This window comes from Cupriavidus necator A5-1 (assembly GCF_000744095.1).
GTDB classification, from domain to species: domain Bacteria; phylum Pseudomonadota; class Gammaproteobacteria; order Burkholderiales; family Burkholderiaceae; genus Cupriavidus; species Cupriavidus necator_A.
In genome coordinates this window covers 3981494-4209155 of record NZ_JQLI01000008.1, presented here as the reverse complement: position 1 = coordinate 4209155, position 227662 = coordinate 3981494, and the positions used below count along the sequence as shown (strand labels likewise).

At 66.6% G+C, this 227662-nt stretch carries 213 protein-coding genes, 1 tRNA gene and 4 pseudogenes (2 of these 218 cut by a window edge); 109 read left to right on the top strand and 109 right to left on the bottom strand.

The genetic code is table 11. The features are described 5' to 3' along the window. The 5 genes from K307_RS43585 to K307_RS43565 form a co-directional block, all read left to right on the top strand. Nucleotides 1-491, top strand: the 3' end of a protein-coding gene (locus K307_RS43585) for a ribonucleotide-diphosphate reductase subunit beta (protein WP_042887259.1). 697 nt of this gene lie to the left of the window's left edge; the window shows 491 of its 1188 coding nt (coding positions 698-1188); its start codon lies off the left edge, out of view; it ends in the stop codon at nt 489-491. A 338-nt stretch (nt 492-829) separates the two neighbouring features. Further along, nucleotides 830-1768 (top strand): LysR family transcriptional regulator, encoded by a 939-nt coding sequence (locus tag K307_RS43580; protein ID WP_042887258.1) that lies wholly within the window; start codon nt 830-832, stop codon nt 1766-1768. 63 nt (nt 1769-1831) lie between these two features. After that, entirely contained in the window at nt 1832-2797 is a 966-nt protein-coding gene (locus tag K307_RS43575) for a Bug family tripartite tricarboxylate transporter substrate binding protein (RefSeq protein ID WP_042887257.1), read from the top strand. A gap of 59 nt (nt 2798-2856) precedes the next feature. Then, complete coding sequence (locus K307_RS43570) at nt 2857-4092, top strand: CaiB/BaiF CoA transferase family protein (RefSeq protein WP_042887256.1); 1236 nt, start codon at nt 2857-2859, stop codon at nt 4090-4092. Beyond that, nucleotides 4089-4934 carry an enoyl-CoA hydratase/isomerase family protein gene (locus tag K307_RS43565; protein WP_051975433.1) on the top strand — a complete coding sequence of 282 codons (846 nt, stop codon included), beginning with the start codon at nt 4089-4091 and terminating at the stop codon, nt 4932-4934. Before K307_RS43570 ends, K307_RS43565 begins: the two co-directional genes overlap by 4 nt. Nucleotides 4935-4974: 40 nt before the next feature. On the opposite strand, the gene K307_RS43560 is transcribed toward K307_RS43565, so the two are convergent. Beyond that, the gene (locus K307_RS43560) at nt 4975-5403 is read right to left on the bottom strand and encodes a DUF2726 domain-containing protein (RefSeq protein ID WP_042887254.1); all 429 of its coding nucleotides are present in this window, start codon (nt 5401-5403) and stop codon (nt 4975-4977) included. A gap of 108 nt (nt 5404-5511) precedes the next feature. On the opposite strand from K307_RS43560, the pseudogene K307_RS43555 reads away from it, so the two are divergent. Continuing rightward, nucleotides 5512-6025, top strand: a pseudogene (locus tag K307_RS43555) (helix-turn-helix transcriptional regulator). A gap of 31 nt (nt 6026-6056) precedes the next feature. On the opposite strand, the gene K307_RS43550 reads toward K307_RS43555, so the two are convergent. From K307_RS43550 to K307_RS43505, 10 genes and pseudogenes are all read right to left on the bottom strand, one after another. Beyond that, on the bottom strand, nt 6057-6863 hold the full coding sequence (locus K307_RS43550) for a hypothetical protein (protein WP_042887253.1): 807 nt from the start codon (nt 6861-6863) through the stop codon (nt 6057-6059). Between the two features lie 2 nt (nt 6864-6865). Continuing rightward, nucleotides 6866-7705, bottom strand: coding sequence for a YaiO family outer membrane beta-barrel protein (locus K307_RS43545; RefSeq protein WP_042887252.1), 840 nt, complete (start codon nt 7703-7705; stop codon nt 6866-6868). 163 nt (nt 7706-7868) lie between these two features. Then, on the bottom strand, nt 7869-8873 hold the full coding sequence (locus K307_RS43540) for a hypothetical protein (protein WP_230626357.1): 1005 nt from the start codon (nt 8871-8873) through the stop codon (nt 7869-7871). Between the two features lie 16 nt (nt 8874-8889). After that, nucleotides 8890-9969: a hypothetical protein gene (locus K307_RS43535; RefSeq protein ID WP_042887249.1), complete on the bottom strand. Its 1080-nt coding sequence runs from the start codon at nt 9967-9969 to the stop codon at nt 8890-8892. Nucleotides 9970-9971: 2 nt separating this feature from the next. Continuing rightward, nucleotides 9972-11573 carry a glycosyltransferase gene (locus K307_RS43530; RefSeq protein ID WP_155301382.1) on the bottom strand — a complete coding sequence of 534 codons (1602 nt, stop codon included), beginning with the start codon at nt 11571-11573 and terminating at the stop codon, nt 9972-9974. A 68-nt stretch (nt 11574-11641) separates the two neighbouring features. Next, nucleotides 11642-13474: a membrane protein gene (locus tag K307_RS43525; protein ID WP_042887247.1), complete on the bottom strand. Its 1833-nt coding sequence runs from the start codon at nt 13472-13474 to the stop codon at nt 11642-11644. Nucleotides 13475-13558: 84 nt separating this feature from the next. After that, on the bottom strand, nt 13559-13912 hold the full coding sequence (locus tag K307_RS43520; RefSeq protein ID WP_051975432.1) for a hypothetical protein: 354 nt from the start codon (nt 13910-13912) through the stop codon (nt 13559-13561). A gap of 84 nt (nt 13913-13996) precedes the next feature. Then, entirely contained in the window at nt 13997-15181 is a 1185-nt protein-coding gene (gene wecB / locus K307_RS43515; protein ID WP_042887245.1) for a non-hydrolyzing UDP-N-acetylglucosamine 2-epimerase, read from the bottom strand. A gap of 836 nt (nt 15182-16017) precedes the next feature. Beyond that, entirely contained in the window at nt 16018-16533 is a 516-nt protein-coding gene (locus K307_RS43510) for a methyl-accepting chemotaxis protein (protein ID WP_080745416.1), read from the bottom strand. Nucleotides 16534-16983: 450 nt separating this feature from the next. Further along, a pseudogene (locus tag K307_RS43505) lies at nt 16984-17815 on the bottom strand (tripartite tricarboxylate transporter substrate-binding protein); the annotation flags it as partial. A gap of 562 nt (nt 17816-18377) precedes the next feature. Here K307_RS43505 and K307_RS43500 point away from each other — a divergent pair. After that, entirely contained in the window at nt 18378-18821 is a 444-nt protein-coding gene (locus K307_RS43500) for a thioesterase family protein (RefSeq protein ID WP_022536610.1), read from the top strand. 37 nt (nt 18822-18858) lie between these two features. On the opposite strand, the gene K307_RS43495 is transcribed toward K307_RS43500, so the two are convergent. Both K307_RS43495 and K307_RS43490 read right to left on the bottom strand, forming a co-directional pair. After that, on the bottom strand, nt 18859-19758 hold the full coding sequence (locus K307_RS43495; RefSeq protein ID WP_042887244.1) for a recombination-associated protein RdgC: 900 nt from the start codon (nt 19756-19758) through the stop codon (nt 18859-18861). Between the two features lie 116 nt (nt 19759-19874). Continuing rightward, nucleotides 19875-20453 carry a YSC84-related protein gene (locus tag K307_RS43490; protein WP_042887242.1) on the bottom strand — a complete coding sequence of 193 codons (579 nt, stop codon included), beginning with the start codon at nt 20451-20453 and terminating at the stop codon, nt 19875-19877. 227 nt (nt 20454-20680) lie between these two features. On the opposite strand from K307_RS43490, the gene K307_RS43485 reads away from it, so the two are divergent. Next, the gene (locus K307_RS43485; RefSeq protein ID WP_042888130.1) at nt 20681-21094 is read left to right on the top strand and encodes a hypothetical protein; all 414 of its coding nucleotides are present in this window, start codon (nt 20681-20683) and stop codon (nt 21092-21094) included. 37 nt (nt 21095-21131) lie between these two features. Here the strand turns inward: K307_RS43485 and K307_RS43480 are convergent, their stop codons facing one another. Further along, nucleotides 21132-21965 (bottom strand): aldo/keto reductase, encoded by an 834-nt coding sequence (locus K307_RS43480; RefSeq protein ID WP_042887241.1) that lies wholly within the window; start codon nt 21963-21965, stop codon nt 21132-21134. Nucleotides 21966-22187: 222 nt separating this feature from the next. Continuing rightward, the gene (locus tag K307_RS43475) at nt 22188-22580 is read right to left on the bottom strand and encodes a tautomerase family protein (RefSeq protein WP_042887240.1); all 393 of its coding nucleotides are present in this window, start codon (nt 22578-22580) and stop codon (nt 22188-22190) included. Nucleotides 22581-22727: 147 nt separating this feature from the next. Here K307_RS43475 and K307_RS43470 point away from each other — a divergent pair, with 147 nt between their 5' ends. From K307_RS43470 to K307_RS47165, 4 genes are all read left to right on the top strand, one after another. Continuing rightward, complete coding sequence (locus K307_RS43470) at nt 22728-23606, top strand: LysR family transcriptional regulator (protein WP_042887238.1); 879 nt, start codon at nt 22728-22730, stop codon at nt 23604-23606. 173 nt (nt 23607-23779) lie between these two features. Beyond that, a complete protein-coding gene (locus K307_RS43465; protein ID WP_042887237.1) occupies nt 23780-25900 on the top strand; it encodes a TonB-dependent receptor in 2121 nt (706 codons plus the stop codon). Nucleotides 25901-26263: 363 nt separating this feature from the next. Beyond that, nucleotides 26264-27307, top strand: coding sequence for an IS110 family transposase (locus K307_RS43460; RefSeq protein ID WP_051975429.1), 1044 nt, complete (start codon nt 26264-26266; stop codon nt 27305-27307). After that, nucleotides 27297-27566, top strand: coding sequence for a hypothetical protein (locus tag K307_RS47165; protein ID WP_051975428.1), 270 nt, complete (start codon nt 27297-27299; stop codon nt 27564-27566). The genes K307_RS43460 and K307_RS47165 overlap by 11 nt, the downstream gene beginning before the upstream one ends. Before the next feature lie 260 nt (nt 27567-27826). Here K307_RS47165 and K307_RS43455 read toward each other — a convergent pair whose 3' ends face one another. Together K307_RS43455 and K307_RS48370 are read right to left on the bottom strand one after the other, a co-directional pair. Further along, nucleotides 27827-28300 carry a DUF2147 domain-containing protein gene (locus K307_RS43455; protein WP_042888129.1) on the bottom strand — a complete coding sequence of 158 codons (474 nt, stop codon included), beginning with the start codon at nt 28298-28300 and terminating at the stop codon, nt 27827-27829. A 354-nt stretch (nt 28301-28654) separates the two neighbouring features. Further along, nucleotides 28655-29044, bottom strand: coding sequence for a hypothetical protein (locus tag K307_RS48370; protein WP_155301381.1), 390 nt, complete (start codon nt 29042-29044; stop codon nt 28655-28657). Nucleotides 29045-29949: 905 nt separating this feature from the next. Between K307_RS48370 and K307_RS43445 the strand changes: the two genes are divergently transcribed. Next, nucleotides 29950-30531, top strand: coding sequence for a histone H1-like DNA-binding protein (locus K307_RS43445; RefSeq protein ID WP_042887235.1), 582 nt, complete (start codon nt 29950-29952; stop codon nt 30529-30531). A gap of 233 nt (nt 30532-30764) precedes the next feature. Here the strand turns inward: K307_RS43445 and K307_RS43440 are convergent, their stop codons facing one another. The 10 genes from K307_RS43440 to K307_RS43395 form a co-directional block, all read right to left on the bottom strand. Beyond that, nucleotides 30765-31232 (bottom strand): membrane protein, encoded by a 468-nt coding sequence (locus tag K307_RS43440; RefSeq protein WP_042887234.1) that lies wholly within the window; start codon nt 31230-31232, stop codon nt 30765-30767. A gap of 39 nt (nt 31233-31271) precedes the next feature. After that, nucleotides 31272-32219, bottom strand: a complete 948-nt coding sequence (locus tag K307_RS43435) for a carbohydrate kinase family protein (protein ID WP_042887233.1) — start codon at nt 32217-32219, stop codon at nt 31272-31274. Between the two features lie 131 nt (nt 32220-32350). Beyond that, entirely contained in the window at nt 32351-32851 is a 501-nt protein-coding gene (gene tpx, locus K307_RS43430; protein ID WP_042887232.1) for a thiol peroxidase, read from the bottom strand. A gap of 121 nt (nt 32852-32972) precedes the next feature. Beyond that, on the bottom strand, nt 32973-34613 hold the full coding sequence (locus tag K307_RS43425; protein WP_042887229.1) for a zinc-ribbon and DUF3426 domain-containing protein: 1641 nt from the start codon (nt 34611-34613) through the stop codon (nt 32973-32975). 9 nt (nt 34614-34622) lie between these two features. Beyond that, a complete protein-coding gene (prmA, locus tag K307_RS43420) occupies nt 34623-35516 on the bottom strand; it encodes a 50S ribosomal protein L11 methyltransferase (protein ID WP_042887228.1) in 894 nt (297 codons plus the stop codon). 44 nt (nt 35517-35560) lie between these two features. After that, complete coding sequence (gene accC, locus K307_RS43415; protein ID WP_022536595.1) at nt 35561-36913, bottom strand: acetyl-CoA carboxylase biotin carboxylase subunit; 1353 nt, start codon at nt 36911-36913, stop codon at nt 35561-35563. Nucleotides 36914-37160: 247 nt separating this feature from the next. Continuing rightward, nucleotides 37161-37622 carry an acetyl-CoA carboxylase biotin carboxyl carrier protein gene (gene accB, locus K307_RS43410; RefSeq protein ID WP_042887227.1) on the bottom strand — a complete coding sequence of 154 codons (462 nt, stop codon included), beginning with the start codon at nt 37620-37622 and terminating at the stop codon, nt 37161-37163. A 165-nt stretch (nt 37623-37787) separates the two neighbouring features. Next, nucleotides 37788-38285 (bottom strand): type II 3-dehydroquinate dehydratase, encoded by a 498-nt coding sequence (gene aroQ / locus K307_RS43405; RefSeq protein ID WP_042887226.1) that lies wholly within the window; start codon nt 38283-38285, stop codon nt 37788-37790. A 197-nt stretch (nt 38286-38482) separates the two neighbouring features. After that, a complete protein-coding gene (locus K307_RS43400; RefSeq protein WP_042887224.1) occupies nt 38483-39031 on the bottom strand; it encodes a TlpA family protein disulfide reductase in 549 nt (182 codons plus the stop codon). Nucleotides 39032-39108: 77 nt separating this feature from the next. Beyond that, nucleotides 39109-39798 carry a hypothetical protein gene (locus K307_RS43395; protein ID WP_042887222.1) on the bottom strand — a complete coding sequence of 230 codons (690 nt, stop codon included), beginning with the start codon at nt 39796-39798 and terminating at the stop codon, nt 39109-39111. 195 nt (nt 39799-39993) lie between these two features. Here K307_RS43395 and mpl point away from each other — a divergent pair, with 195 nt between their 5' ends. The 8 genes from mpl (at nt 39994) to mtgA (ending at nt 48566) form a co-directional block, all read left to right on the top strand. Next, a complete protein-coding gene (mpl, locus tag K307_RS43390; protein ID WP_042887221.1) occupies nt 39994-41373 on the top strand; it encodes a UDP-N-acetylmuramate:L-alanyl-gamma-D-glutamyl-meso-diaminopimelate ligase in 1380 nt (459 codons plus the stop codon). A gap of 18 nt (nt 41374-41391) precedes the next feature. Beyond that, on the top strand, nt 41392-42024 hold the full coding sequence (locus tag K307_RS43385; RefSeq protein ID WP_042887220.1) for a YqiA/YcfP family alpha/beta fold hydrolase: 633 nt from the start codon (nt 41392-41394) through the stop codon (nt 42022-42024). Continuing rightward, nucleotides 42021-42665 (top strand): chorismate--pyruvate lyase family protein, encoded by a 645-nt coding sequence (locus K307_RS43380; RefSeq protein ID WP_042887219.1) that lies wholly within the window; start codon nt 42021-42023, stop codon nt 42663-42665. Before K307_RS43385 ends, K307_RS43380 begins: the two co-directional genes overlap by 4 nt. A 6-nt stretch (nt 42666-42671) precedes the next feature. Beyond that, nucleotides 42672-43412 carry a 3-oxoacyl-ACP reductase FabG gene (gene fabG / locus K307_RS43375; RefSeq protein WP_042887216.1) on the top strand — a complete coding sequence of 247 codons (741 nt, stop codon included), beginning with the start codon at nt 42672-42674 and terminating at the stop codon, nt 43410-43412. Between the two features lie 279 nt (nt 43413-43691). Next, on the top strand, nt 43692-45818 hold the full coding sequence (locus tag K307_RS43370) for a ribonuclease catalytic domain-containing protein (RefSeq protein WP_042887215.1): 2127 nt from the start codon (nt 43692-43694) through the stop codon (nt 45816-45818). A 131-nt stretch (nt 45819-45949) separates the two neighbouring features. Next, nucleotides 45950-46882, top strand: coding sequence for an energy transducer TonB (locus tag K307_RS43365; protein ID WP_042887213.1), 933 nt, complete (start codon nt 45950-45952; stop codon nt 46880-46882). Further along, on the top strand, nt 46882-47778 hold the full coding sequence (gene aroE / locus K307_RS43360; protein ID WP_042887212.1) for a shikimate dehydrogenase: 897 nt from the start codon (nt 46882-46884) through the stop codon (nt 47776-47778). Before K307_RS43365 ends, aroE begins: the two co-directional genes overlap by 1 nt. A 17-nt stretch (nt 47779-47795) precedes the next feature. After that, the gene (gene mtgA / locus K307_RS43355; protein WP_042887210.1) at nt 47796-48566 is read left to right on the top strand and encodes a monofunctional biosynthetic peptidoglycan transglycosylase; all 771 of its coding nucleotides are present in this window, start codon (nt 47796-47798) and stop codon (nt 48564-48566) included. A gap of 11 nt (nt 48567-48577) precedes the next feature. Here the strand turns inward: mtgA and corA are convergent, their stop codons facing one another. Both corA and K307_RS43345 read right to left on the bottom strand, forming a co-directional pair. Next, nucleotides 48578-49540: a magnesium/cobalt transporter CorA gene (corA, locus tag K307_RS43350; RefSeq protein WP_042887208.1), complete on the bottom strand. Its 963-nt coding sequence runs from the start codon at nt 49538-49540 to the stop codon at nt 48578-48580. Nucleotides 49541-50114: 574 nt separating this feature from the next. Further along, a complete protein-coding gene (locus K307_RS43345; RefSeq protein ID WP_042887207.1) occupies nt 50115-51014 on the bottom strand; it encodes a DMT family transporter in 900 nt (299 codons plus the stop codon). Between the two features lie 190 nt (nt 51015-51204). Here K307_RS43345 and pyrF point away from each other — a divergent pair, with 190 nt between their 5' ends. Next, nucleotides 51205-52023, top strand: coding sequence for an orotidine-5'-phosphate decarboxylase (pyrF, locus tag K307_RS43340; RefSeq protein ID WP_042888128.1), 819 nt, complete (start codon nt 51205-51207; stop codon nt 52021-52023). An 84-nt stretch (nt 52024-52107) separates the two neighbouring features. Here pyrF and K307_RS43335 read toward each other — a convergent pair whose 3' ends face one another. The 3 genes from K307_RS43335 to thiL form a co-directional block, all read right to left on the bottom strand. Next, on the bottom strand, nt 52108-52605 hold the full coding sequence (locus K307_RS43335) for a CinA family protein (protein ID WP_042887206.1): 498 nt from the start codon (nt 52603-52605) through the stop codon (nt 52108-52110). 64 nt (nt 52606-52669) lie between these two features. Further along, nucleotides 52670-53236: a phosphatidylglycerophosphatase A gene (locus tag K307_RS43330; RefSeq protein WP_042887205.1), complete on the bottom strand. Its 567-nt coding sequence runs from the start codon at nt 53234-53236 to the stop codon at nt 52670-52672. A 122-nt stretch (nt 53237-53358) separates the two neighbouring features. After that, nucleotides 53359-54339 (bottom strand): thiamine-phosphate kinase, encoded by a 981-nt coding sequence (gene thiL, locus K307_RS43325; protein ID WP_042887204.1) that lies wholly within the window; start codon nt 54337-54339, stop codon nt 53359-53361. 399 nt (nt 54340-54738) lie between these two features. Between thiL and K307_RS43320 the strand changes: the two genes are divergently transcribed. The 3 genes from K307_RS43320 (at nt 54739) to K307_RS43310 (ending at nt 58420) form a co-directional block, all read left to right on the top strand. Beyond that, nucleotides 54739-57066, top strand: a complete 2328-nt coding sequence (locus K307_RS43320) for an NADP-dependent malic enzyme (RefSeq protein WP_042887203.1) — start codon at nt 54739-54741, stop codon at nt 57064-57066. 368 nt (nt 57067-57434) lie between these two features. Beyond that, on the top strand, nt 57435-57806 hold the full coding sequence (locus tag K307_RS43315) for a ribonuclease domain-containing protein (RefSeq protein WP_042887202.1): 372 nt from the start codon (nt 57435-57437) through the stop codon (nt 57804-57806). Continuing rightward, nucleotides 57803-58420: a barstar family protein gene (locus K307_RS43310; protein ID WP_042887201.1), complete on the top strand. Its 618-nt coding sequence runs from the start codon at nt 57803-57805 to the stop codon at nt 58418-58420. The genes K307_RS43315 and K307_RS43310 overlap by 4 nt, the downstream gene beginning before the upstream one ends. 72 nt (nt 58421-58492) lie before the next feature. On the opposite strand, the gene K307_RS43305 is transcribed toward K307_RS43310, so the two are convergent. The 3 genes from K307_RS43305 to K307_RS43295 are packed head-to-tail and all read right to left on the bottom strand — an operon-like array spanning nt 58493 to nt 60347. Next, entirely contained in the window at nt 58493-59116 is a 624-nt protein-coding gene (locus K307_RS43305) for a YidB family protein (RefSeq protein ID WP_042887199.1), read from the bottom strand. Between the two features lie 50 nt (nt 59117-59166). Further along, on the bottom strand, nt 59167-59919 hold the full coding sequence (locus K307_RS43300) for a 16S rRNA (uracil(1498)-N(3))-methyltransferase (protein ID WP_042887198.1): 753 nt from the start codon (nt 59917-59919) through the stop codon (nt 59167-59169). Further along, the gene (locus K307_RS43295; RefSeq protein WP_042887197.1) at nt 59919-60347 is read right to left on the bottom strand and encodes a VOC family protein; all 429 of its coding nucleotides are present in this window, start codon (nt 60345-60347) and stop codon (nt 59919-59921) included. The genes K307_RS43300 and K307_RS43295 overlap by 1 nt, the downstream gene beginning before the upstream one ends. 328 nt (nt 60348-60675) lie before the next feature. Here K307_RS43295 and tkt point away from each other — a divergent pair, with 328 nt between their 5' ends. Continuing rightward, nucleotides 60676-62709 carry a transketolase gene (gene tkt, locus K307_RS43290; RefSeq protein ID WP_196251665.1) on the top strand — a complete coding sequence of 678 codons (2034 nt, stop codon included), beginning with the start codon at nt 60676-60678 and terminating at the stop codon, nt 62707-62709. An 84-nt stretch (nt 62710-62793) separates the two neighbouring features. Beyond that, nucleotides 62794-63792 (top strand): type I glyceraldehyde-3-phosphate dehydrogenase, encoded by a 999-nt coding sequence (gap, locus tag K307_RS43285; RefSeq protein ID WP_042887193.1) that lies wholly within the window; start codon nt 62794-62796, stop codon nt 63790-63792. 66 nt (nt 63793-63858) lie between these two features. On the opposite strand, the gene K307_RS43280 is transcribed toward gap, so the two are convergent. Further along, nucleotides 63859-64488, bottom strand: a complete 630-nt coding sequence (locus K307_RS43280) for a flavin reductase family protein (protein WP_042887192.1) — start codon at nt 64486-64488, stop codon at nt 63859-63861. 285 nt (nt 64489-64773) lie between these two features. Between K307_RS43280 and K307_RS43275 the strand changes: the two genes are divergently transcribed. Continuing rightward, complete coding sequence (locus tag K307_RS43275; RefSeq protein ID WP_042887191.1) at nt 64774-65760, top strand: LysR family transcriptional regulator; 987 nt, start codon at nt 64774-64776, stop codon at nt 65758-65760. Nucleotides 65761-65841: 81 nt separating this feature from the next. On the opposite strand, the gene fur is transcribed toward K307_RS43275, so the two are convergent. Then, nucleotides 65842-66273: a ferric iron uptake transcriptional regulator gene (gene fur / locus K307_RS43270; RefSeq protein ID WP_022536566.1), complete on the bottom strand. Its 432-nt coding sequence runs from the start codon at nt 66271-66273 to the stop codon at nt 65842-65844. A 234-nt stretch (nt 66274-66507) separates the two neighbouring features. Between fur and K307_RS43265 the strand changes: the two genes are divergently transcribed. From K307_RS43265 to K307_RS43225, 9 genes are all read left to right on the top strand, one after another. Beyond that, nucleotides 66508-67176, top strand: a complete 669-nt coding sequence (locus K307_RS43265; protein WP_042887190.1) for an outer membrane protein assembly factor BamE — start codon at nt 66508-66510, stop codon at nt 67174-67176. 108 nt (nt 67177-67284) lie between these two features. After that, nucleotides 67285-68082, top strand: coding sequence for a 4-hydroxy-tetrahydrodipicolinate reductase (dapB, locus tag K307_RS43260; protein WP_042887189.1), 798 nt, complete (start codon nt 67285-67287; stop codon nt 68080-68082). A gap of 183 nt (nt 68083-68265) precedes the next feature. Beyond that, entirely contained in the window at nt 68266-70887 is a 2622-nt protein-coding gene (leuS, locus tag K307_RS43255) for a leucine--tRNA ligase (protein ID WP_042887188.1), read from the top strand. Nucleotides 70888-70927: 40 nt separating this feature from the next. Beyond that, nucleotides 70928-71443 carry an LPS assembly lipoprotein LptE gene (gene lptE, locus K307_RS43250; RefSeq protein ID WP_042887187.1) on the top strand — a complete coding sequence of 172 codons (516 nt, stop codon included), beginning with the start codon at nt 70928-70930 and terminating at the stop codon, nt 71441-71443. 7 nt (nt 71444-71450) lie between these two features. After that, a complete protein-coding gene (gene holA, locus K307_RS43245; protein WP_042887185.1) occupies nt 71451-72509 on the top strand; it encodes a DNA polymerase III subunit delta in 1059 nt (352 codons plus the stop codon). A 59-nt stretch (nt 72510-72568) separates the two neighbouring features. Continuing rightward, nucleotides 72569-73849: a glutamate-5-semialdehyde dehydrogenase gene (locus K307_RS43240; RefSeq protein WP_042887184.1), complete on the top strand. Its 1281-nt coding sequence runs from the start codon at nt 72569-72571 to the stop codon at nt 73847-73849. 59 nt (nt 73850-73908) lie between these two features. Then, a complete protein-coding gene (locus tag K307_RS43235) occupies nt 73909-74331 on the top strand; it encodes a CopD family protein (RefSeq protein ID WP_042887183.1) in 423 nt (140 codons plus the stop codon). Nucleotides 74332-74366: 35 nt separating this feature from the next. Further along, on the top strand, nt 74367-74972 hold the full coding sequence (locus K307_RS43230) for a 2-hydroxychromene-2-carboxylate isomerase (protein WP_042887181.1): 606 nt from the start codon (nt 74367-74369) through the stop codon (nt 74970-74972). Between the two features lie 63 nt (nt 74973-75035). After that, entirely contained in the window at nt 75036-76289 is a 1254-nt protein-coding gene (locus tag K307_RS43225) for a THUMP domain-containing class I SAM-dependent RNA methyltransferase (protein WP_042887180.1), read from the top strand. 15 nt (nt 76290-76304) lie between these two features. On the opposite strand, the gene K307_RS43220 is transcribed toward K307_RS43225, so the two are convergent. From K307_RS43220 to K307_RS43200, 5 genes are all read right to left on the bottom strand, one after another. Further along, nucleotides 76305-77351, bottom strand: coding sequence for a response regulator (locus tag K307_RS43220; RefSeq protein WP_042887179.1), 1047 nt, complete (start codon nt 77349-77351; stop codon nt 76305-76307). Between the two features lie 154 nt (nt 77352-77505). After that, entirely contained in the window at nt 77506-78981 is a 1476-nt protein-coding gene (locus K307_RS43215) for an NAD(P)(+) transhydrogenase (Re/Si-specific) subunit beta (RefSeq protein ID WP_042887178.1), read from the bottom strand. Then, on the bottom strand, nt 78981-79322 hold the full coding sequence (locus K307_RS43210; protein ID WP_022536554.1) for an NAD(P) transhydrogenase subunit alpha: 342 nt from the start codon (nt 79320-79322) through the stop codon (nt 78981-78983). The genes K307_RS43215 and K307_RS43210 overlap by 1 nt, the downstream gene beginning before the upstream one ends. 243 nt (nt 79323-79565) lie before the next feature. Continuing rightward, nucleotides 79566-79928, bottom strand: coding sequence for an aspartate 1-decarboxylase (gene panD / locus K307_RS43205; protein ID WP_012353832.1), 363 nt, complete (start codon nt 79926-79928; stop codon nt 79566-79568). 74 nt (nt 79929-80002) lie between these two features. After that, nucleotides 80003-81124, bottom strand: a complete 1122-nt coding sequence (locus K307_RS43200; protein ID WP_042887177.1) for a Re/Si-specific NAD(P)(+) transhydrogenase subunit alpha — start codon at nt 81122-81124, stop codon at nt 80003-80005. 277 nt (nt 81125-81401) lie between these two features. Here K307_RS43200 and K307_RS43195 point away from each other — a divergent pair, with 277 nt between their 5' ends. Continuing rightward, nucleotides 81402-81893: an NUDIX hydrolase gene (locus tag K307_RS43195; RefSeq protein WP_042888127.1), complete on the top strand. Its 492-nt coding sequence runs from the start codon at nt 81402-81404 to the stop codon at nt 81891-81893. Beyond that, on the top strand, nt 81890-82975 hold the full coding sequence (gene mnmA, locus K307_RS43190; protein WP_080745414.1) for a tRNA 2-thiouridine(34) synthase MnmA: 1086 nt from the start codon (nt 81890-81892) through the stop codon (nt 82973-82975). Before K307_RS43195 ends, mnmA begins: the two co-directional genes overlap by 4 nt. Nucleotides 82976-83053: 78 nt before the next feature. On the opposite strand, the gene K307_RS43185 is transcribed toward mnmA, so the two are convergent. Continuing rightward, nucleotides 83054-83668, bottom strand: coding sequence for a glutathione S-transferase N-terminal domain-containing protein (locus K307_RS43185; protein WP_042887173.1), 615 nt, complete (start codon nt 83666-83668; stop codon nt 83054-83056). Between the two features lie 350 nt (nt 83669-84018). On the opposite strand from K307_RS43185, the gene purB reads away from it, so the two are divergent. The 8 genes from purB (at nt 84019) to K307_RS43145 (ending at nt 92894) form a co-directional block, all read left to right on the top strand. After that, nucleotides 84019-85395 carry an adenylosuccinate lyase gene (gene purB / locus K307_RS43180; RefSeq protein ID WP_042887172.1) on the top strand — a complete coding sequence of 459 codons (1377 nt, stop codon included), beginning with the start codon at nt 84019-84021 and terminating at the stop codon, nt 85393-85395. 295 nt (nt 85396-85690) lie between these two features. Next, complete coding sequence (locus tag K307_RS43175; protein ID WP_042887171.1) at nt 85691-86245, top strand: cytochrome b; 555 nt, start codon at nt 85691-85693, stop codon at nt 86243-86245. A gap of 67 nt (nt 86246-86312) precedes the next feature. After that, the gene (locus K307_RS43170; RefSeq protein WP_042887170.1) at nt 86313-86897 is read left to right on the top strand and encodes a YceI family protein; all 585 of its coding nucleotides are present in this window, start codon (nt 86313-86315) and stop codon (nt 86895-86897) included. 111 nt (nt 86898-87008) lie between these two features. Beyond that, entirely contained in the window at nt 87009-87599 is a 591-nt protein-coding gene (locus tag K307_RS43165; RefSeq protein WP_042887168.1) for a YceI family protein, read from the top strand. A gap of 405 nt (nt 87600-88004) precedes the next feature. Beyond that, complete coding sequence (locus tag K307_RS43160; protein WP_042887167.1) at nt 88005-89396, top strand: class I SAM-dependent methyltransferase; 1392 nt, start codon at nt 88005-88007, stop codon at nt 89394-89396. A gap of 22 nt (nt 89397-89418) precedes the next feature. Beyond that, nucleotides 89419-90750, top strand: coding sequence for a sensor histidine kinase (locus K307_RS43155; protein WP_042887166.1), 1332 nt, complete (start codon nt 89419-89421; stop codon nt 90748-90750). 6 nt (nt 90751-90756) lie between these two features. Then, a complete protein-coding gene (locus K307_RS43150) occupies nt 90757-91890 on the top strand; it encodes a hybrid sensor histidine kinase/response regulator (protein ID WP_042887165.1) in 1134 nt (377 codons plus the stop codon). Then, nucleotides 91887-92894, top strand: coding sequence for a response regulator (locus K307_RS43145; protein WP_042887164.1), 1008 nt, complete (start codon nt 91887-91889; stop codon nt 92892-92894). Before K307_RS43150 ends, K307_RS43145 begins: the two co-directional genes overlap by 4 nt. An 83-nt stretch (nt 92895-92977) precedes the next feature. On the opposite strand, the gene secF is transcribed toward K307_RS43145, so the two are convergent. From secF to queA, 5 genes are all read right to left on the bottom strand, one after another. Then, the gene (gene secF, locus K307_RS43140) at nt 92978-93949 is read right to left on the bottom strand and encodes a protein translocase subunit SecF (protein ID WP_042887162.1); all 972 of its coding nucleotides are present in this window, start codon (nt 93947-93949) and stop codon (nt 92978-92980) included. Between the two features lie 52 nt (nt 93950-94001). Further along, the gene (gene secD / locus K307_RS43135) at nt 94002-95873 is read right to left on the bottom strand and encodes a protein translocase subunit SecD (RefSeq protein ID WP_042887160.1); all 1872 of its coding nucleotides are present in this window, start codon (nt 95871-95873) and stop codon (nt 94002-94004) included. A gap of 219 nt (nt 95874-96092) precedes the next feature. Beyond that, nucleotides 96093-96419, bottom strand: a complete 327-nt coding sequence (gene yajC / locus K307_RS43130; RefSeq protein WP_042887159.1) for a preprotein translocase subunit YajC — start codon at nt 96417-96419, stop codon at nt 96093-96095. A 232-nt stretch (nt 96420-96651) separates the two neighbouring features. Continuing rightward, nucleotides 96652-97782: a tRNA guanosine(34) transglycosylase Tgt gene (tgt, locus tag K307_RS43125; protein ID WP_042887157.1), complete on the bottom strand. Its 1131-nt coding sequence runs from the start codon at nt 97780-97782 to the stop codon at nt 96652-96654. A gap of 17 nt (nt 97783-97799) precedes the next feature. Then, nucleotides 97800-98858: a tRNA preQ1(34) S-adenosylmethionine ribosyltransferase-isomerase QueA gene (queA, locus tag K307_RS43120; protein ID WP_042887156.1), complete on the bottom strand. Its 1059-nt coding sequence runs from the start codon at nt 98856-98858 to the stop codon at nt 97800-97802. Between the two features lie 232 nt (nt 98859-99090). Between queA and recG the strand changes: the two genes are divergently transcribed. From recG to ubiA, 6 genes are all read left to right on the top strand, one after another. Then, nucleotides 99091-101265: an ATP-dependent DNA helicase RecG gene (gene recG / locus K307_RS43115; RefSeq protein WP_042887155.1), complete on the top strand. Its 2175-nt coding sequence runs from the start codon at nt 99091-99093 to the stop codon at nt 101263-101265. A gap of 113 nt (nt 101266-101378) precedes the next feature. Continuing rightward, nucleotides 101379-102329: a LysR substrate-binding domain-containing protein gene (locus K307_RS43110; protein WP_022536535.1), complete on the top strand. Its 951-nt coding sequence runs from the start codon at nt 101379-101381 to the stop codon at nt 102327-102329. 330 nt (nt 102330-102659) lie between these two features. Continuing rightward, nucleotides 102660-104102, top strand: a complete 1443-nt coding sequence (locus K307_RS43105; protein ID WP_042887153.1) for a catalase — start codon at nt 102660-102662, stop codon at nt 104100-104102. 50 nt (nt 104103-104152) lie between these two features. Further along, a complete protein-coding gene (locus K307_RS43100) occupies nt 104153-104347 on the top strand; it encodes a hypothetical protein (protein WP_042887152.1) in 195 nt (64 codons plus the stop codon). Between the two features lie 93 nt (nt 104348-104440). Further along, nucleotides 104441-104926 (top strand): Dps family protein, encoded by a 486-nt coding sequence (locus K307_RS43095; RefSeq protein ID WP_022536532.1) that lies wholly within the window; start codon nt 104441-104443, stop codon nt 104924-104926. A gap of 143 nt (nt 104927-105069) precedes the next feature. Next, nucleotides 105070-105927: a 4-hydroxybenzoate octaprenyltransferase gene (gene ubiA, locus K307_RS43090; protein ID WP_042887151.1), complete on the top strand. Its 858-nt coding sequence runs from the start codon at nt 105070-105072 to the stop codon at nt 105925-105927. A 168-nt stretch (nt 105928-106095) separates the two neighbouring features. Here ubiA and proC read toward each other — a convergent pair whose 3' ends face one another. Both proC and K307_RS43080 read right to left on the bottom strand, forming a co-directional pair. Beyond that, nucleotides 106096-106932 carry a pyrroline-5-carboxylate reductase gene (gene proC, locus K307_RS43085; protein ID WP_042887150.1) on the bottom strand — a complete coding sequence of 279 codons (837 nt, stop codon included), beginning with the start codon at nt 106930-106932 and terminating at the stop codon, nt 106096-106098. 37 nt (nt 106933-106969) lie between these two features. After that, complete coding sequence (locus K307_RS43080) at nt 106970-107659, bottom strand: YggS family pyridoxal phosphate-dependent enzyme (protein ID WP_042887149.1); 690 nt, start codon at nt 107657-107659, stop codon at nt 106970-106972. Between the two features lie 67 nt (nt 107660-107726). Between K307_RS43080 and K307_RS43075 the strand changes: the two genes are divergently transcribed. The 3 genes from K307_RS43075 (at nt 107727) to K307_RS43065 (ending at nt 110525) form a co-directional block, all read left to right on the top strand. After that, on the top strand, nt 107727-108770 hold the full coding sequence (locus K307_RS43075) for a type IV pilus twitching motility protein PilT (protein WP_042887148.1): 1044 nt from the start codon (nt 107727-107729) through the stop codon (nt 108768-108770). A gap of 64 nt (nt 108771-108834) precedes the next feature. After that, nucleotides 108835-109974, top strand: a complete 1140-nt coding sequence (locus K307_RS43070; RefSeq protein ID WP_042887147.1) for a PilT/PilU family type 4a pilus ATPase — start codon at nt 108835-108837, stop codon at nt 109972-109974. Between the two features lie 56 nt (nt 109975-110030). After that, nucleotides 110031-110525 carry a glutathione peroxidase gene (locus K307_RS43065; protein ID WP_042887146.1) on the top strand — a complete coding sequence of 165 codons (495 nt, stop codon included), beginning with the start codon at nt 110031-110033 and terminating at the stop codon, nt 110523-110525. A gap of 5 nt (nt 110526-110530) precedes the next feature. On the opposite strand, the gene K307_RS43060 is transcribed toward K307_RS43065, so the two are convergent. The 11 genes from K307_RS43060 to K307_RS43010 all read right to left on the bottom strand — a co-directional run bounded on the left by K307_RS43060 (nt 110531) and on the right by K307_RS43010 (nt 120895). Beyond that, the gene (locus K307_RS43060; RefSeq protein WP_042887143.1) at nt 110531-111220 is read right to left on the bottom strand and encodes a helix-turn-helix transcriptional regulator; all 690 of its coding nucleotides are present in this window, start codon (nt 111218-111220) and stop codon (nt 110531-110533) included. A 21-nt stretch (nt 111221-111241) separates the two neighbouring features. Further along, entirely contained in the window at nt 111242-111613 is a 372-nt protein-coding gene (locus tag K307_RS43055; protein WP_196251664.1) for a VOC family protein, read from the bottom strand. A gap of 79 nt (nt 111614-111692) precedes the next feature. Then, the gene (locus tag K307_RS43050; protein WP_080745413.1) at nt 111693-112418 is read right to left on the bottom strand and encodes an LrgB family protein; all 726 of its coding nucleotides are present in this window, start codon (nt 112416-112418) and stop codon (nt 111693-111695) included. Continuing rightward, nucleotides 112415-112792: a CidA/LrgA family protein gene (locus K307_RS43045; protein ID WP_042887140.1), complete on the bottom strand. Its 378-nt coding sequence runs from the start codon at nt 112790-112792 to the stop codon at nt 112415-112417. The genes K307_RS43050 and K307_RS43045 overlap by 4 nt, the downstream gene beginning before the upstream one ends. Before the next feature lie 81 nt (nt 112793-112873). Then, entirely contained in the window at nt 112874-114127 is a 1254-nt protein-coding gene (gene glcF, locus K307_RS43040) for a glycolate oxidase subunit GlcF (protein ID WP_042887139.1), read from the bottom strand. A gap of 42 nt (nt 114128-114169) precedes the next feature. After that, entirely contained in the window at nt 114170-115273 is a 1104-nt protein-coding gene (gene glcE, locus K307_RS43035; RefSeq protein ID WP_042887138.1) for a glycolate oxidase subunit GlcE, read from the bottom strand. A gap of 29 nt (nt 115274-115302) precedes the next feature. Next, on the bottom strand, nt 115303-116229 hold the full coding sequence (locus K307_RS43030; RefSeq protein WP_042887137.1) for an ion transporter: 927 nt from the start codon (nt 116227-116229) through the stop codon (nt 115303-115305). Nucleotides 116230-116240: 11 nt separating this feature from the next. Next, nucleotides 116241-117761, bottom strand: coding sequence for an FAD-linked oxidase C-terminal domain-containing protein (locus K307_RS43025; protein WP_042887136.1), 1521 nt, complete (start codon nt 117759-117761; stop codon nt 116241-116243). Nucleotides 117762-118006: 245 nt separating this feature from the next. Next, on the bottom strand, nt 118007-118525 hold the full coding sequence (locus tag K307_RS43020; RefSeq protein ID WP_042887134.1) for a GNAT family N-acetyltransferase: 519 nt from the start codon (nt 118523-118525) through the stop codon (nt 118007-118009). A 12-nt stretch (nt 118526-118537) separates the two neighbouring features. Next, complete coding sequence (locus K307_RS43015; protein WP_042887133.1) at nt 118538-119428, bottom strand: LysR substrate-binding domain-containing protein; 891 nt, start codon at nt 119426-119428, stop codon at nt 118538-118540. Nucleotides 119429-119464: 36 nt separating this feature from the next. Further along, nucleotides 119465-120895, bottom strand: coding sequence for an FAD-binding oxidoreductase (locus tag K307_RS43010; RefSeq protein ID WP_042887131.1), 1431 nt, complete (start codon nt 120893-120895; stop codon nt 119465-119467). 312 nt (nt 120896-121207) lie between these two features. Between K307_RS43010 and K307_RS43005 the strand changes: the two genes are divergently transcribed. The 4 genes from K307_RS43005 (at nt 121208) to pabB (ending at nt 127493) form a co-directional block, all read left to right on the top strand. Then, a complete protein-coding gene (locus K307_RS43005) occupies nt 121208-121762 on the top strand; it encodes a cob(I)yrinic acid a,c-diamide adenosyltransferase (protein ID WP_042887130.1) in 555 nt (184 codons plus the stop codon). Nucleotides 121763-121976: 214 nt separating this feature from the next. Further along, nucleotides 121977-123929: a molecular chaperone DnaK gene (gene dnaK / locus K307_RS43000; RefSeq protein WP_042887128.1), complete on the top strand. Its 1953-nt coding sequence runs from the start codon at nt 121977-121979 to the stop codon at nt 123927-123929. Nucleotides 123930-124100: 171 nt separating this feature from the next. Beyond that, complete coding sequence (gene dnaJ / locus K307_RS42995; RefSeq protein WP_042887126.1) at nt 124101-125246, top strand: molecular chaperone DnaJ; 1146 nt, start codon at nt 124101-124103, stop codon at nt 125244-125246. 312 nt (nt 125247-125558) lie between these two features. Then, nucleotides 125559-127493, top strand: a complete 1935-nt coding sequence (gene pabB / locus K307_RS42990) for an aminodeoxychorismate synthase component I (protein WP_042887125.1) — start codon at nt 125559-125561, stop codon at nt 127491-127493. Nucleotides 127494-127502: 9 nt separating this feature from the next. Here the strand turns inward: pabB and K307_RS42985 are convergent, their stop codons facing one another. The 9 genes from K307_RS42985 to K307_RS42945 all read right to left on the bottom strand — a co-directional run bounded on the left by K307_RS42985 (nt 127503) and on the right by K307_RS42945 (nt 135188). Then, nucleotides 127503-128198: an energy-coupling factor ABC transporter ATP-binding protein gene (locus K307_RS42985; protein ID WP_042887123.1), complete on the bottom strand. Its 696-nt coding sequence runs from the start codon at nt 128196-128198 to the stop codon at nt 127503-127505. Further along, complete coding sequence (locus K307_RS42980; protein WP_042887122.1) at nt 128195-128893, bottom strand: ABC transporter permease; 699 nt, start codon at nt 128891-128893, stop codon at nt 128195-128197. The genes K307_RS42985 and K307_RS42980 overlap by 4 nt, the downstream gene beginning before the upstream one ends. A 4-nt stretch (nt 128894-128897) precedes the next feature. After that, entirely contained in the window at nt 128898-129719 is an 822-nt protein-coding gene (gene panB / locus K307_RS42975; protein ID WP_042887120.1) for a 3-methyl-2-oxobutanoate hydroxymethyltransferase, read from the bottom strand. Nucleotides 129720-129836: 117 nt separating this feature from the next. Continuing rightward, on the bottom strand, nt 129837-130478 hold the full coding sequence (locus tag K307_RS42970) for a deoxynucleoside kinase (RefSeq protein WP_042887119.1): 642 nt from the start codon (nt 130476-130478) through the stop codon (nt 129837-129839). A 45-nt stretch (nt 130479-130523) separates the two neighbouring features. Then, nucleotides 130524-131054, bottom strand: coding sequence for a 2-amino-4-hydroxy-6-hydroxymethyldihydropteridine diphosphokinase (gene folK, locus K307_RS42965; protein ID WP_042887118.1), 531 nt, complete (start codon nt 131052-131054; stop codon nt 130524-130526). Then, on the bottom strand, nt 131055-132596 hold the full coding sequence (pcnB, locus tag K307_RS42960; protein WP_042887117.1) for a polynucleotide adenylyltransferase PcnB: 1542 nt from the start codon (nt 132594-132596) through the stop codon (nt 131055-131057). It abuts the gene before it with no gap. A 1-nt stretch (nt 132597) separates the two neighbouring features. Further along, the gene (locus tag K307_RS42955) at nt 132598-133272 is read right to left on the bottom strand and encodes an HAD family hydrolase (protein ID WP_042887116.1); all 675 of its coding nucleotides are present in this window, start codon (nt 133270-133272) and stop codon (nt 132598-132600) included. Between the two features lie 90 nt (nt 133273-133362). Continuing rightward, nucleotides 133363-134070 (bottom strand): DnaA regulatory inactivator Hda, encoded by a 708-nt coding sequence (hda, locus tag K307_RS42950; protein ID WP_022536503.1) that lies wholly within the window; start codon nt 134068-134070, stop codon nt 133363-133365. A 47-nt stretch (nt 134071-134117) separates the two neighbouring features. Next, nucleotides 134118-135188 carry an AI-2E family transporter gene (locus K307_RS42945; RefSeq protein ID WP_042887115.1) on the bottom strand — a complete coding sequence of 357 codons (1071 nt, stop codon included), beginning with the start codon at nt 135186-135188 and terminating at the stop codon, nt 134118-134120. A 204-nt stretch (nt 135189-135392) separates the two neighbouring features. Here K307_RS42945 and purM point away from each other — a divergent pair, with 204 nt between their 5' ends. The 5 genes from purM (at nt 135393) to K307_RS42920 (ending at nt 141782) form a co-directional block, all read left to right on the top strand. After that, nucleotides 135393-136445 carry a phosphoribosylformylglycinamidine cyclo-ligase gene (purM, locus tag K307_RS42940; protein ID WP_042887114.1) on the top strand — a complete coding sequence of 351 codons (1053 nt, stop codon included), beginning with the start codon at nt 135393-135395 and terminating at the stop codon, nt 136443-136445. Between the two features lie 336 nt (nt 136446-136781). Then, nucleotides 136782-138110, top strand: coding sequence for an MFS transporter (locus tag K307_RS42935; protein ID WP_042887113.1), 1329 nt, complete (start codon nt 136782-136784; stop codon nt 138108-138110). A 48-nt stretch (nt 138111-138158) separates the two neighbouring features. Continuing rightward, nucleotides 138159-139595, top strand: coding sequence for a dihydropyrimidinase (gene hydA / locus K307_RS42930; protein ID WP_042888124.1), 1437 nt, complete (start codon nt 138159-138161; stop codon nt 139593-139595). Nucleotides 139596-139638: 43 nt separating this feature from the next. Continuing rightward, nucleotides 139639-141033: an amidase gene (locus tag K307_RS42925; RefSeq protein ID WP_042887112.1), complete on the top strand. Its 1395-nt coding sequence runs from the start codon at nt 139639-139641 to the stop codon at nt 141031-141033. A 5-nt stretch (nt 141034-141038) separates the two neighbouring features. Further along, nucleotides 141039-141782 carry an aspartate/glutamate racemase family protein gene (locus K307_RS42920; protein WP_042887111.1) on the top strand — a complete coding sequence of 248 codons (744 nt, stop codon included), beginning with the start codon at nt 141039-141041 and terminating at the stop codon, nt 141780-141782. A gap of 22 nt (nt 141783-141804) precedes the next feature. On the opposite strand, the gene K307_RS42915 is transcribed toward K307_RS42920, so the two are convergent. From K307_RS42915 to mutL, 4 genes are all read right to left on the bottom strand, one after another. Beyond that, nucleotides 141805-142551, bottom strand: a complete 747-nt coding sequence (locus tag K307_RS42915; RefSeq protein WP_042887110.1) for a GntR family transcriptional regulator — start codon at nt 142549-142551, stop codon at nt 141805-141807. Between the two features lie 109 nt (nt 142552-142660). Beyond that, entirely contained in the window at nt 142661-143164 is a 504-nt protein-coding gene (locus K307_RS42910) for a GNAT family N-acetyltransferase (RefSeq protein ID WP_042887108.1), read from the bottom strand. A 68-nt stretch (nt 143165-143232) separates the two neighbouring features. Continuing rightward, a complete protein-coding gene (gene miaA, locus K307_RS42905; RefSeq protein ID WP_042887107.1) occupies nt 143233-144198 on the bottom strand; it encodes a tRNA (adenosine(37)-N6)-dimethylallyltransferase MiaA in 966 nt (321 codons plus the stop codon). Between the two features lie 36 nt (nt 144199-144234). Further along, on the bottom strand, nt 144235-146232 hold the full coding sequence (mutL, locus tag K307_RS42900; protein WP_042887106.1) for a DNA mismatch repair endonuclease MutL: 1998 nt from the start codon (nt 146230-146232) through the stop codon (nt 144235-144237). Between the two features lie 144 nt (nt 146233-146376). Here mutL and K307_RS42895 point away from each other — a divergent pair, with 144 nt between their 5' ends. Beyond that, entirely contained in the window at nt 146377-147030 is a 654-nt protein-coding gene (locus K307_RS42895) for a VTT domain-containing protein (protein ID WP_080745412.1), read from the top strand. A gap of 27 nt (nt 147031-147057) precedes the next feature. On the opposite strand, the gene K307_RS42890 is transcribed toward K307_RS42895, so the two are convergent. After that, complete coding sequence (locus K307_RS42890) at nt 147058-147906, bottom strand: SirB1 family protein (RefSeq protein WP_042887103.1); 849 nt, start codon at nt 147904-147906, stop codon at nt 147058-147060. A 52-nt stretch (nt 147907-147958) separates the two neighbouring features. After that, nucleotides 147959-149509: a murein biosynthesis integral membrane protein MurJ gene (gene murJ, locus K307_RS42885; protein ID WP_042887102.1), complete on the bottom strand. Its 1551-nt coding sequence runs from the start codon at nt 149507-149509 to the stop codon at nt 147959-147961. A 373-nt stretch (nt 149510-149882) separates the two neighbouring features. Between murJ and rpsT the strand changes: the two genes are divergently transcribed. Further along, the gene (gene rpsT / locus K307_RS42880) at nt 149883-150149 is read left to right on the top strand and encodes a 30S ribosomal protein S20 (protein WP_006579059.1); all 267 of its coding nucleotides are present in this window, start codon (nt 149883-149885) and stop codon (nt 150147-150149) included. Between the two features lie 112 nt (nt 150150-150261). Here the strand turns inward: rpsT and K307_RS42875 are convergent, their stop codons facing one another. Then, nucleotides 150262-150561 carry a DUF3579 domain-containing protein gene (locus tag K307_RS42875; RefSeq protein ID WP_041681147.1) on the bottom strand — a complete coding sequence of 100 codons (300 nt, stop codon included), beginning with the start codon at nt 150559-150561 and terminating at the stop codon, nt 150262-150264. Nucleotides 150562-150989: 428 nt separating this feature from the next. Between K307_RS42875 and argF the strand changes: the two genes are divergently transcribed. Together argF and K307_RS42865 are read left to right on the top strand one after the other, a co-directional pair. Then, a complete protein-coding gene (gene argF / locus K307_RS42870) occupies nt 150990-151913 on the top strand; it encodes an ornithine carbamoyltransferase (RefSeq protein WP_042887101.1) in 924 nt (307 codons plus the stop codon). 76 nt (nt 151914-151989) lie between these two features. Then, nucleotides 151990-152301: a pyrimidine/purine nucleoside phosphorylase gene (locus K307_RS42865; RefSeq protein WP_042887100.1), complete on the top strand. Its 312-nt coding sequence runs from the start codon at nt 151990-151992 to the stop codon at nt 152299-152301. A 43-nt stretch (nt 152302-152344) separates the two neighbouring features. Here K307_RS42865 and murB read toward each other — a convergent pair whose 3' ends face one another. Then, the gene (gene murB / locus K307_RS42860; protein WP_042887099.1) at nt 152345-153355 is read right to left on the bottom strand and encodes a UDP-N-acetylmuramate dehydrogenase; all 1011 of its coding nucleotides are present in this window, start codon (nt 153353-153355) and stop codon (nt 152345-152347) included. A gap of 130 nt (nt 153356-153485) precedes the next feature. On the opposite strand from murB, the gene K307_RS42855 reads away from it, so the two are divergent. Further along, the gene (locus tag K307_RS42855) at nt 153486-153971 is read left to right on the top strand and encodes a YajQ family cyclic di-GMP-binding protein (protein WP_042887097.1); all 486 of its coding nucleotides are present in this window, start codon (nt 153486-153488) and stop codon (nt 153969-153971) included. A 39-nt stretch (nt 153972-154010) separates the two neighbouring features. On the opposite strand, the gene K307_RS42850 is transcribed toward K307_RS42855, so the two are convergent. The 3 genes from K307_RS42850 to K307_RS42840 form a co-directional block, all read right to left on the bottom strand. Beyond that, a complete protein-coding gene (locus K307_RS42850) occupies nt 154011-154475 on the bottom strand; it encodes a DUF192 domain-containing protein (protein WP_042887096.1) in 465 nt (154 codons plus the stop codon). A 218-nt stretch (nt 154476-154693) separates the two neighbouring features. After that, nucleotides 154694-154894, bottom strand: a complete 201-nt coding sequence (locus tag K307_RS42845; RefSeq protein WP_042887095.1) for a hypothetical protein — start codon at nt 154892-154894, stop codon at nt 154694-154696. Between the two features lie 104 nt (nt 154895-154998). Continuing rightward, the gene (locus K307_RS42840) at nt 154999-155661 is read right to left on the bottom strand and encodes a pseudouridine synthase (protein ID WP_042887094.1); all 663 of its coding nucleotides are present in this window, start codon (nt 155659-155661) and stop codon (nt 154999-155001) included. 262 nt (nt 155662-155923) lie between these two features. Here K307_RS42840 and icd point away from each other — a divergent pair, with 262 nt between their 5' ends. Next, entirely contained in the window at nt 155924-157174 is a 1251-nt protein-coding gene (gene icd, locus K307_RS42835) for an NADP-dependent isocitrate dehydrogenase (protein WP_042887093.1), read from the top strand. A gap of 147 nt (nt 157175-157321) precedes the next feature. After that, a complete protein-coding gene (locus tag K307_RS42830; RefSeq protein WP_042887092.1) occupies nt 157322-157783 on the top strand; it encodes a VOC family protein in 462 nt (153 codons plus the stop codon). Between the two features lie 230 nt (nt 157784-158013). Here K307_RS42830 and K307_RS42825 read toward each other — a convergent pair whose 3' ends face one another. Beyond that, complete coding sequence (locus K307_RS42825) at nt 158014-158220, bottom strand: cold-shock protein (protein WP_010814999.1); 207 nt, start codon at nt 158218-158220, stop codon at nt 158014-158016. Between the two features lie 525 nt (nt 158221-158745). Here K307_RS42825 and clpS point away from each other — a divergent pair. The 4 genes from clpS to K307_RS42805 all read left to right on the top strand — a co-directional run bounded on the left by clpS (nt 158746) and on the right by K307_RS42805 (nt 163433). Continuing rightward, on the top strand, nt 158746-159072 hold the full coding sequence (gene clpS, locus K307_RS42820; protein WP_010814998.1) for an ATP-dependent Clp protease adapter ClpS: 327 nt from the start codon (nt 158746-158748) through the stop codon (nt 159070-159072). Next, the gene (gene clpA / locus K307_RS42815; RefSeq protein ID WP_042887091.1) at nt 159069-161363 is read left to right on the top strand and encodes an ATP-dependent Clp protease ATP-binding subunit ClpA; all 2295 of its coding nucleotides are present in this window, start codon (nt 159069-159071) and stop codon (nt 161361-161363) included. Before clpS ends, clpA begins: the two co-directional genes overlap by 4 nt. A 164-nt stretch (nt 161364-161527) precedes the next feature. After that, nucleotides 161528-162535 (top strand): tripartite tricarboxylate transporter substrate binding protein, encoded by a 1008-nt coding sequence (locus tag K307_RS42810; protein WP_042887089.1) that lies wholly within the window; start codon nt 161528-161530, stop codon nt 162533-162535. A 49-nt stretch (nt 162536-162584) separates the two neighbouring features. Further along, nucleotides 162585-163433 (top strand): VOC family protein, encoded by an 849-nt coding sequence (locus K307_RS42805; protein WP_042887088.1) that lies wholly within the window; start codon nt 162585-162587, stop codon nt 163431-163433. 74 nt (nt 163434-163507) lie between these two features. On the opposite strand, the gene dut is transcribed toward K307_RS42805, so the two are convergent. The 6 genes from dut to K307_RS42775 all read right to left on the bottom strand — a co-directional run bounded on the left by dut (nt 163508) and on the right by K307_RS42775 (nt 170957). Beyond that, complete coding sequence (gene dut / locus K307_RS42800; RefSeq protein WP_042887087.1) at nt 163508-164008, bottom strand: dUTP diphosphatase; 501 nt, start codon at nt 164006-164008, stop codon at nt 163508-163510. A 55-nt stretch (nt 164009-164063) separates the two neighbouring features. After that, nucleotides 164064-165089, bottom strand: a complete 1026-nt coding sequence (locus tag K307_RS42795) for an LLM class flavin-dependent oxidoreductase (protein ID WP_042887086.1) — start codon at nt 165087-165089, stop codon at nt 164064-164066. Nucleotides 165090-165103: 14 nt separating this feature from the next. Next, nucleotides 165104-166306, bottom strand: a complete 1203-nt coding sequence (coaBC, locus tag K307_RS42790) for a bifunctional phosphopantothenoylcysteine decarboxylase/phosphopantothenate--cysteine ligase CoaBC (RefSeq protein ID WP_042887085.1) — start codon at nt 166304-166306, stop codon at nt 165104-165106. A gap of 106 nt (nt 166307-166412) precedes the next feature. Further along, complete coding sequence (lspA, locus tag K307_RS42785; RefSeq protein WP_042887084.1) at nt 166413-166952, bottom strand: signal peptidase II; 540 nt, start codon at nt 166950-166952, stop codon at nt 166413-166415. After that, on the bottom strand, nt 166952-169834 hold the full coding sequence (gene ileS / locus K307_RS42780; protein ID WP_042887083.1) for an isoleucine--tRNA ligase: 2883 nt from the start codon (nt 169832-169834) through the stop codon (nt 166952-166954). Before ileS ends, lspA begins: the two co-directional genes overlap by 1 nt. Nucleotides 169835-169961: 127 nt before the next feature. Further along, complete coding sequence (locus K307_RS42775) at nt 169962-170957, bottom strand: bifunctional riboflavin kinase/FAD synthetase (protein WP_042887082.1); 996 nt, start codon at nt 170955-170957, stop codon at nt 169962-169964. Between the two features lie 273 nt (nt 170958-171230). Between K307_RS42775 and K307_RS42770 the strand changes: the two genes are divergently transcribed. Continuing rightward, entirely contained in the window at nt 171231-173045 is a 1815-nt protein-coding gene (locus tag K307_RS42770; RefSeq protein ID WP_042887080.1) for a hybrid sensor histidine kinase/response regulator, read from the top strand. A 43-nt stretch (nt 173046-173088) separates the two neighbouring features. On the opposite strand, the gene K307_RS42765 is transcribed toward K307_RS42770, so the two are convergent. Then, a complete protein-coding gene (locus K307_RS42765) occupies nt 173089-173748 on the bottom strand; it encodes a response regulator (protein ID WP_042887079.1) in 660 nt (219 codons plus the stop codon). 257 nt (nt 173749-174005) lie between these two features. Between K307_RS42765 and purN the strand changes: the two genes are divergently transcribed. The 6 genes from purN to nadC all read left to right on the top strand — a co-directional run bounded on the left by purN (nt 174006) and on the right by nadC (nt 181247). Beyond that, nucleotides 174006-174674 carry a phosphoribosylglycinamide formyltransferase gene (purN, locus tag K307_RS42760; RefSeq protein WP_042887077.1) on the top strand — a complete coding sequence of 223 codons (669 nt, stop codon included), beginning with the start codon at nt 174006-174008 and terminating at the stop codon, nt 174672-174674. Beyond that, nucleotides 174671-176071 (top strand): RsmB/NOP family class I SAM-dependent RNA methyltransferase, encoded by a 1401-nt coding sequence (locus K307_RS42755; RefSeq protein ID WP_042887075.1) that lies wholly within the window; start codon nt 174671-174673, stop codon nt 176069-176071. The genes purN and K307_RS42755 overlap by 4 nt, the downstream gene beginning before the upstream one ends. A gap of 61 nt (nt 176072-176132) precedes the next feature. After that, nucleotides 176133-177527 carry a mechanosensitive ion channel family protein gene (locus K307_RS42750; RefSeq protein ID WP_042887073.1) on the top strand — a complete coding sequence of 465 codons (1395 nt, stop codon included), beginning with the start codon at nt 176133-176135 and terminating at the stop codon, nt 177525-177527. 387 nt (nt 177528-177914) lie between these two features. Further along, nucleotides 177915-179105 (top strand): acyl-CoA desaturase, encoded by a 1191-nt coding sequence (locus tag K307_RS42745; RefSeq protein ID WP_042887072.1) that lies wholly within the window; start codon nt 177915-177917, stop codon nt 179103-179105. A gap of 127 nt (nt 179106-179232) precedes the next feature. Further along, nucleotides 179233-180387 carry a quinolinate synthase NadA gene (gene nadA / locus K307_RS42740; protein ID WP_042887071.1) on the top strand — a complete coding sequence of 385 codons (1155 nt, stop codon included), beginning with the start codon at nt 179233-179235 and terminating at the stop codon, nt 180385-180387. Continuing rightward, entirely contained in the window at nt 180384-181247 is an 864-nt protein-coding gene (nadC, locus tag K307_RS42735; protein WP_042887070.1) for a carboxylating nicotinate-nucleotide diphosphorylase, read from the top strand. The genes nadA and nadC overlap by 4 nt, the downstream gene beginning before the upstream one ends. A gap of 78 nt (nt 181248-181325) precedes the next feature. Here nadC and nadB read toward each other — a convergent pair whose 3' ends face one another. The 4 genes and pseudogenes from nadB to radC all read right to left on the bottom strand — a co-directional run bounded on the left by nadB (nt 181326) and on the right by radC (nt 184415). Then, nucleotides 181326-182918 carry an L-aspartate oxidase gene (gene nadB / locus K307_RS42730; protein ID WP_042887069.1) on the bottom strand — a complete coding sequence of 531 codons (1593 nt, stop codon included), beginning with the start codon at nt 182916-182918 and terminating at the stop codon, nt 181326-181328. Nucleotides 182919-183128: 210 nt separating this feature from the next. Continuing rightward, a complete protein-coding gene (rpmG, locus tag K307_RS42725) occupies nt 183129-183299 on the bottom strand; it encodes a 50S ribosomal protein L33 (RefSeq protein WP_010814980.1) in 171 nt (56 codons plus the stop codon). Nucleotides 183300-183312: 13 nt separating this feature from the next. Beyond that, a complete protein-coding gene (gene rpmB / locus K307_RS42720) occupies nt 183313-183546 on the bottom strand; it encodes a 50S ribosomal protein L28 (RefSeq protein WP_006575661.1) in 234 nt (77 codons plus the stop codon). Between the two features lie 179 nt (nt 183547-183725). Next, nucleotides 183726-184415 (bottom strand): annotated as a pseudogene (gene radC / locus K307_RS42715) (RadC family protein). Nucleotides 184416-184615: 200 nt separating this feature from the next. On the opposite strand from radC, the gene K307_RS42710 reads away from it, so the two are divergent. From K307_RS42710 to K307_RS42680, 7 genes are all read left to right on the top strand, one after another. Beyond that, nucleotides 184616-185104: an FKBP-type peptidyl-prolyl cis-trans isomerase gene (locus tag K307_RS42710; protein WP_042887068.1), complete on the top strand. Its 489-nt coding sequence runs from the start codon at nt 184616-184618 to the stop codon at nt 185102-185104. A 40-nt stretch (nt 185105-185144) separates the two neighbouring features. Further along, a complete protein-coding gene (gene ispH, locus K307_RS42705) occupies nt 185145-186110 on the top strand; it encodes a 4-hydroxy-3-methylbut-2-enyl diphosphate reductase (RefSeq protein ID WP_042887066.1) in 966 nt (321 codons plus the stop codon). Nucleotides 186111-186672: 562 nt separating this feature from the next. Continuing rightward, on the top strand, nt 186673-187875 hold the full coding sequence (locus tag K307_RS42700; protein ID WP_042887065.1) for a branched-chain amino acid ABC transporter substrate-binding protein: 1203 nt from the start codon (nt 186673-186675) through the stop codon (nt 187873-187875). 215 nt (nt 187876-188090) lie between these two features. Beyond that, nucleotides 188091-189026, top strand: a complete 936-nt coding sequence (locus tag K307_RS42695) for a branched-chain amino acid ABC transporter permease (RefSeq protein WP_042887064.1) — start codon at nt 188091-188093, stop codon at nt 189024-189026. Nucleotides 189027-189039: 13 nt separating this feature from the next. Further along, nucleotides 189040-190197, top strand: a complete 1158-nt coding sequence (locus K307_RS42690; protein ID WP_042887063.1) for an ABC transporter permease subunit — start codon at nt 189040-189042, stop codon at nt 190195-190197. Nucleotides 190198-190212: 15 nt separating this feature from the next. Further along, nucleotides 190213-190989 (top strand): ABC transporter ATP-binding protein, encoded by a 777-nt coding sequence (locus K307_RS42685; RefSeq protein WP_042887062.1) that lies wholly within the window; start codon nt 190213-190215, stop codon nt 190987-190989. A 14-nt stretch (nt 190990-191003) separates the two neighbouring features. Next, nucleotides 191004-191720: an ABC transporter ATP-binding protein gene (locus tag K307_RS42680; RefSeq protein WP_042887060.1), complete on the top strand. Its 717-nt coding sequence runs from the start codon at nt 191004-191006 to the stop codon at nt 191718-191720. A 240-nt stretch (nt 191721-191960) separates the two neighbouring features. On the opposite strand, the gene K307_RS42675 is transcribed toward K307_RS42680, so the two are convergent. Beyond that, nucleotides 191961-193148 carry an acetylornithine transaminase gene (locus tag K307_RS42675; RefSeq protein ID WP_042887059.1) on the bottom strand — a complete coding sequence of 396 codons (1188 nt, stop codon included), beginning with the start codon at nt 193146-193148 and terminating at the stop codon, nt 191961-191963. A 315-nt stretch (nt 193149-193463) separates the two neighbouring features. Continuing rightward, nucleotides 193464-194528 carry a CDP-6-deoxy-delta-3,4-glucoseen reductase gene (locus K307_RS42670; RefSeq protein ID WP_042887058.1) on the bottom strand — a complete coding sequence of 355 codons (1065 nt, stop codon included), beginning with the start codon at nt 194526-194528 and terminating at the stop codon, nt 193464-193466. 9 nt (nt 194529-194537) lie between these two features. Between K307_RS42670 and K307_RS42665 the strand changes: the two genes are divergently transcribed. The 11 genes from K307_RS42665 (at nt 194538) to hutG (ending at nt 206864) form a co-directional block, all read left to right on the top strand. Further along, a complete protein-coding gene (locus tag K307_RS42665) occupies nt 194538-195536 on the top strand; it encodes an NAD-dependent epimerase/dehydratase family protein (protein ID WP_042887057.1) in 999 nt (332 codons plus the stop codon). 363 nt (nt 195537-195899) lie between these two features. Then, complete coding sequence (locus tag K307_RS42655; RefSeq protein ID WP_042887055.1) at nt 195900-196841, top strand: ABC transporter substrate-binding protein; 942 nt, start codon at nt 195900-195902, stop codon at nt 196839-196841. Nucleotides 196842-196868: 27 nt separating this feature from the next. Further along, nucleotides 196869-197738, top strand: a complete 870-nt coding sequence (locus K307_RS42650) for an ABC transporter permease (protein WP_042887054.1) — start codon at nt 196869-196871, stop codon at nt 197736-197738. After that, nucleotides 197735-198514, top strand: coding sequence for an ABC transporter ATP-binding protein (locus K307_RS42645; RefSeq protein ID WP_042887053.1), 780 nt, complete (start codon nt 197735-197737; stop codon nt 198512-198514). Before K307_RS42650 ends, K307_RS42645 begins: the two co-directional genes overlap by 4 nt. Before the next feature lie 6 nt (nt 198515-198520). Next, nucleotides 198521-199279, top strand: a complete 759-nt coding sequence (hutC, locus tag K307_RS42640) for a histidine utilization repressor (RefSeq protein ID WP_022536445.1) — start codon at nt 198521-198523, stop codon at nt 199277-199279. Nucleotides 199280-199341: 62 nt separating this feature from the next. Further along, complete coding sequence (gene hutH, locus K307_RS42635) at nt 199342-200916, top strand: histidine ammonia-lyase (RefSeq protein ID WP_042887051.1); 1575 nt, start codon at nt 199342-199344, stop codon at nt 200914-200916. 143 nt (nt 200917-201059) lie between these two features. Continuing rightward, a complete protein-coding gene (gene hutU, locus K307_RS42630; protein WP_042887050.1) occupies nt 201060-202760 on the top strand; it encodes a urocanate hydratase in 1701 nt (566 codons plus the stop codon). Beyond that, complete coding sequence (locus K307_RS42625) at nt 202757-203359, top strand: HutD family protein (protein ID WP_042887049.1); 603 nt, start codon at nt 202757-202759, stop codon at nt 203357-203359. The genes hutU and K307_RS42625 overlap by 4 nt, the downstream gene beginning before the upstream one ends. Further along, nucleotides 203356-204612, top strand: a complete 1257-nt coding sequence (gene hutI, locus K307_RS42620; RefSeq protein ID WP_042887048.1) for an imidazolonepropionase — start codon at nt 203356-203358, stop codon at nt 204610-204612. The genes K307_RS42625 and hutI overlap by 4 nt, the downstream gene beginning before the upstream one ends. Further along, entirely contained in the window at nt 204609-206015 is a 1407-nt protein-coding gene (locus K307_RS42615) for a formimidoylglutamate deiminase (RefSeq protein ID WP_042887047.1), read from the top strand. The genes hutI and K307_RS42615 overlap by 4 nt, the downstream gene beginning before the upstream one ends. 33 nt (nt 206016-206048) lie before the next feature. Next, nucleotides 206049-206864, top strand: a complete 816-nt coding sequence (gene hutG / locus K307_RS42610; protein ID WP_042887046.1) for an N-formylglutamate deformylase — start codon at nt 206049-206051, stop codon at nt 206862-206864. 22 nt (nt 206865-206886) lie between these two features. Here hutG and K307_RS42605 read toward each other — a convergent pair whose 3' ends face one another. Together K307_RS42605 and K307_RS47150 are read right to left on the bottom strand one after the other, a co-directional pair. Next, nucleotides 206887-207750: an SMP-30/gluconolactonase/LRE family protein gene (locus K307_RS42605; RefSeq protein WP_051975425.1), complete on the bottom strand. Its 864-nt coding sequence runs from the start codon at nt 207748-207750 to the stop codon at nt 206887-206889. Nucleotides 207751-207778: 28 nt separating this feature from the next. Then, the gene (locus K307_RS47150) at nt 207779-207997 is read right to left on the bottom strand and encodes a hypothetical protein (protein ID WP_230626355.1); all 219 of its coding nucleotides are present in this window, start codon (nt 207995-207997) and stop codon (nt 207779-207781) included. A 167-nt stretch (nt 207998-208164) separates the two neighbouring features. Between K307_RS47150 and K307_RS42600 the strand changes: the two genes are divergently transcribed. Next, the gene (locus tag K307_RS42600; RefSeq protein ID WP_042887045.1) at nt 208165-209493 is read left to right on the top strand and encodes an IS4 family transposase; all 1329 of its coding nucleotides are present in this window, start codon (nt 208165-208167) and stop codon (nt 209491-209493) included. A 13-nt stretch (nt 209494-209506) separates the two neighbouring features. Here the strand turns inward: K307_RS42600 and K307_RS47145 are convergent. The 8 genes and pseudogenes from K307_RS47145 to K307_RS42565 all read right to left on the bottom strand — a co-directional run. Further along, nucleotides 209507-209686: pseudogene (locus K307_RS47145) on the bottom strand (YncE family protein); the annotation flags it as partial. Nucleotides 209687-210335: 649 nt separating this feature from the next. After that, a complete protein-coding gene (locus K307_RS42595) occupies nt 210336-211079 on the bottom strand; it encodes a M48 family metallopeptidase (protein ID WP_042887044.1) in 744 nt (247 codons plus the stop codon). A gap of 194 nt (nt 211080-211273) precedes the next feature. Then, a complete protein-coding gene (locus tag K307_RS42590) occupies nt 211274-211633 on the bottom strand; it encodes a hypothetical protein (protein ID WP_196251663.1) in 360 nt (119 codons plus the stop codon). Between the two features lie 181 nt (nt 211634-211814). Next, complete coding sequence (locus tag K307_RS42585) at nt 211815-213047, bottom strand: MFS transporter (protein ID WP_042887042.1); 1233 nt, start codon at nt 213045-213047, stop codon at nt 211815-211817. A 111-nt stretch (nt 213048-213158) separates the two neighbouring features. Next, the gene (locus tag K307_RS42580) at nt 213159-214361 is read right to left on the bottom strand and encodes a chromate transporter (RefSeq protein WP_042887041.1); all 1203 of its coding nucleotides are present in this window, start codon (nt 214359-214361) and stop codon (nt 213159-213161) included. A 22-nt stretch (nt 214362-214383) separates the two neighbouring features. After that, nucleotides 214384-215343 carry a chromate resistance protein ChrB domain-containing protein gene (locus tag K307_RS42575; protein WP_042887040.1) on the bottom strand — a complete coding sequence of 320 codons (960 nt, stop codon included), beginning with the start codon at nt 215341-215343 and terminating at the stop codon, nt 214384-214386. 191 nt (nt 215344-215534) lie between these two features. Beyond that, nucleotides 215535-215619: transfer RNA gene (locus K307_RS42570), tRNA-Leu, on the bottom strand. A gap of 85 nt (nt 215620-215704) precedes the next feature. Beyond that, nucleotides 215705-216136: an HNH endonuclease gene (locus tag K307_RS42565; RefSeq protein ID WP_230626354.1), complete on the bottom strand. Its 432-nt coding sequence runs from the start codon at nt 216134-216136 to the stop codon at nt 215705-215707. Nucleotides 216137-216178: 42 nt separating this feature from the next. Here K307_RS42565 and K307_RS42560 point away from each other — a divergent pair, with 42 nt between their 5' ends. Next, on the top strand, nt 216179-217099 hold the full coding sequence (locus tag K307_RS42560) for an alpha/beta hydrolase (protein WP_042887039.1): 921 nt from the start codon (nt 216179-216181) through the stop codon (nt 217097-217099). 11 nt (nt 217100-217110) lie between these two features. On the opposite strand, the gene K307_RS42555 is transcribed toward K307_RS42560, so the two are convergent. The 4 genes from K307_RS42555 to K307_RS42540 form a co-directional block, all read right to left on the bottom strand. Continuing rightward, complete coding sequence (locus tag K307_RS42555; RefSeq protein ID WP_042887037.1) at nt 217111-217995, bottom strand: NAD(P)-dependent oxidoreductase; 885 nt, start codon at nt 217993-217995, stop codon at nt 217111-217113. A 33-nt stretch (nt 217996-218028) separates the two neighbouring features. Continuing rightward, on the bottom strand, nt 218029-219195 hold the full coding sequence (locus K307_RS42550; protein ID WP_042887036.1) for an ABC transporter substrate-binding protein: 1167 nt from the start codon (nt 219193-219195) through the stop codon (nt 218029-218031). A 72-nt stretch (nt 219196-219267) separates the two neighbouring features. Beyond that, nucleotides 219268-220422: a methyltransferase gene (locus K307_RS42545; protein ID WP_042887034.1), complete on the bottom strand. Its 1155-nt coding sequence runs from the start codon at nt 220420-220422 to the stop codon at nt 219268-219270. A gap of 76 nt (nt 220423-220498) precedes the next feature. Next, nucleotides 220499-221440, bottom strand: coding sequence for a CysB family HTH-type transcriptional regulator (locus tag K307_RS42540; RefSeq protein ID WP_042887033.1), 942 nt, complete (start codon nt 221438-221440; stop codon nt 220499-220501). 164 nt (nt 221441-221604) lie between these two features. Here K307_RS42540 and K307_RS42535 point away from each other — a divergent pair, with 164 nt between their 5' ends. The 6 genes in view from K307_RS42535 to K307_RS42510 are tightly spaced (at most 28 nt apart) and all read left to right on the top strand, a layout consistent with a single transcriptional unit that may run on beyond the window. Beyond that, the gene (locus tag K307_RS42535; protein ID WP_042887032.1) at nt 221605-222378 is read left to right on the top strand and encodes a sulfite exporter TauE/SafE family protein; all 774 of its coding nucleotides are present in this window, start codon (nt 221605-221607) and stop codon (nt 222376-222378) included. A 28-nt stretch (nt 222379-222406) separates the two neighbouring features. After that, nucleotides 222407-224089 carry a nitrite/sulfite reductase gene (locus tag K307_RS42530; protein WP_042887031.1) on the top strand — a complete coding sequence of 561 codons (1683 nt, stop codon included), beginning with the start codon at nt 222407-222409 and terminating at the stop codon, nt 224087-224089. Between the two features lie 16 nt (nt 224090-224105). After that, nucleotides 224106-224690, top strand: coding sequence for a DUF934 domain-containing protein (locus K307_RS42525; protein WP_042887030.1), 585 nt, complete (start codon nt 224106-224108; stop codon nt 224688-224690). Continuing rightward, nucleotides 224687-225490 carry a phosphoadenylyl-sulfate reductase gene (locus K307_RS42520; RefSeq protein WP_042887029.1) on the top strand — a complete coding sequence of 268 codons (804 nt, stop codon included), beginning with the start codon at nt 224687-224689 and terminating at the stop codon, nt 225488-225490. Before K307_RS42525 ends, K307_RS42520 begins: the two co-directional genes overlap by 4 nt. Nucleotides 225491-225504: 14 nt before the next feature. Then, nucleotides 225505-226482, top strand: coding sequence for a sulfate adenylyltransferase subunit CysD (gene cysD / locus K307_RS42515; RefSeq protein ID WP_042887028.1), 978 nt, complete (start codon nt 225505-225507; stop codon nt 226480-226482). 25 nt (nt 226483-226507) lie between these two features. After that, on the top strand, nt 226508-227662 hold the 5' portion of the coding sequence (locus K307_RS42510) for a sulfate adenylyltransferase subunit 1 (protein ID WP_042887025.1). Its footprint extends 150 nt past the window's final position; the window shows 1155 of its 1305 coding nt (coding positions 1-1155); its start codon is at nt 226508-226510; the stop codon falls past the right edge of the window.

The window sequence follows — 227662 nt, the reverse complement described above, 5'->3', positions numbered from 1 at the left end:
TCGTGTTTGCCTGCATCATGGAAGGGCTGTTCTTCTATGTGGGCTTTACGCAGATCCTGGCGATGGGGCGGCAGAACAAGATGACTGGGGCTGCTGAGCAGTATCAGTACATCCTGCGCGATGAGTCGCTGCACTGCAATTTTGGTATTGATCTGATCAATCAGATCAAGCTGGAGAATCCGCATCTGTGGACGGCGGAGTTCAAGGCTGAGATCACGGAACTGTTCAAGAAGGCTGTAGACCTGGAGTACCGCTACGCTGAGGACACGATGCCGCGTGGGGTGCTGGGGCTGAATGCGCCGATGTTTAAGTCGTATCTGCGGTTTATCTGCAATCGTCGGTGCCAGCAGATTGGGTTGGATCAGTTGTTCCCGAATGAAGAGAACCCGTTCCCGTGGATGAGCGAGATGATCGATCTGAAGAAGGAACGGAACTTCTTTGAGACGCGCGTTATTGAGTATCAGACGGGTGGGGCGTTATCTTGGGATTGATGGACTACTATTATTATTCCGACAGATTTTGAGGAAAATGGGAGCCGATCTGGTTCCCATTTTTTTTAAGTGATGGGCTTGCTGACGGCCCAACAATTACCTTTGCTCGCCTGGGGATTGCTTTCATAGCGCCGGTCGTAGTATCGATCAGGTGTCCATTCCCCGTACAGATTCCGCGCTTCGTTGAAGTTGGGGAAATTCCCGCTTGCTGACGCGACTTGCTGAGCGGAAAATGGACAAGCGTGCATTGCCGCATTCCAAGGCGCTCAGAACCGTTTCTCTGGCTCCTAAGCGGTAGCCCGCCCCACACAAGACGCGTCCCCTAAGCGCCGACCACCGTGACGTCCTCCGCCCCTTTGCGCAGCACCCGCCTGCACTTCGACCTAACCACCGTCCAGCTCTTCATCGCCGTAGCCGACCTTGGCAGCATCACCCGCGGCGCCGAGCGCCTCCACCTTGCCCCCGCCGCCGCCTCCCGCCGCATCCTCGAACTGGAAGCCCAACTAGGCGTCTCCCTCTTCGAACGCCTCCCCCACGGCATGGCCCTGACCGAAGCAGGCCGCGCACTCCTGGCCCACGCCCGCGGCATCACCCACACCGTCCAACGAATGCAGGACGACGCCGCCTCCTTCGTCGGTGGCGATCTGGGCGTAGTGCGGGTGGCAGCCCCAAAGTCCGCAGTCATCCAATTCCTCCCCTTCGACATCCAACGCTGCACCACTGCCTGCCCCGGCGTGCGCATCGACCTGCAGGAAATGAACAGCCTGGAAGTCCAGCAATCCCTGCGCCGCGGCACCGTCGACATCGGCATCTACGAAGGCAGCCTCGGCGTAGTCGACCTGCCGACCGAGCCCTACCGGACCGACCGGCTGGTACTGGTGGTGGCGCGCGGCCATGCCCTGGCCCGGCGCCGAAAGGTCTCGTCGGAGGACGTGCTGGACTGCGACCTGATGGTGCTCGGCGAGAGCTCGGCGATCTCGATCGGGCTGGAGCGGCTGGCCGAGGAGGCTGGCCGCGTGCTGCGCATGCGCATGCGCGTGGGCGGTTTCGACAGCATCGCCGCGCTGGTGGCGCAGAACCTGGGCGGCGGGGTGATGCCGGAGGCGATTGCGCGCGAGGTGGCGGGCGGCAGCCGCTTCGTCCGGCTGCCCATCGCTGAATCCTGGGCGCAACGCCAGTTTGTGCTGTGCCATCGGCCTCATGGCGCACTTTCCTCGGCAGCGCTCAGCGTGCTGGAGGTGCTTGCGCAAAACGCGAAACCTGAATCCCCAAAATAGCGATAGCCCGCGGCGGGTGCATTGCGGATGATGGCTCCATAACTACCAGGACGGAGACACGCAATGCAGCGCAGACAATTCATTTTGGCGGCACCAGCCGGACTGGCGATGCCCAGCCTCGTGCGCGCTGCGGACTTAGCCGGCCCGGTACGCATCGTGGTGGGCTTTGCCCCCGGCGGCGGCACGGACGTGCTGGCGCGCGTGATCGGGCAAAAGCTGGGCGTGATGTGGAACACCAGCGTGGTGGTGGAGAACAAGCCCGGCGCCACCGGTGCGATCGCCGCTGCCTATGTCGCCAAGCAGCCGCCTGACGGCACCACGCTGCTGATGGCGCATGTCAACAGCCATGCGATCGCCCCGGCGCTGCTGGACGTCAAGTACGACCCGCGCACCGACTTCACGCCGATTTCGATGGTGGGCGTCACGCCAAACATGCTGACCTGCCGTCCGGAACAGAAGGTGCGCAGCGTTTCGGACATCGTGGCGCTGTGCCGCCAGAAGCCTGGAAAGATTTCCTTCGGTTCGTCGGGCATCGGCTCGGCGCAGCACCTGGCGCTGGAGATGTTCCGGCTGCAGGCCAAGCTCGACGTGGTGCACGTGCCTTACAAAGGCTCGGGCCCGTTGGTGGCGGACCTGATCGGCGGCCAGATCGACTATGCGTTCGACACCATGACCGCCGCCACGCCCTTTATCCAGCAGGGCAAGGTGATCGCGATCGCGCAGACACGTCTGAAGCGCGCGGCCAGCCACCCCAACGTGCCGACGCTGGCGGAGTCCGGCTTTCCCGGCCTGGACGCGGCGTCGTGGTACGGACTGGTGGGTCCGAAGAACATGCCGCCGGCGCTGGTGCAGCGCATGAACGCGGACGTCAACCGCGTGCTGGCCATGCCCGACGTCGCCGAGCGGCTCAAGAGCTTCGGCGCCGAGGACTCCGGCGGCTCGAGCCAGCAGTTCGGCGCCTTTATTGCATCCGAGTCCACCAAATGGGCCAAGGTCGTGAAGGACGCCGGCGTGAAAGCTGAAAGCTGATGGCCAGGCGCCGTCGCGCCCACGCACGCCGCTTTATCGAATTTTCCAGGAAGCAACCGATGACAGATTTCAGCGATTCCCGCGCACAAGCGCCTGCATCCAACCTGCCGCTGGCCGGCGTGCGCGTGCTCGACGTCAGTCAGGTCATGGCGGGGCCTTATGCCTGCATGCTGCTGGCCGACCTCGGCGCCGACGTGATCAAGATCGAACCGCCCGATGGCGGCGACCAGACGCGCGGCTCGATGGGGTTCAAGATGAAGGGCTCGGACAGCATGGGCTTCCTCAACATGAACCGCAACAAGCGCAGCGTCACGCTGGACCTGAAGACCGATTCCGGCCGGCAGGTGCTGTATCGCTTGGCGGAATCGGCCGACATCCTGGTGGAGAACTATCGTCCCGGCGTGATGAAGCGTCTGGGGATCGACTACGAGACGCTCGCCAAGATCAATCCGAAGCTGGTCTACGTCAGCATCTCGGGCTTTGGCCAGACTGGACCGTGGGCCGGGCGGCCCGGCTTCGACCTGATGGCGCAGGCCATGTCGGGCGTGATGAGCGTCACCGGCTACCCGGGCGGCGCGCCGGTGAAGGCGGGCGTGCCGGTGGCCGATATCGGCTGCGCGCTGTTCGCGACCTACGGCATGCTTGCCGCGTACATCGGTGCCAAGGAGACGGGGAGGGGGCAGTACGTGGATGCGTCGCTGTTCGACTCCGCGCTGGCGTTCTCGGTGTGGGACACTTGCGAGTACTGGGGCACGGGCCGCGAGCCCGAGCCGCTGGGCACGGCCAACCGCATGAGCGCGCCCTACCAGGCGATGAAGGCCGCCGATGGTTACTTTGTGATGGGGGCCACCAACCAGAAGCTGTGGCAACTGCTGTGCAACACGCTCGACCGGCAGGACTTGCTCGCGGATGAGCGCTTTGCCACCGTGGCGCTGCGGCTGGCCAACCGGCCGGCACTGATCGCCGCGCTGGAGGAGACCTTCGCCAAGCAGAGCGCCGACTCATGGATCGAGCAGTTGCTCGAAGTCGGCATCCCGGCCGGCCCGATCCTGACCTACCCGCAGGCCTTCGACAGCGAGCATGGCCGGCACCGCCAGATGCGCATCGAGATCGATCATCCGATCGAGGGCAAGGTGCCAAACATCGGTTTCGCGGTGAAGATGGGCGGCACGCCGCAGCAGGTACGTCGTCCGCCGCCGCTGCTTGGCCAGCATACAGAAGAAGTCCTGGCCGAGTTGGGGCTGTCGAAGGATGAACAGCAGTCGCTGGCCGCGGCCGGCGCATTCGGCGCATGAACCCCGCGCTGCCGCCGGGAGGCGGTCAACCAGCGGCGAGCCAGCGCGAAGCCGGTCCGGGCAGCGACGGACAGGTCACGCTCACGATGCAAGGGCAGGTCGCGACGCTGACGTTCGACCGTCCGGCCGCGCGCAATGCGATGACGTGGGCCATGTACGAACAACTCGCCACGCACTGCCGCACGCTCGCCGCTGACGGCAGCGCGGGCGTGCGCGTGGTGGTACTGCGCGGCGCGGGCGGGGAGGCCTTTGTCGCGGGCACCGACATCGCGCAGTTCCAGCAATTCTCGAACGGGGATGATGGGGTTGCCTACGAAGCGCGCATCGACGAGGGCATCCGCCTTGTCGAACAGCTGCCGATGCCTACTGTGGCGGTCATCGAGGGCTGGGCGGTGGGCGGCGGCCTGGCCATCGCCACTGCCTGCGACTTCCGGGTGGCGACTCCCAAGGCCCGCTTCGGCGTGCCGATCGCGCGCACGCTGGGCAACACGCTGTCTGCGCTGAACCTCGCCAAGTTGCGCGCGGCCTGGGGACTGCAGCCGGTGCGGCGCATGCTGCTGCTGGCGCTGATCCTGGATGCCGACGCCGCACTGGCCTGCGGCTTTCTCGAGGGCGTGTACGCCGCAGAGGCGCTGGACGCCGAGGTCGCTTCGCTATGCGACCGGCTCGCCGCGCTGGCGCCTGTCACCCAGACGGTCGTCAAGGAGGCGTTGCGGCGCCAGACTGTGGAGGCCGTGGCCGATACGGATGACCTGGTGCGGTTGTGCTACGGGAGCGAAGACTTCCGGGAAGGAGTGGAAGCGTTTGTGAGCCGGCGGTCGCCGGTGTGGAAGGGCAGTTGAATGTAGGGGGATTGGAGCGGTCGAAGGCCGCTCCAGCTGTTCAGGCCTCCGCCTTGCCGGCCCGCATGACGTTTCCCGAAGGCGTAGCCGGCATCGACCCGGCCGGGCAGGGGGACGGCGCAACGACTGTTGCATAGTCCTGCAAGATCACCGTGAAATCAACGTCCTCGGAGTTGTATCGCTTGATCGGAATACCGGCGGAGGCAAGGACTTCGTTCTTTGGCCTGTCCCGCTTCTGGGCCCCCGCGCCCCGGTGCGAAGCGCCGTCCAGCTCGATGACGTAGAGCGGCCGCATGGTATTGCGCTCGCACACCAGGTAATCGACGTACTTCTGCGCAAAGAGATTCCGTGCCGCCTGTGCCTTTCCGCGATGCTGCACGAAGGCCGACATCGCAACTTGCGGGAAGACATGGGCGCCTCTCAACGCCGTCGACAATCGCACATAGAGATGGATCTCGTCTTGCCGCATGAACGGCGTCCGGCGCGCGAATTCGAAGCCTTTTGGCGCTGCGCCTACCTCTCGCCCTCAGTATCTGAAGCGCCAGCAGGACCATTACAGCAAAGAGAGGGATAAGCCATGAAATACGCCTTCACCCTCAAATACCAACTGTCGCCAGACGACAACGATCCTGACACGCTGGTAGAACGCTTGTACGAAGCAGGATGCGACGACGCAATTGCAGGCACAGGTCTGGCAGGTCGGATTGCGCTGGCCTTCGACCGCGAAGCCGAGTCCGCCAGCGCCGCCATCCTGGGCGCCCTGGCCGACGCCAGGCGTGCAATGCCGCCACCCTGATCGAAGCCGCCCCCGATCTCGTCGGCCTGACAGATATCGCCGACATCGTCGGCATGTCCCGCCAGAACATGCGCAAGCTGATGCTCGGCCATCCCGAATCCTTCCCGCCGCCAGTGCACGAAGGCAGCAGCGTCCTGTGGCACCTGCGGGATTTGTTGGTGTGGCTGCAACAGCGGGACTACGAGATCGATCCCGGGCTCATTGAGGTGGCGGAAACGGCCAGGTGAATCTCGCGAAGAACGCTAGCCTGGCGATTCCTGCGATGAAGCGTGAGTTGCGCGCGCTCCTGGCATAAGGGCAACGTACCAAGCGACTGCCGCGGCTTTTTATGCTGCTCGCTCAACCCTCTCCCAACTCATCGCCCAGCCATACAACGCAATACACCCAAACACAAGCATCGTAGGCCCGAACACAAACGACAGCAGCGGCATCATCAACAACGAGCAGGACACCATCAGATAAACATGCAACGCCAGCTGCATCGGCACCGCGATCACCACAAACACTAGCGTAAGCAGCGTCAGGAATATCTTCTTCGGCCACGAGAAGTCAAAGATGTAGTAGACCAGCGCATGCCCCCACGGCAGCAGGAACAAGAAGCTGGCGCACGTCTTCACGCCGTTGTCGACATATCTGCTGGCCGTGTATGGAAAACTTTGCGGCGCCACCGCGAAGAACAGCAGCGCCGTAGCCTGGATGAACACGGCGAACAGCAGGAAATACCGCAGCGGCAGGTACTGGTCCCGTATCCGAAACGTCATCAGGCAAATGGCAAGCGTGCCGATCAGCGTTATGCACCAGGTCAGCACGTCTGGCGTCGGGGCAATGACATTGGTGTAGGGCAGGTTGAAGTCGAACCACGCCACCCGCGTCAATTGTTCACTGACGCTGCCCTCGATGCCGAGCCTGTCGATCCAGAAGCGCAGCACCGCCGCCCACAGCCCGCTGATACGGTCGCGCAGCAACCATTCGGCCAGATTGAACGCCACCGGCACCAGCAGGATCCCCGCGAGCGCGGGGACGGACAGGGTCAGGTGGTCCAGCGAACGATGCCGGGCCAGGCACAGGACGGTCAGGCCAAGGGCGTCGCTCTGGTCGCGTGTGGCAGCAGTGTGTCCGGTAGGGTGCGTCATGGCTAGAACTCGGCGAAGAACCCGATTTCCGCTTGCTTGCGGTTGTAGGACGGGTTGTCGTAGTAAATGGCGCGCAGGTTGATGCCGTAGCGCTTGGTGAACCATTTGCGCCAGGTCAGCGAGACCTCATGGCTGTTGAAGTCGCTCAGCAGGGCCTGCTCGCCGGTGAGCTGGTAGGCTTCGCTGCCGCCGTCGTATTTCAGCGTGATGAACTGGTCCTTGTCGCGGCCGTAGGTCACGGCGACTATGCCGCGATTGGAGCGGATATTGCCCGGATCGCTGCGGTTGAGCCGCGCGCCGAGCTGGATGATCCAGGGGGCGTCGAAGTAATAGGTCAGGCCGAGCAGCAAGGTCTTGTCGGTATAGACCTCCTTGGCGCGGTAGTAGGTGAAGCCGACGCTCGCGACCAGGTTCTTCTTCTCGAGCAGTTTGCGGAACAGTATGCCGTCGACCCGGAACTCGGGCAGGAAGAAGCCGCCCGCGCTGGTGCCGGCGCTCAGGAAGCCGTACCAGTTCTCGTCGAAGGTGCGGGTGTAGCCCAGCCCGAAGAACGTGCCCTGGTCGCCGAAGTGGCTCTGGTGGCTGATTTCGCCGGTCACGTAGTCTTTCGGGGTGATGTTGACCCCGCCTCGCAGGTACTGGTCGTTCCAGTTGGCATTGTCGCCGGTGAGGTTGGCGTGGCCGAGACCGCCTTCCACGAAACCCGTAAGCAAGGGGACGAACGTCCTTGGTGGGGTGGCTTCTGCCTGGGCGCGGACATCGGTGGCGGCAAGCAGTGCCAGCATGCCCAGCAGGGGCAGGGCACGAGCGCCGTGGGTTCTGGTTTCCGAGAGCTTCGCCATGCGTATCCTGTCGATCTTCTGGTCGATGTCGCCCGGAGGGGCCCGTCAGGACGCTCCGGCCCGCAAGCTGCTGTTAAACCATACACTGCTTCGCGGCGATCAGTCGATAGTGGTTCGCTCGGTGGTGACGTGTGTTGCATGTCTTCGCCCGATCTGGTGCAAATCAGCGACACCGCAAGCCTGGCGGAGGCGGCGCAATCGCCTGCTCAGGACTCAGCCGCGACTCGAACGCCAGGTACAGTGCCTCCTCCAGGACATTCCAGTGCTTGCCATGCCGGAACTGGATGGAACGCAGGCGCCAGCACGCGATGGCGTCCTTGTCTCCCATCTTGTCGGCGACCAGGGCCACCAGCCCCCAGGGGAAATCGACTTCGGACATCTGCAGCCAGGCCCAGCGGTTCTCTTTCATCCATAACTGGTAAGCGACGGCATGGGGCCGGCCGGCCGGCTGGATATCGCCCAGGATGGGGAAGATCTGCGCTACGGCGTCGGGGTAGAACTCGAACTGCTCGCGTGGCTGGGTGCTGACCAGGTAGCCCTGGTTAGGGCGCCAGAACACGCGCAGGATGTCCTTGTCGAGCTGTTCGGCCTTGCGCCTCCATCCGGCGGCGCCTACGGCGTCTCCGTGGCGCTGGCGATAGTTGCTGGCAGCCTTGAAGGCGCTTGAGACTTCCACGTTGTCCATCAGCAGGCCCACCGGGAGCTTGGCCGAGATGTAGTAGACGCCGGAGCCCGGATCGCGCAGTTTGTCCAGGTACCGGCTGGCCTTGTCGAAGCTGGCCTGCCACGCCGGCGGCATGCCCTTCGGCGGCGCGCTGCGGACCAGCAGCTCCATCCAGGCCGCCATCAGCGCGTCGTCGGCATCAGCCTCCTGGCAGGACATGAAGCGCTGGCCCTTCATGCAGTAGCGGTCGAAGCGGCCGTCGGCGTGCTGGCGCGGCAGCAGCCATGCGATCCAGCGGGTTGCGGCAGTTCTGGTGGTCATGCCCGCGTCCTGTGCGGCCAGCAGTGCCTTGGCCGCAAAGTATGGATCGATCGAGTCGCCGGCGAAGTAGGTCGTGATCGCCCCGTCGGGATGCTGGTAGTCGGTCAGCGTGAGCTCGGCAGCGCCCGCCGGCTGGTGGACGTATGTGGCAAGGATCAGGAGCAGCGCGAGCAGTGTTTTCATGGTGGGCAAGGGCGCGTTATGGGGTGGCTACGTGACTATCGGGTACGACCCTTCCAACCTCCGGGGCGCATGCCGCGCCATAAACCACCGTGCCAACCCGCACGTGGAGCACCGGCGCCACCACGGTGGTGCGCTTGTTCGCGGCGCCGATCGTGCTGCGCGCCCCGACATCGATCTCGCGCTCGGAAGCCACCGGCCCGGCGATGACGCATTCGCGGGCCACGGAAATGGCGCCACCTGCGATCAGTGCGCCGTCGATGCGCACCCGTGAGCCCAACCAGATGCAGCCGCTTGCCTTGATGCTGCCGATAATGCGCGCGCCGGAGCCGATCCACAAGTCGCCATGCACGACAAGGTCGCCGCGATACAGGGTGCTGGCGGGAAACGTCAGATCATGCGTTACCAGCCAGCGGCCGTTCGAGGCTTCGGGGGGATTCAGCACGGCATGCGCCCAGTCTCCCCCAGGCGGGGCGGTGGCGTCCATGTCGGGGGGCGCTGCCAGGTGACGCGCCCCGAACCCGATCACCGCCGCGCTGACCGAGGTGAATTCGCAGTCGTCTTCGAGACGAATGGAGTAGAGGGCAGAGAGCGGTCCGCGCAAGCGGCACTGCGGCTCGACATGAACACTGCGTGCGTGCGCCCAGCGCTGCAGTTCGCTGCCGCTGCGCATCAGGATCTCGCCTTCGGACAAGAGCACCTGCAGGCGATTCCTCCGGCCGGTGGAGATACCGCGCCGGCCGTAGATGTCCCTTGAAAACGTATAGCTGTCCGGAAGCACCAGTGAGCCGCTGGTGACGATGGTGCGCGCACAGACGCCGATGAACGCCTCCGCCGCCGTCGGCATGAATGTGCCTGTCACGTGGACCACAGGCCGCAAGGCGCTGACCGGATGCGCCAGGCCACGCAGGCCGGAGTTCTCGTCCTGCCGCTCGACCATCGCACGAAACACCGCGGCCACGGCCGCGACATCCAGCGTGTGTTCGCTATCGATCGCCAGCGGCCGGACGTCGCTCCGGCGCCGCCATTCAAGCACCGCCGGCACCAGCGGCAACCCGAAGACCAGCATGGTGAGGAGGCCAAGCAGCAGGGGCCACATGCTCAGCTCCTCTGGCGATAACGCGTGGTCTTGTCCCACCGCAGTTCGCGGCGGAGCAGGTAATCGAAGGCGACCTGGCTGAGGATGGCGCGCGACACGGTCAGCATGCTGACCAGGAAGCCGAAATAGTTCAGCGGCAGCAGGCGGATGCGTTCGCGGCTGCCGTCCAGGTACACGGCGGCGGCGATTTCGAAGAAAGCGGCAAAATTGCCGAGCGTCCCGTACGACATCAGCGCGAACAGGATCACCGCTTCACCGAACAGCGGCAGGCCGCCGGCATAGAACAGCAGGATCGCCAGCAGCCAGCCGAACAGCATCAGCGGCGCCATCATGTAGATGCCGAGCAGCGCCACGCCGTCGATTTTCTCGAACAGCCCGTGATTGCGGCAGACCGCCATCTTCCAGCCGTGCCGATAGAGCGCCTGGTTGTGGCCCTTGGTCCAGCGCATGATCTGACGCACCCGCACGGGCCAGGTCTCGGGCACCTCTTCATAGCACTCCGACCAGTTCTGGTAGACCGTCTTCCAGTTGGCCAGCAGCAGCCGGTAGGTCAGGTCGGTGTCTTCGGCCAGCACATCGTCATGCCAGCCGCCGGCGCTTTGCAACGCCCGCATCCTGACGCCGCCGACGGTGCCGCCGTACTGTGGCACCAGGTTCAGGTTCATGCGGGCCTGCTGGTCGACCTGATAGCCGCCCGAGCGCTCCAGGTCGAGCAGCCGCGTCAGCAGGTTGCTGCCCGCGTTCATCGGCACCACGCGGCCCATGGTTGCGCCCACCTCGGGATCGAAGAAAGGCGCCACCAGTTGCTTGAGCAGGCCCACCGGGGGCAGGTAGTCGGCATCGAAGACGACGATGATGTCGCTGGCGACGGCGTCGCTCGCATCCTTGAGCGCGGCCGCCTTGCCCGGCTTGCCGCCGGTGCGGTGGAATGGCGTGATGCGTCCCGGGTACTGCTGCACGAGGTCGTCGATAATCTCGCGGGTGCGATCGCAGGAGCGGTCGTTGACGGGCATGATGGTGAGTCGGTCGACCGGATAGTCCGCGTGCAGCAGGCATATCAGCGAGCCGGCGATCACGGCCTCTTCGTTGTGCGCGGCGACCAGCACGGTCAGGCTTGGCCAGTCCGCGACGTCGATGTCCAGGTAAGGATGGCGCTGCCTGCCGAACAGCCGGTTCAGCGTGAACATGTAGTGGCGCACGGCATAGAAGATCACCAGGCCGACGATCAGCAACAACATGGCCGTCAGCGGCGGCACCATCGCCTGCGCGTCCGCCCGCTCGGGCGGCGTGGGCGCCCGCTCCGGCAGCGGCGTGAGCGCCGGTGGCTTGGTCCAGGCGGGCGGGCGCAGTGCCGGGTCCGTGCGCGGGGTCTCTTCCAGCGTGTCCGGCGACGTCATTGTCAGTTCCACCGCTGCGCCTGGCGGTGCGGCGGCAGCGTGGGCCATGAGCTTGGGCAGCGCTTTAGGGGCGGCTTCCGGAGCTCCGGATCCGCGGGCGAAGGCCACTCCCCTCAGGGGAGTTTCCGTGGCCTTCGCTTCGGGCGCGGGCATGGTGAAGACCAGCAACCCGCTCAGTGAGACGAATAGGCGATACGCCAGGCGCATGCTCAATGACCTCCATCTTTGTTTAAATCTTGGAGGCTGGCCGTGCTCCCCCAGCCAGCCCCTGCGCATTACAGCTTGCCGGCGACGAATGCCAGCGAGGTGCCTCCTTGCGATGTCACGATCCAGTTGGCCGAATCCCATGTCACCGTGGCGAGTCCCTGCGTCACCACCGGCTGGGCATAGCCGGTGCGCGGCAGCACCCACGCCATGTCGGTCAGGTCGGTCGGGTGGCTGGCCTGGAACGACCATGCGTTGCCGGTATCGGTGGCCTGCCAGGTGGTCTGCTGGCGCCGCTGGCTGAATTGCGCCAGCGTATCCATCGTGTACCAGTTGAACAGTCCGCTTGCCTTCACGTTGTCAGCCTTGTTGAAGATGACGTTGAGCGTCTTCGGGTATTGGATAGCGCCCGCCGGGTGCATGTAGATCAGCCGGCTGGTGCGGTTTTTCGCCACGAAATCGATGAGCTGCCGGTACCAGGTGTTGATGTCGGCCACGGGCACGTTAAATTCCTCGAACTCCTCGAACGTCGCGTACTGCCCGAACGGCATCACCGGGAAGGCGCGGATGGTGTTGTTCGACAGCACACCATCGCGATAGCTGCGCGTCGGCGCCATCCCGGTATGGCCCAGGAAGTAGTAGCCGGTGTTACCGTTGGCTTCGAGCCAGTTGAGCGACCACTGCGGCGTATTGCCTTGCGGCGCGGAGTACTCGACCGCGGCGCGTCCGGTCACGCCTTCCACGCTCTGCTTGTTCAGCACCAGGTACTGTTCGAAGGTGGACTGGTTGGTCTCGCTGGCGTTGCTACCCCAGTAGTCGTGGATCCATCCGCCATGGCTGCCGATCTTGTGCCCCTTCGATTGCAGGGACAGCATCAGATTCTTTGCCGAAGTGTTCTGCGACAGGTTGACGCCCTTGGCGTCGCCGAAGTTGATCTGGTCAGGGCCCGCAGTCACGGAAATGGAGAACGGGCTATTGCTATTGTCGAAGGTGCCCCAGGTATTCATTTCCACCGCGGGCGCGATCTGGTCGCCGGCGCATAAGTGCCAGTTCAGCACCAGCCCGCCGCGCGCCTTGGGCTGCGCCGAAAGCCGCGCTGTCTTCATCAGGTTGCCGCCGAAGTAGCGCAGGAAGCCGTGCATCAGCATGCCGTCGGTCTGTCCCTTCAGGTAGGCGAGCGGCAGGTTGACGAACAGCACGCTGCCTGAGCCGAAGTTGCGCAGCCCCGCCACCAGCCCGAAGTTTGGCGACGTGATCAGCGCGGAGCCGGTATAGGTGCCCTGCGTGACGAAGCTCGGATAGATCAGGAAGCCATAGACGTAGCCCGAGATGCCTTCGATGGGAGGGGTCGTGCTCGCGTCCCACACCATTGACTTGCCCGGCGGCACCTGCAGCGTCCTCAGCGTAGTGCCCAGGGCGGTGATCGGCCCCACTCCGATCATGTTGCCGAGCAGCTGGTCATAGAGCACGTAGTCGACGCCGGCAAGGTTGCTGAGCCGGCTCTTCTGCGGCGCGTAGAAGCCGGTAGAGGTCAGCGCGCCAAAGTCGTAGACCAGCATCAGCTTGCCGCCCTGGCTGGTGTAGGTCTCCAGCGCCGCGATCAACGCATCGCTGGCGTTCACGTGCACCTGGTCCGGCAGGATCACGCCCGAGAACTGCGCCGGGGTTATGCCTTGCTGGAACTGCGTGTCGTTGATGACGGTCATCTTCAGGCCTTCTTCCTGGGCCCCATCGAGCCAGGCCGACACGCGCGCATCGGGAAGCGAGAAGCCGTCTGGCACCAGCAGCGCGATCTGGTTGGTGGCAGCGTGCGAGAATGCCGGCAAAGCGAGGACCAGTGCCAGGCATAGCTGGAGCACCAGGTCGCTGCTCCGCCGCAGCAGTGAGTAGGATTGGTAGAGCACAGTCTTCTCCCAGCGCGATGATTACAAGTTGCCTCGCCGTGCGAAACGCCGCGACGCATCAACGTACGTGAACATGCAAGACTCTCAGTCCGGGTCGGCTCCAGGCGCCGGTGCGAGCGTGTATGTGCCCGCCTTCACCTTGGCTCCGGCCTTGAGCTTCTTGGGCTTGTTCGCCTTCAGCGCGTCCTTGAGGGCCTTGAGGGCTACCTTGTTCTTGCCCTTCTCCGCCTCGTACGCAAAGTCGATCTGGAAGCTGTGGTCATAGCCCAGCAACCCGCCGGGATCCGCCGGACTCGCCGGGAGATAGAGCGGAGTCTCGGCCGCGGCCGCAGCGGCGTCCACGGTCAGGGCGGCATGGGCGGGCACCGAGGCCAGCGAGGCGGCGACGAGCACCGCTGCTGCCGCTGCCGCAAACCGTGTCATAGGTAAGCGCTTCATTGCCTTGCTCCTCCTGCTTGGAGCGGCCAGCCGGGCCTGGTACCGGTGCGCTGGGCCGCTGGTTTTTCTGAACCTTGTGTTTCGCTACAGGCTGACGACGTTGGCGTCGACCGACTCATCGCCACATTCCCGATACGCTTCAGGGGACGCCGCCTGCAGCGCAAAGACAATGCGTTCGCTGGCGCGGCCGTCGCCGAACGGGTTGTGTGCGCGCGCCATGCAGGCGTATTCCTCGGGATCGTTCAGCAACTGCTCCGCGGCGGCGATAAGGCGAGCCGGGTCGGTGCCGACCAGCCGTGCGGTACCGGCGGCCACGGCTTCCGGCCGCTCGGTGGTTTCCCGCGTCACCAGCACCGGCTTGCCCAGCGCCGGCGCCTCCTCCTGGATGCCGCCGGAATCGGTGACGATCAGGTAGGCGCGTGACATCAGGAACACGAACGGCAAGTAGTCCTGGGGATCGATCAGGTGGATGTTCGGGTGCCCGCTCAGGATCGCCTGCACGGGCCCCTGCACGCACGGGTTCAGATGCACCGGATAGACGATCTGGATATCCGCATTGCGGTCCGCCAGCTTGCGCAGCGCGGTGAACAGGCGCTCGAACGGCGCACCGAAGTTTTCGCGCCGGTGCCCGGTCACCAGCACCAGCCGCCGCGACTCGTCCAGGAACGGATACTGGCTCGCCAGCCGGCACCGCATTTCGGCATCGGCGTCCAGCCGGGCCTTGACCTGCAGCAGCGCGTCGATGCCGGTGTTGCCGGTCAGGCTGATGCGCACCGGATCGACGCCTTCGCGCAGCAGCGTTTCCTGTGCCTGTTGCGTTGGCGCGAAATGCCAGGACGCCATCACGTCGGTCACGCGCCGGTTCATTTCTTCCGGCCAGGGGGCGCTGAGATTGCCGGTGCGCAGTCCCGCTTCGACGTGGCCGATCGCCACGTTGCGATAGAAGGCCGCGAGCGTGGCGGCCAGAGTTGTGGTGGTGTCGCCGTGGACCAGCACGGCTTCCGGCAGGAAGCGGTCCAGCACCGTGTGCACGCCTGACAGCACGCGCGTCGTGATGTCGGAGAGGCTCTGCCCCTGACTGATCACGTTGAGGTCGAAGTCCGGCACGATCTCGAACAGCCGGAGTACCTGGTCCAGCATCTGCCGGTGCTGTCCGGTGACGCAGACCCGCAACTCGAAATTGCCGGATTCCCGGAGCCGGTGAATCAGCGGTGCCATCTTGATGGCCTCGGGACGGGTCCCGAATACAGCGAGGACTTTCTTCGGCATGTCGGTCTCTCTCGTCTTGCAAAGGGAGTCTCGCCGGTGGGTTGGCGGACGATCTGCTTGCCAGATCGCCCGTCCTACGCGTGCCGCAGGAGAGGCGCCGCGTGTGCCTGCCGACATCACCGTTTCGTTATGTCGGAATATGCACGCCGCGTCATAAGAGAGCGATGGCTGTGCCAGCGATTTCTAGTTCATTGAATTCATTGGGAATTCTCTGTCGCCGGCAAGGCCGCGCGCCGGCCGCCGCCGATGTGCCGGTTGCAGCGTTGTTACTTGAGTCGGCGGGGGAAATCGCGATGTCAATATCGAAGCGTGCGCAATGCCGCACTGCACGGTGGATAGCCGCTTCGAAAGGTGGCATTGCAGGCGCCGGCTTGCAGCGCACGCCATCCATAACAGGCTATGTCGGGTATCCGGAGCCTCGGCAGGAATGCATCAGGCTTGGTCCGGACTTGCGGAAGGCGATATCGGGGACAGAACAGTGGCGGTATGAGGAGAAGAGCCCAGATGTACCGGATCAGGCTATTGTTCTAGGACAAAGTGCGGATAGACTTCGGGCGGTCCATGTGCAGGGGTGACCGCAACTCAGTCTTTTGGCTGAGGCCATCGGTGCGCAGGATGAAGGAGGCGGGCTGCCGATATGGTTGCAAGAATGAAACTTAATGCATATCAGAGTTAAATATAACTAATAACTACGACAAAAATGCGTTGATGAGACATTGTCGGCACACGATCGACATATGCCATTTCTGCCAGAATGGTGTGAAATGAAAGCAAAAGGCCCGGGCGCTGCCCGGCATTTCTCACCCCCCGCTACCGGAACACTCCCACCGCCCGCTTCAGCCCCTCCGTCTGCCCGCGCCGGCCACCAGCGCCGCATTCTCCCGGAACGCTTCCTGGATTTCCGCCACGCGCCGGGCCATGCCTTCGATGCCGCTGCGCTGGCTGTCGCCCAGCGTCGCCAGTTCTTCCACCAGCGTCGCGAGTTTGCCGATGCTGGCCACCACCTCGTTCATCGTCTCCCCGGTATGCCCGACCAGCTCGGTGCCGGTGCGCGCCCGTTCGACCGAGGCGCTGATCAGGCCCCGTATCTCCTTGGCCGCCGCGGCGCACCGATGCGCCAGCTGCCGGAGTTCGCCGGCCACCACCGCGAAGCCCTTGCCATGCTCGCCCGCACGCGCCGCTTCCACCGCCGCGTTCAGCGCCAGGATATTGGCCTGGAAGGCGATGCTGTCGATCACGCCGATGATCTCGGTGATCTTGTCGCAGGCATCGTTGATTTCGCCCATGGTGCGGATGACCGACAGGATTTCGCCGCTGCCGCGCGCGACCACGGCGCTCGACGCCTCGGCCAGCTCGCAGGCGCCGCGGGCCTGGTCGGAGCTGGCGCGGGCGGCTGCGTCAGCGTGCGCATGTCCTGCATGGTGTGCGCGATGGTGCGTGCCTGGTCTTCGGTGCGGCGCGCAACGGTGGCACTGGTGTCCAGGATATTGCCGGCGGCATCGGCCACGCTGCCGGCGGCGTGGCGCACCTGCAGCAGCGTCTGGCGCACGGTGTCGAGCGTCTTGCGGAAGGCGCGGGCAAAGTCGCTGTCGGGCTCGTGGCCGTCGGCGCTAAGCGTCAGGTAGCCCCGGTTCGCGCTCGATGCCCGCGGCCAGCGCGCTGAGTTCGTCGGTGGAGCGTGCTTCGCGCTCCAGCCGCCAGGCGATCGCGCACAACACACCGGTCTGCGCCACCACGAAGGCGGCGTGGAACAGCACCATGTTGAAGCTGGGATGGGTGAAGCAGACCGCATTCCAGTGCGCCCTGATCACGTTGCCCCAGTACGCCTGGTCTGCCTTCGCCAGCGCGGCGAACGCCGCCGGCCGCGCCGTCCTGGCAATCAGCCCCAACTCGGCCATGCGCTGGCGGATCTCGGGCGCGGCCAGCACAGTCTCGACGTCGGCGGCAACCTTTTCGACGATGGGCTGGGGTGTGCCAGCCGTGGTGAACAGGCCCATCCAGGCCGGCCCGTCCAGTCCCTTGTAGCCGAGCTCGAGGAAGGTCGGAACGTCCGGCAGCATCGGCGCTCGGGTATTCCCGGTGACGGCCAGTGGCAGGAGCTTGCCGCTGCGCGCGTGCTGGCGCACTGTCATCGGCGACAGCGTGCCCATCGAGATCTCGCCCCCGAGCAGTCGGCGCCTCGCCCTTGTACGGGACATGCACGAGCTCGGCGCCCACGGCGTTGCAGAAGACCTGCATGTAGAGATGTGCGCCGGTGCCGATGCCATAGGTACCGTAGGAATACTTGTTGGGCTGTGCCTTCGCCTGGCTGACCACCTCGGGAAGCATGCGCGGCATGGCACTGTTGGCGGCCAGCACCAGGTGCGAGGTGCAGAGCTGGCTGATGGCGGCCAGGTCGCGCAGCGGATCGAACGGCGGCTTGGCCACCATGTACGGCGTCTGCACCAGGCTGGGCAGCGCGAGCAGCAGCGTGTGGCCGTCTGGTGCCGCCTTGGCGACCGCGTCCGCGCCGATCATGCCGCCCACGCCAGGCCGGTTCTCCACAATCACGGGGCGTTGCCAGAGTTTTCCGAGCGGATCGCCAAGGGTGCGCGCCAGCACATCGATGGCTCCGCCAGGCGAGTAGGGCACCACCAGCCGAACCGGCCGCGCAGGATAGGTTGACTGGGCCCGTGCCTAGCCGAGCCAGAGCGTCGGAGCGGCGGCGGCGAGGGAACCTGCGCCCAGCAACTGCAGGGCTTTGCGTCGGTCAGCTTGCATCGTGTTTCCTCTTGGTATTGACGACCTCTAGACGGCCCATCCGCATGGCGGGCAGTGCATGGCACGCGCGCTGCGGACCGGCAGCGGCCACAGCTTCGCGCAGCGTACGGGCGGCCGCAATGCCCGCACATCGGCGGGTGGACGAGCCGGCGGGCGGCATTTACCCGGAGAGGACGACGCGGGATGGCTGCGAGTCCCGAAATGGTGGCGACCGGCACGCCACCATGCCGCCGGGCACCATGGCACTCGCCGGCGGGCGCGGCGTGCCGGGCGGCAGCTGGCACCGGCGCCGGCCCTGCCGCCGCTCAATCCCTGAGCGCGGCCAATATCCGAACCGGCGCATCCCTTATGATGGGCGCCTCGCCGGCGCCCCGGCCCCAGGCCTCACAGGCCGGCCCCGCCGCGCGGCGTCCGATCCATTCCAGCTTGCTTTGCCATGGCCCGCCTCAAACTCGACCTGCCTGCCGACCAGTTCTGCTACGCGACCCACCTGACCGTGCGCGTCACCGATATCAACTCGGCCAACCATCTCGCCAACGATTCAATGATCTCGATGATTTCCGAGGCGCGGGCGCGCTTCCTGTATGAATTCGGCAGCGAGGACGTAAGGCAGGAGGGCGTCGGCATCATCGTCACCGACCTGGCCACGATGTACCGCAACGAGGCGCATGCGCGCGACCAGCTGGAGTTCGAAGTCGGCGTGATGGACTTCAACAAGTATGGCGGGGACATCATTTTCCGCATCACGCGGCCGGCCGATGGCGCGCTGATCGCGATGGCCAAGTCCGGTTTTGTGTTCTTCGACTACGTGCACAAGCAGGTCGTGCCGATGCCGGAGGGGTTTGCCGGGCGCTTCCCCAAGGTGAACTGGCTGGAGTGAGGGCAGCGCGCGCCGAAGCGGCGCGCGCAATTCAGTCTTAGCTCTTGCGTTCGCCGCCAAGCGCCTCGGTCAGGTCGCCGAGCATGCCCGACAGCTCGCCGGCCATCATGGTGAAGTCGGCATCGAAGCGCTCATCCTCATCGTGAGCCGTGCCATCGGCCTGCTCCTTGATGACATCCAGCGGCGCCACCTTCTTCACCACCAGCCCATCCGTCAGCACGAACGAGACCCGGTCATTCCACGTCATCGCCAGCCGCGTGCAACGCTTGCCCGCCGCGATATGGCGCTGCAGGTCCTCCGGATCGAGCGGATGCCGCACGTAGCGCACGGTGGCCTTGCTCTCGCTGGCGGACTGCAGCTCGATCTCCTGGTCGACGGTGAACCCCGCCGGGGCGGCGTCGCCGGACAGCCAGTCGGTCATGGCCGCTACCGGCGACTGGTTGACGTGCAGGTTGATCAGCGGCAGCGGATCCAGCGCCTTGAACAGCATGCCGCGCACCTCATCGGCCTTGGCGGCCGCGGCGGCGTCGATGGCGAGCCAGCCGTTGTCCGGGTCGATCCACACGCGCGTGTCGCGGCGGATGCTGAAGGCGCGCGGCAGCAGTTCCTCGGCGACCTGCTCCTTCAGTTCCTTGAGTTGCTTGCGGCCCGGCTTGTAGCCTTGCTGCTCTTCGATCTCGGCGGCGCGGGCGCGCGTGACCTGGTTGACCACGGTGGTGGGCAGCAGCTTTTTTTCAGTGCGCAGGGTCAGCAGCATCTGGCGGCCCACGGTGTGGACCAGTTGGCCGTTGTCACGGGGCGAGGCCCAGCCTTGCGTCTGCATTTCGAGGCTGGTGCCGGGGAAGAAGGCGTGCTTCGCCAGGCTGGCTTCGACCTCGTCGGCGCTCGGCGACCACGGGGCGGAGAAACGATGGACCTGCAGGTTCTTGAACCACATGAGAATTCGGCCAAAGGGACGAATTCTATCCCCTCGCGGCGCGCGGCCGCGAAAATCGCAGGCCGGCGCCGCGCGGCAAGGGGGCCGCGCGGCGCAAAGGACAGGCTAGCTGCCCCCTACAGGTCGAGCTTGGTGATCTTGCTGCCTTCGAGGCTCAGACCGGCCATCAGGCCCGCATTGGTCATCACGAACCCGACGATGGGCTGCTGGCCGGTGTTGGTGTCCAGCACGCCGTTGGCGCCGACGGTGGCCAGCGCTACCGTGGCATCCACCCCGGCAGTCCACCCCTGGCTGCGCACGAACTTGTCGTACGCATCCTGCGTCAGGAACATCAGGATGATCGACTTGGACTGCGCACCGATCTGCCAGCCGACCGAGCCGGAGATCAGGCGGTAATAGCCGCGCGTGGCGCCGCCCGAGCGCAGCGCGCCATCGCCGTACTCGCCGCCGATGACAAAGCCGGCCGACAGCGTCTTGGGGAACACCAGGATGCCGCGCGCGCGGTTGCCCAGGTCACGCGAGCCGTTGACTGAGCCATACAGGCGCTGCAGCGTGGCGTCCACGCCAGAGTCCAGTTCGCGGCGGCGGGCACCCTTGTCAGTGGGTGTGTCAGGCCCGGTCGTGGTACAGGCACCCAGTGCCACGCTGCCGAGGGCCAGGCCAGCGCTGGCCGAAAGGAAGGTTCGACGTTTCATCTTGGCTCCTGTGGGTGTTGTTGTCTTTGAAGCATAGGCGCCGGAAGCACTCCGTGAAATGGCAGCTTGTCCTACACACGTATCCATTTGTGACGAAGATGGTGCTGGCATGCGATGCATGGCAGGGGATGCGTGGCAAATGACGATAAATGAGGAAACTTGCGCCGGGTCCGCCGCATTGGCAAAAAATGCGGGAACCCCGCCGCCCCAGCGCGGTCGATGCCTGCATGAAAAAGATCCTGACCGCCCTGCCGCTCGCCTTCCTGGCCGCGTGCGCTTCACATCCTTCGGGTTCCTCCAACGATGCCGCCGGTACGGCGGCGGCAGCCGGCGACAGCAGCGGCTGGCAGGCGCTGCGCGCCAAGTACATGGATTGCGTCAAGCAGAAGGCCGACGACAATCTGTCGGCCAAGGGCCAGTCCAAGGACGTTGCCAACGCGGCGCTGGCCGCGTGCCAGTCCGACCTGGATGCCATGCACGATTCCTTCCGCACTTACCTTGACGGGCAGATGTCGTCGTCGCACGGCAAGAACAGCGCGCGCCAGGCGGCGGAGCGCGTCACCACCGACACGCGCGAGAAGGCGCGCGCCTACCTGGTGCGCTACGTCGAGCGCGAGCGCTACGCGGCTCGCCAGCCCTAACCTCGCTTGGGAGCGCTCAGAGTCGCTTAAGGCCGGCTCAGAGCATTTCCAGCGCGCCCGGTCCGTCGGGCGGCGGGAAGATACGGTCAAGTTCGGCCAACTGGGCCGATAGCAGCGGATGCGACAGCGCCCCCAGGTTCTCCTGCAGGCGCTCGCGGCGGCCGGTCTTGGGGATGGCGATCACGCCGTCCTGCGCCAGCAGCCAGGCCAGCGCCGCCTGCGCCGGCGTCATGCCGTGGTCGCGCGCAAAGCGCTTCAGCCCGGGGTGGCCCAGCAGCCGCGACTGCTCGATCGGCGAATACGCCATCACCGGCACGCCGCGCTGGCGCAGCCACGGTAGCAGGTCCCATTCGATGCCGCGCCGGCCCAGGTTGTACAGCAGCTGGTTGGCAGCGAGCTGGTTGCCGCCCGGCACCCCCCACAATTCCTCCAGGTCGGCCAGGTCGAGGTTGCTGACGCCCCAGTGGCGGATCTTGCCGTCGCGCTGTAGCGCCTGCATGGCCTGCACCGTCTCTTCCAGCGGCACGCCGCCGCGCCAGTGCAATAGATAGAGGTCGATACGGTCGGTGCGCAGCCGCTTCAGGCTGCGCTCGCAGGCCTGCATCGTGCCGCGCCGGCTGGCGTTGAACGGGTAGACCTTGCTGACGAGGAAGGCCTCGTCGCGGCGCCCGGCGATGGCCTCGCCGATCATCTCTTCGGACTGGCCCTCGCCGTACATCTCCGCGGTATCGATCAGCCGCAGCCCAAGGTCCAGGCCGAGGCGCAGCGTGGCGATCTCCTCGGCGCGCGCGGCGGGCGACTCGCCCATATTCCACGTTCCCATGCCGAGCGCCGGGACGCGCTCGCCATCGGGCAGGGTGACTTTTTTCATGTGTTGGTTCCCCGTGGTGCCGGGCCGGGTGCCCGGCGGCACCCAACCACACTAGTTAACAACACCCAAAATATACAAGTCGCGCGCGCCGGGATGGCTTCAGACCAGTCCGGTCAGAAAATACACGGCGATCACAAAGACACCGCGCCGGACTTGATCAGCGTTGCGGCAAAACATATTGCGGTAGGACTCGCGGTCGTGATGCGAAGGAGATAAGTCGCGTCAGCCGTGCTGGTGCCGGTACTCCTGCGTGCGTCCGCCATAGCCGTATGCGGCCGCGCGGGCGTCGATCACATGCACGTACGAAACCGGATGCAGGTCGCCCAGCAATTCCGACATGGCCTTGAACACGGCCTCGATGAACTGCGCCTTCTCGGCTTTGGTATTGGTTTCGTCGGTCACGCTGATGTCCAGGTGGAAGGCATTGCGGCCCTGCTCGGACAGCGAGACGCCGGCGATGATCCAGCTGTCGTGGGGAATGTACTGGACCGTGATGGCGACCACGTCGCGCTTCTTGCCGAGCACGCGCTCGGTGATATCGGCGATCGCGGTGGCGCTGCGGCGAGTCAGGGCGGCATCGGGCTGGCCGGAGAGGTGCATGACGATATGGGGCATGACAGGCTCCTGTGTGAACGGGTTGGTGAGGTGATGGTAGGCCGCGGTGTAATATCGGAAAAGCGGGAATATCCGATGTGATCCATCGTATAAACCGAAGCAAAGAAGCCTGTCTCTCACCTCCATTGGACCTTGCCGGAGACCGTCATGCGTGGATTCGAAACCGACCAGTTGCGCACCTTTGTCACGGTGGCCGACAGCGGCAGCCTGTCGGCGGCGGCGCCGCGGCTGTTCCTGTCGCAGTCCTCAGTCAGCGAGCAGCTGCGCAAGCTGGAGGAGCGCGCCGGCGTGCCGCTGCTGGCGCGCGGCCGGCACGGCGCGGTCCCCACGCCGGCGGGCACGCGGCTGCTGGAACACGCGCGCCGCATCCTGGCGCTGAACGAGCTGGCGTTGCAGGAGTTGCGCGGCCACGCGCTCGAGGGCGAGCTGCGCCTGGCGGTGACCGACTACTTCCGCCCCGGCGAGATCGCCGGCATGCTGCGCCGGCTGCGCGAACGCTACCCCTACCTTCGCCTGCACGTGACGGTGATGAAGAGCGCGGCGATCGATGCCGCGGCGGAGATGGATGCCTTCGACATCGGCCTGAGCATGCGGCTGCCCGGCACCAGGGGGCAGGGTGCCAGCACCCGCGGCACGGTGCTGCGGCGCGAGCCGCTGGCCTGGGTGGCAGCGCCGGGCGAAGCCGAGCTGCTGCCCGCCACATTGCCGCTGGTGCTGCTGCCCGACACCTGCTCGCTGCACCAGTTCGTGATCCAGCTGCTGCAGCGCAAGCGGCTGCCCTACGAGGTCGCGCATTCGGCTTCGGGGGTGGCGGGGCTGCACCTGGCGCTGGCGGCGGGGCTGGGGATGTCGTGCCTGAACGCTTCGGCAGTAGGGCCCGGCGTAGCGCCGCTGGATGCCGCCACGGTAGCCCGGCTGCGCCTGCCGCGCCTGCCCGAGGCGGAGTTCTTCCTGCTGCCGGGCAAGCGTGGCGAATCCACCTTCATTTCCGAGGCGCGTGACGCGCTGGCCGAACAACTCGCTTGATGAAGTCTGTCATCGCGCACAAATAGCGCGGACAGTGCGCATTCCGGAAAACAACATCCCAAATCACGGAATGCGAATTATTCCCAATCTCGTTGACCCTCTCATTTCCCTGGTCGATAATGCGTCGCTTTTTTAAAAATTATTACGGGCCATTACAGGGAAATGGGCAGGAAATGAGAATAAAACTTCACCCGATCTGTGCCGCGGTGGCGGGGAGCTTCTTTTTTCAACCGACGGCTGCATGGGCCCAGGTCGCGCCAGCCGCTTCGCAGTTGCCGGAGGTCACCGTCAAGGCCGACGCCAGCCGCGAGCTTGGCGTGGGCTATAACCCGCCCAATGCGGTCAGCGCGACCAAGACTGAGGCGCCGCTGCGCGACATCCCGCAGACGGTCAACGTGGTCACCGCGGACGTGATGCGCGACCAGCGCGCCAACTCGATGCAGGATGCGCTGAAGAACGTGCCGGGCGTGTCGTTCTCCACCGGCGACGGCCAGCGCGACCAGGTGTCGATCCGCGGCTTCACCGCGATCGCCGACCAGTTCGTCGACGGCATCCGCGACGACGCGCTGTACTTCCGCGACCTGTCCAACGTCGACCGCGTCGAGGTCATCAAGGGCCCGGCGGCGGTACTGTACGGGCGCGGCTCGGCGGGTGGCCTGATCAACCGCGTGACCAAGAAGCCGGGCATCGACGTCACCGACTTTGCGCTCAGCTATGGCATGTGGGCCGACCGCCGCGCCGAGGCCGACGTCGGCCGCGTGTTCGCCGACGGCGCTGCCGCGTTCCGCGTGACCGGCGCGGTGCAGAAGGCCAACAGCTACCGCTCGCAGCAGTTCCTGGACCGCTCGGCGATCGCACCGTCGCTGGAACTGCGCGTGGCGCCCGAGACCACCGTGCTGCTGCAGGCCGACTACCTGGAAGATCGCCGCGTGACCGACTTCGGCATCCCGGCCTTCCAGGGCCGTCCGGTCGACGTGCCGGCCTCGCGCTACTACGGCGCGGCCAATGCGCGCGACGCCGACTACTCGCAGTCGCGGGTGTTCTCCGGTACCGCCACGATCAACCATCGCTTCAATGAGAACTGGTCGATCCGCAATGCGACCCGCTACTACCACTACTCGCTGGACCGCAACAACACGCTGACCAACACGGTCAACGAGGCGGCCCGCACCCTGACCATGAACCACGGCAATGTCCGCCGCGAGGAGCATGGCTGGTTCAACCAGACCGACCTGATTCAGAAGGCCACCTTCCTCGGCACGCAGCACGAGCTGCTGTACGGCATGGAGATCGGGCAGCAGAACAAGGACCAGGTCAACAACACCAAGCCGGTGCTGGGCGCCAACGGCCAGGTCGCCACCTTTGACCTGTTCAACCCGGTGCTGCTGACGCTGCCGCGCCAGGCGCCGGGCACGCCGACCACCTCCAACCTCGGCATCTTCAATACCCTGGCGTTCTACACCCAGGACATGATCACCTTCAGCGAGCAGTGGAAGGCGCTGGTGGGCGTGCGCTACGACAACTTCCAGCAGGAGACGCTGAACCGGATCGCCGGCCAGCGCAACCTGTCGCGCACCGACACCGCCTGGAGCCCGCGCGCCGGCCTGGTGTGGCAACCGTCGAAGGCGCAGTCTTACTACGTGTCGTGGAGCAAGTCGTTCCAGCCGTCGGGCGAGGCCTTTGCGCTGGCGGCGAACAATGCCGACCTGGCGCCTGAGACCACCAACAACACCGAAGTCGGTGCCAAGTACGACTGGCTGAATGGCAAGGCCAGCACCACCATCTCGGTGTTCCGCCTGGAGCGCAGCAATATCAAGGTGGCCAACGCCACCAACACGGCACTGCTGCCGATCGGCGAGCAGCGCACCGACGGCGTGGAGATTGCCGGCGCGGCCGAACTCGGCAGCGGCTGGCGCATGCTGGCCGGCTATGCCTACCTGGACGCCACGATCACCAAGTCGAGCGCCGCGCTGCAAGGCAAGCGCGCCACCATCACGCCGCGCCACTCCGGCAACGCCTGGCTGACCAAGGACCTGGGACACGGCTTCGGCGTGGGCGTCGGGGTGAACCTGGTGGGCGCGCGCTACGCCGATCCGCAGAACACCGTGACGCTGCCCGGCTATGTCACCGCCGACGCCATGGCCTGGTACCGCCGCGGCGCGTTTGAGGCGCAGCTCAACGTGTACAACCTGTTCGACAAGGGCTACATCGTCTCGGCCCACGGCACCAACGCCAACCTGAACATGCCGGGTGCTCCGCGCAACGTGATGGCGACGCTGCGGTACCGAATGTAAAGCGCAGTATCGTGGACAAGAAAAACCGGGCGGCTCGACACCGCCCGGTTTTTTTCGCCTGAGCCGTTTCATCTTCTGCTGGTTCGCTCCCCTCTCCCGCTTGCGGGAGAGTCCCCCGCATGCGGCCCATGCCGGCTTGCCCCAGGAACCGGTAGTACAGTGGTTGATACTCGGCCTTGACGCGCAGTGTGGCCGCGTCCCCTCTGGTGCACTTCTTGTTGCCCGTGGGAGAGACTGGCTCCGGCAGACAGCATTGGGCTTGATTGGTGAGCGTCGTTAGCTTCCCGCTGGGTAGGTTTGTTTCCATTTTCGGGTCTGCCGGGCACGTTGGCGCCGATCCTTCCCAAGAAGAGGAGGCCGCAGATGAAAACGCTACCGGTATTGGATGACCGGGCCACCGGCATCGACGTGGGCAGCGAGAAGTTGCACGTGTCCATCGCGGGTGACACGCCGCGGGTCTTTGGCACCCTGACCCAGGACGTCTCGACGCTGATCCATTGGCTGCGCGACCAAGGCGTGCGCTCGGTGGCCATGGAGGCGACCGGCGTGTACTGGCTGTACCTGTACGGCGCGCTGGAGGCCGCCACCATCACGGTCCTGGTGGTCAATGGCCGGCTGGTGCGCAACCTGCCCGGACGCAAGACCGACATGGCCGACTGCCAGTGGCTGGCCACGCTGCATGCGCACGGCCTGCTGCACTCCGGCTTCGTGCCCCCGGCCGAAATCCGGCAACTGCAGGACTATCTGCGCTTGCGCCAGGATCACATCACGATGGCCGCCAGCCACGTGCAGCACATGCAAAAGGCGCTCGAGCGCATGAACGTCAAGTTCCATGCGGTCATCAGCGACCTCACCGGCGTCAGCGCGCTCAAGGTCATCGACGCCATCCTGGCCGGCCGGCGCGACCCCGCTTACCTGCTGACGCTATGCGACGCGCAAATCCGCAAGCACAAGGGCGATCGGGTCAAGGAATCGCTACGCGACATGTGGAAGCATGAACACCTGTTTGCCCTGCGCCAGGCCTTGCAGAGCTGGCAGCACTACCAAAGCCAGATCAGCGAATGCGATCGCGCCATCGAACAGGTGCTACGCGCACTGAGCGGTCCCCCCCGCGACGACGACCCGGCCTCGCCGGCCAAGCCGGGCGGCACTCATACGCCCAAGATCGACGGCCTGCACCGCATGCTGCTGCAGCTGTGCGGCGGCAATGATCCCACCCAACTGCCGGGGCTCGCCGACTACTCGCTGCTGCTCGTGATCGGTGAGGTCGGCACCGATCTGAGCCGGTGGCCCACCGCCAAGCACTTCACCGCCTGGACCGGGCTCGCACCAGAGCGGCAAGCGCCGCTCCCAGCAAGCGCGCCACCGCAACCGTACCGGCCAACTGTTCTGCACCATGGCCCGTAGCCTGGCCAACAGCGTTGATAAGGCCCTGGGCCGCTTCTATCGCCGGCTCAAGGCCCGCCGCGGCGGACTCATTGCCAACAAAGCGCTCGCGCGCAAGCTCGCTGCCTTGTTCTGGCAGACGATGGTCAAGGGCTCGGACTACGTCGAGCAGGGTCTGCGCTACTACCAGACCCGTACCGCGCAGTCCGAGCAGCGCGTGCTACGCAAGCTCGCGCAGAAACATGGCCTGGATCTGGTGCCAGCAAAAACAATGGGTTAGCGCTGGTTCATGGAAAGGGGCAGGGGGTGAGGGCACGCGGTGGCATTATCGGCGGCCGCCACTTCATCGACACCCTGGCCCTCACCCCAACCCTCTCCCGCGAGCCTGGCAGCGCAACGCGCGCCGGACAAGATCAAGTCCATCAATCCGCACTCATCTCCGCGTCGCGCAGGTCCGCCACGTCAAGCATGCAACAGCGCGCCTGCGGAGAAACCCTGAGTCCTCCACCGCGCCGGCATGCCATCTCGTCGCCGCGCTGCTTAGTGCTCGCGCTCCCAGGTCTGGGTACGGCCGATCAGGCTGATGCCGATGAAGCCGCGCACGTTGAGCTTGTTGCCATCCTCGGCCAGCGACATCTTGCTCTTGTAGACCTTGCCGTTCTCGGGGTCCAGGATCTCGCCGCCGCTCCACTCGTTCTCGCCGGTCTTGCGCAGGCCGGACACGATGGTCATGCCGATCACGGGCTGGTCCTTGCGCGCGTCGGTGCACTTGTCGCACACGCGCGGCTTGCCGTCGCTCTCGACGAAGGTCTTCACCAGGCGCCCGCTGTAGACGCCGTTCTTCTCGGTGATCTCCACCAGGCCGCGCGGCTTGCCGGTGTTGTCATCGATGGTCTTCCACATGCCGCTCGGCGTGGCCTGGGCCATCGCCGCGGCGCTGCCGAGCAGGGCGGCGGCGAGCACGGCGGCGCGCCACAGTGGTCGGGTGCGGGCGAGGGTGGGATGGATGCGCATGATGTCTCCTTTGAGGTTCGTGGCCACCGGCAGCATGCCGGTGCGGTGCGTCGCGCGGCGGCTGCCGCAATGGACCGAAGCGGGTCATCCGGGCAGTGAGCGAGCGGCGGGCGCGCACGCCAATCTACTGGCGCGGGGGCGTCACCGCAATCCGGCGCGACGGCGCGCAAGCCTTGGCTTCGACCTGGCCCGCTACCCGCAAAGCCGCCTGCACGTGCGGTTTGCGGGTTTTTGTGTTGCAGCAATTGGCATCGCCGCGGGGGCGCTGAAGCAATCCTCTAAGCGGACGTACGACGCGCCGCGGGCACCTCGCGTGCCACATGCGCCGGAGCGAGCGATGACGTAACTGAGAACTCAACTGACGATCCAACTGAGCGAGCGATACCCCGGCAACCTCCGGCACCCTCGAGGAGCAAGAGCGCCGATGGATGCGCGTGCGGCGATCGTGACGGCGATGGTGTGGCGCGACGCACCGCCGATGTGTTGCCGCAATGCTTCGCTCGCGTCGTCGCTTTGCTCAATCGCAACGCTTTCGATGCGTTCGCGCTGTTGCTCCGATGCAAACCGTTGCGCGCGCGCATCACTCGCGCCGAGGTTCGCGCATCGTGTCGCGCGATGCGCGCGCGGATCGATGCCGCAGGTCCGCTGCAATGCCGCGATCGAGCGCGCGGCCGACTGTGTAACGCATGCAGAGGACGTGCAGCGCGGCCAGTCGCACGCGCACTCGCGAACCCGCTTGCGCACCTCGCGGTGTGCCCCGCGCGCCGCGGTGCATCGCCCGCAAAGCCTTTGTCCATGCGGCTTTTCGCAAGTCGAGGTGAGACGCGACGCGACCTTTGCGCGCGCTTGCGACGCGCATCACGCGACTTGTAATCGGGTCTCACACGGGTGTGTAAAAGCTGCGTGCGTGGATGGTGTGAAAGGTTTCGCGACGCGTGTGCGAGACAGAGAAACACGCACCGCCGCATGCGTGCGCGCGCTGCATCGCGATGCCATCGGCAACGTCTTCGTGACGACACGCGTGAGAACTAGTTGGAGCGATGCATGCAGGCAAGTTTTTTTGCACTTTTTTCTTAACATCATCGTGCAAACGAATTATGATTCGCCTTGACAAGAGTCTCACTTCATTGCAGAGAAGCAGGAAGAGCAAGATGGAACGACGAGCGCGATGCGCGCTTCGATGCAGTGATGCAGGTAGTAGCTGAGGAGCACGAGAACTTTGACGCAGACCAGGCCGGACCGGCTTCTTAAAACGCGTGCAGTCTCCCTTGGCCCAGTAACGGGTTGGGCCAGCTACCACCGAATGATGAATGCCGCCTGCCGTGCGCGAGGCCATGCCCGCACCGCAGGCCTGCAGTCCGATATCTCCTCATTTCTGGCCGCGCGCCGACTCAACGGGCGGCGCGGGCTGATCGAATATTCCAGGGCGCGGCACGTGCCCGAGACCCGCTTGCGGGCTCGCTCCGGCCGCCAAGTCACCGCCAGGGGCGGTGCGCCTGCAACCGAATTCATTAGCGTGCAGCCGCAAATGCGCCGCGCGCCGATGAATCGCTCGCTCGACTGGGGCCGCGCGGCTGTATTGCGCCTCGGGTCGGTCGGGTCGCCAACTTAGGTCATTCGATATTCACTCTCTAGTGAAGGAGTTATCCATGGCAACTGCTGCAAAGAAAAAGCCGGCGGCTAAGAAGGCCGCCAAGCCGGCCGCCAAGAAGGCCGCTCCGGCCAAGAAGGCTGCTGTGAAGAAGGTAGCCGCCAAGAAGGCAGCACCGGCCGCCAAGAAGGCCCCGGCCAAGAAGGCCGCAACCAAGAAGGTAGCCGCCAAGAAGGCACCGGCCGCCAAGAAGGCAGCGGCCAAGAAGGCCCCCGCCAAGAAGGTCGCGACCAAGAAGGTAGCCGCCAAGAAGGTTGCAGCCAAGAAGGCACCGGCAGCCAAGAAGGTCGCGACCAAGAAGGTAGCCGCCAAGAAGGCCCCGGCCAAGAAGGTCGCAACCAAGAAGGTCGCCGCCAAGAAGGCACCGGCCGCCAAGAAGGCTGCAACCAAGAAGGTAGCCGCCAAGAAGGCCCCGGCCAAGAAGGCCGCCGCCAAGAAGCCGGCTGCCAAGAAGGCCGCTGCCAAGAAGGCGCCTGCTGCCAAGCCTGCCGCTGCCCCTGCCGTGGCTCCCGCTTCGGCTGCCAAGACCGCGCTGAACCCGGCTGCTGCCTGGCCGTTCCCGACGGGCAACCGTCCGTAAGCTGCGCCGCCACGGCGTGGAGCTTGCACGTTCCGCAAGGAACCGCACCGGCACGCAGCGCGTGCCCACATGACCGGATACTGCGTATCCGGCCAGCAAGACGCCAGTCTTGCCGACCCGCCGATGGCATCCGCCCGGCGGGTTTTTTCATGGGCGCGCGCCGGCAAAGAAAAAGGCGCCACGACCCTTGCGGGGCGCGGCGCCCAGGATGCGCCTGAGGCGGTCTCGGGTGGTCAGTGCGTGATGCGGGTCACGCCGCCCGCCGACAGCAGGCGCACGCGATCACCGGGACGGAAGACCTCATCGGCCTCCTGTGTGATGGCGCGCATCTCGCCGTTTTCCAGGCGCACGGTGATCTCCAGGCCGCGGCGCTGGTTGATCTTGTTTTCGGTTGCGCTGCCGGCGATGCCGCCGAGGATGGCGCCCAGGATGCCGGCCGCCACCGCGCCGTTGCCGCCGCCGATGGTGCTGCCCGCGGCAACGCCGCCGATGGCGCTTCCGGCGAGTGTGCCGGCACCGGTCTGGCCGCCCTGGATGGTGACTTCACGCACTCCTTCGACTACGCCGTAGCGCACGGTCTGCTCGTGCTGTGCCTGGCCGGTGCCGTAGACGCTGTTGGAGTTGGATTGGGTGGCGCAGCCGGCGACCAGCGTGGCGCTGGCGATGACGGCAACGGCGCCGCCACGGAGCTTGTTGTTCATCTCTCTGTTCCCGTAAGGAAGCCACGCGCTGCCAGCAGGTCAGGCGTAGCGGTACCCGAATGCAGACTGGAACCGGTTGCCGATTTCCTCGCGCGACAACCAGTGGTTCTGCGGACCCTGCTGCGCGATCTTGACCGACCCCATCAGCGACGCCAGGCGCCCGGTCGTTTCCCAGTCTAAACCGTTTTCAATACCGTAGAGCAGGCCGCCGCGGAAGGCGTCGCCACAGCCGGTCGGGTCCACGATGCGCTCGGCCTGGACGGCCGGGATCGCGTACTGGCGACCATCGGCAAAGATGCTGGCGCCGCGCTCGCCGTGCGTGACGATGAAGGCACGGACCTTGGCGGCGACATCGGCGCTGGTCCACGCGGTGCGCGACAGCAGGACCTGCGCCTCGTAGTCGTTGACTGTCACGTAACTGGCGAGTTCAACGAACTCCCGCAGGTCGTCCCCGTTGAACAGGGGCATGGCCTGACCGAGGTCAAAGATGAACGGCACGCCCGCGTCGGCGAACTGGCGCGCGTGGTGCAGCATGCCTTCGCGGCTGTCGGGCGCGACGATGCCAAGGCGCGGCGCGCTGGCGCTGCCCAGCGCATCCTTGACGTTGTTCAGCTGCGACTGGCTCATTGCGCCAGGGTGGAAGGCGGTGATCTGGTTGTTGTCCAGGTCGGTGGTGATCATGGCCTGCGCCGTAAACGTCTCCGGCAGCACGCGGATGTGTTGCGTGGGAATCTCCAGCTTGCGCAGGTAATCGAGGTACGGCTCGGCGTCGGTGCCTACGGTCGCCATCACCACGGGGTCGCCGCCGAGCATCTTCAGCGTGTAGGCGATATTGCCGGCGCAGCCGCCGAACTCGCGCCGCATGCCGGGCACCAGGAACGACACGTTCAGCATGTGGATCTGGTCCGGCAGGATGTGTTCTCGGAAACGTCCGTCGAACGTCATGATGGTGTCGTAGGCGACGGAGCCGCAGATCAGGCTGGCCATGCTCTCTCCAGGTGGTAGGTCGGTCAGGTGGATGGATCCCTTGCGGGAAGGCTACTGCGAAAGTGGTAAGGCAGAAAGCAGAAGCGGCCGCCCCGGGTCCGCGGGCGGCCGCTGCCGTCAGGTGGCGCGGATTACTTCAGCGCGGCCAGGGCGGCGTCGTAGTCCGGCTCGGTCTTGATTTCCGGCACGAGCTGGGCGTACTTGACGGTGTCGTTCTCGTCGAGCACCACCACCGCGCGGGCGGTCACGCCGGCCAGGGGGCCGCTCTTGATGTCGACGCCGTAGTTGCCCTTGAACTCGGCACCGCGCATGGTCGACAGCGTCACCACGTTGGCCAGGCCTTCGGCGGTGCAGAAGCGGCCCATCGCGAACGGCAGGTCGGCCGAGATGGTCAGCACCACCGTGTTGTCGAGGCCGCTGGCGGCTTCATTGAACTTGCGGGCCGAGGCCTGGCACACCGGCGTGTCCAGGCTCGGGACGATGTTCAGCACCTTGCGCTTGCCGGCGAAGTCGGCAAGCGTGACGTCCTTCAGGTCCTTGCCGACCAGCGAGAAGGCCGGTGCCTTGTCGCCAGGCTGCGGGAACTTGCCTGCGACTTCGATCGGGTTGCCGCCGAGGGTGACGTTGCTCATGTCTACTCCTTGATGTCTGGATGGTTTCCGGTTCAGTTTCCGGCGCCTGGCCGGTCATTGCCCGGGGTGGGGGCGCGGCTCGCTGCCGGACTCGGATTCGGTCCGGCGGCGGTCCGGGAATTCAGGGATAAAAAATCAGCACGCGGTAATTGGCTGGCGCCTGCTGCGTCCGGAATCGTACCCGAACCGGCAGCTCCATGCCCGCGCGAAGACCCTGCGCGGCAAAGGCCTTTTGCGTCGGCTCGAGATAATCCGCCGGTTGCAGCACCCGGCGCAGCAGCAGTTGGTCCTGCAGGTCGGTCATCACCAGCTCGACGGCTGGAAGCACGGTGCTGGCCCGGCCCTGGTTGCGCAGCGTGACCGACAGCAGGTAGACGTCGCCACTTTCGTCCTGGCGCTGTAGCTGCGAGCTCTCGATACGCAGTGCGTCGATGTCGCGCCAGGGCGGCACGTCGCAGCCCAGCGGCGCGCAGGCCGCCTCGAGCACCGGCCGCAGCATCGGGAACCGGCCGGCGAGCTGGCTGCGCGCGAGGTACGCCGCCTGTGCCGCAGTGGCGAGGGCGAGCACCAGGGCGGCCGCATGCCACGCGTAGCGCGGCACCCCGGTGCCACGGCGGGGCTCGCGCGTGCGTTCGCGCTCACGCTCGCGCGCGTGGCGCAGGAAGTCGGGGGCGAACACCGGGCCGGCCGGCGCTTCGGTGCGGGTCCAGCGGCGCGTGGTCTGCTCGCGCGCGACGGCGCCGCCGGTGACGGTGGAGGGCTGAGTGCCGGTCTCGGGGCCGAAGTCTTGTGCGCCGGCCTTATCGTCAGCGCCATCGACGCCACCTGCGCTTGCAGGCGTGCTGGCAGGCTCATGAACCGACGGCACGGGCGTGGCATCGGCGGTCGCTGCGCGCAGGAATTCGCTCGCGCTGGGGATGGCTGCAGCGGGCGCGGCGGGCGTTGGTGCGAGCTTGTCCGTCGCGGCTTGCGGTTCCGATGCAGCCGGCTTTTTCGCCGCCGGTTCCGCCAGATCCAGCGCGCCATGATCGAGCGTCGGCCAGGGGACGGCCACGGATGCCGGCTGTGCCGGGGTGTCCTCGGCGTGATTCGGGCCGGCAGGGGTTGCTGATACGGGCGCTGCGCCGGCGCCGGCCTCGGGCTCGAGTTCAAGGTCGGGCTCAGCCTCGACTTCGGGCTCGACTTCAGCCTCGACTTCAGCCCCGACTCCCACGGCAGCCGGCGGCTGCGCCGGTTCCTCCGCCGGTGCCACGGCCTGCCGTTCGGCATCGCGCGCATCGCGTCGCGCGACGGCTTCGTTGGCTTCGCGCACCGCACGCTCGATCTCGTCGTCGTCCATGCCGGTCGGCGCCGGAGCCGCCGCGGAGGCGTCCGCCTCTGCGTCCATCTCCTCCGGCGACATCATCATGGTCGGCGCGTCCAGCGCCGGCACGTCATAGCCGGGATCGATGGTGGGCTTGAACGGCGTCTGGGGCGTGAGAGGTGTGAGGGGCGGGGAAGCCGGCTGCGGCGCGCGCGCGGCCCCAGCCGATGCGGGGGTGGAAGCAGCGGGAGCTGGTGCCGCGGATGCGGCGGGGGTGGTCGCTGCCGGCGTGGTGCCGCCGGCCGGCAAGGGAATCTCGATCAGGTGTTCGCGCGCGTCGAACACCGTTTCGCAGTGGCCGCAACGCACCAGCCCCTGGCGCAGGCGCAACTGGTCGGCGACCAGCCGGAAGGCGGTGCGGCAGGCCGGGCAGCGCGTGACGAGCTTGACGGCGGCCATCAGTACCAGTCAGGGGCGAGTGCCATGAAGGCAGACCCAGCCTTCCTCGCTGCGCCACACCGTCAGCGGCAGCCAGGGCGCATAGGCCGCGGCAACTTCATCCGCCTGGCGCTCGAGCACGCCGGACAGCACCAGCCGGCCGCCGGGGCGCACGCGGGCGCTGAGCATGGCGGCCATCAGCTTGAGCGGATTGGACAGGATATTGGCGACCACCAGGTCGTAGCTGGCGTCGGACACCGACTCGGGCAGCGCGAACGACGCTTGCACCTGGTTGCGCTCGGCGTTGTAGCGCGACGCTTCCACGGCGTTGGGATCGATATCGATGCCGATGGTGTCGCCCGCGCCCAGCTTGCGCGCGACGATCGCCAGGATGCCGGAGCCGCAGCCATAGTCGAGCACGGTCTCGCCCGCCTTCAGGTTCTGCTCCAGCCATTGCATGCACAGCCGCGTGGTGGGGTGGCTGCCGGTGCCGAAGGCCAGGCCGGGGTCCAGCTCCAGCACCACGGCATCGGGCTCGGGCGCATCGTGCCACGACGGCACCACCCAGATGCGCTCGCCGACGCGGATCGGCTCGAACTGCGATTGCGTCAGCCGCACCCAGTCCTGGTCCTCGACCGCGCGCAGTTCGAACGCCGGCACCGGGTCGATGCCAAGCTGGTTGGCGGCGGCCGCGACTACCACGGCCGGATCGGCATCGTCGCCGAACAGCGCCACCACGCGCGAGCGGTTCCACGCGAGTTGCTTCGGTTCCAGCCCGGGCTCGCCAAAGAGCGGCTGCTCGTCCGGCGTGTCGGCATCGGCGTCTTCCACCGAGACCGACAGCGCGCCGAGGTCGAACAGGGCGTCAGACCAGGCCTCGGCTTGGTCCTGCGCCACTTCGATCACACATTCCTGAAATGCCACGGGCTTCCTTGCTTGCTGCGGTGTGTATTGCGGGTAACGTCGCGTCAGGCCTTCGCGCGCTCCGCCAGGCGATGCTCGAGATAATGGATGCTGGTGCCGCCTTCGACGAAATTGGCGTCCATCATCAGCTCGCGGTGCAGCGGCACGTTGGTCTGGATGCCGTCCACCACCATTTCGGACAGCGCGATGCGCATGCGGGCGATAGCCTGTTCGCGCGTGGCGCCGTAAGTGATGATCTTGCCGATCATCGAATCGTAGTTGGGCGGCACGAAGTAGCCATCATACGCGTGCGAGTCGACCCGCACACCCGGGCCGCCGGGCATGTGCCAGGCGGTGATGCGGCCCGGCGACGGCGTGAACTTGAACGGGTCCTCGGCGTTCACGCGGCATTCGATCGCGTGGCCACGGAACTGCACATCCTTCTGGCGGAAACGCAGCTTCTCGCCAAAGGCGATGCGGATCTGTTCCTGCACGATGTCGATGCCGGTGATCATCTCGGTGACCGGGTGCTCGACCTGCACGCGCGTGTTCATCTCGATGAAGTAGAACTCGTTGTTCTCGTACAGGAACTCGAAGGTGCCGGCGCCGCGGTAGCCCATCTTCTTGCAGGCCTCGGCGCAGCGGTCGCCGATGCGCTCGATCAGGCGGCGCGGGATGTGCGGCGCGGGCGCTTCCTCGATCACCTTCTGGTGGCGTCGCTGCATCGAGCAGTCGCGCTCGCCCAGCCAGATCGCCTGGCGGTGTTGGTCGGCCAGGATCTGAATTTCCACATGGCGCGGGTTCTCGAGGAACTTCTCCATGTAGACCTCGGGATTGCCGAAGGCGCGGCCGGCCTCTTCGCGCGTCATGTTGACGGCGTTGATCAGCGCGGCCTCCGTGTGCACCACGCGCATGCCGCGGCCACCGCCGCCGCCGGCGGCCTTGATGATCACCGGGTAGCCCACGCGGCGCGCGGTCGCCAGGATTTCCTTGGGATCGTCGGGCAGGGCGCCGTCCGAGCCGGGCACGCACGGCACGCCGGCCTTGATCATGGACTGCTTGGCCGAGACCTTGTCGCCCATCAGGCGGATGCTGTCGGCGGTGGGGCCGATAAAGACGAAGCCGGATTTCTCCACGCGCTCGGCGAAATCGGAGTTCTCCGACAGGAAGCCGTAGCCGGGGTGGATGGCCTGCGCGTCGGTCACCTCGGCGGCCGAGATGATGGCGGGCATATTGAGGTAGGACAGCGGCGACGGGGCCGGGCCGATACAGACGGCTTCATCGGCCAGGCGGACGTACTTGGCCTCCTTGTCGGCCTCGGAATACACCACGACCGTCTTGATGCCCAGTTCGCGGCAGGCGCGCTGGATGCGTAGAGCGATTTCGCCGCGGTTCGCGATCAGAATTTTTTCAAACATGGTCTCTCTCTGCGAGAACAGGAGCGGTCCCGCTGCGTGCCGGCATGGCACATCGGGCGCGCAGCCGCGGGGCGGGTAGCCGCCGTGGCCGCAATACTGCGCGGAACTGCATGGAACTGCACGGAACGGGCCGCGATGCCCACAGCGTCCCCGGCGTCACGAAACGCCATTAGCGGACCGCGCCGGTGCTCCCCAGGTGGCCACGCGAGTGGCCGATGGCAGCATGCGGCGCGGCATCCGGTCGGGATCAGCCGATGACGAACAGCGGCTGGCCGTATTCCACGGCCTGGCCGTTTTCAACCAGGATTTCCTTGATGACGCCGGCCTTGTCGCACTCGATTTCGTTGAGCAGCTTCATGGCTTCGATGATGCAGACGGTCTGGCCTTCCTTGACCGTGTCGCCGACGTTGACGAAGGGCGCGGCGCCGGGCGACGGCGCACGGTAGAACGTGCCCACCATCGGCGAGGTCACCACATGGCCGGCGGGCAGCTGGACAGCCGGCTCGGCAGCCGGCACGGCGGCACCGACCGGGGCAGCGGCCGGGGCGGCCGGCAGCGCCTGCATCTGCGGCATGGCCATCGGCGCGGCGATGATTTGCGGCGGTTGCTTGACGATGCGTACCTTGCCGTCGCCTTCGGTGACTTCCAGCTCGGAGATGCCGGATTCGGCCACCAGGTCGATAAGCGTCTTCAGCTTGCGCAGGTCCATCTTTTTATCCTCCTGAATCGGGTTGTCCGGCCGCTGCCGGGAACGGCCGCGGCGGAAGAAATCGTTGTGGCGGCCACCAGGGATCCGCGCCCGCCGTGCCGAAGCACGCGCAACGGGCGCAGGCCGCCGGGCGGCGCGCGCATGTACTCATTAAATCTGGCGGGGTCAGCTCCCCGAACTCCCTGGCGGCGGCTGCTCCTGGGCCAGCGCATAGTCCAGCGCCAGCAGGTACCCCTGCCAGCCCAGTCCGCAAATCACCCCGACCGCCACGTCGGAGAAGTAGGAGTGGTGGCGGAAGCTCTCGCGACGATGCACGTTCGACAGGTGCACCTCGACGAATGGGATCGCCACGCCGGCCAGCGCATCGCGCAGCGCCACGCTGGTATGCGTATAGGCCGCGGGGTTGATGATAATGAAGTCGACGCCTTCCTCGCGTGCGGCGTGGATGCGGTCGACCAGCGCGCCCTCATGGTTGGACTGGAACGATGCCAGCGAAATACCGGCCTTTGTCGCTCGTTCGGCCAGTGCCGCGTCGATATCGGCAAGCGTCGTGTGCCCGTAGGTCTCCGGCTCGCGGGTGCCCAGCAAGTTGAGGTTCGGCCCATGCAGGACCAGCACCTTGCGGTAGCGGGCTGAGCGACGGAGGGAGCGGGTTGCAGTCACGGCGGCTCGACCAGATCAACGAAATTGCGCGGAGATTACCGTAGCTTAGAGGGATTTGTCTAGCACGCGATACAAGGTATGAGGTCGCCTTGCGACGCTTTGGTGCCCTTCTTGACACTTTCTCGGACTTTCGTGCGACGGATGAGAGAAATCGCCGAAGAAATCCGAAATTCGGCGAAGTTCGCGGAAGAATGCGGTCAGGTGCGCGGGAGTACAGCCCGCAGTTCAGCTGCGGTGACCCGTCCCATCTTGCGGTACTTCACCGAACCGTCCGGGTTGATCACCACGGTATAGGGCAGGCCGCCGGCACTGTTGCCGAAATTGCGCGACAGCTCGGTGCCGGCAAAACCCGCCACGGCGAGCGGGTAGGCCACCGGTACCTTCTTGGTGAACTGCTGGATGTTGGCGGCGGAATCTATGCCGATGCCGACAAACTCGACCTGGCGGTTCTTGTATTCCGCGTGCAGCGCGGTCAGTTCGGGCATCTCTTCCACGCAGGGGCCGCACCACGGTGCCCAGAAGTTCACCACCACGGTCTTGCCGCGCAGCTTGCCCAGGTCCAGGTCGGCGCCGGCGGCATCAGGCAGGCGGGTCTGGAAGAAGGTCTCTACCGCCTGGTCGCCGGCGGGCTTGGGCGAGAACACGAAATGGCCGGCCAGCGCGCCGGCGGCGCAGGCGACCACGGCAACCCCGATCCACAGCCAGAGGCGGGAGCGGCGGGCGGGCGAGGAAATGGTTTCAGTCATGGGGATGGCCTGGACCAGGAGTCAGTGGGGCGCACCAGCGGGGCGCATGGTGCCGGGTGATGGTTAAGCGGCCGGCGTCAATCCGGTTCGGCCTCGTCGGCCTTCTCCATCAGCGCACGCACCGCCTGCACGTCCGCGCGCGCCAGGCGCCCGGAGGCGTCGGCTCGCACGGCGCCGCGTTCGTCGACGGCATCATACAGCGCAATATGGATACCCACCGGCGCGCCCAGTTCCGCGCGCACTTCGCCGGCCAGCAGCCTGGCCTCGCGGCGGTCGGGCCACTGGCCCTTCCACAGGAAGCTGAGGGTCTCCACCTCGCCGCGGCCGCCGAAGTGGCGGCTCTCGCTGGTCTCGAAGTCCACCCCGGCGTTGAGCAGGTGCAGCGTCGCGTCCTTGGGGCTATCGCAGAAGCACTGCAGATAGATATCAGAGTGTTCGGTGGCGGTGCCATTGAGCACGGCGCCGACCAGGTAGGGCCGGAACGGCGCCAGGTCTTCCATCGCCAGCACGGCCAGCCGGCGCAGCAGCGCGAGGATGCGGGGCTGGGTCTCGGCATGGAACAGCGCCTGGTAGGCGCGCACCTCGGCTTCGATCTGTTCGTTGTCCGGCAACCATTCGCCGGGCACGCGCTGCTCGCCCAGCAGCTGGCGCGCGGCCTTGCGCTTGGCGGTGGCGTAGTCGGCACCGTCCTCGGCGATCATGCGGGCGGCGGCCTGAGCGATCTCGTCGCGCAGGCGGGAGGGGTCAAGCTGGGTACGTCGGGTCATGCCCCATGATACCGGAGCACGGCCCCGCGGCAGGTGCGGCGCGTGCTGCCGCAGTGCAGCGAGGGCCGCCGGCGCTCGGGTACAATCGGGGGCTTCCTGCCCGGCCTCGCCAGCGGCACAAAACTGCCGCGCGCCGCCGGGTGCCGAGTCCCCAGGCCGAGTTCGCCGGCCTGCTTCATGTCTTTCCGGGAACCCATGCATATTCATATCCTTGGCATCTGCGGCACCTTCATGGGCGGCCTGGCGGTGCTGGCCAAGCAGGCCGGCCACCGCGTCACCGGCTGCGATGCCAATGTCTACCCGCCGATGAGCACCCAGCTCGAGGCGCAGGGGATCGAGCTGATCGAAGGCTTCGACCCCGCCCAGCTGTCGCTGCAGCCGGACCTGTTCGTGATCGGCAACGTGGTTTCGCGCGGCAATCCGCTGATGGAAGCCATCCTCGACCGCAACCTGCCATATGTCTCCGGCCCGCAATGGCTGGGCGAGCACGTGCTGGCAAGCAAGTGGGTGCTGGCCGTGGCCGGCACGCACGGCAAGACCACCACTACCTCGATGCTGGCCTGGATCCTGGAGGATGCCGGCTACAACCCGGGCTTCCTGGTGGGTGGGGTGCCGCAGAACTTCGGCATCTCGGCGCGCGTGACCGAATCCGACTTCTTCGTGATCGAGGCCGACGAGTACGACACCGCCTTCTTCGACAAGCGCAGCAAGTTCGTCCACTACCGCCCGCGCACGGCAATCCTGAACAACCTGGAATACGATCACGCCGACATCTTCCCCGATCTGGCGGCGATCGAGACCCAGTTCCACCACCTGGTGCGTACCGTGCCCGGCCAGGGCCGGCTGGTCGTCAACGGCGTGGAAGAGAGCCTGGCCCGCGTGCTGGAGCGCGGCTGCTGGAGCGAGGTCGAGCAGTTCGGCGTGGGCGACTGGCGCGAGAGCGATGCGGCCGGCGCCAAGGCGGCGCCCGGCAAGGACGCTTTCGACGTCTGGTTCGGCAATGCCGTCGCCGGTACCGTGGTGTGGGACCTGCAGGGCACCCACAACCGCATGAACGCGCTGGCGGCGATCGCTGCCGCGCGCCACGTCGGCGTGCCGGTAGCGCAGGCGATCGCGTCGCTCGGGCGCTTCGCCAACGTCAAGCGCCGCATGGAAGTGCGCGGCGTGGTCGATGGCGTGACCGTCTACGACGACTTCGCCCACCACCCGACCGCGATCCAGACCACGCTGGAAGGCCTGCGCCGCCGCGTCGACAATGCCCGCATCCTGGCCGTGCTGGAGCCGCGCTCCAATACCATGAAGCTGGGCGTGATGAAGGCCCAACTGCCGGCCAGCCTGGAGCAGGCCGACCTGGTGTTCGGCTACGGCGCCCCGGCGGGCAAGGACGCGCTCGGCTGGGACCTGGCCGAATCGCTGGCGCCGCTGGGCGCCAAGGCCGGCGCATTCCAGGACCTGGCGGAGCTGGTGCAGGCCGTGCGCGCCGCGGCGCAGCCGGGCGACCACGTGCTGGTGATGAGCAACGGCGGCTTCGGTGGCGTGCACCAGAAGCTGCTGGACGCGCTGGCCCAGCGCTGACCGACGCGAAGGACCGCCATGCTGCTATACCTGCACGGATTCCGCTCTTCGCCGCAGTCGTTCAAGGCCCGGCTGGTGCAGGAGCGCATGCGCGAGTGGGGCGTGGGCCGCTACTACGCCTGCCCCACGCTCAATGTCTCGCCGGAAATGGCCATCGCGCAGGCGGAAGCCGCCATTCGTGCCGCGAAGAGCGCCGCGCAGGCCGGCGGCGACCAGGAAATCGCCATCGTCGGGTCGTCGCTGGGCGGCTTCTATGCGCGCTGGCTGGGCGAGCGCTACGGCTGCAAGACCGTGCTGCTCAACCCGGCCATCCACCCGTGGACCGACCTGGAGCAATACCTGGGCGAGCAGCCGCTGTGGCATGGCGGCGGCTCGGTCAGGGTCGAGCGGCGCCACCTGCAGGAGTTGCTGGATCTGCGCGTGGACACCATCACCCGCCCCGAACGCTATTACCTGATCGCCGCCACCGGCGACGAGGTGCTGGACTACCGTGAAATGGTGGCCGCCTGCCCCGGCGCGAAGATGCGCGTGATCGAGGGCAGCGACCACGGCATCAGCGAATTTGCCGACTACGTCGACGATGTGCTCGCCTTCTGCGGCTATGGCCCGGGCGGCAAGGTGCCGGCAAGCCCAAGCCCAAGCCCGGCATGAGCGCGGAGTCCGCGCGCCGCTGTGGCTGGAGTTCGCACCTGCCTTTCGATGCGGCCATCACGCCCAACCTGCGGCGCTGGGTGACCGGCGATGACGGCTCGCTGACCGCGCGGCTGGTGGCTGCGTCGGAGCGCTTTCGCGTGGCCCGGCTGCTGCAGCGTCCGCTGCGGCCGCTGGCCGACGAATGGCAGGCGCTGGGGCAGGGCGACCGCACCCCCGCGCTGACGCGGGAGGTACTGCTGATCTGCGACGAAATCCCCGCCGTGTTTGCCCACACCGTGGTGCGCCAGCGCCATGCGCGCCGCGACTGGCCGTTCCTGCGCGGGCTGGGCGAGCGCCCGCTGGGCGGGCGGCTGTTCGTCGATCCGATGGTCGCGCGCGACCCCTTCCAGTTTGCGCGGCTGCTGCCGCACCATCCGCTGCGCCAGGCGCTGCAGCGCGTGCTGCCGGCCATGGGGCCGGTGCCCATGCTGCCGGCGCGGCGCTCCGTATTCCGGCGCGGCGACGGCGTCATGCTCGTGACAGAGGTCTTCTTGCCGGAGCTGCTGTCGCGGCCATCCCCGGGGACCAGGGCGGGCGCGATTGCGCGCATCAAAGACCGTGGCCCCGTTTTCACACGCACTGCCGAAGCGAAGAGATAAAACAAGATGAAATTGCAGGGACGGGTTGCCATCATCACCGGTGCCGCCGCCGGTATCGGGTTTGCCACCGCGCAGCGCTTTGCCGCCGACGGTGCCATCGTCGTGCTGTGCGACGTGCAGGAGGCGCGCCTGCGCGAAGCCGCCGACAAGCTGGCCGCCACCGGCGCCACCGTGTCGGCTTACCGGGTCGACGTGACCCGGCGCGACGAGGTCGACGCCATGGTCGCGGCCGTGATGGCCGCACATGGCCGCGTCGATATCCTGGTCAACAACGCCGGCATCACCAAGGATGCGCGCCTGGTCAAGATGACCGAGGCGCAATTCGACGCCGTGATCGACGTCAACCTGAAGGGCGTCTTCAACTGCGCCCAGGCCGTCGCCACCATCATGACCGAGCAGGGCCGGGGCGTAATCCTGAACGCGTCGAGCGTAGTCGGCCTGTACGGCAACTTCGGCCAGACCAATTACGCGGCCAGCAAGTTCGGCGTGATCGGCTTTACCAAGACCTGGGCGCGCGAGCTCGGCCCCAAGGGCGTGCGCGTCAACGCGGTGTGCCCGGGCTTCGTCAACACTGAGATCCTGAAGACCGTGCCGGAGAAGGTGCTCGACGGCATGAAGTCGTCGTGCTGGCTGCGCCGCCTGGCCGAGCCGGCCGAGATCGCCAGCATCTATGCCTTCCTGGCCAGCGACGACGCCAGCTACGTCAACGGTGTGGCGATCGAGGCCAGCGGCGGCATGTCGCTCTGAGGCCTGGCCGGCCCCGGTGCGCCGCCGGTGCATGCCGCCGGTGCGTCCAAAGCGGCGCCGGCCGGGCGCAGGATCGGGGGTGCGGTATCATTCCAGGTCTGCGGCCACGCCGTAATGCTACGGGCGGCGCCCCGGCGCGCAGCTTGTGCGCCCTGCGCGGACCAGCCGGACCAGCCGTATTTGTCCGCACCGTCCGCACCATTTCTCCTACCGGATCCGCTCCAGCGCCGCCCGTGGCGGCCTCGACGCGGTTCCGCGCATTTCTGAAAGTACCGATCGATGCAGTTGCTGTTCGAAGAAGGCGGCGAAATCCGCGCCGGCACCGTGCTGAACCAGCAGGGCGAGGCCTACCAGGTGGAACTGCCGGCCGGCAAGCGCACCAAGGTCAAGTCCCGCGATGTGCTGCTGCAGTTTGCGCAGCCGTCGGCGATCGAGCTGGTGCGCCAGACCGGCGACATGGTGGCGGAGATCGACCTGGACTTCCTGTGGGAGTGCGCGCCCGAGGCCGAGTTCGGCTTCGCCGAGCTGGCCGCCGATTACTACGGCGCCGAGCCCGGCCCGGTGCAGCAGGCGGCGCTGGCGATGGCGCTGCACGGCAACCCGGTGTACTTCCGCCGCAAGGGGCGCGGCCGCTACCAGCGCGCGCCCGAAGACCAGCTCAAGGCGGCGCTGGCCGCGCTCGAGCGCAAGCGTCAGCAGGCGCTGGTGCAGGCCGAGTACGAAGAACAGCTCAAGGCGCTGACGCTGCCGGAATCGTTCCGCAACAAGGTGCTGCAGCTCCTGTTCAAGCCGGACAAGAACAGCCTGGAATTCAAGGCCATGGACGCGGCCTGCACCGCGCTCGGCATGTCGCCGATGCGGCTGATGGTCGCCGCCGGCGGCGTGGCCAGCCCGCGCGCGCTGCATGAGGCCAAGTTCCTGGCCGAGTGCTTCCCCAAGGGCACGGGCTTCCCGGATGCCGACGTGCCCGGGCCGCCCGCCGAGCTGCCGGTGGCCGACGTCGAAGCCTTCTCGATCGACGACGTCACCACCACCGAGATCGACGATGCGCTGTCGGTGACGAAGCTCGCTGACGGCAAGCTGCGCATCGGCATCCATATCGCTGCCCCCGCGCTGGGCATCCGCCGTAGTGAGCCGCTCGACGCGATCGCGCGCCAGCGGCTGTCCACGGTCTACTTCCCTGGCGACAAGATCACCATGCTGCCCGACCCGGTGGTGGAGCGCTACACGCTGCAGGAAGGTCGCGTGTGCCCGGCGCTGTCGCTGTACGTGACGGTGGACCCGAGCGTATGGCTGATCACCGGCAGCGAGACCCGCGCGGAGATGGTGCCGATCGCCGCCAACCTGCGCCACAACCTGCTGGACGACGTCATCACCGAGGCCTCGCTCTCCCAGGGCACCGGCGACTACCCGTTCCGCGATGCGCTGACGCAGCTCTGGCACTTTGCCGGCTACCTGTACGACGAGCGCCAGAAGGCGCGCCTGGCCAGCGGCCTGCGCCCCGAGACGCACAACCGCGCCGACTTCAACTTCTACCTCGACGACCAGCCCGACGGCAGCCAGCGCGTACGCATCGAGCAGCGCAAGCGCGGCTCGCCGCTGGACAAGATCGTGGCCGAGCTGATGATCCTGGCCAACAGCACCTGGGGCAAGCTGCTGGCCGACCACGGCGTGCCGGGTATCTACCGCACGCAGAAGGCATGGGGCATGCACCGCACGCGCATGCAGACCTACCCGGCGCCGCACGAGGGGCTGGGCGTGGCGCAGTACGCGTGGAGCACCTCGCCGCTGCGCCGCTATGTCGACCTGGTCAACCAGTGGCAGATCCTGGCGGTGTCCCAGCACGGCGTGACCGCCAAGCTGGTGGCGCCGTTCAAGCCCAAGGACGCCGACCTGCTGGCCGCGGTGGCCGACTTCGAAGGCACCTACGCCGCCTATGCCGACCACCAGTCGACCATGGAGCGCTACTGGTGCCTGCGCTGGCTCAAGCAGGAAAAGCGCGAGCGCATGATGGCCTCGGTGCTCAAGGAAGGCGCGGTCCGCTTCACCGAGATCCCGCTGGTCACGCGCGTGCCCGAGCTGGCCCAGGCGCAGCGCGGCACCCAGGTGCTGCTGGAGATCGGCGAGACCGACGAAATCACGCTGGAGGTGTCGTGCCGCGTGCTGGAAGTCTTTGCCGGTGAAGGCGAGTTGCCCGAGGAAGAGCTGGAAAGCGACGAGGAAGCCGCTGAAGTGTCGGCCGAAGCCGCTGCCGAGGCCGCGGCGGAGCTGGCCGCCGAACAAGCCGCTGAACAGGCCGCCGGGGTGTCGGGCGAGGCGCCGGAGCAGCCCGCGGGCGAGGACGGCAACGACGAGAACAGCGAGGCGTCGGCCCAGCGCGACACCGGCGGCCCGGCGGCGGGCTGAAGCCTTCGGAAATCGACGGCGCTCACTTACAATGCCAGTCTGATCCGGGGCCCGCGGGCCCCGGTTTGCCATGGCCTGCCGGTCCCGCCCGGCCAGTGCACCCGAGCCCTCCGAGCCCACATCCATCCATCGTGAACGCCGCTTTCGCCGCTCCCCGCCACTGGTGGCATGCCAGGTGGCACAACAGCAGTACGCTGGCCAAGGCGCTGGCGGTATCCCTGGCCGTGCATGCGGTGCTGCTGATGGTGCGGATCGCCGCGCCCGAGGTGTTCGAGATCAAGCGCAGCGACGCCGCGCTGGACGTGGTGCTGGTCAACGCCAAGTCGGCGCAGAAGCCGCGCAACCCGACCGCGCTGGCGCAGGCCAACCTGGATGGCGGCGGCGACCATGACCAGCAGCGCGCCAGCACGCCGCTGCCGGCGCAGACCGTGACGCAGGAAGGCGACCTGGTGCGCCAGGTGCAGCGCCGCGTCGAGCAGCTCGAACAGGAGCAGCAGCGCCTGCTGACCCAGGCGCGCGAACCCGCGCCGGCGGTGCGCAACCAGCCGCTCAAGCCCGGCGAGAGGCGCGAGGACACCCCGCAGCGCGGCCAGGACGAGCGCACCTCGGCCGACGAGATGGCCAAGCTCGAGGCCGAGATCGGCCGCAACCTCGACCACTACGCCAAGCGGCCCAAGCGCTTCCAGCTCACCGCCACCAGTGCGCAGGCGGTCGACTACGCGCAGTATTACGACAGGCTACGCCGCAAGATCGAGGCGCGCGGCACCACCGATTTTCCGCAACGCAACGGCAAGCCGCTGTACGGCCAGCTGATCCTGGTGATCAACGTCAACCGGCTGGGCAAGCTCGGCTACAACCGCGACGGCTACAACGTCGACTCCATCGACGTGGTCAAGAGTTCGGGCGATCCCGCGCTGGACCGCCAGGCCGTGGCGATCGTGCGCGCGGCCGCGCCGTTCGGCGCGTTCACGGCGGAGATGGCGGCGCGCCAGGACATCCTCGAAGTCATTTCCACTTTCAAGTTTTCGCGCAGCGGGCTGGAAACCCGCTTGCAGGCACGCTGATGACATTCACTGCTTCCACTGATTCCTCCCAGCCCACCTCCGGTCGCTATGTGGTGATCGGCAACCCGGTCGCGCACAGCCGCTCGCCGGCGATCCACGCCGCCTTTGCACGCCAGACCGGGGAGGCAGTGCAGTACGACCGGCTGGAGGCGCCGCTGGACGGGTTTGCCAACACCGTGCGCAAGTTCTTTGCCGACGGCGGCTACGGCTGCAACGTCACCGTGCCGTTCAAGCTCGAAGCCTATGACCTGGCCGACCGCCTGACCGAGCGCGCCGAAGCCGCCGGCGCGGTCAACACACTGTGGATCGAAGAGGGCCTGATCCACGGCGACAACACCGACGGCATTGGCCTGGTGCGCGATATCCAGGACAACCTCGACACGCTGATCGAAGGCAAGCGCGTGCTGCTGCTGGGCGCGGGCGGCGCGGCCATGGGCGCGATGCTGCCGCTGATCGAATGCCGCCCGTCGCGCATCGTGGTGGCCAACCGCACCGCCTCGCGCGCCAGCGACATGCTGGAAGAGTTTGTCGAAGCCGCTGACCAGTACGGCGTGGAGCTGTGGGGCGGCGGGCTCGACGCGCTTGAAGGCCTGTCCGAGGACGAGGCCTGCGACGTGGTGATCAACGCCTCGTCCAGCAGCCTGCATGGCGAAGTGCCGCCGGTGCCCGAGCTGCTGCTGGGCGAAGGCGTGCTGGCCTACGACATGATGTACGGCGCCGAGCCCACGGTGTTCCTGCAGTTCGCCGCGCGCTGCGGCGCGCGTACCAGCGACGGCCTGGGCATGCTGGTCGAACAGGCTGCCGAAGCCTTCTACATCTGGCGCGGCGTGCGCCCCCGCACCGCCCCCGTGCTGGCCGAGCTGCGCGCCGCGCTGCAGGCCGAACGCAAGGGCTGACCGGGGCGCCGCCAGCCGTGGCCAACCGCAACCGCGCAGCCAGCGCCAGCCGCGGCGCAGCCCCTGCACGCACGGTGCTCAACCCGGTCCGCTGGCTCGGCTACCTGCTGGGCTGCGTGGCCGCGGGCGTGCTCGCGATGCAGCTGTACTTCTTCGTGCAGATCGCCTCGTGGCAGTACATCAACCCGACGACGACCACCTTCATGCGCGCCGAGCGCTGGCGCCTGTGCGGCCTCAATGTGTGGAACTGCGGCCTCGACCGGCAATGGGTGCCCTATGACCGCATCTCGCGCAACCTCAAGCGCGCGGTGATCGCCAGCGAGGATGCCGACTTCGTCAACCATCCGGGCTATGAGCTGGACGCCATGCTCGATGCCTGGGAGCGCAACAAGAAGCGCGGGCGCATCGTGCGCGGCGGATCGACCATCACGCAGCAGCTGGCCAAGAACCTGTTCCTGTCCTCCGAGCAGCACTACCTGCGCAAGGGGCAGGAGCTGGCGATCACGTGGATGCTCGAGTTCTGGCTCGACAAGCAGCGCATCTACGAGATCTACCTGAATTCGGTGGAGTGGGGCGAGGGCGTGTTCGGCGCGCAGGCCGCGGCGCAGCACTACTTCCGCACCACGGCGGACAAGCTCAGCGTGGGCCAGTCCGCGCGCCTGGCCGCGGCGCTGCCGGCGCCGAAGTGCTTCGACAAGAAGGAATACTGCGCCAACGTGCGCGTGAATTTCCGCGCCAAGGCGGGGATCATCGCGCGGCGGATGGGGGCGGCTACGTTGCCGGACTGACGCCCCCGGTTTCAGCTAAGCCAGCCCTTGCGGCGGAAATACACCAGCGGAATCGCCGCCGACACCGCCATCAGCGCGATCGCCCACGGATACCCCGCGGCCCAGTCCAGCTCCGGCATGATCTTGAAGTTCATGCCGTAGATACTGGCGATCAGCGTGGGCGGCATCAGCGCCACCGATACCACCGAGAACAATTTGATGATCTTGTTCTGGTTGATGTTGATGAAACCGACGGTCGCGTCCATCAGGAAGTTGATCTTGTCGAACAGGAACGCGGTGTGGTTCTCGATCGAGTCAATGTCGCGCAGGATCTGGCGCGCCTCGTCCTGCTGTTCGGCCGACAGCAGCTGGCTGCGCATCAGGAAGGACACCGCGCGGCGCGTGTCCATCACGTTGCGGCGGATGCGCCCGTTCAAGTCTTCCTCGCGGGCGATGGTTTCCAGTACGTCGGCCGCCGCGGCGTCGGTCACGTTCTCGGCCAGCACGCGGCGGCTGGCTTCTTCCAGGCGTTCGTAGACTTCCTCGATCGAATCCGCGGAGTACTCGGCGTCGGTCGCGTACAGGTCCATCAGCACGTCCTTGGCATTGCGTACCGAGCCCGGGCGCATGCGCGCACGCAGTCGCACCAGCCGGAACACCGGCAGGTCTTCGTCGTGGATGGAGAACAGCACGTCGCGCGTCAGCACGAAGGCCACGCGCACGTTGCGCGACACCTCTTCCTCAGCGAGCAGGAAGTCGGTGCGGATATGGATATTCTCGTCCTCGCCCTCGAAGTAGCGCGCCGATGCCTCCAGGTCGCCGAGGTCTTCCAGTTCGGGAAGGGCGACGCCGTAGGCTTCCTTGATCCAGTTCAGCTCTTCGTCGTCGGGATTGACGACGTCGATCCAGATCGGCTTGTGCTGCAGCAGCTCATTGCGCTCGTCGACCTGCTCCTGAGCGAGCCGGCCTTTTTGCAGGACGAACAGGTTGATCATCCCCGGGATTCCTTATTACTGATTGCGACGAAAAACAAAGACAAGCGCGAAGACAAGCGCAGGCGGCTCGCCGCATCCCAGGTGCTCCGTCATGCCCTCTCATGGCCTTGCGACGAGCTGCAAGGCAGCCGCAATGACCGGGCCACGGGCAAGCGTGATCGCGCTGTGCCGCGGCTGCCGGACTCAGTAGACTCGGCACAGCGGTACAAGGCGATGGCGTTTGCCTGGGTTGGCTGGCTAGCCGGGAGAGGGAAGATCCGCAACAATGCGGCGCGCATGGATGGCGCCGCCGGTGGCACGGAAAGACACTCGCCCGCAGTGTTCTGCTGCGGGCGAGGCCGACGAGGCGCGGAGCCGGGTGCTCCGGGCGGGTCGTCGTTACGCAGCCCGCAGTGACATGGCATTCGCAGAGGTCGCAGCGCTGCTGCGGCAACTCGAACACCCGATGCTACTGCCCACGTAATTTCTCCGGGATTGTGATGGCCGCGAGTGTAGCCCAACGAAGGGTGGCTTGTTAAGTGAAATCTCCGCGTCCGGGCGTGCACTGTCGCGCCAGGTCCGGGTCACCGCGGCGTCACCCGGCGAAACCCCGCAGCCGGCGCCACAGCAGCGGCGCCAGCATCACCGAGGACAGCGCCAGGAACATCAGCACGATTGCCGCGTAGTCCTGCCAGTGCGGCTGCTCGCCCAGCAGCCACATGCCCGAGAACACCCCGACCACCGGAATGAACATGATCGACAGGCTCGACACCACCGGCGGCAGGCTGCGCGCCAGCCCGAACCAGACCAGGTGGCAGAAGGCGAAGACCACCACCGCGTTGTAGGCGATCGCCCCCCACTCGATGGCCGTGGGCAAGCGCCAGCCGTCTTCCAGCAGCAGCGAGCCGGCCAGCAGGAAGGGCAGCGTGATCGCCAGCATCCAGAAGGTCATGGCGCCGATCGGCACGCTGGTCTGGGTGCGTTTCATCAACTGGGTGCCAAAGCCCCAGCCGGCCGCGGCCAGCAGCATCAGCAGCGTGCCGGCGGGGCTGCCGGTCAGCGCGCTGATCTCGCCCGACAGCAGCAGCACGGTGCCGGTCAGCGCGCAGCCGATGCCGAACCAGGCCCAGCCGCTGATACGCTCGCGGAAGAACACCAGCCCCCACACCACCGCCCAGATCGGCATGGTGTAGCCCAGGATGGCGGCCCGGCCCGACGACAGCATCTTGACCGCGACGATGGCAAACAGGTGCCAGACGACCATGTTGGGGAGGGCCAGGCGGAACACCGTGCCCCATTCGCGGCGCGGCACCGCCAGCGAGTCGCCGCGCAGTCGCAGCGCCAGGCCCAGCGCCAGCAGGCCGCCGGCCATGCACAGCAGCCGGAAACCCAAGGGCGGAAAATGCGCGACGCCCACTTTCATCACGGGCCAGTTGATCCCCCAGGCAAAGGTAAGGACGACGAGAAGGAAAACACCGCGGCGATCGAGAGACATGGAGGAGGGCGGCTGGCTGTGCGCGATGCCGCTCTTTGTTTTGAGAGGAAGCGCAAAACGATAGCACGCAGCGGGTAAAATTGCCGGAAGCGACATATGCTGCAAGGGATGAATGATTTTCACGCCGCTGCAGCCAACCGCGCCGGCCGGTCCAGTGGGGCGCCGGCGCCACCAGGAATACCGAGTATCCATGACCTTCACCGAGCAGCTTGCTGCCGCCTGGCAGCGCAACGATTCCCTTCTGTGCGTCGGGCTCGATCCTGACCCGCAGAAGCTGCCGCTGTCCCTGACCGGAGCGGGCGGTGCCATCTTCTCGTTCTGCCGCGAGATCGTCGACGCTACCGCCGACCTGGTCTGCGCGTTCAAGCCACAGATCGCGTACTTCCACTCACAGCGCGCCGAGGACCAGCTCGAACAGCTGATCCACTACATCCACGACGCCCACCCCGGCATCCCGGTGATCCTGGACGCCAAGCGCGGCGATATCGGCTCGACCGCCGAGCACTATGCGCTGGAGGCCTTCGAGCGCTACAAGGCCGACGCGGTCACGGTCAGTCCGTACATGGGTTTCGATTCGATGCAGCCGTACCTGGCCTATCCGGGCCGCGGCGTGATCGTGCTGTGCCGCACCTCCAATCCGGGCGGCTCCGACGTGCAGTTCCTGCAGGTCGACGGCAAGCCGCTGTACCAGGTGGTGGCCGAGGCGGCGCGCGAGCGCTGGAACACCACCGGACAGATGGGGCTGGTGGTGGGGGCGACGTTCCCGAACGAGATCGCGCGAGTGCGGCAGATCGTGGGCGATATGCCGCTGCTGATCCCGGGGATCGGCGCGCAGGGCGGGGATATCGAAGCCACGGTCAAGGCCGGGCGCACGGCGGATGGCACGGGGATGATGATCAATTCGTCGCGCGCCATTCTCTACGCCAGCCGCGAGAAGGACTTTGCCACGGCGGCGCGCAATGTCGCACTGCAGACGCGGGAGACGATCAACCGCTATCGCCACGGCTGAGGCCGGGCGGCAGGGCAGAAAAAAAACCGCGCCGGGAACGGCGCGGTTTTTCTATTGGGTGGCGCGAGGCTGGCGTCAGCGGTGTCAGGCCTCGTTTCGCAGCAGCTCCAGCAGCCCCCGCATCGCATGCTCCGCCGCCTGGCGGCGGATCTGCCCGCGGTCGCCACGAAAGCGCTGCGTCTCGGTAAGGGTCGTAATGCGGTTGCTCCAGCCGAAGCACACCATCCCCACCGGTTTTTCCGACGTGCCGCCGTTAGGCCCGGCCACGCCGGTGATCGACAGCGACACCTGGGCGCGACTATTGAGCAGCGCGCCCTCGGCCATGGCGTGCGCCACTTCCTCGCTGACCGCACCGTGGTCGCGGATCAGCTTGGCGGGCACGCCCAGCATGGTGCTCTTGGCCTCATTGGAGTAGGTGACGAAGCCGCGCTCGAACCAGCCGGACGAGCCCGATACATCGGTGATGGCGGCTGCCACCAGCCCGCCGGTGCAGGATTCGGCGGTGGCCAGCATCAGCGATTTGTCGGCAAGGGCGACACCGGCCTGGATGGCGAGCTGGTCGAGCAGGCGGCTGACGGACATGATGGGCTCGGGGTTAATTTTTCAGGAACAGGCGGGCGATGCGCGCGGATCGTGGCGGGCTGGCTCAGAACGAGCGCCACAGCGCAAACACCAGCAGGGTGTAGAAGGCGGCAAAGATATCGTCGAACATCACGCCGAAGCCGCCGCGCAGGCCCGGCCCCTTGAGCGTGCGGTCGTAATAGCCGATCGGGGCGGGCTTGGCGATATCGAACAGCCGGAACCACAGGAAGGCGGCGAACTGCCCCCAGAACCCGGTCGGCGTGACAAAGGTCAGCACCAGCCAGAAGGCAATGATCTCGTCCCAGACCATGCTGCCGTGATCGTGCACGCCCATGTCGCGCGCGGTCTTGGCGCAGGCCCACAGGCCGACCAGGAAGCCGCCGCCGATGATCCACAACCAGGTGGTGGGCTCGATCCACAGCGAGATCACCACGAACGACAGCCAGGCATAGAGGGTGCCCACCGTGCCGGGGCTGAAGGGCGACAGGCCCGAGCCGAAGCCGAACGCGATCAGGTGAGCCGGATGCGCCAGCATGAAGCGGGCGGTGGGGCGCGTGACCTTGACGGTCTGGCCGGCTTCCAGGGTCAGGGCGGGGTCGCGCGGCGCGGCCCCGGGAGGCAAGGTGGACATCAATTTGGCTCGTGTGATGCGGGTGCTGCTTATGGTTATGGCCGGCTGCGCTGCATGTTGCGGGACTCCCGTGCCCGCGCGGCGCGCCGATGCCGGCATCATGACACGCCTGTGCCCCGGTGTCAGGGGGAAGCGAAATGGTCGAAGCTGGTGCCCTCGTACCGGGTGGGGTTGCCGGCGCTGTCGACCAGCCGCAGGCCCGGCTCCGGCGTGATCGTGCCGACGCGTGCCAGCGGCAGGGCGAGCCGCTCGCTGATCGCGGCGATGGCGTCGCGGTTGCCCACCGGGGCAGTGAAGCAAAGCTCGTAGTCATCGCCGCCGGCCAGCACGCATTCGCGCTGGATCGGCTCCGGCTGGCTGGCCAGCACCGCCGAGCGCGGCAGCGCATCGACGTCCACCAACGCGCCGACCTGCGAGCGCGCCAGGATATGGCCGAGGTCGCCGACCAGCCCGTCGGAAATATCGAGTGCGGCATGCGCCACGCCGCGCAGCGCCATGCCGAGCGCCACGCGCGGGGTGGGCGTGTCCATGCGGGGGCGGACCTGGCTGAACTCGGGCTCGGGCAGCAGCCATTCGCCGCGGCAGTCGCCCAGCGCCAGGCGCGCGTCGCCGAGCGTGCCAGAAATCCAGATATCGTCGCCGGGGCGTGCGGCATCGCGCCGCAGCGCGGCGCGCACCGGTACGTCGCCGAACACCGTCAGCGACAGCGTCAGCGGCCCGCGCGTGGTGTCGCCGCCGACCAGCTCGCAGCCATGTGCGTCCGCCAGCGCCAGCATGCCTTCGGCCAGGTCGGCCAGCCAGGCGGGATCGGCCTCAGGCAGGGCCAGCGCCAGCGTGAAGGCGCGCGGCTCGGCGCCCATCGCGGCCAGGTCGGACAGGTTCACGGCCAGCGCCTTGTGGCCGAGCGCGCGCGGCGCCACGTCCGGGAAGAAATGCCGGCCGCTGACCAGCATGTCGGTGCTGATGGCCAGGTGGTGGCCGGGGCGACCCTCGATCAGCGCGCAGTCGTCGCCCACGCCCAGCGCGGCCTTGCGCACCGGCCGCGTGAAATAACGGCGGATCAGGTCGAACTCGGAAAGCTGGGCGGGGTGAGGGTCGGACATCGCTGTGGACTAGGAGTGGCCCGGCCGGCACGGACGGGAAGGCAGGAGCGGGCTCGCGGGACGTTGCAGGATGCAGCGTGAGGTGACCGCGGCGCGCGCAGCGCGTCAGGATGGGGCGCCCGCGGCGTTTCAGCAAGATACTGCCGCGCATGACAGCCATGACTGCAGCGGTTCACCCTGCATCCGCCGGGCGGCGCTACGCTTGCTGGTATTGGTACCCGGGTTGGGGCATATTGTACCGAAACGCAAAGGTGCCCCAAGCAAAAGGCTTATTGTGAAATAGTATTTCACTATATAAAATGCTGGGTTCCAAAGGAAGAGAAGGGCGGACACGTGGAGCCGGTCCGCCGATCGTCCCTGCCACGTCAATGACGGCTCCACCGATTGGAAGATGCGCCGATGACCAGCCCTCAGCAGTCCCCGTCCCAAGACGATCTGAAACAGCAGCAGCGTGAGGCGCTGCGCAAAGCGGCGCTCGAGTATCACGAGTTTCCGACCCCCGGCAAGATCTCCGTCACCCCGACCAAGCCGCTGTCGAACCAGCGCGACCTGGCCCTGGCCTACTCGCCGGGCGTGGCCGCAGCTTGTGAAGAAATCGTTGTCGATCAGGCCAACTCCTTCCGCTACACCGCGCGCGGCAACCTGGTGGCCGTGATCACCAACGGCACCGCCGTGCTGGGCCTGGGCGACATCGGTGCCGCGGCCTCCAAGCCGGTGATGGAAGGCAAGGCCGGCCTGTTCAAGAAGTTTGCCGGTATCGATGTGTTCGATATCGAGGTCGACGAGAAGGACCCCGAGAAGCTGGTCCAGATCATCGCCGCGCTCGAACCGACCTTCGGCGGCATCAACCTGGAAGACATCAAGGCACCGGAATGCTTCTACGTCGAGCGCAAGCTGCGCGAGAAGATGAAGATCCCCGTCTTCCACGACGACCAGCACGGCACCGCCATCGTGGTGGCCGCGGCCATCATCAACGGCCTGAAGGTGGTCGGCAAGGACATCAAAAAGGTCAAGCTGGTTGCCTCGGGCGCCGGCGCGGCCGCGCTGGCCTGCCTGGACCTGCTGGTCGACATCGGCCTGCCGATCGAGAACATCTGGGTGACCGACCTGGCCGGCGTGGTCTATGAAGGCCGCACCGAGCTGATGGACCCGGAAAAGGCGCGCTTCTCGCAGAAGACCGACAAGCGCAAGCTGGCCGAAGTGATCGACGGCGCCGACATCTTCCTGGGCCTGTCCGCCGCGGGCGTGCTCAAGCAGGACATGGTCCAGCGCATGGCCGACAAGCCGCTGGTGCTGGCACTGGCCAACCCGAACCCGGAAATCGCGCCGGAACTGGTCAAGGAAGTGCGCCCGGACGCCGTGATGGCCACCGGCCGTACCGACTACCCGAACCAGGTCAACAACGTCCTGTGCTTCCCGTTCATCTTCCGCGGTGCGCTCGATTGCGGCGCCACCACCATCACGCGCGAGATGGAAATCGCCGCGGCCAATGCGCTGGCCGAGCTGGCGCGCCAGGAGCAGAGCGACATCGTCGCCACGGCCTACGGCATCCAGGACCTGTCGTTCGGCCCTGAGTACCTGATCCCGAAGCCGTTCGATCCGCGCCTGATCGTCAAGGTGGCCCCGGCCGTGGCGGAAGCCGCGATGAAGTCGGGCGTGGCCGCCCGTCCGATCGAGGACATGGACGCCTACCGCCTGCAGCTGCAGCAGTTCGTGTACCACTCCGGCACGCTGATGAAGCCGATCTACGCCGCCGCGCGCAAGGTCGAGATGGACAGGAAGCGCATCGTCTTCGCCGAGGGCGAGGAAGAGCGCGTGCTGCGCGCGGTGCAGGTGATCGTCGACGAAAAGCTGGCCAACCCGATCCTGATCGGCCGCCCGGCCGTGCTGCAGCACCGCATCGAGCGCTTCGGCCTGCGCCTGCGCCCCGGCGTGGACTTCACCGTGGTCAACCCCGAGCACGACGAGCGCTTCCGCGACTATTCCGACGCCTATTACCGCATGATGGCGCGCGAGGGCATCACGCCCCAGTACGCCAAGCTGGAACTGCGCCGCCGCACCACGCTGATCGGCGCCATGCTGGTCAAGCAGGGCGAGGCCGACGGCATGATCTGCGGCACGGTCAGCAACACCGCGGCGCACCTGCGTTATATCGACCAGGTGCTGGGCGGCACCAACAAGGTCTACGCGGCGATGAACGGCCTGGTGCTGCCGGGCCGCCAGATCTTCCTGGTCGACACGCACGTCAACGTCGACCCGACCGCCGAAGAACTGGCCCAGATCACGCTGATGGCCGCCGAAGAACTGAAGCGCTTCGGCATCGAGCCCAAGGTCGCGCTGCTGTCGCATTCGAACTTCGGCTCGTCCGAGGCGCCTTCGGCCCGCAAGATGCGCGATACCCTCGCCATCCTGCGCGATCGCGCGCCGGAACTGGAGGTCGACGGCGAAATGCACGGCGACAGCGCGCTCGACCAGAAGCTGCGCGACCAGCTGGTGCCTGACGGCACGCTCAACGGCGAAGCCAACCTGCTGGTGTGTCCGAACATCGATGCGGCCAATATCTCGTACAACCTGCTCAAGGTTGCCGCGGGCAACAACGTCGCGATCGGGCCGATCCTGCTGGGCGTGAAGGCGCCGGTGCACATCCTGACGCCGTCGGCGACGGTGCGCCGCATCGTCAACATGACCTCGCTGGTCGTCGTCGACGCTGCCGCCGCCAAGCGTTAATCCGTCGCATCACAATTGTGGCGAAAAGCCGGGCTTGCCCGGCTTTTTTGTGTCCATCTGCCAACAGTTAGTATGCGCACACATACGCTTAACATATTGAAACAATTGAGGAAATGGCGCTGCCCGTGGACCGGGATTGATTAATTGCGTGCATGCGCGTAACCTTACGCCTTTGATACAGTACAGGCGCTCGCCATGAGCGCCCCGGTGCGGCCGGCATCCATCGCGCTCCTGACCAGGTGGCGCAGGGCGCGGGCCAGGGTGGCCCGGACAGATCGTCTACCCAACCAGCGGCAGGCTCGATTTCCGGTTCAACCAAGACAAGCAACGTGGGTTTCCAAGTACCTCTGATGCGGCACGCAACACGCATGCTCGCCCGTTCCATCACGGGCGCGGCGCTGGTGCTGGCCCTGGCGCAGCCGACGCTGGCGCGGCAGGCGCAGACCGAAGGGATGGGAACCATTGCAGTGCAGCAGTTGCCCAACGATGCACGGCAGACCCTGGACCGCATCGAAGCCGGCGGCCCTTTCCTGTATGACAAGGACGGGTCCCGATTCGGCAACTACGAACGCATCCTGCCGCAAAGAGAACGCGGGTATTACCGCGAATACACGGTAAAGAGTGCCAGAAGCCGGAACCGGGGAGCCAAGCGGATCGTATGCGGCGGGGAACAACGCGCTGCCAACGATTGTTACTACACGGAAGACCACTACAACAGCTTCAAACGGATAATCAAATGATGACTGACATTTTCGGATTGGGCGACGCCCTTGCCGCCCGCGAAGAGCGCGGCGCCGGAGATGGCTGGCAGCGGGCTCAGCAGCAGGCCCAGAACCTATACGACAACGTGCTGATGATGCCGCGCCAAGAGCTGACGCACAAACTCCCGCCCGCGACCGCGCCCGTGGCCATGCCGACCGGTGCCGGCTGGGCAGACGGCACCAGCGAGGGGGCCATGAACCTGTTCAAGACGGTGCGTCCGAACATCGTCCAGTCGATCCGCGCCTTCCGCGTGCCCGAGCTGGCCCAGGCGGCCGCAGATCTCGGCCAGCATTTCCTGTACGCCAACTGCGCGCATTGCGCCAGCAAGGCGGAGATCCTGGAAACGATCGCGACCTCGTTCACGTTCCCGAAGCACTTCGGCAAGAACTTCGACGCGCTGGCCGATTGCCTGACCGACATGATCTACAAGGCCGGCCCGCAGCCGGGCTTCGTGATCGTGCTGGAAGGCCTGCCGATCGCGCAGAAGTTCGACAAGGAAGGGCGCGAGGTGCTGCTCGACGTGTTCCGCGACGCCGCCGAGTTCTGGGGCGAGCGCAAGGTGCAGTTCCGGGTGTTCTACTCGTTCGCCTGATCGGCTGCACCGTGTTCCATGCAAAAAGCCCGCATCTGCGGGCTTTTTGCTTTCTGGCGGGGCGTCGGAACGCTATTCCTGCGCCGGGATATGCCCGTGCGGCGTCAGACGGTCGATCAGCTCCGGCAGCCCTTCGCTCAGTTGCGCCGCCACATCGTCCTGCGACATCCCGGTCGACTCCGCCAGCGATTCCAGCGCACCGGTATCGCCCAGCGCATTGCTCAGCGCCGACGGCATGACCGGCTGGTTGGCGCCGCTGCCGATCCACGAGTTGACCTGCTCGCCCAGCCCGGCCTGCCCCAGGATCTGCTGCAGCGCGCCGATGCCACCCGCGGCCGCGCCCAGCGCCTGGCTGTTGGCCGGGGCGCCGCCCTGACCGCTGAGCAGGCCGCCCAGCAGCGAGCCGAGGTCGAGCCCGCCGGTGGGGTTACCCGGCGTAGCGCCGGTGCCACCGAGCATGCCGCCCAGCAGGCCGCCGAGGCTGCCCAGTCCACCCAGGCCATCGTCGACCGGCGCCGCCGAATCACCCGCCGCGCCCGCATCGCCAGCCTCGCCGCGCTTGCGCATCGCCAGCATCGCCAGCAGCCCGAGCGCCATCATCAGCTTCGGATTGAGCCCGCCGGCACTGCCGTCCTCGCCGCGGGCGTTGCCGAGTTGTCCGAGCACGCCGCCCAGCACGCTATCGAGTAGTCCCATGGTCGACTCCTTTCAGTCAGGGTTGGCGCCAGCCGGAGTGGCTGTTGCCATCAGAATCCGCCCAGCAAGGCGTTGAGCGTCGCCAGGCAGGCCAGCCCGGCGGTTTCGGTACGCAGGATGCGCGGCCCGAGCGACACGCCCGTGAAGCCCGCCTGCCGTGCCGCGTGTTCCTCTTCCGGTGAGAGCCCGCCTTCGGGGCCGATCAGCAGCGTGACGCCGTCGGCGAGCAGCGCCTCGCGCCGCTCCGCGACGAACGCCGGCAGCGACTGCTCCGCGCGCGGCGACACCAGCAGCCGTGCCCCCGCGTCGCCGGACTGCACCAGCCACGTCTCAAAGTTAGCGACCGGCGCGACCGCCGGCAAGCGATTCCGCCCGCATTGCTCGCACGCGGCCTGCACCAGCGCCTGCCAGTGGGCCTGGCGCTTCTGAGCGCGCTCGCCCGACAGCCGCACCACCGAGCGCGTGGCTTGCAACGGCTGGATCGCACCGACGCCAAGCTCGACCGCTTTCTCGATCAGCCAGTCCATCTTGTCGCCGCCTGCCAGGCCCTGCGCCAGCGTGACGCGGAAGGGCGGCTCGGCCTCGGCGGTGTCATGCGCGCCGATGCGGGCCACGGCGTGGCGCTTGCCCAGCTCGACCAGCGTGGCCGCATGGCTGCCGCCGCGGCCATCGAACAGCGTGATGGCATCGCCCGGCGCCAGGCGCAGCACCTGGGCATGGCGTACCACGGCTTCGGGAAGGGAAAAATCGGATTCGGCGGCCAGGACCGCGTCCGCGCCGCCGACGAAGAAACGTGGAGCCATCAGCCTGCCTGCCCCGCCGATTGTTCTAGCGGCTTGCCGAAACCCCAGCGGTAGCCGTCGGGATCCTCAACCATGCAGTAGCGGTCGCCCCAGAACTGGTCGGCCGGGGCCATCAGGCTGACCGCGCCGGCGTCGACCGCGCGCTGGTGCATGGCGTCGACATCGTTGCAGTAGACATAGAAGGTCTGCGGGCATTCCACGCCCAGCGAGCGCGGCGTGCGCGCGGTGCTACCCCAGGCGCCCTCGGGCGCGAACATCACCACCAGTTCGCCCTGGTAGTGCATCTCTGCATGGGTCGGCACGCCGTTCTCGTCGACCACGTTGGCGGCGGTGAAGCCGAAGGCGCGGCTGTAGAAGTCAAGCGCGGCGCGCCCGTTGGCGACGGTCAGGTAGGGGGTGAGCCAGGGGGTGTTGGCCGGTCTGGTCATGATCGTCTCCTGGGATGCGGGAAACCCGGCGCGGCTGGCGCGCCGCGCGGTGCGAGTGTGCATCTTACGCGCGCGCGCTTGCGCTGTCGAAGTGCAGTGCAGTGGCGGCGGCGTCGCTCCGTAGGTGGAGGATCCCGCATGTTCGCGCTCGGATAGTTCCGACCGGATGGCTGGGGCAGGGGGAGCGGCATCGCCGGCACCCGGCGGCAGAGCGTCCCACCCACCCGTTAGCGGTGCCCGCCAGTCCGGAAAACCCCTTAGCTTCTGCTAAAATTGCGGTTTTCCCGCCGTCAGGCCCACGCCCGCTCACCGTCTCCGTCCAGCCCGCATGTCCGCCCTTGCCCATCCCGCAACAAGTCCTTTTGCTTCCCAGCCCGCCAAGCTGATGGCCGACGCCATCCGCGTGCTTGCCATGGACGCCGTCCAGCAAGCCAATTCCGGCCACCCCGGTGCGCCGATGGGCATGGCAGATATCGCCGTGGCGCTGTGGGGCCGACACCTGAAGCACAACCCGACCAATCCGCATTGGGCCGACCGCGACCGCTTCGTGCTGTCCAACGGCCACGGCTCGATGCTGATCTACGCGCTCCTGCACCTGACCGGCTATGACCTGCCGGTCGAAGAGCTGAAGAACTTCCGCCAGCTGCACAGCAAGACCGCCGGCCACCCGGAATACGGCATCACCCCGGGCGTGGAAACCACCACCGGCCCGCTCGGCCAGGGCATCACCAACGCGGTCGGCATGGCACTGGCCGAACGCCTGCTGGGTGAAGAATTCAACCGCCCCGGCTTCGACATCGTCAACCACCACACCTATGTCTTCCTGGGCGATGGCTGCCTGATGGAAGGCATCAGCCATGAGGCCTGCTCGCTGGCCGGCACGCTGAAGCTTAATAAGCTCATTGCGCTGTGGGACGATAACGGCATCTCGATCGACGGCGACGTGGTGCACTGGTTTGCCGACGATACCCCGAAGCGCTTCGAAGCCTACGGCTGGAACGTGATCCGCGGCATCGACGGCCATGACGTGACCGCCGTCGACATGGCCATCTCGCAGGCCAGGGCCAGCGACAGGCCGACCCTGATCTGCTGCCGCACCAAGATCGGCAAGGGCGCCCCGAACAAGGAAGGCGGCCACGACGTACACGGCGCCCCGCTGGGCGGCGCCGAAGTGCTGGCCACGCGCGAGGCGCTGGGCTGGGCCCACGCCCCGTTCGAAGTCCCGGCCGAGGTTTATGACGCCTGGGACGCCAAGGCCAACGGCCAGGCGCTGGAGCGTGCCTGGAACGCGCTGTTCGACGCCTACGCCGAGCGCCACCCGTATGAAGCCGGCGAATTCCGCCGCCGCATGAAGGGCGAGCTGCCGGGTTCGTTCGAAGCCGCCGTGGAAGCCTTCATCGCCAAGTGCGAGGACAAGGCTGAAACCATCGCCACCCGCAAGGCCAGCCAAAACACCATCGAGGCCTTGGCCCCGGTGCTGCCCGAGTTCCTCGGCGGTTCGGCCGACCTGACCGGCTCTAACCTGACCAACTGGTCGGGCACCAAGCCCGTGCGCGTCGATGGCTGGGGCAACCACATCAACTACGGCGTGCGCGAGTTCGGCATGAGCGCCGTCATGAACGGCATTACGCTGCATGGTGGCTACATCCCCTACGGCGCGACATTCCTGACTTTCTCGGACTACAGCCGCAATGCGCTGCGCATGGCGGCGCTGATGAAGATCCGCTCGCTGTTCGTGTTCACCCATGACTCGATCGGCCTGGGCGAAGACGGTCCGACCCACCAGTCGATCGAGCATGTCGCCAGCCTGCGCCTGATCCCGAACATGGACGTCTGGCGTACCGCCGACACCACCGAGACCGCCGTGGCCTGGGCCGAGGCGATCCGCCGCGAGAACGGCCCGAGCTGCCTGATCTTCAGTCGCCAGAACCTGCCGTTCCAGCGCCGCGACGACGCCACCCGCGCCAATATCGCGCGCGGCGGCTACGTGCTGCGCGACAGCGTGAACCCGAAGACCAGCCGCCCGGACGCCGTGATCCTGGCCACCGGCTCGGAAGTGGGCCTGGCCGTCGGCGCCGCCGACGCACTGGCCGCGGAAGGCGTGCATGTGCGCGTGGTCTCGGTCCCGGCCACGACGGTGTTCGACAAGCAGGACACCGCCTACAAGGCCAGCGTGCTGCCGGCCGGCGTGCCGCGCGTGGCGGTCGAGGCGGGTGTGACGGACTTCTGGTGGAAGTACCAGGTCCAAGCGGTGGTGGGCATCGACACCTTCGGTGAATCGGCCCCGGCCGGTGTGCTGTTCAAGCACTTCGGCTTTACCGTCGAGAACGTTGTCCGAACAGTAAAGGACACCCTTATCTAAGCATCCGGGCGCTGGAGCCGCGTGGTGCGCCGCGCGGCCCGTGCGGCGCCCACCGGTTTCAATCGATCCTCAGGAGAGACAGTCATGACCATCAAGATCGGCATCAACGGCTTCGGCCGCATCGGACGCATGGTGTTCCGCGCCGCCGTCGCCAACTTCAAGGACATCGAAGTCGTTGGCATCAACGACCTGCTGGAGCCCGACTACCTGGCATACATGCTGAAGTACGACTCGGTGCACGGCCGCTTTGACGGCGAAGTGTCGGTCGACGGCAACACCCTGGTCGTCAACGGCAAGAAGATCCGCCTGACCGCGGTCAAGGATCCGGCCGAGCTGAAGTGGGGCGAGATCGGGGCCGACGTGGTGGTCGAGTCGACCGGCATCTTCCTGACCAAGGAAGGCGCGCAGAAGCACCTCGACGCGGGCGCGAAGAAGGTGATCATGTCGGCCCCGTCCAAGGACGACACCCCGATGTTCGTGTACGGCGTGAACCACGAGACGTACAAGGGCGAGGCGATCATCTCCAACGCCAGCTGCACCACCAACTGCCTGGCGCCGGTCGCCAAGGTGCTGAACGACAAGTGGGGCATCAAGCGCGGCCTGATGACCACCGTGCACGCCGCCACCGCCACCCAGAAGACCGTTGACGGCCCGTCCAACAAGGACTGGCGCGGCGGCCGCGGCATCCTGGAAAACATCATCCCGTCGTCGACGGGTGCTGCCAAGGCCGTGGGCGTGGTGATCCCGCAACTGAACAAGAAGCTGACCGGCATGTCGTTCCGCGTGCCGACCTCGGACGTGTCGGTGGTCGACCTGACCGTCGAGCTGGAAAAGCCGGCCACATACGAAGAAATCTGCGCCGAGATGAAGGCCCAGAGCCAGGGCGCGCTCAAGGGTGTGCTGGGCTACACCGAAGACAAGGTCGTTGCCACGGACTTCCGCGGCGATGCACGCACCTCGATCTTCGACGCTGAAGCCGGCATCGCGCTGGACGGCACCTTCATCAAGGTAGTGAGCTGGTACGACAACGAGTGGGGCTACTCGAACAAGGTGCTGGAAATGGTTCGCGTCGCGGCCAAGTAATCCTGCAATCTTGCGGAACGAAAAACGCGCCTTCGGGCGCGTTTTTCTTTTTACGCCAGCGGGATATCAGCCGGCGGGGCGGGGCGCCAGCGGCCGCGCATCGACCGCCGCGCCATCGACCAGGAAATGGCCGCCGGCCACGTGGTGGATGGTGCGCAGGCCGTCATGCCCGTCGAAATGCCAGCGTCCGTTGCTGAACACGCGCGAGTCCGCCTGCGCGGCGACGACCTCGCCGAGGAACAGGTCATAGGTCTGCTGCGTGGCCGGCTCGTGCAGCAGCCGGCATTCCAGCCAGGCGGCGCAGCCCTCGAGCAGCGGCGCGCCGACCGTCGTGCCAGTGAAAGTCCCTAGCCCGTAAGCGTCGAACTTGTCGGTACCATCCTGCTCCATCAGCGCCAGGCCGGAGCTCGAGCCGAGAGTCTCGGTCAGGTCGACCTGGCTGACGGTAGGCACCTGCAGCACGAATTCGCCGCTCTCTTCCAGCAGCTTGCGGGTCCAGGTGCTCTTGTCCAGCACCACCGCTACCTTGGGCGGGGAGAAATCCAGCGGCATGGCCCAGGCGGCGGCCATGATATTGCGCTTGCCGCCGGCTGCGGCGCTGACCAGCACGGTCGGGCCGTGGTTCAGCAGGCGGTAGGCTTTCGGCAGTTCGACGGGAAGGCGGAAATGTGCGGAAGCGGGCGCGGGCTCGGACATGATGTCGTCAGAAAAGAATGATAAAAATGGAAGGCGGGGCGTCAATATACCCCCACCGTACATTGGCTGCTGCAATCCGGAAGTTGTACCTATATGCAGTCAATAGCCTAAAAATTTCGGTATTTTTCAGAAAAATGACCTCGACAGCCCCTTCAAAAATGCCGAATTTGCTTTCCGAGCATGTTTTTTCCTCTTACACTATTAAGACGTTGTTGAAATCTGATGTGCAGCCAGTGCAAGTGGTGGGGCCATCTTTGCTAAGAAAAATCTGACCGGGGCCTGATCATGGTGAACGTAGACACAAAGCTTTTAGTGATCTTCACCGAGCTGCTGAGTAAGCGGAACGCCACTTACGTTGCGGAAAAAATGCATATGACTGCGCCCGCGGTGTCGCATTCGCTGGGCAGGCTGCGCGAAATCTTTGACGATCCACTCTTCATCCGCGTTCCGCACGGCCTCACGCCGACGCCGCGCGCGCTCGAGCTGGGCCCCAAGATCCGCGACATGCTGGACCTGTGGTCGTCGATCAACGAGGGCGACGCGGACAATTTCGATCCGGCCATCGCCACCGGCACGCTGAGCATCGGCTTTGCCGCCGAGCTCGGCGATACCGTATTCAACCGCTTCGTGCTGCGCATCAAGCAGCTGGCGCCGGACCTGCATATCAAGCTGGTCGAGTCCCATTCCTGGGAAACCGACGTGGCCTCGATGCGCGCCAATGAGCTCGACCTGGCATTTTCACCGTTCCCGACCCGGCATCCGGAAATCGTCGAGGAAATGGTGACGTCGCTGAACCTGTGGGTTTGCGCGCGCAAGAATCATCCGGTGCTGAAGAACCACTGCACGCTCGAGCAATACCTGGATTGTGGCCATATCTTCATGGCGCATTCCGGTGGAGCGGGGCGCCCGGCGCCGTCGCTGATCCCGCTCGACTACGCGCTGCAGCAGCGCGGGCTCAAGCGCAACGCGACGCTGACCGTGCATTCCTGGCGCGCCCAGGCCGAACTGGCCGCGCAGACCGACATGATCTTCACGGTCAATGCGCTGACCAAGGACATGGCCTGCGAGACGTATGGGCTCAAGGCCTTCCCGCTGCCGGCGGAGCTGAACACCACGCTGGGCCTGAACATGTTCTGGCACCGCAGCCGCAATACCCACCCGATGCTGGTGTGGGCGCGCAACCTGTTCCGCCAGGTAGTGGGCGAGTTCGTCGGCCTGCCGCCGGCGCGTCCCGCGCGCGTGGTGACCGAGCAGGACCTGCAGGCGCCCTGAGCGGGCTCGCTGCCATAAAAAAACCGGCGCCTGGCGCCGGTTTTTTTATTTGCCGTCATCTGCCGCGAAGGGCGTGCCGGCTTATCGTTTGGGTCTGTGGGGACAGTTTGTTTTGGTGCAGTTGCCGTACAGCGACAGTGCGTGTTCCTGCAGGGTAAAGCCGCGCTCGCGCGCAATGCTTTGCTGGCGGTGCTCGATCTCGGAATCGAAGAACTCCTCGACACGGCCGCAGTCGAGGCACACCAGGTGGTCATGGTGCTTGCCTTCGTTGAGCTCGAAAATCGCCTTGCCCGATTCGAAGTTGTTGCGCGACAGCAGGCCAGCCTGCTCGAACTGCGTCAGCACGCGGTAGACGGTGGCCAGGCCGATATCCATATGCTCGTTCAGCAGGATACGGTAGACGTCTTCCGCGCTCAGGTGCCGCTGTTCGCTGGTCTGAAAAATTTCAAGAATCTTCAGCCTGGGCACGGTCGCCTTCAGGCCAATGTTCTTGAGGTCCGCCGGACTCGGCATGGGCGTGACTCCCTAGAGTACAATGTCTCGATAGTTGAATCATAAGGGTTTTGGCAGCAAAAGTCGCCCGCGGCCGCGATGTCCGAGCCAGGCATCCCGCGCCGGGCAGTGTTGCCTTCCCATGTGGTTGCCGCGGCAGGCGCCCCGTGCGCATGTGGTGCAACCGGCGCAATATGGCGCCGGCGTTGTCCCAGCCCGCGGCACTTTTCCTTTCCCTCCCCGGAAGCGAGATACATGCGTTATACCCGTTCGTCCGCCATGCGCCCGACGCTGGTTGTTTCCCTGCTGGCCGCGGCCCTGCTCGCCGGCGCCTGCTCGGCCTACGATTCCACCTCGCGCAAGGTAGCCAACGCCATCACGCCGTACCGGATCAATATCGTGCAGGGCAACTTCATCTCGCGCGAAGCCGCCTCGCAGTTGCGCGAAGGCATGACGCGCGACCAGGTCAAGTTCCTGCTCGGCACGCCCCTGCTGACCGATGTGTTCCACGCCAACCGCTGGGACTACGTGTTCTCGTTCCGCCGCGGCAATGCCTCGGTGGTGCAGCAGCGCCGCTATACGGTATTTTTCGATGGCGACCGGCTGGTCAAGTTTGGCGGCGACGAGCTGCCCTCCGAATACGAGCTGATCGCCGAAATCGACGGCATGAAGAAGGCGCTGAAGGACCAGACGCCGGGCAAGATCTCCACCACCAGCGCGGCGACTGCCCAGGCCGAGCCGCAGACCACGGTGGAGAACTTCGTGCCGCGGCAGGCACAGCAGCAGCCGGCACCGGAAGCGGCCGCGGGCGCCGCGGCTCCGGCTCCGGCACCGGCTCCGGCACCGGCGGCTGACGCTGCTGCACCGGCAGCCGCCCCGGCACCGGCCACCGCGCCGGCCGAGGCCGCCAAGCCGGCCAACTGATCCGCCGAATCGCGCCGGTCGCGGCGCGCCCCAGTTTCCCGGGCCGGTCAGGCATGACCGGCTCGTTCACTTTCCGCGCATTGCGCACATTCCGCTGAGCCAGACACCATGAACATCGCCATTGCAGGCGCATCCGGCCGCATGGGCCGCATGCTGATCGAACACGTGCTGAACACCGAGGGCGTGAGCCTGGCGGGCGCGCTCGACGTGCCGGGATCGCCGGCGCTGGGCCAGGACGCGGGCCTGTTGCTGGGCCGCGATACCGGCGTGGCCATCACCGCCGACGTCGAAGCCTGCCTGAAGGGGGCCGACTGCCTGATCGACTTCACCCGTCCCGAAGGCACGCTGGCGCACCTGGAAGTGGCAAAGAAGCTGGGCGTGAAGATGGTGATCGGCACCACCGGCTTCGACGACGCCGGCAAGGCCGCGCTGGCCGACGGCGCGAAGTCGGTCGGCATCGTCTTTGCCGCAAACATGAGCGTGGGCGTCAATGCCACCTTCAAGCTGCTGGAAGTGGCGGCCAAGCTGCTGTCCAGCGGCTATGACATCGAGGTGATCGAGGCCCACCACCGCTTCAAGGTCGATGCCCCGTCGGGCACCGCGCTGAAGATGGGTGAAGTGATCGCCGATGCGCTCGGCCGCGACCTGAAGACCTGCGCCGTCTATGCCCGCGAAGGCCATACCGGCGAGCGCGACCCCAACTCGATCGGCTTTGCCACCGTGCGCGGCGGCGATATCGTCGGCGACCACACCGTGATGTTCGCCGGCATCGGCGAGCGCATCGAGATCAGCCACAAGTCGTCCAGCCGCCAGTCGTATGCCGACGGTGCCGTGCGCGCCGCCCGCTTCCTGGCCGACAAGCCCACCGGCCTGTTCGACATGCAGGACGTGCTCGGCCTGAAGTAAGGCGCAGCCGTGGGGCGCACGGGCCGCAAGCCGGCTTGCGCCCACGGTTATAATCGACTGCTTTCGCATTGCACGTTGGCGGGCGCCGCAACCGCGGGCGCCCGCTGCCCACATTCCAACGATTCCCCCGGATGCCGGCAGGCCAGTAGCCGCGCAGACGTTGTCCTGACTGTTGTCCCGACCATGCAAGACAAATACCTTCCTTCCGCCGTTGAACAAGCCGCCCAGCAGCACTGGCAAGCCGTCGACGCCTATCGCGTGTCGGAGCATGCAGCCGGGCCCGACGGCAAGGAAAAGCCCAAGTTCTACGCCTGCTCGATGCTGCCGTATCCGTCGGGCAAGCTGCACATGGGCCACGTGCGCAACTACACCATCAACGACGTGATGGCGCGCTACCTGCGCATGAACGGCAACAACGTGCTGATGCCGATGGGGTGGGACGCCTTCGGCATGCCGGCGGAGAACGCCGCGCTGAACAACGCTGTGGCACCGGCGGCCTGGACCTACGACAACATCGCTTACATGAAGAAGCAGATGCAGTCGATGGGCCTGGCGATCGACTGGTCGCGCGAAATCGCCACCTGCAGCCCGGACTACTACCGCTGGAACCAGTGGCTGTTCCTGAAGATGCTGGAAAAGGGCATCGCCTACCGCAAGACCGGCACCGTCAACTGGGACCCGGTCGACCAGACCGTGCTGGCCAACGAGCAGGTCATCGACGGCCGCGGCTGGCGCTCGGGCGCGGTGGTGGAAAAGCGCGAGATCCCGATGTACTACCTGCGCATCACCGACTATGCGGAGGAACTGCTGGGCGACCTCGACGGCCTCGGCTGGCCCGAGCGCGTCAAGGTGATGCAGCAGAACTGGATCGGCAAGAGCGTGGGCGTGCGCTTTGCCTTTACCCATGACATCCCGGGCGAGGACGGCAAGCCGATCCACGACGGCAAGCTGTACGTCTTCACCACGCGCGCCGACACCATCATGGGCGTGACCTTCTGCGCGGTCGCCGCCGAGCACCCGCTGGCCACGCACGCCGCGCTGGACAACCCCGAGCTGGCTGCCTTCATCGACGAATGCAAGCACGGCTCGGTCATGGAAGCCGACATGGCGACCATGGAGAAGAAGGGCATGCCGACCGGGCTGCAGGTCGTGCACCCGCTGACCGGCGAGAAGGTCGACGTCTGGGTCGGCAACTACGTGCTGATGAGCTACGGCGACGGCGCCGTGATGGGCGTGCCGGCGCACGACGAGCGCGACTTCGCCTTCGCGCTCAAGTACAAGCTGCCGATCAAGCCCGTCATCGACGTGAAGGGCCAGTCGTACTCGACCGAAGCCTGGCAGGAGTGGTACGGCGACAAGGAAAACGGCACCTGCGTCCACAGCGGCAAATACGACGGCCTCGGCTACCAGGCCGCGGTCGAGGCGATCGCCGCCGACCTGGGCGCCAAGGGCCTGGGCGAGAAGAAGGTGACCTGGCGCCTGCGCGACTGGGGCATCTCGCGCCAGCGCTACTGGGGCACGCCGATCCCGCTGATCCACTGCGACAGCTGCGGAGTGGTGCCGGTGCCGGAGAAAGACCTGCCGGTGGTGCTGCCCGAGGACCTGGTGCCGGACGGCACCGGCAACCCGCTGGCCAAGGACCCGCGCTTCCTGCAGTGCACCTGCCCCTCGTGCGGCAAGCCGGCGCGCCGCGAGACCGACACGATGGATACCTTCATCGATTCGTGCTGGTACTACATGCGCTATACCTGCCCGGACGCGGCCACCATGGTCGACGGCCGCAACGACTACTGGATGCCGATGGACCAGTACATCGGCGGCATCGAGCACGCGATCCTGCACCTGCTGTACGCGCGCTTCTGGACCAAGGTCATGCGCGACATGGACCTGGTCAAGTTCGACGAGCCCTTTACCAACCTGCTGACGCAGGGCATGGTGCTCAACGAGACCTACTATCGCGAAGACGCCTCGGGCAAGAAGCACTGGTACAACCCGGCCGAGGTCGACCTGCGCACCGACGAGCGCGGCCGCCCGCTGGGCGCCACGCTCAAGGCCGATGGCCAGCCGGTGGTGATCGGCGGCGTGGAGAAGATGTCGAAGTCCAAGAACAACGGCATCGACCCGCAGGCGCTGATCGACCAGTACGGCGCAGATACCGCGCGCCTGTTCGTGATGTTCGCCGCGCCGCCGGAGCAGCAGCTGGAATGGAGCGGTTCGGGCGTGGAGGGCGCGTCGCGCTTCCTGCGCCGCGTGTGGAACTACGGTTACGCCAACGCTGCAGCGCTGCGCGACGGTGCCGGCAGCGCGCCGACGGCCGACGATGCCGACCTGCGCCGCGAGATCCACGGCGTGCTCAAGCAGGCCAACTACGACTACCAGCGCATCCAGTACAACACCGTGGTTTCCGCCACGATGAAGATGCTGAACGCGCTGGACGACGCCAAGAACGCTTCGCCGGCCGCGCGCCGCGAGTGCTTCGGCATCCTGCTGCGCGTGCTGTACCCGGTGGTGCCGCATATCACCCACGGCCTGTGGGAGCAGCTGGGCTACGCCGCCGAAGCCGGCGATCTGCTCGACGCGCCGTGGCCGCAGGTCGATGAAGCCGCGTTGGTGCGCAGCGAGATCGAACTGGTGCTGCAGGTCAATGGCAAGGTTCGCGGCAGCATCACCGTGCCGGCCGACGCCGACCGCGCCGCCATTGAGGCAGTTGCTGCCGCCAGCGAGACCGTGGCCAAGTTTGCCGAGGGCAACGCGCCCAAGAAGATCGTGGTCGTGCCCGGCCGCCTGGTCAACGTTGTGCTGTAAGGGCCTGGAGCCCCGTAAGCCCGAAAAGGAATCGCCAAGAATGAAGCGACTGGACATGGGGCGCCGCAAGGTGCTCGCGGCAATGCTGGCGGTGCCGGCAATGGGCCTGCTGGGCGGCTGCGGCTTCCACATGCGCGGCAACGCGGATTTCGCGTTCAAGCGGCTCTATATCGGGATTCCGCCCAATTCGCTGATGGGCGCAGACCTGCGTCGCGCCATCCGCGGCGGGTCCGACACCCAGGTGGTGGCCGACCAGAAAGAAGCCGACGCGCTGCTGGACGTGCTGCAGGACACGCGTACCAAGTCGATCCTGTCGATCACCACCGAGGGCGTGGTGCGCGAATATCGCCTGACCCAGCGCTTCACCTTCCGCCTGCGCGACCCCGCCGGCAAGGAACTGATCCCGCCCTCGCAGCTGGTGCTGACGCGCGACCTGACCTACAACGAAGCCAACACGCTGGCCAAGGACTACGAAGAGCAGCAGCTGTACCGCGACATGCAGCGCGATATCGTGCAGCAGCTGATGCGCCGGCTGGCCGCAGTCAAGGCCATCTGACCAAGGCATGCAACTCAAGCTCGACGGGCTCGACGCACACCTGAAGCAGGCCAAGGCCAAGGGCTTGGCGCCGCTGTACGTGGTGCACGGCGACGAGCACCTGCTGGTGCTGGAAGCCGTCGACCGCCTGCGCGCCACGGCGCGCGAAGCCGGCTTTTCCGAGCGCGAGGTGCTGGCGGCCGAGCGCGGCTTCCACTGGGGCCAGCTGGTCGAGGCGCAGCAGTCGATGTCGCTGTTCGGCGACCGCAAGATCGTTGAACTGCGCATCCCCTCGGGCAAGCCCGGCAAGGACGGCGGCGAGGCGCTGCGCGCCGTCGCCGCGCAGCCGTCGCCCGACGTGGTGCTGATCGTCACGCTGCCGCGCCTGGATTTCGCCACTTCCAAATCCGCCTGGTTCCAGGCGCTGGAGGGCGCCGGCGTGTCGATCAAGGTCGACACGGTGGACCGCACGCGGCTGCCGGCCTGGGTCGGCGAGCGCCTGGCACTGCAGCAGCAGCGCGTGGAGGGCGGCGAGCCTGGCCGGCGTGCGCTGCAGTTTATCGCCGACAAGGTCGAGGGCAACCTGCTGGCGGCGCACCAGGAGATCCAGAAGCTCGGCCTGCTGTACCCGCCCGGCGAACTGAGCTACGACCAGGTCCACGACGCGGTGCTGAACGTGGCCCGCTACGACGTCTTCAAGCTGTCCGAGGCGATGCTCTCGGGCGATGTGCCGCGCCTGGTGCGCATGCTCGAAGGGCTGCGCGGCGAGGGCGAGGCCACGGTGCTGGTGCTGTGGGCGCTGACCGAGGAAATTCGCGTATTATCCAAGGTCCGGCAAGGCCTCGCGGCCGGCAAGCCGGCGGGCGTGCTGATGCGCGAGCTGCGCGTCTGGGGCCCGCGCGAGCGGCTGGTGCCACAGGCCGCGCAGCGGCTGTCCCAGCCACGGCTGGAAGCGGCGCTGGCCATGGCCGCGCGGCTGGACCGGCAGGTCAAGGGCCTGTCAGACCTGCCGCCACCGGGCAGCGCGGCGCTGCCGGCCGAGCCATGGGACGGCCTGCAGCAGCTTGCCCTGATGATCGCGCGCTGAATCGCCAGCGCGGGGTTTGCTCCCCTCACACTGACGGCCACCCTCCCGGGGCCACGAACATGAACGAGCTCGACCTCAACCAATACATGGACCGCGTCGGCCGCCAGGCCCGCGCGGCGTCGCGCGCGATGGCGCGTGCCTCCACGGCCGACAAGAACCGTGCGCTGCTGACCATCGCCGCGGCCATCCGCCGCGATGCCGACAAGCTCAAGGCGGTCAACGCGCGTGACGTTGAACGCGCCCGCGCCAACGGCCAGGACGCCGCCTTCGTCGACCGCCTGACGCTGTCGGACAAGGCTATCGCCACCATGGCCGCGGGCCTGGAGCAGATCGCCGCGCTGGCCGACCCGATCGGCGAGATCTCGAACATGAAGTTCCGCCCGACCGGCATCCAGGTCGGCCAGATGCGCGTGCCGCTGGGCGTGATCGGCATCATCTACGAGTCGCGCCCGAACGTGACCATTGACGCGGCGGCGCTGTGCCTGAAGTCGGGCAACGCCACCGTCCTGCGCGGCGGCTCCGAGGCGATCGAGTCGAACACCGCGCTGGCCGCGCTGGTGGCCGAGGGCCTGGCCGAAGCCGGCCTGCCGTCCGAGGCCGTGCAGGTGATCGAGACCACCGACCGCGCCGCGGTGGGCCGTCTCATCACCATGACCGAATACGTCGACGTGATCGTGCCGCGCGGCGGCAAGAGCCTGATCGCGCGCCTGATGGAAGAAGCGCGCGTGCCGATGATCAAGCACCTGGATGGCATCTGCCACGTCTATATCGACGCCGATGCCGACCTGGAAAAGGCCGTGCGCGTCTGCGACAACGCCAAGACCCAGCGCTATGCGCCGTGCAACACCATGGAGACGCTGCTGGTGTCGCAGGACATCGCCGCCGCCGCGCTGCCGCCGCTGTGCCGCATCTACCAGGAGAAGGGCGTCGAGCTGCGCGTGTGTCCGGCCACCCGCGCCACGCTGGAAGCCGCGGGCTTCACCGGCCTGGTCGATGCCGCAGAAGAAGACTGGCGCCTGGAATACCTGGCGCCGATCCTCGCCATCAAGACCGTGGCGGGACTGGACGAGGCCATCTCCCATATCAACGAATACGGCTCAAACCATACCGATTCGATCATTACCGAGAACTACTCGACGGGCATGCGCTTCATTCGCGAAGTGGATTCCGCCAGCGTGATGATCAATGCCTCGACGCGTTTTGCCGATGGCTTCGAGTATGGCCTGGGCGCGGAGATCGGCATCTCCAACGACAAGCTGCATGCGCGCGGCCCGGTCGGGCTGGAGGGGCTGACTTCGCTGAAATACGTGGTGTTCGGGCACGGCGAAATCCGCACCTGACCTGCGTGCGTACCGCGCGCCAACAACAATAACAACCGTTCTCGAACGTCTCCCTCCCGATGCTCTGGGTCAAAGCGCTGCATATCGTCTTCGTCGTTTCATGGTTCGCCGGCCTGTTCTACCTGCCGCGGATCTTCGTCAATCTGGCGATGGAGACCGACGCCGCCTGCACGCAGCGCCTGTTGCTGATGGCGCGCAAGCTGTTCCGCTTCATGACCATGCTGGCGGTGCCGGCGCTGGTGTTCGGGCTGTGGCTGTACCTGGGCTACGGCATCGGCCGCGGCGCCGGGCAGGGGTGGATGCATGCCAAGCTGGCGCTGGTGCTGGTGCTGATCGGCTACCACCACGGCTGCGGCGTGCTGCTGGGCAAGTTCGAGGCGGGGCGCAACACGCGCTCCCACAAGTTTTATCGCTGGTTTAACGAACTGCCGGTGCTGGTGCTGCTGGCGGTGGTCATCCTGGTGGTGGTCAAGCCGTTCTGAGCCTGGCCATCGCCGAATATTGTTGCGAGACTGAGATGAGCAAGCTGGTCGACTACTACCTGACGCCGCAGTCGCCGTTCGTCTACCTGGGCCATGCGCGCTTTACCGCCATCGCCGAGCGCCACGGCGCGCAGGTGAACCTGAAGCCGTGCGACCTGGGCAAGGTGTTTTCCGTGTCCGGCGGCGTGCCGCTGGCGCAGCGCCCGCCGCAGCGCCAGGCCTACCGGCTGGTGGAACTGGCGCGCTGGAGCGAATTCCTCGGTGTGCCGCTGCACCCGCAGCCGACCTTCTTCCCGGTGTCGGGCGACGCGGCCAGCAAGCTGATCATCGCGGCGCAGCTCGCGCACGGCACCGCGCGTGCGATGCAACTGACCGGCGCCATCGGCGCGGCGGTGTGGGCGCAGCAGCGCAATATTGCCGACGCCGCCACGCTGGCGCAGATTGCCGATGAAACGGACCTGGACGGCGCCAGCCTGCTCAAGGCCAGCGAAGCGCAGTCGGTGCAGGCCGCCTATGCGCAAAACACGCAGGATGCGATCTCGGCTGGCGTCTTCGGTGCGCCGTGGTATGTGCATGACAGCCAGCCCTACTGGGGCCAGGACCGGCTCGACTTCCTCGACCGCGCGCTGGCGGCCGCTTGAACTAAGCTATCGGATATGTCCCGTCCGCTACGGCGGACGTTTTTGTTTGCAGGAAACCCACACATGACCCAAGCCTTCTTTGCCCCTTGCCCGCGCGGCCTGGAGAGCGCGCTCGCCGAAGAACTGCGCGAGATTGCCGCCCGGCCCGGCATGGCCGCGCTGGCGCCGTTCACGGTGCACCAGGAAGTGCCCGGCGGGGTCAACTTCTCGGGCGAGATGGCCGCCGCCTATGCGGTCAACCTGCATTCGCGCATCGCCAGCCGCGTGCTGATGCGGGTGGCCGCGCGCGGCTACCGGCATGAGGACGACATCTATACGCTGGCGTGCGGCGTGCGCTGGGAGCAGTGGTTCTCGCCGGATGAGTCGCTGCGCGTGGATATCACCTCGCACAAGTCGCCGCTGCGCAGCCTGAATTTCACCGCGCTACGGGTCAAGGATGGCGTCTGCGACGCCATGCGCGAACGCCTGGGCGCGCGCCCGAGCGTCGACACCGCCAGCCCGGATGTGCGCATCTATGCCCACCTGACCGAGCGCGACTGCACGCTGTACCTGGACACCACCGGCGAGCCGCTGTTCAAGCGCGGCTGGCGTACCGAGAAGGGCGAGGCGCCGCTGAAGGAAAACCTGGCTGCGGGCATCCTGCGCCTGGCGGGCTGGGTGCCGGGCCAGACCTTCCGGCCGTTCTACGACCCGATGTGCGGCAGCGGCACGTTCCTGATCGAAGCCGCGCAGGTGGCGCTGGGCATCGCGCCGGGAGGCAGCCGCAGCTTTGCCTTCGAATGGCTCAAGGGCGTCGACACCAAGGCCTGGCAGAAGCTGAAGACCGACGCGCAGCGCGCACGCATGCTGGCTTCGGCCGATGAGCTGCAGGTGGTCGGCTCGGACATCTCCACCGACATGCTGGCGATCACGCGCGCCAACTGGGAACGCGCCGGCCTGCCGGGCGAGGCGCGCACCAAGCAGGTCGACGCGCGCTTTATCCAGCCGCCTTACGAAGAGCCGGGTTTGCTGCTGATGAACCCGCCGTACGGGGAACGGATCGCGGTGCGCGGGCAGCGCCGAACGCCGGAGGAAGAGGCGCCGCGCGACGAGGTGGAAGAGGCCGCCGCGAACCAGTTCGCCAGCGCCTTCGCCACCACGCTCAAGCAGCATTTCGCGGGCTGGCAGGCGTGGGTCTTTACCGGCGACCTGAATTTCCCGCGCCGGCTGCGGCTCAAGGAATCGCGCCGCACGCCGCTGTACAACGGCAATATCGAATGCCGGCTGTTCCGCTTCGACATGGTGCGCGGCGCCAACCGGCCGCCGCAGGCGGACTGAGCGGCGCGGCCGCTGTCAGGGGCGCTTGCGCCCCGTCATCGCCTCAGGGTTGCGCGCCAGGTCGGCCAGGAAGCCCTGCAGGCTGACCACCGGCTCCTGCAGCAGGTGGCGCGGCAGGTCGAACAGGGCGTAGAAGAATTCTTCGTTGCCTTCGCAATTCTCGGCCGGCAGGCAGTATTGCTCCCAGTCGATGCATGCCGGCGTGTACATGCCGTTGCCCGGCCAGAAAAACGGCACCAGCCGGCCTTCGCGCAGGCCTTCGATCAGCGCGGCCGGGGCGTCGTAGGCCTCGGCCGATTCCACCTGGGTCATCAGTCCCGCGCGGGTCTCGATCACCATCAGCGTGGCATGCCCCTGTGCGGTCAGCATCAGGATGCCGGCCGGGTTGGGGTACAGGTAGTACTCGACAAAGCCATAGCGCGCGGTGATCTGGCGCACGCGCTCGGTCATGGCGGGATCTGACAGGAACGAGAACGAATGCCGCGTCAGCAGCTCGCGCAGCGTGCGCGACAGCGTAGCGAAGTACGCATGTTGCATTGCATCGATTTCCTGGTCCAGCCGCTCCACCATATTGCTGTCGTGCTTCTTCACGTAGCGGTCGATCAGCCCGTGGTTGAAGCCCTGCACGGCGATGCTCTCGTCCGCGGTGCCGGTCAGCAGAATGGTCTTGCACGGCAGGTCCTGCAGCGCCTGGCAGAACTCCAGCCCGTCCATCTGCGGCATCGAATAGTCGACCACGATCACGCCCGGCTGCAAAAAGCGGTTGACGTCGTGGATCTGGCGGTAGATGCGGTCGATGTCGAGCTGTACCGTGCGGCGCTCGGTCAGGAAGGTCAGGTCGTCGTGCGTGACGCGCACCGGCAGGAAGGCCGGGAAGCGGGTCGCATAGGCCTCGCGGATCCACTGCAGCGCTTCGCGCGGATCCGTGAAAGTGATGACCGCACGCGAGGCATCCATCTGGAACGCCAGGCTGTCGATGAACGATTTGCTGTCATCGACGAGGACGGTCAGCACCGGGTGATGGAAGACCGACAGATTCCTGTCGTGCGGGTTGAAGGTCATGGTGCGTTGGCCTCGGGGCCGGCGGGCAGGGTTCGGCGCAATCGGCAAGCCAGGGTGCGCATTCGGAGGCCAGTATAGCGCGCCGTGGCGGCCTTGCAAGGCACGGCGCCGCAGGCGGCCGGGGAGGCTCCCGGCGCCCGCGGGCAGGGCAGTCTTAGTCGACCGCCTTGAACATGTCTTCGACCACCTTCTTGGCGTCGCCGAACACCATCATGGTCTTGTCCATGTAGAACAGCTCGTTGTCCAGCCCGGCGTAGCCGGCGGCCATGGAGCGCTTGTTGACGATGATGGTCTTGGCCTTGTACGCCTCCAGGATCGGCATGCCGGCGATCGGCGACTTGGGATCGTTCTTGGCCGCCGGGTTGACCACGTCGTTGGCGCCCAGCACCAGCACCACGTCGGCCTGGCCGAACTCGCTGTTGATGTCTTCCATCTCGAAGACCTGGTCGTACGGCACCTCGGCCTCGGCCAGCAGCACGTTCATATGGCCCGGCATGCGGCCCGCCACCGGGTGGATCGCGTACTTCACGCTCACGCCCTTTTCCGCCAGCTTCTCGGTCAGTTCCTTGAGCGCGTGTTGGGCGCGCGCAACGGCCAGGCCGTAGCCCGGCACGATGATGACCGTTTCGGCGTTGCCCATCAGGAAGGCGGCATCGTCGGCCGAACCGGACTTCACGTTGCGCTGCGCCTGCGCGCCGGCCGCGCCGGCTGCGGCCACCTCGCCGCCGAAGCCGCCCAGCAGCACGTTGAAGAACGAGCGGTTCATCGCCCGGCACATGATGTACGACAGGATCGCACCGGAGGAGCCCACCAGCGAGCCCGCGATGATCAGCATCGGGTTGTTCAGCGAGAAGCCGATGCCGGCTGCCGCCCAGCCCGAGTACGAGTTCAGCATCGACACCACCACCGGCATGTCGGCGCCGCCGATCGGGATGATGATGGTCACGCCCAGCACGAAGGCGATCGCCAGCATGATCAGGAACGGCAGCCACGCCTGCGACATGAAGAAGATGATGCCGAAGCCGACCATCGCCACCGCCAGCAGCAGGTTCAGCCAGTGCTGGCCGGCAAACACCACCGGCGCGCCCTGAAACAGGCGGAACTTGTAGCGCCCGGCCAGCTTGCCGAAAGCGATCACCGAGCCCGAGAAGGTGATGGCACCGACAAAGCAGCCGATAAACAGCTCGATGCGGTTGCCCAGCGGGATCAGGTGCGAGCCCGCCGGCGCGATGCCGAACGCGGCCGGCTCGGCCACCGCCGCCACGGCGATAAAGACCGCGGCCAGACCGATTAGCGAGTGCATCGCCGCGACCAGTTCCGGCATCTTGGTCATCTGGACCTTCCTGGCCACGTAGGCGCCGATGCCGCCGCCTACCACCAACGCGGCGAAGATCAGCGCGAGGCCCGTGCCCACCGATGACTGGGCCGTGCCGGCCGCCAGGAATTCATTCTTGAGCTTGACGATCAGGACCAGCGTGGTCACCACGGCAATCGCCATGCCGATCATGCCGAAGGCATTGCCCTTGCGCGCCGAAGCCGGGTGCGACAGGCCCTTGAGTGCCTGGATAAAGCAGACCGAGGCCACCAGGTAGAGCAGGGTGACGAGGTTCATGCTGACGAGACCGGTCATCACGCACCCTCCCTGGCCAGCGCCTGCTTGGCCTCAGGGGCCTTGGCCTTCGGTTCCTTCTTCTTGAACATCTCCAGCATGCGCTGGGTGACCAGGAAGCCGCCGAACACGTTGACCGCGGCCAGCGCCACCGCCAGCGTGCCCATCACGCGCCCGACCCCGCCTTCGGTCAGGCCCGCGGCGAGCATGGCGCCGACGATGATGATGGCCGAGATTGCGTTGGTTACCGCCATCAGGGGTGTATGCAGGGCCGGCGTGACCGTCCAGACCACGTGGTAACCCACGTAGATCGCCAGCACGAAGATGATCAGGTTGATCACCGTGTGGTTCACCATCTCCATCGACTTCTCCTCCGTTGCTTTGAATCCGGGATGCCGCGCGTTTTACTGAATTTTTATTGCTGTATTGCGGTCAGGCACGCCAAGGTCCAGTGGCTCTGATCGACCCATTGCGTGCCCCCTCTCCCGCTTGCGGGAGAGGGTTGGGGAGAGGGCGGGCTTGCCCACGAAGTCAGGCCAGTGGTATGCCAGCGCCTGCCCTCTCCCCCGGCCCCTCTCCCGCAGGCGGGAGAGGGGAGCAAAGCCTCAGACCTTCTTGATTTCCTTGATGCCGTTCTTCTCGTTCACCAGGATCACCTTGGGCTTGTACGTGGCGATTTCCTCGTCAGTCATCGGCGCGTAGGTGCAGATGATCAGTTGGTCGCCCAGGTGCGCACGGCGCGCCGCGGCGCCGTTCAGCGAGATCTCGCCGCTGCCGCGTTCGCCCTTGATGATGTAGGTGGAGAAGCGCTCGCCGTTGTTCACGTTGTACAGCTCGATCTTCTCGAACTCCTTCATGTCGGCAGCGTCCAGCAGGTCCTGGTCGATGCCGCACGAACCCTCGTAGTTGAGGTCCGCCTGCGTCACGGTGACGCGGTGGAGCTTGGCGCGGAGCATGATGCGTTGCATGGGTGATACGTCCTTATATGTAAAGCGTAAAGCGTAAAGCGAAAGCTAGCGGGCGCGCCCGGCGCCCCGTGAAATCACGCCGCCTCGCGCACGACCTGGCCGTCCCGGCACATCAGGCAGGCGGTGACGATGTCGTCTTCCAGGTTCAGCGTGAACTGGGCGTCCTTGTCGATGACCAGCTTGAGGAAGTCCAGCACGTTGCGCGCGTACAGCGCCGAGGCGTCCGCCGCGACCATGCTGGCGAGGTTGGTGTGTCCGATCAGCACGACACCGTGGCGCTCGACCACTTCGTCGGCCACCGTCAGCGGGCAATTGCCGCCCTGCGCGGCGGCCAGGTCGACCACCACCGAGCCCGGCTTCATCTGTTGCACGGTCGCTTCCTGCAGCAGCACCGGCGCCTTGCGGCCAGGGATCAGCGCAGTGGTGATGACGATGTCGGCCTGGATCGCGCGCTGGTGGACCAGTTCGGCCTGGCGCTTCATCCAGTCCGGCGGCATCGGGCGCGCATAGCCGCCCACGCCCTGCGCGATCTCGCGCTCTTCGTCGGTGAGGAACGGCACGTCGAGGAACTTGCCGCCGAGCGATTCGATCTGTTCCTTGACGGCGGGGCGCACGTCGGAGGCTTCGATCACGGCGCCCAGGCGCTTGGCGGTGGCGATCGCCTGCAGGCCGGCCACGCCGGCGCCGAGGATCAGCACGCGCGCCGCCTTGACGGTGCCGGCGGCGGTCATCAGCATCGGCATGAAGCGCTGGTAATGGTGCGCTGCCACCAGCACGGCCTTGTAGCCGGCGATGTTGGCCTGCGACGACAGCACGTCCATGCTCTGCGCGCGCGTGGTGCGGGGCGCGGCTTCCAGGGCAAAGGCGGTGATGTTCGCGGCGGACATGCGCGCATTGTTCTCGGCATCGAAGGGATTGAGCATGCCGACCAGCACGGCGCCCGGCTTCATCTGCGCCAGCTCCGCGGCTTCGGGTGCGCGCACCTTGAGCACCAGCTGCGCGCCCAGTGCCTCGGCGGCGGTGCCGATGGTGGCGCCGACCGCCTCATACGCGCCGTCCGGCTGGCTGGCGCGCACGCCAGCGCCGGCCTGGACCACGACCTTGTGGCCTTGGGCGACGTATTTCTTGACGGTCTCCGGGGTGGCGGCGACACGAGTCTCGCCGGCCCGCGTCTCCTGCGGGATGCCGATGTACATCGTCAATTTCTCCTTTAACTGGCGTCGTATCTGGTTGGCCGGGCCGACGTCTGGCCCGTTGCGCGTCGCAATGGGCTCATCCGCAGCGCACAATTTTTTCGCAGCTTACAGGATTCTGACGTTCAATGGTGACCGGCCGGTCGGGTTTTGAGGTTGGCGCCAAACGGGCGTTTCGGCGCCAGTCGGGTGCCTGATGTGGCGCCGGTTGCGGGGTCCGCGGCGCTGCAGGATGGGCCGGCAACCGGTAGAATGCGGGATTGCCTAAAAATTGAGCATCATGTCAAGTGATTGGAATGCCAGTGTGACCGTTGCCGCCGTGATCGAACGCGGTGGCCGTTTCCTGCTGGTGGAAGAGGAAACCGCGGACGGGCTGCGGCTGAACCAGCCCGCCGGCCACCTAGACCCGGGCGAAAGCCTGATCCGCGCCGTCATCCGCGAAACGCTGGAAGAAACCGCGCACACCTTCGAGCCGCGCGCGCTGCTGGGCTGCTATATGGGCCGCTCGCTGTCGTCGCGCACCGGCTCGGACGTGACCTATGTGCGCTTTGCCTTTACCGGCGACCTGGGCTCGCTCGACGCGGGCCGCCAGCTCGATACCGGCATCGTGCGCACGGTGTGGATGAGCGCGGAAGAGCTGCGCGCCTGCCCGGAACGCCACCGTTCGGCGCTGGTGATGGCCTGCGTCGACGACTACCTGGCCGGCAAGCGCTTTGCGCTGGACGCGCTGTACACGCATCCGTCGGTGCTGGAAGCGGGAGCGCAGCCGTGAGCGGGAACGGAAAGCGCGTTGTCGTCGGCATGTCGGGCGGGGTCGACTCGTCGGTCACCGCATGGCTGCTCAAGCAGCAGGGCTACGAGGTCATCGGCCTGTTCATGAAGAACTGGGAAGACGATGACGACAGCGAGTACTGCTCCACGCGCCAGGACTGGCTCGACGTGGTGTCGGTGGCCGACCTGATCGGCGTCGACGTGGAGGCGGTCAACTTCGCCGCCGAGTACAAGGACCGCGTCTTTGCCGATTTCCTGCGCGAATACTCCGCCGGGCGCACGCCCAACCCGGACGTGCTGTGCAATGCCGAGATCAAGTTCAAGGCCTTCCTCGACCATGCGATGTCGCTGGGCGCGGAAACCATCGCCACCGGCCACTATGCGCGCGTGCGCCAGAATGCGGCGGGCAAGTTCGAACTGCTCAAGGCACTGGACCACACCAAGGACCAGAGCTACTTCCTGCACCGGCTGAACCAGGCGCAACTGTCGCGCACGCTGTTCCCGCTGGGCGAGATCCCCAAGACGCGCGTGCGCGAGATCGCTGCCGAAATCGGCCTGCCCAACGCGAAGAAGAAGGACTCCACCGGTATCTGCTTTATCGGCGAACGCCCGTTCCGCGATTTCCTGAACCGCTACCTGCCGACCAGGCCGGGCCCGATGAAGACGCCGGACGGCAAGGTCGTGGGCGAGCATATCGGGCTGGCGTTCTACACGCTGGGCCAGCGCAAGGGCATCGGGCTGGGCGGCAGCCGCGACGGCAATGGCGACGCCTGGTACGTGGCGCGCAAGGATATGGCGAACAATACGCTTTACGTGGTGCAGGGTCACGACCATCCGTGGCTGCTGACGCCGGAGCTGAATGCATCGGACCTGTCGTGGGTGGCCGGCGAGCCGCCGGCGGCGGGTGCGGCGATGGCGGCCAAGACGCGCTATCGCCAGAGCGATGCGGCCTGCACGGTGCGGGCGGTGGAGGGCGATGCGCTGACGCTCGGGTTTGCCGAGGCGCAGTGGGCGGTCACGCCCGGCCAGTCCGCGGTGCTGTACGACGGCGACGTGTGCCTGGGTGGCGGCATCATCCAGTGAGCGCCGGCCGATGCAAGAAAAAAAACACCCGCACGCAGCAGGAGCACGCAGCGGGTGTTTTTTATGGACCGTTGCGCCTCAGCCGCGCGGCGGTTCGGTATCGATGAACGACTGGCGCTTGGACAGCTTTTCTTCCAGCGCCGCCAGGTTTGCATGACGCTCGCGCCAGGCGATCTCGGGGAAGCGGAAGTCCAGGTAGGACAGCGCGCAGCCCACCGCCACATCGGCCAGCGAGTAATGCGTGCCCGTGCAGAAGGGCTTGTCGGCCAGGCCGTTGGCCATCGCCACCAGCGCCGCCTCGATCTTGCCGCGCTGGCGCTGCACCCAGCGCTCGCTGCGCTCTTGCGGCTCGCGCTGGGTCGCCTCCAGGCGCACCAGCAGCGCGGCGTCGAGCAGGCCGTCGGCCAGCGCTTCCCAGCAGCGCACTTCCAGCCGCTCGCGCCCGCCTTGCGGAATCATGCGGCTGACCGGGGTCAGCGTATCGACATACTCGACGATCACGCGCGAATCGAAGATCGCGCCGCCGTCTTCCATGACCAGGCACGGCACCTTGCCGAGCGGGTTGAATTGGCCGATCTTCGTCTCGGGCGACCAGACGTCCTCTTCGATCATCTGGTAGTCGATCTTCTTTTCCGCCATCACCACGCGCACCTTGCGCGCGTAGGGACTGGTTCGGGACGCATACAGCTTCATGTTCTCCCCTTGAGCGTGTTATGAAGTGCATCGTCGCTCCGTGGCAGCGGCGGCGGGGCGCGCCTGCTGGCCCGATGCACTTCATAACAGGCTAATGGAACGGCGAGCGCGAGTATACCCGCGGCGCAAGGCGAATGCGGGCTCGCGCACCGATGCCCCGTGGTGGCACTTGACCGCTGCCCCGGAGTGGGGGCAGGGGTGGTAAAATCCCGCGTTGCGCAGCGTCGGCGGTCCGCTCTGTGCGGCGCATCGGGCGCTTTGCCGATCCCCTTCCGATTCAACGCTGACTGCGCGCCAGCCCCCGCGGCGCGACCCGTACGTCCCCTTTTTCCTCCCTTTCCGTTTCCAGCATGACCTCCTCTTCGCTTTCGCCGCTCACCGCCCTGTCTCCGATCGATGGCCGCTACGCCGCCAAGGCCGACGCGCTGCGCGAATGGCTGTCCGAGGCGGCCTTCATGCGCAACCGCGTCAAGGTCGAGGTGCACTGGCTGATCGCGCTGGCGCAGGCCGGCCTGCCCGACATGCCGAAGTTCTCGGCCGCCTCCGAGGCCGCGCTGCTGGCGCTGGTGGACAAGTTCAGCGAAGCCGATGCCGCCCGCATCAAGGAAATCGAAGCCGTCACCAACCATGACGTCAAGGCCGTCGAGTACTGGCTCAAGGAACAGGTCAAGGGCAACGCCGAGCTGGAAGCCGCCAGCGAGTTCATCCACTTCGCCTGCACCTCGGAAGACATCAACAACACCTCGCACGGCATGATGCTCAAGGGCGCCCGCGAGGCCGTGGTGGTGCCGGCGCTCAAGCGCGTGCACGCCCGCCTGGTCGAGCTGGCCAAACTCAATGCCGCGCAGCCGATGCTGTCGCGCACCCACGGCCAGCCGGCCAGCCCGACCACGCTGGGCAAGGAAATGGCCAACGTGGCCGCGCGCCTGGCGCGCGCGATCCAGCGCATCGAGCAGGTCGAACTGCTGGGCAAGATGAACGGCGCGGTGGGTAACTACAACGCGCACCTGTCGGCCTACCCGACCTTCGACTGGGAAGCGTTCTCGAAGCAGGTGATCGAGACCCGCCTGGGCCTGACCTTAAACCCGTACACCATCCAGATCGAGCCGCACGACTACATGGCCGAGCTGTTCGACGCGGTCGCCCGCGCCAACACCATCCTGCTCGACCTGAACCGCGACGTCTGGGGCTATATCTCGCTGGGCTACTTCAAGCAGAAGACCAAGGCCGGCGAAATCGGCTCGTCGACCATGCCGCACAAGGTCAACCCGATCGACTTCGAAAACTCCGAAGGCAATCTCGGCCTGGCCAACGCGGTGCTGCGCCACCTGTCGGAGAAGCTGCCGGTGTCGCGCTGGCAGCGCGACCTGACCGACTCGACCGTGCTGCGCAATATCGGCGTGGCCTTCGGCTACAGCCTGCTGGCCTACGAGGCCTGCCTGCGCGGCCTGGGCAAGCTGGAAACCAACCCCGAGCGCCTGGACGAAGACCTCGACAACTGCTGGGAAGTGCTGGCCGAGCCGGTGCAGACCGTGATGCGCCGCTTCGGCGTGCCCAACCCGTACGAGCAGCTCAAGGAGCTGACCCGCGGCAAGGGCATCTCGCGCGAAGCGCTGCAGACCTTTATCAACGGCCTGGCGATTCCGGATGACGCCAAGAAGCTGCTGCTGGAGATGACGCCCGCCAGCTATATCGGCAAGGCCGTGGTGCTGGCCGAGCGCATCTGACGCAAGGCCCTGGCCCCGTAGGGCCGCAACCGCAAGCAAAAAGCCATCCGCGAGGATGGCTTTTTGCTTTCCGGGGCCGCCGTGCAGGGCAGTGCAAGCGGCTGCGCTGCGGCTTTGTGCCGCTTGCGGCAGAATGTCACTTCAAAGCATTTGAATAACTTAATGAAGGACTGTCCTGCACCGGCGCACATCCGGCCGCAATAATGCGAGAATCCTAAGCGCATGGGCGGGCTGGCTCCCGCCGGTGCCGTCCCCAAAATTGTGAAAGGCCCGTGACGCGGGCGAGAGGAATCCGATGCGTTCTACCGCCAATGCCCCGACCGGCTACGGTGCCACCGCGATCGCCCTGCACTGGGTTGTCGCGCTGGCCATCTTTGCCGCGTTCGGGCTCGGCCTGTACATGACCGGCATTCCGGGGCTGACGCCGACCAAGCTCAAGCTCTACTCGTGGCACAAGTGGCTGGGCGTGACCATCTTTGCGATCGCCGTGCTGCGCATACTGTGGCGTGCAACGCACCCGGCGCCGGCTGTCGCGCCCGGCACGCCGGCCTGGCAGGCCAAGGCCGCCACCGGCGCGCACCACCTGCTGTACGTGCTGATCCTGGTGGTGCCCATCACCGGCTACCTGTACAGCTCGGCCGCCGGCGTGCCGGTGGTCTACCTGGGCCTGTGGAAGATGCCGGCGCTGCTGGAGAAGAACGACCAACTGAAGGAAGTGCTCAAGTTCGCCCATGTCTGGCTGAACTACCTGATGGCGGCCGTGGTCGTCGTCCATGCGGCGGCGGCGGTCAAGCACCAGTTCATTGACCGTGACGGCACGCTGGGCCGGATGCTGCCTTTCCTGCGCTGATATGCGCTAACCGAACTATCTCCCGTACCGCGGCGCGTTGCGCCGACCCTGACAGGAGTCATCTGAGATGGAACGCACTTCCCGCAGCAATGCCCGCCGCGGCTCGCTGGTCATCGCCGCCGTCCTGGCCGCCACCGGCATCGCCGCCAACCTGGCATGGGCGCAGGTCGACGCCGCCAAGAGCTCGGTCACTGCGGTCGCACGCCAGATCGGCGTACCGATGGAGGGCAAGTTCAAGAAATTCGACGCCGCGGTCAACTTCGACCCGGCCAAGCTGGAGACCTCGTCGGCCAAGGTCGAGATCGATGTAGCAAGCTTTGAGATCGGCGATGCCGAGACCACCAAGGAAGTGAAGGGCAAGGACTGGTTCGATGCCGCGAAGTACCCGAAGGCCGTGTTCCAGTCGACCAGCATCAAGAACGGCACGCCGGGCAGGTACGACGTGGCCGGCAAGCTGACCATCAAGGGCAAGACCGTTGACGTGGTGGTGCCTGCCACCTACCGCCAGGAGGGCTCTGCCCAGGTGTTCGAAGGCGCGCTGCCGATCAAGCGCACCGCGTTCAATATCGGCGACGGCGAGTGGAAGGACACATCCGTGGTGGCCGACGACGTGCAGATCAAGTTCCGCATCGTGATGGCCGCGAAGAAGTAAGAGCAAGGCGGCAGTTGCCGACGTACCCAAGCCCCAACCAACGACGTACCCAACGACGTTTTTAACGACGTACCAACAGACGTTCCGCCCAACCTTTTGTCGGGAGATTCCATGAAACTGCGTTCCCTCGTTGCCGCCGTCGCGGCCATTTCCGCAACCGCCGCCTTCGGCGTGGCTTCGGCCAATACCGTGACGTACAACCTCGATCCGACCCACACCTACCCGAGCTTCGAGGCCGACCACCTGGGCGGCCTGTCGACCTGGCGCGGCAAGTTCGACAAGTCCAGCGGCGTGGTCACGCTGGACCGCGCCGCCAAGGCCGGCAGCGTCGAGGTCAAGATCGACGCGGCTTCGATCGATTTCGGCAACACCAAGCTGAACCAGCACGCCAAGGGCCCGGACATGTTCGACGTGGAGGCCTTCCCCGAGGCCACCTACAAGGGCAAGTTCTCCAAGTTCAAGGGCGACGTGCCGACCGAAGTCGACGGCGTGCTGACGCTGCGCGGCGTGTCCAAGCCGGTCAAGCTGGAGATCCGCGAATTCAAGTGCATCCAGCATCCGATGCTCAAGCGCGAAGCCTGCGGCGCCGATGCCGTGGGTACCTTTAACCGCGCCGACTTCGGCCTGGACTACGGCGTGAAGATGGGCTTCAAGCCCGAAGTGAAGCTCGCCATCCAGGTGGAAGGCGTGCGCGCAGAGTAAGGACAGCAAGCACAGCAGCCCGGTCCGGCAGGACCGCGGCGCTCAATCAGCAGTATGGGGCCGGCATTTACCGGCCTTTTTTGTTTTGTCTGCGGCTTGTCCTCACGATTGTTCCATTTCCCCCGCGCATGAGGGGCGACCAGTGCACTTGGTTGTACGCGGCGCGATTGCCACAGTACAATGGGCCGCGGCAACTCCAAGACGATACGGGATGCCGGCGCCCCCTCCCAAGGCGGGGTGCCGCAGCCCGCCAACAGGCTATAGCGCATTCCTATGAGTATTCGCTGCACGTCCCGATACCGGTAGCCGTCCCCGCGACCCCCTTCGCCCCCTCATGCTGTACCCGGCCGTTCCGCCCTGGCAGTATGGCCTCGCAGCGTTTCTCGGATTTCCCTGGGCAATACCGTGTATTCCAAAACGCAAATCGACCCGGTAGTTAGTTTCCGCAACTCGCAGGGCGAGCAGGTGCGCGGCACGATCATCAATCTCCAGAGAAAGTCTCTGGTGATGGAGATCTACAACCCGTATTCGATCGTGCAGGTCAGCGAGGTGCTGAGCGAGCTCAGCGTCCGCATGGGCGCCAAGAATGCCTACCTCGGCAAGGCCGTGGTGATGAGCCTGGTGAACACCGGCCTGACCGCGGTGGTGTCGCTGACGCTGATCGACGAGTGGCGCGAGCTGTCCGACCTGAACAACGAACCCAAGTCGGTGGGGCGCGAGGCCGAGCTGTTCGTGCAGGACTGGGACGCGCGCTTCAATATCCGGCGCGACTACCAGATCGTGGTCAACGAGATGCGCGCTTTCCTGTCCGAAGTGTCGCGCTGGGTCGAGCAGGTGGACCTGACCGAATCGCTGCCCAAGACCGAAGGCAAGCTGCGCCAGGACGTGTTCTACGAGCTGGCCACGCCGATCATGGGCAAGACCAAGACCTACCTCGACTGGCTCGAGGGCGAGGCCGAGCGCGTCGACCCGGAGATCGCGCCGGTGCACCGCACCTATGCCCAGTCGGCGCTGCACCCGCTCTTGCTGCGCGCGCCGTTCGTGTACCGCACCTTCACCAAGCCGCTCGGCTATGCCGGCGACTACGAGATGGTGAACCAGATCCTGGGCGATCCCCAGCAGGGCCCGACCACCTACTTCCAGATCGTCAACACCGCCTTCCTGAAGGCGGCGGTGGCGACCGCGCACCGTAACCGCATTGACCTGCTGGTCGATTTCCTGACCCGCCAGGCCGAACGTGCGCGTGCCGAGGGCCGGCCGTTCCGCGTGCTCAACGTGGGCTGCGGACCGGCCTTCGAGATCCAGCGCTTCGTGTGCGAGTACCCCAATCCGGAGCTGCTGTCGTTCGAGCTGGTCGACTTCAGCGAAGAGACGCTGGAATACACGCGCAGCTCGATCGAGCGCGCCGCCAGCAGCGCCGGGCGCAAGGTCGCCGTGGAGATGGTGCACCAGTCGGTGCACGAACTGCTCAAGCGGCGCATCTCGCCCGACGATAACAGTGCGCGGGAGTTCGACGCGGTCTACTGCGCGGGCCTGTTCGACTACCTGTCCGACAAGGTGTGCGCGCGGCTGCTGCAGTATTTCGCCTCGCGTTCGCGCCCGGGCGGGCAGATCCTGGTGACCAACGTCCACGCCAACAATCCTGAGAAATTCGGCATGGAACACCTGCTGGAGTGGTACCTGATCTACCGTGACGACCCCGGCATGGCACAGCTGCTGCCCGAGAACTCGCATTCGCACCGCATTTACGAAGATGTCACCGGCGTCAACGTGTTCGCGGAAGCCACCATTGACTGAGGCAGTCCCTGCGGGCAACGCCATGAGCACCAACCAACTCTACGCCGGCTACCAGTCCGAACTGGCCGACTTTCGCCTGGCGTTTAGCCGGGGCGGCGCCTATACCGCAATCGTGCTAGTCATGCTCGGGGTCGGGCTCGACTATGGCCAGTATCCGCAGCAGCAGCTCGCCTTCGCCGTGGCGCGGGTGGTGGTGTCGCTGCTGATCGCGGGCGTGGTGGTGATGCTGTACAGCGCCGCGGGCCGGCGCTTCGCGCCATGGCTGACGCTGACCTGGCTGATGCTGCCGCAGATCATGATCGCGTGGATGATCTCGCAGACCGAAGGGGTGCAGTCTCCTTATTATGTCGGCCTCAACCTGGCAATCTTCGCCTCCGGCATCGCGCTGCCGTTCGGGCTGTGGCAGAACCTGGTGTTCGGCGTGCTCTCATACCTGCTGTACGTGCTGGCGTGCCTGTTCCACCCCGGCGGCATCGAGCCGGTCGGCACCTTTATCGTCAATTCGCTGTTCCTGCTGTTCGCCGCGGCGGCCAGCGGGGTCTACACCTTCTTCAACGAGCGCGCGCGCTTCATGCTGTTCCGGCTGAAGGCCGAGGTCGCCGAGAAGAACGCCGAGCTCGAGGTGATCAACCGCAAGCTGGTCGACATCAAGGGCCAGATGCTGCAGCAGGAGAAGATGGCCGCCATCGGTACGCTGGCGGCCGGGCTGCTGCATGAGGTGAACAACCCGGTCAACTTCTGCCTGATGGCGATCGAGGTGGCGATGGAAGAGCCGCAGGCCAAGGAAAGCGAGTCGCTGACCGAATGCCTGGTCGATGCCAAGCAGGGCATGCAGCGCATCCAGCATATCGTGTCCGACCTGAAGACGTTCGCCTACCGCAAGCCGGGCGCCGAGGTCGAAGGCACGCCGTTCCTGTTCGAGAAGGCGCTGGATTCGTCGATCCGGCTGACCGCGCACGAACTGCGCGGGGTCAAGGTCACGCGCGAACTGCCCGACGACACGCTGGTGATGGGCGACGAAGCCGCCGTCATCGGGGTGCTGATCAACCTGTTCTCCAACGCGGCGCTGGCCATGCGCAAGGCCGGCACGCAGGAACCCGCGATCCATACCACGGTGCGCTGGGCCGAGAGCCGCCTGCACGTGACGGTGCGCGACAACGGTCCCGGCGTCGCGCCGGAGCACCTGGCGCGCGTGTTCGAGCCCTTCTTCACCACGCGCGAAGTGGGGCAGGGGCTGGGGCTGGGACTGTCGATCAGCTACGCGGTGATCGAGCGCCACGGCGGCCAGCTCTTTGCAGAGAGCGAGCTGGGCCAGTGGGCGGCGTTCAGCTTTGACCTGCCACGCGCGGAGTAAACGGCCATGAGCGAAGTCCAGCAAGCGCGGCCGACCATTCTCTACGTCGATGACGAGGACATGGCGCGCAAGTACTTTGCGCGCGCGGTCGGCAGCGAATACGACGTCCTGCTCGCCGCGAGCGCCGACGAGGGCGTGGCGCTGCTGCGCGCCGAGAGCGCGCGCATCGCAATCCTGGTGACGGATTTCCGCATGCCCGGGCGCGACGGCGGCGACCTGCTGCGCCAGGTGGCGCAGGACTACCCGCAGATCGTGCGCATCCTGGTGACGGCCTACGCCGACAAGGATGTGCTGCTGCAGACCGTCAACTCCGGCGAAGTCTTCCGCATCCTGGAAAAGCCGCTGAGCGTCACCGACGTGCGCGAGGTGCTGCGCCAAGCGGGCGAGCGCCACCGCGAACGCGCGCTGCGCCAGCACCGGCTGATGGCCATCGACGAGACGCTGGCGTTCCTGGCGCACGAGCTGAACACGCCGCTGGCGGCCATCGCCAACTATGCGCGCGGCATCCAGAGCCGCGTCGCGGGCGAGTACAGCGAGCAGCGCCTGGGCGAGGTCGGCCAGGCGGCCAGCGCCATGCACGACAATGCGCAGTATTGCCTGGCGGTGCTGTCGTCGTTCCTGCAGTCCGTGCGCAGCAGCGCCGGCAGCCCGGCGGCCAGGCCGGAGCCGGCGGCTGAAGTCAGCGCGGGTGCGCTGGTAGCGTCGCTGCTCGATACCTATCCGTTCGCGGGCGACCAGCGCCAGTGGGTGCAGGTCGAGGTGCATGGTGATTTCCCGGTGCAGACGCTGCCCAACTGCGTGGCGCTGGTGTTGTCGTCGGTGATGAGCAACGCGCTGCGCGCACTGGCCAACGTGGCCGCGCCGTCGCTGCGCTTCGTGGTGGTGGCCCAGCCGAGCCAGGAAATCCGCATCTGCGACAACGGCCCCGGCATCCCGCCCGAGGTGATGGAGCGCCTGCTGGTCGATCCCGTCACCACCCACGCCAGCGCCGGCGGCAGCGGCCTGGGCATGATTTTCTGCAACCGCGTCATGCAATCCTTCGGCGGCGGCATCCGGATCGCGTCCGCGTCCGGAGCCGGGACCGCGGTGACGCTGGACTTCCCAAATTACAAGCATCGAATGATTAGGAGTGACCGATGAGCGAACCGATTGCCACCCAGGCACCACCCCCGGCGATTCTGTTCGTCGATGACGAGGCGACCGCCGTCAAGTATTTCCAGCGCGCCATCGGTGCGCTGGCGCCGGTGGTGACCGGCGGCTCGGTGGAGGAGGGCAAGGCGCTGCTGGACGCCCACGGCGACAGCCTGGCCGTGCTGGTGTCCGACCAGCGCATGCCGGGCGAGTACGGCAACGAACTGCTGCGCTATGCGCGCGAGCGCTACCCGCATATCGTGCGCATCCTGACCACGGCGTATTCGGAGCTCGACCAGACCGTCGCAGCGGTCAACGAGGGCCAGATCCACCGCTATATCAAGAAGCCGTGGGACATCACGGCGCTGCGCATGGAACTGAAGCAGGCGCTGGAGCTGTCCGGCCTGCGCAAGGAACGCGACCAGCTGGTGCGCGAGAAGCTGGCCGTGCTGCAGACCCAGACCGTGGCCACCCGCATCGGCATGCTGCACGCACTGTGCGCCAGCCTGATCGGTCCCGGCCGCTTCCAGCCGGTGGAAACCTACCTGGCGGCGGTCGACCTGGCCGGCGCGCGCAACGCCGAGCCGGACTGGCAGCGCATGGACTACGCCGACCTGGTACGCGCGGAATCCGAGCGTAGCGGCAGCTTCGGCCATGCCGTGGGCACGCGCCTGGCGGAGCTGCGCAGCGCCAATGCGGGCAAGGGCGCTGCCGATGCCCCGACGGTGATCGCCGATGCGCTCGGCAGCGAGGTGGTGCGCCGCGACGGCGACACCGTGGTGTGGACCGCACCGGCCACGCTGGCGGAATTCCTGGCGCAGCCGGTAGGCAAGCCCGTGTCGGCGCCGCACGCCGCCTGGCTGGCGAGCCTGCTGTGGCTGGAGGAGGTCGGCGGCGCGATGAAGTTTGCGCGCGATGGCGACACCATCGTGTGCCGCGCGGGCCCGCGCAGCGAGAGCTTCGCGGCCGACCGGCTGGCGGCGTGGATCGAACGCTTCGCCGAGCAGGTATGATCTTCGGATCGCTCCGCCCAATGAAAATGGCGCCCGCGGGGCGCCATTTCTTTGCCAGCTTCTTTTTGCCTGCGTTCGGGCCGTCAGGCCTGCGCGCCGTAGTTGGGGTCGTCGCGGTCGGTCGAATCCGACTTCTTGTCGCCCTTGACCAGGTCCTCGCGCTTGACGCCCAGCCACATCGCCAGCGCCGCGGCCACGAACACCGACGAGTAGATACCGAACAGGATACCCACCGTCAGCGCCAGCGCGAAGTAGTGCAGCGTGGGGCCGCCGAAGAAGAACATCGACAGCACCATCATCTGGGTCGAGCCGTGAGTGATGATGGTGCGCGAGATGGTGCTGGTGATCGCGTTGTCGATGATCTCGTGCGTGGTCATCTTGCGGAACTTGCGGAAGTTCTCGCGCACCCGGTCGAAGATCACCACCGATTCGTTGACCGAGTAGCCCAGCACCGCCAGCACCGCCGCCAGCACCGACAGCGAGAATTCCCACTGGAAGTAGGCGAAGAAGCCCAGGATGATGACCACGTCGTGCAGGTTGGCGATGATGCCCGCCACCGCGAACTTCCACTCGAAGCGGAACGACAGGTAGATCACGATGCCGGCCACCACGCACAAGAGGGCCAGCAGGCCGTCGGTGGCCAGTTCCTTGCCCACCTGCGGGCCGACGAACTCCACCCGTTGCAGCTTGACGTCAGGCGCGGCGGCCTGCAGCGCGCCCATCACCTGCTCGCTCTGCTGGGCCGAGGTGACGGGCTTGCCGTCCGGGCCCTTCTGCAGCGGCAGACGGATCATCACGTCGCGCGAGGTGCCGAAATTCTGCACCTGCACGTCGGTATAGCCCAGCTTGCTCACCTGGCCGCGGATCTTTTCCAGGTCGGCCGCCTGCTGGTAGCTGACCTCCATCACCGTGCCGCCGGTGAATTCGATCGACAGGTGCAGGCCCTTGTGCCAGAGGAAGAACACGGCGGCGGCAAACGTCAGGAAGGAAATCACGTTGAAGACCAACGCGTGCTTCATGAACGGAATGTCGCGCCGGATGCGGAAGAATTCCATGTTGAATCCTGTTCTGTACTGCTAGTTATTGCTGATCGACTGTGCGGGCCGCTTACTTGGCGACCGGCGTGTCGGTGGCGTTGCCAGGCTTCCAGATCTGGCCGATGGCCACGCTCTGCAGCTTCTTCTTGCGGCCGTACCAGAGGTTGACCAGGCCGCGGTTGAAGAACACCGCCGAGAACATCGAGGTCAGGATACCCAGGCAGTGCACCACGGCAAAGCCGCGCACCGGGCCCGAACCGAAGGCCAGCAGCGCCAGGCCGGCGATCAGCGTGGTCACGTTCGAGTCCAGGATGGTGGCCCAGGCGCGGTCGAAGCCGACCGCGATCGCCATCTGCGGCGACGCGCCCGCGCGCAGTTCCTCGCGGATGCGCTCGTTGATCAGCACGTTGGCGTCGATGGCCATGCCCAGCACCAGCGCGATGGCGGCGATACCCGGCAGCGTCAGCGTGGCCTGCAGCATCGACAGCACGGCGACCAGCAGCAGCAGGTTCACGCCCAGCGCCAGCACCGAGAACACGCCGAACAGCATGTAATACAGGATCATGAACACGCCGATCGCGGCAAAGCCGTAGGCGACCGAGTCAAAACCCTTCTTGATGTTGTCGGCACCCAGCGACGGGCCGATGGTGCGCTCTTCGATGATCTCCATCGGCGCGGCCAGCGAGCCGGCGCGCAGCAGCAGGGCCAGGTCGTTGGCGGCCTCGGTCGAGTAGGAGCCGGTGATCTGGAAGCTCGAGCCCAGTTCGGACTGGATCGTCGCCACCGTCAGCACTTCGCCCTTGCCCTTCTCGAACAGCACGATCGCCATCGGCTTCTTCAGGTTCTCGCGCGAGACGTCGCGCAGCACGCGGCCGCCCTGGGCGTCGAGCTTGATATTGACCGACGGGTGCTGGTTCTGGTCGAAGCCGGCCGAGGCGCTTTCGATGCGGTCGCCGGTGAAGATGACCTGCTTCTTCAGCACCACCGGGGCGCCGTTGCCTTGCGTGAAGAGTTCGCTGCCGAACGGGATCGGGTCGCCCGGGCGCGGGCTGCGCGGCGCGTCGTTGTCGACCAGGCGCGCTTCCAGCGTGGCGGTGCGGCCGATGATGTCCTTGGCCTTGGCGGTGTCCTGCACGCCCGGCAGTTGCACCACGATACGGTCGGCGCCTTGCTGCTGGATCACCGGCTCTGCCACGCCCAGTTCGTTCACGCGGTTGTGCAGCGTGGTGATGTTCTGCTTGACCGCGGCGTCCTGCACGGCCTTGCGGGCGGGTTCGGTGAAGGTGCCGACGATGTTGTTGCCGTCCATCGCGAAGGCCACTTCGCGCAGGTTGTCGGCCAGGATGGCGCGGGCGCGGTTGGCGTCGTCGGCGTTGTTGAAGCGCACCGTCAGGCGGTCGCCTTCGCGGTCGATGCCGCCGTGGCGGATGCCCTTGTCGCGCAACAGCGTGCGCGCGTCGCCGGCCAGGCTGTCGAGCTTCTTGTCGACCGCGCCCTTCATGTCGACCTGCAGCAGGAAGTGCACGCCGCCGCGCAGGTCCAGACCCAGGTACATCGGCAGCGCGTGCATGGCGGTCAGCCAGCGCGGCGAGCCCGACAGCAGGTTCAGCGCGACTACGTAGGTGGGGTCGGCGGGGACGGGGTTGAGCGAGCGCGACAGCACGTCCTTGGCCTTGAGCTGCTCGTCGGTGGTGCGGAAACGCGCCTTGACCGAGCCCGACTGGCCGGAAATGTCGAAGAACACGCCGTCAGGCTGGAGCTGGTTCTGCGCCAGGATCTCTTCGACCTGCTTCTGCATGGACAGGTCGACCTTGACCGTGGCCTTGCCCGAAGACACCTGTACGGCGGGCGCCTCGCCGAAGAAGTTCGGCAAGGTATAGATGATGCCGATGGCCAGGGCCACCAGGATCACGATGTACTTCCAAAGCGGATAACGATTCATCTCGGGCCAGTCATTCAGCGGTTGGCGGGGCCGGCGCAGGCGTGGCGCGCCACGTCGGCGGGGCCGAACCGGTTTGGCAAACAGCCGCCTGGCAGCCACGTATGGAAGCCGCGCGGGCTCGCGGGCTTCATTGCGGCTGGATCAGGCGGCTGCCGGGGCATGCGTGAACGGGCATGCCGGAAAAGACAAAGGCGGGAGTCGCGTGAGCGATCAGGCGGATCAGAGCGCCTTCAGCGAGCCCTTCGGCAGCACCGTGGTCACGGCGTTCTTCTGCACGGTGATTTCCGTGCCTGCGGCGATTTCCAGGCCAACGTACTGGTCGGTGACCTTGGTCACGCGGCCCAGGATACCGCCGGCGGTGACGACTTCGTCGTTCTTGGCCAGCGCTTCAAGCATCGCCTTAGACTCCTTCTGGCGCTTCATTTGCGGGCGGATCATGATGAACCACAGCACCGCAAACATCAGGATGATGGGCAGGAAGCTCATCAGGCCGCCAGCCGCGCCGCCGGCACCGGCGGTCTGGGCAAATGCGTTAGAAATCAACACGTGGGTTCTCCGTCACAAAAGTCAGTCAAATAATCGAGCATTCTACCATTCGCATTCCGCCTGCCCTTGGCATTCTAGGGCGGAATACGGGTTTGTTCGGGGTGATTCCGGGGCGACTCGCGGCAGTTGCCGGCAGGGCGCCGGCTCACGCTGGGGCGACGCCCTCACCGATCCCGGTATTGGCCCCGGTGTTCGACCCGCGCCGGCGGGAAAGTTCGCGCCGGCGACCGTTTTACTGCGTGCCGCGGGCGCGGTCGGCCGCGAACTGGCGGCGGAAGTCGGTGAAACGGTGCTGCTCGATCGACTCGCGCACCTCGCGCATCAGCTGCAGGTAGTAGTGCAGGTTGTGGATGGTATTGAGGCGCGCGCCCAGGATCTCGCCGACCCGGTGCAGGTGGTGCAGGTAGGCGCGCGAGAAGTTGCGGCAGGTGTAGCAGGCGCAGCTTTCATCGAGCGGGCGCGGGTCGTTGCGGTGCGCCGCGTTCTTGATCTTGACGTCGCCGTAGCGGGTGAAGAGCCAGCCGTTGCGCGCGTTGCGGGTGGGCATCACGCAGTCGAACATGTCGACACCCGCGGCCACGCCGGCCACCAGGTCTTCCGGCGTGCCCACGCCCATCAGGTAGTGCGGCTTGTCGGCCGGCAGGCGCGGCGCCACGTGTTCCAGCACGCGCATCATGTCTTCCTTGGGCTCGCCCACCGACAGGCCACCGATGGCAAAACCGTGGAAATCCAGCTCGGACAGCCCCGCCAGCGATTCGTCGCGCAGGTCCTCGTACATGCCGCCCTGGACGATGCCGAACAGCGCGTTCGGGTTGGCCAGCCGCTCGAACTCGTCGCGCGAGCGCTTGGCCCAGCGCAGGCTCATGCGCATCGACTTGGCCGCTTCCTCGTGCGTGGCGGGGCGGCCGTCGATCTCGTACGGGGTGCACTCATCGAACTGCATCACGATGTCGGAGTTCAGCGTGCGCTGGATCTGCATCGAGATCTCGGGCGACAGGAAGAGCTTGTCGCCATTGACCGGCGACGCGAACGTGACGCCATCTTCAGTGATCTTGCGCAAATCGCCCAGCGAAAACACCTGGAAGCCGCCCGAATCGGTCAGGATCGGCTTGTCCCAGCCGATAAATTTGTGCAGGCCCTCGTGGGCGTTGACCACGTCCAGCCCGGGGCGCAGCCACAGGTGGAAGGTGTTGCCGAGGATGATGTGCGCGCCGATCTCGTTCAGTTCCAGCGGCGACATGGCCTTGACCGAACCGTAGGTGCCGACCGGCATGAAGATCGGCGTCTCGACCACGCCGTGGTTCAGCGTGACGCGGCCGCGGCGGGCGTTGCCGTCGGTGGTGATGAGTTCGAAGTTGAGCATGGCTTGTGATTCTGGATTCAGGCGCCGGGCTGGCGGGTCAGCAGCATGGCGTCGCCGTAGCTGAAGAAACGGTAGCGCTGCTCGACCGCATGGCGGTAGGCGGCGCGGATGGCTTCCACGCCGGCCAGCGCCGAGACCAGCATCAGCAGCGTCGACTTGGGCAGGTGGAAGTTGGTGATCAGGGCTTCGACCAGGCGGAAGCGGTAGCCGGGCGTGATGAAGATATCGGTGTCGCCGCTGCCGGCGGCAAGCGTGCCGTCGGCCTGCGCCGCCGATTCCAGCGCGCGCAGCGAGGTGGTGCCTACCGCGATCACGCGGCCGCCGCGCGCGCGGGTGTCGCGCACCGCCTGGGCCAGTTCCTCGGAGATCGCGTACCACTCCGAGTGCATCTTGTGCTCGGTCAGGTTCTCGGTGCGCACCGGCTGGAACGTGCCGGCGCCCACGTGCAGCGTCAGGAAGGCGCGGCGCACGCCGGCGGCATCGAGGCGCGCGAACAGTGCATCGTCGAAATGCAGCCCTGCGGTGGGTGCGGCCACGGCGCCCGGACTGCGCGCGTAGACAGTCTGGTAGCGGGTCTCGTCGTAGGCGTCCGGGTCGTGCGTGATATACGGCGGCAGCGGCAGGCGGCCGTAGCGCTCGATCAGGTCCAGCGCCGGCTCGGGGAAGCGCAGCGTGAAGAACTGATCCACGCGCGGACCCACGGTGACGGCGACGGCGTCGTCCGCCAGATGCAGCGTGCTGCCCTCGGCGGGCGTCTTGGACGCGCGCACCTGGGCCAGCACGGTATGGCTGTCGACGACGCGCTCGACCAGCACCTCGATCTTGCCGCCGCTGGGCTTGTGGCCGAAAAAGCGCGCCTTGATCACGCGCGTGTCGTTGAACACCAGCAGGTCGTCGGGACGCAGGTAGTCGACGATATCGCTGAAGGCGCGGTCGACCAGGCGCACCGCGTCGGCGGTGTCGGCGGTCGCGAGCCGTTCGACCACCAGCAGCCGGCTGGCACTGCGGTCAGGCAGCGCGCTCTGGGCAATCAGTTCGGGCGGCAGCGGAAAATCGAAATCGGAAAGCGTCAACATCGTGGAAACGGCGGGGGCGGCCGGCAGCCATGCAGGCCGGAAGAGGCTAAGTGGGGCACAAAGCGGCACTCCGCTGCCCTTGGCGACAGCCGGCATGGGTACAATCGGCGAATCCGATATTGTAAGGCCACGGGCCCGCCAGACGCCGGGCCGGGTGTGATACCCGCTATTTGCCGGCCCGCGCCAGCCGCCCAAGCCGAAACCGCAGCGACTGCTGCCAACCTTGTTGCCGATGCCCGGAACCGCAGCCGACCCGATCCAAGACCCTGCCGATGCCGCCAAGGAAGCGGCGGCGCCCGCGCGCGACAAGGCTGGCGAGGCAAAGGGCAAGGCTGCACGTTCGGGTACATCATCGGCGGCCGCGCGCCTGGCCAAGCTGGGCCTGCGCCGTCCGGTCGACCTGGTGCTGCACCTGCCGATGCGCTACGAGGACGAGACCACGCTGGCACCGATCGCCGACGCGATCCGCCGTGCCGGGCTGGGCCAGCCGGCGCAGGTCGAAGGCGAGGTCATCTCCAATGAAGTCACGTTCCGGCCGCGCCGCCAGCTGGTGGTCAAGATCGCCGACGACAGCGGCGAGCTGACGCTGCGCTTCCTCAATTTCTACGGCAGCCAGACCAAGCAGATGGCCGAGGGCGTGTGGCTGCGCGTGCGCGGCGAGGTCCGCGGCGGTTTCTTCGGCGCCGAGATGGTCCACCCGACGGTGCGCCCGGTGGTGCCCGGCGAAGCGCTGCCCGACCGCCTGACGCCCGTGTATCCGTCCACCGCCGGGATCGCACAAGCCTACCTGCGCAAGGCCATCGGCGGCGCCCTGTCGCGCACGCCGATGCCCGAGACGCTGCCGCAGGCGGTGCTGCAAGGGCCGCTGGCGCGGCTGCACTTGCGCCCGCTCGCGGACTGCCTGCGCCTGCTGCACGCGCCGCCGCCGCAGGAAAGCGAGGCCGCGCTGGCCGACCGCTCGCACCCAGCCTGGCAGCGCATCAAGTTCGACGAACTGCTGGCGCAGCAGATTTCGCTGCGGCGCGCGCACGCGGCGCGGCGCGAGAAGACCGCGCCGACCATGCCGCGCCGCGAGGGCGGTTTGCTGACCCGCTTTTTGGCCGCGCTGCCGTTCCGGCTGACCGGCGCGCAGGAACGTGTGGTCGCGGAGATTGCCGCCGACATGACGCGGCCGCACCCGATGCACCGGCTGTTGCAGGGCGACGTCGGCAGCGGCAAGACCATCGTCGCCGCACTGGCGGCCTGCCAGGCGATCGACGCCGGCTACCAGGCGGCGCTGATGGCGCCCACCGAAATCCTGGCCGAGCAGCACTACCGCAAGCTGTCCGCGTGGCTGGAGCCACTGGGCGTGCCGGTGGTCTGGCTGGCTGGCAGCCTGAAGGCGCGCGAGAAGCGCGAAGCCGCCGCGCGCGTGGAATCGGGCGAGGCGCAGCTGGTGATCGGCACCCATGCGCTGATCCAGGACGCCGTGCGCTTTGCCAGGCTGGGCCTGTCGGTGGTCGACGAGCAGCACCGCTTCGGCGTGGCGCAGCGGCTCGCGCTGCGCGGCAAGGCAGGTGCCAGCGATGTGCCGGCGCCGGACACCGTGCCGCACCAGCTGATGATGTCGGCCACGCCGATCCCGCGCACGCTGGCCATGACGTACTACGCCGACCTCGACGTGTCGGTGATCGACGAACTGCCGCCGGGCCGCACGCCCATCGTCACGCGGCTGGTCAACGATGCGCGCCGCGACGAGGTGATCGCGCGCGTGCACCATGCCGCCGCGGAAGGGCGCCAGGTCTACTGGGTGTGCCCGCTGATCGAGGAAAGCGAGGCGCTGCAGCTGCAGACCGCAGTGGAGACCTACGAGACGCTGGTCGCCGCGCTCCCTGACCTGCGAGTGGGCCTGGTGCACGGCCGCCTGCCGCCGGCGGAGAAGGCGTCGGTGATGGACGACTTCAGCGCCAACCGCATGCAGGTGCTGGTGGCCACGACCGTGATCGAAGTGGGCGTGGACGTGCCCAATGCCTCGCTGATGGTGATCGAGCATGCCGAGCGCTTTGGCCTCGCCCAGCTGCACCAGTTGCGCGGGCGGGTGGGGCGGGGCAGCGCCGAATCGGTGTGCCTGCTGATGTACCAGGCGCCGCTGTCGCCCACCGCGCGCGAACGGCTGGCCACCATGCGCGAGACCACCGATGGCTTCGAGATCGCCCGGCGCGACCTCGAAATCCGCGGCCCGGGCGAATTCCTTGGCGCGCGCCAGTCGGGTGAAGCCATGTTGCGCTTTGCCGACTTGCAGACCGACGCATGGCTGGTCGAATACGCGCAGGAGGCGGCCGAGCTGATGCTGGCGCGCTTCCCGGAAGCGGTCGAAGCACACCTTTCGCGCTGGCTCGGCGGGCGCGAGCACTACCTCAAAGCCTGATCGGCGCCTGTCCAGGTGCGCGATGCTTCGCATGCACCGACACAATGCGTTGGGGCTCTGACAGAAGCGACAATCGAAGGTAAAATCTATCGCCTACCGCAAATTGATAAGTCATGACGCTCACCGAACTCAAGTACATCGTCGCCGTGGCGCGAGAGCGCCATTTCGGCCGGGCCGCCGAGGCCTGCTTCGTCTCGCAGCCGACGCTGTCGGTCGCGATCAAGAAGCTGGAAGACGAACTCAACGTGCAGATCTTCGAGCGCGGCACCTCTGAGGTGTCGGTGACGTCCATCGGCGAGCAGATCGTGGCGCAGGCCCAGCGCGTGCTCGAACAGACCATGGCCATCCGCGAGATCGCCAAGCAGGGCAAGGACCCGCTGGCGGGCCCGCTGCGCGTGGGCGTGATCTACACGATCGGGCCATACCTGTTGCCGTCGCTGGTCAAGCAGATGATCGAGACCGTGCCGCAGATGCCGCTGATGCTGCAGGAGAACTACACCCACAAGCTGATCGAGCTGCTCAAGCAGGGCGAGATCGACTGCGCGGTGATGGCCGAGCCGTTCGCCGATTCCGGCCTGACGGTGCGACCGCTCTATGACGAGCCCTTTGTCGTCGCCGTGCCGCGCGGCCACGAACTGGCGCAGGCGCGCGCGATCGACCCGGATGAACTCAAGCGGCAAACCATGCTGCTGCTCGGCAGCGGCCACTGCTTCCGCGACCATGTGCTGGGCGTGTGCCCCGAACTGTCGCGCTTCTCGCAGGCGGCCGACGGCATCCAGAAGACCTTCGAGGGTTCGTCGCTCGAGACCATCCGCCATATGGTGGCCAGCGGGGTCGGCATCACCGTGCTGCCGCGCACCTCGGTGCCTGACATGAAGGCCAAGGGCGACATGCTGGCCTATGTGCCGTTTGCCGATCCCGTGCCGGACCGCCGTGTGGTGCTGGCCTGGCGCAAGAGCTTTACCCGGCTGCCCGCGATGGAAGCGCTGGCCAACGCCGTTGCCGCGTGCGACCTGCAGGGCGTGCGCAGGCTCGACGCCAAGGATTTGGCAGAAGCCGCCTGATCGCTTTACCGGGTACTCAAAAGGCCGCACGGAATTCCTACCGCTGCGGCCTTTTTGTTTGTCTTGCGGTCGGCAAGAGGGATAGATTTGACCTAACACATAGGTAAAAATAATTAAATTCTCATCTTGATAGTCTCTTTGTACACTTGGGTTCGTCGATGCTCGATGCGTCGATCAGCCAGGGAGACCGATGATGAGCGGCAGCGCCCGATTCATTCCTGAGCGCCCGATCATTTCCCGCATGGGGCGCTGCCTGCTCGATTGTCTTGCCTGCTACGCGGCCGCGAACTGACGCGCCGTTTCCGTTCAGCTACCCACAAGAAGGACAAGATGAGCAAGAAAGTCACTCTCACTACCGCAGCCGGCGCACCGGTCGCCGATAACCAGAATTCGCAGACCGCCGGCCCGCGCGGCCCGATGCTGCTGCAGGACGTGTGGTTCCTCGAAAAACTCGCTCACTTCGACCGCGAGGTCATTCCCGAGCGGCGCGTGCATGCCAAGGGCTCCGGCGCGTATGGCACGCTAAAGATCACGCACGACATCACCCAATACAGCAAGGCTTCGGTGTTTGCCGAAATCGGCAAGGAAACGCCGCTGTTTATCCGCTTCTCCACCGTCGCCGGCGAGCGCGGCGCGGCCGACGCCGAGCGCGACGTGCGCGGCTTCTCGGTCAAGTTCTATACCGACGAAGGCAACTGGGACGTGGTCGGCAACAACACCCCGGTGTTCTTCGTGCGCGACCCGCTCAAGTTCCCCGACTTTATCCACACGCAGAAGCGCAACCCGCGCACCAACCTGCGCGATCCGATCGCGGTGTGGGACTTCTGGTCGCGCCATCCGGAATCGCTGCACCAGGTCACCATCCTGATGAGCGACCGCGGCCTGCCGCAGAACTATCGCCAGATCCACGGCTTCGGCTCGCATACGTACTCGTTTATCAACGCCAACAACGAGCGCTTCTGGGTCAAGTTCCACTTCAAGTCGCAGCAGGGCATCGCCAACTGGACCAATGACGAGGCGGCCAGGGTCGTAGCCACGGACCGCGAAAGCGCGCAGCGCGACCTGTTCGAGAACATCGAACAGGGCAACTTCCCGCGCTGGAACCTGCGCGTGCAGGTCATGCCCGAAGCCGATGCGGCCAGGTACCACATCGACCCGTTCGACCTGACCAAGGTCTGGCCGCACAAGGACTACCCGCTGATCGACGTGGGCGTGGTCGAGCTCAACCGCAACCCCGACAACTACTTTGCCGAGGTCGAGCAAGTGGCGATGAATCCGGCCAATATCGTGCCGGGCATCGGCTTCTCGCCCGACAAGATGCTGCAGGGCCGGCTGTTCTCGTACGGCGACACGCAGCGCTACCGCCTGGGCATCAACCACCACCAGATCCCGGTGAACGCGCCGAAATGCCCGTTCCACAACGCCTTCCATCGCGATGGCGCGATGCGCGTGGACGGTAACCAGGGCGGCAAGCTGAACTACGAGCCCAACCGGGAAAGCGCCTACGGCGCCAGCGAGCGCGCGATGGAGCCGCCGCTCGCGCTGGACGGCGCCGCCGACCGCTGGGACCACCGCGTGGACTCGGACTACTACAGCCAGCCCGGCGCGCTGTTCCGGCTGTTCGACGAGGGGCAGCGCCAGCGCCTGTTCGCCAATATCGCGGCGGCGATGCAGGGCGTGCCCGAGGAGATCGTGCGCGTGCAGATCGAGCACTTCACCAGGGCCGACCCGGCCTACGGTGAGGGCGTGCGGCGCGCGCTTGACCTGAAGTAAGCAGTCATCTGGCGCGGCTGCCCCCCGCCGCCACGCCGCGGAGAACGATCATGGCGATGATCCGCTTGTTTATCGACGAGTGGCGGCAACTGTGGCAGGACGGACATGACCAGCCCGAACGCGCCGACGCCGCGCGGCTGCGCCACAAGCTGTGGCGCAAGGAAATCGGCGCCGCCGTGATCGTCCTCGGCGCTGCCGTGATGTTTATCGAAGTGGCGCGGGGTTTGGCCGGGATCGCCGGCTAATGCAATAATGCGGGGTACTGCGCCGCCCGGCCCCTGTTTTTGGCAAGGCCGGGGGCGCTCCACGTGGCTTTACCAGAACGGAGCGTACCTACCATGGCAAAGAAGAATGAGATGAGCGTGAATATCGGTATTTCCGACAAGGACCGCAAGAAGATCGCGGAAGGCCTGTCCAAGCTGCTGGCAGACACCTACACCCTCTACCTCAAGACCCACAACTTCCACTGGAACGTGACGGGTCCCATGTTCAATACGCTGCATCTGATGTTCGAGACCCAGTACAACGAACTGGCGCTCGCCGTGGATTCGATCGCCGAGCGCATCCGCGCGCTGGGCTACCCGGCACCGGGCACCTACAAGGAATACGCCCGCCTGTCGTCGATCGCGGAGGAAGATGGCGTGCCCGAGGCCACCGACATGATCCGCAAGCTGGTGGAAGGCCAGGAAGCCGTGGTGCGCACCGCGCGCTCGATCTTCCCGGTGGTCGACGCAGCCGGCGACGAACCGTCGGCCGACCTGCTGACCCAGCGCATGCAGACGCACGAAAAGACCGCGTGGATGCTGCGCTCGATGCTGGCCTGAGGGCCTTGCGGTCACATCCGGCTGCCGTCACGTGGCGGCCGGCACTGCGCGTCGCAACCGTCCGGGCTGCGGCGCGTTTTCATTGAATCGCCTCTTCCCGGATCCGCGCTGTGCATACCTCGCCGTCGTTGCCTCCCGCTCCCATGCTAGAACGTCTCTCCCTCTACGCGCGCCTGGTGCGCATCGACAAGCCGATCGGCACGCTGCTGCTGCTGTGGCCGACGCTGTGGGCCATGTGGATGGCCGCGGGCGGGCCGCCGTCGTGGGGGCTGTTCTGGATTTTCGTGGCAGGGACGTTTCTGATGCGTTCCGCTGGGTGCGCGATCAATGACTGGGCTGATCGGGATTTCGACAAGCACGTCAAGCGTACGAAAGAGCGGCCGCTGACCGCGGGCAAGATCGCTGCATGGGAAGCGCTGGCTGTGGCCGCCGTGCTCGCGCTGGTGGCGTTCACGCTGGTGTTGCCTTTGAACGCGCTGACCAAGTGGCTGGCGGTGGTGGCGGCGGTGGTGGCGGGGACGTATCCCTTCTTTAAGCGGTTCTTTGCGATTCCGCAGGCTTACCTGGGTATTGCGTTCGGTTTTGGCATTCCGATGGCGTTTGCCGCGATCCAGGATCAGGTGCCGCTGGTGGCGTGGGTGATGTTGCTGGCCAATGTGTTCTGGGCGGTGGCATATGACACGGCTTATGCGATGGTGGATCGGGATGATGATCTGCTGATTGGGATGAAGACTTCGGCCATTACCTTTGGCCGTTTTGACGTGGCCGCGATCATGATCTGCTATGCCGCGTTCCTCGCGCTGATGGCGTGGGCTGGCGTGCTGCTGGGGCTGGGGTGGCCGTATTGGGTGGGACTGGTGGCGGCGGCGGGGTGTGCTGGTTACCACTACACGCTGATTCGGGATCGCGACCGTATGCGCTGTTTTGCGGCGTTCCGGCATAACAACTGGCTGGGGGCTTGTGTGTTTGCGGGGACGGCGGTGGCTTACGTGGTTCGGTGAATTGGGTTGCGATTTGTCGATGATCGAGGGCACGTGTTGCTGGTGACATGTTGTCGGTCAACCGCTCTGTTCCGCCCAGGAGGGCGGAACCCAGCGGTTCAATAGCGACAACATGTCACCAGCCGCGAGACCCGTCGAGCAACGAGCCCCAGGCCCCATACCCGGCCCTCAATCCTTCCCGAATTCAGCCCCCATCTCCTTCCCCCGCGCCGCCGCCGCATGCATAGCCCGCACGAAGGCATCACCGATTCCTGCCGCCTCCATCGCCGTCACCGCCGCATAGGTCGTACCACCCTTGGACGTCACACGCTCGCGCAGCGTCGACACCGGTTCCGGCGACTGCCCGGCCAGCGCCGCGGCGCCGCGGAACGTTTCCACCGCCAGCTCGCGGCCTTGCTGCGCAGTCAGACCGAGCTCGGTCGCAGCACGCTCCATCGCTTCGACAAAGTAGAAGACATAAGCCGGACCGCTTCCGGAAATCGCAGTAACCGCATCGATCTGGTCGTCGCCATCCACCCACACGCACTTGCCAACCGCCTGCGCCACAGCGCTGGCGATATTGCGGTCTTCGTCCGACAACCCAGCCACCCCCGCCAGCCCCGTCATCCCCATCCCCGCCAACGCCGGCGTATTCGGCATCGCCCGCACCAGCCGGGTGCGCCCGCCCAGCCAGCGCTGCATATCCTGCAACCGGATGCCAGCGGCCACGCTGATCACCAGATTGCCCTTGCCGCCGGGCGGCAGGTGCGGCAGCAACTGCGCCGCGGCGTCGCGGAACTGCTGCGGCTTGACCGCCAGCACCAGCACATCGCTGGCGCCGAAGGCGGCATCAGGCGCGCCCGCCGCATGCACACCGAGGTCGCGCGCCAGCCGCTGCTGCGCTTCCGGGAAAGGATCGACCACGCGAATCGAGGTAGCAGGCACGCCGCGGGCGATCAGGCCGCCGATCAGTGCGGTGGCCATATTGCCGCCGCCGAGAAAGCCGAAGGTGAGGGTGTCGAGCATGGTTGTCTCTGTAGTGTCTTGTTGATCTGGTAGCGGGTCAGGCGCGGGCGCCGAAAATGGCGGTGCCGATCCGCACCAGGGTAGCGCCCTCGGCGATGGCGGCTTCCATGTCGCCCGACATGCCCATCGACAAGGTGTCGACGTCCAGCCCGTCTTCACGTAGCGCACCCAGCAACGCGCGCATGGCGGCAAACGGCCGGCGCTGGGCGGCGGGATCGTCCTCGGGTTCGGGAATCGCCATCAGCCCACGCAGCCGCAGGCGGGGTAGGGCGGCGACGGCGCGCGCCAGCGGCGGCACTTCCGACGGCGCGACGCCGCTCTTGCTGGCTTCCCCGCTGATATTCACCTGGATGCAGACCTGCAGCGGCGCCATGCCAGCGGGGCGCTGCGCCGACAGCCGCTCGGCGATCTTGAGCCGGTCGATGGCGTGCACCCAGTCGAAATGCTCCGCCACCAGCCGGGTTTTGTTGCTTTGCAGCGGGCCGATGAAATGCCATTGCAACCGGCTGCGCAGGTCGGCCAGCGCGGCGACCTTGTCCACGCCTTCCTGGACGTAATTCTCGCCAAAGGCAGGCTGGCCGGCCTCGAAGGCGGCCCGGATACGGTCGGGGGAAACGGTCTTGGAAACGGCCAGCAGGGCGATGTCGCGGGGCTGTCTGCCGGCTTGTTGTGCGGCCGCCGCGATGCGCTGGTGCACGGCTTGCAAGTTGGCGGCAATTACAGACATAATCCGGCGAACATACAAAAGAAGTACGACAAAGTACTGATAACTATTCAGGGTGGGGTCATTATAGATGGACATCGCGCAGCTATTGGCTTTCGCCGTCAAGAACAAGGCATCCGATCTTCATCTCTCGTCGGACATGCCGCCGATGGTGCGGATCCACGGCGATATGCGCCGGATCAACGTCGCATCGATGGCGCACAAGGATGTCCACGCCATGGTGTACGACATCATGAGCGACACCCAGCGCAAGATCTACGAAGAACGGCTCGAGATCGACTTCTCGTTCGAGATTGCCGGCCTGTCGCGCTTCCGGGTCAACGCCTACAACACGCAGCGCGGCGCCGCCGCGGTGTTCCGTACGATTCCCTCCAAGGTCCTGACGCTCGAGGAACTACGCACGCCGACCGTATTCGCCGACCTGTGCATGAAGCCGCGCGGGCTGGTGCTGGTGACCGGGCCGACCGGCTCGGGCAAGTCCACCACGCTGGCAGCGATGGTCGACCATCGCAATGAAAACGACATGGGTCACATCCTGACGGTGGAAGACCCGATCGAATTCGTCCACAACTCCAAGAAGAGCCTGATCAACCAGCGCGAGCTGGGTCCGCACACGCATTCCTTTGCCAACGCCCTGCGCTCGGCGCTGCGTGAAGACCCGGACGTGATCCTGGTGGGCGAACTGCGCGACCTGGAAACCATCCGCCTGGCGCTGACCGCGGCCGAAACCGGCCACCTGGTCTTCGGCACGCTGCACACCAGCTCCGCGGCCAAGACCATCGACCGTGTGGTCGACGTGTTCCCGCCGGAAGAAAAGGACATGGTGCGCACCATGCTGTCGGAATCGCTGGAGGCGGTGATCTCGCAGACCCTCCTCAAGACCCGCGACGGCAACGGCCGTACCGCCGCGCACGAGATCATGATCGCCACGCCCGCGATCCGCCACCTGATCCGCGAGAACAAGATCGCGCAGATGTACTCGATGATGCAGACCAGCAGCGGGCTGGGCATGCAGACGCTGGACCAGTGCCTGTCGGACCTGATCAAGCGCAGCGTCATCAGCTACAACGACGCGCGCGCCATCGCCAAGAATCCGGACGCGTTCATGGGCTGAGGCCCATGTCATGCCTACTGGCCGCTGCCCGCGTGCGGCGGCCGCACTCCCGCAGGACACCGCCATGCTCGATCGCGAATCCGCTTCCAAGTACATCAACGACCTGCTGGAGTTGATGGTCAGCAACCGCGGCTCGGACCTGTTCATCACCTCGGACTTCCCGCCGGCGATCAAGGTCGACGGCAAGATCACGCCGGTGTCGCAGCAGCCGCTGAACCCGACGCAGGCGCTGGGCCTGGTGCGTTCGGTGATGAACGAGCGCCAGGTGCAGGACTTCGACACCAGCCGCGAATGCAATTTCGCCATCACCGCGCCCAAGGCCGGGCGCTTCCGCGTGTCGGCCTTTATCCAGCAGGGCAAGGCCGGCATGGTGGTGCGTACCATCAACACGCGCATCCCGTCGGTGGCGGACCTGGACCTGCCGCCGACGCTGCATGAGATCGTGATGTCCAAGCGCGGGCTGGTGATCGTCACCGGCGCCACCGGCTCGGGCAAGTCGACCACGCTGGCGGCGATGCTGGACCATCGCAATGCGCACTCCTACGGTCACATCATCACCATCGAGGATCCGATCGAGTACGTGCATGCGCACCAGAATTGCATCGTCACGCAGCGCGAGGTCGGCATCGATACCGAGTCCTGGCACGTGGCGCTGAAGAACACGCTGCGCCAGGCGCCCGACGTGATCCTGATCGGCGAAATCCGCGACCGCGAGACCATGGAGTACGCGATGCAGTACGCCGAAACCGGCCACCTGTGCCTGGCCACGCTGCACGCCAACAACGCCAACCAGGCGATCGACCGCGTGGTCAACTTCTTCCCCGAGGAAAAGCGCCAGCAGCTGCTGATCGACCTGTCGCTGAACCTGAAGGCGATGGTCTCGCAGCGCCTGCTGCCGCGCGCCGGCAAAAAGGGGCGCGTGCCGGCGGTGGAAATCATGATCGGCACGCCGCTGGTGGCCGACCTGATCTTCAAGGGCGAGATCCACGAGCTCAAGGAAGTCATCAAAAAATCGCGCGAGCAGGGCATGATCTCGTTCGACCAGGCGCTCTTCGAGCTGCACGAGGAAGGCAAGATCACTTACGAAGACGCGCTGCGCAACGCCGACTCGCTCAACGACCTGCGCCTGATGATCAAGCTGCACAGCAAGCGCGCCCGGGATACCGACCTGGGCGCTGGCACCGAGCACCTCAACGTCATCTGAGCCGTGCACGCCGGGGCGCATGGCGTTATGCTTCGGGCACGTACAAGGAGTCTGCCATGAGCAATGTCTACCAGTTCGAAGCCAACTCGCTGGCCGGCCAGCCGGTACCGCTGTCGCAGTTCCAGGGCAAGGTGATGCTGATCGTCAACACTGCCAGCGAATGCGGGTTCACCCCGCAGTACGAAGGGCTGCAGAAGCTCTATGACGAATACAAGGAGCGCGGCCTGGCGGTGCTGGGATTTCCGTGCAACCAGTTCGGCAAGCAGGAACCGGGCGACGCGCAGCAGATCGGCCAGTTCTGCGAATCGCGCTTTGCCGTGCGTTTCCCGATGTTCTCCAAGATCGACGTGAACGGCACCGACGCGCATCCGCTGTACCAGTGGCTGACCACCGAGAAGCGTGGCGTACTCGGTACGCAGGGCATCAAATGGAACTTCACCAAGTTCCTGCTGCGCCGCGACGGCACGGTGTTCAAGCGTTATGCGCCGACTACCAAGCCGGACGAGCTGCGCGCCGATATCGAGAAGCTGCTGACCAATCCGGCGGCCTGATCCGCCTAAGCCCCGCTGGCGCGCACCGCGCGCAGGAAACCATTTAGCGACCGGTCCGGCGTCTCGTGGAAATGGTCGTCCAGCATGCGGATGGCGCGGCAGCGGTCGAGCCGGAAGCTGCGGTAGTCCTCGCGCGTGGTGCACCACGCCGCCAGCAGCCAGGCATTGCCCCAGAAGAACAGGCCGAGCGGCATCACCACGCGTTCGGTGATGCGCTGGTGCGCGTCGCAGTAGTCGAGCAGCAGCAGCTTCTGCTCGCCCAGCGCGCCGTGCACCACGTCAAAGGCCTCGCGCACCTGCGCCTGGTTGACGTATTCCGGCGCGAATATGCGGCTTTGCTGTGCCGCCAGCCGGCGCGGCGGCGGCAGCGCGGCCATCAGTTTTTCCAGCGCGGGATCGGCCGCGGCGGCCAGTGCGCCGCCGCCCCAGGCCTTCAGCAGCCGCAGGCCGGCCACCAGCGCTTCCACTTCCATGGCACTGAACATCAGCGGCGGGACGTCGAAATCGGCACGCAGCCGGTAGCCGATGCCGGCCTCGCCTTCGACCGGCACGCCTGACAGCGACAGCGCCTGGATATCACGGTAGACGGTGCGTTCCGACACCCCGAGCCGCTGCGCCAGCAGCGCCGCCGTGGTCAGGCGGCGGCCGCGCAGCACCTGGACGATCTGGAACAGGCGGTCGGCGCGGCGGCTCATCGGTCAGCTTTAGCCATAGGATTACCCGGCAATGGGCTCGTGCAGCCCGATGCGGTTGCCTTCACTGTCGGTGATATGGGCGATGCGGCCGATCTCGCCCGGCAGGCGCAGCGGCCCGAACACGGTCTTGCCGCCGGCGCGCGCGGCGCGCTCCAGCAGGGCGTCCAGCTGCGGCGCATGCAGGTAAGGCACCGGGCCGTAGTAGTTGCTGGGACGGTAGCCTTCGCCGGCCACCAGCGCGCCGCCCGGGTCCGGGTGCGGAAAGACGGCCATGTCGACCTGGCTCATGGACTCGCGGCGCAGCTGGACATCAAAGACCTGCTCGTAGAAGCCGATGGCACGGTTCATGTCGACCACGGGGATTTCCAGCCAGTTGATCAGTCGGTTGCTCATGATGGGCTCCTTGTTTCCTGGTAAGGGGGGAGCTCGCATCATGCGCGGGGCCTGCTGACAGCGTCCTGTCAGGAGCTTGTCAGTGTGGCATCCAGGCCGCCAGCACCGGCACCAGGATCGCCGTCAGCACGCCGTTCAGGCCCATGCCGAGCGCGGCGAAGGCGCCGGCTTCCTGGTTGACCTGGAAGGCGCGCGCGGTACCGATGCCGTGCGCCGCCACGCCGGTGGCGAAGCCGCGCACGCTGTAGTCGCGGACGCGCAGCAGGTTCAGCAAGCTGGTGGCGCTGACCGCGCCGATGATGCCGGTGCCCATCACCAGCACCGCGGTCAGCGACGGCAGGCCGCCGATCTTCTCGGCCACGCCCATCGCGATCGGGATCGTCACCGACTTGGGCGCGAGCGAGCGCACGGTCTCGGGCGATGCGCCCAGCAGCCAGGCGATGCCGACCGCCGACACCACCGCCACCACCGAGCCGGCCACCAGCCCGACCAGCAGCGGGAACACATGGGTGCGCAGCTTGGGCAGCTGCATGTACAGCGGCACCGCCAGCGCCACCGTGGCGGGCCCGAGCAGGAAGTGCACGAACTGCGCGCCGTCGAAGTAGGTCTTGTAAGGCGTGCCGGTGACGGTCAGCACCGTAACCAGCAGGGCGACCGCGATCATCACCGGGTTAGCCAGCGGCGAGAAGCGCGATTTCTCGTAGATGCGGAAAGCGAACACATATGCCAGCAGCGTCGCGGTCAGCCCGACCAGCGGGCTTGCGGCCAGGTAGACCCAGATTTCGTTGAGGCGGGGCGTCATCATGCCTGTTCCCCCTTGGCATCCGCGTGCGGGGCATCGGTGCGCTTGCGCATCAGCATGCGCGTGACCACGGCGGTGGTGGCGATGGCCAGCCAGGTGGAAACCACCAGCGCGACCAGGATCGGCATCCATTCGCCTTCGATGCGGTTGGCATGGACCATGATGCCGACGCCGGCGGGGACGAACAGCAGCGACAGGTGCTTGAGCAGCTCGCTGGTGGTGCCCTGGATGATGGGCAGCAGGCGGTCGTCGAAGACCAGCCAGCCGAACAGCAGGATCATGCCCAGCACGGGGCCGGGCACGGGCAGGCGCAGCGCGTAGCTGATCACCTCGCCGACGGATTGGAAAACCAGCAGGATGGCAAAGGTCTGGAGCATGGGGGCGGTTGTGGGTTGCGCTGTTCCTCCCCTCTGCCGCAAGCGGGAGAGGGGAGACAACCACACGGCCCTTGGTGCCCGCTAGCTGAGCATCCGATCGACCAGTTCGATCCAGTGCATCACCGGCGTATCGGTGCCGCTCTGCAGGTGCGAGATGCAGCCGATATTGGCCGACACGATGGCTTCGGGCTGCGTGGCCTGCAGTTTGGCGAGCTTGTCATCGCGCAGGCGGTAGGCCAGTTCCGGCTGCAGCACTGAATATGTGCCCGCCGAGCCGCAGCACAGGTGGCTGTCAGCGCAGAGTTTGACCTCCACGCCGAGGCCGGTCAAGAGCGTCTCGACCTTGCCGCGGATCTGCTGGCCGTGCTGCAGCGTGCACGGCGGGTGGTAGGCCACGCGCCGGCTGTCGCGCGGCACGGCGCCGGCCAGCTCATGCAGCTCGTCGGCAAAGTCCGGCAGGATCTCGGACAGGTCGCGCGTCAGCGCCGATACGCGGCGCGCACGCTCGGCATATTTGGGGTCAAGGCGCAGCAGGTGGCCGTAGTCCTTGACCATCGCGCCGCAGCCGGAGGCATTCATCACGATGGCCTCGGCGCCGGCCTCGATATGCGGCCACCAGGCGTCGATATTGCGGCGCATATTGTCGAGGCCGCCGTCGTGGTCGCCAGTGTGGAAGCGGATCGCGCCGCAGCAGCCGGCCTCGCGCGCCACCACCATCTGTATGCCGACACGGTCGAACACACGCGCGGTGGCGGCATTGATGTTGGGCGACATCGCCGGCTGCACGCAACCGTCGAGCAACAGCATCTTGCGCGCATGCACGTTGCGCGGCCAGGTGCCGGGCGCGGCGGTGCCGCTGGGCGCCGGCACCTTGCTGCGCAGCGTGGCCGGCAGCAGCGGGCGCACCATCTGGCCGAGCCGCATTGCCGTGCCGAACAGCGCCGGGCGCGTCAGCCCCTCGCGCAGCGCCCAGCGCGCGATGCGCTGGCCCGCGGGACGCTGGATGCCTGCTTCCTCCAGCTTGTCGTCCACCAGCTTGCGGCCGATATCGACCAGCCGGCCGTAGCGCACGCCCGACGGGCAGGTCGATTCGCAGTTGCGGCAGGTCAGGCAGCGGTCCAGGTGCAGGCGCGTGCTTTCGGTGATGGCATGGCCTTCGAGCACCTGCTTCATCAGGTAGATGCGCCCGCGCGGGCCGTCCAGCTCGTCGCCGAGCAACTGGTAGGTCGGGCAGGTAGCAGTGCAGAAGCCGCAATGCACGCAATTGCCGACGATGGATTTGGCTTCCTCGCCTTCGGGCGTGTTGCGGAGAAAATCGGCCAGGTTCGTTTGCATGGTGTGGGGAGGGTTTGCCTGGGCGTGGAAACGCGGGCCGGATCAGAGCCCGGGATACATGCGCTGCGGATTGAAGATGCCGGCCGGGTCGAAGGTTTCCTTCAGTCTCCGGTGGATCGCGACCAGCGGCGAGGACAGCGGCGTGAACACGCCCACCGACTTGTCGCCGTTGCGGAACAGCGTGGCATGGCCGCCGGCGGTCTGGGCCACGGCGCGCACGGTCTGCGCATCGGTGCCGTGCGCGCCGTCCTCGGGCAGCCACCAGCGCTGGCCGCCGCCCCATTCGATCAGTTGCGTGCCGGGCAACTCCAGCGGCGCGGCGATGGTCGGCACCGCCAGGCGCCACAGTGCGCGGCCGGCCAGCGCCGGGGCGAAGAACGGATGCGTCTGCTCGCGCAGCGACTGCCACAGCGCCGCGGCCTCGGCGCCATCGACACGCGTGCCGCCCAGCTTCGCGCACGCGGCGCGCACCGCCGCGGTGGCGCCGGCCAGGCGCACATGCAGCACGTCGTCATGCCATGCGGAGGCCGCCACGGGAAGCGGCTGGCCACCCCACTGGTTCAGGCGCTCGATCGCCTCGGCCTGGGCCAGCTCGAAGCGCAGCGTGGCGTCGTCGAACGGTGCCGGCAGCACCTTCAGCGAGACCTCGAGGATCAGCCCGAGCGTGCCGAGCGAGCCTGCCAGCAGCCGCGACACGTCATAGCCGGCCACGTTCTTCATCACCTGGCCGCCGAAGCTCATCACTTCGCCACGTCCGTCCATCAACTGCGCGCCCAGCACGAAATCGCGCACCGCGCCCACCGATTGCCGGCGCGGGCCCGACAGCCCCGCGGCCACGGCGCCGCCCAGCGTCGCGCAGCTGGCCTGGCCGGGCAGCGCGAAGTGGGGCGGCTCGAACGCAAGCGTCTGGCGCTTCCCGGCCAGCGCGGCCTCGATCTCGGCCAGCGGCGTGCCACAGCGCGCGGTGATCACCAGCTCGGCCGGATCGTAGTCGACGATGCCGGTGTAGGGGCGCGTGTCCAGCACCTGGCCTTCGGGCGGCTGGCCATAGAAGTCCTTGCTGCCGCCGCCGCGCAGCCGCAGCGCGGTGCGGGTATCGGTGGCTTGCCTGACGGCGTCGCGGAAGGCGTCGAGTGTGGCTTGCATATGTGTTGGCGTTTGGGAGGTTGCGTGGCTCAGGGTGCCGGCGTGCCGTCGCGGCCGCCGGGCACTTCCGGCCTGTCATTCTGGTATTCAGGCAGCGGGCTGCTGCAGTGCTTGCAATACATCGCGTCGGCCTCATGGCCTTCGGTCAGGCAATGGGTGCAGGTGCGCGTGGTCAGGGGCTTCCTGAGGATGCTGGCGGCCAGCTCCGCGCCGACGATGCCGGTGGGGAAGGCGATGATGCCGTAGCCCAGCAGGATGGTCAGCGAGGTGATGAACTGCCCCAGCGCGGTCTTGGGCACCATGTCGCCGAAGCCGGTCGTGGTCAGCGTCACCACCGCCCAGTACATGCTGAGCGGGATGCTGTGGAACCCATGCTCGGGGCCTTCGACCACATACATCACCGTGCCCAAGATCACGGTGATGATGAACACCGTGCCGAGGAACACGAAGATCTTGCGCCGGCTGTTGACCAGCGCGCGGTACAGGATCTCGGCCTCCTCGAAGTACACCGTCAGCTTCAGGATCCGGAACACGCGCAGCAGCCGCAGCAGGCGCACGTCGATCAGGAAATGCAGCTCGGGCAGGAAGAACGCCAGCCACGTCGGCATGATCGAGATGAAGTCGACGACGCCGTAGAAGCTGAACACATAGCGCAGCGGATGGCGCACCACCAGGATGCGCATCACGTACTCGGCCGTGAAGAGCAGCGTGAAGGTCCATTCCAGCACCGTGAACACCACGCCCAGTCGCTGGTTCACCGCCGCCATGCTGTCGAGCATCGCCACCATCACGCTGGCGACGATGGCGAGCAGCAGCGCGACGTCGAAGATGCGCCCGTCGCGGGTATCGGCCTCGAAGATGATGGTGTACCAGCGCTGGCGCCAGCCAGTGTCGGGCTGGCCCAGGCGCTGGCGGACGACCGCTTCCTGGTGCTGGCGTCGGCGTGGGTCGGGCATGGTGCGGTGGCTCAGAAGCGCGGCAGCTCGGGATGCGGCAGCAGGCCCTTCTTCACGTGCATCTTGCCGTACTCGGCACAGCGCGCCAGCGTGGGGATGGCCTTGTCGGGGTTCAGCAAGCGCGCGGGGTCGAAGGCGGCCTTGACGCCGAAGAACGCATCGCGTTCGCTCGGCGAGAACTGCACGCACATCGAGTTGAGCTTCTCCACGCCCACGCCGTGCTCGCCGGTGACGGTGCCGCCGAGCTCCACACAGGTTTCCAGGATGTCGGCGCCGAACAGCTCGGCGCGGTGCCATTCGTCCTGGTCCGAGCCATCGAACAGGATCAGCGGGTGCATATTGCCGTCGCCGGCATGGAACACGTTGATGCAGCGCAGGCCGTACTTGCGCTCCATCTCTTCGATGCGCTTGAGCAGCGTGCCGATATGCTTGCGCGGGATGGTGCCGTCCATGCAGTAGTAGTCGGGCGAGATCCGGCCGGCGGCGGGGAAGGCGTTCTTGCGCCCGCTCCAGAAGCGCAGCCGCTCGGCCTCGTTCTGCGAGACGACGATGCGGGTGCAGCCCGAAGCCTTCAGCACTTCGCTCATGCGCTCGATTTCCTCGGCCACTTCTTCCGGGGTGCCGTCGGACTCGCACAGCAGGATGGCGGCGGCATCGAGGTCATAGCCGGCATGCACGAATTCCTCCACCGCCGCCGTGGCGGGCTTGTCCATCATCTCCAGTCCCGCCGGGATGATGCCCGCGGCGATCACGTCGGCCACCGCGTTGCCGCCTTTCTCGACATCGTCGAAGCAGGCCATGATCACCTGCGCCAGCTGCGGCTTGGGGATCAGGCGCACGGTGACCTCGGTGACCACGCCCAGCATGCCTTCGGAGCCGATCATGACGGCCAGCAGGTCCAGGCCGGGCGCGTCGGGAGCCTCGGAACCGAACACGACCACTTCGCCCTCCATCGTCACCGCGCGCACGCGCAGCACGTTGTGCACGGTCAGGCCGTACTTGAGGCAATGCACGCCGCCGGAATTCTCGCTGACATTGCCGCCGATGGTGCAGGCGATCTGCGACGAGGGATCGGGCGCGTAGTAGAGGTTATGGGGCGCGGCAGCATCGGAGATCGCGAGATTGCGCACGCCCGGCTGGACCACTGCGGTGCGCGAATACGGATCGAGCGACAGGATGCGCTTGAACTTGGCCAGCGACAGCACCAGGCCCTCGGCGATCGGCATCGCGCCGCCGGACAGGCTGGTGCCGGCGCCGCGCGGCACCACCGGCACGCCCAGCTTGTGGCACAGGCGCAGGATTGCGCAGACCTGTTCCTCGGTGTCGGGCAGGGCCACGGCCATCGGCACCTGGCGGTACGCGGCCAGGCCGTCGCATTCGTAGGGAACGGTGTCCTCGGCCTTCCACAGCAGCGCGGCGTCGGGCAGGATCTGCGCCAGGCCGGCCAGCAGCGCGCTGCGGCGGCCTTCGGCGGCAGCCTGCGCGCCGGCGCTGCCAGGGGCTAGCGTTTGGGCTTCGTGCGGGGCATTCATGACGACTCCTGTGGGGCAGGCCGACCATGCGGCGTGCCGGTCGCGGCGGAGCAGGGCATGCCCGCCGGGGGGACGGGTGACTATAGCGCAGGGCTCTTGCCGCTGGGACCACGGGGGACGTGAATTCCGCATGGCAGGCCGATCAAAAATGCTCATCATGGCTGCGCCCCCGGGGCGGGCCATCCAGGCTGCAAGTCCAGCGTAGCACCGCGGCGCGGGTGCAGGGAAGGCTGCTCGCGCAGGACTCAGCGTGCGTGCGCCTGCGGCAGGCGGCAGACCATGTCGAGCTTGTCGTGGAAGTGCGGCGCGACGTACAACGCATCCGGCTCCAGCCCCATCTTGACGAAGCCGAGCGACTCGTACAGCCGCACCGCGCCCGTGCTGCCGGCATTGACGCACAGCGTCACCTGGCGCACGCCAGGCATGGCGGCGGCCTGCTGCATGGCACGGTCCATCAGCGCGCGGCCGAGCTTGCGGTCGCGCCAGCCCGGCGCCACGTACATGCCCCAGATAAAGGCCTTATGGCGGTGCTTCTGCCTGGCCTCGCGCATCACGCCGACCACGCCGGCCAGCGCCGTGCCGTCGAAGGCGCCGAACACGGCGTTGTCTTCGCCGGCGGCCAGGCGCTTGGCGATGAAGCCGAGCGGCAGGTCCTGTTCTTCGTCCAGGCTGGCGGCGAAGGCTTCCGGCGCTTCTGCCAGGCCTTCGAGGCGCAGCGCCTGGAAAGCGGCCGCGTCGGCGGGGGTCAACAGGCGGATTTCCATGCGCTCGGTCTCCTACCAGTCCAGGCTCAGCAGCCAGTCGACGAAATAGCGCGCCTCGGGCTTGAGCGGCGCTTGCTCGCGCTCGACGATGTAGTAGCCGTGCGGCGACACTGACTCGATTTCGAGCAGCCGCACCATCTGGCCCAGCGACAGCCAGTGCCGCGCCATGCGCTGGCGCACCAGCGCCACGCCCTGGTTGGACGCGATCGCCTCCAGCATCAGGCCGATGTCGTTGAACTGGGGCCCGGTCTGCGGCTCGGGCCAGTCCAGCCCGGCGGTCTCGAACCAGGGCTTCCACGGCTCCAGCGGGCTGCGCAGCAGCACCAGGCCGTGCAGGTGCTCGGGTTTGGTGATGGCGCGGCCATTGACGCGCTCGTAGTATTCGCGCCCGCACGCAGGGAATACCGGTTCGACCAGCAGCTTCGTTGTCTTCAGGTCCGGGTAGCGGCCGGTGCCGTAGCGGATCTCGACATCGGTGTCCTCGGCCTTGACGTCGAGGAACGGGATCGCCAGGTGCAGTTCGAGGTCGATATGCGGATACAGCGCGCCGAATTCGGGCAGCCGCGGCACCAGGTGCTGGCGGCCGAAGGTGGGCGGGATCGCCACGCGCAGCCGCGTGCGCAGCTTGTTGTACTCGGGCCGCGCCAGCTCGTTCAGCGACTTGAGCGCGTCCTGCACGTTGCGCAGGTAGCGCGTGCCGGCCGCGGTCAGCCGCAGCGCCGCGTTGGCGCGCACGAACAAGTCCTCGCCCCACAGCTCCTCGAGGTTCTTGATGCGGTGCGACACCGCGCTGGGCGTCACCGACAGCTCCTCGGCCGCGCGCGCAAAGCTGCCCAGGCGCGCCGCGGCTTCGAACGCGATCAGCAGGTGCAATGGCGGGACGCGGTTGAACATGGAGGCCATCCGTGGTGTGCCTGACGTGTGCCTGACTGCGGCGCCTTACTGCGCGCCGCCGCGCGTGGCGCTGAAGATCTTGCCCGGGTTCAGGATGTGGTTCGGGTCGAGCGCGTCCTTGATCGCACGCATCAGGTCGAGCGCGTCCTCGCCGTGCTCCTGCACCAGGAAGCCCTTCTTGTGCAGGCCCACGCCGTGCTCGCCGGTGCAGGTGCCGCCCATCGCCAGCGCTCGTTCGACGATGCGCTGGTTGATGGTCTCGGCTTCGGCCATCTCCTCGGGCTTGTCCGGGTCGACCAGGATCGCGACGTGGAAGTTGCCATCGCCGACATGGCCGACGATCGGGCAGGGCAGCGCCGAGGCGTTGAGGTCCTTCTCGGTTTCGGTGACGCAGTCGGCGAGGCGCGAGATCGGCACGCACACGTCGGTGGTCACCGCCCTGCAGCCCGGCTTGAGCTGCAGCATGGCGAAGTACGCGGTATGGCGCGCGTTCCACAGCCGGCTGCGGTCTTCCGGGCGCGTGGCCCATTCGAAGCCCTGGCCGCCGTGCTCGGCGGTGATCTGCTGTACGGTCTCGGCCTGCTCGCGCACGGCGGCCTCGGTGCCGTGGAATTCGAAGAACAGGTGCGGCGTTTCCGGCAGGGTCAGGTTGTCGTGGCGGTTGATCGCGCGGATCGCCAGCGCATCGACAAACTCCACCCGCGCCACCGGCACGCCGAGCTGGATGGTCTCGATCACCGCCTGCACCGCGCTGCCCATGCTTGGGAAGGCACACACCGCGGCGGAGATCGCCTCCGGCTGCGGATAGAGCCGCACCGTCACCTCGGTGATGATGCCGAGCGTGCCTTCGCTGCCGATAAAGAGCCGGGTCAGGTCGTAGCCCGCCGACGACTTGCGCGCCTGCGTGCCGGTGCGGATCACGCGGCCGTCGGCGGTCACCACCGTCAGCGCCAGCACGTTCTCGCGCATGGTGCCGTAGCGCACCGCGTTGGTCCCCGAGGCGCGCGTGGCGCACATGCCGCCCAGCGAGGCGTCCGCGCCCGGATCGATCGGGAAGAACAGGCCGGTGTCCTTGATTTCCTGGTTCAGCTGCTTGCGCGTGACGCCAGGCTGCACGATCACGGTCAGGTCCTCCGGCTGCACCGAAATGACCTGGTTCATCTGCGACAGGTCCAGGCTGACGCCGCCAGCCACGGCCAGCAGGTGGCCTTCCAGCGACGAGCCGGCGCCGTAGGGGATCAGTGGCACGCCGTGCTGGTTGCAAAGGCGCGCCACGTCGGACACTTCGTCGGTGCTGTGGGCGAAGACGACCGCGTCGGGCACGGCCGGCGGGAACGGCGACTCATCGCGCCCGTGATGCTCGCGCACGCCCGTCGAGGTGGTGAAGCGCTCGCCGAAGCGCGCCGCGAGGGCTTCGCTGAAGGCGGGGGGCAGGGGGCGGCGGGCGAGCGCGGTGGCAGGCGTGGGGTGGTTCATGCGGGTCTCCGGCGGGTCGGCGCGGCGGTGGTGCGTGTGGTGGCGTTCCGGGAAGGGAAATCTCCGGAAATGATAGGGGCGCGACCCGGTTATCGAATGGACGACGAATATACGACTACAGGCATTCTACGCCGCGCGGCGGCTGATGCACCCTTGTGCGGCGGGGACTGGCCGATAGCCGCACAGTGACCCCCGTCCCAAGGGGTAGGGCTGCATGACCTTCGCGCATGCACTGGCTCTGGCGCGATAATGCGCCATTTCCCCGGATACGCACCGCGTGGCGGGGTCCACCACGCTTATGAGGAGACCGGCATGGGCCACCGCCTGTCCAAGATTGCCACCCGCACCGGCGACGCCGGCACCACCGGCCTGGGCGACGGCAGCCGCACCGGCAAGCACAGCCTGCGCATCGCCGCCATCGGCGACGTCGACGAGCTGAACTGCCACGTCGGCGTGCTGCTGACCGAAGCGCTGCCGGACGACGTGCGCGCCGCGCTGCTGCATATCCAGCACGACCTGTTCGACCTGGGCGGCGAACTCTCCATCCCCGGCTACACGCTGCTCAAGCCCGAGCAGGTGGCGCAGCTCGACGCCTGGCTGGCCGACTACAACGCCAACCTGCCGCGGCTGGCCGAGTTCATCCTGCCCGGCGGCAGCCGCGCCGCGGCGCAGGCGCATGTGTGCCGCACGGTATGCCGGCGCGCCGAGCGGTCGCTGGTGGCACTGGGCGCGGCCGAGGCGCTCAACGAGGCGCCGCGCCAGTACCTGAACCGGCTGTCGGATCTGATGTTCGTGCTGGCGCGGGTGCTGAACCGGGCTGGCGGCGGCTCGGACGTGCTGTGGCAGCGAGACCGGCAGGCTACCTGAGCTGGCGGTAAATGTAGTGGCAGGGCCACTTATGGCGCGCGAGCCGCGCTGGTGGCTCAAGTCCGGGCGGCGGATGCCGTTGACGGAACGCATAAACCGAGAAAATTACTCGGATTTGCCGTTTCTGCCCTTGAAAAGACCCCGGACGGCCACATTTCGGCCTCAGGTTGAATTGCAGTCGCGCGGATAGCGCTGGCTCAAGAGGAGAGAATAAATGGGTAAGATCATCGGTATCGACCTCGGTACCACCAACAGCTGCGTCGCGATCATGGAGGGCAACACCCCCAAGGTCATCGAAAACTCCGAGGGTGCCCGCACCACCCCGTCGATCATCGCCTACATGGAAGACGGCGAGATCCTGGTCGGCGCGCCGGCCAAGCGCCAGGCCGTCACCAACCCGCGCAACACCCTGTACGCGGTCAAGCGCCTGATCGGCCGCAAGTTTGAAGAGAAAGAAGTCCAGAAGGACATCGGCCTGATGCCGTACTCCATCGTCAAGGCTGATAACAGCGACGCATGGGTGTCGGTGCGCGACCAGAAGCTGGCCCCGCCGCAGGTTTCCGCCGAAGTGCTGCGCAAGATGAAGAAGACGGCCGAGGACTATCTCGGCGAGCCGGTGACCGAAGCCGTGATCACCGTGCCGGCGTACTTCAACGACTCGCAGCGCCAGGCGACCAAGGATGCCGGCCGCATCGCGGGCCTGGACGTCAAGCGCATCATCAACGAGCCGACCGCGGCCGCGCTGGCCTTCGGCCTGGACAAGAACGAGAAGGGCGACCGCAAGATCGCCGTGTATGACCTCGGCGGCGGTACGTTCGACATCTCGATCATCGAGATCGCGGACGTGGACGGCGAAAAGCAGTTCGAAGTGCTGTCGACCAACGGCGACACCTTCCTGGGCGGCGAAGACTTCGACCAGCGCATCATTGACTACATCATCAGCGAGTTCAAGAAGGACCAGGGCGTGGACCTGTCCAAGGACGTGCTCGCGCTGCAGCGCCTGAAGGAAGCCGCTGAAAAGGCCAAGATCGAACTGTCGAGCTCGCAGCAGACCGAGATCAACCTGCCGTACATCACGGCCGATGCCTCGGGTCCGAAGCACCTGAACCTGAAGATGACCCGCGCCAAGCTCGAATCCCTGGTGGAAGAGCTGATCACGCGCACCATCGAGCCGTGCCGCATCGCGATCAAGGACGCGGGCGTCAAGGTGAGCGACATCGACGACGTGATCCTGGTCGGCGGCATGACTCGCATGCCCAAGGTGCAGGAACAGGTCAAGGAGTTCTTCGGCAAGGAAGCGCGCAAGGACGTGAACCCGGACGAAGCCGTGGCCGTCGGTGCCGCGATCCAGGGTTCGGTGCTGTCAGGCGACCGCAAGGACGTGCTGCTGCTGGACGTGACGCCGCTGTCGCTGGGGATCGAGACCCTGGGTGGCGTGATGACCAAGATGATCACCAAGAACACCACCATCCCGACCAAGCATGCGCAGGTGTTCTCGACCGCCGACGACAACCAGCCGGCGGTGACCATCAAGGTGTTCCAGGGCGAGCGTGAAATGGCCTCCGGCAATAAGCTGCTGGGCGAGTTCAACCTGGAAGGCATTCCGCCCGCAGCGCGTGGCACGCCGCAGATCGAAGTGTCGTTCGACATCGACGCCAACGGCATCCTGCACGTGGGCGCCAAGGACAAGGCGACCGGCAAGGAAAACCGGATCACCATCAAGGCGAACTCGGGCCTGTCGGAAGACGAGATCCAGCGCATGGTCAAGGACGCCGAGGCCAATGCCGAGGAAGACAAGAAGGCCCGCGAGCTGGCTGACGCCCGCAACCAGGCCGACGCGCTGATCCACTCGACCAAGAAGGCGCTCACCGAATACGGCGACAAGCTGGAAGGCGGCGAGAAGGAAAAGATCGAAGCCGCGATCAAGGAACTGGAAGACGCCGCTCGCGGCGGCGACAAGGCTGAGATCGATGCCAAGGTCAACGCGCTGTCCGAAGTCAGCCAGAAGCTGGGCGAGAAGGTCTACGCCGACATGCAGGCCAAGGCTGGCGAAGGTGCCACGGCCGGTGCTGCCGCCGGCGCCGGCTCGGCCGGTGGCCAGCAGGCGCAGCCGCAGGACGACAACGTTGTGGACGCCGAATTCAAGGAAGTCAACGACAAGAAGTAATCGGGACACGCGGGCGGCGGTGCAGGCACTGGCCGGCACCGCTCCCGCCCCGACGCCGGGCGCGGCCATCGGACCCAGCGGGAAACCGCCGTCGGATGCCTCGCTCGGCTTTTTTGCTATTCGCCGGTGTCGCGCCGCATGTGCGTGCCGGCCAAAAGGGTTTGAGCCACCATGGCAAAACGTGACTATTACGAAGTGCTCGGGGTAGGCAAGAACGCGAGCGACGACGAGATCAAGAAGGCTTATCGCAAGCTCGCGATGAAGTACCACCCGGACCGCCATCCGGAGGGCAAGGACGGCAAGGTCGCCGAGGAAAAATTCAAGGAGGTCAAAGAGGCCTACGAGATGCTTTCCGACCCGGAGAAGAAGGCGGCCTACGACCAGTATGGCCATGCCGGTGTCGACCCCAACATGGCGGGCGGGTTCGGCGGTGCGCAGGGCTATGGCGGTTTCGCCGAGGCCTTCGGCGACATCTTCGGCGACATCTTCGGCCAGCAGGCTGGTGGACGTCGCGGCGGCGGCGGCCCGCAGGCCTATCGCGGCGCCGACCTGCGCTACAGCATGGAGATCTCGCTGGAGCAGGCCGCGCACGGCCACGAGGCGCAGATCCGCGTGCCGCACTGGGACGACTGCGACCACTGCCACGGCAACGGCGCCGAGCCCGGCTCGAGCGTGGAAACCTGCCCGACCTGCCACGGCGCCGGCCAAGTGCGCGTGTCGCAGGGCTTCTTCACCATGCAGCAGACCTGCCCGAAGTGCCACGGCAGCGGCAAGTACATACCCAAGCCGTGCACCAAGTGCCATGGCCAGGGCAAGCTGAAGTCGCAGAAGACGCTGGAAGTGAAGATCCCGGCCGGCATCGACGAAGGCATGCGCATCCGCTCGTCCGGCAACGGCGAGCCGGGTATCAACGGCGGCCCCCCGGGGGACCTGTATGTGGAAGTCCACATCAAGCCGCACCAGGTGTTCGAGCGCGACGGCGACGACCTGCACTGCCAGATGCCGATCTCGTTCGCCACCGCGGCGCTGGGCGGAGACCTGGAAGTGCCGACGCTGAGCGGCAAGGCTAGCTTCCCGGTGCCTGAAGCCACCCAGTCCGGTAAGACCTTCCGCCTGCGTGGCAAGGGCATCAAGGGCGTGCGCTCGGGGTATCCGGGCGATCTCTATGTGCATGTGAACGTGGAGACGCCGGTCAAGCTGACCGAGGCGCAGAAGGAACTGCTGCGTCAGTTCGACCGCTCGGTGCATGAGGGTGGGTCGCGGCACAGCCCGCAGGAGCAGTCTTGGCTGGATAAGGTGAAGAGTTTCTTCAGCTGATCTGGCTTAGCGGCATAAGGCCGGCCACGTGTGAGCGTGGCCGGTTTTGTTTTTTGTGGATGCGGTCACCCGATCCCCTTGTGTTCCCCTCTCCCGCTCGCGGGGCCGGGGGAGAGGCCAGGCCCCGGCACACCGCAGGACTGTGCTTCATCGACGCGCCCGGCCCTCACCCCAACCCTCTCCCGCAGGCGGGAGAGGGGCCGGGGGTGAGGGCGGGCGCTGGCAGCATCGACCACGTTCCAAATATCCTCCCGACGCCCCCCGGCGCGCGATAATGCATGGCTGTCCCGCCTTTTTCCCTGACGATTTCCCGTGGTAGCTAGTATCCAGCCCCCTCCCTCTCCCCCGGCCCCTCTCCCGCAAGCGGGAGAGGGGAGCAACCAGCCGGGAGGAGGGGAGGTCTTCGTTCTTCTCGATGACGCCACGGCTGCGCCGGCGGAGGCCGCATCGCGCCTCTACACTGGCTTCGTCCGCGAAGACATACTGTCTACCGGTAGCGACATCTCGCACCTCGACACCATGCTCGCCGAAGGCTGGCGCCACGGCTGGCACGCCACGCTGTTCACCCCGTACGAGTTCGGCGGCGCCCTGGTCGACGCGCCGGTGCACACCGACAACGCGATGCCCTTCCACGACGGCGCGCTGCGTCTGCTGTGGTTCCGCGACCTGCGCCGGCTCGATGCCACAGGCGTCGCCGCGTGGCTCCAGTCCAAGGCAGAACAGATGCCAGCGGGCATGATGGACGTAGTCTCCAACACCCCCCGCGAAGCCTTCAACGACGCCATCGCCCGCATCCACCAGTGGATCGAAGCCGGCGACACCTATCAGGTCAACTACACCCAGCGCCTGCGCTTCGGCGCCTTCGGCGACCCGATAGCGCTGTACGCCGCGCTGCGCGCTGCGCAGCCGGTGCCATACGGCACGCTGGCGCAGATGCCCGGCGACAGCTGGGTGCTGTCGCTGTCGCCGGAACTGTTCGTCCGCCACGACGGCCACGGCCACCTGCTGACCCGGCCGATGAAAGGCACCGCGCCGCGCTCCGGCGATGCCGAACGCGACAAGCAAGCCGCCGCCGCACTGGCCGCCGACGCCAAGAACCGCGCAGAGAACGTGATGATCGTCGACTTGCTGCGCAACGACCTCGGCCGCATCGCGCAGCCAGGCAGCGTGGCGGTGCCCGAGCGCTTCGCCGTGCAGCCGTTCGGCGCGGTGCTCCAGATGACGTCCACCGTGACCGCGACGGCGCGGCCGGGCACCGGCTTTGGTGCGCTGATGGCGGCGCTGTTCCCGTGCGGCTCGATCACCGGCGCGCCCAAGCGGCGCACCATGGAGATCATTGCCGAGCTGGAAGGCGCGCCGCGCGGGCTGTACACCGGCGCGATCGGATGGATCGATGCGCCAACTGACGAAAGCACCGCGGAACCGTTCGCGTTGTCGGTGGCGATCCGCACGCTGGTGTTGGCGCCAGCGCATGGCGGCGTGCGCACAGGCGAGATGGGCGTGGGTGGCGGCATCGTCCACGACAGCGTCGCGGCGGAGGAATTCGATGAATGCGGCTGGAAGGCGCGCTTCCTGACGCGGCACGATCCCGGTTTTATCCTGTTCGAGACCATGCGCGTGCAGGACGGCGAGTGCCTGTACCTGGCGCGGCACCTTGCGCGCATTGGCGCCTCGGCCCATACGTTCGGCTTCGCCTTCGATGCCGCTGCGGCACGCGCCGCCGTGGCAGCGCAAGTGGCGCAGCTGGGCGCCGGGACATGGCGCCTGCGCATGAGCGTGGACAAGCGCGGCGCGCTCGCGTTTGCCAGCGGCGCGGTGGTACCGATGCCCGCCGGCCCGGTCACGATCGACATCGCCACCGAACCGCTGCCCGATGCCGACCCGCTGCGCCGCCACAAGACCAGCGCCCGCGCGGTCTTCGACGCCGGCTGGCAGGCCGCGGAACGCGCCGGCGGCTTCGACCGGCTGTTCTTCAATACCCATGGCGAGCTGCTCGAAGGCGGCCGCAGCTCGGTCTTCGTCCGCATCGACGGCCGCTGGCTGACGCCGCCGCTGTCGGCCGACATCCTGCCCGGCGTAATGCGCGCAGTGGTGCTGGAAGAGGGCGGGGCGGCGCTTGGCGCGCCCGGCGAAACCGCGGAAGAAGCGGTGGTGACCCGCGCCATGCTGGCGCGCGCCGAGGCCATCATGGTGGTCAACGCCCTGCGCGGCGCGCTGCCGGCGACGCTGCAACCGCTGCAACCGTAAATGCAGCCGCTACGGGTGATGCTGGTCCAGCACGCCGTCGCCCAGTTTCCAGCGCACCACGCCCGGCAAATTGATCAGCTCGCGGTCGTGGCAAACCATCACCACGGTGCGGCCCTCCGTGGCCAGGTCGCTGACCAGCGCGATCACCTGCTCGCGCGCGTGGCCGTCCAGGCTCGAGGTCGGTTCGTCGAGCAGCAGCAGCTCCGGCTCCAGCACCTTGGCGCGCGCCAGCGCCACGCGCTGGATCTCGCCGCCGGACAGGTATTCCGGCGCCGTGTCCTGCACGTGCGACACGCCGGCCCAGCCCAGCGCATCGCCCACGCGGCGCGCGATCTCGTCGCGCGGCATGCCGCGCGCGTGCAGGCCGTAGGCGATGTTCTCGCGCACCGAGGTTCGGAACAGGTAAGGGTGCTGATGCAGGTAAGCGATACGCTGGCGCAGCGCCGGTGGCAGCGGGTCCAGCGGGGCGGCGTGCAGTTGACCCTGTGCATCGGTCCACTGCGCGATAGCGCCCGGCGCCGGCTCCAGCCCGGCCAGCATGCGCATCAGCGTGGTCTTGCCGGCGCCGTTCATGCCGGTCAGCACGATTGCGGTGGCGCGCGGGATCACCAGCTCGTCGATGGCAAAGAGCCGGCGCAGGCCGATCGAACGCGCCAGCCCGCGCACGGTCAGCAGCGGGGCGTGAATGCTGCCAGCAGGCATCATCGGCGGAAACCTCCCGCGCCCTGCAGCCACGCCATGCCGATATTGACCAGCAGCGCCAGCGCCACCAGCACGATGCCCAGCGCGATGCCCTGAGCGAACTCGCCCTTGCTGGTTTCCAGCGCGATGGCAGTGGTGATGGTGCGGGTCGAACCTTCGATATTGCCGCCGATCATCAGCGCCGAGCCCACCTCGGCAATCACCCGGCCGAAGCCGGCGACCACCGCTGCCATCAGCCCGAAGCGCAGCTCGCGCATCACGGTGACGAAGGTGCGCCAGCGTCCCGCGCCGAGCACCCAGGCGGTTTCACGCAGGCGCACGTCGGCGCCTTGCAAGGTCGACAACGCAAAGGCGAGCACCACGGGGAAACCGATCACCGCCTGCCCCATCACCATGCCCGATGGCGTGAACAGCAGTTGCAAACCGCCCAGCGGCCCCTGGCGCGTCAGCAGCAGGTAGAGGACCAGCCCGACCAGCACAGTCGGGAATGACAGGAAGGCCTGCGCCACCACCACCACCGCGCGCCGCCCCGGGAACTGCCGCGTGGCGATCAGCCAGGCGGCGGCGATGGCCGGCACGGTGGCGATCGCCAGCCCCAGCACCGCCACCATCAGCGAGGTCCAGACGATAAACCACAGCGCCGCATCGCCGCTGGCCAGCAGGCGGAACGCATCCGCGGTGGCCGATGCGATCTCCACCGCGTCAGGCGGAGAAGGTGTGCTCGGGGGCGGGGAAGCTGCCGTCCTTCACGGCGGCCACGTAGGCGCGCACGGCCGCCTCGATCGAGGTTTGGCCTTCCATGAAGTTGCGCACGAACTTGGCCTTGCGGCCCGGGTAGATATTGAGCATGTCCTGCAGCACCAGCACCTGGCCGGTGCAGTCCACGCCCGCGCCGATGCCGATGGTGGGGACCTTCAGCAGCTGCGTGATTTCGCCGGCGAGCACAGCGGGCACCGCCTCCATCAGGATCACCTGGGCACCGGCGGCCTGCAGCGCCAGCGCGTCGCGCTTGAGCTGGGCCGCACCGGCGTCGGTCTTGCCCTGCACCTTGAAGCCGCCGAGCGCATGCACCGACTGCGGCGTCAGGCCGATATGCGCGCACACCGGGATGCTGCGCTCGACCAGGAACTTGACGATCGGCGCGAGCCAGTCGCCGCCTTCGAGCTTGACCATCTGCGCGCCGGCCTTCATCAGCGTGACGGCGCTGGCAAAGGCAGTCTCCGCCGTCGGGTAGGTGCCGAACGGGAGATCGGTCACCAGCAACGCGGTCTGGTTGCCGCGCGCCGCGCATTCGGTGTGGTAGGCCATCTGTTCCAGCGTGACCGGCAGCGTGGTCTGCTGGCCCTGCATCACATTGCCCAGCGAGTCGCCGACCAGGATCATTTCGACGCCGCAGTAGTCGAGCAGCGCGGCGAAGCTGGAGTCATAGGCGGTCAGCATGGCGATTTTCTCGCCGGCGTCGCGCATCGCCTGCAGTTTGGGAATCGTGATGGTCTTGCGGGAGGGGTCGAGGAGGTAGCTCATGGCAGTGCCCGTCTATGACGGCTGGTTGTGCCGTTGCTGCGCCGCGGGCGGCCGGGCGACCCTGCAGGGCAACGACTGCCGTCGTTATTGTGTTGTGTGTCTGGCAGGCGTGGCCTGTCAGGGCGCAGCAAGATTCAGGAAGGCCTTGCGGCCGCGCATATTTTCGATGCGCGACAGTAGTGTACGGAAATCGTCATCATTGTCCACCGGATTGAAATGGGCGGTGTCGACGATCAGCACGGGCGCCTCGTCGTAGCGGTGGAACAGTTCGCCGTAGGCGCCGGTCAGGCGCTGCAGGTAGTTTTCGTCGATGCCGGCCTCGCCGGGCTCGCCGCGGCGCACGATGCGCTCGCGCAGGAGCGACGGCGTGGCCTGCAGCATGATGACCAGGTCGGCGCGCTGCGGCGGCAGGCTGAAGCGCGCGGCGATGGCGTCGTAGAGCGCCAGCTCATCCTCGGACAGCGTCAGCGCGGCGTGCAGCCGGTCCCTGGCCATCAGGAAGTTGGTGACCATGCGCTGGCCGGCCAGCAGCGCCGCCTGCCACTGCTGCAACTGCACGGCGCGCTGTGTCAGGCACCACAGCTGCATCGCCAGCGCATGGCGTGCGGGATCGCGGTAGAAGGGTTCGAGGAACGGGCTCCGGCGCGCGCAGTCGGGCAGCTCGCCCGCGTGCAGCGTGCGCGCCAGGCGCTGGGCCAGCGAGGTCTTGCCGGACCCGACAGGGCCTTCGACGACGATGCGGCGCAGGTGATCGAGCATGGCGCTTCAGGCTTCAGTCGGGGGGGCGGGCGCCGCCGTGCGCGTTCAGCCGGCGGGGCCGGCATTGCCGGCGGCGGCCTGCATGCGCAGGCACTTGCAGGTGGAAACCTTCTCGATGCGCTGCGCGCCGACGCCAGCCAGGAAGTCAGCGGCGGGGCCACGGCCGGGGATGGCCAGCGCGGCGTCCAGCTCCAGCAGCGGCACCAGCGTGAAGGCGCGCTCGGTCACGCGCGGGTGCGGCACGGTCAGGTGTTCGTCATCGTGCTGCTCGTCGCCGAACAGCAGCAGGTCCAGGTCGAGCGTGCGCGGCGCGTTGCGGAACGGGCGCTCGCGGCCGAACTGGTCTTCGATGTGGTGGCAGATGCGCAGCAGTTGCGCCGCGGTGAACGAGGTCTGCACCTTGACCACCGCGTTATAGTAGTCGTCGCCGCCGGCATCGACCGGCGCGGTGCGATAGAGCGAGGAACGCGCCAGCACCGTGATGCCGACCTGCTGGGCCAGGCACACGATGGCGTCCTTGATAGCCTGGCGGGCATCGCCAAGATTTGCGCCGATGCCGATGAAGGCGAGAGTCATTTACGTTTCCTCCGGCTGGCCGGGGCCGGCATGTGCTGCCTCGCCCGCGTCCGAGTCGCTCCGGGAAGAAACTTTATCCGATTTCCGCGGACTGCGTCGGCGGCGCTTCTTGCGCGCCGGACCCTCGCCCTCGGCACCCTGGCCGCCCTGGCCACCCGGGCCACCCGGGCCGCCCGGGCCGCGTGCACCGCGCGCCGCCTCGATCAGGCCTTCGCGCTCGCCCGGGTCGGCGTCCTGGAAGTCCTGCCACCAGGTGGCCAGCTCTTCCGGCAGTTCGCCGGACTGGCAGCGCAGCTGCAGGAAGTCGAAGCCGGCGCGGAAGCGCGGCGATTCCAGCAGCCGGAACGGCATGCGGCCCACGCGCTTCTCGAAGCGCGGCTGCATGCCCCAGATATCGCGCATGTCGGTGACAAAGCGGCGCTGGATCGCGAGCTGGCCGGTCTGCTTTTCCAGCACCGAATCCATGGCGGCGTTGAGCGCGGCGATGGCGTGCTCGCCCTCGTCGCGCAACTTGCTCCAGCGCTGCAGCACGTGGTGCCACAGCAGCGCCGCGAACAGGAAGCCGGGCGAAACCGGCTTGCCGGCCTGCACGCGGCGGTCGGTGTTGTCCAGCGCCAGCTGCACGAAGCGCTGGCCCATCGGCTGCTCCAGCGCCACGTCCAGCAGCGGCAGCAGGCCCTTGTGCAGGCCCGCCTTGCGCAGCTCCTGCAGCGAGGCCCAGGCGTGGCCGGACATCAGCAGCTTGAGCATCTCGTCGAACAGGCGCGCGCTGGGCACGTTGTGGATCAGCGAGGCCAGGCCGGCGATCGGGTGGCGCGTGGCCTCGTCGATCTCAAAGCCGGTCTTGGCGGCAAAGCGCACCACGCGCAGCATCCGGATCGGGTCTTCGCGGTAGCGCGTGACCGGGTCGCCGATCATGCGCAGCGTGCGCGCGCGGATGTCTTCCATGCCGTGATGGTAGTCATGCACGGTCTGCGCGGCCGGGTCGTAGTACATCGCGTTGATGGTGAAGTCGCGGCGTTCCGCGTCTTCAGCCTGCGAGCCCCACACGTTGTCGCGCAGCACGCGGCCCGAGGCGTCGATCGCATGGGTCTTGCTGTCGAGCTCGGCGCGCTTCAGGCGGCGGCCTTCGGGCAGCGTTTCGCTGGCGATGGCGTCGACCAGCGCGCGGAAGGTCGAGACTTCGATGATTTCCTGCTCGCGCCCGCCGTAGAAGGTCACGTGCACGATCTGGAAGCGACGGCCGATGATGCGCGAGCGCCGGAACAGCGCCTGCACCTGGTCGGGCGTGGCGTTGGTCGCCACGTCGAAATCCTTGGGCTTGATGCCGAGCAGCAGGTCGCGCACCGCGCCGCCGACGATAAACGCCTGGTAGCCGGCCTGCTGCAGCGTGGAAGTGACCTTGACGGCATTGCGCGACAGCAGCGTCGGGTCGATCTGGTGTTCGTCGGCGCCGACGATGCGCGGCGTATGGGCGCGGCCGGTACGGCGCAGCTTGGGGCCGGGTTTGCCCAGCAGCCGGGTAATGAGCTTCTTGATCACGTCAGAACAGATCCATGATGCGCCAGCCTGCCGCGGCGGCGTGGTGGCGCAGGCGATCGTCCGGGTTGGTGGCGATCGGCTCGGAGACTTTTTCCAGCAGGGGCAGGTCGTTGGCCGAGTCGCTGTAGAAGGTGGTTTTTTTGAAGTGGTCCCACTGCGCACCCTGGCTCTTGAGCCAGGATTCGACGCGGGTGATCTTGCCTTCGCGGAAGCTGGGCACGCCGTGGACCTCGCCGGTGAACTGGCTTTCCGGCTTGCCGTCGACGGTGGCGGGCTCGGTGGCGATCAGGTGCTTGATGCCGAAGGCCGCGGTAATCGGCGCGGTGACGAAGCTGTTGGTGGCGGTCACCACGGCGCACAGGTCGCCGGCCTCGATGTGCTTGTAGACCAGTGCGCGGGCCTGCGGGGTGATCACGGGATCGATCACCTCGTGCATGAAGCGCGCGCGCATGGCGTCGAGCCGGTCGCGCGGGTTGGCCGCCAGCGGCGCCAGCGCAAAGCGCAGGAAAGCCTGGATATCGAGGGTGCCGGCCTTGTAGTGGCCGTAGAACTCGTCGTTCTTCTGCCGGTAGGTTTCCTCGTCGACGACGCCCAGGCGGACCAGGAAGCGGCCCCATTCATGGTCGCTGTCGGTCGGGATCAGGGTGTGGTCGAGGTCAAAGAGTGCCAGATTCATGGGCGGCGATTTTACCTTAAGGCGTGAGGGGAGTCGGGCAGGACTAACTCCCGGCGCGGCTTGGGGCCTGGCGCCAGGGGTTAGGACCGGCTAATCCCGGAATTCAGCGAACATTTCGCGCAGCAGTGGCAGCGTGACCGGCCGCTTGCGTTCCAGCGAGTACGTATCGAGCGCGTCCAGCAGCGCCATCAGGCTGGGCATGTCGCGGTAGTGGCGGGTCACCAGCCAGTGGGTGATCTCGGGCGAGAGCTGCAGGCCGCGCTCGCGTGCAGCTTGCAGCACAGCGGCCTTCTTGTCGTCGTCCGACAGCGGCGCGACCTGGTACACCAGGCCCCAGCCCAGGCGCGTGCGCAGGTCTTCGCGCACCGGCATCGCGCGCGGGGCCAGCCCGCCGGCGACCACCAGTGCGGTGCGTACGTGGGCGCGCACCTCGTTGTAGAGCGAGAACACCGCGATCTGGCGCGCCTCGTCCAGCAGCTCGACGTCATCCACGGTATAGAGCTGGCACCAGGGATCGAACAGGAAGTCGGACAGCGGATGGTGCGGGCTCAGGTAGCGGCTGCGGATGCCATGCTGGGGCGCGGCCTCGCACACGGCGTGCAACAGGTGGGTGCGGCCGCACCCGACCTCGCCCCACAGGTAGACCAGCCGGTCGGTGGCGCGCTCCTGCGCGACCGCGGCGGGCAGCGCTTGCAGGCGCTGCACCGACTCGCGGTTGGAGGCCACCACGAAATTCTCGAAAGTCGAAGGCGGCGGGCTGCCCAGCTCGAGCGACAGTTGCTTGGGACGCGGGAACATGACGTATGGCTAACTTGCAGGTGACGGGCGCGTTGGCGGGGCAACCGTTATTTTCGGTACAGGTCGCTGGCCAGGTAAACCCGCCGCAGCTGCCGCGCCCCGACCAGCAGCACGGCGCAGGTCGGCAGCGCCAGCAGCACGCCGAAGAAGCCGAACAGCTGGCCGAAGGCAAGCAGCGCGAAGATCACCACCAGCGGGTGCAGCCCGATGCGCTCGCCCACCAGGCGCGGCGTCAGGTAGAAGCTCTCGATAAACTGGCCGAAGCCATAGACTACCGCCACCGCGGCCAGCCCGTACCAGTTGCCGAACTGTAGCAGCGCGGCAAGGATCGCCATCACCAGCCCGACGCCGAAGCCGATATACGGGATAAACACCGCCAGCCCGGTGAAGACCCCGACCGGCACGCCGATCTCGAAGCCGGCAACGGTCAGCCCGATCGAATAGATTGCCGCCAGGATCACCATCACCAGGATCTGGCCGCGAAGGTATTGCGACAGCAGCGCGTCGGTCTCGTTGGTCAGTTCGCGCACCTTGGGCACCCAGCGGCGCGGCACCACGCCCTCGATGCGGCGCATCACCATGTGCCAGTCCATCATCAGGTAGAACATGACGATCGGCACGATAAAGACGATGCCGGCCACGGTAATCAGCGCCGAGCCCGACATCTTGACATAGTTCAGCAGCACCACCAGCAGGTCTTCCGGGCTGGCCGAGAAATGGTCCGACAGCATGTTGCGCAGGCCCGGGAAGTCAAAGCGGATGCGCACGCCGAACTCCGCCAGCCGCGGCGAGACCACGGAGTTGAGTTTCTTCAGCAGGATCGGCAACTGCTCGCGGATCTGCGGGATCTCGCGCTGGAGTACCGCGATCAGCAGCAGCACCAGCATCACGAAGATCACCGTCAGCAGCAGGATCATCAGCGTCACGCCGACCGCGCGCGGGATCCGGCGGCGTTGCAGCCAGTCGACCCCGGGGTTCAGGATATAGGCGAAGATGAACGCGAACAGGAACGGCGTCAGCACCGGCGCCAGCGCGATGATGGCGGCGAACAGCGCAATGGTCACTGCGATCCAGAGCAGGATGCGTTTGGTCTCTTGGTTCAGCAGCGGGGCATTCATCAATAGGGGTTGGGGCGAGGTGCCTGGGCGACTTGGCGGGTTCGCGGCGCGAATGTGGCCGGAAACTGGAAGCCGGGGGCCTCTATCCGTTAAAATTGCGATTCTACTGGACTCGCGCCCGCCTTCCGATGCCAAACGACGGAAGCTGTGCTGGCCAGAGCGCCGAATTCATCACTTTATTTCCTCCAGGACAAGCAGGTTCCCATGAGCGCATCCCCGACCGCCGGCCAGGCAGGCCTTTCCTACCGCGACGCCGGTGTTGACATCGATGCCGGCGACGCGCTGGTCGACCGCATCAAGCCGTTCGCCAAGCGCACCATGCGCGAAGGCGTGATGGCCGGCATCGGCGGGTTCGGTGCGCTGTTCGAGCTGTCGAAGAAATACCAGGAGCCGGTGCTGGTGTCCGGCACCGACGGCGTGGGCACCAAGCTCAAGCTGGCCTTCCAGCTCAACCGCCACGACACCGTCGGCCAGGACCTGGTCGCGATGAGCGTCAACGACATCCTGGTGCAGGGCGCCGAGCCGCTGTTCTTCCTCGACTACTTTGCCTGCGGCAAGCTGGACGTGGACACCGCCGCCACCGTGATCCAGGGCATCGCCCGCGGTTGCGAGCTGGCCGGCTGCGCGCTGATCGGCGGCGAAACCGCCGAGATGCCGAGCATGTACCCGGACGGCGAATACGACCTGGCCGGCTTTGCGGTCGGCGCGGTCGAAAAGAAGAAGATCATCGACGGCAGCACCATCACCCCGGGCGACGTGGTGCTGGGCCTGGCCTCGTCGGGCGCACACTCCAACGGCTACTCGCTGGTGCGCAAGATCATCGAAGTGGCAAAGCCGGACCTGAACGCCGACTTCCACGGCCAGCGCCTGCAGGACGCCGTCATGGCGCCCACGCGCATCTACGTGAAGCCGCTGCTGTCGCTGATCGAAACCCTGCCGGTCAAGGGCATGGCCCATATCACCGGCGGCGGCCTGACCGAGAACGTGCCGCGCGTGCTGGCGCAGAATGTCACCGCCGTGCTGCAGCGCGACGCCTGGACGCTGCCGCCGCTGTTCCAGTGGCTGCAGGCGCAGGGCCGCGTGGCCGACGACGAAATGCACCGCGTGTTCAACTGCGGCATTGGCATGGTCGTGATCGTGGCCAAGGAAGACGCCGAACGCGCCATTCGCCACCTGCAGGCGGCCGGCGAGGCTGTGTGGGAGATCGGCGAGATTCGCGAGCGCGCCGAGGGCGAGGCGCAGACCATCGTGGTCTGACGCTAACGCGGGCACCCCGGAAAAAAACGGCGCATGCCTTGGGCATGCGCCGTTTTTTTCGTCCTGCGTCTGGCTCATCAGGGTTTACCCTGGTCATCCGCGCGCGTTGTGCCGTGCGCTGTCCGGCGACCCGTTTTCGTGCATCGCACCAATATCCAGCATGCATCTGCACCACTTCTGACAAACAATATTTATCTTGATTGTATGGCGGTTTATCGCCTAATGTACTGAGCAAAGGCGCGGCACACGCATGCCGCGCCCGGAGACAACGCCTTGGCGCGACGTGGGGACCCACCGGCACGCCAGGGGCAGGCCAGGACCATTGGAGGATCCACCATGCAAGCAGTCAGCATCGACGCAGCGGCAAAAGGCGCGTCGCCCCAGAAGCAATCCGTCGCGCGTGTTGCCGGGGCGAGCCTCGCCGGCACCACGCTCGAGTTCTACGACCACTTCATCTACGGATCGGCCGCCGCGCTGGTCTTCCCCAAGCTGTTCTTCCCGCAGAGCGATCCGCTAACCGCGACGCTGCTGTCCTTTGCCAGCTACGGCGTCGCCTTCGTGGCGCGGCCGCTGGGCGCGGCGATCTTCGGCCACTTCGGCGACAAGATGGGCCGCAAGTCCATCCTGATCATCACCCTGCTGATGATGGGCCTGGCCACCTTCGGCATCGGCCTGTTGCCGACCTATGCCGCCGCGGGCGCACTGGCGCCGGTGCTTCTGGTGCTGCTGCGCGTGGTGCAGGGCCTGGCGCTGGGCGGCGAGTGGGGCGGGGCGGCAATCATGGTCAACGAGCTAGACCCTGAAGGTAAGCGGCGCGGCATCCTCGGCAGCCTGGTGCAGCTCGCGGCGCCGATCGGCCTGCTGCTGGCCAACGGCGTATTCGCGCTGGTGACCTGGCAGGTCTCGGAAGAAGCGTTCCTGAGCTGGGGCTGGCGCGTGCCGTTCCTGCTGTCGGCCCTGCTGGTCGGCGTCGGGCTCTATATCCGCTCCAACGTGCGTGAATCGGGCATGTTCGAGAAGCTGGAGGAATCGCACGCCGAAGCGCGCGCACCGATCATGGAAGTGCTGCGCAACTACAAGAAGCAGCTGCTGATCGCCTTCGGCGCGCGGCTGGGCGGCGATATCGCCTTCTACGTGTTCACGCTGTTCCTGCTGTATTTCGTGCCGACCAAGCTGGGCCTGCCCAAGAGCATCGCGCTCAATGCCGTGCTGCTGGGCGCGGTGGCGCAGATCCTGTTTATCCCGATCGCCGGCTTGTTGGCCGACCGCATTGGCCGCCGCCCGGTGCTGATGATCGGCGGCATCGGTGGTGCGGTGTGGGCCTTTTTCTTCTTCACGCTGATCAAGACCGGCAGCCCGGCGCTGATCATGCTGGCCTCGTTCGTCGGCATGGTGCTGGTGTCGTTCATGTTCTCGCCGCTGGCGTCGTTCCTGCCGGAGCTGTTCGCCACCCGGGTGCGCGTGACCGGCGCCTCGCTCGGCTTCCAGTTTGCCGGCGTGTTTGGCGGCGCGCTCGCCCCGCTGATTGCGATCGGCTTGCTCGACCGCTTTGGCAGCACCGCGCCGGTCGCGATCTACCTGGCCGTGGTGTGCGCGCTGATCGCTGTGGCCGCGGCTGCCGCGCGTGAAACCAATCGCATGCACCTGTCCGACGCGGACCGCTGAATCCGGACCAAGGAAAGCGGCAGTACCAATCTTCTCGTGAGCAGTATCGTGAAACAGTTCGACCTGATCATCCGCAACGGCACCGTGGTGACCGCCAGCGACACCATGCAGTGCGATATCGGCATCGCCGGCGGCCGCATCGCGCAGCTCGGCCATGACCTGGGCGACGCCGCGCAGACCATCGACGCCAGCGGCAAGCTGGTATTGCCGGGCGGCGTCGATGCGCACTGCCACCTGGACCAGCCGATGCCGGACGGCCTCAGGATGGCCGACGACTTCCGCACCGGCTCGGTCTCGGCGGCCTGCGGCGGGACCACTACCATGATCCCGTTCGCCGCGCAGGAGAAGGGCCATTCGCTGCGTGCCGCGGTGAACGATTACCACCAGCGCGCCGACGGCAAGGCGGTGGTCGACTACGCCTTCCACCTGATCGTGGCCGATCCCACCGAGGCGGTGTTGCGCGACGAGCTGCCGGGGCTGATCCGCGAGGGCTATTCCTCGTTCAAGGTCTACATGACCTACGACGACCTCAAGCTGAACGACCGCGAGATCCTCGACGTGCTGTCGGTGGCGCGCCAGGAAGGTGCGCTGGTGATGGTGCATGCCGAGAACTCGGACTGCATCGCCTGGCTGACCGAGAAGCTGGAGGCCGCCGGCAATACCGCGCCACGTTTCCACGCGCTGGCCCGGCCAATGGCGATCGAGCGCGAGGCCACCCATCGCGCCATCACCTTCTCGGAACTGGTCGACGTGCCGATCCTGATCGTGCATGTGTCCGGCAAGGAAGCGGTCGAGCAGATCCGCTGGGCGCGCAACCGCGGCATGAAGATCTTTGCCGAGACCTGCCCGCAGTACCTGTTCTTGACCGCCGACGACCTCGACCAGCCCGGCTACCACGGCGCCAAGTGCGTGTGCAGCCCGCCGCCGCGCGACCGCAGCAACCAGGAGGTGATCTGGGACGGACTGGGCGACGGTCTGTTCACGATCTTCTCGTCCGACCACGCACCGTTCCGCTACGAGGACCCGCAGGGCAAGATGCCCGGCGGCAAGGAAGTGCCGTTCCAGTACATCCCCAATGGCATCCCGGGGCTGGAAACGCGGCTGCCGCTGCTGTTCTCTGCTGGGGTGAATGGCGGGCGCATCTCGGTCAACCAGTTTGTCGCGCTGACCTCGACCAATCCCGCCAAGCTGTATGGCCTGCATCCGCGCAAGGGCACCATTGCCATCGGCGCCGATGCCGATCTGGCGATCTGGGACCCGCAGCGCGAAGTGGTGATCCGCAACACCGACCTGCACCACTCGGTCGACTACACCCCGTACGAAGGCATGCGCGTGACCGGCTGGCCGGTGACCACGCTGGTGCGCGGCAAGGTGGTGGCGCACGAGGGCGAGGTGCGCGCCGAGGCCGGCCACGGGCAGTTCCTGCCGTGCGCGCTGCCGGAAATGGCGCGGCCGCGCTACCGGACTTCCGGCGGCAGCTTGTAAAGACCGCCTTTGCCTTGCTGAAGCTTTGACCGACACTGCCAATATGGAACTGACTAACCGCCTGGACGCCGCCACCATCGCCGGCCGCGTCGTCGCTGGCCGCCTCGACCCCGCCGAGGTGGTCGCTGCCTTCCAGGCCCGCATCGCGGCGCGCAACGACCAGTTGAACGCCGTCTTCGAACAACGCCAGGACCTGGTCGACGCCGACCTGGCGCAACTGCGCGCGCGCCTGGCGCAGGGCGAACGCCCGCTGCTGGCAGGCGTTCCGGTGATCGTCAAGGACGTGATCTGGAGCCAGGGCCGCCGCGTCACCCAGGGCTCGCAGCTGTACCGCGACTTTGTCGCGCCGGCCGATGCCATTGCCGTCGAGCGCCTGCGACGGGCGGGCGCGATCGTGCTCGGCATGGGCAATACCTCCGAGTTCGCCTGCAAGGGCCTGACCACCAACAAGGTCTATGGCCTGACGCACCATCCGCTCGATGCCACGCTCACCGCCGGCGGTTCGTCGGGCGGCTGCGCGGTGGCGGTCGCCGCCGGTATGGCGCCGCTGGCGCTGGGCACCGATGGCGGCGGCTCCAGCCGGCGCCCGCCCGCGCATGCCGGCGTGGTCGGCTTCAAGCCTTCCTACGGCGCGATTCCCGACTCGGTCGGCTTTCCCCATGCCTTCAACGGCATCCAGGTGATCGCGCCGATCACGCGCACGGTGGCCGATGCGGAGCTGATGTTCGAGGCGCTGGCCGGCGCCGATGCGCGCGATCCCGATACGCTCGGGTTCACGCCGGGCGCCGCGCGGCCGCTGCATACGCTGAAGATCGCCGTGAGCCCGCGGCTGGGCCTCGACACGCCGGTCGACGACGACGTCGCGCAGGCCTTCGAGCAGGCCGTGGCGCGCTTGCAGGCCGCGGGCCTGACCATCGAGCGGGCCGACCCGCAATGGCCCGCCGGCGCCGACGAGGCCGCGCTGATGCCGCTGCAGCATGTGGGCCTGGCCAATCTCTACGGCGAGCCATGGCGCCGCGATCCCGATGTGTTCGATCCCGATATCGCGCGCCAGATCGAACGCGGCCTTGCCTGGACCGGCGCCGACGTGGCGCGTGCCCGCGAAGCCAGCCACCAGATCGCGCTGACGGTGGCCGGGTTCTTTACCCGCTACGACCTGCTGCTGTGCCCGACCACGCCGTGTGTGGCCTGGCGCAATGATCGGCTCGGCCCGGAGCGGATCGGCGGCGTCGCGGTGGAGCCGCGCGCCCACGCGGTGTTCACCCCGTTCTTCAACCATGCGCTGGCACCGGCGATCTCGGTGCCTTGCGGCAGCGGCCGCGACGGCCTGCCGGTGGGCCTGCAGATCGCCGGCCCGCGCGGCGCCGACCGCAGCGTGCTGGCTGCCGCGCGGCTGGCCGAAAGCCTGCTGGCGCCGCTGCTCAATCCTGCCGGATAACCGATATGCGAATCCTCGTTCTCAACCCCAATACCAGCGAGGGCATCACCGAGCGGCTGATGCACGCCGCCACCGCCGCGGCCGCGCCCGGTACCGAACTGGTGCCGCTGACCGCCAGCCGCGGCGTGCCCTATATCGCCACGCGCGCCGAGGCCCAGATCGGCGGTGCCATCGCACTGGAAATGCTGGCCGAGCACCACAGCCAGTTCGACGCCGCCATCATTGCCGCCTTCGGCGACCCCGGCCTGATGGGCGCGCGCGAACTGTTCGACCTGCCGGTGGTGGGCATGGCCGAGGCGGCCATGCTGTCGGCCTGCATGCTGGGGCGGCGCTTTGCCATCGTCACCTTCGCGCGCGCGCTCGGGCCCTGGTACGAGGAGTGCGTGGACATGCACGGCCTGCGCAGCCGGCTGGCCGGCATCCGCATGCTCGACGGGAGCTTTGCCTCGGTGTCGGATGTGCAGGAAGAGAAGGAAGCGGTGCTGGTCGAGCTGGCTAACCGCGCGGTGGTGGAGGATGAGGCCGACGTGGTGATCCTGGCGGGCGCCCCGCTGGCAGGTCTTGCCGCGCGCGTGCGCGACCGCATCGCGGTGCCGGTGGTCGACCAGATGGCCGCAGCCGTCAAGCAGGCCGAGGCGCTGGTTGCGCTGCAGCCGCGCAAGGCTACCGCGGGCACGTTCCGGCGTCCGGATGCCAAGGCGACCAAGGGTTTGCCGGAGGCACTGGCGGCGCGCATCGAGCACCGCTAAGCGCCTTCCCACTAGCCGCGGCTCAGACCGCGGCGAACACCGCTTCCAGGTCGACCTTTTCCTCGTCCGGCGCCTGCAGCCGCAGCGTGCTCTCGACATGCTCGAGATGCTCGGCCATCAGCTGCGCGGCGCGGTCGCCGTCGCCGGCCTCCAGCGCATCGACGATATCGTCGTGTTCATGGTGCGGGCATGAAGGCACGCCCGGCGCGTCATAGAGCGCGATGATCAGGCAGGTCAACGAGCACAGCTCGCGCATGTACTTGCCCAGGTACTGGTTGCCCGTCATTTCCGCCAGCCGGCAGTGGAATTCGCCCGACAGCCGGATGATGGCGCGCCGGTCGTTGCTGTCCCGCGCCTGCGCTTCCTCGCGCGTGGTGTCGCGCAGCGCGCGCAAGCCTTGCGGCCCGATCGCGCCGGCCAGGTCGCGCACCAGCGCGGGCTCCAGCAGGCGGCGCGAGTGCAGCACCTGGCGCGCTTCGGCCACGCTCGGGCTGGAGACGAAGGTGCCGCGGTTGGGATGCACCGTCAGCACACCCTCATGCGCCAGTTTGCCGAAGGCCAGCCGTACCTTGGTGCGGCTCACGCCGAATACGCCGCCCAGCTTTTCCTCGACCAGCTTGGTGCCCGGCGGCAGCCGGTGCTCCCAGATCGCGGTCAGGATGCGCTCGGCGATTTCCTCCACCGACGCGCCGCGCGCATTGTCTGCGTCGGTTTCGTTCGCACCGTCGGAGACAGGTGCGGCGGGCTGGTCGGCTTTGATTCGTGGCATGACGGTCGGTGTTGGCGGTCCGGGAAAAAGACATTCGGTGCCGCTATTGTATGGCGGCAATCAGTCAAGTGTATATCACCGACGGTGGACCGGTTGCCTTCCGGTTGTATTACTTTGCCGTGCCCAGCTTCGCCAGCGCCTCGCCCGTCACGCGGCAGGTGCGCCAGTCGGGCAGCAGGTCGGCACCCATGGCCTGGTAGAACTCGATCGACGGCTGGTTCCAGTCCAGCACCGACCATTCGAAGCGGCCGCAGCCGCGCGCCACCGCCAGCGCGGCGAGGTGCTTGAGCAGCGCCTTGCCCAGGCCGTGGCCGCGCCAGGCCGGGTCGACGTACAGGTCTTCCAGATACAGGCCGGGCTTGGCCAGGAAGGTCGAGAAGTTGTGGAAGAAGAGGGCGAAGCCCACCGCCTGGCGGTCGCCTTCGGACTCCACTTCGACCAGCACGGCCTCGGCGTGCGGCGTGGCGCCGAAGAGCGCGTCCTGGATCTTCCGCGGCGTGGCTTCGACGATATGCGTCAGCTTCTCGTACTCGGCCAGGGCCAGGATCAGGTTGAACAGCGTTTCGCTGTCGGCGGCGGTGGCGGGGCGGATGGTGAAGGCGGGCTTGGACATGCTCGGTGTTTGCGCAGCAGTGAACAGACTGCGATTATCGCCTGAGCATCACTTGGCTTGCCTGCCCGTCAATGGAAGTCCGCCAGCCTGCGCACTTGGTCAACGTAGCTGGACGCCAGGCAGTCCACCACCAGCCGCTCGGGCGTGCTCCGCAGCCAGGTCAGCTGGCGCTTGCACAACTGCCGCGTGGCGGCGATGCCGCGCTCGCGCATGGTGGCAAAGTCGGATTCGCCATCCAGGTATTCCCACACCTGCCGGTAGCCCACGCAGCGGATCGACGGCAGCCCCGGGTGCAGGTCGCCGCGGGCACGCAGCCGTTCGACTTCTTCGATAAAGCCGCCGGCCAGCATCGCGTCATAGCGCTGGGCGATGCGCGCGTGCAGCGCCAGCCGGTCCGACGGCTCCAGCGCAATCACGCGGTAGCGCTGGTCCGCTGCGCCCGCAAAGGTGCGGCCCTCGGCCTGCCGCGCGAGCAGCGCCGACATCGGCTGGCCCGACAGGCGGTGGATCTCCAGCGCGCGCTGGATGCGCTGCGCATCGTTGGGCGCGAGCCGCGCCGCGGTGACCGGGTCGACCTCGGCCAGCATCGCATGCAGCGCCGGCCAGCCGCGCTCGGCGGCGAGCTGGTCCAGCTCCGCGCGCAGCGCGGCATCGGCCTGTGGCAGGTCGTTCAGGCCCTGGGTCAGCGCCTTGTAATAGAGCATGGTGCCGCCGACGATCAGCGGCACATGGCCACGGCCGCGGATCTCGCCAATCAATCGCTCCGCATCGCTGACGAATTGCGCGGCCGAGTAGCTGTCGGCCGGGTCGATGATGTCGATCAGGTGGTGCGGCGCGGCGGCCAGTTCTTCGCGCGTGGGCTTGGCCGTGCCGATATCCATTTCGCGGTACACCAGCGCCGAGTCCAGGCTGATGATCTCCACCGGCGCGTCGGCGGCCAGCGCCAGCGCGGCAGCGGTCTTGCCGGAGGCGGTGGGGCCGAGCAGGCAGACCACGGGCGGATGCATGGCGGGATCTTGGGGTACGGCGGACATCGAATGCAGTGTGTTTGAGAGGGCGGGGCCGGCGGCTTACTGCCCGCGCAGGAACAGCCGGTCCAGCTCGGTCACGGTCAGTTGCACCCAGGTGGGGCGGCCGTGGTTGCACTGGTCGGCGCGCTCGGTCTGCTCCATCTGGCGCAGCAGCGCGTTCATTTCTTCGACGGTGAGCTTGCGGTTGGCGCGCACCGCGCTGTGGCAGGCCAGCGTGGCCAGCAGCTCGTTGCGCCGCTCGGCCAGCACGCGCGAGCCGCCAAAGGCGTGCAGGTCGCGCAGCACGTCGCGCGCCAGCGCCTCGGCATCGGCCTGTTGCAGCAGCGCGGGCACGGCGCGCACCGCCAGCGTGGTGGGCGACACCGGCGCGATATCGAAGCCGAGCAGCGTCAGCGTCTCCTGGTGTTCCTCGGTCACGCCGATCTCGACCGGGCTGGCGGGCAGCGTGACCGGGATCAGCAGCGGCTGCACGGCCAGGTCGCGCGCGTCCAGGCCGGCCTTGATCTGCTCGTACAGGATGCGTTCGTGCGCAGCGTGCATGTCCACCAGCACCAGCCCGCGCGCATTCTGCGCCAGCACGTAGATGCCGTGCAGCTGGGCGATGGCGTAGCCGAGGGGGTGGTCGTCGGGGGCATCTTCAGGCGCGCCCGGATCGCCGCGCTCCGCGGGCGGCAATCGGTCCAGCAGGCCGGGCGGATCGTCGGCTCGCGCCGCTTGCGCATCGGCAAGCCAGGCCGGGGGCTGCGCCGAGGCGCCAGGGAACGCGCCATATGGACGTGCGGGCGGCGCGATGGCATCGCGCACCATGCCCAGGTAGGCCTGGCGCGGCTGGGCAATGCCGAGTTCGGTCTGGCGCGCCGCCGAGTAGTTGATCCATTGGCCGCCACCGCCACCGCCCGCATAGCCGGGCCGAGCCTCGTGTGCGCCGGCCGGGGCGAGCCCGCCGGGCGGCACGCCGATTTCGCCGTCGCTGTCAGTATGCAGGCTGTCGCCGTTCTCACCTGCCTGCCTTGCCAGGCAGCGCTGCACCGCGTGATAGACAAACTGGTGCACGGCGCGCGATTCGCGAAAGCGCACTTCGATCTTCGACGGGTGCACGTTGACGTCGACCATTTCCGGCGGCAGGTCCAGGCACAGCACATACGACGGGAAGCGGTCGCCATGCAGCACGTCCTGGTAGGCGCTGCGCACCGCGTGGTTGAGCAGCTTGTCGCGCACGAAGCGGCCGTTGACAAAGAAGTACTGCTGGTCCGGGCGCCCGCGCGAGGCGGTGGGCAGGCCGGCAAAGCCATACAGGTGCAGCGTGTCGGCCTGCTCGTCCAGCGGCAGCCGCGCCTTGGCAAAGTCGCTGCCCAGTACCTGCGCGGTACGGGTGGCGACGTCGCCGGCGTTCCAGTGCTCCAGCGGCTTGCCGTTGTGGTGGACCGAGATGGTCACGTCGGGCCGCGCCAGCGCCACGCGCCGAACCATCTCCAGGCAATGGCCCAGTTCGGTTTGTTCCGATTTGAGGAACTTTCGGCGCGCCGGCGTGTTGAAGTAAAGGTGCTGCACGTCGACCGTGGTGCCGACCCCGCCGGAAGCGGGTTGCACCGTGCCGGTATCGGCACTGACCTGCGTGGCATGGGCATCGGCCGCGGTGCGGCTGGTCAGCGCCAGCTGGGAAACCGACGCGATCGAGGCCAGCGCCTCGCCGCGGAAGCCCAGCGTCAGCACCGATTCCAGTTCGTCGAGCGAGGCAATCTTGCTGGTGGCGTGGCGCATCAGCGCCACCGGCAACTCGGCGGCGGGGATGCCGCAGCCGTTATCCGTGATGACGATGCGCCGCACGCCGCCTTCTTCGAGCCGGATGCCGAGCTGCCTGGCGCCGGCGTCGAGCGCGTTTTCCAGCAGTTCCTTGACCACCGAGGCCGGGCGTTCGACCACTTCACCGGCGGCAATCTGGCTGATGAGCTGGTCCGGCAGCGGCCGGATCGGGCGCGGCAGCTGGGTGGTGCGCAAGGCGGTGGAAAGGTCGGTGCGGGAGGCGATGTCTGGCATCCGGCGATTATACGTGGCCGTCCGCCCAGAGTCGGTGGCGCAGCGGTGCCAAAGGTGGCGGATCCGCGTGGCGGCTCTTGTATCATTCAGGCCATAGAATCGGCCATACTAACCAACATAACGGGGAACGACTTGGATCTCGCTTTGCAGCTCATCGACATGCTGGTGCATGTCGACAAATACCTGGGCACGGTCATCGACCAGTACGGCCATTGGGTCTATGCCATCCTGTTCCTGATTGTGTTCGCGGAAACCGGGCTGGTGGTGGTGCCGTTCCTGCCGGGCGACTCGCTGCTGTTTATCGCGGGCGCCTTCTGCGCAACCGGCGCGATGAACGAGTGGGCACTGATCGGCCTGCTGCTGACCGCCGCGATCACGGGCAATACCGTCAACTACATGGTGGGGAGTTGGATCGGCCCCAAGGTGTTCGACCACCAGTGGCGCTTCCTGGACCAGGATGCGCTGCGCCGCACCCATGACTTCTACGAGCGGCATGGCGGCAAGACCCTGGTGATGGCGCGCTTCGTGCCGATCGTGCGCACCTTCGCGCCGTTCGTGGCGGGCGTGTCGCAGATGACTTTCGCGCGCTTCCAGATGTTCAACGTGATCGGCGCCGTGGCGTGGGTGGTCGGCTTGGTCTTCGCCGGCTACTTCTTTGGCAACCTGCCGTTCATCAAGCAGTACCTGAACCTGATCGTGCTGGCCGGTATCGGCGCGGCGGTGGTGCCGCTAATACTGGGCGGGCTGTGGAAGCTGGTGCGCGGCAATCGCCGCCGGCCTTCGCGCGTCGAGCGCTGAGGCCGTTGCAGTCTTGCCGCGGCCTCTTCAGTTGAGGCTGCGGCTCATCATCCGCAGCGCGGGCATGCGCTCGCGGATCTGGCCGATATCGGCCGCATCCGGCCGGGCCAGGACATAGGCTTCCAGGTCGGCCAGCGCGGGACGGAAGCACTCCAGGTTGGCATACGCCAGCCCCCGGTCGCGCACTTCCTCGATCGATCCAGGCAGCAGGATCACCAGCCGGTTCTGCACCGCCAGCAACCGCTGCCAGCGCGACTCCTGCAGGTAGATCGCCTTCAGGTTGCGCAGCATGCGAGCGACGATCTCGCGATGGCTGGCCGCGCGCAGGAACAGGCCCAGCGGCACCTGGCTGGCATCGGTGATGCCCTCGCGCTCCAGGTACGGATCCAGCATTTCCTGCAGTTGTTCCTTCGACAGGGTCTCCCCGGTAAGCGGGTCCAGCACCACTTCGCCGGCCGGGATCGTCATGCGCAGCAGGAAGTGGTTGGGGAACGACACCCCCTTGAGCGGCAGGCCGATCTGCTGGCCGAGCTCCATAAAGAGCACCGCGAGCGAGATCGGGATGCCGCGCCGCTGGCGCACCACCACGTTCAGATAGGAGTTGTCGGGATCGTAGTAGTCGTTCGCGTTCGGGCCGAAGCCCAGGTCGCGATAGAAGAAATGGTTCAGCAGGCGCAGCCGCTGGATCGCGGGGGTGCCTTCGGCAATCCGGCGTTTCAGGCGCAGCGCCAGCACGTCCAGCGCCGCCAGCTCGGCCTGCAGGTCCAGGTCGGGGTAGGCGTCCTGCGCGATGGACAGCGCGGTTTCGGTCAGCGGGATGCCGTTTTCGTCCGCCACGAGGCTGGCGAAGTAATCCAGGACTTTGGTGGAAGTCATATCGGTTTCCCGGTGCAGCCGTCGGTGCCGCGCGCAGCGTGGGTCACCACGGCTAGCCGGCGCGCCGCCTGAAGGCGGAGAAGCGAAGTCCCATGAGCCACAGTGTACCGAAGTAGACCACCGCTGCAAGTACCAGGCACGAAGCCAACAGCGCGATGCGCAGGAGCGGCGTGGCGCCCAGGCCGATCCAGTCGAAGTTGCGCGTGAACCAGAGCAGCATGCCGGACAGCAGCAGCACCGAGGCCGTGAGCTGCGCCAGGAACAGCCACCAGCCCGGCGCCGGCTTGTACAGGCCGCGGCGGCGCAGCCCGAAGAACAGCAGCAGCGCGTTGAGGGTGGCGCCGGCACTGATCGACAGCGCCAGGCCCGCATGGCCGATCCACGGCACAAACGCATAGTTGCACGCCTGCGTGACCACCAGCACCAGCACCGCGATCTTGACCGGCGTGCGGATGTCCTGACGCGCATAGAAGCCCGGCGCCAGGATCTTGATGGCGATCAGCCCGAGCAGGCCGGTGCCGTACGACACCAGCGCCTGGCGCGTCATCTCGACCGCGTGCGCGTCAAACTTGCCGTAATTGAACAGCACCGCCGTGAGCGGCGCGCCGAACACGAACAGCCCCACCGCGCACGGCACCGCCAGCAGGAAGGTCAGCCGCAGGCCCCAGTCGAGCAGGCCTGAGTATTCGGCGTGATCGTCCTTGGCGCTCGCCTTGGACAGGCTCGGCAGCAGGATCGTGCCGAGTGCCACGCCCAGCAGCGCGGTCGGGAATTCCATCAGCCGGTCGGCATAAGTCAGGTACGAGACGCTGCCCGCCGCCAGCCGTGAGGCGATATTGGTATTGATGATCAGGCTGATCTGCGCCACCGAGACGGCGAGCAGCGCCGGCCCCATCTGCCGCAGGATGCGGCGCACGCCGGGATCCGACCAGGCCGCGCGCAGGTTGAAGCCAAGGCGCGGCATCACGCCCAGGCGCCGCAGCGCCGGCACCTGGATCGCCAGCTGCAACACGCCGCCGATCAGCACGCCCCACGCCTGCGCGTAGATCGGCTGGTCCATATGCGGGCCGACGAACAGCGCCGCGATGATCAGGCACAGGTTCAGCAGCACCGGCGTGAACGCCGGCACGGCGAACTTGCGCCAGGTGTTGAGAATGCCCGAGGCCAGCGCCACCAGCGAGATCAGCCCGATATAGGGGAACATCACCCGCGTCATGAACACCGCGGCGGAATAGGTCTCGCTTTGCCCGCGGAAGCCCGTGGCCACCACCGTCATCACCAGCGGCGCCCCGATCACGCCGAGCAGCGACACGCCCATCAGCACCCAGGTCATGACCGTGGCGACCGCGTCGATCAGCGCCTTGGTCAGCGCGTCGCCGCGCTTGGCGTGGTACTCGCCCAGGATCGGCACGAAGGCCTGCGAGAACGCGCCTTCGCCGAAGATGCGGCGCAGCAGGTTGGGGATGCGGAAGGCCACGTTGAACGCGTCGGTCATCTCCGACGCGCCGAAGGCGCGGGCGATCAGGATCTCGCGCACGAGGCCGGTGATGCGCGAGAGCATCGTCAGGCTGCTGATGGTGGCGAGCGCTTTGAGCAGGTTCAAGGTGAGGGTCGATGCGGGACGGGTGGATCGGTGCGGGCCCCGGCTTCTCGGAGCGGGGGCCGGGCAGGGCGGCAGCGCCGCGCGTCAGGCGGCCCGGACGTCTCTCAGACGCGCTGCGGGCGGCAAAGTTGCCCGCGCGCCACGCGCACCGGCGCGATGTGGCGCATATTATACGGATCGACCCGGCGCCCGCCCCGCCCTGAGGCGGCAAAGTCTCGGCGGTGTTGCGTGGCGCGTCGGCATCTGTGTATAATTGCCGATTCACAAGGACAGTTGCGTTCCGGATTCGTGTGTCAGTGCATCCCGGGTCGCTCGATATGACTTAATTGTTGTGTCCCCCGCGGCACGCATCTGAATTCAGGATATTTTCGAAATGGCAAATTCCGCACAAGCTCGCAAGCGCGCCCGCCAGGCCGTTGCCCAGAACGCTCACAACTCCAGCCTGCGCTCGCGTCTGCGCACCGCCGTCAAGGCCGTCCGCAAGGCCATCGACGCCGGCGACAAGGCTGCTGCTGCCGAGATCTTCAAGAACTCGCAAGCCGTGATCGACAGCATCGCCGACAAGAAGATCGTGCACAAGAACAAGGCCGCCCGTCACAAGTCGCGCCTGTCGGCTGCCATCAAGGCCATGGCTGCCTGATAGCTGCCCGGGCCGCTGCCGCGGCCCAGCACCGGCGGGTGCCCAGACATCCGCCAACAAAAATGCTCGTCATCCGACGAGCATTTTTTTTCTGTTGCTCCGCTGTGCTGGCTTATTCCAGCGAGCAGGCCTCGACCATCTGCAGGTTGTTGTCGCGCGCGAAATTCAGCACGAAGTCCAGCGCCTTGGGTTCGATGTCGCGCAGGCGCGCATCCACCACCACGCACTTGACGTTGCCGGCGAAGATCGGACGCACATAGGGGGAGTAGGTCAGGCGGGGATCGCCGGTGTCGCCCTCGGGGCGGAACTGCGCCATCACGCCGCACAGCCGCTCAGCCCAGTCGCTCGGGCGGAAGGTCTTGCCTTCCTTGGTAATGCCTTGGATAAAGTATTCGCGAACGTTGGGGTTCATGAGGCTGGAGACTGCGGGTGAGGCTGAGGACTCGACGGTAAACCCGCGGAACGGGCGCCCGTTTGACGCGGCCGGTGCGCGTTTGGTTCGCGCTTTTTCCAGCCGGGAAGGCGGGGCGTCGGTCTCTGCGGGGGCACTTTTGATGCCGGCGGCGGGCAGCGGCAAGGGTATGCCGGGCCCCGCGTGAATCAGCGAGTATTATATCTTATATAAGAGTTGCGCATAAGGGCGGAATCCTGTCAGGAACCTGTCAACGGGCGGGGCGCGTCAATCGGGGCGGGTTGTCCCGGGCTCGCCAAAGCAGAAATAATCCCTTATGATTCCTGCAGTTAAATTGCGTATGCGACGCGAAAAGGCGGCTCCGCGGCGCGCTTGGGTCATGAACACTTCATGACGGCGCGTCCCCACCGAGCCGCCTTCTTTGTTTTATGAGCTCAACCCCGATCAAGCATTACCTCCAGTTCAGCGACTTCACTCCCGACGAGTACGAGTACCTGCTGGATCGCGCGCGGATCCTGAAGGCCAAGTTCAAGAACTACGAGACCTGGCACCCGCTGCACGACCGCACGCTGGCCATGATCTTCGAGAAGAATTCCACGCGTACGCGCCTGTCGTTCGAAGCCGGCATCCACCAGCTCGGCGGCCATGCCGTGTTCCTGAACACGCGCGACTCGCAGCTCGGCCGCGGCGAGCCGATCGAGGATGCGGCGCAGGTGATTTCGCGCATGGTCGACATCATCATGATCCGCACCTTCGGCCAGGACATCATCGACCGCTTTGCCGCGCATTCGCGCGTGCCGGTGATCAATGGCCTGACCAACGAATACCACCCGTGCCAGGTGCTGGCCGACATCTTTACCTACATCGAGCAGCGCGGCAGCATCCGCGGCAAGATCGTGGCCTGGATCGGCGATGCCAACAACATGGCCTACACCTGGATCCAGGCGGCCGAACGGCTGGGCTTCACCTTCCATTTCTCGGCGCCGCCGGGCTACCAGCTCGATCCGGCCATGGTGCCGGCGTCCGCCGCCGGGCTGGTCAAGGTCTTTGACGACCCGCTTGCCGCCTGCCAGGGCGCGAGCCTGGTCACCACCGATGTCTGGACCAGCATGGGCTTCGAGGCGGAGAACGACGCCCGCAAGCGCGCTTTCAAGGACTGGATGGTCACCACCGCGATGATGGACCGCGCCGAGCCCGACGCGCTCTTCATGCACTGTCTGCCGGCGCACCGCGGCGAGGAAGTCGAGGCCGCCGTGATCGACGGCCCCAAGAGCGTGGTCTGGGACGAGGCGGAGAACCGCCTGCACGTGCAGAAGGCGCTGATGGAATACCTGCTCTGCGGCCGCTACTGAACGCGCGCGGAGTGAACAGGGGAGGGGCCGCGATGGCCCCTCTTTTTACGTCTTAAGACAAAGCCAGGAGATGGAAATGAGCCAGTTCGACAACGTGTCGGTCGTCAAGAAAGCCAACCTGTATTTCGACGGCAAGTGCGTGAGCCACACCGTGCTGTTCCCGGACGGCACCCGCAAGACGCTGGGCGTGATCTTCCCGGCCTCGCTGACCTTCAACACCGGCGCGCCGGAAATCATGGAAATCAATGCCGGCACCTGCCGCGTGCGCCTGGCCGGTTCGGAAGACTGGCAGACCTATGGCGCGGGCCAGCAGTTCAGCGTGCCGGGCAACAGCAGCTTCGATATCGAGGTGCAGGAAACGCTGGACTACGTCTGCCACTTCGGCTGACTGAGCGCCTGACTGCACGGCTGATCGCCGAAGCAGCGGCGCTTCAGAGCACGACCGGCTCGGGCTCGATGCGCACGCTGAAGCGGGCCTCGACAGTATCGGCGATGCGATTGGCCAGTGCCAGCAGCATCGCGCCGGTACCGCCGCCGCGGTGCACCAGCACCAGGGCCTGCTTGCCGTAGACACCGACCGGACCGTCGTTGACGCCCTTGAAGCCGCAACGGTCGATCAGCCAGCCGGCGGCCAGCTTGTAGCTCCCGTCCGGCTGCGCGTAGCTGACCAGGTCCGGATGGGCCTGCAGCAGGGCATCGCGCTGTGCCGCGCTGACCAGCGGGTTCTTGAAGAAGCTGCCGGCGTTGCCGACTTGCGCCGGGTCGGGCAGCTTGCGCGAGCGGATCGCGACCACGGCGTCGCGCACCATGGCCGCATCGGGCGCGGCCTGTCCGTCGAGTTCGCGCGCCAGTTCGCCGTACGCCAGCACTGGCTGCCACGCCTTGGGCAGGCGTAGCGTCACCGCCGTGATGATGTAGCGGCCGGCGCCGGCGCGCTTGAACAGGCTGTCGCGGTAGCCGAAGCCGCACGCCCGCAGGTCCAGCCACGCGAATGCGCCGGTGTGGCGGTCATAGGCGCGCACGCCTTCGAAGCGCTCGCGCAGCTCCACCCCGTAGGCGCCGATGTTCTGTATCGGCGCGGCACCCGCGGTGCCGGGGATTAGCGCCAGGTTTTCCAGGCCGGGCATGCCGTCGGCAATGGTGCGGTTGACCAGCGCGTTCCAGTTCGCGCCCGCGCCGGCGGTGACCAGCCAGGCGTCGTCGGCATCTTCCCGCTGGTAGCCGGGAATTTCCATCAGCAGCACCAGTGCTTCGAGGTCGCGCGTCAGCACCACGTTGCTGCCACCGCCCAGCGCCACCAGCGGCAGGCCGGCGGCGCGCGGATCGGCCAGTGCCGCCGTCAGGTCGGCCTCGCTGCGCACATGCACCGCAAAGCGCGCGCGCGCGTCGAATCCGAATGTATTGTGGCGACGCAGGGGATAGAATTCGTGGAAATCTGCCATGCAAGAGGAAAGGTGACGCGGCCGCCGCTGGTGTGCAGGCGACCCGGAACTGCGAGGTAGGCTGGATTATACGGAAGTGCCGCCATTGCCAGCGGCGGCCACCGTGCATACGGATCACAAGGAGAATGCAATGCCGTCGTTTGACGTAGTGTGCGAAGCGAACATGGTCGAGGTGAAGAACGCCGTCGAGCAGGCCAACAAGGAAATCTCGACCCGCTTCGATTTCAAGGGCTCGGACGCCCGGGTCGAGCAGAAGGAAAACGAACTGACTGCCTTTGCCGACGACGATTTCAAGCTGGGCCAGGTCAAGGACGTGCTGATCAGCAAGATGGCCAAGCGCAACGTGGATGTGCGCTTCCTGGACTACGGCAAGACCGACAAGATCAGCGGCGACAAGGTCAAGCAGGTGATCACGATCAAGAAGGGCGTGACCGGCGACCTGGCCAAGAAGATCGTGCGCATGATCAAGGACAGCAAGATCAAGGTGCAGGCCAGCATCCAGGGTGACGCGGTGCGCGTGTCGGGCACCAAGCGCGACGACCTGCAGAACGTGATCGCCATGCTGCGCAAGGACGTGTCCGAGGCGCCGCTGGACTTCAACAACTTCCGCGACTGAGTCGCGCGACGCCGATGCCGGCGTCCTCGCCGGCATCGCTCACTGCCGCGGCTGCGGCAGCCCGCCGATTCTCGCGCCGGCCTTGAGGCCCTTCTGCGCGAACCATCCCTTGTTCATCTCCAGCGCATAGCGGATCGCCGCCTTCGGGCAATGGTTGTCCTCGCTGCGCGGCGCCATATCCTCGATATTGACGATGGTGCCGTCGTCGGCCAGGAAGGCGATCGACAGCGGCAGCTCGGTATTGCGCATCCAGAAGCAGTGGCCTGCTTTCTGCTCGAACACGAACAGCATGCCGGCGTTGGGCGCCATGCTCTTGCGGTACATCAGCCCCTGCTCGCGCGCCGCCGGCGTGGCGGCGACCTCGGCCTGAAGCGCGTACATGCCGGCGGTGAGCGGCACCACCGGCAGCGCGGCCTGCGCTTGGGCGATCCCCGCGCTCAGCGCGGCAAGCATGCCGGCAACAGGTAAGCAGCGTGACAACAGCGTCTTGGACAGGAAGGACATGGTGTTCGGTCTGAAGTGGCGCGCAGACGGGCGCAGTGACTGGCGCAGTAATGGGCGCAGACAAAGAGGCAGCCGCAAGCATAGCGCACGCCGGCCAAGCCGATGTGTGCCGCGCGGCTTTTCCTGGCGGGCGCCGCGGCAACAAAAAAGGCAGGCGCCTGGCGGCGGCCTGCCTTCTTCTCTGCCTGCCATGCGAACAGTCGGCAGGGGGGCGCAGCTTACTGCGCGGCCGGCGCCGAAGCGGTGGCGGCCTTCTTCGTGCTGCTGTGCTTCTTGTGGCTGGTCTTCTTCTTGGCGGCCTTCGGGGCTTCCTTGGTGGCGGCGGGCGCTGCAGCGTCGGCGGCAGCGGGTGCCGAAGCCTGGGCGAAGGCGCCGGTAGCGAACAGGCCAACAACCAGAGCAGCGATCAGTTTTTTCATGACGATTACCTCGAAGGATAAGAACAGTCGGAAGTTGTGACGCGTGATTGGACGTGTCCCCGACAAGAACGAGGCCGCCGTCGCCAGCGTTGACGGTCGATTTGTTAGTTTTTGTAACGTGGACGCCGCCCGTTCGCCTGTCTGGTTGTTGATACATGAGGGCGGCGCGCGCCATCGGGGCGTGAGCGAGGCGCCGTGGGTGTGCGGGCGAGACCTAACAAGGCGGGATCAACCTCGCAGGATTCCCCCGGCCCAAGCCCGAGCGTGCGCAGGTCCAGCGGGCCGATGCCGACCCGCACCAGCCGCAGCGTCGGGAAGCCGACCGCGGCGGTCATGCGGCGGACCTGCCGGTTCTTGCCTTCGCGGATCTTCAGTTCCAGCCATGAGGTCGGGATCGCGGCGCGAAAACGCACCGGCGGATGACGCGGCCACAGCCATTCAGGCGCCTCGATCGCGTGCACGGTGGCCGGCTGCGTCACGAAGTCGCCCAGGTCAACCCCGGCCCGCAAGCGGGCGAGGGCGGTCGCATCGGCAATGCCTTCCACTTGCGCCAGGTAAGTCTTCTCCAACTTGTGGCGCGGATCGGCGATGCGGGCCTGCAGCGCGCCGTCGTCGGTCAGCAGCAGCAGGCCCTCGCTGTCCGCATCGAGCCGCCCGGCGGGGTAGACGCCGGGCACGGTCACGCACGCGGCCAGCGTGGGGCGCGTGGGGTGTTCCGAAAACTGGCTCATGGTGCCGAACGGCTTGTTCAGGGCGATCAGGGTCATGGGGCGCAAGTATGCCGCAGCCGCGCCCCGTAGCGGGCGGGATCGGGGCCGCCAGGATTGGCGGATGATGAAAAATTGCTGCATAATATGAAACTAGTCTTGTGTCTTATATAAGACTGAGACCAGCCTGAAACAAGGCTGAAGTGGTGCGACGCAGCACGGGCGCGCAACGATGCCCGCTACAATGCCAGCGCCATCTCCCGAATCTCGCCGCCCGGTCACGCACCGGCGGCAGTCATAACCGTTCCGTACTGGAGACGTCATGTACCAACACATCAAGGTTCCGGCCGGTGAAAAGATCACGGTCAACCAGGACTTTTCGCTGAATGTCCCGGACAATCCGATCATTCCTTACATCGAAGGCGACGGTACGGGCCTCGATATCACGCCGGTGATGATCAAGGTGGTCGACGCGGCCGTGGACAAGGCCTACGGCGGCAAGCGCAAGATCGCCTGGATGGAGATCTACGCCGGCGAAAAGTCGACAAAGGTCTACGGCCCGGACGTGTGGCTGCCGGACGAAACCCTGGACGTGCTCAAGGAATACGTGGTCTCGATCAAGGGCCCGCTGACCACGCCGGTGGGCGGCGGCATCCGTTCGCTGAACGTGGCGCTGCGCCAGCAGCTGGACCTGTACGTCTGCCTGCGCCCGGTGCGCTACTTCAAGGGCGTGCCCTCGCCAGTGCGTGAGCCGGAGAAGACCGATATGGTGATCTTCCGCGAGAACTCGGAAGACATCTACGCCGGCATCGAGTGGGCGGCGGAAAGCGAACAGGCCAAAAAGCTCATCAGCTTCCTGCAGAACGAGATGGGCGTGAAGAAGATCCGCTTCCCGGGGACCTCGGGCATCGGCGTCAAGCCGGTCTCGCGCGAGGGCACCGAGCGCCTGGTGCGCAAGGCGATCCAGTACGCCATCGACAACGACAAGCCGTCGGTGACGCTGGTGCACAAGGGCAACATCATGAAGTTCACCGAAGGTGGCTTCCGTGACTGGGGTTACGAGCTGGCGCAAAAGGAATTCGGCGCCGAGCTGGTCGACGGCGGCCCGTGGTGCAAGTTCAAGAACCCGAAGACCGGCAAGGACATTGTGGTCAAGGACGCCATTGCCGACGCCTTCCTGCAGCAGATCCTGCTGCGCCCGGCCGAATACTCGGTGATCGCCACGCTGAACCTGAACGGCGACTACATTTCTGATGCGCTGGCCGCGCAGGTCGGCGGCATCGGCATCGCGCCGGGCGCCAACATGTCCGACTCGGTCGCCATGTTCGAAGCCACCCACGGCACCGCGCCTAAGTACGCCGGCAAGGACTACGTCAACCCGGGCTCGGAAATCCTGTCGGCGGAAATGATGCTGCGCCACATGGGCTGGACCGAGGCCGCGGACCTGATCATCGCGTCGATGGAAAAGTCGATCCTGTCCAAAAAAGTCACCTATGATTTCGCCCGCCTGCTGGAAGGCGCGACGCAGGTCTCGTGCTCCGGCTTCGGCCAGGTGATGATCGACAATATGTAAGCACGGACTCCCGCTGCGGCGGGCATCCTGCCAAGGAAAACCCCGGCGCCGCCTGGTCGGCGCCGGGGTTTTTTCTTGCGCCGGGCGCCGGCCTTGCCTAGAACGTCAGGGATTGAACTGACGGGCCCGGGGCCCGGGGAGACTGACATGGACGATCCCTTCCGCCGTACTGCCTTTGGTGCGGCCCTCTTCTACAAGGATCCGGTGAAGGCGCTGGACTGGCTGGAAGACGCCTTCGGCTTCCGGCGCGTCATGGTGATCCGCGACCAGAAAGGGCAGCTGGTGCATTCGGAAATGCGTTTCGGTGACAGCTACCTGATGGTCGGCAGCGAATGGGCGGACTTCACCGCCAGTCCGGCGTCGGTCGACGGCAAGAACACGCAGACCGTGCATGTGCACCTGCAGGAAGGGCTGGACCAGCATTGCGCGCGCGCCCGCGCGGCGGGGGCGGTGATCGTGCGCGAGCCGCAGGACGAGTTCTACGGCGACCGGTCCTACACGGCCCGGGATCCCGAGGGCCATGTCTGGACTTTCGGGCAAACTGTGCGCAAGGTCACAAAGGAAGAAGCCGAGCAGGTCAGCGGGCTGAAGATCGAAGGCTGGGCCTGAGCCGGCGCGGACCGGAGCGGAATAGAGCCTGGGACCCCAAAGCAGAAAGCCCGGCACAAGGTCGGGCTTTCCGTCGGATGCGGTGCGTGCTGCTGGTGCGCGCCAGCGCCCGCCCGGCCGCCGGTGGCGGCAAGGCGGGCGCTGGCAGCGATCCCGTCCCGGGGGAGCTCCCCCCGCACCCTGGTTGACCGCTCGCGGCTCTGACGGCCGGGATGCGGTCGCGGCGCGCTTTAGCTGGCGTCCTGGATGTTGGTGGCTTGCTTGCCCTTAGGGCCCTGCACCACCTCGAACGAGACGCGTTGACCTTCTTTCAGCGTCTTGAAGCCGGACATCTGGATAGCCGAAAAGTGCGCAAACAGTTCTTCTTCGCCCTCGTCCGGCTTGATGAACCCGAAACCCTTGGCGTCATTGAACCATTTGACGATACCGCTTGCCATATACTCCCCCAACGAAATAGCAGATTTCAAAGCGGGGAAGCCACGCCAGCCAGATGACACGAACTGCGGCGCCATGGCCGGCCGCGTACTGACGTGCGGCCGGCGATGACGCGCGGCGAGGTGAAATCGCGTGGCGGCCAGTCTCGAAGCTGACTCGCCGCCGCGGGCCGTGGGCCTCCCTGCTCACGGATCACCTGCCTTTGGCTTGTTGCTTTGGCTCGCTGGCCGGTGGCAGGTGTGCGATCGATTCTTCGGGCAAAGCCGGATACTGTCAAGCTGGCGGAATCCCCACTGCGCGCAGGGTGTGGTGGGAATCGGACGACGCCTGGTGGTACCGTGACGGCTGGCGCCAGGCAAGCCGTGCGGGCTGTCCCGACGGCACCCGCGACGTGCTTTTCAATGCCTCCGGCGCGCTCCGGCGTAAATGCCCGCGCCTTTCCACCACAGGAATCCGGCGACCCGGTACTTGAATCCGGCGCCTTTTCCCCAAATTGCAGAGTTGCGAGTAAGGGTTAGAATAAAGCCATGGCTACACGGCTTGCGAATGTCCCACAACGCGAAGCGGGCACCATCCTGGAGCGTAAAGAGCAGGCGCTCAAACCGCCTGCCATGTTCAAGGTGGTGCTGCTTAATGACGACTACACTCCGATGGAGTTTGTAGTGATGATCCTGCAGCAGTATTTCAGCAGGGACCGGGAAACGGCGACGCAGATCATGCTCACCGTGCACCGGGAAGGAAAGGGCGTCTGCGGTATCTACACCAGGGATATTGCGGCGACTAAGGTCGAGCTGGTGTCAACGCACGCGCGGCAGGCGGGGCATCCCCTGCAGTGCGTGATGGAGGAAGCATGATTGCGCAAGAATTGGAAGTGAGCCTGCACATGGCATTCGTCGAAGCCAGGCAGGCACGCCACGAGTTCATTACCGTGGAGCACCTGCTGCTGGCATTGCTCGACAATCCCACGGCAGCTGAAGTCTTGCGCGCCTGCGCGGCCAATATCGAGGACCTGCGCACCAGCCTTAAGAACTTCATTGCGGACAACACGCCTGTGGTCCCGGGTACCGACGAGGTCGATACCCAGCCCACACTAGGCTTCCAGCGCGTAATCCAGCGCGCGATCATGCACGTCCAGTCCACTTCCAACGGCAAGAAGGAAGTGACGGGTGCCAACGTGCTGGTCGCCATCTTCGGCGAGAAGGATTCGCACGCGGTCTACTACCTGCAGCAGCAGGGCGTGACGCGCCTGGACGTGGTCAATTTCATCAGCCACGGCATCCGCAAGGACCAGTCCGAGCCCGCCAAGCATGGTGATGCGGCTGGCGAGGGCGAGGGCGGCGACGGCAAGGAAAGCCCGCTCGAGCAGTACACCCAGAACCTGAACGCGCTGGCCAAGGCCGGCAAGATCGACCCGCTGATCGGCCGCGAAAGCGAAGTCGAGCGCGTGGTGCAGGTGCTGTGCCGCCGGCGCAAGAACAACCCGCTGCTGGTGGGCGAGGCTGGCGTCGGCAAGACCGCGATCGCCGAGGGCCTGGCGTGGCGCATCACCAAGAATGAGGTGCCGGACATCCTGGAGAAGGCCACGGTCTACTCGCTCGACATGGGCGCGTTGCTGGCCGGCACCAAGTACCGCGGTGACTTCGAGCAGCGCCTGAAGGGCGTGCTGAAGTCGCTCAAGGACAATCCCAACGCGATCCTGTTCATCGACGAGATCCACACGCTGATCGGCGCGGGTGCCGCATCGGGCGGGACGCTGGACGCCAGCAACCTGCTCAAGCCGGCGCTGTCGTCGGGCCAGCTCAAGTGCATCGGCGCGACCACCTTCACGGAATACCGCGGCATCTTCGAGAAGGACGCGGCGCTGTCGCGGCGCTTCCAGAAGATCGACGTGGTCGAGCCCTCGGTGGACCAGACCGTGCAGATCCTGCGCGGTCTGAAGTCGCGCTTCGAGGAGCACCACGGTGTCAAGTACGCGGCTTCGGCGCTGACTGCCGCGGCCGAGCTGTCGGCCCGCTTCATCACCGACCGCCACCTGCCGGACAAGGCGATCGACGTGATCGACGAAGCCGGCGCAGCGCAGCGCATCCTGCCGAAGTCCAAGCAGAAGAAGACCATCGGCAAGGGCGAGATCGAGGACATCGTCTCGCGCATCGCGCGCATCCCGCCGCAGAGCGTGAACCAGGACGACCGCAGCAAGCTGCAGACGCTGGAACGCGACCTGAAGTCGGTGGTGTTCGGCCAGGACCCGGCGATCGAGGCGCTGGCCTCGGCGATCAAGATGTCGCGCGCCGGCCTGGGCAAGACCGACAAGCCGATCGGCTCATTCCTGTTCTCCGGCCCCACGGGCGTGGGCAAGACCGAAGTCGCCAAGCAACTCGCCTTCATCATGGGCATCGAGCTGCTGCGCTTCGACATGTCCGAGTACATGGAACGGCACGCGGTCAGCCGCCTGATCGGCGCGCCGCCGGGATACGTGGGCTTTGACCAGGGCGGCCTGCTGACCGAGGCCGTCACCAAGAAGCCGCACTGCGTGCTGCTGCTGGACGAAATCGAGAAGGCGCACCCGGATATCTTCAATATCCTGCTGCAGGTGATGGACCATGGTTCGCTGACCGACAACAACGGCCGGCGCGCCGATTTCCGCAACGTGATCATCATCATGACCACCAATGCGGGAGCGGAGACCATGAACCGCGCCTCCATCGGCTTTACCAGCTCGCGCGAGCAGGGCGACGAGATGGCAGACATCAAGCGCATGTTCACGCCGGAATTCCGTAACCGTCTGGATGCCATGATCAGCTTCCGGTCGCTGGATGAGGAGATCATCCTGCGCGTGGTGGACAAGTTCCTGATGCAACTGGAAGAGCAGTTGCACGAGAAGAAAGTGGAAGCCAGCTTCACCGAGAAGTTGCGCAAGTTCCTGGCGCACAAGGGTTTCGACCCGCTGATGGGTGCGCGTCCGATGCAGCGCCTGATCCAGGACATGATCCGCAAGGCGCTGGCCGATGAACTGCTGTTCGGCAAGCTGGTGTCGGGCGGCAAGGTGGTGGTGGACCTGGACGAGCAGAACCAGATCAAGCTCGATTTCTCCGAGATCGAGCCGGAACCGCCGGAGGCGCCGGAAGAGCAGCGCGCCGAAGCCTGACCGCGGAAGCCTGGCCGGCTATCGGCCGCGTTGCCTGCAACGTGGCCGATCATCGGGCAAAATACGGGGGCGGCAGTCATGCCGCCCTTTTCTTTTTGTCCCGGCGGCCGCCGGCCGTGTCCGTCGGGGCCCGGGTTTGCGGCTGCCCACGCCTGAAATACCTGATGTCCTCTGCCGAACGCACGCGGCGCCGCCGCCTGCTGCTCAAGATCCTCCCGCTGGGCGCCATGCCCGTCCCGATGATGCATGCCGCCGCCGCCCGCGCGGCCGAGGCGCCGGCGGGTAACCGCCCGATCGCGATGGTGCTGCCGTTCCCGCCAGGCGGGAGTGTCGACATCGTCGCTCGGCAGCTGCAGCCGGGCCTGAAAGCGGCGCTGGGCCAGACCGTGGTGGTCGACAACAAGCCGGGCGCCGGCGGGCTGATCGCGTCGAGCACCGTGGCGCGTGCGAAGCCGGACGGCAGTACCCTGCTGATGGCCTTCGACACGCACGCGATCAATCCCTTCGCCTACAAGCAGCTGCCTTACGACACCTTCCGCGATTTCGCGCCGATCTCGCAGCTGGTGCGCTTTCCGCTGGTGATCGCCGCCCATCCGTCGCTGCCCGCAGCCAATGTGCGCGATCTGGTGGCGCTGGCCAAGGCCAAGCCCGATGGCGTGCGCTATGCCTCGTCGGGCATCGGCAGCCTGAACCAGCTCGCGGCCGAGGCGCTGGCGACCGAAGCCGGGGTGCATATGCTGCATGTGCCGTACAAGGGCGGCGGCCCGGCGGTGCAGGCGGTGTTGTCCAACGAGGTCGATATCTTCTTCAGCAGCTATGCTGCCGTGCAGGCGCATGTGGCGGCGCGCACCATTAAGGTGCTGGGCGTGACCGGCACCAGCCGTTTGCGCCAGCTGCCCCAGGTGCCGACGGTGGCCGAGCAGGGCATCAAGGGTTTCGAGGCATACTCCTGGATCGGCGTGTTCGGCCCGGCGGGCCTGCCGGCGGAGACGGTCGCGCGCATCCATGACGCGCTGGTGGAATCGCTGCGCCAGCCGCGCGTGGTCGATGCGCTGGCCGCGCAAGGCTTCGAGATCGTGGGCGGCAGCCCGGCCCAGCTCGGCAACCTGGTGCGCAACGAGCACGACAAATGGCAGGCGGTGGCGCGCAAGGCCAATATCCAGTTCGAATGACGGCGACCCGCGCGCAGGCGCGCCGCCGCTAGAGACTAAAAGGAAGTCGATGGCAACGGAACCGGAAATGTTCGACCACGCCGTAGTGGTGTGCCCAGACCTCGACGCCGCAGCGCAAGCCTGGCGCCGGCTCGGCTTTACGCTGACGCCGCGCGGCTATCACACGCTCGGATCGCAGAACCACTGCATCATGCTGCGGCGCGACTACATCGAGCTGCTGCACGTCACCGAGCCCACTCCCAGCCGCCAGTACTACTGGGATGCGCAGACGCGCGGCGGCGGTTGCGCGGCGATGTCCTGCAAGAGCGCGGACGCCTTTGCCACGGCGGCACGGCTGCGCGCGTCCGGCTGGCATACCTCGGATCCGATCGAGTTCTCGCGCCCGGTGCGGCTGGACGATGGCAGCGAGCATCCCGCCACCTTCCGCGTGACCGCGCTGGACGATGCGCCGGGCGCGCGCTACTTCGTTTGCGAGCATCGCACGCCGGAGCTGCTGTGGCGGCCCGAGTGGATGTCACACGCCAATGGCGCGCAAAGCATCGCGACCATGTTCCTGGTGGTGGCGCCCGCGCTGGTCGATGCCGCGGCGCGGGCGTATGCGGAACTGACCGGTGGCGAGCTGACGCAGCTGAGCGAGCATGTCTGCAGCCTGGCGCTGGACGACGCCACGCTGGTGGTCAGCACGCCGCAGGCGCTGGCGTCGGCCACCGGGACCGCCTATGTACGGCGCGACCGGCCGGGCTATGCGGCGATCCGCCTGCGCACCAATGACCTGGCCGCGGCGCGCGCCGGCTGGCGCGCGGAGGGCGTGCCGACCCATGACCTGGGCCCGCGCGAGACGCTGGTGCCGGCCGAGGCGGCCAGCGGCGTGCCGCTGCTGTTCGAGCAGCAGGGGTGATACGGGCACTACCGGTTCTTGATCACCAAGTGTGTGCTCCCCTCTCCCGCTTGCGGGAGAGGGGAGCAAATAGCTCAGGCGCTGGCCTTGGCGTGATGCACGCCGGTCGAACCAAAACCGCCCGCGCCGCGCGCGCTGTCCTCGCTGAATTCTTCCACCGTCGAGAACACCGGCCGCAGCACCGGCACGAACATCATCTGTGCGATGCGCTCGCCTGGCTGGATCACGATCGGTTCGGTGCCGGTCGCGTTGCGGTTCCACACGCTGACCATGATCTGGCCCTGGTAGTCGGCATCGATCACACCGATCGAGTTGCCCAGCACCAGGCCTTTCTTGTGGCCCAGCCCCGAGCGCGGCACGATGGTCGCGGCCATGTACGGGTTGCCCATATGCACGGCGATGCCGGCCGGCACCAGCTGCGCGGCGGTGCCCGGGGCGATCGACACGGGCGCGTCGACGCAGGCATGCAGGTCGATGGCGGCGGCCATCTCGCTCTGGTAGGCGGGCAGGCCCCATTCGTTCAGGCGCGCGTCGAGCACCTTGATTTCGACGGTCGGGTTAAGTGTCTGGGTCATGGCAATCCTGTGGGAATTCGGTTCAGCAGCGGCGCATGATACCGGACGCGCCGGCTCAGGCCGCGCCGTCCAGCGCAAACGCTTGCGCCAGCAGCTCGTAGGTACGCAGCCGCGCCGCATAGCTGGCGGTAACGCTCAGCACGATCAGCTCGTCGGCCGCAAACTGCTCGCGCAGCGCTTCCATGCGCGCGGCCACGCGCTCGGGCGTGCCGCAGAGGGTGCGCGGGCGTTCGCGTTCGATCACGAGGCGGTCGCGCTCGGTAGGCGAGAACTCGGCGGCCTGTGTCAGCGACGGGATCGGTGCGTTGACGCCATAGGCCATCTGCAGCCGGCGCAGGTCCACCGCGCGTTCCAGTGCGGCGGCCTCCGCGTCGGTGTCGGCGCAGATCACGAAGATGGCTGCGGCGCTGTACGGCTGCGCATCGTAGCCAGGCGTGAAATCGTTGCGGTATTGCTGCGCCACCAGGTGTCCGGTATGCGCGTTGATGAAGTGGGCGAAGGCAAAGCGCAGGCCCAGTCGGGCCGCCAGCGCACCGCCGTAGTCGCTCGAGCCCAACACCCACAGCTCCGGCTGCGTGTCGATCGCCGGCTGCAGCAGCACGCCCTCGGCCAGGTGGCCGGGCGGCACTTCGCCACGCAGCAGCATGGACAGGTCGCGCACCTGTTCCTCGAACTGCGCGCCGCGGTCGTACTGGCCCATCGCCACGGCCTGCGCGGTGCGCATGTCGCCGCCGGGCGCGCGGCCCACGCCGAGGTCGATCCGGTTGGGGAAGAGGCCTTCGAGGATGCGGAACTGCTCGGCCACCTTGAACGGGCTGTAGTAGGGCAGCATCACGCCGCCCGAGCCCAGCCGGATGCGCTGCGTGACGCTGCCCAGGCGGGCCAGCATCACTTCCGGCGCCGGGTTGCAGACGCCGTGCAGGCCGTGGTGCTCGGCGCACCAGTAGCGGGTGTAGCCGAGCGCGTCGGCCATCTGCGCGAGTTCGACGGTGGCCGCCAGCGCATCGCGTGCGGTGTGTCCTGCGATCACCGGGCTCTGGTCGAGCACCGACAGGCGCAGGCGTGGTTTGCTCCCGGACATGACAGTCTCCGCGATCAGGGGCGCGCGCGCCCGGGCAGGCGCTGGCCGATGGCCGCGACCAGCTGGCGCGCCAGCGACAGCTTGTCGGCGCGCGGCAGGCGCGTCATGCCGGCGGCGTCGAACAGCACGATCTCGTTGTCGTCGAGGCCGAAGGTGTGGTGGCCGATATTGCCGACCAGCAGCGGCACGCCCTTGCGCTGGCGCTTCTGCTCGCCGTACTGCTCCAGGTTCTCGCTCTCGGCGGCGAAACCGACGCAGTAGGGCGCATCGGCGCGCGCGGCGACGGTGGCGAGGATGTCGGGGTTCTGCACAAACTGCAGCGTGGGCGTGTCGGTGTCGTTGGCCTTCTTCAGCTTCTGCTGCGAGACCTCGGCCGGGCGCCAGTCGGCCACCGCGGCCACGGCGACAAAGACATCCACGCCGTGCAGTTGCGCCAGCACCGTGTCATGCATCTGCTGCGCGCTGCGCACGTCGGTGCGCACCACGCCGCGCGGCGTCGGCAGGCCGGTGGGGCCCGCCACCAGCAGCACCTCGGCGCCGGCCTCGCGCGCCGCGCGCGCGATCGAGAAGCCCATCTTGCCCGAGGACAGGTTGGTGATGCCGCGCACCGGGTCGATCGCCTCGAATGTCGGGCCGGCGGTGATCAGCACGCGCTTGCCCTGCAGCGGCTTGGGCTGGAAGAAGGCGATGATGTCGTCGAGCAGTTCCTCCGGCTCCAGCATGCGGCCGTCGCCGACCTCGCCGCAGGCCTGGTCCCCGCTGCCGGGGCCGAGGATGGCCACGCCGTCGGTGCGCAGCTGCGCGGCATTGCGCTGGGTGGCGGGCGCGGCCCACATCTGGCGGTTCATTGCCGGCGCCACCAGCAGCGGGCAGTCGCGCGCAATGCACAGCGTGCTCAGCAGGTCGTCGCACAGGCCGTTGGCCAGGCGCGCCATGAAATCGGTCGAGGCCGGGGCGATGACGATGGCGTCGGCCTCGCGCGAGAGGTCGATGTGGGCCATGTTGTTGTCGATGCGGGCGTCCCACTGCGACAGGAACACTGGGCGGCCCGACAGCGCCTGCATCGTGACCGGCGTGATGAAATGCGTCGCCGCCTCGGTCATCGCCACCTGCACGGTGGCGCCGGCCTTGGTCAGCAGGCGGACCAGTTCGGCCGACTTGTAGCAGGCGATGCCGCCGGTCAGGCCGAGAACGATGTGCTTGCCGCGCAAATCCATGGAAAGGCTCGTCAAAAGGGGTGAATCGGCATGATACCGGCTGGGCGCGGATGGCGTCGGGGCCGCGTTCGCGGCCCCGACGTCACCTGTGAAGGTCAGATGGTACTCAGTGCCGCCGCACCCGCCGCAACTCATCCACGATCAGCAGCACTGCGCCGACCGTGATCGCGCAGTCGGCCACGTTGAAGGCCGGCCAGTGGTAGTTGCGCACGTAGAAGTCCAGGAAGTCGACTACATGGCCGTAGATCACGCGGTCGATCACATTGCCGACCGCGCCGCCCAGGATCAGCGACACCGCGAAGCAGAACATGCGCTGCCCGGTATGGCGGTACAGCAGCCACACGATAAACGCGCCCACCACGATGCCCAGCCCGGTGAAGAACCAGCGCTGCCAGCCGCCGGCGTCGGCCAGGAAGCTGAACGCCGCGCCCTTGTTGTAGACCAGTACCAGGTTGAAGAAGCTCGTTACCGGACGCGATTCACCATAGGTGAAGGTGCGCACGATGACGATCTTGAAGAATTGGTCGAGCACCACCACCAGCAGCGCGAAGGCCAGCCACAGCAGCGGGGTGGTGCTGCTGGCGGCGTTGTTGCTGCGGCGCGCCGGGCGCGACGAACGGGATGAGCGGGACGTGGTCGATGCCATCAGGCATGGCTCCTGTGTTCACCGGCGCCGAACAGGTTGCTGTCGCAGCGCCCGCAAAGGGTGGGGTGGTCCGGGTTGTGGCCGACATCGGCGCGGTAGTGCCAGCAGCGCTCGCACTTGGCGTGCGCCGACGGGGTCACCGTCACCAGCAGGTCGCCGGCCTCAGGCGCGTGCGTGACCTTGGCCGACGAAGTCAGCAGCACGAAGCGCAGGTCGTCGCCCAGGCTCTGCAGCGCTTCCAGCACCGGGCCGCCGGCCTGGATGGTCAGCTCGGCCTGCAGCGACGAGCCGATCTCGCCTTCCACGCGCACGGCTTCGAGCTGCTTGGTGACTTCCGCGCGCACTTCGCGCAACGTGTGCCACTTCTGCAGCAGGTCGTCGGCGCCGTCGTCCACTTCGGGTACCGTGTAGTAGGTGCTGGTGAAGATGGTATCGGCGTGCTCGGTGCCGTGGGCGAACACCTGCCACGCTTCCTCGGCGGTGAACGACAGGAACGGCGCCATCCAGTGCAGCATCGCCTGGGTGATGTGGTACAGCGCGTTCTGCGCCGCGCGGCGGGCCTTCGAATCCAGCGCGGTGGTGTATAGGCGGTCCTTCAGCACGTCTAGGTAGAAGCCACCCAGGTCTTCCGAGCAGAAGGTCTGCAGCTTGGCCACCACCGGGTGGAATTCATAGGCCTCATAGTGCGACAGCACTTCCTTCTGCAGTCGATCGGTCAGCGCCACGGCGTAGCGGTCGATCTCCAGCCATTCGGAGGCCGGCAGCGCGTGCTTCGCGTGGTCGTAGTCGGACAGGTTCGACAGCAGGAAGCGCAGCGTATTGCGGATGCGGCGGTAGCTTTCCACCACGCGCTTGAGGATCTCGTCCGAGATCGACAGCTCGCCCGAGTAGTCGGTCGAGGCCACCCACAGGCGGATGATCTCGGCGCCCATCTTGTTGGTGATGTCCTGCGGCGCCACGGTGTTGCCGACCGACTTGGACATCTTGCGGCCCTCGCCGTCGACGGTGAAGCCGTGCGTCAGCAGCGCCTTGTAGGGCGGCTTGCCGTACAGCATCGACGCCGTCAGCAGCGACGAGTGGAACCAGCCGCGGTGCTGGTCCGAGCCTTCCAGGTACAGGTCGGCCAGGCGGCCATCGGCTGCATCGGCGGCGGGTTCGTACAGGTCGTCGCTGTGCGAGCCGCGGATCACGGTCCAGTGCGTGGTGCCGGAGTCGAACCACACGTCCAGCGTGTCGCGGTTCTTCTCGTACTGGCTGGCTTCGTCGCCCAGCAGCTCGGCCGGGTCCAGCGCCTGCCAGGCCTCGATGCCGTGCTGCTCGACGCGCTTGGCCACTTCCTCAAGCAGCTCGGGCGTGCGCGGGTGCAGCGCGCCGGTTTCCTTATGCACGAAGAAGGCCATCGGCACGCCCCACTGGCGCTGGCGCGACAGCGTCCAGTCCGGGCGGTTGGCGATCATGTTGTGCAGGCGCTGCTTGCCCCAGGCCGGGTAGAACTCGGTCGCGTCGATGCCGGCAAGCGCGGTCTCGCGCAGCGAGGGGCCATTGTCGGCCGGATCCACGTCCATGCCCGCGAACCACTGCGAGGTGGCGCGGTAGATGATCGGCGTCTTGTGGCGCCAGCAGTGCATGTAGCTGTGGGTGTACTTGTGCGAGTTGAACAGGTTGCCCGAGGCCTGCAGCACTTCGACGATCTTGGGGTTGGCATCCCAGATCGACAGCCCGCCAAACAGCGGCAGCGTGCCGGCGTAGATGCCGTTGCCCATCACCGGGCTGATGATGTCCGAGTCGGGCATGCCGTGCGCCTTGCACGACTGGAAGTCTTCCACGCCGTAGGCGGGCGCCGAGTGCACGATGCCCGAACCGGTGTCGGTGGTGACGTAGTCGCCCAGGTAGACCGGCGACAGGCGGTCATAGCCGGCATCCATCTTGGCCAGCGGATGGTGGAAGCGGATCTCCGACAGCGCCGCGCCGGTGGTGGTGGCCACGACCTTGCCTTCCAGGCCGTAGATCTTGAGTTGTTCTTCGACGCGCTCGGTCGCCAGGATCAGGTAGCCGCGCGGCGTGTCCACCAGCGCATACTCCACCTCGGGGTTCACGTTCAACGCCTGGTTGCTCGGGATGGTCCACGGCGTGGTGGTCCAGATCACGATCCAGCCCGCCGTGCCGTCGAGCTGGTCGAACGGCACCTTGAAGGCGTGGGCCAGCTTGTCGGCTTCAGCGAACGGGAAGCCCACGTCGACCGACAGGTCGACCTTGTCCTTGTACTCGACCTCCGCTTCGGCCAGCGCCGAGCCGCAGTCGAAGCACCAGTTCACCGGCTTCAGGCCGCGGAACACATAGCCCTTCTCCATGATCTTGCCGAGCGCGCGCAACTCGTCCGCCTCGTTGCTGTAGTTCATGGTCAGGTAGGGGTGGTCCCAGTCACCCAGCACGCCCAGGCGCTCGAAGTCCACCATCTGGCGCTTGATCTGCTCGGTCGCGTACGCGCGCGCCTTGGCCTGGACCTCCTGCACCGGCAGGCCCTTGCCGAACTGCTTCTCGATCTGGATCTCGATCGGCATGCCGTGGCAGTCCCAGCCCGGCACGTAGACGGCGTCGAGCCCGTTCAGGCCGCGCGCCTTGATGATCATGTCCTTGAGCACCTTGTTGACGGCGTGGCCGATATGGATATCGCCGTTGGCATACGGGGGGCCGTCGTGCAGCACGAACTTCTTCGCACCCTTGCGCGCCGCGCGGATCTTCTTGTAGATCTGCTTGTCCTGCCACTGCTTGACCCACTGCGGCTCGCGCTTGGGCAGGTCGCCACGCATCGGGAAGGGCGTGTCGAGCAGGTTGACGGGGTATTTGTTTTTCTCGGGCTTGGCGCGTTTGTCGTCGGACATTTCGATTCTCGGAGCAATTCGGTTGGCGCGCGGCCGGCGACAGGCCGGCGGGCGCGCGTGAAGACTGGTGCAGGCGGCATACGAACCGGGGCCCGCGCAACAGCGTCGCGTGGGCGGGCGCCGGCCGCTAGCTAATTCGGTCGGTGGCGGAGGTGGCGAAGTCGCGGCCGCCCGCGCCTTCGGCCGCGCCCGGCGCGGTCAGGCCAAAGAAGGCGCGCGCGTCGGCGCTGTCCTTGGCGATCGCGGCGGTCAGTTCTTCCAGGCTGTCGAAGCGTGCCTCGTCGCGCAGCTTCTTCATGAACTCCACCCGCACCAGCTTGCCGTACAGGCTTTCATTGAAGTCGAACAGGTGGACTTCCAGCAGCACCCGGCCGGCGTCCTCGATGGTGGGGCGCACGCCGATGCTGGCCACACCCGGCAGCGGGTGGTCGGCAATACCGTGCACCTGTACCACGAAAATGCCGTTGACCGCGGGGCGCTTGTGCGAGATGCGCAGGTTCAGCGTCGGGAAACCCAGGTCGCGGCCCAGCTTGCGGCCGTGGATCACGTGGCCGCTGATGGCATAGCCGTGGCCCAGCAGGCGCCGCGCGTGCTCCAGGTCGCCGTCGGCCAGCGCCTGGCGCACCGCCGAGCTGGAGATGCGGATGCCGCCTTCGGACACCGAGCCCATCTGTTCGACATCGAAGCCATAGCGGCGGCCCGCTTCCTGCAGGTAGGCAACGTCGCCGGCGCGCCTGGCGCCGAAGCGGAAATCGTCGCCGACCAGCACCCAGCGCGCATGCAGTCCGTGCCACAGCACGTTCTCCACGAATTCTTGCGGCGACTGGCCGGCAAAGTGGGCGTTGAAATGCTCCACCACCACGCGGTCCACGCCGTTGCGGCGCAGGCTTTCCAGCTTGTCGCGCAGCAGCGCGATGCGGGTGGGGGCCTTGTCCGGGGTGAAGAACTCGCGCGGATGCGGCTCGAAGGTCATCACGCACAGCGGCAGGCCGCGCGCGTCGGCGGCCGCGCGCGCACGTGCGAGCAGCGACTGGTGGCCGCGATGCACACCGTCGAAATTGCCGATGGTGAGCGCGCAGGGCGCCCGGCTTTCGGCGTTGGGCAGGCCGCGGAAGACTTTCACGGGGACGGCGGGAATCGTTTCAGGTAAAGCGAGCATTATAAGGCGAATGGGTCGGCTTGCCGCTCCTGCCGCCAGTGCCCGGCGCCGTACTGCTGTTTTTGTGCCGCAACCGGCCCTCGCGGCATGGCGCGATGCTGCAAAAGCCGGCATGATATGCGTCACCTCGGCGTAACCTAAGCATCACTCCAGGAAGGAAGGCCAAAACCCGCTATTTTCGACCCCCGCCGATCTCTTGCTAATCCCTGTTACCCGCCCATTCCAAGCCCGCCTCACTTGACCGCGCCGCCCAACCGGTTCTTTTCCCGGCTCCTGCCCCGAATTCTGCCCCAGGCGACCGCCCAGCTCGACGTCGAAACGCGCGCCAAGCTGATGGCCATCGTGCACAAGAACTCGCCGACGGCGATCGTCGCCTCGGTGCTGCTGCCTGCGCTGACCGCCCTCGGATTCTGGGATGACGTGAGCCATGCTGCCTTGCTGGGCTGGTGCGTGGTGATGCTGTTACTGACTGCCGGCGGCCTGTGGTTCTACTACGGCTACCAGCGCGACAGCGCCTCGATGAGCCGCTCCGCGCACACGCGCAAGTGGTGGAACAATATGCGCGCGGTCGCGTTCCTGACCGGCGTGACCTGGGGCAGCTCGGCGCTGCTGCATCTGTATACAGGCTCGGCGGTGTTCTCCAGCGTGCTGTACCTGCTGACACTGGGGGTGATCGCGGGCGGCGCGGTGTCGCAGGCGCCGGTGCCGTCCAACCTGGTCTACGCCGGAGTGCCGATCCTGGTGCCCAATATCCTGATGGCGGAGTTCGCCTTCCCCGGCCATGGCGCCTACGTGCAGGGGCTGCTGGTGATCTATGCGCTGATGCTGTCGCGCCATGCCTTCAACCTGCAGGTCACGCTGGTGCGCGCGATTCAGCTCGAAGGCGACAGCCGCCGCCTGGCCAAGCAGTTCCAGGAAGAGAAGGAGCGCGCGCTGCATGCCAGCGAGGAAAAGTCGCGCTTCCTGGCCGCCGCCAGCCATGACCTGCGCCAGCCGGTGCATGCGCTGGTGATGCTGGTGGAGGCGCTGCGCGCGCGCAACCAGTCGTCGGCGCTGCATCCGCTGGTGGAGCAGGTGGCGGCCGGCACCCAGACCATCGACCTGCTGTTCCGCTCGCTGCTGGACCTGTCCAAGCTGGAAGGGCGCAAGGTGCTGCCGACGCTGGAGCCGTGCGAGCTCGGCGCGCTGATCCGCGACGTGATGAGCCAGTTTGCCGCCGATGCGCGCGAAAGCGGCCTGACGCTGACGCCGCGCGTGCCCGACGAGTTGTACGCGATGGCCGAGCCGGTGCTGCTGCGCCGCGCGCTGTTCAACCTGGTGCAGAACGCGCTGCGCTACACCCAGCGCGGCGGCGTGCTGGTGACCGCGCGTCAGCGCCGCAAGCATGTGCGGCTGGAAGTGTGGGATACGGGGGCCGGCGTCACGCCCGAGCACCTGCCGGAAATCTTCTCGCCCTACTACCAGGTCAACAACCCGCAGCGCGACCCGTCGCAGGGTCTGGGCCTGGGCCTGGCGATCTTCAAGGAGTGCGTGCGGCTGATGCGCGGCACCTATGGCGTGCGCTCGGTGCCGGGCAAGGGCTCGGTGTTCTGGTTCGCGCTGGCGCCGGTGCCGGCCGAGACCGTGGCCAGCGTGCGCGAGATGCGCGCCATGGCGCAGGCCGAGGAAGCCAAGCCCGATCGCCTGCAGGGCACGGTGCTGGTGGTCGACGACGACAGCCAGATCCGCAAGGCCTGGATCGCGCTGATGGAAGCATGGGGCATCCGCGTGGCCTGCGCCGCGCACGGCGCCGAGGCCGACAAGCTGTTCGCGAAGGGCCTGCGCCCGGACATCATCTTCTGCGACCTGCGCCTGCCGGGCAGTGAAAACGGGCTGGACTTGCTGGAGCGCTGGCAGAACACGCAGCCGCAGGCGCGCAGCGCGCTGCTGACCGGCGACCTGAAATCGGCCGCGCTGGCGGCGGCGGAAGAGGCGGGGTATTTCGTGTTGCCAAAGCCGGTGGACCCGGCTTCGCTGCGCGTGCTGCTGCGCCGCTGGCTGCGCCCGGCGTAGGAGGGGGAGGCGAAAGCGCCGGCGATGCCGGCGCCGCTGATGCTTACTGCCGCAGGCGGAAGCGTTCCATCCGCGACATCACCTGCATGCGCGTACGCACGCCCAGGCGCTGCAGGATGGCCGACACGTGTTCCTTGACCGTGTTCTCGGTCAGTCCTAGCCGGCGCGCGATCACCTTGTTCGGCAGTCCTTCCAGCACCAGCGCCAGCACCGAGCCCTGGCGCGGCGTCAGGCCGAGCTCGGCCGGCGTGACCGGAATGCCGTGCGCGGGGCCGAACGACTGCGCGTGCCCGTTCAGCGCTTCATCGGAAGGGAAGGAGGTGTCGCCCGCCAGCACCTTGCGCACCGCCGCAGTAAAGGCGTTGGCGTCCAGGTGCTTGCCGACGAAGCCGCAGGCCGACAGCGCGCGGGCGCGCCCCACGATCTCCGGCGTGGCCTCGGCGGACATGAAGATAAAGCGCGCGCCGGGGATCACGGTCTTGAACGACTGCATGGCATCGAAGCCGGTGCCGTCGTTCAGCCAGATATCTAGCAGCACGATGTCGGGGCGAAGCCCCTCTTGCAAGCTAGCCAGGGCTTCGCGGGCACTGCCGGCGGCGTGTACCGCCACATCGGGCATTACTTCGGCGAGGAACGCCGTAGTGCCGGACAAAGCCATGGGATGATCATCGACCACCAACAACGTCGGTGCAGCGTTCGACATGCGAATTCCCGTCTAATTTCCCGTTTCGTCCTTGTTGTCACCAGCTCTACGCGAGCACTGTGTCGTGCACAGGATTGGCGCGTGGACGTAGGGCCCACTCTAGCAGAGGGGGCGAAGCGTCACAATCCATCAATCGGGGGTATACGGCGTCGCCGCCACATGTTAGAGGCATCGCGTCCTTTCCGAATCTCGTGAATTAAGTACGTAATGGGTTAGCTTTACCGGAGTTTAGCGCCTTGCCTTGGTAGAATTGCGCGATGAAAAAAATTGTCATCTTGATTTCCGGGCGGGGCTCCAATATGGAAGCCATCGTCCGAGCCTGCGCGGGAGGCGGCTGGCCCGCCCGCGTGGCAGCGGTCCTGTCCAACCGGCCGGATGCCGCCGGGCTGCGGTTCGCGCAGCAGCAAGGCATCGAAACCGGGGTCGTCGACCATCGCCAGTACCCTGACCGCGCCGCCTTCGACGCGGCACTGGCCGAGGCCATCGACGGTTACGCGCCCGACCTGGTGGTGCTGGCGGGCTTCATGCGGATCCTGACCCCCGGCTTCGTCGACCGCTACGCGGGCCGGCTGTTCAATATCCATCCGTCGCTGCTGCCCTGTTTCCCGGGGCTGAACACCCACAAGCAGGCGCTGGACGCCGGCGTCAAGCTGCACGGCGCCACCGTGCATTTCGTCACCCCCGAACTGGACCACGGCCCGATCGTGATCCAGGCCGCGCTGGACGTACGGCCGACGGATACGCCCGAGAGCCTGGCCGAGCGCCTGCTCGAATGCGAGCATTTGATCTATCCGCGCGCCGTGCAATGGTTTGTCGAAGACCGCCTGGAACTGCAGGACGGCGTAGTCAACGTTATCAACCCGGCCGAGCCGCAATTGCTGATGGCCATCTCCGCCAGTCCCCGGGCGGAAGGAGTCAAGGCATGAGTCGCAACGAGGCAGGTACCCGAACCAACCGCAGCGAGGGGCGCGCCCCCGTCCGCAGCAAGGGCAAGGGCAGCCCCATCCGCAAGCCGGCCAATGCCGGCCGCGATGGCGCGCCGCGCATCCACGGCGGGTTGCATGCCACCCATATCCAGCATATCGACCGCCTTCTCGGCAAAGTGATGCTGTTCGCCCGCCCGGCCGATGCCGTGGTGAGCTACTACTTCCGCGAGAACAGCAAGCTCGGCCACCGCGAGCGCGGCATCATCGCCGAGGCGATCTACGCCGTGCTGCGCCGGCGCGTCGAGTTTGCGCAGTTTGCCGAAAGCGGCACGGGCGCGACCTCGCGCCGGCTGGCGCTGCTGGGCCTGGCCGCCACGCTTGGGCGCGACGTGCTGTCGCCGTTCCTGTATCCCGAAGAGGCCGAATGGCTGGACCGGCTGACCACGATCGAGCGCTCGAGCCTGGCGCCGCGCGTACGCACCAACCTGCCCGAATGGCTGTACAACGAACTGGTGCGCCAGCATGGCGAGGCCTTTACCGCGGCGCTGGGTGATGCCTGGCTGCGCCCGGCCCCGCTGGACCTGCGCGTCAACCTGGCCAAGACCAGCCGTGAGGCGGCGCTGGCCGAACTGCAGGCCGCCGGTCTGGGCGCCGAGCCCACGCCGATGGCGCCGGCCGGCATTCGCATGACCGGCAAGCCGGCGCTGAACCAGCTGCCGATCTTCGTCAACGGCCTGGTCGAAGTGCAGGACGAGGGCAGCCAGCTGCTGTGCAACCTGGTGGCACCCAAGCGCGGCGAGATGGTGGTCGACTTCTGCGCGGGCGCGGGCGGCAAGACGCTGGCCCTGGGCGCGGCGATGCGCTCGACTGGCCGGCTCTATGCATTCGACGTCTCGGAGAAGCGCCTGGCCAACTTGAAGCCGCGGCTGGCGCGCAGCGGGCTGTCCAACGTCCATCCGGTGCTGATCGACTCCGAGCGTGACGCCAAGATCAAGCGCCTGGCCGGCAAGGCCGACCGGGTGCTGGTGGATGCCCCGTGCAGCGGGCTGGGCACGCTGCGGCGCAACCCCGACCTGAAGTGGCGCCAGACGCCCGAATCGGTGCTGGAACTGACCGCCAAGCAGAGCGCGATCCTGGATTCGGCCGCGCGCCTGGTCAAGGGCGGCGGCCGCGTGGTCTACGCGACCTGCAGTGTGCTGGAAGCCGAAAACGAAGCGATCGTGCGCGATTTCCTTGCCGCGCACCCCAACTTCCGGCTCGTGCCAGCCAGCGAAGTCATGGCCGAGCAGAAGATCGAAGTACCAGGGTTGCCGGCAGATAGCGGCATGTTTGCACTCTTTCCGCACCTGCACCAGACCGACGGCTTCTTCGCCGCGGTGCTGGAACGCACCAGCTGAAGCGCGCGTGGCCGCCCGCTAGCTTGCGGGCGGCCGGCCTGCGCCAACCCCTGAATTTTCCATGAACGGTGAAACCCTGTCCGACCTGGGGGGCGGCCTGAAAGCCTCCCATTCGATGTTCGGCAAGATGCTGGACGACCTGATCCGCGACGCAGGCGGCCCAGGCTTCTTCTGGCAGCTGCTGGTGCTGGCCGGCTGCCTGCTGGTGGCCTGGCCGCTGGCGCGCTATGTGGTGCGGCGGCTCGAAGCCCGCTACGAAAGCTCCAGCTTCTCGGTGCGCTTTGCCGCCGCCAGCCTGGAGCGGGCTATGTTCCCGCTGGCCGGCTGGGTGCTGGTGATGATCGCCCGTTTCGCGCTGGAGCCGCTGATCCCGATCAGCGTGCTGCGCCTGGCACTGGTGCCGCTGTTCGGCATCACCGCGCTGAACTTCACCTTCTATATCCTGCGCCGGGTGATGTCGGGCAGCGGGCAGCTGCACGGCATGCTGCTGCTGGTGGAGAAGGTGCTGACCACGCTGGTGTGGGTCGGCATGGCGCTCTATGTGCTGGGCGTGCTGTCGGACGTGGTCGGGTGGATGGAGGCCGTGCGCTTCTCGATCGGCGGCAAGCAGAAGATCAGCCTGGCCGACACGCTGATGGCGGGGGTCTGGATCCTGCTGACGGTGCTGGTGGCGATGTGGTTCGGCTCGTGGCTGGAAGAGCGGCTGATGCGCTCGGCCAGCCTCGACGTCAACCTGAAGGTGGTGCTGACGCGCATCTCCAAGGCCTTGCTACTGCTGGTGTCGCTGCTGCTGAGCCTGTCGCTGGTGGGCATCGACCTGACCGTCTTGTCGGTGTTCGGCGGTGCGCTGGGCGTGGGCCTGGGCCTGGGTTTGCAGAAGATCGCCAGCAACTACATCTCCGGCTTCATCATCCTGCTGGACCGCTCGGTCAAGCTGGGTGACCAGATCACGGTGGACAAGTACACCGGCATCGTGTCGCAGATCCGCACCCGCTACACCGTGGTGCGCAATGGCGACGGCGAGACGCTGGTGCCGAACGAGCAACTGGTGGCCCAGTCGGTGCAGAACCATTCGTTCTCGAATACCAATGTGCGCGTGGCGACACGCGTGCAGGCCGACTACAGCGCCGACCCGGAAAACGTGATCGCGCTGCTGACCGCCTGCGTGCGCGACCTGCCGCGTGTGCTGCCGGACCCGGAGCCAGCCGCCTTCCTGGTGATGTTCGCCGACAGCGGCATCGAGTACGAGGTTGCGGTCTATATCGCCGACCCGCAGAACGGCAAGCTGGGCGTGCAATCGGCGATGAACCGCGCGATCTGGCGCACGCTGCGCGACCACGGTATCTCGATCCCGTATCCGCAGCGCGAGGTGAGGGTGCTGGGCGATACGCCGCTGCCCGGCATGGCCGCCGCCGCACGGCCAGCCGAACTGCCCGAAGCCGCGAATGCACCTTAGGCGTCACTAACGCCGCATCGACCTTGGGCGGGCGCCGCATGCGCCACCCCAAGGAACGAAAAGCGTTGTGCCCCGTCCAAATCCGGGTAACAGCGTATGCATGCAACTTCGGCGATCCGGTAGAATGCCGGGTTGTCGCGGGTTGCGCGTATCCCGCTCCCCACATCAGACACAGCCGCCAGATTGCAGCGGCTCGTACCTTGTCCCGCCAGCCACGGCCGGCGCCAGACTCGTGTGCCAGGGAGCCCGGAGCGACTTCGGGCCGGCGGCACGCGCCAGACAGCTATCGCAATCAATAGATTCGCAGCTATTTTTTCTGCGCGTTGTGTGCACCGGCCATCCGCCGGCCCGCACGGGAAAGTCCCTGTTTAACCGACGGAGAACAGTTTGTTCGACATTATTCTTGACTGGGCCGCCAACGGCCTTGCCAACTGGACCTGGTGGGAGATCGTCATCTACACGCTCGTGATGACGCATATCACGATCGCCGGCGTCACCATCTTCCTGCACCGCTGCATGGCGCACCGGTCGCTGGATCTGCACCCGATTGCCCAACACTTCTTCCGCTTCTGGCTGTGGCTGACCACCGGCATGGTCACGCGCGAATGGACCGCCATCCATCGCAAGCACCACGCCAAGTGCGAAACGGAAGACGATCCGCACAGCCCGCAGACCCGCGGCATCCGCAAGGTGCTGCTGGAAGGCGCCGAGCTGTATCGCGCCGAAGCCAAGAACAAGGAAACCATCGCCAAGTTCAGCCATGGCTGCCCCAACGACTGGATCGAGCGCAACGTATATTCGCGCTTCACCTGGCAGGGCGCGGGCCTGATGCTGATCATCGACCTGGCGCTGTTCGGCGTGATCGGCATGTCCGTGTGGGCGGTGCAGATGCTGTGGATCCCGATCCATGCCGCCGGCATCATCAATGGCCTGGGCCACTGGTGGGGTTATCGCAACTACGATTGCGAAGACGCATCGACCAACGTGTCGCCGTGGGGCCTGATCATCGGCGGCGAAGAGCTGCACAACAACCACCACACCTACCCGACCTCGGCCAAGTTCTCGATCAAGTGGTATGAGTTCGACGTGGGCTGGGGCTATATACGCGCGATGCAGGCGGTGGGCCTGGCCAAGGTCAAGAAGACCCCGCCCAAGGCCCGCCTGGTGGAAGCCCGCCCGGTCGACCACAACACGCTGGAAGCCATCATCGCCAACCGCTATGACGTGATGGCGCGCTATGCCAAGGCCGTCAAGGGCGCGTTCCGCCAGGAACTGGACAAGCTCAAGGAAGGCGGCGTGGCCGAGTACCGCAGCTTCAAGCCCGCCAGCAAGTGGTTCCACCGCGAGGAAACCAAGCTGGCCGCGACCCAGCGCGAGCAGCTCGCCAGCATCGTCGAACAGAACAAGGCGCTGCAGACCTTCGTGGAAATGCGCCGTGAGCTGGCCGCCATCTGGGGCCGTTCCAACCTGACGCGCGAGCAGCTGCTGCAGCAGCTGCAGGCCTGGTGCCACCGCGCCGAGGCCAGTGGCATCCAGGCGCTGCACGATTTCTCGCTGCGCCTGCGCCGCTACGCCTGATACAATTCGGCCGCGCCGTATGGTTTGACAAAGCCCCGCCCATGGCGGGGCTTTTGTTTTAGATAAACTCCCCCATGTTCTGGCCGGCCGCACCGCTTGTTGGCGGAGGTTTAGAGGAGTACCGGAGATGACCCCACAATCGATCAAGACCGTTGAGTTCGAGAAACCGAACCTGGCGGATGCCGAAAACGCCACTGGCACCAGCTGCGTGGCCCATGCCTGGGCCAAGGTGCCGCCGGTGCTGACGCCCGACGAGCGCCAGGCACTGAAGGCGCGTATCCGCCGCTTGCTGAAGGAACGCAACGCGGTGCTGGTGGCGCACTATTACGTCGACGCCGACCTGCAGGACCTGGCGGAAGAAACCGGCGGCTGCGTCTCCGATTCGCTGGAAATGGCCCGCTTCGGGCGCGACCACGAGGCCAAGACCCTGGTGGTGGCCGGCGTGCGCTTCATGGGCGAGACCGCCAAGATCCTCAGTCCCGAGAAGACCGTGCTGATGCCGGACCTGGACGCGACCTGCTCGCTCGACCTGGGCTGCCCGGCCGACGAATTTGCCGCGTTCTGCGATGCGCACCCGGACCGCACCGTGGTCGTCTACGCCAACACCAGCGCCGCGGTGAAGGCGCGCGCGGACTGGATGGTGACCTCCAGCATCGGCCTGAAGATCGTCGAGCACCTGCACGCGCAGGGCAAGAAGATCCTGTGGGCCCCGGACAAGCACCTGGGTAGCTATATCCAGAAGCAGACGGGCGCCGACATGCTGCTGTGGCAGGGCTCGTGCCTGGTGCACGACGAGTTCAAGGGCATCGAGCTGGACCTGCTGCGCCGTGAATTCCCCAACGCCAAGATCCTGGTGCACCCGGAATCGCCGGAAAACGTGGTGGCGCAGGCCGACGTGGTCGGCTCGACCTCGCAGCTGATCGAGGCCGCGCAGAAGCTGGACGCGACCGAGTTCATCGTCGCCACCGACAACGGCATCCTGCACAAGATGCGCATGGCCGCACCGGGCAAGCACTTCATCGAAGCGCCCACGGCCGGCAACAGCGCCACCTGCAAGAGCTGCGCGCACTGCCCGTGGATGGCGATGAACGCGCTCACCAACCTGGCCGAGGTGCTGGAAACCGGCCGCAACGAGATCCATGTCGACCCGGCAATCGGCGCCAAGGCGGTGACCTGCATCAACCGCATGCTCGACTTCGCCGCCGCGCAGAAGCGCAACGTGCGTCCGTCGTCCGACCTGGCCAAGGAACAGGCCCTGTTCCAGGGGATCGGCCCGGCATGAGCGTGAATCCTATTTTCGACAGCTACGGCCCGGCGCTGCAGGCAGCGCTGCAAGCCAACGTGCAGGCCGCCATCGCGGAGGACGTTGGCAGCGGCGACCTGACCGGCCTGCTGGTGCCCGCAGGCAAGGCCGCCCGCGCGCGCGTGATCGTGCGTGAGTCGGCGGTGCTGTGCGGTCAGCCGTGGTTCGATGCCTGCATGCGCGCGGTCGATCCGGCGCTGGAAGTGCGCTGGCTGCAGAAGGAAGGCGCACGCATGGCGCCGGACTCGGTGGTGTGCGAGATCAACGGCCCGGCGCGCTCGCTGCTGACGGCCGAGCGCCCGTCGCTCAATTTCCTGCAACTGCTGTCCGGCGTGGCCACCGCCACGCGCCGCTATGCCGACCTGATCGCCGGCACCCGCGCGCGCGTGCTGGACACGCGCAAGACGCTGCCCGGCCTGCGCCTGGCGCAGAAGTACGCGGTGCGCATCGGCGGCGGCGAGAATCAGCGCCTGGCGCTGTACGACGGCATCCTGATCAAGGAGAACCATATCGCCGCGGCCGGCAGCATTACCGCCGCGATGCAGGCGGCGCTGGCGCTCGATACCGATGCGCCGGTGCAGATCGAGGTGGAATTGCTGGTCGAACTGGAAGAAGCGCTGGCGGCCGGTGCGAAGTCGGTCCTGATCGACAACTTCACCGTGCCGATGATGCAGGACGCGGTCAAGCTCAACCAGGGCAGGGCGCTGCTGGAAGTGTCGGGCGGCGTCAATGCCGACACCATCCGCACCTTTGCCGAGACCGGCGTGGACCGCATCTCGGTCGGCGCGCTGACCAAGGACGTGCGCGCGACGGACTATTCGTTGCGGATCATCGGCTGAGCTGCCAGTCACGCGGCAAAGAAAAACGGGGTGGGGCCAAAAGGCACCACCCCGTTTTTTCTTGCTGTCTGCCGGGCGTTACCGCTTGCGTACGGCCGGCGGCTGCATCACCGTCGGCAACGCCTTCGGTAGCGACTCCGGATAATCCCGGCTGAAATGCAGGCCGCGGCTTTCATGGCGCGAATAGGCGCTGTCCACGATCAGCGACGCAACTTCGACCAGGTTGCGTAGCTCCAGCAGGTCGCTGGTGACGCGGAAGTTGGCGTAGTACTCGGCGATCTCCTCGCGCAGCAGGCCGATACGGTGCTGGGCGCGCTCCAGCCGCTTGCTGGTGCGCACGATGCCGACGTAGTTCCACATCATGCGGCGCAACTCGTCCCAGTTGTGCGACACCACCACTTCCTCGTCGGCATCGGAGACGCGGCTCTCATCCCACGCGGGCAGCGTGATATCCGGCCGGCCGGCCTTGTCTTGGGAGGCGATGTCGGCCGCGGCAGCGCGCCCGATCACCATGCATTCCAGTAGCGAGTTGGAGGCCAGCCGGTTGGCGCCGTGCAGGCCGGTGCAGGCGGTCTCACCCACGGCGTACAGGTTGCCGACATCGGTGCGGCCCGCGGTGTCGGTGACCACGCCGCCGCAGGTGTAGTGCGCGGCCGGCACCACGGGAATCGGCTCGCGCGTGATGTCGATGCCGAGCTCCAGGCAGCGTGCGTGGATGGTCGGGAAGTGGTCCTTCAGGAAGGCCTCGGGCTGGTGCGTGATATCCAGGTACACGCAGTCCAGGCCGCGCTTCTTCATCTCGAAGTCGATCGCGCGCGCCACCACGTCGCGTGGAGCCAGTTCGGCGCGCGGATCGTGCTCGGGCATGAAGCGCGTGCCGTCGGGCAGCTTGAGCAGGCCGCCTTCGCCGCGCACTGCCTCGGAGATCAGGAAGGATTTGGCGTAAGGGTGGTACAGGCAGGTCGGGTGGAACTGGATGAACTCCATGTTCGACACCCGGCAGCCGGCCCGCCACGCCATGGCGATGCCGTCGCCGGTCGCCGTGTCCGGATTGGTGGTGTACAGGTAGACCTTGCCCGCGCCGCCCGCGGCCAGCACGGTATGCGTGGCGGTGATCGTGTGCACCGCGCCGGTCCTGTCATCCAGCACATACAGTCCGTAGCAGCGGTTGCCCGGCAGCCCCAGCTTGCGCGATGTGATCACGTCGATCGCGAAGTGGTCTTCCAGGAAGGTGATGTTCGGGTGCCGGGTCGCCTGCTCCAGCAGCGTGCTGACCACGGCGTGGCCGGTGGCATCCGCGGCGTGGATGATGCGCCGGCGGCTGTGGCCGCCTTCGCGCGTCAGGTGGAATCCGAGCTCGGCCCGGTCGTCGCGCGTGAACGGCACGCCGCGGTCGATCAGCCACTGGATCGCCTCGCGCCCGTGCTCCACGATAAAGCGCGTTGCCTCTTCGTCGCACAGGCCTGCGCCGGCGACGAGCGTGTCCTGCGTGTGCTCGTCATGGCTGTCGCCGGAATCCAGCACGGCGGCGATGCCGCCCTGCGCCCAATCGCTGGCGCCCTGGGTCATGGCGCGCTTGCTGAGGATGACCACCCGGTGGGTGTCGGCCAGTTGCAGCGCGACCGTAAGGCCGGCCAGACCGCTGCCGACGATGGCGACGTCGAAATTCATGGTGCGGAGTGCGCTGGGGGGCGCCAGGCAAAAAGGAGGAAACGGGAAAGTCTACACCTGAAGCGCCATCCCACGCATCAGCGCGTCGCGTGGGGGTGGGCGCTTATCGCCCCGTGGGCATGCGTGCCGCGCCGGGGCTTGCCTGCGCGGCGCGCAGGCAACAAAAAGCCCCGCGACATGGCGGGGCTTTCTGGCGGGATCCCGGATCAATTACTTGATCTTGGTTTCCTTGTAAGCGACGTGCTTGCGGGCGACGGGATCGAACTTCATGATCTCCATCTTTTCCGGCATGGTGCGCTTGTTCTTGGTGGTCGTGTAGAAATGACCCGTGCCTGCGGTCGATTCCAGCTTGATCTTGTCGCGTCCGCCTTTGCTTGCCATGATGTGCTCCTAATTAGACTTCGCCGCGTGCGCGCAGGTCGGCGAGCACGGAGTCGATGCCTTTCTTGTCGATCAGGCGCAGGCCGGCGTTCGAGACGCGCAGGCTCACCCAGCGGTTTTCGGATTCAACGAAGAAACGACGATTCTGCAGGTTGGGCAGAAAACGGCGCTTGGTCTTGTTGTTTGCGTGGGAAACGTTGTTGCCGACCATCGGCGCTTTCCCGGTCACTTGACAGACGCGTGCCATGAAGCACTCCTAAATCTTCTATTCGTGGACAATGTTCGCAACAGATCAACAAAAGGCGCGCGGGCCCGGACTGCAGCGGTTGAGACTTCAGCAAAACGGGCATTATAGACCGGATTCCTCCGCCGAATCAATGCCTTCTGTGCTTTTGCCTCATCAGGTGTTGCGCCGTGCCGTGTGCATCACAAGCCCGGCAGCCGCTCGCAGCTTTGGGCCAGGGAGCGGATTTCCTGCCCGGCGACGATGAAATGGTCAAGCAGCCGTACGTCGATCAGGTCCAGCGTGCGTGCCAGCTCGTGGGTCAGGCGGACGTCACTCTGGCTGGGGGCGGCGGTGCCGGAAGGGTGGTTGCCACGATTACGCCGGCGGCATTATGCACCAGCGCCTGGCGCGCCACCTCTCGCGGATAGACGGCGGTGCGCGTCAGCGTGCCGCGAAACAGCTGCCTCGCTGGCGATCATGCGGTTCTGCGGGTCCAGGAACAGGCACAGGAAAACTTCGTGCGGCAGGGACGCCAGCGTCAGGCGCAGGTAGTTGTGCACCGCCGCGGGTGAATTGAAGCCCGTGGGCAGCCGCAGCGACTCCGCCAGTGCGCGCCGCGCCAGTTCCGGGATGGCCTGAAGCTGTGCATGTTTGGCGGCGCCCATGCCCTTGACCCCCGCCAGGGCGCGCGCCTCTGCCGCGAACAGGGCGGTCAGGGAGCCGAAGCGGTGCATCAGCTCGCGTGCGAGGTCCACGGCACTCTTGCCGGCCGCGCCCACGCGCAGGAAGACGGCTAGCAGCTCGGCATCGGAAAGGGCGGCGGCGCCGCATTCAAGCAGTTTCTCGCGCGGCCGCTCGCAGGCGGGCCAGTTGGCAATAGCCTTGGGCAGTCCTCCCGGTGGATTCCCGCCGTAAAAGAGTGTGGCAACGGTACGGAAGGGCCGGGAAACTGTCCGGAAAGGGTCCGGAAAGGGTCCGGAAAGGGTCCGGAAAGGGTCCGGAAAGGGTCCGGAAAGGGTCCGGCCGGGCCCAAGGCGGCGGTCGATGGGCCAGTCGAATACAATACGGGTTGTTGACCGGTTGATCCCCCATGAATTTGCAAACTTTCGCGTCGGAAGCCGACGGCGGCACGGCTGGCCGCAAGACTGTCCAGGCCGACTCATTCCTGACCCTGCACTACAGCATCGCGCTCGAGAACGGCACCGAGATCGTCAGCACGTTCGAGGACAAGCCCGCCACGCTGCTGCTCGGCCAGGGCCAGCTCGCGCCCACGCTGGAGCAGGCCCTGCTGGGCATGCCCGAGGGCGAGCGCATGACCTACCGGCTGGCGCCGGAGCAGGCCTTCGGGCCGCGCAACCCGGACCTGTTGCAGTGGGTGTCGCTGGCCACGCTGCGCGAGAACAGCTCCTTTGAAGAGGACTACAACCCCGGCGACCTGGTTGAATTCAACGCGCCCGGCGGCGGCAAGTACGCAGGCGTGCTGAAGGAGTTCGGCGACACCGCGGCGCTGTTCGACTTCAACCATCCGCTGGCCGGGCAGACCATCCTGTTCGACGTGCAGCTGATTGGCGTGCTTTGATCGCGACCCACGTGTGCCGAACCTGTCCTGATACCGCAGCATGCCTGACCTGACCACCGCCCCCGACGTAGAAATCCTGATGGCACAGCCGCGCGGCTTCTGCGCCGGCGTCGACCGCGCCATCGAGATCGTCGAGCGGGCGCTCGATCGCTTCGGCGCGCCGATCTACGTGCGCCACGAAATCGTCCACAACGCCTATGTGGTGGCCGACCTGCGCCGCAAGGGCGCGGTGTTCGTGCGCGAACTCGACGAGGTGCCCGCCGGCGCTACCGTCATCTTCAGCGCCCACGGCGTGTCGCGCGAGGTGCGCCAGGACGCCGCCGCGCGCGGGCTGCACGTGTTCGATGCCACTTGTCCGCTGGTGACCAAGGTGCATGTCGAAGTCGGCAAGATGCGCGCCGAGGGCTGCGAGATCGTGATGATCGGCCATCGCGGCCACCCGGAAGTGGAAGGCACCATGGGCCAGGCCAATGGCGGCATGGTGCTGGTGGAGTCGGTGGCGGACGTCGCCACGCTGCAGGTCGCCGACCCGGAGCGGCTGGCGTTCGTGACCCAGACCACGCTGTCGGTGGACGAGACCCGCGAGATCGTGGCCGCGCTCAAGGCGCGCTTCCCGCAGATCCGCGAGCCCAAGAAGCAGGACATCTGCTATGCCACGCAGAACCGCCAGGACGCGGTCAAGTTCATGGCGCCGCAGGTCGAGGTGGTGATCGTGGTGGGCAGCCCCAACAGCTCCAACTCCAACCGCTTGCGCGAGCTGGCCGAGCGCCTGGGCGTGCCGGCGTACATGGTGGACGCGCCCGAGCAGGTGCGGCCCGAATGGATCGCCGGCAAGCGCCGCATCGGCCTGACCGCCGGGGCCTCGGCGCCGGAGGCGCTGGCCCAGTCCATCGTCGAGCGCCTGCGCGCACTCGGGGCGCGCCAGGTGCGCCCACTGGAAGGTATCCAGGAGAACATGGCCTTCCCGCTGCCGCGCGGCCTGCTGCCCACCAGCGCAGCTGCCTGAACGGATGCGGGCCGCGCGCCCGCGATTTCCTGCCTTGCCTTCAAAGGGCGCCGCACAATGTGGCGCCCTTTGTTTTTGCGCGTGCCGATTGTCATGTCACGCATAATGCACGCAGTTGGTGCGACCAATACATGGGTGTTTCCCTAATCAGACAAATCAGGGTAATCCCCGTAACTGGGGTTTTCCCTATTATGGTGCGGCGCTACATTCTGCACATTAGAGATCGGTGCAGCCGAATTGAAATGAAACGCCTAATTAATTGAGCGTCATTATAGGTGGCGGCCTCGGTGCTTAATCCCGCCTCCGGGCGGCGCAGGCACGATTCTTGTAAGTATGTGAGACGGCCCCGGCGTGTGGGCGGGAATTGCCCCAATTTGTGCATTGGGGAAATTCCCTAGCTCATTTGACGGGTAAATCGTTCAAGTTGTTGCGTCGCGTATTGCATCTGGAAAGAAAGGGGATACAATGCGCGCGTTTCAAATTGAAACTAAACAAAGGCGGTCCAGGGAAACGTCCGGGAGGCGTTGCAATCCCTGTTTATGTGAATCCTAGGAGATCACTCATGCAAATCACGTTTGCCAAGATTCTGCCGATCGCGGCCGCAGTGGCGCTCGTTGCAGCTTGCGGCAAGAAGGAAGAGAAGCCGGCTGACGCCGCTTCCTCGGCGCCGGCGGCAGCCGCCCCCGCAGCAGGCGGTGGCGAGGTCGTCGTCAAGATCGGCCACGTGGCACCGCTCACCGGCGGCATTGCGCACCTTGGCAAGGACAACGAAAACGGCGCCCGCCTGGCCGTGGAAGACGTCAACAAGGCCGGCCTCGAGCTCGGTGGCAAGAAGATCAAGCTGGAGCTGGTCGGCGAAGACGACGCCGCCGATCCGAAGACCGGTACCTCCGTGGCGCAGAAGCTGGTCGATGCCAAGGTGGTGGCGGTGGTCGGCCACCTGAACTCGGGCACCTCGATCCCGGCCTCGAAGATCTACAGCGATGCCGGCATCGTCCAGATCTCGCCGTCCGCAACCAACCCCGACTACACCAAGCAGGGCTTCAAGACCACCTACCGCGTGGTGGCTACCGATGCCCAGCAGGGTCCGGCGCTGGCCAACTACGCCACCAAGAGCCTGCACGCCAAGAGCGTGGCCATCGTCGACGACGCCACCGCCTACGGCAAGGGCCTGGCCGACGAGTTCGAGAAGACCGCCAAGGCCGCCGGCGTGAACGTGGTGGCGCGTGAAGCCACCAACGACAAGGCGACTGACTTCAAGGCCATTCTGACCAAGATCAAGGGCAAGAAGCCTGACGTCATCATGTACGGCGGCATGGACGCCACCGGCGGCCCGTTCGCCAAGCAGGCCAAGGAACTTGGCATTGGCGCCAAGATCGTCGGCGGCGACGGCGTCTGTACGGACAAGGTGGCCGAGCTGGCCGGCGACGCGGTCTCCAACATCATCTGCTCGGAGGCAGGCCTGGCGCTGTCGAAGATGGAGCAGGGCGCCGACTTCGAGAAGAAATATAAAGCTCGCTTCAATGCGCCAGTGCAGATTTATGCACCGTTCACCTATGACGCGGTGATGGTCATCGTCGACGCCATGAAGCGCGCCAACTCGGCTGAGCCGGCCGCCATCCTGGCCGAGATGCCCAAGACCAACTACAAGGGCATGATCGGCAACATCGCCTTCGACGAGAAGGGCGACATGAAGGAAGGCACCATCACGCTGTACGAGTACAAGGACAAGAAGAAGTCCGTGCTTGACGTCGTGAAGATGTAATCCGGGCTTACCGGCCCATGTGTATGGACGGCACCGTGAGTACCTTGCGGTGCCGTTATTTTTAGCCTAGCCATATGTAATAGCGCCCTTACCCTGGGCGGAACGCGGCAGGCCGCTTACCAGCAATCACCTCACCACCACACCACTCATACACACTAACGCCCACCCTGGCATCCACACCATGCCGAGCGGTCGGGGCAGAAGCAGGAGTTTTCATGGATATCTTTATCCAACAGGTCGTGAACGGCCTGGTGATTGGCAGCATCTATGCGCTGATCGCACTGGGCTACACCATGGTCTATGGCATTCTCGGCATCATCAACTTCGCCCATGGCGACGTACTGATGATCGGCGCGCTGACCGCCCTGTCAGCCATCCTTGGTCTACAGAAAATTGCCCCGGGGCTGCCCGAATGGCTGACGCTGGTTATCGCCACGCTGGTCGCCATGCCGGTCTGCGCCATGCTTTCGTTCACGATCGAGCGGGCCGCCTACCGACCGCTGCGCAATGCGCCGCGGCTGGCCCCGCTGATTACCGCGATCGGCGTTTCCATCATCCTGCAGACGGTGGGGATGATGATCTGGTCGCGCAATCCGCTGACCTTCCCGCAACTGCTGCCTTCCGCACCGATCGATATCGGCGCGACCGGTGCCACCATCACCGGCAAGGAGATCGTGATCATCGCCATGGCAGTGCTGGTGATGGGAGGCCTGCTGCTGCTGGTCAACCGCACCAAACTCGGCCGCGCCATGCGCGCCACCGCCGAGAACCAGAAGGTGGCCGGCCTGATGGGCGTCAACCCGAATTTTGTGATCTCCGCCACCTTCATGATCGGCGGCACGATGGCCGCGCTGGCTGGCGTGATGATGGCCACCAACTACGGCAACGCCCACTTCTACATGGGCTTCATCCCGGGACTGAAGGCGTTTACCGCTGCAGTGCTGGGCGGCATCGGCAATCTGGCCGGCGCCATGATCGGCGGCATGCTGCTTGGCCTGATCGAAGCACTGGGCGCCGGCTACATCGGCGACCTCACCGGCGGCATCTTTGGCTCCAACTACCAGGATGTGTTCGCCTTCATCGTGCTGATCACGGTTCTGGTGTTCCGTCCGTCCGGCCTGATGGGCGAACGTGTTGCCGAGCGCGCCTGAGGAGAGAGAATCCATGAATACCCCGATTCCATCCACGGCGGCGGTTGCAGCACCGTCCAGAATACCGGCCAAGACCCTGGCCGCGCTGCTTTCCTTCCTGGTGGTCGCCATGTGCGCGCCGTTCATCGTGCAGACGCTGGGCGGCAATTACTGGGTGCGCGTGCTCGACTTTGCAATGCTGTACATCATGCTGGCGCTTGGCCTGAACATCGTGGTGGGCTTTGCCGGCCTGCTCGACCTGGGCTATATCGCGTTCTACGCGGTGGGCGCCTATCTGATGGCCTTGCTGGGCTCGCCCCATCTGGCCAACCAGTTCGAGGCGATCCACGCCCTGTTCCCGCACGGGCTGCACGTGAGCATGTGGTTTGTGGTGCCAATCGCTTTGCTGGTGGCAGCCACGTTCGGCGTGCTGCTTGGAGCACCGACGCTCAAGTTGCGCGGCGACTACCTGGCCATCGTGACGCTGGGCTTCGGCGAGATCATCCGTATCTTCATGAACAACCTGGACCGACCGGTGAACATCACCAACGGCCCGAAGGGCGTCACCGCGATCGACCCGGTTCATATCTTCGGCTTCGACTTTTCCAAGACGCACGAGATCTTTGGGCTCAAGTTCACGCCGGTGTTCATGTACTACTACCTGCTGGTCGCGCTGGTGATCGTCATCGTGTTCGTCTGCCTGCGCCTGCAGAACTCGCGTATCGGCCGCGCCTTCGTGGCGATTCGCGAAGATGAGATCGCCGCCAAGGCGATGGGCATCAACACCCGCAACATCAAGCTGCTGGCCTTCGCCATGGGCGCCTCCTTCGGTGGCTGCTCTGGTGCCGTGTTCGGCGCTTTCCAGGGTTTCGTCTCGCCCGAGTCGTTCACGCTGTGGGAGTCCATCTACGTACTGGCGATCGTGGTGCTGGGCGGCATTGGCCATATCCCGGGCGTGATCCTGGGCGGCATCCTGCTGGTCGGCTTCCAGGAACTGCTGCGCGTGGTGGCCGAGCCGGTCCAGCATGGCATCTTCGGTCATGTAGTGGTCGACGCCGAAGTGCTGCGGCAGTTGCTGTTCGGCCTGGCCATGGTGGGGGTGATGCTGTACCGCCCGGCCGGCTTGTGGCCGTCGCCGCGCAAGGAAGACCGGCCGGTGGTGCGCCGTCCCGGCAGCGTGGGCCGTTTCTGAGCAGGAGGACGAATAATGAGCAATGAGAACTTCCTCCTGTCGGTACAGGGGGTCAACAAGCGTTTCGGCGGGCTGCAGGCCTTGTCGGAAGTGGGCCTGCAAATCAAGCCGGGCGAGATCTACGGCCTGATCGGGCCGAATGGCGCCGGCAAGACCACCTTCTTTAATGTGATCACGGGCCTGTACACACCGGACTCTGGCGAGTTCGTGCTGGACAGCAAGCCATACCAGCCCACCGCGGTGCATGAAGTGGCCAAGGCCGGCATCGCCCGCACCTTCCAGAACATCCGCCTGTTTGGCGACATGACCGCGCTGGAGAACGTGATGGTGGGGCGCCACGTGCGCACCAAGGCCAATCTGCTGGGCGCGGTGTTTCGCCCGCCCTCGGTGCGGCGCGAAGAAGAGGCCATCGAGGACATGGCGCACGACCTGCTCGACTATGTCGGCATCGGCAAGTACGCCAACTTCACTTCGCGCAATCTCTCCTATGGCCACCAGCGCCGGCTCGAGATTGCCCGCGCGCTGGCTACCGAGCCCAAGCTGCTGGCGCTGGACGAGCCCGCGGCCGGCATGAACGCCACCGAGAAGGTCGAGCTGCGCGGTCTGCTCGACAAGATCCGCTCCGACGGCAAGACCATCCTGCTGATCGAGCACGACGTGAAGCTGGTGATGGGCCTTTGCAATCGCATGACCGTGCTCGACTACGGCAAGGTCATCGCGCAGGGCCTGCCGCATGATGTCCAGAACAACCCGGCGGTGATCGAGGCCTACCTCGGCACTACGGCCCACTGACGGGGGAGCTGCAGATGAAAGACACAGTATTGAAGATCTCGGGCCTGAAGGTCGCTTATGGCGGCATCCAGGCGGTCAAGGGCATCGACCTCGAAATCAAGGACGGCGAGCTGGTCACGCTGATCGGCGCCAACGGCGCAGGCAAGACCACCACCATGAAGGCCATCACCGGCCTGCAGGGCTGGGGCGGCGGCGATGTCGAGTACTTGGGCAAGTCCATCAAGGGCGTACCCAGCTATGCGCTGTTAAAGCATGGCATGGCAATGGTGCCGGAAGGGCGGGGCGTGTTTGCCCGCATGACCATCACCGAGAACCTGCAGATGGGCGCCTACACGCGCAACGACGAGGCCGGCATCAAGGCTGACATCGACCGCATGTTCGGCATCTTCCCGCGCCTGAAGGAGCGTGCCAACCAGCTGGCCGGCACCATGTCCGGCGGCGAGCAGCAGATGCTGGCGATGGCGCGCGCGCTGATGAGCCAACCTAGGCTGCTGCTGCTGGACGAGCCGTCGATGGGCCTCTCGCCGATCATGGTCGAGAAGATCTTCGAAGTGGTGCGCGACATCTCGGCGCAAGGCGTGACCGTGCTGCTGGTCGAGCAGAACGCCCGCCTGGCGCTGCAGGCCGCGCACCGCGGCTACGTGATGGAGTCCGGCCTCATCACCATGAGCGGCGAAGCGAAGCAGATGCTGGACGACCCGAAGGTCCGGGCCGCCTACCTCGGCGAGTAAGCCGCGCCGTTGCCGGCTCCCGCCCCGCCGGAAGAGGGGTGAGGGAGAGGGCAGGCGCATGCAGGCGCAAGGTGATGCCACTTTGCCGCGGGGTACCGCGGATGCCTGCCTCGGCCAGACGCTCGCGGTTTCTGCTGCGCTGGCCCTCTCCCTCACTCCTCCCCGGCGGGTGCGATGCCTGTACTGCCGGAACAAAAAAAGCCTCGCATTGCGCGAGGCTTTTTTCATTGCGACTTGCGATCAGGCCAGCTTCTTCAGCAGCGTGCGCAGCATGCCGATCATCTGGTCGATTTCTTCACGCGTCACGTTCAGTGCCGGCATGAAGCGCAGCAGGTTGGCGCGCGGCGCGTTCAGCAGCAGGCCTTGCGGCGCCATGTCGCGGGCTTCTTCCACCAGTTGCGGGCCGATGTCCTTGCCCAGCATCAGCGCGCGCAGCAGGCCTTCGCCGCGTTCGCCGGCCAGGCCGAACTCGGCCGACAGCGCCAGCAGCTGTTCCCTCAGGTATTCGCCCTTGGCCTTGACGTCGTCGAGGAAGCCCGGCGCGGTCAGCTGCTCGATCACGGCACTGCCCACTGCGGTCATCAGCGGGTTGCCGTTGTAGGTGCCGCCCTGGTCGCCGGCCTCGAAGCTGGCGACCTCGGCCTTGCACAGCAGCGCCGACAGCGGCACGCCGCCGCCGATGCCCTTGCCCAGCGTCATGATGTCCGGCTCCACGCCCGCCAGCTCGTAGGCGAACAGGGTGCCGCAGCGCCCGCACCCGGTCTGCACTTCATCGACGATCAACAGCAGCTTGTGCTTGTCGGCCAGTGCGCGCAGGCCCTGCATGAACTCGCGCGTGGCGGGGAGCACGCCGCCTTCGCCCTGCACCGGCTCGAGCATGATCGCCACCGTCTTGTCGGTGATCAGCTTCTCCACCGACGCCAGGTCGTTGAGGTCGGCCTTGAAGAAGCCCGGCACCTGCGGCGCGAAGATGGTGTCCCAGCCGGCCTTGCCCGACGCGCTCATGGTGGCGAGCGTGCGGCCATGGAAGCTGTGATCCATGGTGATGATCTCGAAGGCGCCGTTCTTGTGCTTGCGGCCCCATTTGCGCGCCAGCTTGATCGCGCCTTCGTTGGCCTCGGCGCCGCTGTTGGCGAAGAAAACCTTGTCGAACACGCTGTTGTCGGTCAGCTGCCTGGCGAGCTTGAGCATCGGCTCGTTGTAGAAGGCCGGGCTCGGGTTGATCAGCTTGTGCGACTGGGCCACCAGTGCGTCGATCATGCCCTGGTTGGAATGGCCCAGGCAATTCACCGCCCAGCCCTGCACGAAGTCCAGGTATCGCTTGCCGTTGTGATCCGTCAGCCAGGAACCCTTGCCCTCGGTGAAGACGAGCTCGGGCCGGTTGGTGATGTACATCAGGGATTGGACGGGAAACTCAGCAAATGCCATGGCGGACTCCAGGGGTCGGCTTTAAACGATGGACGGGAGGGCGGGAAAGACGAAACAAACCGGGGAAACAAACGGGCAAACCAAAACAAAAAGCCACGGGGGTTGCCCGTGGCTCGTTGACCTGAACAGACGCAGTCGACGGTCAGCCGCGTGGCACCCCATTGGGGAGCGACGTATGGAAGCTGCGGCGTCGGTTGAAGGTCGTGCTCATGCGGCCAAATATAAGGCGCATGCGCCCGGGTGTCAAAACGAATTTTGGCAGACCCGGGCATTGTTGCGCTGAGGGAACGGGCAGCGGGCAGGGCGGCTGGCCGTTCAGGCCGCCGGGGCCGAGCCGGTCGGGTGCATATCGGCCTCGGAGGTGAACGAGTCGGCGAAGAACGCGTCCTCGTGCAGCTTGCACTGGCGGGTGAAGTCGGTGCGCGCGGCGTTGATCATTACCGGCGCGCCGCAGGCGTAGACCTCATGGCCCGACAGGTCCGGGTGGTCGGCGATCACGGCCTGGTGGACAAAGCCGGCGCGGCCCTGCCAGTTGTCTTCCGGCAGCGCGTCGGACACCACCGGCACGTACTTGAAGTTGGGCAGGTCGCGCGCCCACTGCTCGCACAGCGCGTGCATGTACAGGTCCTTGGGCCGGCGGCCGCCCCAGTACAGCGTCATCGGGCGCTCGATGCCGGTGTAGGCCATATGCTCGACGATCGCCTTGATCGGCGCGAAGCCGGTGCCGGAGGCCAGCAGGATGATCGGTGCGTTCGATTCCTCGCGCAGGAAGAAGCTGCCGAGCGGGCCTTCGAAGCGCAGGATGTCGCGCTCCTTCATCGCCGGCTGGCCTTCCCTGGCACCGAACACGTAGTCGGTGAAGGCGCCGCCGGGCATATGGCGGATATGCAGTTCGATCGGGCCGTCTTCATGCGGCGGCGTGGCGATCGAGTAGCTGCGGCGCTTGCCGTCGCGCAGCAGGAATTCCACATACTGGCCGGCCAGGTACTGCATGCGCTCGGTCGCCGGCAGCTGCAGGCGGATCGAGATTACGTCGTCCGCCAGGCGCTCCAGCGTGGTCACGCGGCACGGCACCTTCTTGATCGGGATGTCGCCGGCGCCGTGGACTTCGCGGCATTCGATGGTGATGTCCGAGGCCGCGTTGGCGCAGCAGAACAGGGCGCGGCCCTCGGTCCTTTCCTGCGCGGTCAGCGCGGACGGGGCGTGGTCGCCCTGGACGATGGTGCCTTCGAGCACGCGGCCCTTGCACGAGCCGCAGGCGCCGTTCTTGCAGCCGTAGGGCAGCCCGATGCTGTGGCGCAGGGCCGCGCCGAGGATGGTTTCGTCCGCGGCCACTTCGAACTTGTGGCCACTGGGCATGACGGTTACTTGATAAGCCATAATCGGTCTATGAGCCAAATTCAGTCGATGCTGCAGCCCTCGCGCCTCCCAGTTCTCCCTGTACCTAGCCGCCGGCTGGGCCGTCCGCGCCTGTTGATCGTTGGCTGCGGGGATGTGGGGACGCGCTGCCTGCGAATCCTGTCGTCGCGCATGCGCGTGTTTGCCGTGACCTCGCAGCCGGCGCGACGCGCCGAACTGCGCGCCGCCGGCGCGGTGCCGCTGGTGGCGGACCTGGACCGGCCCGCTACGCTCGCGCGGCTGCGCGGGCTGGCCACGCAGGTGCTGGACCTGGCGCCGCCGCCCGGGCAGGGCGAGGGCGATCCGCGCACGCGTGCACTGCTCGCCGCCTTGCGCCGCGCGGCCTGGCGCCGGGCCAGGAAACCTGCGGGCACGCTTGCCGGCGAGCCCGCCATTCTACCCGACCGGGCCCCGCCTCGCGTTGCGTTTGTGTACGCCAGCACCTCCGGCGTCTATGGCGATCGCCAGGGTGCGCGGGTGTCGGAATTCCACGCCGTACGGCCCCAGACCGCCCGCGCGCGGCGCCGCGTGGCCGCCGAAGCGGCAGTTCGCGCCTTTGGCCGCGACGCCGGCTGGCGCGCCAGCATCGTACGCATCCCTGGCATTTATGCCGAGGACCGCCTGCCGGTGGCGCGGCTTAGGCGCGGCACGCCGGCGCTGGTACCGCAGGACGACGTCTACACCAGCCATATCCACGCCGACGACTTGGCGCGCACCATGGTCGCCGCGCTGTTCCGCGGCCGCCCGCAGCGCGTGGTCCACGCGAGCGACGATACCGAGCTGCGCATGGCCGACTACTTCGACCTCGTTGCCGACCGCCGTGGCCTGCCGCGCCCGCCCCGCATCACGCGCGGACAGGCGCGCGAAGTGATCGAGCCGACGCTGCTCAGCTTTATGAGCGAGTCGCGCCGGCTCGACAACCGCCGCCTGAAACGCGAGCTGCGCCTGCGGCTGCGCTACCCGACCGTCGCTTCCTTCTTCGACGCCTGACTGCGCTCAAGGCTGCGCCCCCGCTGGCAGGTCTTCCTGCTGGCACGGGGCTTGCTGTCCACTTGCGTCACCCTGCCCCTGTCTATACAGCAATACGTGGATCGCCCCGGCCTGGTGCCGGTGGCGGTCCATCTGAACCGGCGTGGTGCTCCCGTAATTGACGAAGCCCCGGAGATAAGCGCCTTTCAAGGCGGTTTTGCATCCGCTGACTCGGTGGAAGTACTACGTTGACTTGTATATACAGGCATTGTTTAATGCCCGAAAGCGAGCGCGGCCGCATGCATGGCCTGCCGTCGACGGACACACCAAAGGAGCGTACAGATGAGGATTCAGAGCCGCATTCACAGCAGGACCCGCGGTCGGATGGCAGTTGGGGCCGCGATGCTGTTCGCGGTGGTGGCCGCGGGCGGCACCGCGCATGCCCAGACCACCAAGGTCACGCTCGGCATGAGCGGCTGGACCGGCTTCGCGCCGCTGACGCTGGCCGACAAGGCCGGTATCTTCAAGAAGAACGGCGTGGAAGTCGACATCAAGATGATCCCGCAGAAGGATCGCCACCTGGCGCTGGCCTCGGGCGCGATCCAGTGCGCGGCCACCACGGTCGAGACCCACGTGGCCTGGAACGCCAACGGCGTGCCCATCACCCAGATTGTGCAGCTCGACAAGTCCTACGGCGCCGACGGCCTGGCCGTACGCACCGACGTCAAGAGCTTTGCCGACCTGAAGGGCAAGACCATCGGCGTCGATGCACCGGGTACCGCGCCGTATTTCGGCCTGGCCTGGATGCTGAAGAAAAACGGCATGACGCTCAAGGACGTCAAGACCACCACGCTGTCGCCGCAGGCGGCCGCGCAGGCCTTCGTGGCCGGCCAGAACGACGGCGCCATGACCTATGAGCCGTACCTGTCGACGGTGCGCCAGAACCCGGACAAGGGCAAGATCCTGGCGACCACGCTCGACTACCCGATGGTGACCGATACGCTGGGCTGCGCGCCGAAGTGGCTTAAAGAGAATCCCAAGGCCGCGCAGGCGCTGGTCGACAGCTACTTCGAGGCGCTGGAGATGATCCGCAAGGAGCCGGAGAAGGCCAACGAGATCATGGGCGCCGCGGTCAAGCAGACCGGCGAGCAGTTCGCCAAGTCGGCGGCCTACCTGCGCTGGCAGGATCGTGAGGCCAACAAGAAGTTCTTCTCCGGCGAGCTCGCCAGCTTCAGCAAGGAAGCGGCGGCGGTGCTGCTCGACATCGGCGTGATCCGCCAGGTGCCGGACGTGACGACGCTGTACGACGCGCGTTTCCTCAAGTAACCCGCAGTTTCCAGGAGGCGTGACGTCATGACGCAAGCCCGAATTGGTTCATCCGCCCCGGCGGCCGCGGTGGCCGCCGGCGGCTCCGCCGAGGCGCCCGCGCGCCGGCGCCATCCGTGGCTGGCCCCGCTGGTCCCGGTGGCGCCGAACGCGCGCTGGATGCTCGGCCTGTCTTTCTTTGTGCTGTTCTTCGGCATCTGGGCCGCGGTCACGTTGGGCGGCTTTGTGCCGCGCACGTTCCTGGCCGATCCGATGACGATGGCCAAGGAGGGCTTTATCCTTTTCACGGAGCACAACTTCATCGGCGACATCGGCATGACCGTCTGGCGCGTGGTCGGCGGCTTCGTGCTGGCCGCGGTGCTGGCCGTGCCGCTGGGCATCTTCATGGGCTCGTACAAGGCGGCCGAGGCGTTCTTCGAGCCCTTTGTGTCGTTCTGCCGCTACCTGCCGGCGTCGGCCTTTATCCCGCTGCTGATCCTGTGGGCCGGCATCGGCGAAACCCAGAAGCTGCTGGTGATCTTTATCGGCTCGTTCTTCCAGATCGTGCTGATGGTGGCGGTGGCCGTCGGTGGCGCGCGCAAGGACCTGGTCGAGGCGGCCTATACGCTGGGCGCCAACAGCGCCGGCATCGTGCGGCGCGTGCTGATCCCGGGCGCGGCGCCCGAGATCGCCGAGATCCTGCGGCTGGTGCTGGGCTGGGCCTGGACCTACGTGATCGTGGCCGAACTGATCGGCTCGTCGTCCGGCATCGGCCACATGATCACCGACAGCCAGGCGCTGCTCAATACCGGGCAGATCATCTTCGGCATCATCGTGATCGGCTGCATCGGGCTGGTCTCCGACCTTGTCTTCAAGCGCGCCAACCAGCGCCTGTTCCCGTGGAGTTCGATCCAATGAGCGCACTGTCCATCCAGCAGGTCTCGCGCACCTTCGCCAACCCGCGCGGCGGCCAGACCCTGGCACTGCAGCCGGTCGACTTCGAGGTCCGCGACAACGACTTCGTCACCATCCTCGGGCCTTCGGGCTGCGGCAAGTCCACGCTGCTGCGCATCGTGGCGGGGCTCGACACGCCCACCAGCGGCCGCGTGCTGCTGGACGGCCAGCCGGTGTCCGCACCCGGTGCCGACCGCGGCATGGTGTTCCAGTCGTACACGCTGTTCCCGTGGCTGACGATCGAGCAGAACGTGCGCTTCGGCCTGCGCGAGCGCGGCATGAGCGCGGCGGAGCAGAAGGAGCGCAGCGACTTCTTCATGCAGCGCGTCGGCCTGCGCGGCTTCGAGCACCACTACCCGAAGCAGCTCTCTGGCGGCATGCAGCAGCGCACCGCGATCGCGCGGGCGCTGGCCAACGATCCCAAGATCCTTTTGCTCGACGAGCCCTTCGGCGCGCTCGACAACCAGACCCGCGTGCTGATGCAGGAGTTGCTGCTCGGCATCTGGGAAGCCTCGCGCAAGACGGTATTATTCGTGACCCACGATATCGACGAGGCCATCTTCATGGCCAACCGGGTGGCGGTGTTTTCCGCCAGGCCGGGTCGGATCAAGAGCGAGATCGCGGTCGATTTCCCGCATCCGCGCCATTACACGATCAAGACCTCTCCCGAGTTTTCCGCGCTCAAGGCGCGCCTGACGGAGGAGATCCGCGCCGAGGCCATGGCCGCGGCCGAGTACTGAAACAACATGAACCACGCAGTCGGCCCCACTTCCGCTCCTTCGTCTCCCACCGCGCTCTACCAGCAGGTCAAGGAGTACATCGCCCGCCAGATCCAGAGCGGCGCGTGGCAGCCGGGCGACCGGGTGCCGTCGGAGCAGGAGCTGGTGAACCGCTTCGGCGTCTCGCGCATGACCGTCAACCGGGCGCTGCGCGAGCTGTCGGAGCAGGGCCGGGTGGTGCGCGTGGCCGGCGTGGGCACCTTTGTCGCCGAGCACAAGCCGCAGTCCACGCTGCTGAGCGTGGTCAACCTGCAGGACGAGATCCGCATGCGCGGGCATGACTATGCCTGCGACGTGATCCTGGTGGAGCGCGTGTCGGCCTCGATCGAGGTGGCCGCCGCGCTGGAGCTGCGCACCGGCGAATCGGTGTATCACTCCGTCTGCGTGCATCGCGAGGACGGCGTGCCGGTGCAGCTGGAAGACCGCTACGTCAACCCGCGCGTGGCCCCGGACTTTATCGGCCAGGACTTCAGCCAGACCCAGCCCGGCGAATACCTGTTGCGCCATGTGCCCTACGATCAGGTAGAGCATGTAGTCGATGCCATTGCCGCCACGCCTGAGCAGGCCGCGCAGCTGGAAATGCCGCCCACGCAACCTTGCCTGATGCTGACGCGCCGCACCTGGACCAACGGCGTGCCGGTGACCTTTGTGCGCTGCCTGCATCCGGGCAACCGCTACCGCCTCGGCAGCCGCTTCCGCGCCGACGGCAATCCCGCTTTCGGCTGATTCCGCAAGAATCAGCCCAACGCTTCAATTTTTACCTAAGCTGTATAGACAGGAACATACAAATGAGCGCCAGCCAACAAGACCAAGCTACCCGCCCCGTGCTGACCCTGCAGCCGGGCCATGTGACCCTGGCCGACCTGCGCCGCACCTATCGCGGCGAGGTGCGCCTGGCGATGGCCGAGTCGGCCTGGGCCGGCGTGCGCGCCGCGCAGGCCACGGTGCAGGACATCATCGACGCCGACGCCGTGGTCTACGGCATCAACACCGGCTTCGGCAAGCTGGCGCAGAGCCGCATCCCGCACGACAAGCTGGCGCAGCTGCAGCGCAACCTGGTGCTGTCGCACAGCGTGGGCACGGGCCCGGATCTGGCCGAAGACACCGTGCGCTTGATCCTGGCGACCAAGGCGGTCAGCCTGGCGCGCGGCCACTCGGGCGTGCGGCCGGAACTGATCGAGGCGCTGCTGGCGTTGGTGAACCACGGCGTGACGCCGTGCATCCCGGCCAAGGGCTCGGTGGGCGCCTCCGGCGACCTGGCGCCGCTGGCGCATATGTCGTGCACGCTGATCGGCGTGGGTGACGTGCTGGTCGACGGCAAGCGCGTGCCGGCCGCAGAAGGCCTGGCTCATGCCGGCCTGAAAGCATTTGAACTTGGCCCGAAGGAAGGCCTGGCATTGCTCAACGGCACCCAGGTGTCGACCGCGCTGGCGCTGGCCGGCCTGTTCGGCGCCGAAGACGCCTTCGCCGCCGGGCTGGTGGCGGGTGCGCTGTCGCTGGAGGCGATCAAGGGCTCGGTCAAGCCGTTCGATGCGCGCATCCATGAAGCCCGCGGCCAGGCCGGCCAGATCGCCGTGGCCGGCGCCGTGCGCGCAATGCTCGACGGCAGCGAGATCGTCGATTCGCACAAGGCCTGCGGCCGCGTGCAGGACCCGTACTCGATCCGCTGCCAGCCGCAGGTGATGGGTGCGTGCCTGGACAACCTGCAGCACGCCGCGCGCATTCTGCAGATCGAGGCCAATGCCGCGTCGGATAACCCGCTGGTGTTCCCTGAGCAGGGCGATGTGGTTTCCGGCGGCAATTTCCACGCCGAGCCGGTGGCCTTTGCCGCCGACATCATCGCGCTGGCGATCGCCGAGATCGGCGCGATTTCCGAGCGCCGGCTGGCGCTGCTGCTCGATACCGGGCTGTCGGGCCTGCCGCCGTTCCTGGTGCGCGAGGGCGGGCTGAACTCGGGCTTCATGATCGCGCAGGTGACCGCTGCCGCGCTGGCTTCCGAGAACAAGTCGCTGGCGCATCCGTCCAGCGTCGACAGCCTGCCGACTTCGGCGAACCAGGAAGACCATGTGTCGATGGCCACTTACGGTGCACGCCGGCTGGGCGAGATGGCGGCCAATACGGCGGTGGTGGTTGGCATTGAAGCGATGGCGGCCGCACAGGGAATCGAGTTCCATCGTCCGCTGAAGTCGTCGCCGCTGGTGGAGCAGGAACTGGCGCGCATTCGTGCGCGGGTGGATTTTGTCGAAGGCGACCGTTATCTGGCGCCGGATATTGAAGCGATGAAGCAGTGGGTGGTGCAGGGCGATGCCGGCGCGGGCTGGCCCGCTGCGGTGAGGGCAATTTTGCCGACTAACGCAAATTGATGCGCCGGCCCTCTCCCCCGGCCCCTCTCCCGCCTGCGGGAGAGGGGCGGGGGAGAGGGCGGGCGTGTCCGAATGGGACTGCATCCAAAGCCCCACCACACCGAATTGATCGCGCCACAAGCGCCATCGAAGGAGAACAACACATGAACGCCAACGAAACCCAATTCATCCAGCGCGGCCAGCGCGAGATCCGCGCCCCACGCGGCAGCCAGCTGCACTGCAAGAACTGGCTGATCGAAGCCGCCTACCGCATGATCCAGAACAACCTCGATCCCGACGTGGCCGAGCGCCCGCAGGACCTGGTGGTGTACGGCGGCATCGGCAAGGCTGCGCGCAACTGGGAATGCTTCGACGCGATCCTGGACAGCCTGCGCCGCCTGGGCGAGGACGAGTCGCTGCTGGTGCAGTCGGGCAAGCCGGTCGGCGTGTTCCGCACGCATGCCGACGCACCGCGCGTGCTGATCGCCAACTCCAACCTGGTGCCACACTGGGCCAACTGGGACAAGTTCAACGAACTCGACCGTGCCGGCCTGATGATGTACGGGCAAATGACCGCCGGCTCGTGGATCTACATTGGCACGCAGGGCATCGTTCAGGGCACCTATGAGACCTTCGTCGAGGCCGGCCGCCAGCACTACAACGGCGATCTGTCGGGCAAGTGGATCCTGACCGCAGGCCTGGGCGGCATGGGCGGCGCTCAGCCGCTGGCGGGTGTGCTCGCCGGCGCCTGCGTGCTGGCGATCGAGTGCCAGGAGTCGCGCATCGACTTCCGCCTGCGCACGCGCTACGTCGACAAGAAGGCCACCACGCTCGATGAAGCCCTGGCGATGATCGCCGAGGCCACGCAGAAGAAGGAAGCGATCTCGGTCGGCCTGCTCGGCAACGCCGCGGAGATCGTGCCGGAGCTGGTCAAGCGCGCGCAGGCCGGCGGCATGCGCCCGGATATCGTCACCGACCAGACGTCGGCGCACGACCTGGTCAACGGCTACCTGCCGGAAGGCTGGACCGTCGAGCAGTGGGAGCACGCGCGCAAGCAGGATCCCAAGTCGGTGGAAGCCGCAGCGCGCCCGTCGATCGTCAAGCACGTGCAGGCCATGCTCGACTTCCAGAAGATGGGCGTGCCGACGGTCGACTACGGCAACAATATCCGCCAGGTCGCGTTCGACGAAGGTGTGAAGAACGCCTTCGATTTCCCGGGCTTCGTGCCGGCCTATATCCGCCCGCTGTTCTGCCGCGGCAAGGGCCCGTTCCGCTGGGTGGCGCTGTCGGGCGACCCGGAGGATATCTACAAGACCGACGCCAAGATGAAGGAGCTGTTCCCCGAGGACAAGCACCTGCACCGCTGGCTCGACATGGCGTATGACCGCATCGCCTTCCAGGGCCTGCCGGCGCGCATCTGCTGGGTGGGGCTGGACGAGCGCCACCGCGCCGGGCTGGCCTTCAACGAGATGGTGAAGTCCGGTGAGCTGAAGGCGCCGGTGGTGATCGGCCGCGACCACCTGGACTGCGGCTCGGTGGCTTCGCCCAACCGCGAGACCGAAGCGATGCGCGACGGCTCGGATGCGGTTTCGGACTGGCCGCTGCTCAACGCACTGCTCAACACTGCTGGTGGTGCGACGTGGGTTAGCCTGCACCACGGTGGTGGCGTGGGCATGGGCTTCTCGCAGCACGCGGGCGTTGTGATCGTGTGCGACGGCACCGACGCCGCTGCCAAGCGCATCGAACGCGTGCTGTGGAACGACCCGGCCACCGGCGTGATGCGCCATGCGGACGCGGGCTATGACCTTGCCATCGAATGCGCGCACGAGAAGGGCCTCAACCTGCCGATGGTGAAGGGCGTATGAGCGCGACCCTGCCACAGCGCTTTGCGCTGGATGAGCTCGCCCCAACGCGTTGGAAGAACGGCGGCGGCAACACGCGCGAGATCGCGGTGTGGCCGGCCGGCGCCGGCATGGATGACTTCGTGTGGCGGCTGAGCGTGGCCGATATCGAAGCGGATGGGCCGTTCTCGCCCTTCCCCGGAATCGACCGCCAGATCGTGTTGCTCGAAGGCGCCGGCGTGACGCTTGCCGCCGATGACGGCAGCTTCAGCCATCGGCTCGTGCAGCCGGGCGAGCCGTTTGCTTTCTCCGGCGACACCGGCCTGCAGGCAGCGCTGCTCGATGGCGCGACGCGCGACTTCAATGTGATGACGCGTCGCGGCCGCTGCCGCGCGCGTGTCGATGCTTTCCGCCAGCGGTTTGCGGTCAGCACTGGCGACCATACGGTCTGCCTGTTTGCCGTCAGCGGCGCCTGGCAGGCGCAGGACGCCAGTGTGTCGCTGCAGGCGGGCGAAGGGGCGCTGTTTGTCGCCGCCGGGACCCCGTCGCAGCAATCGCTTGAAGCTGTGGGTGATGGCGCGCTGTGTCTTTGCGTCACCCTTGAAACGGAGCCGGGCCAATGACGCTGAACTCTGTATCGTCTGCCCCCAGCGCAGACGGCGTCTGGCACAACTGCCACCTGCTGCCGGATGCCGATCCCGCGCAGGCGATCCGCGATGCCGCGCTGGTTGTCGAGCAGGGGCGTATTGCGTGGCTGGGCGTTGCCGCCGAGATGCCGGATGCATACCGCGGCTTGCCGCGTCATGACGCCAACGGGGCCTGGATTACGCCTGGCCTGGTCGACTGCCATACCCACCTGGTCTACGGCGGCCAGCGCGCCGATGAATTCGCGATGCGCCTTGCCGGCGCCGGCTACGAAGAAATCGCGCGCGCAGGCGGCGGCATCGTTTCCACCGTGCGCGCCACCCGCGCCGCCGACGAAGACACGCTGTTCGCACAGGCCGCCGCGCGCCTGCAGCCGCTTCTGGACGAGGGCGTGACCGCGCTCGAGATCAAGTCGGGCTACGGCCTGAGCGTCGAAGCCGAGCGCAAGCAGTTGCGCGTGGCGCGGCGGCTGGGCGAGCAGTTCGGTGTCTCTGTCCACACCACGTTCCTCGGCGCGCATGCATTGCCGCCCGAGTATGCGGGCCGTGCCGACGACTACATCGACCTGGTCTGCAACACCATGCTGCCGGCACTGGCAGAAGAGGGGTTGGTCGACGCGGTGGATGCCTTCTGCGAGTCGATCGGCTTCTCGATCGCCCAGACCGAACGCGTCTTCGATGCCGCCGCACGCCACGGGCTGCGCGTCAAGCTGCATGCCGAGCAACTGAGCAACCTCGGCGGTGCCGCACTGGCCGCGCGCCATCGCGCCTTGTCCGCCGATCATCTCGAGCATCTCGATGAAGCCGGCGTTGCGGCGATGGCTGAAGCCGGCACGGTCGCGGTGCTGCTGCCCGGCGCCTACTACTTCCTGCGCGACACCAACCTGCCGCCGATCGCGCTGCTGCGCCAGTATGGCGTGCCGATGGCGATCTCGACCGACCACAACCCGGGCACGTCGCCGGTGACGTCGCTGCTGCTGATGATGAATATGGCTTGCACGCTGTTCCGGCTGACCGTGCCCGAAGCGCTCGCCGGCGTGACCGCGCACGCGGCACGCGCGCTGGGCGCCGCCGACCGGCACGGCAAGCTCGAAGCAGGGCGCGTTGCCGACTTCGCGTTGTGGAGCATCGATTCGCCCGCCGAACTGGCCTACTGGTTCGGCCGCAACCCGGTGGCCACGGTGGTGCGGCAGGGCCGCGTCTATCACGCACACGGAGGCGCATCGGCATGAGCGCTACGCAACTCCTCGCACCCCATGCGCTGCTGCCGTCCGGCTGGGCGCGCGATGTGCTGCTCGCATGGGATGACCAGGGCCGCTTCACCACCGTGCAGCCCGACGCCTCGCCTGCGGCCGAGGTGCCGCGCGCCGTCGGCCCGGTGCTGCCCGGCATGCCCAACCTGCATTCGCACGCCTTCCAGCGCGGCTTTGCCGGACTCACTGAATACCGCAGCCGTCCGCAGGGCGACGACCCGGCCGGCGCCGACTCGTTCTGGAGCTGGCGCACGCTGATGTACCGCTTTGCGCAACGTTTGTCGCCAGACACTCTGGAAGCGATCGCCACGCAGCTTTATATCGAGATGCTGCGCGCCGGCTACACCAGCGTGTGCGAGTTCCACTACGTGCATCACGATGCCGACGGCAAGCCCTATGCCGACGCCGCCGAGATGTCGCTGCGGCTGCTGCGCGCGGCGCAGCGCACCGGCATCGGCATGACGCTGCTGCCGGTGCTGTACCAGACCGCTGGCTTTGGGGGCAAGCCACCGCTGGTGGAGCAGCGCCGCTTCCTGCACGACACCGACGCGATGCTGCGCCTGCTGGAGCGCCTCGCGCCCGTATGCGCGCAGTCCGGCGCCCGAATCGGGCTGGCACCGCATTCGCTGCGCGCGGTACCGGAAGACAGCCTGGCGCATGCGCTGGCGGGCCTGAAGGCCATCGACCCGCAGGCCCCCCTCCATATCCACATCGCCGAGCAGCAGCGCGAAGTCGACGATTGCATCGCGTGGTCTGGCACGCGCCCGGTCACCTGGCTGTTCGACCATGTCGAGGTCGACGCGCGCTGGTGCCTGGTGCATGCGACCCATATGGACTGGGACGAACGCCGGCGCCTCGCGCACAGCGGCGCAGTGGCCGGCATCTGCCCGACCACCGAGGCCAACCTGGGCGACGGCGTGTTCGAGGCCGCGCCTTACCTCGCGCAGCACGGTGCATGGGGCATCGGCTCCGACAGTCACGCGAGCGTCAGCGTGGCCGAGGAACTGCGCCTGTTCGAGTACGGCCAGCGGCTGGGACTGCAGCGGCGCAACGTGCTGGCATCCGACACCCATGCGCAGGTGGCCGACCGCTTGTATCTGGAAGCCGTGGCCGGCGGCGCACGCGCCAGCGGCCGCGCCGTAAGCGGACTGGCAACGGGCCAGCAGGCGGATTTCGTCGTGCTGGACGGCGCGCATCCCGCGCTGGCCGGGCTCGACGGCGCGCAGGCGCTCGCCAACCATGTGTTCGCCAACCACGGTCATGAGACACTAGCGGATGTCCGCACCGCCGGCCGCAGCCGCGTGCAGCATGGCGCGCATCCGCTGCAGGCCGATACGGGCCGGCTCTTCATCGCGGCCCGCGCCAGCCTGATGGCCGACTGAAACCGGGCACATGCCCACTGCATTGCAAAGACCATGTCCTTCTCCACCGATACCCCCGCCTTCACCCTGCACCGTGGCACGCGCCCGCTGCTGGTATCGATGCCGCATGTCGGCACGCACCTGCCGGCTTCGGTTTCGCAACGGCTGACCGCCGACGCCCGCACCGTGCCCGATACCGACTGGCACCTGGAACGCCTCTACGACTTTGCGCGCGAGCTGGGCGCATCGGTGCTGGCCGCCACGCACTCGCGCTACGTGGTCGACCTGAACCGCCCGCCCGATAACGCCAACCTGTACCCCGGCCAGGACACCACCGGCCTGTGCCCGGTCGATACCTTCGACAAGACGCCGGTGTACGCCGACGGCAGCAACGGCCCCGACGATGCGGAGATCGCCGCGCGCCGCGATGCGATCTGGCGTCCGTACCACGAAGCGCTCGCTGCCGAAATGGCCCGACTAAAGGCGGAACACGGCACCATCGCGTTGTGGGACGCGCATTCGATCCGCTCGATATTGCCGCGCTTCTTCGAAGGCAGGCTGCCGGACTTCAACCTCGGCACGGCCAACGGCGACAGCTGCGATGCCACGCTGGCGAACCAGTTGCTGGAGCAGGCCAGCGCGGTGCCGGGCCATACCGCGGTGCTGAACGGCCGCTTCAAGGGCGGCTACATTACGCGCCAGTATGGAAAGCCGCAGGACGGTGTGCATGCGGTGCAGCTCGAACTGTCGCAGTGCGCGTATATGAGCGAAACCTATCCGTTCGCCTATGACGAAGCACGCGCAAGCGCGCTGCAGCCGACGCTGCGCGGCATGCTGGCGACGGTACTGGAGTTCGTCGAGTCCCGCTGAACCCCGTGCTCTTCGGCAAAGCTCAGGTGACGCGCTGGCCAAGCCGCAGGCGGTAGAGAGATGTGCTGGCGCCGATGAACAGCTCGTTACCCGCGGCGCCACCGAAAGTAAGGTTGCCGACTTTTTCCGGCACCGGAATGTGCGCCATCCGTGCGCCGTCCGGGTGAAAGACCTGCACGCCACTGGCGCTGCTGGTAAAGAGCCAGCCTCGCCGGTCCACGCGAAATCCGTCCGGCAGTCCTGGGTCGATGACGGCGAAGATGCGCGGGTTGGTTAGCACCCGCCCGGCAACGACGTCGAAAGCGACGATATGGTGATGCCCGTCCTCGCGCAACGCCGCCGACGTATCGGATACATAGAGAATGCTTTCGTCGGGGGAGAATGCCAGGCCGTTGGGCTCCTCGATGAGGTCGCTGGCGATTTCCAGCGTACCGACGCCGGGATCGTAGCGAAACACATAGTTGTGCCGCAGTTCGGGATCGGCTTGGTGGCCTTCGCGGTCCGAGAGGATGCCATAGGGCGGATCGGTGAACCACAACGTGCCATCGCGTTTGACGACGATGTCATTTGGAGAATTCAGGCGCCGCCCCTGATAGCGGCTGACGACCAGATCGTCTTCACCCAGGCGGGCACCGTCGCGGCGTGTCCGCGCGATTGCCCGGCGCCCATGCGAGCAATGCAGCAGCGAGCCATCCGCTTCCAGCGTGTGGCCGTTTGTAAACTCCACGCCCATACGCCAGACCGACATGCCATCCCCCGCGCTCCAGCGCAGGATGCGGTCGTTGGGTATGTCGCTCCACAGCAGCGCACCTTCGTCCGGCAGCCACACCGGTCCCTCGCTCCAGATCGCCCCGCATGCCAGCCGCTCGAGCCGCTCACCCGCCATTGCGCCTGCAGGCGGGTGACGGTGTTGCTCAGCAAATTGAGCGCAAAGGCTGTGGAGCCGTCGCGGGATGGCTCTTGTAGCCACCGGAGGGAATCGCCCGGTCCGGCTGATCGAAAATCAGCAGCGTGGAGTTTGCCTCGCTGAGTACGTAGAGCCGATCCAGTGCATCCATTGCCAGGCCGTGTGGGCGGTAGTACGACCAGATATCCAGAGTCCGTACGTGCTCGCGCGCCTGCAGGTCGATCACGCACACCGAGCAGCCACCTTCGCCCTTGTGCGAGGAGGACTCATCTCCTTATACAGAAGTAGAACGGCCTCCGCAGCGGGGCGGGATAGCTGATGCCGCGAAAACTCTGGGGAAATGGGTTGTAAACATCCGCAGACTCGCGTTTACTCTCGGATTTTCGAGCGGCAATGAGCAACGAGTCGGGGGCATGGGTGGACGAGGAATTTGAGAGTCTGGATCTTGGTGATCCGCGGCGGGATCGGCGCGCCAAGGAATTGCTCAAGCGGTTTGCGGCCCTGCCTACGGCGAGCATTCCCGGTGCGTGCGATGACTGGTCGCAAACCATTGGGGCGTATCGGTTTCTGGGCAATGAGCAGATCGATTGGCGGGACGTGATGCAGCCCCATTGGGAGCGCACTGCAGCGAGGGCCGCGCAATTTCCGGTGGTGCTGTGCATCGCTGACACCACCGAGCTGAACTTCAATGGCCAGGAAATGGAGGGGCTGGGGTCGTTGAGCTACGAAGCCCAGCGGGGAATGTATCTCCATCCGACCTACGCGGTGACGCCAGACCGGGAGCCGCTGGGGGTGATCGATGCCTGGATGTGGGCTCGGGAACTGAAGGACGCCGATGGCCACCGCAGCGGGATCAAGGAAAGCGTGCGCTGGATCGAGGGGTACGAACGGGTGGCGGAGCAAGCCGCGCTGCTGCCCCAGACAAGGCTGGTGTATGTGACGGACCGCGAGGGTGACATCGCCGAGCTGATGGCGCGCGCCCAGGAACTTGGCCAGCCGGCTGACTGGCTGATCCGCAGCCAATACAACCGCAACCTTGCTGAGGCGGGCAAGCTGTGGGATAGCGTTGACGCCAGCCCGGTGCTTGGGGAAATTACCTTTATCTTGCCAGGGCGTGCAGGCCAGAAAGCGCGCGAGGTCAAACAGGAGCTACGTGCACAACGTGTGCAGCTGCCGGGTACGATTGGAGCGGCGCTCACCTGTGTGGAGGCCAGGGAGATCGGAGCGCCCGCTGGCATCAAGCCAGTGGTTTGGCGCTTGTTGACGAACCGAGAAGCGCAGGACGCCGATGCTGTCATCGAACTCGTCGACTGGTACCGAGCCCGATGGGAGGTGGAGATGTTCTTCCATGTCCTGAAGACCGGCTGCAAGGTCGAAGCGCTACAGCTATCGCACATGGATCGCGTGGAGCGGGCCTTGGCGTTGTATATGGTGGTGGCGTGGCGCATTGCCCGCTTGATGCGGTTGGGCAGAACCTGCCCGGATCTGGATGCGTCACTGTTCTTCGACGCCGACGAGATTCGGGGGGCATACGTGCTCGCCAAAAAAGCCCGCCCGAAGGTACCAGTCACACTCAATCAGATGATTCGGTTGGTGGCTTCCCTGGGTGGGTTCCTTGGGCGCAAGAGCGATGGTGAGCCCGGCGCCAAGACGATCTGGATCGGCATGCAGCGAACCATGGATGCCGCGCTCACCATTCAGGCACTGCGGGAAGAGTCATGACTTCTGTATAAGGAGATGAGGAGGACTCCACCCCATAATGGCCCACATAGGCATAGCGCTGGCGGGAATCCACGACGAATTCATTGGGGAATTCCGGCAATCGGATATGTCTTAAAACTGCGCCGGAGTCGATATCATAAAAGCTGAACGTGTGGGCGCATTTCTGCACCAGCAAGAGGATTTCCTGGCTCACGCGGATATTCCTTTGGGACGGGGCTGAAGATGAATCGGGGAGCTCGGCTTCACTCCATTCCCGGCCAGTCGACACGCTGGCGGCGGGCCATGAGGAACTGCCGATTACTCAGGGAAAAGTCGGGCGAAGCGGGGGCGCAGGCTGGTCCGGCGCGAATGTCCGGAAATGGTGCCGTTGCCTGAGGCAGCAGGAGGCAGCCGCTAGCCGGCGGTCGCAGCTGGCAAGAGCAGGGCTGATACAGAAACGGCAGAAAATTGCACGACGATGCTATGCATTGTCGATTGTCTTCATCCGCTGAGCGGTGATTTTATAGGATGCGCATTGGCGGCGCCGCGGAACCTGACGGCGACTTGAGTTCGCTGCGAGGCAAATGGCCATGGAGCAGAGAAGCGGACGGAACTATAACAATCGCAGGGATATATTTCTAATCAATTGAGTGAATACCTGATTCACCTCTGGTTATCGCTCTGGGAATTTATTAAATCGAGGGCTTGATTATACTGGCATGTCAATAGCGCTATTCCTAATTATTGGCTTTCGCACCGATAAGAAGGCGGCTTGGCGTGCTGCTGCCGCATCGGCGCACAGGCCCGATGCGGCATCCCCGGAGAGGGGAGATGGCAGTGAGACGTGGCAGGCAGCCCGCGGCTTAGCGCTGCTTGGCCAGGCGGTCCTCGATATGCTTTGCACGCTCTTGCGAACCCGGGTGCGAACTGAGCATGCTCGACTGCCCGCCGTCGAGCGTCGCCATCTTGCGGAAGGCTGTCACAAGCGCCTGCCGGTTGGCGCCGTTCTTTGTGAGCAGGTCGAACGAATAATCGTCCGCCGCGGTTTCCTGGCGCTGCGAGAACTGCGCATTGACGAAATTCTCGGCCAGGTCCCCGATCTGCGACGACGACAGCGCTGTCAGCGAAGCGATGCCGGTCGACCCCAGCAATCCCCGCGCCGCCGCCGCGCTATAGGCCACCTGCATCGCTGCCTTGGTATGTCCCAGCGCTACGTGGCCGATCTCATGGCCCACCACGCCGCGTACTTCATCGTCGCTCAGGAAGTCCATCAGGCCGCTGTACACCCGTACGCAGCCATTGGCCATGGCCCAGGCATTGATGTCCTTGGTCACGTACACCTTGGCGTCCAGCGGCAGCCCGGTATTCCCCAGTCCGCTCATCACCGTGGCCAGGCGTTTGGTGTATGTGCTGTCGGCCGGCGCGATGGTGTTCTTCTTGTCCATTTCTGCGCACGACTGGTCGGACAGCGTCTTGACGTTGCTGTCCGACAGCGTGGCGGCGGTGAAGAGGCTGCCGCCGGCCTGCGTCAGGTTTTCCACGTTGGCGCCGGCGCAGCCGGCCAGCAGGGTGGCGCAGGCGAGGGCGTTGAGGGTGAGTCGCTTCATGGTTCGCTCCGGGGGCGGGGTTGGCAATGCCATAGGATAGGAAACCCCAATGGCGGTGCGCCAGTGGGTTCCGTCCGACATGCGACCTCTCAAGTGACTCCCGGGTTGCTTTTGGGTCGTGCGGCTGTCGAGACTCGTGAAGCGCCGCGCATGGCTAGGAGAGCGCTGCAAGCAGTGTTCTTGCTGCGCGTGGGTCAGCGATACTTGGCCAGCAGAGCCTGGTAGCGAACGTCGGCTCTCAGTGGCGCCAACTCCACACTGGCTTCGAGCTTGCCGAAATCCCGGAAACCATGGGCGAAAGCGTCGCCCAGGCTGCGGACCGCCGCGTCGGGATTCGCCTGCCGCATCATCAGGATGGCGATGTCGTAGTCTGCCGTGCCCTGTTGTGCGGTCTGCCTGGCTGGCTCTGCCGGCGTCGGGGGTACCGAGGCGGCGGCGGCAGGGGCCGACGATGCCCGGGCGGGCGTCGGTGTCATGGCGGACGCTGCCGCCGCGAGTGCCTCGGGCGCCTTGACGCGCTGGTAGTACAGCTTGCCAACGAGCGGCACGTCCACGTACATCCGGTCCAGCCCTTCGAAATAGAGCGACAGGCCGACACTTGCGCGCGAGCGGCGCGGACGCGCGGCATTAGAGTTAGGAGGGGCCCGAACGGATGGCAGAGACGAAGCAAATCCACGAGCGCATGTTGCGATTGCGCCGACGCTCCATGTCGTGAACCCAACCTTGCTCCTGCCATCAATCGAGAGGCTTGACCCGCCGGAACGCACCAAGGAGTGCGAGGTCATACGCAATTTTGAGCACGCCGCAGGCAACCAGCGGGGCCCCGACCCAGCCCATGGCCAGCAGCGCGCCCGCGAGGGTGGGGCCGAGTGCTGCAGCCAGGCTTCTGGGCACGGCGGTCAGGCTTGCAGCCGCCGGCCGTTCCGGCGGCGTCACCACGGCCATGACATAGGCGGTCCGGGTCGGTACGTCCATCTGCGACAGCGCGCTGCGTACGAGCAACAGCGCCAGGGTCGCGGCCAGGGAGGGGGCGAATGCGGCCGCGATCAGGCAGAGGCTGGATGGAATATGGGTGAACACCATCGTATTCAGCAAACCGAACTTGCGCGCCAGCGGCGCAGCAACGAGCTGGGAGCCAGCGCTGAGCAGCCCGGCCCAGAAAAAGAACTGGCCAGCGGCACCGGGGGAAAGACCAAAGCGCTGCATTAACCAGAGCGCCAGCAGAGAATTCACCACCAGGCCGCCGGCAAACGCGTCGACGCTGAAGAGCAGGGCAAGGCGGGTGACGATCCGGCGCGATGGACCCAGCGGTACTCTCGCCGATGCCAGGTGCGGCTGAGGCTCCGGCATGCGGGCATAGAGGAACCAGAGTGCGACACCGGTCAGGGCATAGACCATGAACATGGTGCGCAGGGCGCTGAGGACGGGGATTCCGAGCTGCGCCGCGAGCCAGGCTGGCAGCGCCGCTGCCAGCGCACCAATGGCGGCGCAGAGGGCCCCGGTCAGGCTGTAGCGGGCGAAAAGCGCCGTGCGGGCATCAGGGGAAGCCGAATCGGCAAGACCGGCATGCTCAAGCGGCAGGAAGACGCTGACGTCGCCGGAGCCGGGGTTGAGCGTGCCAACGAATGCGACCAGCAACAGCGGCCAAAGGGAAGACAGCCCGGCGAAACCTATGCCGGTCGCGGCCATCAAAGCGGCCGCCGACACCAGCAGGCGGCGCTGCGGATAGCGGTGGCCGATGACGCCGACCAGAATGGTCGCCAGTGCCGAGCCGATCAGGGTGGCGCTGCTGATCAGTCCCACTGTCAGTTGCGCGAAGCCGAGAGCGAGCAGGTACGCCGGCAACAGGACGGCGATGAACCCGTCGCAGAAGCCGCGCAGCGCGCGGCCGACAAGAAGCGGCAAGGCACTGGGGCGGACGCCTTCAGGCAGTGCCAGGCGCGCGAGCCAGCCCCTGTCGTTGGTCACGGCCGCATCCTCGGCCTGCGCATGGCATAGGTGCTCACGCAGGGATTTGCGGTGGCCATCGATGCGTTTCCGCGTGGATCCGTTTCATGATTGACGCCTGTCAGCGTGGCTTCAGTGACGCAGGAGCGGATAGACGAGCAGGCCGATCAGAGCCGCCCCCGCGACGATCACCGGCTCCGGCAGCTTCCTGAACTTCAGCAGCAGGACGACTGTGGCAAGTGCCAGCACAAGCGTGGGGATATCGATGATCGAGCGCCTGGCCAGCACGATTACCGCGCCGGTGATGGCACCTACGGCCGCAGCCGTCACGCCGTCTACGAAAGCAAGGATAGCGGGCAGCTTGCCGTATTTCTTGAAGTAGGGGGCCGGGATCACGGTGAAGAGATAGCAGGGCAAGAATGTAGCCAGTGCTGCCACCGAGGCACCGGGCAGGCCCGCCACCAGGTAGCCGATGAAACCCACAGTGATGACCACCGGGCCCGGCGTGATCATGGCCACCGCCACCGCATCGACAAACTGCTTCTCACTGAGCCAGTGAAAGTCCGTGACGACCCCGCCGTACAGGAACGGCACGATTGCAAGGCCTGAGCCGAACACGAAGGCACCGGCTTTGGCAAAGAACACGGCAATCTGGGTCAGCAGCGGCCAGTCCAGGGTACTGGCGACACTGCCTGCCGTGGGGATCTGGGTTGCGGCGACAACGCCAAGGCTGCCATGGCGCAGCCATTTTGGCGGCACCCGCCAGAACCAGACCACAATCCCGGCGGCAAGGAAGAGCCACGCAATTTCGGATTCCGTGATGACTGTCACTGCGGCCAGCACCAGGTAGATGGCCCACAACAGCTTGTCCTTGCCCACGCTCTTGGTCGTGAGCTTGTGGGCGCTGATTGCAATGATGCCAATCACGGCGGCGCCCACGCCGTAGAACACCGACTGCATCCACGTCAGTCCGCCAAAGCGGACATAGGCCCAGCCCAGTGCCACGACCATCAGGAACGAAGGCAGCACGAATGCAAGCCCTGCCAGGGTCGCGCCCAAGATGCGGTAATGAACGTAGCCCAGGTAGATGGCCAGCTGGGCGGCCAACGGGCCGGGTGCCAGCTGGGCCAGGGCCAGGCCTTCCTTGTAATCGGCATCGGTAATCCATTGGCGCCGCTCGACCAGGTCGCGGTGCATGTAGCCGGCCAGGGCCACGGGCCCCCCGAAGCCAAAAGTCCCCAGGCGCAACATGTACGTCACCAGTTGCCAGAGGGTATAGGCCGGACGCTCGGCCGTGATGGCAGCCGGGGCGCCGATCTGCTGGCGATCGTTCATTCATTCTCCTTGTTTCGGTAGCCTAGCGCTGGCGGCTGCCTGAAAAGTGGGCGTACAGCGAGTCCAGCACCAGGCCGATTTCCGCCAGCAGTGCGTCGTCGTCGGGCAGGCGCTCGCGGGCGCCTGCCAGCACGGCTTCGAAGCCGCTGGCTTCCGGCACCGCCGGGCCACCGATATCCAGCGCGTGCACCATCGCACCCAGGCGGCCCAGGCCACGGTTGTCGTCCAGGCCGAAGCTCGCCAGCAACACCTCGAACGACACGCAATTGCCCACATGTGTGAACGTCGCCCCGTCGAAGTCGAAACCCAGCGCATCGGCGGGGCAGTCGCTGACGCTTTCGAGCCAGAGGAAACGGGCGTGCGCATCGATGAAGCGCTGAATCAGCCAGGCGCTGGCGACCCGGTCGACCCACAGGTGCCGGCGCGTGGCCCACACCCGGCCCTGGTACTGGGCACGGTCACGCCGGGGGATGCTGCCCGTCCTGGGCTGCGGCTCGCCCGGCGAGAGCAGCGTCTCGACTGCGCCGGCGAAATCTCGCCATTGCGCAGCAGCCCGTGCCGAAGTCTCGTTGGGGAAGAAATCGATCCTGTGGATGGCTTCGTAGGTGCGCCCGTGCCGTTTCAGCAGGCGGTTGAGTTCTGTCTCGTCCTGGCCGGAAAGCGACTTGCGTGCTTCGGACAGCGCGGCCAGCAACCCGGCGTAGTCGGCGCTGCGATCAAACAGTGTGCGAAAGGCCGCGGCGTCGTTGCCCTCCGCGCGCACACTGAGCAGCCAGGCCTGGCCGTCCTCTTGCGTGGTTTCGTCGGCCAGTTCGCGCAGCTGCGCGACTTGCTCCTCGCCGCCTGGCAAAAGGTAGGCGCCGTCGCGCAAGGCGGCGCAGCCAAGCGCCTTGAGCGCACGCCAGATCCGCATCCGCGCGGTAGCGCCGGACGTTGGCAGGCTGACAATCAGCAGGATCCAGGAATCGGAAACGGTAGGCATGAAGGCATGTTAGATGCCCATAGACTGCTCTTCAATACTGTAGCGATCTCTACAAAGTGATGATTGCGGCATGTCGAACCGCCTCTTGCCTTTGCTGGACCGAACCTGACTACATGCTGGAATAAGTCCTCAGGCGCGGGCGTGCACTGCGGCAACATCCGGGTCGCTGATTGTCAGGGGGATTTTGTTGATGGTGCCCGGGGTCGGACTCGAACCGACACGCCTTGCGGCGGGGGATTTTGAGTCCCCTGCGTCTACCTGTTTCACCACCCGGGCAGGGTGTAGGCACCGGAACCAGTGCCTTGTTGAGCCGGCGATTATGCCGGAATTCGCCCAGACCGACAACCTGCGCGCGGCCCGTTCAGCGCCCGCGCCGGGCGCGGGTGCTGCGGTTGCGGTCGTAGTATTCGGGCGGCTTGCGCGCGATCCAGCGGATGAATTCGGCCATGGCCGGGTGGCGGCGCAGCGCGTGCCAGTCGTGGAAGGTGGTCGCCAGTTCGGCTTCGGTAAAGACAGAGTGGATCTTCTGGTGGCAGACGCGGTGCATCGGCACGACCTCGCGGCCGCCGTGGCTGCGCGGGACGGGGTGGTGCAGGTCGGTGCTGGGGCCGGGCACCAGCTGGCGTCCGCAGAGCGGGCAGCGCGTTGCGGCGGGGCTGTCGGGGGCGGTGGCCCGAGCTGGCTGGCGCGGCCTGAGCGCAGGGTGCGTTTGACGACCATGGGTCAACAGTAGTGGCACGGATGGCCTGCGCCGGGCGAAGCCGGTTAGCATGGCGCGCACGGCGTATGTCATGCAGCGCGCGCCGGCCACCAGCCAATCTACGCACCGAACGCCATGACCGACCAAGCTTCGCTGGCGAGCCTTGCCAGCCTTCCCTCGCAGGATCCTGAGTTTTACGACCGAGAATATAACAACCGCGCCAATGTGCCGGACAACCCAGTGCATATGGCGCGCTGGGCGCAGTGGTCAGCGGACGTGCGCGAGCGCGGTGGCTTCCTCGCCGACCTGAGCTATGCCGGCGCGGACTCGCGGCATCCGCAGGACGAGACGCTGGATTACTTTCCGGCGCAGCGGGCGAACGGATCGCTGCCGCCGCTGCTGGTGTTCGTCCACGGCGGTTACTACCGTGCGCTGGACAAGCGCGACCACAGCTTTGTCGCCAGCGTGCTGCCGGCGCTGGGCGTGTCGGTGGCGGTGGTGAATTACTCGCTGGTGCCGAAGGTGACGGTGCCGGAGATCGTGCGGCAGGTGCTGGGCAGCGTCGACTGGCTGTACCGGCAGTCGGACCAGTTCGGACATGACCCCGACCGGATCTTCGTGGCCGGGCATTCCGTCGGCGGCCACCTGGTGGCGATGCTGATGGCCGCACGCTGGCCGCAATGGGCGCCGGACCTGCCTGCCGACCTGGTCAAAGGCGGGCTCTCGGTCAGCGGGCTCTACGACATGGAGCCGCTGCGGCGCGCGGCCTTCCTGCAGTGCGATCTGCGGCTGTCGGACGACGATGTCGCGCGCCTGTCTCCGGCGTTCATGCCGCCCGCCGGCGCTGCGCCGTTGTCGATCGCGGTGGGCGAACTGGAAGCTGGCGAGTACCACCGGCAGCATGCGCTGATCCGCGCGGCATGGCCCGCCAACGTCGGACACGCGGCAGCGGGCGATATCGTGCTGCCGGGCTGCCACCACTTCAACGTGCTCGATGGTTTCGGCAGCGAAGACAGCGCGCTGACGCGCGCCGTGCTGCGCCTTACCGGCCGCTGACGCCGGGCCGGTCAGTCCTCGAGCACGCGCAGCAGCGACGAGGTATCGTCCTTGCCCCAGCCCTTGGCCATCAGCGTGCGCAGCTGCGCCGAGGTGGCCTGCATCGCCGGCAGGGCCAGGCCGATTTCCTCGGCGATATCGCGCGCCAGCCCGAAGTCCTTGTCGTGCAGCCGCGCCTCGATGCCGGCGGCGAAGTCGCGCGCCACCATCTTGGGCCCCATCAGGTCAAGCATGCGGCTGCCCGCCATGCCGGTCGACAGGGCCTGCAGCACGCGGCCGGTATCGACGTTCTGCGCGGCGGCAAAGCGCATGGCCTCGGCGATGCCTTCGATATTGACCACCTGCGCAATCTGGTTGCACAGCTTGGCGACCTGGCCGGCGCCGTTGTCGCCGATATGGGTGATGGTCTTGCCCAGCCGTTCCAGCAGCGGGCGCACGCGCTCCAGCATCTCGGGCTTGCCGCCGACCATGATGGTCAGCGTGGCGGCCTCGGCGCCCGCGGTGCCGCCCGACACCGGGCAGTCCAGCGCCTCGATGCCGCGCGCGGCCAGCGCCGCGGCGATCTCGCGCGTGACGATTGGCGAGATGGTGCTGTGGTCCACGCAGATGGTGCCGGGCGCGGCGCCCTGGATCACGCCCTGCTCGCCCAGCAGCACCTCGCGCACGTCTTCGGACGAGGTCACGTTGGTAAAGACGACGCTGGCGCCGCGCGCCGCCTCGGCGGGCGTGAAGAACGGTTCCGCACCCATGGCGCGCGCGGCCTCGGCGGCCTCCGGGCGGCGCACAAAGGCGCGCACGGTATGGCCAGCCGCCAGCAGGTGGCGGACCATGTGCGAGCCCATGGCGCCCAGGCCGATGAATGCCACGGTAGCAACGGTGGTGGGAGTGGTGGTCATGCGAATGCTTCCTTTCAGGCTTGATGCACAGGGCTACTTTTCTCCCGCATAGGAGAACTTGCCGTTGCGGATCACCCCCATCACGCGCGAACGCTGGTCGAAGCCCTGGTGGTCCTTCGGGTTCATGTTCATCACGCCGTTGGGGATGGTGAGGTTGGTGGTGGATTCGAGCGCGTCGCGCATGGCGGCGCGGAACTCGCGTGTGCCGGGCTGGGCGCCGGTCTTGAGCGCGCGGCGCGCCGCATCGTCGAGCAGCAGCCACGCGCCCCAGGCGTCGCCGGCGAACTGCGTCACGCTGTCGGCGCCGTACTTGCCCTCGTAGCGGTTGACGAAGTCGAGCGCGACCTTGCGCACCGGGTGGCTCTCGGGGAGCTGGCGCGCGACCACCACCGGGCCGGTGGGGAACAGCGTGCCTTCGACGTCCTTGCCGCCCATGCGCAGGAAGTCCCAGGTGGCGATGCCGTGGGTCTGGTAGACCTTGCCCTTGTAGCCGCGCTCGCCCAGCGTCTTCTGCGGCAGCACCGAAGGCGTGCCCGCGCCGGCGATCAGGATGGCGTCCGGATTGGCGGCCATCAGCTTGAGCACCTGGCCGGTCACCGAGGTGTCGTTGCGCGAGAAGCGCTCGTTGGCAACGACCCTGATCTTGCGCACCTCGGCCAGCTTCGAGAACTCGCGCCACCAGCTTTCGCCATAGGCGTCGGCAAAGCCGATAAAGCCGACGGTCTTGACGCCGTGGTTGCTCATGTACTCGGTCAGCACGGTCGCCATGTGCGAGTCGTTTTGCGGCATCTTGAAGGCCCAGCGGCGCTTGGCGTCGGTCTGGGGCTCGACGATGGCGGCCGAGGCGGCCAGCGCCACCATCGGCGTCTCGCCCTCGGACACGGCGTCGAGCGCGGCGATGGCGGTGGGGGTGATGTTGGGGCCGACGATCACGTCGACCTTCTCTTCGGAGATCAGCTTGCGCACGTTGCGCACGGCCGCGGCCGGGTCGGAGCCGTCGTCCAGGATCACGTAGTGCGCCTTCTGGCCGCCCAGCGTCTGCGGCCACATCAGCACGGTGTTCTTGGAGGGGATCCCGATCGAGGCCGCCGGCCCGGTGGTGGATACGTCGATGCCGACGCGGATATCGGCAAGGGCGGTGGCGCTGGTGAAGAGCAGGGCAGGCGCCAGCAGCAGGCGGCGCAGGGGCAGGTTCGGCATCTTGTCTCCTCCGTTCTTATATGTGACGGGAAGGATAGCCGAACTCTGCCCGAGGGGCACGCCTGGGGCGCGTCAGCGCGCGCCCAAACGCCAGAGCGTGGTCACCTCGGCGGAACGCGCCGCGTGCAGCGGGTCGATGGCGTCGGTCGCGCGCGGGTGGCGCGGGCGGATATTGGAGCGGCCCAGCACCTTCAGCCCGGCGGCCTCGATCCAGCCCATCAGCTCCTCGCGCGGACGCAGGCCCAGGTGCTCGGCCAGGTCCGACAGCAGCAGCCAGCCTTCGCCGTCCGGCTCCAGGTGCTCGGCCAGCCCTTGCAGGAAGGCGCGCAGCATGGCGCTGTCCGGGTCGTAGACCGCGCGCTCGACCGGCGAGCTGGGCCGTGCCGGCACCCAGGGCGGGTTGCACACCACCAGCGGCGCGCGGCCTTCGGGGAACAGGTCGGCTTGCACGATCTCGACCTGCCCGGCATAGCCCAGCCGGTCGATGTTCTCGCGGGCGCAGGCGAGCGCACGCGGGTCCTGGTCGGTTGCGACGATGCGCTTCACGCCGCGGCGGGCCAGCACCGCGGCCAGCACGCCGGTGCCGGTGCCGATGTCGAAGGCCAGCGTCTTCGCCGGCAGCGGCTCGGCCGCCACCAGGTCGACATACTCGCCGCGCACCGGCGAGAACACGCCATACCACGGGTGGACGCGGTCTTCCAGCGCCGGGATCTCCACACCCTTCTTGCGCCATTCATAGGCGCCGATCATGCCGAGCAACTCGCGCATCGACGCCACGTAGGGCTCGTCCGCAGGGCCATAGACCTGTTGGCAGGCCTCGTGCACGTCCGGCGCGCGGCGCAGCGGCACGCTGTGGTCGGCTTCGAACGGCAGCAGCAGCATGCCCAGCGTGCGGGCGCGCTGCGACTGCGCCAGCCGGTGCAGGTGGAAGGCCTCGGTCGGTGAGTGCGGCGCCGCGGCCTTGGCTTTCTGGCCGGGCCGGCTGGCCTTCTTGGGCTTGCGCTCGGTGCGGCGGGCCATCGCCTGCAGCAGCTGGCGCGCGTTCTGGAAGTCGCCGCGCCAGAGCAGGGCGGTGCCCTCGCAGGCCAGGCGGTAGGCGGTGTCGGCGCTGGTGGTGTCGTCGGCGATCACCACGCGCCGCGGCGGCGGGGTGCCGGCTTCGGAGCGCCAGGCTGCGCTGCGCTCGGTGCCGTCTTCGGTCCAGTGGATCCGGGGTAGTTCGCTCACAGGGTCTCCAGCCGGGACGGCGTGATGGATGTGCATTGCTTCTTTCTTATATAGAGAGGGCGGCAGCGTGCCGCGCTCAGAGTTCGTAGGCTTCGTGCTCGCCTGACATGGCCTGCTCGACCAGCTTGCGGTTCAGCGTCGGCGAGAACAGCTCGATGAAGGTGTAGACAAAGCTGCGCAGGTAGGCGCCCTGCTTGACCGCCAGGTGCGTCACATTGCTGCCGAACAGGTGGCCGGCCGGGATCCCGCGCAGGTTGCGGTCGCGCTCCGCATCATAGGCGACCCCCGCGACGATGCCCACGCCCAGCCCGATCTCGACGTAGGTCTTGATCACGTCCGCATCGATCGCCTCCAGCACGATGTCGGGCTTCAGGTGGCGCAGCTCGAAGGCCTTGTCGATCTTGGGCCGACCGGCGAAGTTGGGATCGTAGGTGATCAGCGGGTAGCCCATCAGGTCCTCGATCGCCAGGTGCTTCTTGTCCAGCAGCGGGTGTTCAGGTGGCGTAATCACCATATGCGTCCACTGGTAACCCGGCAGCGAAACCAGGTTCTTGTCGTCGGTGATGCCCTCCGTGGCGATACCGATATCGGCCTGGTCGTGCAGCAACATGTCGGCGATCTGCGTCGGGTTGCCCTGCTGGATCGACAGCCGCACCTTGGGGTAGCGCTTGGTGAACTCGCCGATCACCCGCGGCAGTGCGTAGCGCGCCTGCGTATGGGTGGTGGCGATGGTGAAGTTGCCCTGGTCCTGTGCGGCATAGTCCATGCCGACTCGCTTCAGGCTTTCCACCTCCTGCAGGATCTTTTCCACGGAGGTGAGGATGCGCCGCCCCGGCTCGGTCAGGCTGCGGATGCGCTTGCCGTGGCGCGTGAAGATATCGACGCCCAGCTCTTCCTCCAGCTCGATGATGGCCTTGGACACGCCGGGCTGTGACGTGTAGAGCGCCTTGGCGGCCTCGGTCAGGTTGTAGTTCTGCCGGACGGCCTCGCGCACGAAACGGAACTGGTGGAGGTTCATATATCTGAGTTCGTATAAACAAACAACTTCTTATTAGTTTGAGGTATGAGGCCAGTTTATTACGATTCTCGAACTTTGTTAATAAACAGCCTGCCCTCAGTGCGTCCTCTCGCAGCAGCCAGTTTGTGATGCGTGATACACCGGCCAGGCCCACCTGAGTCCCCATGTCTGTTGCCTATACCGTTTCCGGTCTGTTTGTAGGCGTCCTCGTCGGTCTGACCGGGGTGGGAGGGGGCTCGTTGATGACGCCGCTGCTGACGCTGCTGTTCGGCTTCTCGCCGGCGACCGCGGTCGGGACCGACCTGGCCTTCGCGGCCATCACCAAGGGTTTCGGCACCATCGCGCACCGCGCCCACGGCCATGTGCAGTGGCAGGTGGTGCGGCGCCTGTGCATTGGCAGCCTGCCGGCGGCGGTGGCCTCGATCCTGGTGCTGAAGAGCGCTGGTGAGCTCAACGCCCAGTGGCTGCACGCGATCCGCCTGACCATTGGCGTGTCAGTGCTGCTGACCGTATTGTCGCTGCTGTTCCGCAAGCAGATGCTGGCCTGGCTGGAACGCAATCCGCGCTTCCAGCTGCACGGCCGCGCCCAGGTCATTGCCACCATCGCGGTCGGCGCCGTGATCGGCGTGCTGGTGACGGTGTCGTCGATCGGCGCCGGCGCGGTTGGCGCCACGCTGATCCTGCTGCTGTACCCCCATATGAAGCCGGCCGAAGTTGCCGGCACCGACATTGCCTACGCCGTCCCGCTGACGGCGATTGCCGGGCTGGGCCATGTGTGGCTCGGCACGGTCGACTGGAATTTGCTGCTGGCGCTGCTGGTGGGCTCGATCCCCGGCATCTGGCTGGGCGCGCAACTGTCGCGGGCGCTGCCCGAACGGCTGGTGCGTGCCGCACTGGCGACCACGCTGACGCTGGTCGCCATCAAGCTCGTTTCCTGAATTCAACGAATACTGAACGGACCCCGCCATGTATCAGTACGACCAATATGACCAGCGCATCGTTGCCGAGCGCGTCGCCCAGTTCCGTGACCAGGTGCGCCGCCGCCTGTCCGGCGAGCTGACCGAGGAAGAATTCCTGCCGCTGCGCCTGCAGAACGGCCTGTACATGCAGCGCCATGCCTACATGCTGCGCGTGGCGATTCCGTACGGCCTGCTGTCGTCGAAGCAGATGCGCAAGCTGGGCCATATCGCGCGCGAGTACGACCGCGGCTATGGCCACTTCTCCACGCGCCAGAACATCCAGTACAACTGGATGGAACTGGAGCGCGTGCCCGACGTGCTGGCCGAGCTGGCCAGCGTCGAGATGCACGCCATCCAGACCTCGGGCAACTGCGTGCGCAACATCACCACCGACCACTTCGCCGGCGTCGCGCCGGACGAGTCGGTGGACCCGCGCGTGCTGGCCGAGCTGCTGCGCCAGTGGAGCACCTTCCAGCCGGAATTCGCCTTCCTGCCGCGCAAGTTCAAGATCGCCATCTCCGCGTCGGCCGACGACCGCGCCGTGGTGCAGATGCACGACATCGGCATCTATGCCTACAAGAACGCTGAGGGCGAAACGCGCCTGCGCATCCTGGCCGGTGGCGGCCTGGGCCGCACGCCGATCCTTGGCTCGGTGATCAAGGAAGACCTGCCGTGGCAGCACATGCTGACCTACGTCGAGTCGGCGATCCGCGTGTACAACCGCTACGGCCGCCGCGACAACAAGTACAAGGCCCGCATCAAGATCCTGGTCAAGGCCATCGGCGTGGAGAAGTTCGCGCAGGAAGTCGAGGAAGAATGGCAGCACAGCAAGGACGGCCCGGCCACGCTGACGCAGGTTGAGTTCGACCGCGTGGCGCAGTACTTCGCACCGCCGGCCTATGAGAAGCTGGCCGATACCGACGCCTCGTACGAGAAGCACCTGCTGGAAGACAAGGCCTTCGCGCGCTGGGTCAGCCGCAGCGTGCACGGCCACAAGGTGCCGGGCTACGCCGCGGTGACGCTGTCGACCAAGCCGGGCGTGGCCTCGCCCCCGGGCGACGCGACCGACGCGCAGATCGAAACCGTGGCCGACCTGGCCGACCGCTTCGGCTTTGGCGAGTTGCGCGTGGCGCACGAGCAGAACCTGGTGCTGCCGGACGTGAAGAAGCAGGACCTGTACGAGCTGTGGCAACTGGCCAGGAAGGCCGGCCTGGCCACCCCGAACATCGGCCTGCTGACCGACATCATCGCCTGCCCGGGCGGCGACTTCTGCTCGCTGGCCAACGCCAAGTCGATCCCCATCGCGCAGGCGATCCAGAACCGCTTTGACGACCTGGACTACGTCTACGACCTGGGCGAGATCTCGCTGAACATCTCGGGCTGCATCAACGCCTGCGGCCACCACCACGTTGGCAACATCGGCGTGCTGGGCGTCGACAAGGACGGTTCGGAGTGGTACCAGGTCACGCTGGGCGGCGCCCAGGGCAACAAGACCGCGCTGGGCAAGGTGATTGGCCCGTCGTTCAGCGCCGAGGAAATGCCCGAAGTGGTGACCCGCATCATCGACACCTTCGTTGCCAACCGCATCGAGGACGAACGCTTTATCGAAACCCTGTCCCGCATCGGCATCGCCCCGTTCAAGGAACGCGTGTACGCCGACAAGCAGCCGCGCGAGCGCGCTGAAGCCTGAGGACCGGAGACTGAACATGGCAAAGATTATTCAACTGCAACGCGATGGCGCAAACGTCGTCCCGGTCATCGTCGAAGATAACTGGACCGTGCTGCGCGGTACCGCCGAACAACCGCTGACCGACGAGCAGATCGCTGCCGCCGCGCAGAGCCAGGACGCCGTGCTGTTCCCGCTGTCGGTGTGGCTGGCGAACGAAGCGCTGCTGGCCGGCCGCGACGTGGCCCGCACCGGCGTGTGGCTGGCCCCGGAAGACGAGCCGGGTGACGTGGTCCAGTACTTCGACCGCGTGTCGCTGGTGGCGGTGGACTTCCCGGTGTTCCGCGACGGCCGCGGCTTCTCGACCGCGTACCTGCTGCGCAGCCGCTACAACTGGAACGGCCAGCTGCGCGCCATCGGCGACGTGCTGCGCGACCAGCTCAACTTCATGAAGCGCTGCGGCTTCGACGCCTTCGCGGTGCGCGCCGACAAGAGCATCGACGACGCCATCAAGGGCTTCACCGAGTTCACCGTGACCTACCAGGCTTCGGTCGACGAGCCGCTGCCGCTGTTCCGCCGCGCGCGCACCGAAGGTGGTGCCGTGCAGTCGAAGGAAACGGTATGAGCACGGTGCTGAGCGAAATCGCGGTGGTCGATGCCGGTGCGGTGTCGGGACTGCGGCCGCCCGCGCTGTGGGTGGCGCCGGAGTACACCGGCAGCATCGAAGCGCTGGAGCAGAAGGAGCGCGAGCTGGGCGAGCGCCTGGCCGGCATCGCCGCGCGCTTTTTCCGCGCGCGCTTTGCCTCGAGCCTGGCGGCCGAGGACATGGTGCTGACCGATGCCATCCTGCGCGGCACTGAGGCCGTGCGCGCCGGCATCCGCGTGTTCACGCTGCAGACCGGACGCCTGCACGCCGAGACGCTGGCAGTGTTGGACAAGGTGCAGTCGCACTACGGCTACAGCATCGAGCAGTACACGCCGGACGCCGAGGCCGTCGAGAACTACCTGAAGAAGCACGGGCTCAACGCCTTCTACGACAGCATCGACCTGCGCAAGGAATGCTGCGGCATCCGCAAGGTCGAGCCGCTCAACCGCGCGCTCTCGCACGCCGACGCCTGGATGACCGGCCAGCGCCGCGAGCAGGCCGTCACGCGCGCCGAGCTGCCGTTCGAGGAAATGGACGAGGCCCGCGGCATTCCCAAATTCAACCCGCTGGCGGACTGGAGCGAGGCCGAGGTGTGGGCCTACCTGAAGCGCCACAACGTGCCCATCAACGACCTGCACGCCAAGGGCTATCCCAGCATCGGCTGCGAGCCGTGTACGCGTGCCGTGCGCGCGGGCGAGGATGTCCGCGCGGGACGTTGGTGGTGGGAGAGCAAGGACTCGAAAGAGTGCGGGCTCCACGAACAGAACATCAAGCATTGAGGCCGGGTACAAAAATGGGCATCATGAACGACATCGCAGAAGCAGGGTTGACGCAAACGAGCAGCGTGGCCCACCTGTTGCAGGTACAAAACGACCATCTCGACCGGCTCGAAGCCGAGTCGATCTACATCATCCGCGAGGTGGTGGCCGAGTGCAGCAACCCGGCGCTGCTGTTCTCCGGCGGCAAGGACTCGATCGTGATGCTGCACCTGGCGCTGAAGGCGTTTCGCCTGGGCGACCGCAAGATCGAACTGCCGTTCCCGCTGGTGCATATCGACACCGGCCACAACTATCCGGAAGTGATCGAGTTCCGTGACCAGCGCGTGGCGGAACTGGGCGCACGGCTGGTGGTGGGCCACGTCGAGGATTCGATCAAGCGCGGCACCGTGCGCCTGCGCAAGGAAACCGATTCGCGCAACGCCGCGCAGGCGGTGACGCTGCTGGAAACCATCGGGGCGCACCAGTTCGACGCGCTGATGGGCGGTGCCCGCCGCGACGAAGAGAAGGCCCGCGCCAAGGAACGCATCTTCTCGTTCCGCGACGAGTTCGGCCAGTGGGACCCGAAGGCCCAGCGCCCGGAGCTGTGGAGCCTGTATAACGCCCGCATGGCGCAGGGCGAGCAGATGCGCGTGTTCCCGATTTCGAACTGGACCGAGCTGGACGTGTGGCAGTACATCGCCCGCGAGAAGCTGGCGCTGCCGCCGATCTACTATTCGCACCAGCGCGAAGTGGTGCGCAAGAACGGCCTGCTGGTGCCGGTCACGCCGATCACCCCCAAGCAGGACGGCGACGTCAGCGAGGTGCTGTCGGTCCGCTTCCGCACCGTCGGCGACATCAGCTGCACCTGCCCGGTGGCCAGCACCGCCGATTCGCCGGAAGCGATCATCGCCGAGACCGCGGTGACCGAGATCACCGAGCGCGGCGCCACCCGCATGGACGACCAGACGAGCGAAGCTTCGATGGAGCGCCGCAAGAAGGAAGGCTACTTCTAAGCCGTACGCAGCAAAGGATTCAGACATGACTCACCAAGCAACCCATCAAGGCCTGCTGCGCTTCATCACCGCCGGCTCCGTCGACGACGGCAAGAGCACGCTGATCGGCCGCCTGCTGTATGACAGCAAGGCCGTGCTGTCCGACCAGCTGACCGCGCTGGCCAACGCCAAGAACAAGCGTACCGCCGGCGAGCAGATCGACTTCTCGCTGCTGACCGACGGCCTGGAAGCCGAGCGCGAGCAGGGCATCACCATCGACGTGGCCTACCGCTACTTCTCGACCGCGCGCCGCAAGTTCATCATCGCGGATACCCCGGGCCACGAGCAGTACACCCGCAACATGGTCACCGGCGCCTCCACCGCGGACGCGGCCATCGTGCTGGTCGATGCCACCCGCGTCACCGTCACCGACGGCCGTGCCGAGCTGCTGGCGCAGACCAAGCGCCACTCTGCCATCCTGAAGCTGCTGGAGATCCGGCACGTGATCGTGGCCGTCAACAAGATGGACCTGGTCGAGTTCAGCGAACAGCGCTTCAACGAGATCCGCACCGCCTACACCGAACTGGCCGCCCAGCTCGGCCTGAAGGACGTGCGCTACGTGCCGGTCTCCGCGCTGCGCGGCGACAACATCGTGCACGAGAGCGACGCCATGCCCTGGTACCAGGGCGAGCCGCTGCTGCCGCTGCTGGAAGAGCTGCCGGTGGAAGAAGCCGCGCCCGAGGATGACGCCGCGCTGCGCTTCCCGGTGCAGCTGGTGATCCGCCAGGACGGGTCGCAGTCGGACGACTTCCGCGGCTATGCCGGCCGCATTGAAGCCGGCACCGTGCGCGTGGGCCAGAAGCTGCGCGTGCTGCCCGCCAACCGCGAGGCCGTGGTGGCCGAAGTGCTGACGCCCAACGGCGCCGCCGAATCCGCCAATGTCGGCGACACGGTCACCGTGCGCCTGGCCGAGGACGTCGATGTATCACGCGGTGACATGTTCGTCGCCGCCGATGCCACCACCGCGCCGGCCAAGAAGCTGCAGGCCGACCTGTGCTGGTTCGACGACGAGTCGCTGAACCCGGCGCGCAAGTACGTGCTCAAGCACACCACGGCCAGCGTGTTCGCGCGCGTGTCGGCGGTGGACCGCGTGCTGGACGTGCATACGCTGTCGCACGAAACCGGCCGCCATGACATCCGC

Coding starts and splice junctions, on each gene's coding strand:
- rpmG (WP_010814980.1), bottom strand. CDS start 183,299: ATGGCAAGCAAAGGCGGACGCGACAAGATCAAGCTGGAATCGACCGCA.
- K307_RS42890 (WP_042887103.1), bottom strand. CDS start 147,906: ATGACTTCCACCAAAGTCCTGGATTACTTCGCCAGCCTCGTGGCGGAC.
- K307_RS42825 (WP_010814999.1), bottom strand. CDS start 158,220: ATGGCAAGCGGTATCGTCAAATGGTTCAATGACGCCAAGGGTTTCGGG.
- ileS (WP_042887083.1), bottom strand. CDS start 169,834: ATGTCCGACGACAAACGCGCCAAGCCCGAGAAAAACAAATACCCCGTC.
- K307_RS43305 (WP_042887199.1), bottom strand. CDS start 59,116: ATGGGACTACTCGATAGCGTGCTGGGCGGCGTGCTCGGACAACTCGGC.
- K307_RS43275 (WP_042887191.1), top strand. CDS start 64,774: ATGGTGAACGTAGACACAAAGCTTTTAGTGATCTTCACCGAGCTGCTG.
- K307_RS42540 (WP_042887033.1), bottom strand. CDS start 221,440: ATGAACCTCCACCAGTTCCGTTTCGTGCGCGAGGCCGTCCGGCAGAAC.
- K307_RS42560 (WP_042887039.1), top strand. CDS start 216,179: ATGACCGACCAAGCTTCGCTGGCGAGCCTTGCCAGCCTTCCCTCGCAG.
- secD (WP_042887160.1), bottom strand. CDS start 95,873: ATGAATCGTTATCCGCTTTGGAAGTACATCGTGATCCTGGTGGCCCTG.
- K307_RS43265 (WP_042887190.1), top strand. CDS start 66,508: ATGCGTTATACCCGTTCGTCCGCCATGCGCCCGACGCTGGTTGTTTCC.
- K307_RS42675 (WP_042887059.1), bottom strand. CDS start 193,148: ATGGCATTTGCTGAGTTTCCCGTCCAATCCCTGATGTACATCACCAAC.
- K307_RS42915 (WP_042887110.1), bottom strand. CDS start 142,551: ATGCCACGAATCAAAGCCGACCAGCCCGCCGCACCTGTCTCCGACGGT.
- hutH (WP_042887051.1), top strand. CDS start 199,342: ATGAGCGCCAGCCAACAAGACCAAGCTACCCGCCCCGTGCTGACCCTG.
- fabG (WP_042887216.1), top strand. CDS start 42,672: ATGAAATTGCAGGGACGGGTTGCCATCATCACCGGTGCCGCCGCCGGT.
- K307_RS42535 (WP_042887032.1), top strand. CDS start 221,605: ATGTCTGTTGCCTATACCGTTTCCGGTCTGTTTGTAGGCGTCCTCGTC.
- leuS (WP_042887188.1), top strand. CDS start 68,266: ATGCAAGACAAATACCTTCCTTCCGCCGTTGAACAAGCCGCCCAGCAG.
- K307_RS43485 (WP_042888130.1), top strand. CDS start 20,681: ATGAAAAAGATCCTGACCGCCCTGCCGCTCGCCTTCCTGGCCGCGTGC.
- K307_RS43225 (WP_042887180.1), top strand. CDS start 75,036: ATGACCCAAGCCTTCTTTGCCCCTTGCCCGCGCGGCCTGGAGAGCGCG.
- tgt (WP_042887157.1), bottom strand. CDS start 97,782: ATGCTCAACTTCGAACTCATCACCACCGACGGCAACGCCCGCCGCGGC.
- K307_RS43155 (WP_042887166.1), top strand. CDS start 89,419: ATGAGCACCAACCAACTCTACGCCGGCTACCAGTCCGAACTGGCCGAC.
- accB (WP_042887227.1), bottom strand. CDS start 37,622: ATGGACCTGCGCAAGCTGAAGACGCTTATCGACCTGGTGGCCGAATCC.
- K307_RS43100 (WP_042887152.1), top strand. CDS start 104,153: ATGGCGATGATCCGCTTGTTTATCGACGAGTGGCGGCAACTGTGGCAG.
- K307_RS42710 (WP_042887068.1), top strand. CDS start 184,616: ATGAATTTGCAAACTTTCGCGTCGGAAGCCGACGGCGGCACGGCTGGC.
- K307_RS42575 (WP_042887040.1), bottom strand. CDS start 215,343: ATGCCTACCGTTTCCGATTCCTGGATCCTGCTGATTGTCAGCCTGCCA.
- K307_RS43310 (WP_042887201.1), top strand. CDS start 57,803: ATGATGACTGACATTTTCGGATTGGGCGACGCCCTTGCCGCCCGCGAA.
- K307_RS43235 (WP_042887183.1), top strand. CDS start 73,909: ATGCTCTGGGTCAAAGCGCTGCATATCGTCTTCGTCGTTTCATGGTTC.
- K307_RS42690 (WP_042887063.1), top strand. CDS start 189,040: ATGAATACCCCGATTCCATCCACGGCGGCGGTTGCAGCACCGTCCAGA.
- icd (WP_042887093.1), top strand. CDS start 155,924: ATGTACCAACACATCAAGGTTCCGGCCGGTGAAAAGATCACGGTCAAC.
- K307_RS43385 (WP_042887220.1), top strand. CDS start 41,392: ATGCTGCTATACCTGCACGGATTCCGCTCTTCGCCGCAGTCGTTCAAG.
- K307_RS43545 (WP_042887252.1), bottom strand. CDS start 7,705: ATGGCGAAGCTCTCGGAAACCAGAACCCACGGCGCTCGTGCCCTGCCC.
- K307_RS43540 (WP_230626357.1), bottom strand. CDS start 8,873: ATGAAAACACTGCTCGCGCTGCTCCTGATCCTTGCCACATACGTCCAC.
- argF (WP_042887101.1), top strand. CDS start 150,990: ATGAGCTCAACCCCGATCAAGCATTACCTCCAGTTCAGCGACTTCACT.
- K307_RS43010 (WP_042887131.1), bottom strand. CDS start 120,895: ATGAACCACCCCACGCCTGCCACCGCGCTCGCCCGCCGCCCCCTGCCC.
- K307_RS43335 (WP_042887206.1), bottom strand. CDS start 52,605: ATGTCCGTCAGCCGCCTGCTCGACCAGCTCGCCATCCAGGCCGGTGTC.
- K307_RS43215 (WP_042887178.1), bottom strand. CDS start 78,981: ATGACCGGTCTCGTCAGCATGAACCTCGTCACCCTGCTCTACCTGGTG.
- aroE (WP_042887212.1), top strand. CDS start 46,882: ATGACATTCACTGCTTCCACTGATTCCTCCCAGCCCACCTCCGGTCGC.
- K307_RS43380 (WP_042887219.1), top strand. CDS start 42,021: ATGAGCGCGGAGTCCGCGCGCCGCTGTGGCTGGAGTTCGCACCTGCCT.
- K307_RS42605 (WP_051975425.1), bottom strand. CDS start 207,750: ATGGCGGGTGAGCGGCTCGAGCGGCTGGCATGCGGGGCGATCTGGAGC.
- K307_RS43230 (WP_042887181.1), top strand. CDS start 74,367: ATGAGCAAGCTGGTCGACTACTACCTGACGCCGCAGTCGCCGTTCGTC.
- recG (WP_042887155.1), top strand. CDS start 99,091: ATGCCCGGAACCGCAGCCGACCCGATCCAAGACCCTGCCGATGCCGCC.
- dnaJ (WP_042887126.1), top strand. CDS start 124,101: ATGGCAAAACGTGACTATTACGAAGTGCTCGGGGTAGGCAAGAACGCG.
- K307_RS43005 (WP_042887130.1), top strand. CDS start 121,208: ATGGGCCACCGCCTGTCCAAGATTGCCACCCGCACCGGCGACGCCGGC.
- K307_RS42910 (WP_042887108.1), bottom strand. CDS start 143,164: ATGTCCAAGCCCGCCTTCACCATCCGCCCCGCCACCGCCGCCGACAGC.
- K307_RS43185 (WP_042887173.1), bottom strand. CDS start 83,668: ATGAAGCTGTATGCGTCCCGAACCAGTCCCTACGCGCGCAAGGTGCGC.
- nadB (WP_042887069.1), bottom strand. CDS start 182,918: ATGAATTTCGACGTCGCCATCGTCGGCAGCGGTCTGGCCGGCCTTACG.
- K307_RS43055 (WP_196251664.1), bottom strand. CDS start 111,613: ATGAGCAACCGACTGATCAACTGGCTGGAAATCCCCGTGGTCGACATG.
- K307_RS42805 (WP_042887088.1), top strand. CDS start 162,585: ATGGCAACGGAACCGGAAATGTTCGACCACGCCGTAGTGGTGTGCCCA.
- rpsT (WP_006579059.1), top strand. CDS start 149,883: ATGGCAAATTCCGCACAAGCTCGCAAGCGCGCCCGCCAGGCCGTTGCC.
- coaBC (WP_042887085.1), bottom strand. CDS start 166,306: ATGGATTTGCGCGGCAAGCACATCGTTCTCGGCCTGACCGGCGGCATC.
- nadA (WP_042887071.1), top strand. CDS start 179,233: ATGACCCCACAATCGATCAAGACCGTTGAGTTCGAGAAACCGAACCTG.
- K307_RS43550 (WP_042887253.1), bottom strand. CDS start 6,863: ATGACGCACCCTACCGGACACACTGCTGCCACACGCGACCAGAGCGAC.
- corA (WP_042887208.1), bottom strand. CDS start 49,540: ATGATCAACCTGTTCGTCCTGCAAAAAGGCCGGCTCGCTCAGGAGCAG.
- purB (WP_042887172.1), top strand. CDS start 84,019: ATGACCTCCTCTTCGCTTTCGCCGCTCACCGCCCTGTCTCCGATCGAT.
- K307_RS42750 (WP_042887073.1), top strand. CDS start 176,133: ATGAACGGTGAAACCCTGTCCGACCTGGGGGGCGGCCTGAAAGCCTCC.
- K307_RS43535 (WP_042887249.1), bottom strand. CDS start 9,969: ATGTGGCCCCTGCTGCTTGGCCTCCTCACCATGCTGGTCTTCGGGTTG.
- K307_RS42925 (WP_042887112.1), top strand. CDS start 139,639: ATGGAACTGACTAACCGCCTGGACGCCGCCACCATCGCCGGCCGCGTC.
- mutL (WP_042887106.1), bottom strand. CDS start 146,232: ATGCCAGACATCGCCTCCCGCACCGACCTTTCCACCGCCTTGCGCACC.
- K307_RS43150 (WP_042887165.1), top strand. CDS start 90,757: ATGAGCGAAGTCCAGCAAGCGCGGCCGACCATTCTCTACGTCGATGAC.
- K307_RS43060 (WP_042887143.1), bottom strand. CDS start 111,220: ATGAGCCGCCGCGCCGACCGCCTGTTCCAGATCGTCCAGGTGCTGCGC.
- K307_RS43315 (WP_042887202.1), top strand. CDS start 57,435: ATGCTCGCCCGTTCCATCACGGGCGCGGCGCTGGTGCTGGCCCTGGCG.
- glcE (WP_042887138.1), bottom strand. CDS start 115,273: ATGCAAGCCACACTCGACGCCTTCCGCGACGCCGTCAGGCAAGCCACC.
- K307_RS43445 (WP_042887235.1), top strand. CDS start 29,950: ATGGCAACTGCTGCAAAGAAAAAGCCGGCGGCTAAGAAGGCCGCCAAG.
- K307_RS43345 (WP_042887207.1), bottom strand. CDS start 51,014: ATGTCTCTCGATCGCCGCGGTGTTTTCCTTCTCGTCGTCCTTACCTTT.
- K307_RS43575 (WP_042887257.1), top strand. CDS start 1,832: ATGCAGCGCAGACAATTCATTTTGGCGGCACCAGCCGGACTGGCGATG.
- K307_RS42985 (WP_042887123.1), bottom strand. CDS start 128,198: ATGATGCCTGCTGGCAGCATTCACGCCCCGCTGCTGACCGTGCGCGGG.
- K307_RS43145 (WP_042887164.1), top strand. CDS start 91,887: ATGAGCGAACCGATTGCCACCCAGGCACCACCCCCGGCGATTCTGTTC.
- K307_RS43240 (WP_042887184.1), top strand. CDS start 72,569: ATGAACGAGCTCGACCTCAACCAATACATGGACCGCGTCGGCCGCCAG.
- glcF (WP_042887139.1), bottom strand. CDS start 114,127: ATGCAAACGAACCTGGCCGATTTTCTCCGCAACACGCCCGAAGGCGAG.
- K307_RS43370 (WP_042887215.1), top strand. CDS start 43,692: ATGCAGTTGCTGTTCGAAGAAGGCGGCGAAATCCGCGCCGGCACCGTG.
- miaA (WP_042887107.1), bottom strand. CDS start 144,198: ATGTCCGCCGTACCCCAAGATCCCGCCATGCATCCGCCCGTGGTCTGC.
- K307_RS43490 (WP_042887242.1), bottom strand. CDS start 20,453: ATGAAACGTCGAACCTTCCTTTCGGCCAGCGCTGGCCTGGCCCTCGGC.
- K307_RS43015 (WP_042887133.1), bottom strand. CDS start 119,428: ATGGCCTCCATGTTCAACCGCGTCCCGCCATTGCACCTGCTGATCGCG.
- dut (WP_042887087.1), bottom strand. CDS start 164,008: ATGACCCAGACACTTAACCCGACCGTCGAAATCAAGGTGCTCGACGCG.
- K307_RS43020 (WP_042887134.1), bottom strand. CDS start 118,525: ATGGAAATCCGCCTGTTGACCCCCGCCGACGCGGCCGCTTTCCAGGCG.
- K307_RS43025 (WP_042887136.1), bottom strand. CDS start 117,761: ATGAATGCCCCGCACGAAGCCCAAACGCTAGCCCCTGGCAGCGCCGGC.
- murB (WP_042887099.1), bottom strand. CDS start 153,355: ATGGCAGATTTCCACGAATTCTATCCCCTGCGTCGCCACAATACATTC.
- K307_RS43300 (WP_042887198.1), bottom strand. CDS start 59,919: ATGGCTCCACGTTTCTTCGTCGGCGGCGCGGACGCGGTCCTGGCCGCC.
- purM (WP_042887114.1), top strand. CDS start 135,393: ATGAGCGCATCCCCGACCGCCGGCCAGGCAGGCCTTTCCTACCGCGAC.
- K307_RS47165 (WP_051975428.1), top strand. CDS start 27,297: ATGGCCCGTAGCCTGGCCAACAGCGTTGATAAGGCCCTGGGCCGCTTC.
- mpl (WP_042887221.1), top strand. CDS start 39,994: ATGCATATTCATATCCTTGGCATCTGCGGCACCTTCATGGGCGGCCTG.
- K307_RS42875 (WP_041681147.1), bottom strand. CDS start 150,561: ATGAACCCCAACGTTCGCGAATACTTTATCCAAGGCATTACCAAGGAA.
- K307_RS42945 (WP_042887115.1), bottom strand. CDS start 135,188: ATGAATGCCCCGCTGCTGAACCAAGAGACCAAACGCATCCTGCTCTGG.
- panD (WP_012353832.1), bottom strand. CDS start 79,928: ATGCAACGCATCATGCTCCGCGCCAAGCTCCACCGCGTCACCGTGACG.
- K307_RS42955 (WP_042887116.1), bottom strand. CDS start 133,272: ATGAATCTGGCACTCTTTGACCTCGACCACACCCTGATCCCGACCGAC.
- ispH (WP_042887066.1), top strand. CDS start 185,145: ATGCCTGACCTGACCACCGCCCCCGACGTAGAAATCCTGATGGCACAG.
- folK (WP_042887118.1), bottom strand. CDS start 131,054: ATGACTCTCGCCTTCATCGGCATCGGCGCAAATCTTGGCGATGCCCGC.
- K307_RS43530 (WP_155301382.1), bottom strand. CDS start 11,573: ATGCGCCTGGCGTATCGCCTATTCGTCTCACTGAGCGGGTTGCTGGTC.
- lspA (WP_042887084.1), bottom strand. CDS start 166,952: ATGGCATCGACCACGTCCCGCTCATCCCGTTCGTCGCGCCCGGCGCGC.
- K307_RS42550 (WP_042887036.1), bottom strand. CDS start 219,195: ATGCCGAACCTGCCCCTGCGCCGCCTGCTGCTGGCGCCTGCCCTGCTC.
- K307_RS43560 (WP_042887254.1), bottom strand. CDS start 5,403: ATGCGGCAAGACGAGATCCATCTCTATGTGCGATTGTCGACGGCGTTG.
- K307_RS43320 (WP_042887203.1), top strand. CDS start 54,739: ATGACCAGCCCTCAGCAGTCCCCGTCCCAAGACGATCTGAAACAGCAG.
- hutU (WP_042887050.1), top strand. CDS start 201,060: ATGAACGCCAACGAAACCCAATTCATCCAGCGCGGCCAGCGCGAGATC.
- K307_RS43565 (WP_051975433.1), top strand. CDS start 4,089: ATGAACCCCGCGCTGCCGCCGGGAGGCGGTCAACCAGCGGCGAGCCAG.
- K307_RS43435 (WP_042887233.1), bottom strand. CDS start 32,219: ATGGCCAGCCTGATCTGCGGCTCCGTCGCCTACGACACCATCATGACG.
- K307_RS43280 (WP_042887192.1), bottom strand. CDS start 64,488: ATGTCCGAGCCCGCGCCCGCTTCCGCACATTTCCGCCTTCCCGTCGAA.
- K307_RS43210 (WP_022536554.1), bottom strand. CDS start 79,322: ATGGAGATGGTGAACCACACGGTGATCAACCTGATCATCTTCGTGCTG.
- tkt (WP_196251665.1), top strand. CDS start 60,676: ATGTCCGCCCTTGCCCATCCCGCAACAAGTCCTTTTGCTTCCCAGCCC.
- K307_RS43110 (WP_022536535.1), top strand. CDS start 101,379: ATGACGCTCACCGAACTCAAGTACATCGTCGCCGTGGCGCGAGAGCGC.
- K307_RS43165 (WP_042887168.1), top strand. CDS start 87,009: ATGAAACTGCGTTCCCTCGTTGCCGCCGTCGCGGCCATTTCCGCAACC.
- K307_RS43200 (WP_042887177.1), bottom strand. CDS start 81,124: ATGTACATCGGCATCCCGCAGGAGACGCGGGCCGGCGAGACTCGTGTC.
- K307_RS42555 (WP_042887037.1), bottom strand. CDS start 217,995: ATGACCACCACTCCCACCACCGTTGCTACCGTGGCATTCATCGGCCTG.
- K307_RS42650 (WP_042887054.1), top strand. CDS start 196,869: ATGACGCAAGCCCGAATTGGTTCATCCGCCCCGGCGGCCGCGGTGGCC.
- K307_RS43075 (WP_042887148.1), top strand. CDS start 107,727: ATGGACATCGCGCAGCTATTGGCTTTCGCCGTCAAGAACAAGGCATCC.
- K307_RS43570 (WP_042887256.1), top strand. CDS start 2,857: ATGACAGATTTCAGCGATTCCCGCGCACAAGCGCCTGCATCCAACCTG.
- K307_RS42830 (WP_042887092.1), top strand. CDS start 157,322: ATGGACGATCCCTTCCGCCGTACTGCCTTTGGTGCGGCCCTCTTCTAC.
- secF (WP_042887162.1), bottom strand. CDS start 93,949: ATGGAATTCTTCCGCATCCGGCGCGACATTCCGTTCATGAAGCACGCG.
- K307_RS42680 (WP_042887060.1), top strand. CDS start 191,004: ATGAAAGACACAGTATTGAAGATCTCGGGCCTGAAGGTCGCTTATGGC.
- K307_RS42795 (WP_042887086.1), bottom strand. CDS start 165,089: ATGTCCGGGAGCAAACCACGCCTGCGCCTGTCGGTGCTCGACCAGAGC.
- K307_RS42810 (WP_042887089.1), top strand. CDS start 161,528: ATGTCCTCTGCCGAACGCACGCGGCGCCGCCGCCTGCTGCTCAAGATC.
- holA (WP_042887185.1), top strand. CDS start 71,451: ATGCAACTCAAGCTCGACGGGCTCGACGCACACCTGAAGCAGGCCAAG.
- accC (WP_022536595.1), bottom strand. CDS start 36,913: ATGTTTGAAAAAATTCTGATCGCGAACCGCGGCGAAATCGCTCTACGC.
- K307_RS43425 (WP_042887229.1), bottom strand. CDS start 34,613: ATGGCCGCCGTCAAGCTCGTCACGCGCTGCCCGGCCTGCCGCACCGCC.
- K307_RS42920 (WP_042887111.1), top strand. CDS start 141,039: ATGCGAATCCTCGTTCTCAACCCCAATACCAGCGAGGGCATCACCGAG.
- K307_RS43520 (WP_051975432.1), bottom strand. CDS start 13,912: ATGAAGCGCTTACCTATGACACGGTTTGCGGCAGCGGCAGCAGCGGTG.
- K307_RS43470 (WP_042887238.1), top strand. CDS start 22,728: ATGCGTGGATTCGAAACCGACCAGTTGCGCACCTTTGTCACGGTGGCC.
- K307_RS43030 (WP_042887137.1), bottom strand. CDS start 116,229: ATGCCCGACCCACGCCGACGCCAGCACCAGGAAGCGGTCGTCCGCCAG.
- K307_RS42755 (WP_042887075.1), top strand. CDS start 174,671: ATGAGTCGCAACGAGGCAGGTACCCGAACCAACCGCAGCGAGGGGCGC.
- K307_RS42565 (WP_230626354.1), bottom strand. CDS start 216,136: ATGACATACGCCGTGCGCGCCATGCTAACCGGCTTCGCCCGGCGCAGG.
- K307_RS43220 (WP_042887179.1), bottom strand. CDS start 77,351: ATGACCTTCAACCCGCACGACAGGAATCTGTCGGTCTTCCATCACCCG.
- K307_RS42665 (WP_042887057.1), top strand. CDS start 194,538: ATGAGCCAAATTCAGTCGATGCTGCAGCCCTCGCGCCTCCCAGTTCTC.
- K307_RS43330 (WP_042887205.1), bottom strand. CDS start 53,236: ATGTCCACCTTGCCTCCCGGGGCCGCGCCGCGCGACCCCGCCCTGACC.
- K307_RS43465 (WP_042887237.1), top strand. CDS start 23,780: ATGAGAATAAAACTTCACCCGATCTGTGCCGCGGTGGCGGGGAGCTTC.
- K307_RS42865 (WP_042887100.1), top strand. CDS start 151,990: ATGAGCCAGTTCGACAACGTGTCGGTCGTCAAGAAAGCCAACCTGTAT.
- K307_RS42695 (WP_042887064.1), top strand. CDS start 188,091: ATGGATATCTTTATCCAACAGGTCGTGAACGGCCTGGTGATTGGCAGC.
- K307_RS43455 (WP_042888129.1), bottom strand. CDS start 28,300: ATGCGCATCCATCCCACCCTCGCCCGCACCCGACCACTGTGGCGCGCC.
- wecB (WP_042887245.1), bottom strand. CDS start 15,181: ATGCCGAAGAAAGTCCTCGCTGTATTCGGGACCCGTCCCGAGGCCATC.
- thiL (WP_042887204.1), bottom strand. CDS start 54,339: ATGTCCGACCCTCACCCCGCCCAGCTTTCCGAGTTCGACCTGATCCGC.
- K307_RS43295 (WP_042887197.1), bottom strand. CDS start 60,347: ATGACCAGACCGGCCAACACCCCCTGGCTCACCCCCTACCTGACCGTC.
- K307_RS42655 (WP_042887055.1), top strand. CDS start 195,900: ATGGCAGTTGGGGCCGCGATGCTGTTCGCGGTGGTGGCCGCGGGCGGC.
- K307_RS43480 (WP_042887241.1), bottom strand. CDS start 21,965: ATGAAAAAAGTCACCCTGCCCGATGGCGAGCGCGTCCCGGCGCTCGGC.
- K307_RS42525 (WP_042887030.1), top strand. CDS start 224,106: ATGGCAAAGATTATTCAACTGCAACGCGATGGCGCAAACGTCGTCCCG.
- K307_RS42855 (WP_042887097.1), top strand. CDS start 153,486: ATGCCGTCGTTTGACGTAGTGTGCGAAGCGAACATGGTCGAGGTGAAG.
- K307_RS42595 (WP_042887044.1), bottom strand. CDS start 211,079: ATGAAGCGACTCACCCTCAACGCCCTCGCCTGCGCCACCCTGCTGGCC.
- K307_RS43045 (WP_042887140.1), bottom strand. CDS start 112,792: ATGCTCCAGACCTTTGCCATCCTGCTGGTTTTCCAATCCGTCGGCGAG.
- hutC (WP_022536445.1), top strand. CDS start 198,521: ATGAACCACGCAGTCGGCCCCACTTCCGCTCCTTCGTCTCCCACCGCG.
- K307_RS43195 (WP_042888127.1), top strand. CDS start 81,402: ATGTCAAGTGATTGGAATGCCAGTGTGACCGTTGCCGCCGTGATCGAA.
- clpS (WP_010814998.1), top strand. CDS start 158,746: ATGGCTACACGGCTTGCGAATGTCCCACAACGCGAAGCGGGCACCATC.
- K307_RS42530 (WP_042887031.1), top strand. CDS start 222,407: ATGTATCAGTACGACCAATATGACCAGCGCATCGTTGCCGAGCGCGTC.
- lptE (WP_042887187.1), top strand. CDS start 70,928: ATGAAGCGACTGGACATGGGGCGCCGCAAGGTGCTCGCGGCAATGCTG.
- K307_RS42970 (WP_042887119.1), bottom strand. CDS start 130,478: ATGCTCGATCACCTGCGCCGCATCGTCGTCGAAGGCCCTGTCGGGTCC.
- fur (WP_022536566.1), bottom strand. CDS start 66,273: ATGCCGAGTCCGGCGGACCTCAAGAACATTGGCCTGAAGGCGACCGTG.
- K307_RS42600 (WP_042887045.1), top strand. CDS start 208,165: ATGAGCAACGAGTCGGGGGCATGGGTGGACGAGGAATTTGAGAGTCTG.
- hutG (WP_042887046.1), top strand. CDS start 206,049: ATGTCCTTCTCCACCGATACCCCCGCCTTCACCCTGCACCGTGGCACG.
- panB (WP_042887120.1), bottom strand. CDS start 129,719: ATGAGCTACCTCCTCGACCCCTCCCGCAAGACCATCACGATTCCCAAA.
- tpx (WP_042887232.1), bottom strand. CDS start 32,851: ATGAGCAACGTCACCCTCGGCGGCAACCCGATCGAAGTCGCAGGCAAG.
- K307_RS43080 (WP_042887149.1), bottom strand. CDS start 107,659: ATGTCTGTAATTGCCGCCAACTTGCAAGCCGTGCACCAGCGCATCGCG.
- K307_RS42845 (WP_042887095.1), bottom strand. CDS start 154,894: ATGAAAAAACTGATCGCTGCTCTGGTTGTTGGCCTGTTCGCTACCGGC.
- K307_RS42935 (WP_042887113.1), top strand. CDS start 136,782: ATGCAAGCAGTCAGCATCGACGCAGCGGCAAAAGGCGCGTCGCCCCAG.
- K307_RS42615 (WP_042887047.1), top strand. CDS start 204,609: ATGAGCGCTACGCAACTCCTCGCACCCCATGCGCTGCTGCCGTCCGGC.
- pyrF (WP_042888128.1), top strand. CDS start 51,205: ATGACCTTCACCGAGCAGCTTGCTGCCGCCTGGCAGCGCAACGATTCC.
- K307_RS42840 (WP_042887094.1), bottom strand. CDS start 155,661: ATGACCCTGATCGCCCTGAACAAGCCGTTCGGCACCATGAGCCAGTTT.
- K307_RS42645 (WP_042887053.1), top strand. CDS start 197,735: ATGAGCGCACTGTCCATCCAGCAGGTCTCGCGCACCTTCGCCAACCCG.
- K307_RS43395 (WP_042887222.1), bottom strand. CDS start 39,798: ATGACCCGACGTACCCAGCTTGACCCCTCCCGCCTGCGCGACGAGATC.
- K307_RS43495 (WP_042887244.1), bottom strand. CDS start 19,758: ATGTGGTTCAAGAACCTGCAGGTCCATCGTTTCTCCGCCCCGTGGTCG.
- K307_RS42765 (WP_042887079.1), bottom strand. CDS start 173,748: ATGTCGAACGCTGCACCGACGTTGTTGGTGGTCGATGATCATCCCATG.
- rpmB (WP_006575661.1), bottom strand. CDS start 183,546: ATGGCACGCGTCTGTCAAGTGACCGGGAAAGCGCCGATGGTCGGCAAC.
- K307_RS43500 (WP_022536610.1), top strand. CDS start 18,378: ATGGCCCGCCTCAAACTCGACCTGCCTGCCGACCAGTTCTGCTACGCG.
- K307_RS43400 (WP_042887224.1), bottom strand. CDS start 39,031: ATGACTGAAACCATTTCCTCGCCCGCCCGCCGCTCCCGCCTCTGGCTG.
- K307_RS43095 (WP_022536532.1), top strand. CDS start 104,441: ATGGCAAAGAAGAATGAGATGAGCGTGAATATCGGTATTTCCGACAAG.
- K307_RS43475 (WP_042887240.1), bottom strand. CDS start 22,580: ATGCCCCATATCGTCATGCACCTCTCCGGCCAGCCCGATGCCGCCCTG.
- K307_RS42520 (WP_042887029.1), top strand. CDS start 224,687: ATGAGCACGGTGCTGAGCGAAATCGCGGTGGTCGATGCCGGTGCGGTG.
- dnaK (WP_042887128.1), top strand. CDS start 121,977: ATGGGTAAGATCATCGGTATCGACCTCGGTACCACCAACAGCTGCGTC.
- K307_RS43050 (WP_080745413.1), bottom strand. CDS start 112,418: ATGATGACGCCCCGCCTCAACGAAATCTGGGTCTACCTGGCCGCAAGC.
- K307_RS43170 (WP_042887170.1), top strand. CDS start 86,313: ATGGAACGCACTTCCCGCAGCAATGCCCGCCGCGGCTCGCTGGTCATC.
- K307_RS43105 (WP_042887153.1), top strand. CDS start 102,660: ATGAGCAAGAAAGTCACTCTCACTACCGCAGCCGGCGCACCGGTCGCC.
- cysD (WP_042887028.1), top strand. CDS start 225,505: ATGGGCATCATGAACGACATCGCAGAAGCAGGGTTGACGCAAACGAGC.
- K307_RS42670 (WP_042887058.1), bottom strand. CDS start 194,528: ATGGCTTATCAAGTAACCGTCATGCCCAGTGGCCACAAGTTCGAAGTG.
- gap (WP_042887193.1), top strand. CDS start 62,794: ATGACCATCAAGATCGGCATCAACGGCTTCGGCCGCATCGGACGCATG.
- K307_RS42700 (WP_042887065.1), top strand. CDS start 186,673: ATGCAAATCACGTTTGCCAAGATTCTGCCGATCGCGGCCGCAGTGGCG.
- K307_RS43070 (WP_042887147.1), top strand. CDS start 108,835: ATGCTCGATCGCGAATCCGCTTCCAAGTACATCAACGACCTGCTGGAG.
- K307_RS42580 (WP_042887041.1), bottom strand. CDS start 214,361: ATGAACGATCGCCAGCAGATCGGCGCCCCGGCTGCCATCACGGCCGAG.
- ubiA (WP_042887151.1), top strand. CDS start 105,070: ATGCTAGAACGTCTCTCCCTCTACGCGCGCCTGGTGCGCATCGACAAG.
- K307_RS43460 (WP_051975429.1), top strand. CDS start 26,264: ATGAAAACGCTACCGGTATTGGATGACCGGGCCACCGGCATCGACGTG.
- hutI (WP_042887048.1), top strand. CDS start 203,356: ATGACGCTGAACTCTGTATCGTCTGCCCCCAGCGCAGACGGCGTCTGG.
- dapB (WP_042887189.1), top strand. CDS start 67,285: ATGAACATCGCCATTGCAGGCGCATCCGGCCGCATGGGCCGCATGCTG.
- K307_RS42850 (WP_042887096.1), bottom strand. CDS start 154,475: ATGTCCTTCCTGTCCAAGACGCTGTTGTCACGCTGCTTACCTGTTGCC.
- nadC (WP_042887070.1), top strand. CDS start 180,384: ATGAGCGTGAATCCTATTTTCGACAGCTACGGCCCGGCGCTGCAGGCA.
- K307_RS43440 (WP_042887234.1), bottom strand. CDS start 31,232: ATGAACAACAAGCTCCGTGGCGGCGCCGTTGCCGTCATCGCCAGCGCC.
- queA (WP_042887156.1), bottom strand. CDS start 98,858: ATGTTGACGCTTTCCGATTTCGATTTTCCGCTGCCGCCCGAACTGATT.
- purN (WP_042887077.1), top strand. CDS start 174,006: ATGAAAAAAATTGTCATCTTGATTTCCGGGCGGGGCTCCAATATGGAA.
- K307_RS43065 (WP_042887146.1), top strand. CDS start 110,031: ATGAGCAATGTCTACCAGTTCGAAGCCAACTCGCTGGCCGGCCAGCCG.
- K307_RS42685 (WP_042887062.1), top strand. CDS start 190,213: ATGAGCAATGAGAACTTCCTCCTGTCGGTACAGGGGGTCAACAAGCGT.
- hda (WP_022536503.1), bottom strand. CDS start 134,070: ATGTTCCCGCGTCCCAAGCAACTGTCGCTCGAGCTGGGCAGCCCGCCG.
- K307_RS42625 (WP_042887049.1), top strand. CDS start 202,757: ATGAGCGCGACCCTGCCACAGCGCTTTGCGCTGGATGAGCTCGCCCCA.
- K307_RS43175 (WP_042887171.1), top strand. CDS start 85,691: ATGCGTTCTACCGCCAATGCCCCGACCGGCTACGGTGCCACCGCGATC.
- proC (WP_042887150.1), bottom strand. CDS start 106,932: ATGCTCGACACCCTCACCTTCGGCTTTCTCGGCGGCGGCAATATGGCC.
- clpA (WP_042887091.1), top strand. CDS start 159,069: ATGATTGCGCAAGAATTGGAAGTGAGCCTGCACATGGCATTCGTCGAA.